The organism is Mycobacterium sp. 050128, assembly GCF_036409155.1.
Taxonomy (GTDB): domain Bacteria; phylum Actinomycetota; class Actinomycetes; order Mycobacteriales; family Mycobacteriaceae; genus Mycobacterium.
In genome coordinates this window covers 396,661-585,339 of sequence record NZ_JAZGLW010000004.1, presented here as the reverse complement: position 1 = coordinate 585,339, position 188,679 = coordinate 396,661, and the positions used below count along the sequence as shown (strand labels likewise).

174 protein-coding genes and 1 pseudogene (1 of these 175 only partly in view) are annotated in these 188,679 nt (G+C 67.5%); 63 read left to right on the top strand and 112 right to left on the bottom strand.

What is annotated here, in order from left to right; translation table 11 throughout:
* Positions 1 to 96 precede the first annotated feature (96 nt).
* Positions 97 to 2,349, bottom strand: coding sequence for a methylmalonyl-CoA mutase (gene scpA / locus SKC41_RS26235; protein ID WP_330980585.1), 2,253 nt, complete (start codon positions 2,347 to 2,349; stop codon positions 97 to 99).
* Between the two features lie 4 nt (positions 2,350 to 2,353).
* Positions 2,354 to 4,225, bottom strand: a complete 1,872-nt coding sequence (gene mutA / locus SKC41_RS26230; RefSeq protein WP_330980584.1) for a methylmalonyl-CoA mutase small subunit — start codon at positions 4,223 to 4,225, stop codon at positions 2,354 to 2,356.
* A gap of 191 nt (positions 4,226 to 4,416) precedes the next feature.
* Here mutA and SKC41_RS26225 point away from each other — a divergent pair, with 191 nt between their 5' ends.
* The 3 genes from SKC41_RS26225 to SKC41_RS26215 are packed head-to-tail and all read left to right on the top strand — an operon-like array spanning position 4,417 to position 6,547.
* Entirely contained in the window at positions 4,417 to 5,175 is a 759-nt protein-coding gene (locus SKC41_RS26225) for a TVP38/TMEM64 family protein (RefSeq protein ID WP_442931797.1), read from the top strand.
* 49 nt (positions 5,176 to 5,224) lie between these two features.
* On the top strand, positions 5,225 to 6,223 hold the full coding sequence (locus tag SKC41_RS26220; protein ID WP_330980583.1) for a S1 family peptidase: 999 nt from the start codon (positions 5,225 to 5,227) through the stop codon (positions 6,221 to 6,223).
* Positions 6,224 to 6,250: 27 nt separating this feature from the next.
* On the top strand, positions 6,251 to 6,547 hold the full coding sequence (locus SKC41_RS26215; RefSeq protein WP_330980582.1) for a hypothetical protein: 297 nt from the start codon (positions 6,251 to 6,253) through the stop codon (positions 6,545 to 6,547).
* Between the two features lie 62 nt (positions 6,548 to 6,609).
* On the opposite strand, the gene SKC41_RS26210 is transcribed toward SKC41_RS26215, so the two are convergent.
* From SKC41_RS26210 to SKC41_RS26200, 3 genes are read right to left on the bottom strand one after another with little or no spacing between them, the layout of a single operon-like run.
* Positions 6,610 to 6,966 carry a DoxX family protein gene (locus SKC41_RS26210; RefSeq protein WP_330980581.1) on the bottom strand — a complete coding sequence of 119 codons (357 nt, stop codon included), beginning with the start codon at positions 6,964 to 6,966 and terminating at the stop codon, positions 6,610 to 6,612.
* Between the two features lie 9 nt (positions 6,967 to 6,975).
* Positions 6,976 to 8,121 carry an SPFH domain-containing protein gene (locus SKC41_RS26205; protein ID WP_330980580.1) on the bottom strand — a complete coding sequence of 382 codons (1,146 nt, stop codon included), beginning with the start codon at positions 8,119 to 8,121 and terminating at the stop codon, positions 6,976 to 6,978.
* A gap of 49 nt (positions 8,122 to 8,170) precedes the next feature.
* Positions 8,171 to 8,599 (bottom strand): NfeD family protein, encoded by a 429-nt coding sequence (locus SKC41_RS26200; protein ID WP_330980579.1) that lies wholly within the window; start codon positions 8,597 to 8,599, stop codon positions 8,171 to 8,173.
* A 57-nt stretch (positions 8,600 to 8,656) separates the two neighbouring features.
* Between SKC41_RS26200 and SKC41_RS26195 the strand changes: the two genes are divergently transcribed.
* Complete coding sequence (locus SKC41_RS26195; RefSeq protein WP_330980578.1) at positions 8,657 to 9,610, top strand: hypothetical protein; 954 nt, start codon at positions 8,657 to 8,659, stop codon at positions 9,608 to 9,610.
* On the opposite strand, the gene SKC41_RS26190 is transcribed toward SKC41_RS26195, so the two are convergent.
* The 4 genes from SKC41_RS26190 to SKC41_RS26175 all read right to left on the bottom strand — a co-directional run bounded on the left by SKC41_RS26190 (position 9,607) and on the right by SKC41_RS26175 (position 12,929).
* Entirely contained in the window at positions 9,607 to 10,644 is a 1,038-nt protein-coding gene (locus tag SKC41_RS26190) for a ferrochelatase (protein WP_442931796.1), read from the bottom strand. The genes SKC41_RS26195 and SKC41_RS26190 overlap by 4 nt on opposite strands.
* Positions 10,645 to 10,660: 16 nt before the next feature.
* The gene (gene inhA / locus SKC41_RS26185) at positions 10,661 to 11,470 is read right to left on the bottom strand and encodes an NADH-dependent enoyl-ACP reductase InhA (protein ID WP_330980577.1); all 810 of its coding nucleotides are present in this window, start codon (positions 11,468 to 11,470) and stop codon (positions 10,661 to 10,663) included.
* Positions 11,471 to 11,496: 26 nt separating this feature from the next.
* A complete protein-coding gene (gene fabG1 / locus SKC41_RS26180) occupies positions 11,497 to 12,252 on the bottom strand; it encodes a 3-oxoacyl-ACP reductase FabG1 (RefSeq protein WP_330980576.1) in 756 nt (251 codons plus the stop codon).
* 68 nt (positions 12,253 to 12,320) lie between these two features.
* Positions 12,321 to 12,929, bottom strand: a complete 609-nt coding sequence (locus SKC41_RS26175; RefSeq protein WP_330980575.1) for a TetR/AcrR family transcriptional regulator — start codon at positions 12,927 to 12,929, stop codon at positions 12,321 to 12,323.
* Positions 12,930 to 13,103: 174 nt separating this feature from the next.
* Here SKC41_RS26175 and qcrB point away from each other — a divergent pair, with 174 nt between their 5' ends.
* Positions 13,104 to 14,780, top strand: coding sequence for a cytochrome bc1 complex cytochrome b subunit (gene qcrB, locus SKC41_RS26170; protein ID WP_330980574.1), 1,677 nt, complete (start codon positions 13,104 to 13,106; stop codon positions 14,778 to 14,780).
* Here the strand turns inward: qcrB and SKC41_RS26165 are convergent.
* The 6 genes from SKC41_RS26165 to SKC41_RS26140 all read right to left on the bottom strand — a co-directional run bounded on the left by SKC41_RS26165 (position 14,777) and on the right by SKC41_RS26140 (position 21,077).
* Positions 14,777 to 15,784, bottom strand: a complete 1,008-nt coding sequence (locus tag SKC41_RS26165; RefSeq protein WP_330980573.1) for a VWA domain-containing protein — start codon at positions 15,782 to 15,784, stop codon at positions 14,777 to 14,779. The genes qcrB and SKC41_RS26165 overlap by 4 nt on opposite strands.
* Positions 15,785 to 15,830: 46 nt before the next feature.
* Positions 15,831 to 16,793: a DUF58 domain-containing protein gene (locus SKC41_RS26160; protein ID WP_330980572.1), complete on the bottom strand. Its 963-nt coding sequence runs from the start codon at positions 16,791 to 16,793 to the stop codon at positions 15,831 to 15,833.
* Positions 16,790 to 17,923, bottom strand: a complete 1,134-nt coding sequence (gene moxR1, locus SKC41_RS26155; protein ID WP_330980571.1) for a chaperone MoxR1 — start codon at positions 17,921 to 17,923, stop codon at positions 16,790 to 16,792. The genes SKC41_RS26160 and moxR1 overlap by 4 nt, the downstream gene beginning before the upstream one ends.
* 167 nt (positions 17,924 to 18,090) lie before the next feature.
* Positions 18,091 to 18,819: an NlpC/P60 family peptidoglycan endopeptidase RipB gene (gene ripB, locus SKC41_RS26150; RefSeq protein ID WP_330980628.1), complete on the bottom strand. Its 729-nt coding sequence runs from the start codon at positions 18,817 to 18,819 to the stop codon at positions 18,091 to 18,093.
* 44 nt (positions 18,820 to 18,863) lie between these two features.
* Positions 18,864 to 20,297 carry an NlpC/P60 family peptidoglycan endopeptidase RipA gene (ripA, locus tag SKC41_RS26145; protein ID WP_330980570.1) on the bottom strand — a complete coding sequence of 478 codons (1,434 nt, stop codon included), beginning with the start codon at positions 20,295 to 20,297 and terminating at the stop codon, positions 18,864 to 18,866.
* Positions 20,298 to 20,537: 240 nt separating this feature from the next.
* Positions 20,538 to 21,077, bottom strand: a complete 540-nt coding sequence (locus tag SKC41_RS26140; RefSeq protein WP_330980627.1) for an Rv1476 family membrane protein — start codon at positions 21,075 to 21,077, stop codon at positions 20,538 to 20,540.
* 247 nt (positions 21,078 to 21,324) lie between these two features.
* Between SKC41_RS26140 and SKC41_RS26135 the strand changes: the two genes are divergently transcribed.
* On the top strand, positions 21,325 to 24,147 hold the full coding sequence (locus SKC41_RS26135) for an aconitate hydratase (RefSeq protein WP_330980569.1): 2,823 nt from the start codon (positions 21,325 to 21,327) through the stop codon (positions 24,145 to 24,147).
* 187 nt (positions 24,148 to 24,334) lie between these two features.
* A complete protein-coding gene (locus SKC41_RS26130; protein WP_330980568.1) occupies positions 24,335 to 24,919 on the top strand; it encodes a TetR/AcrR family transcriptional regulator in 585 nt (194 codons plus the stop codon).
* Between the two features lie 58 nt (positions 24,920 to 24,977).
* On the opposite strand, the gene SKC41_RS26125 is transcribed toward SKC41_RS26130, so the two are convergent.
* From SKC41_RS26125 to trxA, 4 genes are all read right to left on the bottom strand, one after another.
* Positions 24,978 to 25,151 (bottom strand): helix-turn-helix domain-containing protein, encoded by a 174-nt coding sequence (locus SKC41_RS26125; protein WP_330980626.1) that lies wholly within the window; start codon positions 25,149 to 25,151, stop codon positions 24,978 to 24,980.
* A 121-nt stretch (positions 25,152 to 25,272) separates the two neighbouring features.
* Positions 25,273 to 26,901, bottom strand: a complete 1,629-nt coding sequence (locus tag SKC41_RS26120; RefSeq protein WP_330980567.1) for an ABC-F family ATP-binding cassette domain-containing protein — start codon at positions 26,899 to 26,901, stop codon at positions 25,273 to 25,275.
* Between the two features lie 21 nt (positions 26,902 to 26,922).
* Complete coding sequence (locus SKC41_RS26115) at positions 26,923 to 27,732, bottom strand: enoyl-CoA hydratase (protein ID WP_330980566.1); 810 nt, start codon at positions 27,730 to 27,732, stop codon at positions 26,923 to 26,925.
* A 60-nt stretch (positions 27,733 to 27,792) separates the two neighbouring features.
* Positions 27,793 to 28,143 carry a thioredoxin gene (gene trxA, locus SKC41_RS26110; protein ID WP_085221813.1) on the bottom strand — a complete coding sequence of 117 codons (351 nt, stop codon included), beginning with the start codon at positions 28,141 to 28,143 and terminating at the stop codon, positions 27,793 to 27,795.
* Positions 28,144 to 28,422: 279 nt separating this feature from the next.
* Between trxA and SKC41_RS26105 the strand changes: the two genes are divergently transcribed.
* On the top strand, positions 28,423 to 30,252 hold the full coding sequence (locus tag SKC41_RS26105; RefSeq protein ID WP_330980565.1) for an acyl-CoA dehydrogenase: 1,830 nt from the start codon (positions 28,423 to 28,425) through the stop codon (positions 30,250 to 30,252).
* Between the two features lie 10 nt (positions 30,253 to 30,262).
* Here SKC41_RS26105 and SKC41_RS26100 read toward each other — a convergent pair whose 3' ends face one another.
* Complete coding sequence (locus SKC41_RS26100) at positions 30,263 to 31,234, bottom strand: YihY/virulence factor BrkB family protein (RefSeq protein WP_330980564.1); 972 nt, start codon at positions 31,232 to 31,234, stop codon at positions 30,263 to 30,265.
* Between the two features lie 194 nt (positions 31,235 to 31,428).
* Positions 31,429 to 31,644 carry a hypothetical protein gene (locus tag SKC41_RS31900; RefSeq protein ID WP_442931795.1) on the bottom strand — a complete coding sequence of 72 codons (216 nt, stop codon included), beginning with the start codon at positions 31,642 to 31,644 and terminating at the stop codon, positions 31,429 to 31,431.
* Here SKC41_RS31900 and SKC41_RS26095 point away from each other — a divergent pair.
* Positions 31,631 to 32,197, top strand: a complete 567-nt coding sequence (locus SKC41_RS26095) for a DUF5666 domain-containing protein (RefSeq protein WP_442931794.1) — start codon at positions 31,631 to 31,633, stop codon at positions 32,195 to 32,197. The two genes, SKC41_RS31900 and SKC41_RS26095, sit on opposite strands and share 14 nt — an antisense overlap.
* Here SKC41_RS26095 and SKC41_RS26090 read toward each other — a convergent pair.
* The 7 genes and pseudogenes from SKC41_RS26090 to SKC41_RS26060 all read right to left on the bottom strand — a co-directional run bounded on the left by SKC41_RS26090 (position 32,194) and on the right by SKC41_RS26060 (position 38,528).
* Positions 32,194 to 32,541, bottom strand: coding sequence for a metal-sulfur cluster assembly factor (locus SKC41_RS26090; RefSeq protein ID WP_330980562.1), 348 nt, complete (start codon positions 32,539 to 32,541; stop codon positions 32,194 to 32,196). The two genes, SKC41_RS26095 and SKC41_RS26090, sit on opposite strands and share 4 nt — an antisense overlap.
* Positions 32,522 to 32,984, bottom strand: a pseudogene (gene sufU, locus SKC41_RS26085) (Fe-S cluster assembly sulfur transfer protein SufU); the annotation flags it as partial. The gene SKC41_RS26090 and the pseudogene sufU, both read right to left, overlap by 20 nt.
* Before the next feature lie 18 nt (positions 32,985 to 33,002).
* Entirely contained in the window at positions 33,003 to 34,253 is a 1,251-nt protein-coding gene (locus SKC41_RS26080) for a cysteine desulfurase (protein ID WP_330980561.1), read from the bottom strand.
* A 2-nt stretch (positions 34,254 to 34,255) separates the two neighbouring features.
* Positions 34,256 to 35,080, bottom strand: a complete 825-nt coding sequence (gene sufC / locus SKC41_RS26075; protein ID WP_330980560.1) for a Fe-S cluster assembly ATPase SufC — start codon at positions 35,078 to 35,080, stop codon at positions 34,256 to 34,258.
* A complete protein-coding gene (sufD, locus tag SKC41_RS26070) occupies positions 35,080 to 36,264 on the bottom strand; it encodes a Fe-S cluster assembly protein SufD (protein WP_330980559.1) in 1,185 nt (394 codons plus the stop codon). The genes sufC and sufD overlap by 1 nt, the downstream gene beginning before the upstream one ends.
* Entirely contained in the window at positions 36,264 to 37,727 is a 1,464-nt protein-coding gene (gene sufB / locus SKC41_RS26065) for a Fe-S cluster assembly protein SufB (RefSeq protein WP_330980558.1), read from the bottom strand. Before sufB ends, sufD begins: the two co-directional genes overlap by 1 nt.
* Before the next feature lie 51 nt (positions 37,728 to 37,778).
* Positions 37,779 to 38,528: a helix-turn-helix transcriptional regulator gene (locus tag SKC41_RS26060; protein ID WP_442931793.1), complete on the bottom strand. Its 750-nt coding sequence runs from the start codon at positions 38,526 to 38,528 to the stop codon at positions 37,779 to 37,781.
* A gap of 120 nt (positions 38,529 to 38,648) precedes the next feature.
* Here SKC41_RS26060 and mptB point away from each other — a divergent pair, with 120 nt between their 5' ends.
* From mptB to SKC41_RS26040, 4 genes are all read left to right on the top strand, one after another.
* On the top strand, positions 38,649 to 40,361 hold the full coding sequence (gene mptB / locus SKC41_RS26055) for a polyprenol phosphomannose-dependent alpha 1,6 mannosyltransferase MptB (RefSeq protein WP_442931792.1): 1,713 nt from the start codon (positions 38,649 to 38,651) through the stop codon (positions 40,359 to 40,361).
* Positions 40,358 to 41,308 carry an ABC transporter ATP-binding protein gene (locus SKC41_RS26050; protein ID WP_330980557.1) on the top strand — a complete coding sequence of 317 codons (951 nt, stop codon included), beginning with the start codon at positions 40,358 to 40,360 and terminating at the stop codon, positions 41,306 to 41,308. Before mptB ends, SKC41_RS26050 begins: the two co-directional genes overlap by 4 nt.
* A complete protein-coding gene (locus tag SKC41_RS26045) occupies positions 41,305 to 42,090 on the top strand; it encodes an ABC transporter permease (RefSeq protein ID WP_330980556.1) in 786 nt (261 codons plus the stop codon). Before SKC41_RS26050 ends, SKC41_RS26045 begins: the two co-directional genes overlap by 4 nt.
* A 112-nt stretch (positions 42,091 to 42,202) precedes the next feature.
* Entirely contained in the window at positions 42,203 to 43,174 is a 972-nt protein-coding gene (locus tag SKC41_RS26040; RefSeq protein ID WP_442931791.1) for a COX15/CtaA family protein, read from the top strand.
* On the opposite strand, the gene SKC41_RS26035 is transcribed toward SKC41_RS26040, so the two are convergent.
* Positions 43,124 to 43,771: a hypothetical protein gene (locus tag SKC41_RS26035; protein ID WP_330980555.1), complete on the bottom strand. Its 648-nt coding sequence runs from the start codon at positions 43,769 to 43,771 to the stop codon at positions 43,124 to 43,126. The two genes, SKC41_RS26040 and SKC41_RS26035, sit on opposite strands and share 51 nt — an antisense overlap.
* A 19-nt stretch (positions 43,772 to 43,790) precedes the next feature.
* Here SKC41_RS26035 and SKC41_RS26030 point away from each other — a divergent pair, with 19 nt between their 5' ends.
* Positions 43,791 to 44,765 (top strand): quinone oxidoreductase family protein, encoded by a 975-nt coding sequence (locus tag SKC41_RS26030; protein WP_330980554.1) that lies wholly within the window; start codon positions 43,791 to 43,793, stop codon positions 44,763 to 44,765.
* Between the two features lie 6 nt (positions 44,766 to 44,771).
* Here SKC41_RS26030 and SKC41_RS26025 read toward each other — a convergent pair whose 3' ends face one another.
* Together SKC41_RS26025 and SKC41_RS26020 are read right to left on the bottom strand one after the other, a co-directional pair.
* Positions 44,772 to 45,164, bottom strand: a complete 393-nt coding sequence (locus SKC41_RS26025; RefSeq protein ID WP_330980553.1) for a hypothetical protein — start codon at positions 45,162 to 45,164, stop codon at positions 44,772 to 44,774.
* Between the two features lie 285 nt (positions 45,165 to 45,449).
* The gene (locus tag SKC41_RS26020) at positions 45,450 to 46,376 is read right to left on the bottom strand and encodes a heme o synthase (RefSeq protein WP_330980552.1); all 927 of its coding nucleotides are present in this window, start codon (positions 46,374 to 46,376) and stop codon (positions 45,450 to 45,452) included.
* A 266-nt stretch (positions 46,377 to 46,642) separates the two neighbouring features.
* On the opposite strand from SKC41_RS26020, the gene tkt reads away from it, so the two are divergent.
* The 7 genes from tkt to SKC41_RS25985 all read left to right on the top strand — a co-directional run bounded on the left by tkt (position 46,643) and on the right by SKC41_RS25985 (position 54,933).
* Positions 46,643 to 48,733, top strand: a complete 2,091-nt coding sequence (gene tkt, locus SKC41_RS26015) for a transketolase (protein WP_330980551.1) — start codon at positions 46,643 to 46,645, stop codon at positions 48,731 to 48,733.
* Between the two features lie 15 nt (positions 48,734 to 48,748).
* A complete protein-coding gene (gene tal / locus SKC41_RS26010; protein ID WP_330980550.1) occupies positions 48,749 to 49,867 on the top strand; it encodes a transaldolase in 1,119 nt (372 codons plus the stop codon).
* Positions 49,864 to 51,405, top strand: a complete 1,542-nt coding sequence (gene zwf, locus SKC41_RS26005) for a glucose-6-phosphate dehydrogenase (RefSeq protein ID WP_330980549.1) — start codon at positions 49,864 to 49,866, stop codon at positions 51,403 to 51,405. Before tal ends, zwf begins: the two co-directional genes overlap by 4 nt.
* Positions 51,402 to 52,313, top strand: a complete 912-nt coding sequence (gene opcA, locus SKC41_RS26000; RefSeq protein WP_330980548.1) for a glucose-6-phosphate dehydrogenase assembly protein OpcA — start codon at positions 51,402 to 51,404, stop codon at positions 52,311 to 52,313. The genes zwf and opcA overlap by 4 nt, the downstream gene beginning before the upstream one ends.
* Positions 52,310 to 53,059, top strand: coding sequence for a 6-phosphogluconolactonase (gene pgl / locus SKC41_RS25995; protein WP_330980547.1), 750 nt, complete (start codon positions 52,310 to 52,312; stop codon positions 53,057 to 53,059). The genes opcA and pgl overlap by 4 nt, the downstream gene beginning before the upstream one ends.
* 176 nt (positions 53,060 to 53,235) lie before the next feature.
* Complete coding sequence (locus tag SKC41_RS25990; RefSeq protein ID WP_330980623.1) at positions 53,236 to 53,634, top strand: ATPase; 399 nt, start codon at positions 53,236 to 53,238, stop codon at positions 53,632 to 53,634.
* Between the two features lie 3 nt (positions 53,635 to 53,637).
* The gene (locus SKC41_RS25985) at positions 53,638 to 54,933 is read left to right on the top strand and encodes a cytochrome (RefSeq protein WP_330980546.1); all 1,296 of its coding nucleotides are present in this window, start codon (positions 53,638 to 53,640) and stop codon (positions 54,931 to 54,933) included.
* A 3-nt stretch (positions 54,934 to 54,936) separates the two neighbouring features.
* Here the strand turns inward: SKC41_RS25985 and SKC41_RS25980 are convergent, their stop codons facing one another.
* The 8 genes from SKC41_RS25980 to SKC41_RS25945 all read right to left on the bottom strand — a co-directional run bounded on the left by SKC41_RS25980 (position 54,937) and on the right by SKC41_RS25945 (position 64,085).
* Positions 54,937 to 55,749, bottom strand: a complete 813-nt coding sequence (locus tag SKC41_RS25980; RefSeq protein WP_330980545.1) for a DUF1206 domain-containing protein — start codon at positions 55,747 to 55,749, stop codon at positions 54,937 to 54,939.
* A gap of 37 nt (positions 55,750 to 55,786) precedes the next feature.
* Positions 55,787 to 58,606: a phosphoenolpyruvate carboxylase gene (gene ppc / locus SKC41_RS25975; RefSeq protein WP_330980544.1), complete on the bottom strand. Its 2,820-nt coding sequence runs from the start codon at positions 58,604 to 58,606 to the stop codon at positions 55,787 to 55,789.
* A 52-nt stretch (positions 58,607 to 58,658) separates the two neighbouring features.
* A complete protein-coding gene (gene secG, locus SKC41_RS25970) occupies positions 58,659 to 58,892 on the bottom strand; it encodes a preprotein translocase subunit SecG (RefSeq protein ID WP_036468630.1) in 234 nt (77 codons plus the stop codon).
* Between the two features lie 54 nt (positions 58,893 to 58,946).
* Positions 58,947 to 59,732, bottom strand: coding sequence for a triose-phosphate isomerase (gene tpiA, locus SKC41_RS25965; protein WP_330980543.1), 786 nt, complete (start codon positions 59,730 to 59,732; stop codon positions 58,947 to 58,949).
* Positions 59,729 to 60,979: a phosphoglycerate kinase gene (locus SKC41_RS25960; protein ID WP_330980542.1), complete on the bottom strand. Its 1,251-nt coding sequence runs from the start codon at positions 60,977 to 60,979 to the stop codon at positions 59,729 to 59,731. Before SKC41_RS25960 ends, tpiA begins: the two co-directional genes overlap by 4 nt.
* A gap of 3 nt (positions 60,980 to 60,982) precedes the next feature.
* The gene (gene gap / locus SKC41_RS25955) at positions 60,983 to 62,002 is read right to left on the bottom strand and encodes a type I glyceraldehyde-3-phosphate dehydrogenase (protein WP_330980541.1); all 1,020 of its coding nucleotides are present in this window, start codon (positions 62,000 to 62,002) and stop codon (positions 60,983 to 60,985) included.
* Between the two features lie 164 nt (positions 62,003 to 62,166).
* Positions 62,167 to 62,490: a hypothetical protein gene (locus tag SKC41_RS25950; protein ID WP_330980540.1), complete on the bottom strand. Its 324-nt coding sequence runs from the start codon at positions 62,488 to 62,490 to the stop codon at positions 62,167 to 62,169.
* Between the two features lie 323 nt (positions 62,491 to 62,813).
* Positions 62,814 to 64,085 carry a helix-turn-helix domain-containing protein gene (locus tag SKC41_RS25945; RefSeq protein WP_330980539.1) on the bottom strand — a complete coding sequence of 424 codons (1,272 nt, stop codon included), beginning with the start codon at positions 64,083 to 64,085 and terminating at the stop codon, positions 62,814 to 62,816.
* Between the two features lie 233 nt (positions 64,086 to 64,318).
* On the opposite strand from SKC41_RS25945, the gene SKC41_RS25940 reads away from it, so the two are divergent.
* From SKC41_RS25940 to SKC41_RS25930, 3 genes are read left to right on the top strand one after another with little or no spacing between them, the layout of a single operon-like run.
* Positions 64,319 to 65,059, top strand: a complete 741-nt coding sequence (locus SKC41_RS25940; protein ID WP_090608814.1) for a lysophospholipid acyltransferase family protein — start codon at positions 64,319 to 64,321, stop codon at positions 65,057 to 65,059.
* 3 nt (positions 65,060 to 65,062) lie between these two features.
* The gene (gene fadD12 / locus SKC41_RS25935) at positions 65,063 to 66,691 is read left to right on the top strand and encodes an acyl-CoA ligase FadD12 (protein WP_330980537.1); all 1,629 of its coding nucleotides are present in this window, start codon (positions 65,063 to 65,065) and stop codon (positions 66,689 to 66,691) included.
* Positions 66,691 to 67,947 (top strand): alpha/beta hydrolase, encoded by a 1,257-nt coding sequence (locus SKC41_RS25930; protein WP_330980536.1) that lies wholly within the window; start codon positions 66,691 to 66,693, stop codon positions 67,945 to 67,947. Before fadD12 ends, SKC41_RS25930 begins: the two co-directional genes overlap by 1 nt.
* Here SKC41_RS25930 and SKC41_RS25925 read toward each other — a convergent pair.
* The 5 genes from SKC41_RS25925 to uvrC form a co-directional block, all read right to left on the bottom strand.
* Positions 67,944 to 69,332, bottom strand: coding sequence for a WS/DGAT/MGAT family O-acyltransferase (locus tag SKC41_RS25925; protein ID WP_330980535.1), 1,389 nt, complete (start codon positions 69,330 to 69,332; stop codon positions 67,944 to 67,946). The two genes, SKC41_RS25930 and SKC41_RS25925, sit on opposite strands and share 4 nt — an antisense overlap.
* 137 nt (positions 69,333 to 69,469) lie before the next feature.
* Positions 69,470 to 70,447 (bottom strand): DNA-binding protein WhiA, encoded by a 978-nt coding sequence (gene whiA, locus SKC41_RS25920; protein ID WP_330980622.1) that lies wholly within the window; start codon positions 70,445 to 70,447, stop codon positions 69,470 to 69,472.
* Entirely contained in the window at positions 70,444 to 71,520 is a 1,077-nt protein-coding gene (locus SKC41_RS25915) for a YvcK family protein (RefSeq protein ID WP_330980534.1), read from the bottom strand. The genes whiA and SKC41_RS25915 overlap by 4 nt, the downstream gene beginning before the upstream one ends.
* On the bottom strand, positions 71,517 to 72,449 hold the full coding sequence (gene rapZ, locus SKC41_RS25910; protein WP_330980533.1) for an RNase adapter RapZ: 933 nt from the start codon (positions 72,447 to 72,449) through the stop codon (positions 71,517 to 71,519). Before rapZ ends, SKC41_RS25915 begins: the two co-directional genes overlap by 4 nt.
* Positions 72,446 to 74,407, bottom strand: coding sequence for an excinuclease ABC subunit UvrC (uvrC, locus tag SKC41_RS25905; protein WP_330980532.1), 1,962 nt, complete (start codon positions 74,405 to 74,407; stop codon positions 72,446 to 72,448). Before uvrC ends, rapZ begins: the two co-directional genes overlap by 4 nt.
* A 177-nt stretch (positions 74,408 to 74,584) precedes the next feature.
* Here uvrC and SKC41_RS25900 point away from each other — a divergent pair, with 177 nt between their 5' ends.
* A complete protein-coding gene (locus SKC41_RS25900; RefSeq protein ID WP_090601560.1) occupies positions 74,585 to 74,923 on the top strand; it encodes a hemophore-related protein in 339 nt (112 codons plus the stop codon).
* Positions 74,924 to 74,931: 8 nt separating this feature from the next.
* On the opposite strand, the gene SKC41_RS25895 is transcribed toward SKC41_RS25900, so the two are convergent.
* The 7 genes from SKC41_RS25895 to SKC41_RS25865 all read right to left on the bottom strand — a co-directional run bounded on the left by SKC41_RS25895 (position 74,932) and on the right by SKC41_RS25865 (position 79,873).
* Positions 74,932 to 75,615 (bottom strand): hypothetical protein, encoded by a 684-nt coding sequence (locus SKC41_RS25895; RefSeq protein WP_330980531.1) that lies wholly within the window; start codon positions 75,613 to 75,615, stop codon positions 74,932 to 74,934.
* A gap of 36 nt (positions 75,616 to 75,651) precedes the next feature.
* Positions 75,652 to 76,113 carry a PH domain-containing protein gene (locus tag SKC41_RS25890; protein ID WP_330980621.1) on the bottom strand — a complete coding sequence of 154 codons (462 nt, stop codon included), beginning with the start codon at positions 76,111 to 76,113 and terminating at the stop codon, positions 75,652 to 75,654.
* Between the two features lie 5 nt (positions 76,114 to 76,118).
* A complete protein-coding gene (gene ribH, locus SKC41_RS25885) occupies positions 76,119 to 76,598 on the bottom strand; it encodes a 6,7-dimethyl-8-ribityllumazine synthase (RefSeq protein ID WP_330980530.1) in 480 nt (159 codons plus the stop codon).
* Complete coding sequence (locus SKC41_RS25880) at positions 76,595 to 77,872, bottom strand: bifunctional 3,4-dihydroxy-2-butanone-4-phosphate synthase/GTP cyclohydrolase II (protein ID WP_330980529.1); 1,278 nt, start codon at positions 77,870 to 77,872, stop codon at positions 76,595 to 76,597. The genes ribH and SKC41_RS25880 overlap by 4 nt, the downstream gene beginning before the upstream one ends.
* 444 nt (positions 77,873 to 78,316) lie before the next feature.
* Positions 78,317 to 78,679: a hypothetical protein gene (locus SKC41_RS25875; RefSeq protein ID WP_330980528.1), complete on the bottom strand. Its 363-nt coding sequence runs from the start codon at positions 78,677 to 78,679 to the stop codon at positions 78,317 to 78,319.
* Positions 78,680 to 78,992: 313 nt separating this feature from the next.
* Positions 78,993 to 79,268 carry a hypothetical protein gene (locus SKC41_RS25870; protein ID WP_330980527.1) on the bottom strand — a complete coding sequence of 92 codons (276 nt, stop codon included), beginning with the start codon at positions 79,266 to 79,268 and terminating at the stop codon, positions 78,993 to 78,995.
* Entirely contained in the window at positions 79,265 to 79,873 is a 609-nt protein-coding gene (locus SKC41_RS25865) for a riboflavin synthase (RefSeq protein WP_330980526.1), read from the bottom strand. The genes SKC41_RS25870 and SKC41_RS25865 overlap by 4 nt, the downstream gene beginning before the upstream one ends.
* Positions 79,874 to 80,004: 131 nt before the next feature.
* Here SKC41_RS25865 and SKC41_RS25860 point away from each other — a divergent pair, with 131 nt between their 5' ends.
* Positions 80,005 to 80,709, top strand: coding sequence for an LppX_LprAFG lipoprotein (locus SKC41_RS25860; protein ID WP_330980525.1), 705 nt, complete (start codon positions 80,005 to 80,007; stop codon positions 80,707 to 80,709).
* A gap of 5 nt (positions 80,710 to 80,714) precedes the next feature.
* Positions 80,715 to 82,262 carry an MFS transporter gene (locus SKC41_RS25855; protein WP_330980620.1) on the top strand — a complete coding sequence of 516 codons (1,548 nt, stop codon included), beginning with the start codon at positions 80,715 to 80,717 and terminating at the stop codon, positions 82,260 to 82,262.
* Here the strand turns inward: SKC41_RS25855 and ribD are convergent.
* The 4 genes from ribD to fmt form a co-directional block, all read right to left on the bottom strand.
* Positions 82,259 to 83,248, bottom strand: coding sequence for a bifunctional diaminohydroxyphosphoribosylaminopyrimidine deaminase/5-amino-6-(5-phosphoribosylamino)uracil reductase RibD (ribD, locus tag SKC41_RS25850; protein WP_442931805.1), 990 nt, complete (start codon positions 83,246 to 83,248; stop codon positions 82,259 to 82,261). The two genes, SKC41_RS25855 and ribD, sit on opposite strands and share 4 nt — an antisense overlap.
* Before the next feature lie 32 nt (positions 83,249 to 83,280).
* On the bottom strand, positions 83,281 to 83,988 hold the full coding sequence (gene rpe, locus SKC41_RS25845) for a ribulose-phosphate 3-epimerase (protein WP_330980619.1): 708 nt from the start codon (positions 83,986 to 83,988) through the stop codon (positions 83,281 to 83,283).
* Between the two features lie 122 nt (positions 83,989 to 84,110).
* A complete protein-coding gene (locus SKC41_RS25840; protein WP_330980523.1) occupies positions 84,111 to 85,517 on the bottom strand; it encodes an RsmB/NOP family class I SAM-dependent RNA methyltransferase in 1,407 nt (468 codons plus the stop codon).
* A complete protein-coding gene (gene fmt, locus SKC41_RS25835) occupies positions 85,514 to 86,446 on the bottom strand; it encodes a methionyl-tRNA formyltransferase (RefSeq protein ID WP_330980522.1) in 933 nt (310 codons plus the stop codon). Before fmt ends, SKC41_RS25840 begins: the two co-directional genes overlap by 4 nt.
* Positions 86,447 to 86,599: 153 nt before the next feature.
* On the opposite strand from fmt, the gene SKC41_RS25830 reads away from it, so the two are divergent.
* Positions 86,600 to 87,418, top strand: a complete 819-nt coding sequence (locus SKC41_RS25830) for a class I SAM-dependent methyltransferase (protein ID WP_330980521.1) — start codon at positions 86,600 to 86,602, stop codon at positions 87,416 to 87,418.
* Positions 87,419 to 87,424: 6 nt separating this feature from the next.
* On the opposite strand, the gene SKC41_RS25825 is transcribed toward SKC41_RS25830, so the two are convergent.
* The 3 genes from SKC41_RS25825 to SKC41_RS25815 all read right to left on the bottom strand — a co-directional run bounded on the left by SKC41_RS25825 (position 87,425) and on the right by SKC41_RS25815 (position 90,903).
* Positions 87,425 to 87,907, bottom strand: coding sequence for a MarR family transcriptional regulator (locus SKC41_RS25825; RefSeq protein ID WP_330980520.1), 483 nt, complete (start codon positions 87,905 to 87,907; stop codon positions 87,425 to 87,427).
* Positions 87,908 to 88,081: 174 nt separating this feature from the next.
* Entirely contained in the window at positions 88,082 to 90,025 is a 1,944-nt protein-coding gene (locus SKC41_RS25820) for a primosomal protein N' (RefSeq protein WP_330980618.1), read from the bottom strand.
* 134 nt (positions 90,026 to 90,159) lie between these two features.
* Positions 90,160 to 90,903, bottom strand: coding sequence for a lysoplasmalogenase (locus SKC41_RS25815; RefSeq protein WP_330980519.1), 744 nt, complete (start codon positions 90,901 to 90,903; stop codon positions 90,160 to 90,162).
* Here SKC41_RS25815 and SKC41_RS25810 point away from each other — a divergent pair.
* The 4 genes from SKC41_RS25810 to SKC41_RS25795 are packed head-to-tail and all read left to right on the top strand — an operon-like array spanning position 90,902 to position 94,901.
* Positions 90,902 to 91,861 (top strand): alpha/beta hydrolase, encoded by a 960-nt coding sequence (locus SKC41_RS25810; protein WP_330980518.1) that lies wholly within the window; start codon positions 90,902 to 90,904, stop codon positions 91,859 to 91,861. The genes SKC41_RS25815 and SKC41_RS25810 overlap by 2 nt on opposite strands.
* Positions 91,862 to 91,883: 22 nt before the next feature.
* Positions 91,884 to 92,843 (top strand): alpha/beta hydrolase, encoded by a 960-nt coding sequence (locus SKC41_RS25805; RefSeq protein WP_330980517.1) that lies wholly within the window; start codon positions 91,884 to 91,886, stop codon positions 92,841 to 92,843.
* Between the two features lie 3 nt (positions 92,844 to 92,846).
* Complete coding sequence (locus SKC41_RS25800; protein ID WP_330980516.1) at positions 92,847 to 94,328, top strand: flavin-containing monooxygenase; 1,482 nt, start codon at positions 92,847 to 92,849, stop codon at positions 94,326 to 94,328.
* 9 nt (positions 94,329 to 94,337) lie between these two features.
* Positions 94,338 to 94,901: a pyridoxamine 5'-phosphate oxidase family protein gene (locus tag SKC41_RS25795; protein ID WP_330980515.1), complete on the top strand. Its 564-nt coding sequence runs from the start codon at positions 94,338 to 94,340 to the stop codon at positions 94,899 to 94,901.
* Here SKC41_RS25795 and metK read toward each other — a convergent pair.
* From metK to pyrR, 12 genes are all read right to left on the bottom strand, one after another.
* Positions 94,898 to 96,109, bottom strand: a complete 1,212-nt coding sequence (gene metK, locus SKC41_RS25790) for a methionine adenosyltransferase (RefSeq protein ID WP_330980514.1) — start codon at positions 96,107 to 96,109, stop codon at positions 94,898 to 94,900. The genes SKC41_RS25795 and metK overlap by 4 nt on opposite strands.
* A 128-nt stretch (positions 96,110 to 96,237) precedes the next feature.
* Entirely contained in the window at positions 96,238 to 97,488 is a 1,251-nt protein-coding gene (gene coaBC, locus SKC41_RS25785) for a bifunctional phosphopantothenoylcysteine decarboxylase/phosphopantothenate--cysteine ligase CoaBC (protein WP_330980513.1), read from the bottom strand.
* Positions 97,489 to 97,552: 64 nt separating this feature from the next.
* Complete coding sequence (gene rpoZ / locus SKC41_RS25780; protein ID WP_090601543.1) at positions 97,553 to 97,876, bottom strand: DNA-directed RNA polymerase subunit omega; 324 nt, start codon at positions 97,874 to 97,876, stop codon at positions 97,553 to 97,555.
* Positions 97,877 to 97,964: 88 nt separating this feature from the next.
* Positions 97,965 to 98,591, bottom strand: coding sequence for a guanylate kinase (gene gmk, locus SKC41_RS25775; RefSeq protein WP_330980512.1), 627 nt, complete (start codon positions 98,589 to 98,591; stop codon positions 97,965 to 97,967).
* Positions 98,592 to 98,703: 112 nt separating this feature from the next.
* The gene (gene mihF / locus SKC41_RS25770) at positions 98,704 to 99,021 is read right to left on the bottom strand and encodes an integration host factor, actinobacterial type (protein ID WP_003407240.1); all 318 of its coding nucleotides are present in this window, start codon (positions 99,019 to 99,021) and stop codon (positions 98,704 to 98,706) included.
* Positions 99,022 to 99,476: 455 nt separating this feature from the next.
* Entirely contained in the window at positions 99,477 to 100,304 is an 828-nt protein-coding gene (pyrF, locus tag SKC41_RS25765; RefSeq protein WP_330980507.1) for an orotidine-5'-phosphate decarboxylase, read from the bottom strand.
* Positions 100,301 to 103,666, bottom strand: coding sequence for a carbamoyl-phosphate synthase large subunit (carB, locus tag SKC41_RS25760; RefSeq protein WP_330980506.1), 3,366 nt, complete (start codon positions 103,664 to 103,666; stop codon positions 100,301 to 100,303). Before carB ends, pyrF begins: the two co-directional genes overlap by 4 nt.
* Positions 103,666 to 104,799: a glutamine-hydrolyzing carbamoyl-phosphate synthase small subunit gene (carA, locus tag SKC41_RS25755; protein ID WP_330980505.1), complete on the bottom strand. Its 1,134-nt coding sequence runs from the start codon at positions 104,797 to 104,799 to the stop codon at positions 103,666 to 103,668. Before carA ends, carB begins: the two co-directional genes overlap by 1 nt.
* Before the next feature lie 49 nt (positions 104,800 to 104,848).
* Complete coding sequence (locus tag SKC41_RS25750) at positions 104,849 to 105,346, bottom strand: PH-like domain-containing protein (protein WP_330980504.1); 498 nt, start codon at positions 105,344 to 105,346, stop codon at positions 104,849 to 104,851.
* A complete protein-coding gene (locus SKC41_RS25745; protein WP_330980503.1) occupies positions 105,343 to 106,635 on the bottom strand; it encodes a dihydroorotase in 1,293 nt (430 codons plus the stop codon). The genes SKC41_RS25750 and SKC41_RS25745 overlap by 4 nt, the downstream gene beginning before the upstream one ends.
* The gene (locus SKC41_RS25740) at positions 106,632 to 107,585 is read right to left on the bottom strand and encodes an aspartate carbamoyltransferase catalytic subunit (protein WP_330980502.1); all 954 of its coding nucleotides are present in this window, start codon (positions 107,583 to 107,585) and stop codon (positions 106,632 to 106,634) included. Before SKC41_RS25740 ends, SKC41_RS25745 begins: the two co-directional genes overlap by 4 nt.
* Before the next feature lie 10 nt (positions 107,586 to 107,595).
* Complete coding sequence (gene pyrR / locus SKC41_RS25735; protein WP_330980501.1) at positions 107,596 to 108,168, bottom strand: bifunctional pyr operon transcriptional regulator/uracil phosphoribosyltransferase PyrR; 573 nt, start codon at positions 108,166 to 108,168, stop codon at positions 107,596 to 107,598.
* Positions 108,169 to 108,751: 583 nt separating this feature from the next.
* Here pyrR and SKC41_RS25730 point away from each other — a divergent pair.
* Genes SKC41_RS25730 through SKC41_RS25720 form a run of 3 tightly spaced genes read left to right on the top strand, consistent with a single transcriptional unit; the run spans position 108,752 to position 112,897 of the window.
* Entirely contained in the window at positions 108,752 to 109,588 is an 837-nt protein-coding gene (locus SKC41_RS25730) for a hypothetical protein (RefSeq protein WP_330980500.1), read from the top strand.
* 7 nt (positions 109,589 to 109,595) lie between these two features.
* Positions 109,596 to 110,024 (top strand): MmpS family transport accessory protein, encoded by a 429-nt coding sequence (locus SKC41_RS25725; protein WP_330980499.1) that lies wholly within the window; start codon positions 109,596 to 109,598, stop codon positions 110,022 to 110,024.
* A complete protein-coding gene (locus SKC41_RS25720) occupies positions 110,021 to 112,897 on the top strand; it encodes an MMPL/RND family transporter (protein WP_330980498.1) in 2,877 nt (958 codons plus the stop codon). The genes SKC41_RS25725 and SKC41_RS25720 overlap by 4 nt, the downstream gene beginning before the upstream one ends.
* A 10-nt stretch (positions 112,898 to 112,907) precedes the next feature.
* Here SKC41_RS25720 and SKC41_RS25715 read toward each other — a convergent pair whose 3' ends face one another.
* On the bottom strand, positions 112,908 to 113,342 hold the full coding sequence (locus SKC41_RS25715) for a cellulose-binding domain-containing protein (protein WP_330980497.1): 435 nt from the start codon (positions 113,340 to 113,342) through the stop codon (positions 112,908 to 112,910).
* 159 nt (positions 113,343 to 113,501) lie between these two features.
* Between SKC41_RS25715 and SKC41_RS25710 the strand changes: the two genes are divergently transcribed.
* From SKC41_RS25710 to SKC41_RS25695, 4 genes are all read left to right on the top strand, one after another.
* The gene (locus SKC41_RS25710) at positions 113,502 to 114,293 is read left to right on the top strand and encodes a DUF6065 family protein (RefSeq protein ID WP_330980496.1); all 792 of its coding nucleotides are present in this window, start codon (positions 113,502 to 113,504) and stop codon (positions 114,291 to 114,293) included.
* 140 nt (positions 114,294 to 114,433) lie between these two features.
* Positions 114,434 to 115,261 (top strand): DUF6065 family protein, encoded by an 828-nt coding sequence (locus tag SKC41_RS25705; RefSeq protein ID WP_330980495.1) that lies wholly within the window; start codon positions 114,434 to 114,436, stop codon positions 115,259 to 115,261.
* Between the two features lie 24 nt (positions 115,262 to 115,285).
* Positions 115,286 to 116,491 (top strand): serine hydrolase domain-containing protein, encoded by a 1,206-nt coding sequence (locus SKC41_RS25700; RefSeq protein WP_330980494.1) that lies wholly within the window; start codon positions 115,286 to 115,288, stop codon positions 116,489 to 116,491.
* A gap of 4 nt (positions 116,492 to 116,495) precedes the next feature.
* Entirely contained in the window at positions 116,496 to 117,035 is a 540-nt protein-coding gene (locus tag SKC41_RS25695; RefSeq protein WP_330980493.1) for a GNAT family N-acetyltransferase, read from the top strand.
* 16 nt (positions 117,036 to 117,051) lie between these two features.
* On the opposite strand, the gene SKC41_RS25690 is transcribed toward SKC41_RS25695, so the two are convergent.
* The 12 genes from SKC41_RS25690 to SKC41_RS25635 form a co-directional block, all read right to left on the bottom strand.
* On the bottom strand, positions 117,052 to 119,748 hold the full coding sequence (locus SKC41_RS25690) for a fumarate reductase/succinate dehydrogenase flavoprotein subunit (RefSeq protein ID WP_442931804.1): 2,697 nt from the start codon (positions 119,746 to 119,748) through the stop codon (positions 117,052 to 117,054).
* A complete protein-coding gene (locus SKC41_RS25685; RefSeq protein WP_330980491.1) occupies positions 119,745 to 120,497 on the bottom strand; it encodes an ABC transporter ATP-binding protein in 753 nt (250 codons plus the stop codon). The genes SKC41_RS25690 and SKC41_RS25685 overlap by 4 nt, the downstream gene beginning before the upstream one ends.
* Positions 120,494 to 121,369: an ABC transporter permease gene (locus SKC41_RS25680; RefSeq protein ID WP_330980490.1), complete on the bottom strand. Its 876-nt coding sequence runs from the start codon at positions 121,367 to 121,369 to the stop codon at positions 120,494 to 120,496. The genes SKC41_RS25685 and SKC41_RS25680 overlap by 4 nt, the downstream gene beginning before the upstream one ends.
* Complete coding sequence (locus tag SKC41_RS25675; protein WP_330980489.1) at positions 121,366 to 122,754, bottom strand: ABC transporter substrate-binding protein; 1,389 nt, start codon at positions 122,752 to 122,754, stop codon at positions 121,366 to 121,368. Before SKC41_RS25675 ends, SKC41_RS25680 begins: the two co-directional genes overlap by 4 nt.
* A gap of 25 nt (positions 122,755 to 122,779) precedes the next feature.
* Entirely contained in the window at positions 122,780 to 123,010 is a 231-nt protein-coding gene (locus SKC41_RS25670; protein WP_090601524.1) for a 4Fe-4S dicluster domain-containing protein, read from the bottom strand.
* Positions 123,007 to 123,756: a GntR family transcriptional regulator gene (locus tag SKC41_RS25665; protein WP_330980488.1), complete on the bottom strand. Its 750-nt coding sequence runs from the start codon at positions 123,754 to 123,756 to the stop codon at positions 123,007 to 123,009. Before SKC41_RS25665 ends, SKC41_RS25670 begins: the two co-directional genes overlap by 4 nt.
* Positions 123,757 to 124,039: 283 nt before the next feature.
* The gene (locus SKC41_RS25660; RefSeq protein WP_330980487.1) at positions 124,040 to 126,886 is read right to left on the bottom strand and encodes an aminotransferase class I/II-fold pyridoxal phosphate-dependent enzyme; all 2,847 of its coding nucleotides are present in this window, start codon (positions 126,884 to 126,886) and stop codon (positions 124,040 to 124,042) included.
* Between the two features lie 158 nt (positions 126,887 to 127,044).
* Positions 127,045 to 127,401 (bottom strand): antitermination protein NusB, encoded by a 357-nt coding sequence (locus SKC41_RS25655; protein WP_330980486.1) that lies wholly within the window; start codon positions 127,399 to 127,401, stop codon positions 127,045 to 127,047.
* Complete coding sequence (nusB, locus tag SKC41_RS25650) at positions 127,398 to 127,922, bottom strand: transcription antitermination factor NusB (protein WP_330980485.1); 525 nt, start codon at positions 127,920 to 127,922, stop codon at positions 127,398 to 127,400. The genes SKC41_RS25655 and nusB overlap by 4 nt, the downstream gene beginning before the upstream one ends.
* 2 nt (positions 127,923 to 127,924) lie before the next feature.
* A complete protein-coding gene (efp, locus tag SKC41_RS25645) occupies positions 127,925 to 128,488 on the bottom strand; it encodes an elongation factor P (RefSeq protein WP_085221955.1) in 564 nt (187 codons plus the stop codon).
* 139 nt (positions 128,489 to 128,627) lie between these two features.
* Complete coding sequence (locus SKC41_RS25640; RefSeq protein WP_330980484.1) at positions 128,628 to 128,945, bottom strand: hypothetical protein; 318 nt, start codon at positions 128,943 to 128,945, stop codon at positions 128,628 to 128,630.
* 45 nt (positions 128,946 to 128,990) lie between these two features.
* Positions 128,991 to 130,109 (bottom strand): M24 family metallopeptidase, encoded by a 1,119-nt coding sequence (locus SKC41_RS25635; RefSeq protein WP_330980483.1) that lies wholly within the window; start codon positions 130,107 to 130,109, stop codon positions 128,991 to 128,993.
* 33 nt (positions 130,110 to 130,142) lie between these two features.
* On the opposite strand from SKC41_RS25635, the gene SKC41_RS25630 reads away from it, so the two are divergent.
* The gene (locus tag SKC41_RS25630) at positions 130,143 to 130,916 is read left to right on the top strand and encodes a B-4DMT family transporter (RefSeq protein WP_330980482.1); all 774 of its coding nucleotides are present in this window, start codon (positions 130,143 to 130,145) and stop codon (positions 130,914 to 130,916) included.
* A gap of 3 nt (positions 130,917 to 130,919) precedes the next feature.
* Here the strand turns inward: SKC41_RS25630 and aroQ are convergent, their stop codons facing one another.
* The 10 genes from aroQ to SKC41_RS25580 all read right to left on the bottom strand — a co-directional run bounded on the left by aroQ (position 130,920) and on the right by SKC41_RS25580 (position 140,603).
* Complete coding sequence (aroQ, locus tag SKC41_RS25625) at positions 130,920 to 131,354, bottom strand: type II 3-dehydroquinate dehydratase (RefSeq protein WP_330980481.1); 435 nt, start codon at positions 131,352 to 131,354, stop codon at positions 130,920 to 130,922.
* Entirely contained in the window at positions 131,351 to 132,439 is a 1,089-nt protein-coding gene (aroB, locus tag SKC41_RS25620; protein ID WP_330980480.1) for a 3-dehydroquinate synthase, read from the bottom strand. The genes aroQ and aroB overlap by 4 nt, the downstream gene beginning before the upstream one ends.
* Positions 132,436 to 132,999, bottom strand: coding sequence for a shikimate kinase (locus SKC41_RS25615; protein ID WP_330980479.1), 564 nt, complete (start codon positions 132,997 to 132,999; stop codon positions 132,436 to 132,438). The genes aroB and SKC41_RS25615 overlap by 4 nt, the downstream gene beginning before the upstream one ends.
* Positions 133,000 to 133,006: 7 nt before the next feature.
* Positions 133,007 to 134,227: a chorismate synthase gene (gene aroC / locus SKC41_RS25610; RefSeq protein ID WP_330980478.1), complete on the bottom strand. Its 1,221-nt coding sequence runs from the start codon at positions 134,225 to 134,227 to the stop codon at positions 133,007 to 133,009.
* Between the two features lie 154 nt (positions 134,228 to 134,381).
* Positions 134,382 to 134,804, bottom strand: coding sequence for an A24 family peptidase (locus tag SKC41_RS25605; RefSeq protein WP_330980477.1), 423 nt, complete (start codon positions 134,802 to 134,804; stop codon positions 134,382 to 134,384).
* 10 nt (positions 134,805 to 134,814) lie between these two features.
* Positions 134,815 to 135,654 (bottom strand): shikimate dehydrogenase, encoded by an 840-nt coding sequence (locus tag SKC41_RS25600; RefSeq protein ID WP_330980476.1) that lies wholly within the window; start codon positions 135,652 to 135,654, stop codon positions 134,815 to 134,817.
* Complete coding sequence (locus tag SKC41_RS25595) at positions 135,629 to 136,876, bottom strand: endolytic transglycosylase MltG (protein WP_330980475.1); 1,248 nt, start codon at positions 136,874 to 136,876, stop codon at positions 135,629 to 135,631. The genes SKC41_RS25600 and SKC41_RS25595 overlap by 26 nt, the downstream gene beginning before the upstream one ends.
* Positions 136,869 to 137,414, bottom strand: coding sequence for a Holliday junction resolvase RuvX (gene ruvX / locus SKC41_RS25590; protein WP_330980474.1), 546 nt, complete (start codon positions 137,412 to 137,414; stop codon positions 136,869 to 136,871). The genes SKC41_RS25595 and ruvX overlap by 8 nt, the downstream gene beginning before the upstream one ends.
* A complete protein-coding gene (gene alaS / locus SKC41_RS25585; protein WP_330980473.1) occupies positions 137,415 to 140,126 on the bottom strand; it encodes an alanine--tRNA ligase in 2,712 nt (903 codons plus the stop codon).
* Positions 140,127 to 140,213: 87 nt separating this feature from the next.
* Positions 140,214 to 140,603 (bottom strand): secondary thiamine-phosphate synthase enzyme YjbQ, encoded by a 390-nt coding sequence (locus SKC41_RS25580; protein ID WP_330980617.1) that lies wholly within the window; start codon positions 140,601 to 140,603, stop codon positions 140,214 to 140,216.
* A 198-nt stretch (positions 140,604 to 140,801) separates the two neighbouring features.
* Between SKC41_RS25580 and SKC41_RS25575 the strand changes: the two genes are divergently transcribed.
* Positions 140,802 to 141,425, top strand: coding sequence for a hypothetical protein (locus SKC41_RS25575; RefSeq protein ID WP_267730665.1), 624 nt, complete (start codon positions 140,802 to 140,804; stop codon positions 141,423 to 141,425).
* Positions 141,426 to 141,429: 4 nt separating this feature from the next.
* Here the strand turns inward: SKC41_RS25575 and SKC41_RS25570 are convergent, their stop codons facing one another.
* The gene (locus SKC41_RS25570; RefSeq protein WP_330980472.1) at positions 141,430 to 142,785 is read right to left on the bottom strand and encodes a replication-associated recombination protein A; all 1,356 of its coding nucleotides are present in this window, start codon (positions 142,783 to 142,785) and stop codon (positions 141,430 to 141,432) included.
* Positions 142,786 to 142,964: 179 nt separating this feature from the next.
* On the opposite strand from SKC41_RS25570, the gene SKC41_RS25565 reads away from it, so the two are divergent.
* From SKC41_RS25565 to SKC41_RS25550, 4 genes are all read left to right on the top strand, one after another.
* Positions 142,965 to 144,011: a hypothetical protein gene (locus SKC41_RS25565; protein ID WP_330980471.1), complete on the top strand. Its 1,047-nt coding sequence runs from the start codon at positions 142,965 to 142,967 to the stop codon at positions 144,009 to 144,011.
* 47 nt (positions 144,012 to 144,058) lie between these two features.
* Positions 144,059 to 145,096 (top strand): hypothetical protein, encoded by a 1,038-nt coding sequence (locus tag SKC41_RS25560; protein WP_330980470.1) that lies wholly within the window; start codon positions 144,059 to 144,061, stop codon positions 145,094 to 145,096.
* Positions 145,097 to 145,162: 66 nt separating this feature from the next.
* A complete protein-coding gene (locus SKC41_RS25555; RefSeq protein WP_330980469.1) occupies positions 145,163 to 148,492 on the top strand; it encodes a transglutaminase family protein in 3,330 nt (1,109 codons plus the stop codon).
* A 26-nt stretch (positions 148,493 to 148,518) separates the two neighbouring features.
* Positions 148,519 to 151,152 carry a circularly permuted type 2 ATP-grasp protein gene (locus SKC41_RS25550; protein ID WP_330980616.1) on the top strand — a complete coding sequence of 878 codons (2,634 nt, stop codon included), beginning with the start codon at positions 148,519 to 148,521 and terminating at the stop codon, positions 151,150 to 151,152.
* A gap of 33 nt (positions 151,153 to 151,185) precedes the next feature.
* Here SKC41_RS25550 and SKC41_RS25545 read toward each other — a convergent pair whose 3' ends face one another.
* Both SKC41_RS25545 and SKC41_RS25540 read right to left on the bottom strand, forming a co-directional pair.
* The gene (locus SKC41_RS25545) at positions 151,186 to 152,232 is read right to left on the bottom strand and encodes a zinc-binding metallopeptidase family protein (protein ID WP_330980468.1); all 1,047 of its coding nucleotides are present in this window, start codon (positions 152,230 to 152,232) and stop codon (positions 151,186 to 151,188) included.
* Complete coding sequence (locus SKC41_RS25540) at positions 152,225 to 153,157, bottom strand: transglutaminase family protein (RefSeq protein ID WP_330980467.1); 933 nt, start codon at positions 153,155 to 153,157, stop codon at positions 152,225 to 152,227. The genes SKC41_RS25545 and SKC41_RS25540 overlap by 8 nt, the downstream gene beginning before the upstream one ends.
* Positions 153,158 to 153,232: 75 nt before the next feature.
* Here SKC41_RS25540 and SKC41_RS25535 point away from each other — a divergent pair, with 75 nt between their 5' ends.
* On the top strand, positions 153,233 to 153,622 hold the full coding sequence (locus SKC41_RS25535; RefSeq protein ID WP_330980466.1) for an MmcQ/YjbR family DNA-binding protein: 390 nt from the start codon (positions 153,233 to 153,235) through the stop codon (positions 153,620 to 153,622).
* Between the two features lie 6 nt (positions 153,623 to 153,628).
* Here the strand turns inward: SKC41_RS25535 and SKC41_RS25530 are convergent, their stop codons facing one another.
* Genes SKC41_RS25530 through aspS form a run of 3 tightly spaced genes read right to left on the bottom strand, consistent with a single transcriptional unit; the run spans position 153,629 to position 157,007 of the window.
* A complete protein-coding gene (locus SKC41_RS25530) occupies positions 153,629 to 154,693 on the bottom strand; it encodes an FUSC family protein (protein ID WP_330980465.1) in 1,065 nt (354 codons plus the stop codon).
* A gap of 47 nt (positions 154,694 to 154,740) precedes the next feature.
* Positions 154,741 to 155,175, bottom strand: a complete 435-nt coding sequence (locus tag SKC41_RS25525) for a nitroreductase family deazaflavin-dependent oxidoreductase (RefSeq protein ID WP_330980615.1) — start codon at positions 155,173 to 155,175, stop codon at positions 154,741 to 154,743.
* A gap of 47 nt (positions 155,176 to 155,222) precedes the next feature.
* The gene (gene aspS / locus SKC41_RS25520; protein ID WP_330980464.1) at positions 155,223 to 157,007 is read right to left on the bottom strand and encodes an aspartate--tRNA ligase; all 1,785 of its coding nucleotides are present in this window, start codon (positions 157,005 to 157,007) and stop codon (positions 155,223 to 155,225) included.
* A 61-nt stretch (positions 157,008 to 157,068) separates the two neighbouring features.
* On the opposite strand from aspS, the gene SKC41_RS25515 reads away from it, so the two are divergent.
* From SKC41_RS25515 to ypfJ, 3 genes are read left to right on the top strand one after another with little or no spacing between them, the layout of a single operon-like run.
* Complete coding sequence (locus SKC41_RS25515; protein ID WP_330980614.1) at positions 157,069 to 157,968, top strand: oxidoreductase; 900 nt, start codon at positions 157,069 to 157,071, stop codon at positions 157,966 to 157,968.
* Between the two features lie 9 nt (positions 157,969 to 157,977).
* Positions 157,978 to 158,481 (top strand): SRPBCC family protein, encoded by a 504-nt coding sequence (locus SKC41_RS25510; RefSeq protein ID WP_330980463.1) that lies wholly within the window; start codon positions 157,978 to 157,980, stop codon positions 158,479 to 158,481.
* A gap of 19 nt (positions 158,482 to 158,500) precedes the next feature.
* Positions 158,501 to 159,379 carry a KPN_02809 family neutral zinc metallopeptidase gene (gene ypfJ, locus SKC41_RS25505; protein WP_330980462.1) on the top strand — a complete coding sequence of 293 codons (879 nt, stop codon included), beginning with the start codon at positions 158,501 to 158,503 and terminating at the stop codon, positions 159,377 to 159,379.
* 16 nt (positions 159,380 to 159,395) lie between these two features.
* Here ypfJ and SKC41_RS25500 read toward each other — a convergent pair whose 3' ends face one another.
* Positions 159,396 to 159,824 (bottom strand): hypothetical protein, encoded by a 429-nt coding sequence (locus SKC41_RS25500; RefSeq protein ID WP_330980613.1) that lies wholly within the window; start codon positions 159,822 to 159,824, stop codon positions 159,396 to 159,398.
* 101 nt (positions 159,825 to 159,925) lie between these two features.
* Between SKC41_RS25500 and SKC41_RS25495 the strand changes: the two genes are divergently transcribed.
* Positions 159,926 to 161,530, top strand: a complete 1,605-nt coding sequence (locus SKC41_RS25495) for a purple acid phosphatase family protein (RefSeq protein WP_330980461.1) — start codon at positions 159,926 to 159,928, stop codon at positions 161,528 to 161,530.
* On the opposite strand, the gene SKC41_RS25490 is transcribed toward SKC41_RS25495, so the two are convergent.
* On the bottom strand, positions 161,527 to 162,549 hold the full coding sequence (locus SKC41_RS25490; protein ID WP_330980460.1) for an Rv2578c family radical SAM protein: 1,023 nt from the start codon (positions 162,547 to 162,549) through the stop codon (positions 161,527 to 161,529). The two genes, SKC41_RS25495 and SKC41_RS25490, sit on opposite strands and share 4 nt — an antisense overlap.
* Before the next feature lie 85 nt (positions 162,550 to 162,634).
* Here SKC41_RS25490 and SKC41_RS25485 point away from each other — a divergent pair, with 85 nt between their 5' ends.
* The 5 genes from SKC41_RS25485 to helR all read left to right on the top strand — a co-directional run bounded on the left by SKC41_RS25485 (position 162,635) and on the right by helR (position 166,569).
* Positions 162,635 to 163,198 carry a TIGR03086 family metal-binding protein gene (locus SKC41_RS25485; RefSeq protein WP_330980459.1) on the top strand — a complete coding sequence of 188 codons (564 nt, stop codon included), beginning with the start codon at positions 162,635 to 162,637 and terminating at the stop codon, positions 163,196 to 163,198.
* Positions 163,195 to 163,509 carry an ArsR/SmtB family transcription factor gene (locus tag SKC41_RS25480; RefSeq protein WP_330980458.1) on the top strand — a complete coding sequence of 105 codons (315 nt, stop codon included), beginning with the start codon at positions 163,195 to 163,197 and terminating at the stop codon, positions 163,507 to 163,509. Before SKC41_RS25485 ends, SKC41_RS25480 begins: the two co-directional genes overlap by 4 nt.
* Positions 163,506 to 163,970, top strand: a complete 465-nt coding sequence (locus tag SKC41_RS25475) for an SRPBCC family protein (protein WP_330980457.1) — start codon at positions 163,506 to 163,508, stop codon at positions 163,968 to 163,970. Before SKC41_RS25480 ends, SKC41_RS25475 begins: the two co-directional genes overlap by 4 nt.
* Positions 163,967 to 164,287: a hypothetical protein gene (locus SKC41_RS25470; protein ID WP_330980456.1), complete on the top strand. Its 321-nt coding sequence runs from the start codon at positions 163,967 to 163,969 to the stop codon at positions 164,285 to 164,287. Before SKC41_RS25475 ends, SKC41_RS25470 begins: the two co-directional genes overlap by 4 nt.
* Before the next feature lie 89 nt (positions 164,288 to 164,376).
* Entirely contained in the window at positions 164,377 to 166,569 is a 2,193-nt protein-coding gene (helR, locus tag SKC41_RS25465; RefSeq protein WP_330980455.1) for an RNA polymerase recycling motor ATPase HelR, read from the top strand.
* A 7-nt stretch (positions 166,570 to 166,576) separates the two neighbouring features.
* On the opposite strand, the gene SKC41_RS25460 is transcribed toward helR, so the two are convergent.
* The 3 genes from SKC41_RS25460 to SKC41_RS25450 form a co-directional block, all read right to left on the bottom strand.
* Positions 166,577 to 168,052 (bottom strand): HNH endonuclease signature motif containing protein, encoded by a 1,476-nt coding sequence (locus SKC41_RS25460; RefSeq protein ID WP_330980454.1) that lies wholly within the window; start codon positions 168,050 to 168,052, stop codon positions 166,577 to 166,579.
* A 79-nt stretch (positions 168,053 to 168,131) separates the two neighbouring features.
* Positions 168,132 to 168,422 carry a hypothetical protein gene (locus tag SKC41_RS25455; protein ID WP_330980453.1) on the bottom strand — a complete coding sequence of 97 codons (291 nt, stop codon included), beginning with the start codon at positions 168,420 to 168,422 and terminating at the stop codon, positions 168,132 to 168,134.
* A gap of 81 nt (positions 168,423 to 168,503) precedes the next feature.
* Positions 168,504 to 169,160 (bottom strand): TetR/AcrR family transcriptional regulator, encoded by a 657-nt coding sequence (locus SKC41_RS25450; RefSeq protein WP_330980452.1) that lies wholly within the window; start codon positions 169,158 to 169,160, stop codon positions 168,504 to 168,506.
* Positions 169,161 to 169,253: 93 nt separating this feature from the next.
* Here SKC41_RS25450 and SKC41_RS25445 point away from each other — a divergent pair, with 93 nt between their 5' ends.
* Genes SKC41_RS25445 through SKC41_RS25435 form a run of 3 tightly spaced genes read left to right on the top strand, consistent with a single transcriptional unit; the run spans position 169,254 to position 171,331 of the window.
* Positions 169,254 to 169,739 (top strand): peroxiredoxin family protein, encoded by a 486-nt coding sequence (locus tag SKC41_RS25445; RefSeq protein ID WP_330980451.1) that lies wholly within the window; start codon positions 169,254 to 169,256, stop codon positions 169,737 to 169,739.
* 19 nt (positions 169,740 to 169,758) lie between these two features.
* A complete protein-coding gene (locus SKC41_RS25440; RefSeq protein WP_330980450.1) occupies positions 169,759 to 170,190 on the top strand; it encodes a hypothetical protein in 432 nt (143 codons plus the stop codon).
* A 16-nt stretch (positions 170,191 to 170,206) separates the two neighbouring features.
* Entirely contained in the window at positions 170,207 to 171,331 is a 1,125-nt protein-coding gene (locus SKC41_RS25435) for an NADH:flavin oxidoreductase (RefSeq protein WP_330980449.1), read from the top strand.
* Between the two features lie 2 nt (positions 171,332 to 171,333).
* On the opposite strand, the gene hisS is transcribed toward SKC41_RS25435, so the two are convergent.
* The gene (hisS, locus tag SKC41_RS25430; RefSeq protein WP_330980448.1) at positions 171,334 to 172,614 is read right to left on the bottom strand and encodes a histidine--tRNA ligase; all 1,281 of its coding nucleotides are present in this window, start codon (positions 172,612 to 172,614) and stop codon (positions 171,334 to 171,336) included.
* Complete coding sequence (locus SKC41_RS25425; RefSeq protein WP_330980612.1) at positions 172,611 to 173,285, bottom strand: MBL fold metallo-hydrolase; 675 nt, start codon at positions 173,283 to 173,285, stop codon at positions 172,611 to 172,613. Before SKC41_RS25425 ends, hisS begins: the two co-directional genes overlap by 4 nt.
* 104 nt (positions 173,286 to 173,389) lie before the next feature.
* Between SKC41_RS25425 and SKC41_RS25420 the strand changes: the two genes are divergently transcribed.
* The 3 genes from SKC41_RS25420 to SKC41_RS25410 all read left to right on the top strand — a co-directional run bounded on the left by SKC41_RS25420 (position 173,390) and on the right by SKC41_RS25410 (position 177,976).
* Positions 173,390 to 174,289 (top strand): peptidylprolyl isomerase, encoded by a 900-nt coding sequence (locus tag SKC41_RS25420; RefSeq protein ID WP_330980447.1) that lies wholly within the window; start codon positions 173,390 to 173,392, stop codon positions 174,287 to 174,289.
* A gap of 82 nt (positions 174,290 to 174,371) precedes the next feature.
* Positions 174,372 to 176,183, top strand: a complete 1,812-nt coding sequence (locus SKC41_RS25415) for a protein kinase domain-containing protein (protein ID WP_442931788.1) — start codon at positions 174,372 to 174,374, stop codon at positions 176,181 to 176,183.
* A gap of 68 nt (positions 176,184 to 176,251) precedes the next feature.
* Positions 176,252 to 177,976 (top strand): protein kinase domain-containing protein, encoded by a 1,725-nt coding sequence (locus tag SKC41_RS25410; protein ID WP_330980446.1) that lies wholly within the window; start codon positions 176,252 to 176,254, stop codon positions 177,974 to 177,976.
* Positions 177,977 to 177,979: 3 nt separating this feature from the next.
* On the opposite strand, the gene SKC41_RS25405 is transcribed toward SKC41_RS25410, so the two are convergent.
* The 6 genes from SKC41_RS25405 to yajC form a co-directional block, all read right to left on the bottom strand.
* Positions 177,980 to 180,355: a RelA/SpoT family protein gene (locus SKC41_RS25405; RefSeq protein ID WP_330980445.1), complete on the bottom strand. Its 2,376-nt coding sequence runs from the start codon at positions 180,353 to 180,355 to the stop codon at positions 177,980 to 177,982.
* Positions 180,356 to 180,387: 32 nt separating this feature from the next.
* Positions 180,388 to 180,930, bottom strand: coding sequence for an adenine phosphoribosyltransferase (locus SKC41_RS25400; RefSeq protein ID WP_442931803.1), 543 nt, complete (start codon positions 180,928 to 180,930; stop codon positions 180,388 to 180,390).
* Positions 180,927 to 182,576: an ABC transporter substrate-binding protein gene (locus SKC41_RS25395; RefSeq protein ID WP_330980443.1), complete on the bottom strand. Its 1,650-nt coding sequence runs from the start codon at positions 182,574 to 182,576 to the stop codon at positions 180,927 to 180,929. Before SKC41_RS25395 ends, SKC41_RS25400 begins: the two co-directional genes overlap by 4 nt.
* Positions 182,577 to 182,581: 5 nt before the next feature.
* Positions 182,582 to 183,841, bottom strand: a complete 1,260-nt coding sequence (gene secF / locus SKC41_RS25390; RefSeq protein WP_330980442.1) for a protein translocase subunit SecF — start codon at positions 183,839 to 183,841, stop codon at positions 182,582 to 182,584.
* Complete coding sequence (gene secD, locus SKC41_RS25385; RefSeq protein WP_330980441.1) at positions 183,838 to 185,625, bottom strand: protein translocase subunit SecD; 1,788 nt, start codon at positions 185,623 to 185,625, stop codon at positions 183,838 to 183,840. Before secD ends, secF begins: the two co-directional genes overlap by 4 nt.
* An 89-nt stretch (positions 185,626 to 185,714) precedes the next feature.
* On the bottom strand, positions 185,715 to 186,065 hold the full coding sequence (gene yajC, locus SKC41_RS25380; protein WP_330980440.1) for a preprotein translocase subunit YajC: 351 nt from the start codon (positions 186,063 to 186,065) through the stop codon (positions 185,715 to 185,717).
* Positions 186,066 to 186,243: 178 nt separating this feature from the next.
* Here yajC and gabT point away from each other — a divergent pair, with 178 nt between their 5' ends.
* Both gabT and SKC41_RS25370 read left to right on the top strand, forming a co-directional pair.
* Positions 186,244 to 187,593: a 4-aminobutyrate--2-oxoglutarate transaminase gene (gabT, locus tag SKC41_RS25375; protein WP_330980439.1), complete on the top strand. Its 1,350-nt coding sequence runs from the start codon at positions 186,244 to 186,246 to the stop codon at positions 187,591 to 187,593.
* A gap of 13 nt (positions 187,594 to 187,606) precedes the next feature.
* Positions 187,607 to 188,679, top strand: the beginning of a protein-coding gene (locus SKC41_RS25370; RefSeq protein ID WP_330980438.1) for an MMPL/RND family transporter. Its footprint extends 1,801 nt past the window's final position; the window shows 1,073 of its 2,874 coding nt (coding positions 1-1,073); its start codon is at positions 187,607 to 187,609; the stop codon falls past the right edge of the window.

Sequence of the window (188,679 nt, the reverse complement as noted above, 5' to 3'; positions counted from 1 at the left end):
ACGAGGGGTTTGGCGATTTCTCATCCTGCCGCCGAAGGACCCGTCCTCCTCACATCCCGACCATGTCGGCGTCTACAACGTCATGACCCGCAACATCTAGCTGAGGTCGTAACCCAACCGGTCGGCGAGCTTGTGCAGCAAGCCGATTGCGGCGTCGGCGATCACCGTTCCGGGCGGGAAGATGGCCGCGGCGCCCGCCTGGTAAAGCTCGTCGAAGTCGCCGGGCGGGATGACGCCACCGACCACGATCATGATGTCGGGCCGGCCCGCTTCGGCGAGCGCGTCGCGCAGCGCGGGAACCAGGGTCAGGTGTCCGGCGGCCAGCGAGGACACGCCGACCACGTGCACGTCGTTGTCGGCGGCCTGGCGGGCCACTTCCTCGGGTGTGGAGAACAGCGATCCGACGTCGACGTCGAATCCGATGTCGGCGAATGCCGTCGCGATCACCTTCTGCCCGCGGTCGTGGCCGTCCTGGCCCATCTTGGCCACCAGAATCCTGGGCCGGCGGCCGTCGGCCTCGGCGAACTTCTCGACTAGTTCGGTGGCGGTTGCCATGTTGGGAGCCTTTCCGGCTTCGTCGCGGTAGACGCCGGCGATCGTCCGGATCTCCGCCTGGTGGCGGCCGTACACCTGCTCCAGCGCGTCCGAGATCTCCCCGACCGTGGCCTTGGCCCGCGCGGCGTCGATGGCCAGCGCCAGCAGGTTATTGCCCAGGCCGTCTTCCCCGGCGCGGCCGTGCGCCGCGGCGGCCCGGGACAAATCGGCCAGTGCGGCCTTGACAGCCTGCGAATCCCGGTTCGCCCGTAGATCTTTCAGCTTCGCCAGCTGTTCGGCGCGCACCCGGCTGTTTTCGACCTTGAGGACCTCGACCTCCTGGTCCTCCTCGACCTGATACTTGTTGATCCCGACCACGGGCTGGATGCCCGAGTCGATCCGGGCCTGGGTGCGTGCGGCGGCCTCCTCGATGCGCAGCTTGGGAATGCCGTCGTCGATGGCCTGGGCCATACCGCCGTGCTCGGCAACCTCGGCGATGTGGGCCCGCGCGCGCTGCGCGAGCTGATGGGTCAGCCACTCCACGTAATAGGAGCCGCCCCACGGGTCGATCGGCCGCGTGGTGCCGGACTCCTGCTGCAGCACCAGCTGGGTGTTACGAGCGATCCGCGCGGAAAAGTCGGTGGGCAGCGCCAGCGCCTCGTCGAGCGCGTTGGTGTGCAGTGACTGGGTGTGGCCCTGGGTCGCGGCCATCGCCTCGATACAGGTCCGGGCGACATTGTTGAACGCGTCCTGCGCGGTCAGCGACCAGCCCGAGGTCTGCGAGTGTGTGCGCAGGGAAAGCGATTTCGCGCTCTTGGGGTTGAACTGGCTGACCAGTTCGCTCCACAGCAACCGTCCCGCGCGGAGTTTGGCGACCTCCATGAAGAAGTTCATCCCGATGCCCCAGAAGAAGGACAGCCGCGGCGCGAATTTGTCGATGTCCAGATCGGCGTCCAGCCCGGCCTTGATGTAGTCCACACCGTCGGCCAGCGTGTAGGCCAGCTCCAAATCCGCTGTGGCACCAGCTTCTTGGATGTGGTAGCCGGAGATGGAGATGGAGTTGAACTTCGGCATCTTGGCGCTGGTGTAGCCGAAGATGTCGGAGATGATGCGCATCGACGGCTTGGGCGGATAGATGTAGGTGTTGCGCACCATGAACTCTTTGAGGATGTCGTTCTGGATGGTGCCGGCCAGCTTCTCCGGCGGCACCCCCTGCTCCTCGGCCGCCACCACGTACAGCGCCAGGATCGGCAGCACGGCGCCGTTCATGGTCATCGACACCGACACCGACGACAGGTCGATGCCGTCGAAAAGCTGTCGCATGTCCAAGATGGAATCGATTGCCACACCGGCCATTCCGACGTCACCCTGAACGCGGGGATGGTCGGAGTCGTATCCGCGGTGGGTGGCCAGGTCGAAGGCCACCGACAGGCCCTTCTGGCCGGCGGCCAGGTTGCGGCGGTAGAACGCGTTGGACTCGGCTGCGGTGGAGAAACCGGCGTATTGGCGGATTGTCCACGGCTGGTTGACATACATCGTCGGGTACGGGCCGCGCACGAACGGCGGTTCACCGGGGAAGCTGTTCAGCGGGTAGCCGTCGGCCTCGACGGCCGCACGGTCGGCCGCGATGTAAACCGGTTTGACCGCAATGTCTTCCGGCGTATGCCACACCAGCTGATCGGGCGTGTACAAGTGCGCCGCGGCGGCCGCGGCGACATGCTTGTCCACGGCCGCTTCGGTGGGCTGCCGCCCCTCGCGATCTCCGTGCAGCGGGATGTCGGCGAAGCTGCCGATCACAGGAGTCGACGTCGTCATCGTGTTACGCCCCCAACCGAGTCAGCAGATCCGAAAGGGCTTCGATCGCATTGATTTTAGCTGTCAGGTATTCGTCGGGCCGGTGCTCGGGATCGGTATCGGCGACCGCCTTTTCCGGTCCGGCCAAGTAAACCCGCGACACTCCGGCGCTGCGGGCCGCGTCGACGATCGCGGCCGCCTCCGTCGCGTAGCGCTGGTCGGTGCCGCAGATCACCGCCGCGGCAGGCGATCCCGCATCGGACACCGCGGCAGCGACCCCGGCTGCGTCGAGCGTTCCCGGGTTGACCGCCTCGATGCCGCCGGACGCCAACAGGTTCGCCGCGAACGTGGTGCGGATGTTGTGCTCGGCCAGCGGGCCCAGTGGAAGCAGCAGCGCCTTGGGGCGGGCATCGGTGCGGGCCAGGAAGGCATCCGAGCGGTCCCGCAACGCCTCGAACCCCGCGGCGTAGCGCTGCAAGTTGCCGACGTCGGGTTGGCCGATCGAATCGCTGTGCGGCAGTGCGGGTTCGGACAGGTTCGGGAATTCGTTGACGCCGGTGATCGCGGTGCGGCGATGCGCGATGTCGTCGGCACGCCGTGCGGCGATCTCGGCGATCGCGTCGGCGATGTGGTCACGAGCGTCGACGAATCCACCGCGGCCCTCGATGGCCTGAAAGTGTTCCCAGGCGCCCTCGGCAATGCGTTTGGTGAGGTCTTCGACGAACCACGACCCACCGGCGGGGTCCAGCACCCGGCCGACGTGCGACTCCTCCAGCAGCAGCAGCTGGGTGTTGCGCGCGATGCGCCGCGCGAAGCTTCGCGCGGTACCGGGAAAGCCGCCCGGGATCGCGATGTCGAACGGGAAGACCAGCACGGTGTCGGCGCCGCCGACACCGGCGCCGAAGGCGGCCAGCGTGCAGCGCAGCATGTTCACCCAGGGATCGCGTTGAGTCATCATCGGCAGTGACGTCGCCGCGTGCACGATCGCCCCGCCGGCATCGGGCTCCCCCACGACTTCGGCGACCCGCGCCCACAGTTGGCGCACGGCACGCATTTTGGCGATCGTCATGAACTGGTCGTCGTCGGCGGCCAACCGGAAGCTGATCTGGCCCAGCGCCCGGCGGACCGGCATCCCCGACTCGGTGAGCACCCGCAGATAGGCCACCGCGGCCGCGACACTGGCGGCCAGCTCCCAAGTCGCGTTCGCGCCAAGGTTGTGGAACGCGGGCCCGTCGACGGTGATCGCCCGCACGCCGTGATCGCCGGTCACCCGCGACGCGACCGCGACGACGTCGTCGATCGTCGGCGCGGGGCGCTCGCTGTGCGCCGCGGTCAGCGGGTCGGCGCCCAGGTCTATCGAGAGGGTGGCGCGCTGGTCGGATTCGACCTCGTCGACCAGGGCCAGCATCGCGTCGGCGGCCGCCGCGTAGTCCGCGCCGGCCTCGAGGATGATCGGCGCCATGCTCAGGTAGACGCCCGCGAGCAGCCCTTCGAGCTCCTGCGGCGCCACGCCGTCCGTCCCGACCCGGAGCAGCAACGCGCTGGCCCCGTCACCGAGCGCACCCAGCACGGCCGTGTTGGTTTCAGCGGCGGTGGCGCCGGCGGACGGGAACGCCTCGACGACCTTCCAGCCGGACTTGACGTCGCGGAAGGCGTCCGCGCCGCGCAGGTAGGGCCACTCGCCGGGCAGCGACGGCTCGGGCAGCTCGTCGAACGCGGTGTAGAGCGGCCGGATCGCGAACCCGTCGTAGGTCGGGGTGTCCAGCAGCTGCTCGGGTGCTTCCCCCAACTCGGCGGGTTCCTTGCGGGTGCTCTTGGCAAGCACACCGGCAACCGCGGTGCGCCAGCGCTCGCGAACCTGTTCCAGGTCGGCGAGCTCGGGTACATCAATGGACACCGACTGCTCCTGTTTTCGCAGCTATTGGCAACGTTGCTTGAGGTTGCGGAGGACACGCGACTCGCTAATCAGGCTAATTGATTGGCCCCGCCGCCAAAAAACCGTGCGGTGAATCGGCCGGTCCGGGTCGGTGGCGAAACACCAAGGCGGGGATACAAGGTATTCACATCTGGCCCGTAACGTTGAGTGGCGTGACGGGCCCGGCCACCGCCAAAACCACCAGTACGCTGCGCAGTTTCTGGCGCGCGCTGGCGATGAGCGCGCGCGGGCTGTCCCGGCCGCGCGCGATCGCGGCAGTGGTCGGTATCACAGTCTTGGTGGCCGTGGCGCTATGGGTTCCGCTGCCCGGCGCGGTGCAGCTGCGCGATTGGGCCCAATCGCTGGGTCCGTGGTTCCCGCTGGCATTTCTGGTGGCGCACATCGTCGTCACGGTGGTGCCGGTGCCCCGCACGGCGTTCACCCTCGCCGCGGGTCTGCTGTTCGGGCCGGCCCTGGGCGTGGTGATCGCCGTGGTCGCCAGCACGGCGAGCGCGGTACTGGCGCTGGTGTTGGTGCGCGCCGCGGGATGGCGGCTGTCCCGGCTGGTTCGCTACCGGGCGATCCACCGGGCCGACGAGCGCCTGCGCGAGCGGGGCTGGGTATCGGTCGTGTCGCTGCGGTTGATTCCGGTGCTGCCGTTTTCCGTGGTCAACTATGCGGCCGCCGCGTCTGCCGTCGGCATCCTGCCGTACACGCTGGCCACATTGGCCGGCCTGCTGCCCGGAACCGCCGCGGTCGTGTTTCTCGGCGACGCGCTGGCCGGTCACCCCAGTCCGCTGTTGTTCGGAGTGTCGTTGGTCACCGGTGCGCTGGGGCTCACCGGGCTGCTCCTCGAAATACGTCACTACCGCCGGCACCACCGCGCGCCGCGTCCCGACGAACCCGCCGCCGAACCGGTCAATTTCAGCTAACTGCGCCGTTTTCTTGAGCGGGCCGCCGCTTGCCTGAAAGATCTATTCAATGGAGCGGGTCTACGCGCAGCAGCTGGCAAGTTTCGGCTTGCAGCCGTCGCGGGCCGGCCTCCTCGTGCTCTTGCTCGGTGCACTGGCGTCGGTGGCCGTCGCGGTGTTGTCCTTCCTGTTCGACCGGATCAAGCTGTATCGCGTGCCGGCCGGCGGCGTCCTCGCCTCACCGGCGATCCGTTACCCGCCGGTACCACGAGATCGGGCGCATGCCTCGTGGCTGACGATCGGCGCGGCGATCGCCGCCGTCGGGTGTATCACGGCCATCTGGCTGGCGCCCAAGAATGTCCAATACGCCCAAGAACCGGCGCAGCCCGACCTGACGCCCATCGCCTTGCCCGCGTCCGCTGCCGCGGGACCGGGCGCGGGCATCTATGTCGAATACACCGACGGTTCCGGTGGAATGGGTTGCACGGCTGGGTTTTTGGTGCGCACCAGCGGCGGCAAGGCCGCGGTTCTCACCGCGGGTCACTGCAATCGATCCCGGCAACCGAGCAAGGTGATGATGAACCTCGCCGGGATCCTGCCGTACGCGAAGCTGGGCACGTTCGTCCAGACCGTCAACGAGGGCGTCCACGACGAGCAGCACGACATCGGCCTGATCGTGCTCGACGGCGACAATGTCCCGCAGAGCCCGGCCATCGCCGCCGCGTTGCCGATCACGGGGGTCACCACCGACCTGGCGATCGGACAGCAGCTGTGCAAGTACGGCATGAGCAGTGGCGAGGCCGAATGCGGCGCGATCCTCGACGTCACCGAGAGCAAGGTCTCGTTCGCGGCGGGCGGCCAATGCGGTGATTCCGGTGGCCCGGTCTACCTCATTCGAAACGACGGCACCGCCACCGCAGTCGGCATCGACATTCGGGGCAGCAATCCCGCCGATCCCGCCGCCGGGTGCCTGGCCCCGGCTAAGTTCTCGGTTGCCGAACTCGTGCAGCCGTGGCTGGACCAATGGCAGCTGACCGCCATGACGGCACCATCATCCGGACCGCGCTGAGCGGCCTCGAGACCACTCGGGAGCGAGATGACCTCCGACAACGCTCACACCGGCGCGACCGGACGGCGCTTTTCCACCGCCGCGCTCGTCGCCGCCGGACTGGTCGGCCTGATCGTTGGCGCGATCGCCGCCTTCGCGATCACCGGCCTGGTGTTCACGATCCGCGTCCAGCTGCCGCCGCCGCCTTATCCACCGCCGTTCTCGCAGACGCCCGGCTACCCCGCCCCGGCTGCGCCTACGAGCGTGGCGCCGATGCCCCCGCGCCCACCCGGCCCCCCGGAGGGCATTACGCCCCACGCGTTGCCGGCGCCGGTATCACCGTAGGCATAAGCAGCAGCCGCGGCGTAGCTTAAAGTGGCACAAGCACATTCGCTTGGGCGACTCGACTAGCTCTGATCCGGTCCCTTCACCGTCATCGCGGCGACCAGGCCCAGAAACAGGGCGGCCGGCAGACCGTTGACGACCTTGTCGCGCACCCGCACATGCGCGCCCACCGCGAGCACGAAGTACAGCGTCAGCATCGCGGTGGTCAGCCTCGCCAGCGCGGGGAAACGGGTGACCGACAGCAAGCCGACCGCGGCGGCGGCCTTCACCACCGGCAGGACGGGCCTGACGTTCTCCGGGAGGCCGACGTCATCGAGGATTTTCCTGATCGGTGCGATCTGGACACCGCACAACACCGCGTCGACGGCGTGAAACGCGCCCAGCGCCGTATACGTCTTCGGGGAAGTCAAAACACTCATCCGGCAATCCTATTGAGTCAATTCCGGCGGCGCGCCCGGCTGACCATCGACCGGCTGGCGGGCTATCGCCTCGGCCTTGGCAACCGCCTGGGCGATCTGGGGGTCGGTCTCGGTGTTGAACCAATCAGCCACCTCGGCGTCATCCGCATCGGCGGCGTGCTGGGGCACGTCATCGACCGGAGACGGCTGGAACCGGAACACCCCGTCCTCGCCCGGCGTGCCCAGCAGTTTGGTGAAACCCTGCAGCGCCGCGCTGAAGTCGCTGGGCACCACCCACACCTTGTTGGCATCCCCGCGCGCCATCTCCGGCAGCGTCTGCAGGTACTGGTAGGCCAGCATCTCGGGGGTGGGCCGGCCGGCCTTGATCGCGGCGAACGTCTTCTCGATGGCCTTGGCCTGACCTTGCGCCCGCAGGTAGGCCGCGGCCCGCTCGCCCTGGGCGCGCAGCATCCGGGACTGCCGGTCGGCCTCGGCGGCCAGGATCGCGGCCTGCTTGGCACCCTCGGCGGCCAGGATCTGCGCTTGCTTGGCACCCTCGGCCTGTGTGATCGCCGCCTGCCGGTTGCCTTCCGCGGTCAAGATCATCGCCCGCTTCTCCCGGTCGGCCTTCATCTGCTTTTCCATCGAGGCCTGGATCGAGGGCGGCGGGTCGATGCTGCGCAGTTCGACCCGGGCGACCCGCAGGCCCCAGCGGCCGGTCGCCTCGTCGAGCACACCGCGCAGCTGGCCGTTGATCATGTCGCGCGAGGTCAGGGTCTGCTCCAGCGTCATGCCGCCGACGACGTTGCGCAGCGTGGTCGTGGTCAGCTGCTCGACGCCGACGATGTAGTTGCTGATCTCGTAGACGGCCGCCTGCGGAACGGTGACCTGGAAATAGACCACGGTGTCGATGTTGAGCGTCAGGTTGTCCTCGGTGATCACCGGCTGGGGCGGGAACGACACCACCCGCTCGCGCAGATCGACCCGGGCCCGGACGCGGTCGATGAACGGCACCAGCAGCGTCAGCTGCCCGCTGACCGTGCGGCTGTACCGGCCCAGACGCTCGATCACCGCGGCCTCGGCCTGCGGTATCAACGCCACGGACTTGGCCACCACGATGATCGCAAAGATCACCAGGACGGCCAGCAATACCAAACCCGCAACCGCACCTTCCACCGGAGTTCCTTTCTCTCGCAGCGTCTTCGCAGCGTCTGTGCCGACCGAATTAGTGCTTGAACACCACCGCGGTCGCGCCGTCGATGTGCACGACGGTGACCGAGTCGCCGGGCTCGTAGACGTCGCCGTCGTTGAACGGACGCGCCGTCCACACCTGGCCGTCAAGTTTCACCTGACCCTCGTCGCGGGCCACCCGATCGAGCACCAGCGCCCTTTTGCCCTCGAGCGCCTTGATGCCCGTCGGCAGCGACTTGGGAGTGATCCGCTGCCGCAATGCGGGCCGGACCAGCACGACCAGCAGGACCGAAACGACCAGGAACACCGCGCCGTCGGCCAGGATCGGCCAATGCGTGAGCCAAGCCGTGGCCGAGGCGGCCAGCGCACCGCCCCCCAGCATCAACAGGAACATATCGCCCGTCAGCGCCTCGGCACCGGCAAGAGCCAGCGCGAAGATCAGCCAGCTCAGCGCGATCGCCATGCCGTCAGAATACGCGTGATCCGCCTTTGCCGGACCGAACAACTACACTGCGAGATCATGTGGTGTCCAAGTGTTTCGCTGTCCGTGTGGGCTAACGCCTGGCTCGCGGGCAAGGCTGCGCCCGACGACGTCTTGGACGCGTTATCTCTTTGGGCGCCAAAGCAATCCGTCACCGCGTATGATGCCGTCGCGGCCGGTCACACGGGACTGCCGTGGCCCGACATCCACGACGCCGGGACCGTGTCGTTGTTGCAGACGCTGCGCGCCGCCGTTGGCCGGGTGACGCCGCCGGGGACCGCCGCTGCCCCGGGTGCGTTGCGCGGGACGATCAACGTGGTGTTGCCGGTTCCCGGCGACGTGCGCGGCCTGGCCCCCGGAACGCAGTTCGAGCGCGACGCCCTGGCCGCCGGTGAGGCGGTGATCATCACCCACCCCGACGATCCGACCGCGGCCGTCGGCCTGGTCCCCGAGTGCTCCTATGCCGATCTCGACGACACCGGCGACGACGAGCCGGAGTCACCGGAACTGTGTGCGCTGGCGTGGACGGTGTACTCAGTGCCCGGCGCGCCGGTGTTCGATCACCACGAGCTGGGCGACGCCGAATACTCGCTGCGGTCGGCGGTGCGATCGGCCGCCGACGCGCTCGGCGCGATCGGGTTGGGATCGGCCAGCGACATCGACGACCCGCGTGGTCTCGTCGAGCAGTTGCTGGAATTCACACGGCAACACCGGATTCCTGACCACGCTCCGTCGCGTGCATTACGGGTGCTGGAGAACGCCGCACACGTCGACGCGATCATCACGGTCAGCTCTGGGCTCAGCCGGGCGTCGGATGCCGCTGCGCCGGATCGCTTCGCGGCCCGGGTTGCTTCCGGGCTGGAGCCGGTGGGCACCCAATCGTCGTCGGAGGCGCGGATCGCGGGCGACGCACTGCGACCGCTCAACGCGGTGGTGCGTTCGGCGCGAATGGCCGCGGTAAACGCGATCATGCACTCGGCCTGGGCCGACTAACCGCCTTCTCGCGCAACGCAATGCGGCGGGCGGCATGCCGCGCCGTTGACGCTGCCCAGGCAGCCCGGCACCGGATCCGGGCCGGCTACCCGCTCGGGGGGGCGGCCGTACCGAACTTCGTCGATCAGGTCGGCGGCGAGCTGGGCGAAACGCGGGTGGGCGTTGGGCGTCGAGGCCCGCACCAGCACCAAGCCGGCCGCCTCGGCCTGAGCCGCCAGCTCGTGATCGAGATCCCACACCACCTCGATGTGGTCTGCCACAAAACCGATCGGGCAGATGATGACCGACTCGGTGCCCGCCCCGGCCAGCGCCTGCAGATGGTCGGCGACATCGGGTTCCAGCCATGGCACCTGCGGCGGACCCGAGCGCGACTGCCAGGCCAGGTCGTACTCGGTGTACCCGGCGGCCGCCGCGACAAGGCTTGCGGCGTAGGCGACTTGGCGGCTGTACAGTCGTGGCCCGAGGCGCTCGTCGGCGGCCACCGGAATCGAATGCGCGGTGAACACCAGCCGCGCGCCGGCCTGTTGCTCGGCGGTGAGGGCACCGGAAGCGGCACCGACGGTATCGGCGTAGATCTGCACGAACCGCGGGTGATCGAAATAGGGCCGCAGCTTCACCAACTCGGGCGCATCCCGTCCCGCGGCCACACGGGCGCGGGCGATGTCTTCGCCATACTGCGAGCAGCTGGAATATCCGCTCCACGCCGACGTGGTGAACACCGCGGCGCGACGAACGCCGTTGTCGCGCATCGCCGTTACCGTATCTTCGACGTACGGCTCCCAGTTGCGGTTGCCGAAGTACACCGGCAGATCCAGGCCGCGGCCGGCCAGCGCGGCTTCCAGCTGCATTACCAGCGCGCGGTTGATGGCATTGATCGGTGAGACGCCGCCGAAATGCAGGTAGTGCTCGGCGACGTCGTCGAGTCGTTCCGGCGGCACGTTGCGGCCCCGGGTGACGTTCTCCAGGAACGGCCGGACCTGCTCCGGGCCCTCTGGTCCGCCGAAGGAAAGCAGCAGGACCGCGTCAAACTCCACAGAAATCCATTGCCGTCTAGAGTAATTGGGTGCTGGCGCCGCCGTCGGCGTAAATGATGGTGCCGGTGGTCGCCGGCAACCAGTCCGAAAGCAACGCGCATACCGTCTTGGCGACCGGCGTCGGGTCCTTCATGTTCCAGCCGATCGGAGCGCGCTGGTCCCAGCCCTCCTCGAGCAGCTGCATCTGAGCGCCGGCCTCCTCGCCGAGTGCGCCACCGACGATCGCGCTCATCGCGAGCGTCCGGATCGGGCCGGCCGCAACGAGATTCGAGCGAACGCCGGATTTACCGGCCTCGCGGGCGACGAACCGGTTGACCGACTCGAGTGCGCTCTTGGCGACCGTCATCCAGTTGTAGGCCGGCATCGCGCGGGTCGGGTCGAAGTCCATGCCGACGATGGAGCCGCCGGAATTCATAATCGGCAGAACCGCTTTCGCCAGCGACGCGTAAGAGTACGCCGAGATGTGGATGCCCTTGGACACGTCTTCGTAAGGCGCGTCGAAGAAGGGGTTGATGCCCATTCCCGTCTGCGGCATGAAACCGATGGAGTGCACCACACCGTCGAGCTTGTTGCCCTCGCCGATCTCGGCGGTCACCCGCTCGGCCAAGGTGTCCAGATGCTTGTCGTTCTGCACGTCGAGTTCGATCAGCGGGGCCTGCTCGGGCAGCCGGTCGGCGATGCGCTGGATCAGCCGCAACCGGTCGAACCCGGTCAGCACCAGCTGCGCGCCGGCCTCCTGCGCCACTTTGGCGATGTGAAAGGCGATCGACGAGTCGGTGATGATCCCCGTGACGAGGATCCGCTTGCCTTCGAGTAGTCCTGACATATCTTCTCTCGTCCGTCCTTCTGTACTCAGTGGCCCATGCCCATGCCGCCGTCAACCGGGATCACCGCACCGGCGATGTAACTCGCGTCCTCGGACGCCAGGAAGCTGACCGCCCCGGCGACCTCCTCGGCGGTGCCGACCCGCTTGGCGGGGATGAATTCCAGGGCGCCCTCCTGGATCCGCTCGTCGAGCGCGCGGGTCATCTCGGTGTCGATATAGCCCGGGGCCACCACGTTCGCGGTGACGCCGGCCTTGGACAGCTCCCGGGAGATCGAGCGGGCCATGCCGATCAGGCCGGCCTTGGCGGCAGCGTAGTTGGCCTGGTTGCCGATGCCCCAGCTGCCGGACACCGAACCGATGAAGATGATGCGGCCGAATCGCTTGCGCTGCATGCTGCGCGACGCGCGCTGAGCCACCCGGAACGCCCCGGTGAGGTTGGCGTTGATGACCTCTTCGAACCGCTCCTCGGTCATCCGGATCAGAAACGCATCCTTGGAGATGCCGGCATTGGACACCAGCACCTCGACCGGCCCCTGGTGCTCCTCGACCTCCTTGAAGGCGCGGTCGACGGCTTCGTTGTCGGTGACATCGCACACGACGCCGAACAATCCCTCGGGCGCCCCGGATCCGCGGTGGGTGACAGCCACCTTGTGGCCGTCGGCGGCAAGCCGCTGGGCGATCGCCAGGCCGATCCCCCGGTTTCCGCCGGTCACCAGGACCGACCGGGATACGAATGGGGGTTTGCCACCGGCGGTGGCGGACTCGGTGGCTACGTCAGTCACCCGGCCAACCTAGCGCCTCGCCCGGGCGCGGCCGACATGGGGCCGATATCCGCGCGGTCGGATTGCGGTCAACGCGGGGCGGCACCACGCGGGCGATCGGGCGCGCCCTGCGCGCCCCGAAGCACGATGTCTACGGCCGCCTCGATGACGGCATCGTCGGGCACCGTCCCGAACATCAGCGACGGACAGGCGACCACGCCGGAGAGCATCGAGACCGCCGCGTCGAGCTCCGGACCCTCGAAAGCCTCGGCGAGAATCGCCCGGATCGGTCGCTGACCCTCGGAGTTGATCTCGTTGCGGATCCGGCTCATCGTGTCGACCGTCGCCCACTGCGCCATCGCGGACAGCACCCGGTCGAGCCGCAGGTCGACGACCCCCTGCCGGAACGCCGTCAGCTCCCCGATCAGGTCGGCGCGGAGGTCGCCGGTGGGCTCGGGATGCTTGAAGTCCCGAACCGCCAGCAGGGCCATGGCCGCCAGGTCGGACCTCGACGGCCAGTGCTTGTAGAGCGTCGTCTTGGAGTAGCCGGCGCGCTCGGCGACCCGGGCGTGCGTGAGCGCCTCGGAGCCTTCCTCGACGAGCACGTCGAAGGCCGTGCGCGCGACGTCCGCCCGGGTCCGGATGATCCGGGCGTCCTCGCCCTGCTCGTCCGTGTGGCCGCTGTGGGCAGGTGTCATCGATCGCGCCCTTCTCCCCCCAGCACCGGATGTCTTGACGGGTGTTGCTCAAAATTACCCGACGAACGACTCGATCAGAAATGTTCATCACAACCACTACTGCACTATTTGTTCATTAGTGTACTGTCTGTTCCATCCTGCCCGGCTCGACTCACACCCGCAGGGGGAAACCAGATGAGTTCCAGAATCGACTTGAGCACGGTCCTCGCGGACCAAGCCGAGGCGATCGACACCCGCTACCACCCGGCGGCGGCCATTCGCCGCCAGCTGAACAAGGTCTTCCCGACGCACTGGTCGTTCCTGCTCGGCGAGGTCGCGCTGTACAGCTTCGTCGTGCTGCTGCTCACCGGCGTGTACCTGACGTTGTTCTTCGACCCGTCGACGACGGAGGTCACCTACCACGGCGTGTATCAACCGCTGCGGGGCGTCGAGATGTCCAAGGCGTACGCGTCGGCGCTCGACATCTCCTTCGAGGTGCGGGGCGGGTTGTTCGTGCGCCAGGTCCATCACTGGGCCGCGCTGATGTTCGCGGCCGCGATCATGGTGCACCTGGCCCGGGTCTTCTTCACCGGGGCCTTTCGCCGGCCGCGCGAGGCCAACTGGGTGATCGGGTCGCTGCTGTTGATCCTGGCCATGTTCGAGGGCTTCTTCGGCTACTCGCTGCCCGACGACCTGCTCTCGGGCACCGGCCTGCGGGCGGCGTTCTCCTCGATCACCCTGGGAATCCCGGTGATCGGCACCTGGCTGCACTGGGCGTTGTTCGGTGGGGACTTCCCCGGCGACGTCATCATCCCGCGCCTCTACGCCATCCACATCCTGCTCTTCCCGGGCATCATGCTGGCGCTGATCGGGCTGCATCTGGCGTTGGTGTGGTTCCAGAAACACACCCAGTTCCCCGGGCCCGGACGCACCGAGCGCAACGTCGTCGGCGTGCGGGTGATGCCGGTGTTCGCCGTGAAGTCCGGCGGCTTCTTCGCCGCCATCGTCGGCGTGCTGGGCCTCATGGGCGGGCTGCTGCAGATCAACCCGATCTGGAACCTGGGTCCCTACAACCCTTCTCAGGTCTCGGCGGGCTCACAGCCCGACTTCTACCTGATGTGGACCGATGGGCTGGTCCGGCTATGGCCGGCGTGGGAGTTCTACTTCTGGCACCACACCATTCCGGCCGCGGTGGCCGTCGCGGTCTTGATGGGCGTCATCTTTGCCGCGCTCATCGTGTATCCGTTCCTCGAAAGGCGGTTCACCGGCGACCGCGCCCACCACAACCTGCTGCAGCGTCCCCGCGACGCCCCGGTGCGCACGTCGATTGGTGCGATGGCGATCGCGTTCTACATCGTGCTCACGTTCTCGTCGTTCAACGACATCATCGCCTACCAGTTCCACGTCTCCCTGAACGCGATGACGTGGATCGGGCGCATCGGGATGGTGGTGCTGCCGCCGATCGTGTACTTCGTCAGCTATCGCTGGTGTGTCAGCCTGCAGCGCAGCGACCGCGCGGTGCTCGAGCACGGCGTCGAAACCGGGATCATCCGACGCTTGCCGCACGGCGCGTACATCGAAGTGCACCAACCGCTGGGCCCCGTCGACCAACGCGGCCACCCCACCCCGCTGCAGTACCAAGGCGCCCCAGTTCCCAAGCGGCTGAACAAACTCGGCATGGGAGGGCGACCAGGCTCGGGCAGCTTCCTGTTCACCGACCCACCGGCCGAAGCGGCGGCGCTCCTGCGGGCTGCCCACGCGCGCGAACAGCGCGCCCTGACGGCACTGCGCGAGCGCCAGAACGGCGCGGGAGCCGATGGCAACGCCCCCAACGGGAACCATCCGGCCTCACCGCAGGCCCGCGAAGGCTAGGTCGGCAGTCGTCGGTTGATCAGCAACGCCGCCAGCGCCGCCAGCGCCAACACCAGCGCACCGAGTCGCAGCCAGCCCACGCTGGCGTCGCCCTTGATCGTCTCGTAGCCGATCTGCTGTTGCAGCGAGGCGTAGACCTGCTTGAGCTCCTGCAGCGTCGAGGCATTGAAGGAATTGCCGCCGGAGAGCTGGGCGACCTTCTTCAGGGTCTCGTCGTCGACCGGGACCGGCTGGCGCTGGTCGTTGATCTCGACGAAGCCGTAGGGGGTGCCGAACGAGATCGTTGAGATCGGCACGCCCTGGTCTTTGGCGGTCCGCGCGGCGGTGAACGCCCCCTTGGGATTGTCCGGGTTGGTCGGCATCGTCTCCTTGCCGTCGGAGAACAGCACGATGCGGGCCGGGGGCGGCTTGTCGCCGCCGCCGATGACCGCGCCGACCGTGGCGATGGCCTGCAGCGCGGTGAAGATCCCCTCCCCGGTGGCGGTGCGGTCGGCGAACTGCAGCTTGTCCAGCGCGACCTTGGTCGCGTCGCGGTTGGTCGTCGGCGACACCAGCACCGTCGCGGTCCCCGCGTAGGCGATCAGCCCGAGGTTGATGCCCGGGGTGAGCTCGTCGGCGAACTGCTTCCCGGCCTCCTGCGCGGCGGCCATCCGGTTGGGTTCGACGTCGGTGGCACGCATCGACTGCGACACGTCGATCACCAGCATCACCACCGCCCGGTTGCGCGGAATCCGCACGTCATTGGTCGGCCCGGCCAGCGCGACGGTCAACAGCACCAGCGACGTCACCAGCAGGATCGCCGGCAGGTGCCGCCACTTGGCGGGCCGCTTGGGGGCGACGCTTTCCAACAGCTCCATGTTGGCGAACCGCAGCATGCGCCGCTGGCGGGCCAGCTGCATCAGCACATACAGCACGCCCAACCCGGCAACGACGAACAGGAAGAGAAACCACCATGCGTGAGCGAACCCGGACAGCGACATCGCGCCGAGCAAAGGCATTGTCATAGCAGATCCGTCTTACCGTGGATGACCGCCTTGGAAAAAGCGCGAGTCACTGGCGCCCCGCCATAGCCCCGCGCCGGCGGGACTCCACGAAGCGGACGATGTCGGCGATCCAGTCGCGGTCGGTGCGCAGCGTCAAAACCGGTGCGTCGCAACCGCGTATCGTTCGTGCCACGTCGGCACGATGCGCCGCGGCCGCCTTGGCGAAATCGTCGCGCAGTTGCGCGTCGACGGTGAATTCGCGGGTCACACCGGTCTCGGCGTCCTGCAGCACGACGTCGCCCACATCGGGCAGTTCGACATCGCGTGGGTCGAGTACCTCGATGGCCAGCACCTCGTGGCGGGCCGCGATCGCGCGCAGCGGGCGCATCCAGTTGATCGGCCCCAGGAAGTCACTGATGATCACGGCCATCCCGCGGCGGCGTTCCGGCCGGCGCAATGCGTCGATGGCAACCGCCAGGTCGCCGCGCACACCCGTCGGCGCCTTGGGCATCGTCGCGATCGTGCGCAACAGCGTCTGCTCGTGCTGGCGCCCGGACCGGGCCGGCACCCGGACCGTCGTCGCCCCGTTGGTGACGAGCGCACCGAGCCGGTTGCCGCCACCGCTGTTGAGGAACGTGATCGCGGCCGCGGCGGCCACCGCCAGGTCCCGCTTCTCACAGACGGTGGTCCCGAAGTCGAGGCTGGCCGACATGTCGACCACCATCCAGGTTTCCAGCTCGCGGTCGGCGATCATCTGCCGGACGTGCGGGTGGGTGGTGCGCGCGGTGACGGCCCAGTCCATCCGCCGGACGTCGTCGCCGGGCTGATACTCGCGCGACTCCCCCGGCTCCGAACCCGGCCCGGGGATCAACCCGAGATGGTCGCCGTGCAGGACGCCGTCGAGCTTGCGCCGAACCGTGAGCTCGAGTGTGCGCAGTGCCGCCGACAATTTCGGGTCGTCGATCTGTCCGCGCTGAAACGACGGCGGATGTAGGGCCGCGGACTTGGCGGCGGGCTTGGGGTCGGTCACCGATTACTGGCCGCGCCCGCAGCCTGCATCACCGGCGGAACCGAATGCCCTTGTTGCGGAACGGCATTCACCTGGGGAAGGGAAACAGTCTGCAGGATCCTGTTGATGACGATCTCGGGCGAGATCTCGTCGGCCAGTGCGTCGTAGGTCAGCACCAGCCGGTGGCGCAGCACGTCGGGGATGACCTCGACGACGTCTTGCGGGATCACGTAGTCGCGGCCGCGCACCAGCGCCAGCGAACGGGATGCCGCGATGATGCCCAACGACGCGCGCGGGGATGCGCCGAACGAGATCCAGGTCTTGACGTCGTTCATGCCGAGCTGCTCGGGATAACGGGTGGCCATGACGACGCGCACCACATAGTCGACCAGCGCGTGGTGGACGAAGTTGTTGGCCGCGACGTCCTGCAGCCGCAGCAGGTCCCCGGTGTCCAGGATCTGCTTGGGCTGCGGCGGCTTGACGCCCATCCGGTAGATGATCTCGCGCTCTTCCTCGGGCGAGGGGTAGCCGACGTTGATCTTGAACAGGAAGCGGTCGCGCTGCGCTTCGGGCAGCTGGTAGACGCCCTCGTGCTCGATCGGGTTCTGCGTCGCCATCACCAGGAACGGGTTGGGCAACGGGAATCGCTTACCGCCGATCGACACCTGCCGCTCGGCCATGACCTCCAGCAGCGCCGACTGCACCTTGGCGGGCGCACGGTTGATCTCGTCGGCGAGCAGGAAGTTGACCACGACCGGGCCGAGCTCGGTGTCGAACTCTTCCTTGCCCTGCCGGTAGATGCGGGTACCGATGATGTCGGTGGGCACCAGGTCGGGGGTGAACTGAATACGCGCGAACGTGCCGCCCACGACCTTCGCGAACGTTTCGACGGCCAGCGTCTTGGCGACGCCGGGCACACCTTCGAGCAGCACGTGGCCCTTGGACAGCAGACCGACCAGCATCCGCTCCACGAGCTGGTCCTGGCCCACGATGATGCGCTTGACCTCGAAGATGGCCCGTTCCAGGGTGTGTACTTCGGCAGCCAATCCATCGGCGCCACCCGACGGCGCCGCATGGGCTCCGGGGCCAGATTGCCCGCCCGGACCCGAGTAACCGCTGGCGCCCGGGGGCGGCCCACCTGCTGCTGTCATCAACATCTCTCTCTTCAGCTCAACCGACACAGCTCAATCAGACACATCTGCCATCACGACGAATGTCGTGGGGCAGCGACGTGCCACTGTCCAACTATTCCAGGCCCTTGGGGTTCCGTCGACGCTACGGCTTCGCTGACGAGCCGCGATCCGAGGGCACACCTGGGTCAGTACTCGATGATCCTAGTCAGGTACGGCGTCATGCCGGGCTTGCGCACGGGGCTCACCGTCACTTTGCCCGCGCTTCCGGATGCCTCCAGCATCTGGCCGTTGCCCAGGTACATGGTGACGTGCTGGCCGCCGCCCGGGCCGTAGAAGATGAGGTCGCCGCGCCGGGCCTCGCTGGGCGGGATGTGGCGGCCGGCGTTGTACTGGTCACCGGAGAACCGCGGGATCAGCACCCCCACGCCGGCGAACCCGTACCGCATCAGACCCGAGCAGTCGAACCCGGTGATGTTCGCACCGTCGTCGATGCCCTTGCTGGGGCCCTGCAGCGAGCCGCCACCCCACGAATAGGGCACGCCCATCTGCGATCCCATCCGTTTGATCACATACTCGATGGCCTGGCGGCCGTTCGCCCGCGGAATCTTGGCGCCCGGGTTGGTGGGCGTGGCGGAGGCGGCCGGGGCGGGATCACCCAGAATGTTGATCCCCAGACCGCCGAGGAATTGCCTGCCCAGGTCCATCGTGGTCTGGGTGGCCTGCGCGGTGGCTTGCAGCGACGCGTTGGCGACGGCGAGCGGATCGCCCGGGGCGCCGGCGCTGATCGTCGCCGGCAGCGTGGGATCCCACCCGCCGGGGTCGGCGTTGGCCGGGGCCGCGACAGACAACATCAGCCCGGTCACCAAAGCGGTGATCCAGGCCAAGTTGAACAGGCGAAAACGCTTGTGCCGCATAGCTCCTCGATTGGTAGTCATCCTCGATTGGTAGTCATCCTCGTTTAATAGTCGATGTAGCGAATCACGTAAGGGGTCATGCCGCTGGTGCGCACCGGCGCAACGCGCACCTTCAAACCGATGTCGGGGGCCTCGAGCATCTGGCCTTGACCGAGGTAGATGGTCACGTGCTGGCTACCGCCCGGGCCGTAGAAGATGACGTCGCCGCGACGCATCTGGGAGGACGGGATCTTGCGGCCCAGGTTGTACTGCGAACCGGAGTAGTGCGGCAGCTTGATGCCCACCCCGGCGAACGAGTACAGGACCAGGCCCGAGCAGTCGAAGCCGGTGATCCCGGCGCCGGAGTCGATACCTTTACTCGGGCCGGCCGCATTGCCACCGCCCCAGGAGTAGGGCACGCCGATCTGCGACATGCCGCGCCGGATCACGTATTCGGAAGCCTGCCGGCCGTAAACCCGTGGAATACGCCCCCCGACCCCACCCGGTGAGGCGTTGGTGATCCCGGTGTCGTCGGGCTTGAGAATGCCGATGGACTGCAGGAAGCCCTTCCCCATGCTGGCGGTCACCTGCGTGGAGGTGGCCGAGATCCCCAGCACCTGGTTGATCACGGCCACGGGGTCACCCGGCACGTTGGCACTCGGCACCATCGGAAGCGTGGGATCCCAACCGTCCCAGTGCCGTCCCCCGGACGGGGCTTGCCCGGCCGGCGCTCCCGGATCCCACCGGTCACCCGACGTCGGGACATCGCCGCCCCCGGTCGACCAATGGGCGGACGCGAGTTGGGCCTGCTGAAGTTTGGCCTGAGCCTCGTCACGCTCGGCGGCCAGGCGGGTGATCTGCTCACGCTGTTCTTCGAACTTGTGCTTCGAGTTGGTCAGCGCGGCCACCGCGGCGTCCTGGCTGGATTTCGCGTCGGCAGCGGCCTTTTCGGCCTTCTGCTTGGCCAGCCGCGCCGCGGACTCCTTGTTCACCTGCTCGGTGCGGGCCCGCTGCAGGTTGTCCATCACCGTCTGGGCACTGGCCGCCAGTGTCCTCGAGGCGCTTTCGGTCGCGATGATGTCCTCGGGGCTGCGCGCGGTCAGGTAGCTGCCCGACGGGCCGTTCATATAGGTGGCGGCGGCGAACGTATTGAAACGACGTTGGGCCGCCGCGATTGCCGCATTGGCATCCTTGACCGACTGCTGGCTGACCTCAAGATCGTGCTCGGCGGCGGTGACGTTGTCCCGGGCGGTCTCGACGTCGACCAGGGCCTTGTTGACGGCCTCTTGCTCGCCCTGGATTTCGGCGCTCAGGTCCTCCAGCCGTTGGTTGGCCTTCGCGACGTTGGCGATCAGCGCGCCGAGGGAGTCGGCATTCGGATCAGCCTGCGCCAGACCAGGTGTGGCGACCAGCATGGCCAGACTCAGGACCGTCGGAATGACCGGACGGACCAGCCTGGCGAACGGTCGCGCAGCAGAGCCCCGGCGTGTGCGTCTCATTCGACTTAGCTCCCCTTGGGCTCAACGCGGACGGCGGCGCCAGCCCCGATTTTCTCTCTTAGCGCCAAAGACAACACGAGCATCATTTGCACCGTACGTCACAGTGGTCGGCGAAGATATGGTCGTCACAAATCGCAACCCTCTACGTGCGTTTAATGTGACCGAACGGTGACCTACGCGATTTGCCGCGCAGCGTCGCGAGTTCACCCCTGCCGAATGGGCCGGGTCGGATATGCGTGGTTAGACGCCCTTGGCGGGTTCGTCGTCGGAAGTTGCCGCGGCGTCGACCGAGGTTGCTGACCGCCGAGCGCGCAACTGCAGGAAGCGGGCGCCGACGGCCGCGGCGAGCACGCCGACAAGCAAGAAAATAGTCAGCCCGGTCCACGGGAATTCGGGGGTCTCGAGCTCGTGCAAAAAGTGCTGCGCCGAGACCACCGGATTGCCGGTCTTGGCGATGTCTTCGCCGGCCTCGAGCGTGACGCGCGGGAACTGGGTGCTGTAGGTGCCGACGAAGTTCGGGCTGAGCGTCAGGACCGTCGCGTCGTGATAGTCGGCGCCGACCACCGTGGAGATATCGCGCAGCGGCGTGTCGTTCGGCGGGTTGTGGTCAAGCAACACGATTTTCAGGTTGATGCCGGCGGCATGCGCCTGGTCGACGACGACGAGCAGAGCCGGCATGACGTCCGGTGGCGCACTGACCCCGGACGCGGCGACCTGCGCCTTGATGGCCGACACGTCGACGTCTTGCGGAATGTAGGCAGGCAGTACCGGCTGCAACAAGAAGGTGGTCTGCGGTAGTTGCTCGAACGAACCTTGCGCGGTCACTGTGTGCCTCCTCCCACTGAACAGCCCAAGTGCTACAGGCACCGTACGCGAACAGTAGGGAAAAGGGGTTTCAACCCGGCCCCTGGCCGACAAGACTGAAAATTGGTGTGCCGCTGTATTGCAGGACAAGCGTACTGTTAAAGTTGGCAAGGCATCGCCGGCACGGCCCGTCGGCGGAAGAACTTAATCCCAGGGAGTTGATGTGACCAGCAAAGAATCTGTGAACTCGTTCGGAGCTCGCGACACCCTGAAGGTCGCCGACAAGAGTTACCAGATCTACCGTCTCGACGCAGTACCCAATACCGAGAAACTCCCCTACAGCCTGAAGGTTCTTGCCGAAAACCTGCTGCGCAACGAAGACGGCGCCAACATCACCAAGGACCACATCGAGGCGATCGCGAATTGGGATCCCAACGCGGAGCCCAGCATTGAGATTCAATACACCCCCGCACGCGTGGTCATGCAGGACTTCACCGGTGTGCCGTGCATCGTCGACCTGGCCACGATGCGGGAGGCGATCGGCGACCTGGGCGGCAAGGCGGAGAAGGTCAACCCGCTGGCGCCGGCCGACCTGGTGATCGACCACTCGGTGATCGCGGACCTGTTCGGCACCGCCGACGCCTTCGAGCGCAACGTCGAGATCGAGTACGAACGCAACGGGGAGCGTTACCAGTTCTTGCGCTGGGGGCAGGGCGCTTTCGACGACTTCAAGGTCGTCCCGCCGGGCACCGGCATCGTGCACCAGGTCAACATCGAATATCTGGCCAGCGTGGTGATGGAACGCGACGGCGTGGCGTACCCCGACACCTGCGTCGGTACCGACTCGCACACCACAATGGTCAACGGCCTCGGCGTGCTCGGCTGGGGCGTCGGTGGCATCGAGGCCGAGGCCGCGATGTTGGGCCAGCCCGTGTCGATGCTGATCCCACGCGTCGTTGGTTTCAAGCTGACCGGCGGGATTCAGCCGGGCGTCACCGCCACCGATGTCGTGCTCACCGTCACCGAGATGTTGCGTAAGCACGGCGTGGTCGGCAAGTTCGTCGAGTTCTACGGCAAGGGCGTTTCGGAAGTGCCGTTGGCCAACCGCGCCACGCTCGGCAACATGAGTCCCGAATTCGGTTCCACCGCAGCGATTTTCCCGATCGACGAGGAGACCATCTCCTACCTGAAGTTCACCGGCCGCAACGACGAGCAACTGGCACTGGTGGAGGCCTACGCCAAAGAGCAGGGCATGTGGCACGACCCGACGCATGAGCCGGCGTTCTCGGAGTACCTCGAGCTCGACCTCTCCACGGTGGTGCCGTCGATCGCCGGTCCCAAGCGCCCGCAGGACCGAATCCCGTTGTCGCACGCCAAGGCAACCTTCCGCGAGCAGATCCTCAGCTACGTCGACGGCGACGAGGACGGCCAGCAGGGCTACTCGAAACTGGACGAGGCAGTCGAGGAGACTTTCCCGGCCAGCGATCCGGGCGCGGTGTCGAACGGACATGCCGACGACGTTCCCCAGGTGCATTCGGCCGCAGCGCAATCCAAGGGCCGCCCCAGCAACCCGGTGACGGTGCGCTCCGACGAACGTGGCGAATTCGTGCTCGACCACGGCGCGGTGGTGATCGCCGCGGTCACGTCGTGCACGAACACCTCCAACCCGGAGGTGATGCTGGGCGCAGCGCTGTTGGCCCGCAACGCGGTCGAGAAGGGTCTGACTTCCAAGCCGTGGGTGAAGACCACAATGGCCCCCGGTTCTCAGGTCGTCAACGACTACTACAACAAGGCCGGCCTGTGGCCGTACCTGGAGAAGCTCGGCTTCTATCTGGTCGGCTACGGGTGCACCACGTGTATCGGTAACTCCGGCCCGCTGCCCGAAGAGATCTCGAAAGCCATTAACGACAACGACCTTTCGGTGACCGCGGTGCTGTCGGGCAACCGGAACTTCGAAGGCCGCATCAACCCGGACGTGAAGATGAACTACCTGGCTTCACCGCCGCTGGTGGTGGCCTACGCGCTGGCCGGGACCATGGACTTCGACTTCGATCAGCAGCCGCTGGGGCAAGATAAAGAGGGCAACGACGTCTTCCTCAAGGACATCTGGCCGTCGCAGAAAGACGTCTCCGACACCATCGCCTCGGCGATCAACTCCGAGATGTTCACCAAGAACTACGGCGACGTGTTCAAGGGCGACGAACGGTGGCGCAACCTGCCCACCCCGAGCGGCAATACCTTTGAGTGGAACCCAGATTCGACGTATGTGCGCAAGCCTCCGTACTTCGAGGGCATGCCCGCCGAGCCCGAGCCGGTCGGCGACATCACCGGCGCCCGGGTGCTGGCGCTGCTGGGTGATTCGGTGACCACCGACCACATCTCCCCCGCCAGCAGCATCAAGCCGGGCACTCCGGCGGCGCAGTACCTCGACCAGCACGGCGTGGACCGCAAGGACTACAACTCCTTCGGGTCGCGGCGCGGCAACCATGAGGTGATGATCCGCGGCACGTTCGCGAACATCCGGCTGCGCAATTTGCTGCTCGACGACGTGTCCGGCGGATACACCCGCGACTTCACCCAGGACGGCGCTCCGCAGGCTTTCATCTACGACGCGGCGCAAAACTATGCGGCAGAAAACATTCCGCTGGTGGTGCTGGGCGGCAAGGAGTACGGGTCGGGCTCGTCGCGAGACTGGGCCGCCAAGGGAACACGGCTGCTGGGCGTGCGGGCGGTGATCGCCGAGTCGTTCGAGCGCATCCACCGCTCCAACCTGATCGGCATGGGCGTCATCCCACTGCAGTTTCCCGAGGGCAAGACGGCCCAAGAGCTCGGGCTAGACGGCACCGAGGTCTTCGAGATCACCGGGATCGACGCGCTCAACGACGGCAAGACGCCGAAGACGGTGCACGTCAAGGCCGCCAAGGACTCCAGCGACGACATCGAATTCGACGCCGTGGTGCGCATCGATACCCCCGGTGAGGCCGACTACTACCGCAACGGCGGCATCTTGCAGTACGTGCTGCGCAACATGCTCAAGTCCGGCTAGTGGCGATCGCAAGCGCGGCCGTGGCGATCGCAAGCCCGGCGCAGCCGGGCGCAGCGGGTCGCCACAAGAGGCCGCAGCCGGGCGCAGCGGGTCGCCACAAGAAGCCGCAGCCGGGCGCAGCGGGTCGCCACAAGAAGCCACAGCCGGGCGCAGCGGCTCGACACCCGAAGACCTGAGTCGGCCGACCGTGCCCAAAGTCAGCGAGGACCATCTGGCGGCTCGCCGCCGCCAGATCCTTGACGGTGCTCGTCGTTGCTTTGCCGAACACGGCTATGACAGGGCCACGGTTCGGCGGCTGGAGCAGGCGATCGGGATGTCGCGTGGCGCGATCTTCCACCACTTCCGGGACAAGGACGCACTGTTTTTCGCGCTCGCGCACGAGGACGCCGAGCGGATGGCCGACGTCGCGTCGCGCGAGGGTCTCATCCAGGTGATGCGCGACATGCTCGCTGCCCCCGAGCAGTTCGACTGGCTGGCCACCCGGTTGGAGATCGCACGCAAGCTGCGCAACGACCCCGCGTTCAGCCGCGGATGGTCGGAGCGTTCCGCGGAACTGGCGGCCGCGACACACGATCGACTGCAACGGCAGCAGCAGGCACAACGGGTGCGCGATGACGTACCCGGTGACGTGTTGAAGTGCTACCTCGAACTGGTCCTGGACGGATTGGTGGCCCGGCTGGCCTCCGGCGAAGACCCGGGGCGACTGGCCGCCGTCCTCGACCTGGTGGAGAACTCAGTGCGCCGCAACGACTCTGGGCCTCAGCAGGCCTAGGCAAACGGCACTGCGGTGTCGCTAGCAGTGACGTTGGTAAGGGCGATGCCCCAGAGACCTAGCGGTGCCGAGCCGTGTGGTTGGGCCCGCCCCGGCTGCGCATCGTGGTACCCGACTCGCGCAACATGCTGTGAATCGACCCGTATGACCTGCCGGTATTGGCAACGAGCGTCCGAATGCTCGCCCCACTCTCGTAGGCGGTGCGCAACTCGTCCAACACCTCGGTGCGCATCTCTTTAGACTTAGACACTGACCCCTCCACGCTTGAAACTCAGACCCAAGCACCAAGAGTAAGAACCCGTTGTCGTATGCGGGTCGATTTCGCCGAATTCGCGTGCAGCGACTTACCAGGCTCAGGCGAGCTCGATCAGATCCCGGTATTCCTCGGACCAGAAGTCCTCGGTGCCGTCGGGCAGCAAGACAACGCGTTGCGGGTCCAAGGCTTCGGCCGCTCCAGGATCGTGGGTTACCAACACCACCGCGCCCTGATAGCTGCGCAGCGCGTCGAGCACCTGTTCCCGCGACGCCGGATCCAGGTTGTTGGTCGGTTCGTCGAGCAGCAGGACGTTGGCCGTGGATGCGACGAGACCGGCCAGCGCGAGTCGCGTCTTCTCACCGCCGGACAAGGTGCCCGCCGGCTGGTCGAGCTGCGGACCGCTGAACATGAACGCGCCGAGCAGCCCGCGCAGGTCCTGATCGCCCGTCTCGGGTGCGGCGTGCCGGATGTTCTCCCACACGGTCGCGTCGTTGTCGATGGTGTCGTGCTCCTGCGCGAAATAGCCCATGCGCAAACCGTGTCCAGGTTCTAGCCCTCCGGTGTCGGGCGTCTCGGCGCCGGCGAGCAGGCGCAGCAGCGTCGTCTTGCCCGCACCGTTGAGCCCGAGCACCACCACCCGGGAGCCCCGGTCGATCGCCAGGTCGACCCCGGTGAACACCTCGAGGGATCCGTAGGACTTGCTCAGCCCCTTGGCCACCAGCGGGGTGCGCCCGCACGCGGCCGGGGTCGGAAACTTGATCCGGGCCACCCGGTCGGCAACCCGTTCCTCGTCCAGGGACGCCATCATCCGATCGGCACGCCGCAACATGTTCTGGGCCGCAACGGCTTTGGTGGCTTTCGCACCGAGCTTGGCGGCCTGCGAACGCAGCGCGGTGGCCTTACGTTCCGCATTCGCGCGCTCGCGGCGGCGACGCTGCTCATCCGTGGCCCGGGCATCGAGGTACTTCTGCCACGTCATGTTGTAGACATCGACCTCGCCGCGCACGGCGTCCAGAAACCACACCCGGTTAACGACGTCGGCGAGCAAGTCGACATTGTGGCTGATGACCACCAGGCCGCCGGTGTGGGACCGCAGGAAATCCCGCAGCCAGCCAAGCGAATCCGCGTCGAGGTGGTTGGTCGGCTCGTCGAGCAGCAGCGTGGTCGACGAGCCCGCACCGGTGTCGGAGGCGGCGAACAAGATTCGCGCCAGCTCCACCCGGCGGCGCTGACCGCCGGACAGGGTGCGCAGTTGCTGCGTCATAACCCGTTCCGGCAGACCGAGACTCGCGCAAATCCGGCCGGCCTCGCTTTCGGCGCCGTAGCCGCCCAACGCGACGAACCGCTCCTCCAGTTGGCCGTACCGCCGGATCGCGCGGTCGCGTGCCTCGTCGTCGGCGACCTCGGCCATCAACGCCTGCTGCTTCTCCAGATCGGTGAGTAGGACGTCCAGTCCGCGCGCCGACAGCACTCGGTCGCGGGCCAGCACGTCGAGATCGCCTTCTCTGGGATCCTGTGGCAGGTAACCGATTTCGCCGGTACGGGTGATCGATCCGGCGTACGGTTCGCTTTCCCCGGCCAGGATGCGCAGGGTCGTGGTCTTGCCCGCGCCGTTGCGCCCGACCAGCCCGATGCGGTCGCCGGGCTGGATCCGGAGGTCGGGGCCGTCGGGTGAGAGCAAGATGCGCGCACCAGCGCGGACCTCAAGGTCCGTGGCCGTGATCACGATCGCTCTCCTCTGGGCACGTTATTTCTCGTCGGTGAATACCGGGGGCCGCCGCTCTGCGCGCGCAGTAACCGCTTCCTCGAAGTTCGCGGTGAGCAGGCGGACGAAAAGCTGTCCCAAGCCTTCGGCTTGCATGTGCCCTTCCAGGCTACCGGCGTCCAGTCCACTCCACAGTGTGCGCTTGGTCAACTCGACTCCGGGCCGGGAGAACGCGGCGATCCGCGCGGCGATCGCGTAGCACGTGTCCAGCAACTGGCCCTCGGGCACCTGGCAGGACACCAGCCCGATGCGCTCGGCCTCCTCGGCGGTCACGTCGCGACCGGTAAGCATGATCTCGAACGCCCGCGACGCGCCGATGGCCCTGGGCAACAGGTAGGACAAACCCAGTTCGCTCGCGGTCAGACCGTTGTTGATGCCCGCGGCCCGGAAATAGGCGTTGGTGGAGGCCACCCGGATGTCGGCGGCCAGCGACAGGCACAGACCACCGCCGATGGCCGCGCCGTTGACCGCCGCGATGACCGGCTGGTGCATCCGCCGCAGCGCCAGAATGACGTCGTCCAGCAGCTCCATGGAGCGCAACGCGTATGTCGGGCGGGTCAGCCCGTCCACATTCGGCACCGTGCCAGCGGACTTGTGGTCAGCACCCGAGGAGAATCCCGTACCCGCCCCGGTCAGCACGACCACCCGTACGGAGTTGTCATAGGTGACCTCTTCGAGGGCCGCCTTCAGCGGCACCATGACGTCGAACGCCATGGAATTCATCCGCTCGGGCCGATTGAGGGTGATTAAGGCCACGCCGGGCCGCGGTTGTTCAACGAGTACCAAACTCACCCGTGAACGGTATCGCGGACGTTGCTAGAGACCTATTCGGCGGCTTGCATCAAGCTTGGTTCAGGCTTGATCTGCTTGCGCCGCCTCGACGTCGAAGTCCCTGATTTGCTGCACCAGGTCTTCCAGCGCCGCGGGCGGCAGGGCCCCCGGCTGGTTGAAAAGCAGTTTGCCCTTCTTGAACGCCATCAGCGTCGGAATCGACCGAATCTGAGCGGCGGCGGCGAGCTGTTGTTCGGCTTCGGTGTCGACTTTGGCGTGGACGATGTCGGGGTGCTTCTCCGACGATGCCTGGAAAGTCGGTCCGAATTGGCGGCACGGCCCGCACCAGGAAGCCCAAAAGTCGACCAGCACGATGTCGTTGTTTTCGATGGTCGCGTTGAACTGCTCCGCAGTGAGATCCTGTGTTGTCACATTTCGCCTAACGCCCGGTACTGCTTGGATGTTCCCGCGCGAATGTCGACATTGGCGCAGCTCCCATCCTGCTCCCGCCAGCAGCGATTGGCCAGCGCGACGGCGCGCACCGCTGCGCGGGGACGGTGACGCGGGCCGATCTTCCCAATGAACAGTTGGGTTTTCGGTTGCGGGCGACAACGGTGAGTGCTCCGAGGTTACGGTTGCGGAGGTTTTCCCCGCTCGGACAGACTTAGGGCTGATGATCCGTCGCCGGACGGACCAGTCGAGGGAGATGTCTTGGGCCACTACATCGCTAACGTCCGTGATCTCGAGTTCAACATCTTCGAAGTTCTCGAGGTAGGCGCTGTTCTCGGCGCCGGGCAGTACAGCGAGCTGGACGCTGACACGGTGCGGACCATCTTGTCCGAAGCCGCCCGCCTGGCCGAGGGCCCGGTAGCCGAGACCTTCGCGTTCGCCGACCGCAACCCGCCGGTGTTCGACCCCGACGCGCACACGATCAGCGTGGCGCCCGAGTTGGCCAAGACCGTGCAGGCGATCAAGGACGCCGAGTGGTGGCGCCTCGGATTGGACGAAGGAATCGGTGGCATGCCCGCGCCACCCCCGCTGGCGTGGGCGGTCAACGAGATGATCTTCTGCGCCAACCCGTCCGCGAGCTTCTTCTGCCTGGGTCCCTTTATGGCGCAAGCGCTTTACGCCGAGGGCGACGAGCAGCAAAAGCGTTGGGCGGCAGAGGGTGTCGAGCGTGGCTGGGCGGCCACCATGGTGCTCACCGAACCCGATGCGGGCTCCGACGTCGGAGCGGGCCGCAGCAAGGCCATCGAGCAACCCGACGGCACCTGGCACATCGAGGGTGTTAAGCGGTTCATTTCCGGAGGCGACGTCGGCGACACCGCCGACAACGTCTGGCACCTCGTGCTGGCCCGCCCGGAGGGTGCCGGCCCGGGCACCAAGGGGCTGAGCCTGTTCTACGTGCCGAACTATTTGTTCGACCCCGACACGTTCGAACTCGGCCCGCGCAACGGGGTTTTCGTGACGGGGCTCGAACACAAGATGGGCATCAAGTCCTCCCCCACCTGCGAGATGACGTTCGGCGCCACGGATGTGCCGGCCGTGGGTTATCTGGTCGGCGGCGTACACAACGGGATCGCGCAGATGTTCACGGTGATCGAACACGCGCGCATGACCATCGGCGTCAAAGCCGCCGGCACGCTGTCCACCGGCTACCTCAACGCACTGGCCTACGCCAAGGAGCGGGTGCAGGGCGCCGATCTGACCCAGATGACCGACAAGACCGCACCGCGGGTCACGATCATGCACCACCCCGACGTGCGGCGCAGCCTGATGACCCAGAAGGCTTACGCCGAAGGACTGCGAGCGCTCTACATGTATGCCGCAGCGCATCAGGATGATGCTCTCGCACAACAGGTTTCGGGCGCCGACCACGAGATGGCGCACCGCGTCGACGATCTGCTGCTGCCCATCGTCAAGGGCGTGAGTTCCGAGCGCGCGTACGAAGTCCTGACGGAGTCGTTGCAGACGCTGGGCGGCTCGGGCTTCCTGCAGGACTACCCGATGGAGCAGTACATCCGCGACTCCAAGATCGATTCGCTCTACGAGGGCACCACCGCGATCCAGGCCCTGGACTTCTTCTTCCGCAAGATCGTTCGCGACCACGGCGCGGCGCTGCAGTTTGTCACCGCTCAGATCACCAACACCATCGACAACTGTGACGAGGAGCTGAAACCGCAAGCGCAGGCGGTGCAAACCGCCCTCGACGAGGTCACCGCGATGACCGGCGCGTTGACCGGTTACCTGATGTCCGCGACGCAGCACCCGACCGAGATTTACAAGGTGGGGCTCGGTTCGGTGCGCTATCTGCTCGCGGTCGGCGACCTGCTGATCGGCTGGCGACTGCTGGTGCAGGCCGGGGTCGCGCACGCGGCGCTGGCCGACAACCCCGCCGACAAGGACGTGGCGTTCTATCGGGGCAAGATCGCGACGTCGGCGTTCTTCGGTAAGAACATGCTGCCGAAACTGACCTCGCTGCGCCGCGTCATCGAATCCATCGACGACGACGTCATGCGTATTTCCGAAGACGCGTTCTGAGCGAGCGCGGCTACGGCGTCACGGGCCTGTTGACGTCGTTGAACCTGACGATCACCCGCTCGAGCCGTTTGACGCGTTCGGCTTTCGCCCGCTTGGCGTAAATCCGCCGATCGGCCGGCGTGAGTTCGGCCTCGTCGCTGAATGCGCTGAGCAATGCGCGCGGGTACAGCTGCTCGACCAGGACGACGTTCATCTCGGCGCACAGCACCAGCGTCGTCGACACCAGATACAGGAAGGCAAGCAACCCCAGCACCAAGGCGAAGACACTGTTGGTGGCGCTGGCCGTCTTGACCGTGTGCTGGATGTAGCCGGCGCCGAACCACTGCAGTATCTGCCAAATGAGTGCTGCTGCAACGGCTCCCGGCAGCACCTGCCGGTAGGTGAGTTCCTTTGTGGTGGTCATCTTGAAGGCCACCAGGCAGATCAGGGCGTTGATCGCCACGGCGGTGAGTGTGACACCGATCTTTCCGAAGATGCCCAATTCCTGAGTCGTCCGGGCGATCCCGGACAGCACCGTCGCCGCGATCACCGCCGAGCCGAGCACGAACAGCAATCCGAAGCTGCGCACGCGGGCCCGAATCGGGTTGGGACGCTTGTTTTTCGGCACGGCCCACACCGAGTCCATGGCGTTCTGCACGGCTTGGCCGACGCCGAGCCCGCCGTAGAGCGCCCCCAGGATCCCGACCACCACGGCGACCGTCCCCCCGCTGAGCCCTGCGGGCTGATGCAGCTGGCTGCCGATCACCGGGAACTGGCTCAAGGCGCTGTGCAGCACCTGCTCCTGCAGGTCGGGATGGCCGGCAAGCACCACACCCAGCCCGGTGGTCAACAACAACAGCATCGGAAACATCGACACGAAGCCGTAGTAGGTGATCAGCGCGGCCAGATAGCCGCCTTGATCATCGAGATATTTGTAGATGGCCGCGACGGCCACGCTCACGCTGCGGTTCCGTCGCTGCAAGTCGTCCAGCCAGCCGACCATCGCCGATCACTCATCCCCCCAGAAACCGACACCCACATCGAGATGGGCTGAGCCGGGCATACCCCAATTCGTGGGGGGCCAACCGCGCCCTACACCTTGGCGGCGTGAACTCATAGCTCGGGCACAGCTGGATCCGGTAGACCCGTCGTTGGGACCAACCCGACGATTGGAGAAACGTTGTTGCCTGCCAGCTCTCACCCGTCTCGGCTCGCCCGGTTCGCCTTGCTCGCGGTCACCGGAGTCACCGCGGCATCCGTCGTGGCGTGCGGTTCGTCGAACACGTCCAGACCGGCCACCTCAGCCAGCACCACAAGTTCCGCGTCGCCATCGGCGACGGCACCCACGACGACGCCGCCGGCCGCCGGCCAGGCTCGGGTGCGTGGACTGATCGCGTCGGTGTCAGGAAACACGGCCCAGGTCACCCAGGAAAAGGGCAATGCCGCCGTCGCTTTCACGCCGTCGACCAAAGTCACCGAGGTGACCCCGGCCGCGCTCGGCGACGTCACCGCCGGCAGTTGCGTCACTGTGCGGCCCGCCCACCAGGAATCCCAGCCCGGCCAGCCGATCACCGCGGCGTCGGTGCGGGTGAGCCCCGCCGTCGACGGGAAGTGCCCGCCCGGCAAGCCGGCCGCGCCCGGCGACTCGACAACTCCCGCGCCATCCGGCGCGCCCGCCAAGCACGCCCCGCTGCGGGGCACCGTCACGTCCGTCGCCGGTAACACCATCACCGTCACGAGCACCGATTCCGGCGGCGCCAGCTCGCAGACGCCGGTCACGGTCACCGACCAGACGCGATACAACAAGCAGGCCGGTGCCGACACCCAGGCCATCGCGCAAGGCAAATGCATGACGGCGCAAGGGACTCAGGACGGCAGCGGCACGCTACAAGCGACGAGCATCGACCTGCGTCCCGCCCACGACGGCAAATGTGGAGGCAAAAAGCCCGCGGGTCACCGCAGCTAAACGGTGAAGCCGAGGGCGCGCAACTGCTCGCGTCCGTCCTCGGTGATCTTGTCCGGGCCCCACGGCGGGTTCCACACCCAGTTGATCCGGATGTCGTTGACCAGACCGCTGCCGACCAGGGCGCTGCGCGACTGGTCTTCGATCACATCGGTCAGCGGGCAGGCCGCCGACGTCAGCGTCATGTCAATGGTCGCGACCTTGCCCTCGTCGCCCTGTTCGACGTTGAGGCCGTAGACCAGTCCCAGGTCGACGACGTTGATCCCGAGTTCGGGGTCGACGACGTCGCGCATCGCCTCCTCGAGGTCGGCGATGAATTCCTGGTCGGGTGCGGTGGTTTCGCTCATCGTTGGTCCTCCTCGAAAGCATGGCTGGCTTGGGCCAGTGCGTCTTTGCATGCCATCCAGCCCAGCAGAGCACATTTCACCCGGGCCGGGTACTTGGCAACTCCGGCGAAGGCGATGCCGTCGCCCAGCACGTCCTCGTCGCCTTCGACCGTTCCCCGCGACGACACCATTTCGGTGAACGCGGTGATGGTCTTCAGCGCCTCCCCCACGCTCTGTCCGATGACCTGCTGGGTCAGCACCGAGGTGGCTGCCTGGCTGATCGAACAGCCCTGCCCGTCATAGGAAACATCGGTGACGGTCTGGCCGTCGTCGGACAACGCCACCCGCAGCGTGACCTCGTCGCCGCAGATCGGGTTCACGTGAGACACCTGCGCGCCGAACGGCTCGCGCAGCCCGCGATGCTGCGGGTGTTTGTAGTGATCGAGGATCACGTCCTGATACATCTGCTCCAGACGCACGGCTCACACTCCGCCGAAGAAATCGATGGACCGGCGCACGCCGGCCACCAGCCGGTCGACCTCGTCGGCGGTGTTGTACACCGCGAACGACGCCCGCGCCGTGGCGGCCACCCCGAACCGCCGGTGCAGCGGCAACGCGCAATGATGGCCGACCCGCACCGCGACACCCTCGTCGTCGAGCACCTGCCCGACGTCATGCGCGTGCACCCCGTCGACGACGAAAGAGACTGGTGAGCCACGGTTTTCCATCGACGTCGGTCCGATGATGCGCACCGCGCCGATACCGGACAGACCATCGAGGGCCGCGGCCACCAGCTCGTTCTCGTGGGCTTGCACCGCGTCCATACCGAGCTGGCTCAGGTAGCGCGCCGCCGTGCCCAGCCCCACCACCTGGGACGTCATCGGGGTACCGGCTTCGAACCGCTGCGGGGGCGCGGCATACGTGGTGGCTTCCATCGTGACCGTCTCGATCATCGAACCACCGGTGATAAACGGCGGCAGCGCCTCGAGCAACTCGCGGCGAGCGTAAAGAACTCCGATTCCGTTGGGGCCCAGCATCTTGTGACCCGAGAAGGCACCGAAGTCGACGTCGAGGGCATGGAAGTCGACGGGCTGGTGCGGCACCGACTGGCAGGCATCCAGCACCGTCAGCGCGCCGACGGCCTTGGCCCGGGCAACGAGCTCCTGCACCGGCGCGACCGCTCCGGTCACGTTCGAATGATGGCTGAAAGCAACGAGTTTGACACGCTCGTCGAGTTCCAGCGAGTCCAGATCGATACGCCCGTCGTCGGTCAGGCCGTACCAGCGCAGCGTAGCCCCGGTCCGCCGGGACAGCTCCTGCCACGGGACCAGGTTGGCGTGATGTTCGAGCTCGGTGATGACGATGACGTCACCCTCACCGACGGCCCGGTCGAAGCGCTTGTCGCCCAGCACATATGACACCAGGTTCAGCGATTCGGTGGCATTCTTGGTGAAGACCAGCTCGTCGGTCTCGGCGCCGACGAATGCCGCGATATCGGCCCGGCCCTGCTCGTAGGCGTCGGTGGCCTCCTCCATCAGCTGGTGCGCACCGCGGTGCACCGCGCCGTTGGAGGTCAGCAGGAACTCCCGCTCGGCGTCCAGCACCTGTAACGGCCGCTGCGACGTGGCACCGGAATCCAAATACGCCAACTGTTTTCCCCCGCGCATGATGCGCTTGAGGATCGGGAAATCAGCACGGATCGCCGCGAGGTCCAGATTCACGGAGGCCGTCATCGTTACGCCCCCGTGAAGGCCGCTTGGTGGGGGTCCCTCCCGCTTGCGGGGGAGAAGCGCTCGTAGCCATGCTCTTCGAGCTCGTCGGCCAGTTCGGGGCCGCCGGCCTCGACGATACGGCCGCCGACGAACACGTGCACGAACTGCGGCTGGATGTAGCGCAGGATCCGGGTGTAGTGCGTGATCAACAGCACGCCGCCGCGCACCGGCTGGCCGGTGCCATCGTCCCAGCCGGCCTCGGCGTAGCGGTTCACGCCCTCGCTGACCACCCGCAGCGCATCGACGTCGAGTCCGGAGTCGGTCTCGTCGAGGATCGCGATCTTGGGCTTGAGCAACGACAGCTGCAGGATCTCGTGGCGCTTCTTCTCACCACCGGAAAAGCCTTCGTTCACACTGCGTTCGGAGAACGCCGGGTCGATGCCCAGATCGTCCATCGCGCCCTTGACTTCCTTGACCCAGTGCCGCAGCTTCGGCGCCTCACCGCGTACGGCCGCGGCCGCGGTGCGCAGGAAGTTCGACATCGACACCCCGGGCACCTCGATCGGGTACTGCATGGCCAGGAACAGGCCGGCCCGCGCCCGCTCGTCGACGCTCATCGCCAGCACGTCCTCGCCATCCAGCGTGATCGAACCCGAGGTCACCTCGTACTTCGGGTGCCCGGCGATCGCATAGGACAGGGTGGACTTGCCGGACCCGTTCGGGCCCATCAGCGCGTGCGTCTCCCCCGACTTCACGGTGAGGTCAACGCCTTTGAGGATCGGGATGGCCTCGACCTTATTGGCAGGCGAGACGCTGACGTGCAAGTCCTTGATTTCGAGCGTGGTCATCAGTTCTTGGTTCCTTCGGTTAACTCAAGTTCGTGTTCGATGGCCTCGGTCAGCCGTTCGCGCACGGCGGCCACGGCGATCTTCTGGATGATCTCGGCGAAGAAGCCGCGCACAATCAGCCGGCGGGCCTGGTCCTCCGGGATACCGCGGGCCCGCAGATAAAACACCTGCTCGTCGTCGAATCTTCCGGTGGCACTTGCATGTCCGGCGCCGACGATCTCGCCCGTCTCGATCTCGAGGTTGGGTACCGAATCGGCGCGGGCGCCGTCGGTGAGCACCAGATTGCGGTTCGCCTCATACGTGTCGGTGCCGGTGGCCTCGGCCCTGATCAGCACATCGCCGATCCAGACCGTGTGGGCGTCGGGCCGCGCGGAGTCCGGATCGCCTTGCAGCGCACCCTTGTACAACACGTCCGAGCGGCAGTTGGGCTGCGCGTGGTCGACGAGCAACCGCGATTCGAAGTGCTGACCGTCGTCGGCGAAGTAGGTACCGAGCAGCTGGGCGTCGCCGCCGGGCGCGGTGAATCGCACCGTCGTCGACGTACGCACCAGATCGCCCCCGAGCGTCACGTTGACGTGGCCGAGCACCGAATCCTTGCCCAGCCGTGCGTGATGGGCGCTGACGTGCACCATGTCGTCGGCCCAGTCGGCGATCCAGATCACCCTGACGGCTGCCGCGTCGCCGACGATGATCTCGACGTTGTCGGCGTAGGTCCCGCTGCCGCGCAGGTCGATGACGAAGATCGCGCGGGCGAGTTCTTCGACGCGGATCTGCAGATGCCCGTAGGCGACCGCGCCCTCGCCGGGCCCGGTGATCGCGATTTCGATCGGCTTGGCGACCTCGGTGTCACGCGCGACGGTCACCACCGTCGCGGAGTTGAACGACGAGAACGCTTGGGCCGCAACACGATCGGCGGGGACACCGCCCTGGCCAAGACGCTCGTCGCCGCGGCGCACGATTTCGGTCTGTACGCCGGGCTGTTCGCCGACACTGATGTCGGCCTTGCCGTTGGCGACGGCCGAGCCGTCGTGCAGTCCGCGCAACCGTCGCAGCGGGGTGAACCGCCAGAGCTCGTCGCGACCGTGCGGAACCTCGAAGGCGTCCACGTCGAAGGACGCGAACAGCCCACCCTTATTGGCAGCGGTGAGGGCCGAACCCTCAACCGCTTCAGTCACATTCGTCACTAACCGACCGCACCTTCCATCTGCAGCTCGATCAGCCGGTTGAGCTCCAGCGCGTACTCCATCGGCAGTTCCTTGGCGATCGGCTCGACGAAGCCGCGCACGACCATCGCCATCGCCTCGTCCTCGGTCATGCCGCGGCTCATCAGGTAGAAGAGCTGGTCCTCGCTGACCTTGGACACGGTGGCCTCGTGACCCATCGTCACGTCGTCCTCACGGATGTCGACGTACGGGTAGGTGTCGCTGCGGCTGATCGTATCGACAAGCAGCGCATCGCATTTCACGCTGGAGCGCGATCCGTGGGCGCCCTTGTTCACCTGCACCAGGCCGCGGTAGGACGCGCGGCCACCGCCGCGTGCCACCGACTTGGAGACGATGTTGCTCGACGTGTTGGGCGCCAGGTGCAGCATCTTGGCGCCGGTGTCCTGGTGCTGACCCTCGCCGGCGAACGCCACCGAGAGCACCTCGCCCTTGGCGTATTCGCCGGTCATCCAGACCGCCGGGTACTTCATCGTCACCTTGGACCCGATGTTGCCGTCGACCCACTCCATCGTGGCGCCGGCTTCGGCGCGGGCACGCTTGGTGACCAGGTTGTACACGTTGTTCGACCAGTTCTGGATCGTCGTGTACCGGCAACGGCCACCGGGCTTCACGATGATCTCGACCACCGCGGAGTGCAGCGAGTCGCTCTTGTAGATCGGCGCGGTACAGCCCTCGACGTAGTGCACGAAGGCACCCTCGTCGACGATGATCAGGGTGCGCTCGAACTGGCCCATGTTCTCGGTGTTGATCCGGAAGTAGGCCTGCAGCGGGATGTCGACGTGCACGCCCGGCGGCACGTAGATGAACGAACCGCCCGACCAGACAGCGGTATTGAGCGCGGAGAACTTGTTGTCGCCGGCGGGGATCACGCTGCCGAAGTACTGCTTGAAGATCTCCGGGTGTTCCCGCAGACCGCTGTCGGTGTCGAGGAAGATGACGCCCAGCTTCTCCAGATCCTCACGGATGGAGTGGTAGACCACCTCTGACTCGTACTGGGCGGCGACACCGGAGACCAGTCGCTGCTTCTCGGCTTCCGGGATGCCCAGCCTGTCGTAGGTGTTCTTGATGTCGGCGGGCAGATCGTCCCAGGTCGCGGCCTGCTTCTCGCTGGAGCGCACGAAGTACTTGATGTTGTCGAAGTGGATGCCCTCGAGGTTGGAACCCCAGTTCGGCATCGGCTTCTTGTCGAAGGTCCGCAACGCCTTCAGCCGGATCTGCAGCATCCACTCGGGCTCGCTCTTCTTCGCCGAGATGTCCCGGACGACCGCCTCAGAAAGCCCGCGCTGCGCGCTGGCGCCCGCCACGTCGGAATCCGACCAGCCGTAGCCGTACTTGCCCAGGGATGCGATCGCCTGCTCCTGGGTCAGGGGTGCTGGAGGCGCTCCGGTAACCGACGGCGTGGTTGCCTCTGGCGTGAGAGTCATTCGGACGCTCCTTTGGTGTTGGTGCGGGCGCGGGCTGGGCGCCGCATGATGCTAGGTCTTGCTTGCGGTGTTGCTCGCAACCGGTGCGAGCGGTACATGGGTGGTACAGGCGCAATCGCCGTTGACGATCGTCGCCAACCGCTGCACGTGAGTGCCGAGAACTTCGGCCATGGCTTCCCGCTCGGCCTCGCACAATTCCGGGAATTCCTCGGCGACATGCGATACCGGGCAGTGGTGCTGGCAGATCTGCACGCCGTGCAGCGGCGGGCCCACCCGGGTCGTGGTGGCGACGTAGCCGGCCTTCGTCAGCGCACCGGCCACCCGCTCGGCGGCGGCCTCGACGGCGGCGTCGTCGGCACTGCCGGCGGGCTCGACGTCGGCCAGGATCGTGTCGATACGGCGCCGGGCGAACGTCTGCAGCGCACCCTGTCCACCGATCTCGCGCAGTTGGCGCATGGCCGCGACCGCCAGGTCGTCGTAGGAGTGGTCGAGCTTGGCCCGGCCGGCCGCCGTCAACCGGAAACGCTTCGCGGGGCGCCCGCGTCCGGCCTGCTGCCATGCCGCGGCAGCCGCCGATTCCGCGTCGCCCGCGTCGATCAGCGCGTCCAGGTGACGCCGCACGCCGGCGGCCGCCAGACCCAGCCGGTCACAGATCTCGCTGACGGTGATCGACCCGGATTCCAGCAGCAGCCGCACGATGGCGCGGCGGGTGTGACCGTCCGGCATGATGGTCGGAGCCGCGGCACCGGTTGCAGGCACGACGCCGGCTCCCTGGGCTTCCTCAGCGGTCCGGATTTTCACCACACCAGTGTGACGCAATTCCGGAAATCGGTCTAGCAAGGCTGCCCTCAGTGGCGGGTCGTCCCGATCGCGCGGTGAGCACCGGGCGGCGGCTTCGCGACATGCCGCTACGCTGCACTGATGGCAGAGCGCCACCACTCGCTGAGCTCCTCGATCGCCGCGTTGCACGGCGACGAGAAGCCCGTGGGCTCACCGCTTAATGAGACCGAACTCACCGCACTTCGGCGCACCCGCCTGTTCGGCGCCACCGGAACGGTCCTGATGGGGATCGGCGCCCTGGGCGCCGGCGCCCGTCCCGTCGTCCAGGACCCCACGTTCGGCGTGCGGCTGCTGAACCTGCCGTCCCGCATCCAGACGGTGTCGTTGACGATGACCACGGTCGGGGCGGTCATGATGGCGCTGGCCTGGCTGATGCTGGGCCGATTCGCGCTGGGCAAGCGGCAGATGTCGCGCGGCGACCTGGATCGCACCCTGGTGCTGTGGATGCTGCCGCTGCTGATCGCGCCGCCGATGTACAGCAAGGATGTCTACTCCTACCTGGCCCAGAGCCAGATCTCGCTGGAGGGCCTCGACCCCTACCAGGTCGGTCCCGCGTCCGGGCTAGGTCTCGGCCATGTGTTCACCCTGTCGGTGCCCAGCGTGTGGCGCGAGACGCCGGCCCCCTACGGGCCGTTGTTCCTGTGGATCGGGCGCGGCATCTCGGCGCTGACCGGCGAGAACATCGTCGCCGCGGTGCTCTGCCACCGGTTGGTGGTGCTGGCCGGTGTGGCGATGATCGTGTGGGCCGTACCGCGGCTGGCCCGGCGTTGCGGCGTCGCCGAGGTCAGCGCGCTGTGGCTGGGCGTGGCCAATCCGCTGTTGCTGATGCATCTGGTCGCCGGCATCCACAACGAAGCGCTGATGCTCGGGTTGATGCTGGCCGGCGCCGAGTACGCGCTGCGCGGTATCGATGCGCCACAACTGCGGCCCGTCTCGTGGCGACGGTTGGGCCCCGACTGGGAGCCGCTGGGCATGTTGCTGGCAGGGTCCATCCTGATCACGCTGTCCTCGCAGGTGAAGCTGCCCTCGCTGTTGGCGCTGGGATTCGTCACGATGGCGCTGGCTCACCGCTGGGGCGGCACCCTGCGCGCGCTGCTGCTGGCCGGCGGCGGGATCGGGTCGCTGTCGCTGGCGGTGATGGGCCTGGTGGGCTGGGCCAGCGGGCTCGGATTCGGCTGGATGTTCACGCTGGGCACCGCCAACGTCGTGCGCAGCTGGATGTCGCCACCAACGCTGCTGGCCCTGGCCACCGGGCAGGTCGGAATTCTGCTGGGCCTGGGCGATCACACCACTGCCGTGCTGGCTCTGACCCGTTTTATCGGCGTGCTGATCATCATGGTGCTGGTCAGCTGGTTGCTGTTCGCGGTGTTCCGCGGCCGGCTGCACCCGATCGGCGGCCTGGGCGTCGCGCTGGGCATCTGCGTGCTGCTGTTTCCCGTCGTGCAGCCCTGGTACCTGCTGTGGGCGATCATTCCGCTGGCCTGCTGGGCGACGCGCACCGGCTTCCGCGAGACGGTCATCGTGATCACGCTCGTCGTCGGGATCTTCGGACCGACCGCCAACGGCGACCGCTTTGCGCTGTTCCAGATCCTGGATGCCACGCTGGCCAGCGCGGCGGTGATGGCCGTGCTGGTCGCGCTGACGTACACCCGCCTGCCGTGGCGGCCGCTGCAGTCCGCGCCGATCGACAACGGCGAGGGGCCGCCCGGCGCCCAGCCCCCCGCGACCGTCGAGACCGCGCGCGCCACCCCTCGCTCCGAGTCGGCACCCGACGCCTACGCTGACTCGACGTGAGTTCGGGTCCCCTAGACCCCCAAGCCCCCGAAACAGTGGTGCGGCTGCGCGGGGTGAGTAAGCACTACGGCTCGACGACCGCCGTCGCCAATCTCGATCTCGAAGTGCGCGCCGCGGAGGTGCTGGCCCTGCTGGGGCCCAACGGCGCCGGCAAGACGACCACGGTCGAGATGTGTGAGGGCTTCGTCCGCCCCGACGCCGGCACGATCGAGGTGCTGGGCCTGGACCCGGTCGCCGACAACACCAGGTTGCGCGCGCGTATCGGGGTGATGCTGCAGGGCGGCGGCGGGTACCCGGCCGCGCGCGCCGGCGAAATGCTGGACCTGGTGGCTTCTTACGCCGCCGACCCGCTGGACCCGCAGTGGCTGCTGGCGACCCTGGGCCTCACCGATGCCGCCCGCACCACGTACCGGCGACTCTCGGGCGGACAGCAGCAACGGCTCGCGCTGGCCTGCGCGCTGGTCGGCCGTCCGGAACTGGTGTTCCTCGACGAGCCCACCGCCGGCATGGACGCGCATGCCCGGCTCTTGGTGTGGGAACTGATCGACGCGTTGCGCCGCGACGGCGTGACGGTGGTGCTGACCACGCACCAGCTCAAGGAGGCCGAGGAGCTCGCCGACCGGATCGTGATCATCGACCGGGGGGCGACGGTCGCCGAAGGCACGCCGGCGGAGCTGATGCGCTCCGGCGCGAAAGACCAGGTGCGGTTCACCGCGCCGCCGCGACTCGACTTGTCGCTGTTGGCTTCTGCGCTGCCGGAGGACTACAAGACCACCGAGGTGACCCCGGGCGAGTACCTGGTCGAGGGCCCGGTCGACCCGCAGGTGCTGGCGACCGTGACGGCGTGGTGCGCCCAAATCGATGTGCTGGCAACCGATATGCGGGTAGAGCAACGCAGTCTCGAAGATGTGTTCCTGGAGCTCACCGGCAGGAAGTTACGATCGTGACCGACACCAACACCCCGGCGTTTCCGCCCGGAACCTTCACCCCCGATCCGCGTCCCAGCGCCGTGCCGAAAATGCTGGCCGCCCAGTTCGGGCTGGAGCTGAAGCTGTTGCTGCGCAACGGAGAACAGCTGCTGCTGACGATGTTCATCCCGATCACGCTGCTGGTCGGGCTGACGCTGCTGCCGTTCGGCTCATTCGGCCACAACCGCGCCGCGGCGTTCGTGCCGGCCATCATGGCGCTGGCTCTGATTTCGACGGCATTCACCGGGCAGGCGATCGCGATCGCGTTCGACCGCAGGTATGGGGCTTTGAAACGGCTTGGGGCCACTCCACTTCCGGTCTGGGGCATTATCGCCGGCAAATCCCTGGCCGTGATCACCGTCGTGTTTCTGCAGGCAATCATCCTGGGCGCCATCGGTTTTGCGCTGGGCTGGCGGCCCGCACCGCTGGCTCTTGTGCTGGGCGCGGCCGTCATCGCGCTGGGCACCGCCGCCTTCACCGCACTCGGCCTGCTGCTCGGTGGCACGCTGCGCGCCGAGATCGTCCTCGCGGTCGCCAACTTGATGTGGTTCGTCTTCGCCGGGCTGGGCGCACTCACCCTCGAGACGAACATGATCCCGACCGCGGTCAAATGGGCGGCCCGGCTCACCCCGTCCGGCGCGCTGACCGAGGCGCTGTCGCAGGCGATGACACTGTCGGTCGACTGGTTCGGCGTCGTCGTCCTGGCCGTGTGGGGCGCGGTCGCCGCGCTGGGCGCGCTGCGCTGGTTCCGGTTCACCTGAGCGGTGGCCCTTGGGCCGCCCCCGACACCGCCACCACGCAGCCGACACGCCGAGGCAGGCCTGCGATTTACCGCCTCGGCGCCGGCAGCCCTACTACATTTTGTAGTTTTCATTGGCTTACGATCGGGCGGTGGTAAGACGAGTGCTGATGCGGTTGGTGGACCTGCTCCCCGACCCCAGCCTGCGGGTCCAGCGGATCATCGCCGCCGCCGTGGTCGTTTCTCAGGGCGGCATAGCGGTCACCGGTTCAATCGTTCGGGTCACCGCGTCGGGACTGGGTTGCCCCACCTGGCCGCAGTGTTTCCCGGGCAGTTTCGTCCCGGTCGCGGTCGCCGAGGTGCCGCAAGTGCATCAGGCCGTCGAGTTCGGCAACCGGCTGTTGAGCCTCGCGGTCGTGGTCACCGCGGCGCTGGCTGTGCTGGCGGTATACCGGGCCCGCCGGCGGCTCGAGGTGCTGATCTACGCCTGGCTGATGCCGGTGTCGACGGTGGTGCAGGCCGTGATCGGCGGCATCACCGTGCGCACCGGGCTGCTGTGGTGGACGGTAGCCATCCATCTGCTCGTGTCGATGTCGATGGTGTGGCTGTCGGTGCTGCTCTACGTCAAGATCGGCGAGCCGGACGACGGCGTCGTGCGCGAGCGGGTGGCCAGGCCGCTGCGCCTGCTCACGGCGCTGACCGGGGTGAACCTGGCGGTGCTGCTGATCACCGGCACGCTGGTCACCGCGGCCGGGCCGCATGCGGGAGACCGCAGTCCCAGCCGGACCGTGCCGCGGCTGAAAGTCGAGGTCACCACGCTGGTGCATATGCATTCCTCGCTCTTGGTCGCCTATCTCGCGCTGTTGGTCGGGCTGGGCTTCGGGCTGCTGGCGATCCGCGCGGCGCGGCCGATCCTGCTGCGGCTGGGGGTGCTGCTCGGGCTGGTGTGCTTACAGGCGGCCGTCGGCACCACGCAGTACTTCACCGGCGTCCCCGCCACCCTGGTCGCCATCCACGTCGCGGGTGCCGCGGCGTGCACCGCCGCGACCGCGGCGCTATGGGCCTCGATGCGAGAACGGGCCGAGCCCGAGCCGCTCGCAGGCTGATTCCACGGCCAGGGCGAACGCGCGCTGGGCCAGCTCGCGTGCCCCGGCGTCCAGCTGTTCCCAGCCCAGCGACGGCGCCACCACATCGAGTGCGGTCACCCGTCCGTCGCTGACATCGACGCGCGCGTAGAGCAGTTCGCTGGTGCGGATATCGGCGTGTGCGGCCGCCGCCGCGATCGCCGCGTCACCGAGGTCCCATGTCTCGAACTCCGGCTCGACCGGCCAAGCGTGGGACTGTTGCCCACCGAAGAAGATCAACACCGACTGTGCCGGCGCGCCCGGCAGCGTTGGCACACCGGCTTTCGCGATGTCATCCAAGTACCGCGCATCGAGATTCCAGGCGACCACCGCGGGCGGATTCAGCAGGTTCTTGACGCGGCGGGTCCAGGCGAGGAACTCGTCGCGCCGGTCGGCGTCCACGGTTTCGCGCAGGATCACGAGGTCGGCGGCGACGGTTTCCGGGTCATCCCACTCCAGCCAGCGAGCGTGCAGGCCCCGCGTTCGTAACGCGGATACCAGGCCGGCATCGTCGGGGTGGCGCCGACATCCGGCCAGCACAATGCGGGGGTGGAAGACGTCCGGGCGGGCAAGCTTCATGCCCGGGCATGATATCCACATGCACGCAATCGAAGTCAGTGAAACTGGCGGCCCCGAAGTCCTTCGTTACGTCGAGACATCACAGCCCTCGCCGGGGCCCGGCGAGCTGCTGATCCAGGCCGAGGCCATCGGCGTCAATTTCATTGACACGTATTTCCGATCCGGGCAATACCCGCGCGAGGTGCCGTTCGTCCTCGGCTCCGAGGTGTGCGGCACCGTCGCTGCCGTCGGCGAGGGAACCGATGACTTCCGGGTCGGCGACCGAGTGGTGTCCGCGGCCGCGTCCGGAGCGTACGCTGAATTCTCTACTGCGCCAGCACATTTGACCGCCAAGGTGCCCGACGGCGTCACCTCCGAGATCGCGGCCTCGGTGCTGTTGAAGGGTCTGACGGCGCACTACCTGCTCAAGTCGGTGTATCCGGTGCAGCCCGGTGACGCGGTGCTGGTGCACGCCGGGGCCGGCGGCGTGGGGCTGATCCTGACCCAATGGGCACACATGCTCGGCGCCCGGGTCATCACCACCGTCTCCACGCCCGAAAAGGCCGAGATGTCCAAGAAGGCCGGTGCCGACGAGGTGCTGTCCTACCCCGACGACGCCGCGCAGTTCGGTCAGCGGATTCGTGAACTCACCGGAGGTCTCGGTGCGGCCGCGGTGTACGACGGCGTCGGTGCCACCACGTTCGACGCCAGTCTGGCCAGCCTGGCCGTGCGCGGGACCCTGGCGTTGTTCGGCGCTTCCAGCGGGCCGGTACCGCCGGTGGATCCGCAGCGGCTCAACGCCGCGGGTTCGGTGTTCCTCACCCGCCCGGCGCTGGTGCACTTCATGCGCACCGGCCAGGAGTTCAACTGGCGCGCCGACGAATTGTTCGAGGCGGTGGCCGGCGGATCCATCAACATCGAAATCGGAGGCCGCTATCCGCTGGCCGAAGCGACCCGCGCCCATCAGGACCTGCAGGGCCGCAAGACCACGGGCTCGATTGTGCTACTGCCGTAGGCGAATTCAGGCCTTAGGGCAGAAGATTCCGAGAATCTGCTGGCAGTTGTCCTTGTTGATCAGACCCGGCGGCGGCGGTGGAGGTGGCGGCGGCGGATTCTCGCCGTCCCAAATGTTTTGGGCCACATTGCCTTGCCCGAAGTAGACGTAATAGTAGGTGTGGCAAATGTTGTTGTCCCAAACAACCGGGTTGGTGACGTGATTACCGGTCGGCGGCAAGGGTTGCCCCGGGCACCAGTGACATGGCCCGGACGGGTGGTCGTTCGGACAGCCGGGCCAGGCATCCAACGGCACGGGCCCGGGTTGAGCCCCGGCGATGGCCGCGGTCAGGCCGAAATCGGATAGCGCCAGCCCGCCCGACAGCAGCGCCGCGGCGATCACTTTCTTTACGATGCCCATGCGTTCCATGGCCCAATGTCCTTTTCTGCAGCTTTGCTGCTGAGAGTCAGTATCGAACTGCGCTCTTTGTGCTGCATAGGTTTTGGCTATGCAAATCGGTCGCGCCCATTACATGCGCGACGATCGGCTACCGATCCCAAGAATTACGCCACAGCTGCCACAGTGGCCTCAGTCTGAGCAGGACACGCGTGTCTTCAAATGCGATATCGGATGTGCTATCGGATTTGAAAACAGGCGTGTGGTCACTTCGGCGGTACCGAAGTGGCGGATGGGGTTCGCGCCGGCTCAGAGCAGCGTCGGCAACGCGATCACCGAGTCGACCGCCAGCGCACAGAACACCACCGCGAGGTAGTTGTTCGATTGCAGGAACAGCCGCAGCGGCTTGACCGGCTCGCCGGCGCGGACCCCGGCGTAGAGCTGGTGGGCCATCGCCAGGAACCACACCCCGGCCACCACGGCGACCGCCGTGTACAGCCAGCCGGCGGCAAGCGCCAGCACCATCGTCGCCAGCACGGTCAGCCACGTGTAGATCAGGATCTGCTTGGTGACCTGACGCTCGGTCGCAACGGCGGGCAGCATCGGAACACCGGCCGCTTTGTAATCGTCCTTGTACCGCATCGCCAGCGCCCAGGTGTGCGGGGGCGTCCAGAAGAAGATGATCGCGAACATCGCCAGCGCCGGCCAGCCGATGGTGCCGGTGACGGCCGACCAGCCGATCATCACCGGCATGCAGCCCGCCGCGCCGCCCCACACAACGTTTTGCGACGTGCGGCGCTTGAGCAGCAGCGTGTAGACGAACACGTAGAACGCGACGGTCGCCATGGCCAGCAGCCCGGACAGCAGGTTCGTCGTCCACCAGAGCCAGAAGTACGACGCGGCGGTGAGCACCAACCCGAATACCAGGGCGTTGCGCGTCGGCACGGCGGCCCGCGCCAGCGGCCGGCGCGCCGTCCGCTTCATCACCTTGTCGATGTCGGCGTCGGCCACGCAGTTGAGCGTGTTGGCTCCGCCGGCGGCCAGCATCCCGCCGATCAGCGTGTCGAGGATCAGCAGCGGGTTCACGGTGCCACGGTGGGCGAGCAGCATCGCGGGTATCGCGGTGACCAGTAGCAGCTCGATGACGCGCGGCTTCGTCAGCGCCACGTATGCCAGCACCGTGCCGCGTATTCGGCTCGGCGCTCGGGTTGGCCCTAGGCGCCCGCGAACGCTCACGCAATAACTCCTTGGGGTCGCAGCGGGGCGCAGGATCTACTACGCACGATGGTAGACCGCGCTGTCACCTCGGCCAGCCTCGAGGGTCTATTCAGACAGAATTTCCCGACGACGGCACTGGTCGCAAGCTCTGCGACGCCTGGGCGTCATGTCCGCGGCAGGCGCAGCGGAATACCCACAATCCCGCACTGCAAACGCTGGCACTCCCGCACTAGGGTGAGAATTGATCTGCGCTCTGTTTACGGCCACCCCAAGGACTGACGCCTGTGACCACTCTCGAAGACATCTCTACGCTGACCCGAGCCCACCACCCTGACGACTGGGCCGAGATCGACTCGACCGCGGTCGACACCGTGCGGGTGCTGGCCGCCGACGCGGTCCAGAAGGTCGGCAATGGCCACCCCGGGACCGCGATGAGCCTTGCCCCGCTGGCTTACACGCTGTTCCAGCGCGCCATGACCCACGATCCCAGCGACGTGTACTGGCTGGGACGCGACCGCTTCGTGTTGTCGGCGGGGCACAGCAGCCTCACGCTGTACCTGCAGCTCTATCTCGGCGGGTTCGGCCTGGAGCTGTCGGACATCGAGTCGCTGCGCACCTGGGGCTCGAAGACTCCCGGGCACCCGGAGTTCCGGCACACCAAGGGTGTTGAGATCACCACCGGCCCGCTGGGCCAGGGCTTGGCGTCGTCCGTCGGGATGGCGATGGCGGCACGCTACGAGCGCGGACTGTTCGACCCGGATGCAGCGCCCGGCGAAAGCCCCTTCGATCACTACATCTACGTGATCGCGTCGGACGGGGACATCGAAGAGGGCGTGACCTCCGAGGCATCGTCGCTGGCCGCCGTGCAGCAGCTGGGCAACCTCATCGTGTTCTACGACCACAACCAGATCTCCATCGAGGACGACACGGACATCGCGCTGTGCGAAGACACCGCGGCCCGCTACCGGGCCTACGGCTGGCACGTGCAGGAAGTCGAGGGCGGCGAGAACGTCGTCGGGATCGAAGAGGCCATCGCCAACGCGAAGGCCGTCATCGACAAGCCGTCGTTCATCTCGCTGCGCACCATCATCGGCTACCCGGCGCCCAACCTGATGAACACCGGCAAGGCGCACGGCGCGGCGCTGGGCGACGAAGAGATCGCCGCGGTCAAGAAGATCCTGGGATTCGACCCGGACAAGACCTTCGAGGTCCGCGACGAGGTCATTGCCCACACCCGCAAGCTGGTGGATCGGGGCAAGGAAGCGCACGAGAAGTGGCAGGCGGAGTTCGACGCCTGGGCGCAGCGCGAACCCGAACGCAAGGCCTTGCTGGACCGGCTGACCGCCGAGGAACTGCCCGACGGCTGGGACGCCGACATCCCGCACTGGGAACCCGGCTCCAAGGCGCTGGCGACCCGCGCGGCGTCCGGCAAGGTGCTGTCCGCGGTGGGACCCAAACTCCCCGAGCTGTGGGGCGGCTCGGCCGACCTGGCCGGCAGCAACAACACCACCATGGACGGCGTGAAATCCTTTGGCCCACCGTCGATTACAACTAAGGACTACACCGCCGACTGGTACGGTCGCACCCTGCATTTCGGAATCCGCGAACACGCGATGGGCGCCATCCTGTCCGGCATCGTGCTGCATGGACCGACCCGTGCCTACGGCGGAACGTTCTTGCAGTTCTCCGACTACATGCGCGGGGCGGTGCGGCTGGCCTCGCTGATGGACATCGACACCATCTACGTATGGACGCACGATTCGATCGGCCTGGGCGAAGACGGACCGACCCACCAGCCGATCGAGCACCTCGCGGCACTGCGGGCGATTCCGAACCTGTCGGTGGTGCGACCGGCCGATGCCAACGAAACGGCCTACGCGTGGCGGACGATCCTGGCCCGCGGTAACGGAAGCGGACCGGTCGGGTTGATCCTGACCCGCCAGGGCGTGCCGGTCCTCGAGGGCACCAACATCGAGGGCGTCGCCCGCGGTGGCTATGTGCTCAGTGACGAGGGCGGCGACGAACCCGACGTCGTTCTGATCGCCACCGGCTCCGAGGTCCAGCTTGCGGTCGACGCCGCAAAGCTGTTGGCAGACAAGGACATCCTCGCTCGGGTCGTGTCGATGCCCTGTGTCGAATGGTTCGAGTCCCAGTCGGCCGAGTACCGCGACAGCGTGCTCCCGCCGTCGGTCTCGGCGCGGGTGGCCGTCGAGGCGGGCATCGCGCAACCGTGGCACAAGCTCGTCGGCGACACCGGGAAGATCGTCTCGATCGAGCACTACGGCGAATCTGCCGACGCCAAGACATTGTTCCGTGAATTCGGCTTCACCGCGGAGGCCGTCGCTGCCGCCGCGGAAGAAGTAGTCGATAACTGAGAAAGGCTGATTGACATGACCCAGAACCCCAACCTCGCCGCGTTGAGCGACGCGGGAGTATCCGTGTGGCTGGACGACTTGTCGCGGGAGCGGCTGCAGTCCGGCAACCTGCAGGAGCTGATCGACACCAAGAGTGTCGTCGGCGTGACCACCAACCCGTCGATCTTCCAGAAGGCGTTCGCCGACGGCGACTCCTATGACGAACAGATCGCCGAGCTGGCCGAACGTGGCGCCGACGTGGATGCCACCATCCGCACCATCACCACCGACGACGTGCGCACCGCGTGCGACGTGCTGCGGCCGCAATGGGAGTCCTCTGACGGCGTGGACGGACGAGTCTCCATCGAGGTGGACCCGCGACTGGCCGCTGAGACCGACAAGACCGCCGCCCAGGCCGTGGAGCTGTGGAAGATCGTCGACCGGCCGAACCTGCTGATCAAGATTCCCGCCACCAAGGCGGGTATCCCGGCCATCACCGCCACACTGGCGGAAGGGATTTCGGTCAACGTCACGTTGATCTTCTCCGTCGAGCGGCACCGCGAGGTGATGGACGCCTACCTGGCCGGCCTGGAGAAGGCCCGCGAGGCCGGACACGACCTGTCCAAGATCCATTCGGTGGCTTCGTTTTTCGTGTCCCGGGTGGACACCGAAATCGACAAGCGGCTGGAAAAGATCGATACCCCTGACGCGCTCGCTTTGCGCGGCCAGGCCGGTGTCGCCAACGCCCGGTTGGCATACGCCGCCTACCAGGAGGTCTTCGACGACGGCGAGCGCTTCCAATCGCTCAAGGCCGACGGCGCCCGGGTGCAGCGGCCGCTGTGGGCGTCGACCGGTGTCAAGAACCCGGACTACTCCGACACCCTCTACGTCACCGAGCTGGTCGCGCCGTACACGGTGAACACCATGCCGGAGAAGACGCTTGAAGCCGTCGCCGACCACGGTGTCGTCACCGGCAACACCATCACCGGTACAGCCGACGCCGCTCAGGGCGTGTTCGACAAACTCTCGGAGATCGGGATCGACCTGACCGACGTGTTCGTGGTCCTGGAGAACGAAGGCGTGGAGAAGTTCGTCGAATCCTGGACCGAGCTACTCGACGAGACACAGAAGCAGCTGAGCTCGCTTGCCAAATGACGCAGGGCGCTGAAGTCTCGCAATGGCGTAACCCGTTGCGGGACAAGGACGATAAGCGGCTACCCAGGATCGCCGGCCCGTGCGCCATGGTGCTTTTCGGCGTCACCGGCGACCTGGCGCACAAGAAAGTGGTGCCCGCGGTCTACGACCTGGCCAACCGCGGCTTGCTGCCGCCGGCCTTCTCGCTGGTCGGCTTCGGCCGCCGCGACTGGGATCACGACGCCTTCGCCCAGGTCATCCACGACGACGTCAAGCAGTACTGCCGCACCCCCTTTCGTCAGGCCATCTGGGAGCGGCTGGCCGAGGGACTGCGATTCGTCTCGGGCGCTTTCGACGACGACGCCGCGTTCGCGCGATTGGCCGAGACGCTCGACAAGCTCGAGGCCGAGCGTGGAATCGGCGGTAACCACGCGTTCTATCTGGCGATCCCGCCCAAGTCGTTCCCGGTGGTGTGCGAGCAGCTGCACAAGTCCGGACTGGCGCGCCCATCTGTGGACCGGTGGAGTCGGGTCGTCATCGAGAAGCCGTTCGGCCACGACCTGAAGAGCGCTTGCGACCTCAACCACGTGGTGAATTCCGTCTTTCCGGAGGAGTCGGTGTTCCGCATCGACCACTATCTCGGCAAGGAGACGGTCCAGAACATCTTGGCGCTGCGCTTCGCCAATCAGCTGTGGGACCCGATCTGGAACGCGCACTACGTCGACCACGTACAGATCACGATGGCCGAGGACATCGGACTGGGCGGACGGGCCGGTTACTACGACGGCATCGGCGCGGCCCGCGACGTCATCCAGAACCACCTCATGCAGCTGTTGGCGCTCACCGCGATGGAGGAGCCGGTCAGCTTCAATGCGCGCGCGTTGCAGGCCGAGAAGATCAAGGTGCTCTCGGCCACCCAACTCGCCCAGCCGATCGAAGAGACCACCAGCCGCGGCCAATATGCGGCCGGCTGGCAGGGCGGCCAGCAGGTGGTGGGACTGCTCGACGAGGACGGCTTCTCGAAGGACTCCAGCACCGAGACCTTCGCGGCGATCACGCTCGAGGTGGACACCCGCCGCTGGGCCGGGGTGCCGTTCTACCTGCGTACCGAAAAACGCTTGGGCCGCAGGGTGACTGAGATCGCTTTGGTTTTCAAACGTGCCCCGCATCTGCCGTTCGATGCCACCATGACCGACGAGCTCGGCACCAACGCGCTCGTCATCCGGGTGCAGCCTGACGAGGGCATCACGTTGCGGTTCGGCTCCAAGGTCCCGGGCTCGATGGAAGTCCGCGATGTGAACATGGACTTCTCCTACGGCTCGGCCTTCGCCGAGGACTCCCCCGAGGCCTACGAACGGCTGATCCTGGACGTGCTGCTGGGTGAGCCGTCGTTGTTCCCGGTGAACGAGGAGGTCGAATTGGCTTGGCAGATACTCGATCCCGTCCTCGAGCGGTGGGCAGAAGACGGAAAGCCCGAGCCTTACGAATCGGGCACCTGGGGCCCCTCCTCGGCGGATGAGATGTTGCGCCGGACCGGCCGGGAATGGCGGCGGCCGTGATAGTCGATCTGCTGGACACCACCACCACCGCGGTCAACAAGAAGCTCGACGCGCTCCGCGAAGAGGCCGGCGTGGTCATGATGGGCCGGGTCGGGACGCTGATCATCAAGTCGGACAACGACACTCTGCTCGAAGAAGCCATCGTGGCCGCCAACGCCGCCAGCCACGAACACCCCAGCCGGGTCCTGGTCGTGGCGGCCGGTGACGCCGACGGCCACGATCCGCGCCTGGATGCTGAGGTTCGAGTCGGCGGCGACGCCGGCGCCGGCGAGGTCGTAGTGCTGCGGCTGTCCGGCCCGCTGTCCGGTCACGCGGCGAGCGTCGTGATCCCCTTCCTGCTTCCCGATATCCCGGTCGTGGTGTGGTGGCCCGATGTCGCTCCTGCGGTTCCCGCTCAGGACCCGTTGGGCAAGTTGGCGATTCGCCGCATCACCGACGCGACCAACACCGACGACCCGCTGTCGGTGATCAAGAGCAGGCTGCCCGGATACACCCCCGGGGACACCGATCTGGCCTGGGCGCGTATCACCTACTGGCGAGCGTTGCTCACCTCCGCGGTCGACCAGAAACCGCACGAGAAGATCGAATCCGCGCTGGTTTCCGGTCTGCGCACCGAACCCTCGCTCGACGTCCTGGCGGGCTGGCTGGCCAGCCGGATCGACGGGCCGGTACGCCGCGAGGTCGGCGAGCTCAAGGTCGAGCTGGAGCGCAAGAGCGAAACCATCACCCTGAGCAGGCCGCAAGAGGGAACGACGGCCACCCTGAGCCGGACCGGCCGCCCGGATGCTCTAGTTCCCTTGGCGCGCAGGGAAACCCGTGAATGCCTGGCCGAAGACATGCGTCGCTTGGACCCCGATGAGGTCTACTTCAGCGCGCTCGAAGGAATCGATAAGGTGCAATACGCGTGAGCACAACCGTTGAAGTCTTCCCGGACGGCGACCACCTGGTCGAGGCGGCGGGCGGCCGGCTCGTCGAGACCATCCACGCCGCCATCGCGGCACGCGGGCGCGCCCTGATCGTGCTGACCGGCGGCGGTAACGGCATCGGACTGCTCAAATATCTGCGTGCCCGGGCAGACCAGATCGACTGGCCGAAGGTGCACCTCTTCTGGGGCGACGAACGCTATGTCCCTTTAGCCGACAGCGAGCGCAACGAGAAGCAGGCCCGAGAGGCCCTGCTCGATCACATCGACATCCCCTCGAGCAACGTGCACCCGATGGCCGCCAGTGACGGCGAATTCGGCAGCGACCTCGCCGCCGCGGCCCTGGCCTACGAACAACTGCTGGCGGCCAACGCCGAACCCGGCGAGCAGGTACCGAATTTCGATGTCCACCTGCTGGGCATGGGACCCGAGGGCCACATCAACTCGCTGTTCCCCGACACCGCGGCGGTGCGCGAGACCACCCGCATGGTGGTGTCCGTCGATGACTCCCCCAAGCCTCCGCCGCAACGAATCACCTTGACGATCCCCGCGATCCGGCGTTCCCGCGAGGTGTGGCTGATGGTCTCGGGAGCCGCCAAGGGCGACGCCGTCGCCGCCGCCATCGGCGGGGCGCAGCCGGTGGATATCCCGGCCGCGGGGGCCGTCGGACTCGAGACGACGCTCTGGCTGCTCGACGAGGACGCCGCCGCCAAACTACCCGCCCGGCCCTAGGGCCCGGCCCGTTCGGGCTTCGGCGTCGGCATAGCCGGCCGCGTACTCCGCCAGTCGGCGCGTCACCTCGCACCCGCAGCCCCGGGTCAGGCCGCCACGCCGGCCACCGTCACAGTGTTGTTTTCGCACATCGAATTCGATGTGCAAAGGTTTTCCCGGGTTCCGTCCCGGTCATAATTACGGACATGGCAGACCGAACGGTGCGCAACGGGCCTGAGCGAAACCGGATCAAGACGCTCACTCAGGCCGCTCTGAACGCCGATAAGACGGTCGAGCAGGTCGAGGACGTCCTCGACAGCCTCGGCAGAACCATGAACGAGCTGAGCAGTTCCCTGACCCGGTTGAACGGCACGGTCGAGCGCCTGGACGGCGGCCTGGACCACCTCGAAGGAACCATGGAAAGCCTCGACGAGCTCGCCAAACGCCTGATCTCGCTGGTGGAGCCCGTGGAGGCGATCGTCAAACGCATCGACTACATCGTGAGCATCGGCGAGACGGTGATGTCGCCGCTGGCGGTGACCGAACACGCGGTACGCGGTGTGGTGGACCGACTGCGGAATCGGCCGGCGCGGTAGGCCGTGACCGGTGCCGACCCGGTGCCCGCACCGCCCTACGCCGACGGCACCGGTCTGCCGTGGGACGTTCCCGTCACCGACGCGGTCGCGGCGATCGCGACGGCCCGCGGCCGCCATGGCGATACCTTCGCCGTGAAAAGCGGCCCCGACCGCTACCTGTTCACCTTTTCGCCCACCGGCGTCGAGTCGTTCTACGCGCTGAGCGAGGAGACCGCGAGCAAAGGCGTCGCCGACTACCTGATGCTGCGGCGCAAGCTGCCCGACGACATCTTTGCCGGGCGGCGCACCCTGCCGAACATGCTGTTTCGCCGCGACGACGTAGCCACCTATCTGGTCAACCTGGACCGCGCGCTCGAGCAGACCACGCACGAGCTGGGATCGGTGGGTTCGTTCGACGTCTTCGATCTGATGCGACGGCTCGGCCACCGGATGGGGCTGGCCTCGTGGGCCGGACCCGGGTCGGCCGACGGCGCGACCTTCGAGCGTCTGGTGCGCGCCTTCGACGCCCTGGACGGCTCCGACGCGTTCGTCCACCCCGATCGGATGGCGGCGGTGGCGGCGACCGACAAACGTGCCGAGCGCGCCGCGCTCGGCGAGATTGCCGACGCCATCGCCGCCGCGGTGCGCAGATTCGACGACGGGGACCGACGGGATCATGACCTCTTCGGCCGGATCGTGGACGCCTGGTCGACGGTGTCGCAGCCTTCCCGGCCGCACGGGATCGCGTTCGACGTCGCGTTGATCCACATCGCGTCCATGTCAAACCTGGCCGCCGCGCTGGGCTGGGCATTGGTCGACCTGCTCGAGCACCCGGCCCAGCTGCAGCGAGTACGGTTGGGCGACAATGCCTTTGCCCAGAGCTGCGCGCTGGAGTCGACGCGTATGGCGCAACGCTCGATCATGTCTCGCAGCGTGCTGTCGCCGGTCTCGCTGAACACCGGGGCCATCACCTACCGGGTGCCGCCGGGCTGGACCATCGCCACCCTGCTCCCGCTGCTCAACACCTCGGCGGCGCCGGGACTACAGCACTGGGACCCCGATCGATGGACTCGCCACCATCTGACCGAAAAGGACGCTCTCCCTTCGCCGATGCTGGTCACCGCCTTCGGGCACGGCAGGCACTCCTGCCCGGCCCAGCCGTTCTCGCTGTCGGCGATGACGGCCGCCATGACTCACCTGCTGGGCGCCTACCGGATGACGCCGCGATGGACGTCACATCCGCAGCCCGTCGCGGCCCAGATCGGTGGTGTAGCACGGGCGGCCGGGCCGTGCCCGGTCGACTATGTGAAGGCCTCGTGACCGCTACATCTTGGTCAGTCGGGCCATCGCGAAGCTGTACAAGCCGTAGGTGACGATGCCCAAGCCGGCGGCGACCAGCAGCACAGGTCCGTATGGTTGGGCGCCCAGCGTCTTGAGGGCGCCGTCCAGCCCGGTGGCCTTCTGCGGTTCCGAGCGAAGCGCGGCGAGGACGACCAGCGCGCCCGCGGCCGCGATCACCACCCCTTTGGCGACGTAGCCGACGACGCCCAGTCGCCGGACCATGTTGCCCGACTTGCCTTTCAGGTCATCGACGAAGTTGCGGCTGGCACCCTTGTAGACGTGGTAGCCGCCCACCGCGACGACGATCACACCGCACAGCACGAGCGCGACGGTGCCGGCGGTGCTCTGCATCAGGCGCGCGCTGATTGTCGAATTCTGCTGGCCGGCAGACTTGCCGGCGCCCCGGGCGAAACCGAGCGTGGAGTACGCGAGTGCGATATAGAGCACGGCGAGTGCGAACGCCTTCGCCCGATCCAGCGCGCCCGACGAGGAGCCGTTCCGATGGTCGCTGGACCGGCCGAGTGCGGCTTCCACGAGCCGCCAAAGGCCGAGCAGCAGCAGCGCGGCAGCGGCGAACCACAGCGCGACGGGGCCTCCCGGTGTGCCCGCCAGGGTGGCCAGCGCGCCGGTTTGATCGGCGGTGCCGCCCTCGCCAAACGCGATCCGGATGGCGAGGTAGCCGACGACCAGGTGCAGCAGTCCGCTCACGACGAATCCGGCGCGGGCCAGCCGCTCGAAGGTCTCGTTCTGGGCTACCCGGGCCGGGATGACAGACGACGATTCGTGCGATGACATCGAGTCAGACTGGGCTCCCACCACTGCCCTATGCCCGTTATCCGCTGTTCCGTAACGCGCTTGCCAGCCCGTTCATCGTCAACAGAATCCCCCGCTGCACCAACTCGTCGTCGTCGCCCGAGCGATACCGACGCAGCAGCTCCACCTGCAGGTGATTCAGCGGCTCCAGGTATGGGAAGCGGTTGAACACCGAACGTGCCAGCGCGGCGTTGTCGGCCAGCAGGTCGTCTTGACCGGTGATCAGCTTGTGCATCGCGATCGTCCGCTGATGCTCGGCGGCGATCTTGTCGAACACCCTGCGCCGCAACGGCTCATCGGCCACCAATTCCGCGTAGCGCGCCGCCAGCCCCAGGTCGCTTTTGGCCAGCACCTGCGCCATGTTGGACAACACACTGCGGAAGAACGGCCACCGTTGATACAGGTCGTGCAGGACGGTGACTCGCTCATCCTCGTCGCCGGCCGCGATCCACTGCTCGAATGCCGACCCGGTGCCGTACCAACCGGGCAGCATCACCCGCGACTGGCTCCACGCCAGCACCCACGGAATGGCGCGCAGATCGGCGATCGATTCGGTGGGCTTGCGCGAGGTCGGACGGCTGCCGATGTTCAGCGACCCGATCTCGCTGACCGGCGTGGAGGCCTTGAAGTACTCGACGAAACCCGGTGTCTCGTGGACCAATTCGGAGTACGCCTGGCGGGCCAGCGTCGCAATCTCGTCGAGCACCGCGTAGGCCGGCTCGGCCTCGTCGCCGAGGCCCTCCACATCCAGCAGCGTCGACTCCAGCGTGGCGGCTACCAGGCTCTCCAGATTCCGTTGCGCCGACAGCGGTTCGGCGTACTTGGCCGCGATCACCTCGCCCTGCTCGGTCAGGCGCAGCGAACCGTTCACCGCACCGGGCGGCTGGGCCAGGATGGCCTGATAGCTGGGGCCGCCGCCGCGGCCGACGGTTCCGCCACGGCCATGAAAGAGCCGCAACCGAATTCCGGTCTTGCGGGCCACCTCGACCAGCGCCAGCTCGGCCCGGTACACCGCCCAGTTCGCGGTCAGATAACCGCCGTCCTTGTTCGAGTCGGAGTAGCCAAGCATCACCTCCTGGCTGTCCCCGCGGGCGGTCACCAACGACCGATAGATCGGCAGCTCCAGCATCGCGTGCAGTATCGCCGCCCCGTTGTGCAGATCGTCGATCGTCTCGAACAGCGGGGAAATGCCTACCGGGCAATAGGGTTCGGGCCCGGAAACATCGAGCAGTCCCGTTTCCTTCAGCAGCAGCGCGGCCTCCAGCACATCCGAGACCGACTGACACATCGAGATGACATAGTTGGGCACCGCCGCCGGACCGTACCGCTTGACGGCGAACGCGGCGGCCTCGACCACACTCAATTCCTGGTGAGCCAGCTCGGACAACTCCGCGCGGTCGCTGAGCAGCGGGCGCCTCGTGGTCAGTTCATCCGCCAGCAGCTCGACTCGCTCGTCTTCGGGCAGCGAACGGTAGTCCGGATGCACCCCGGCCCAGGCCAGCAGCTCGGCGACCACCTCCTCGTGCACATCGGAGTTCTGCCGCATGTCGAGTCCACACAGGTGAAAACCGAAGACGTGCACGCCTTCTCGCAACAGTTCCAGCCGATCCTCGGCCACCAGCGCGCTGCCGTGGGTGCGCAGCGAATCGTCGATGATGTCGAGGTCGGCCCTCAGTTCGTCCGGCGTGGCATACGGTTCCAAGCCCAGATCGAGCAGGTGCCGCGGTTCGTCATCCAGGATCCCGGTGGCCGTCGCACTGAGCCGACCACGAATCACCCGCACGGCCCGCCGATACGGCTCGTCGGCCCTGGCCTGCTCCGGGCAGCTCTGCTCCAGCGCCGTCAATTCCGGTGTGACACTGATCAATCGCGCCGACATCGAGAGCTCCTGCTCGAGATGGGTGAGCTCGGACAGGTAGTGCGCCAGCGCCGTGAACGCGGCGCTGGCGGTGGCCCGCTGCACTACCGCGGCGGTGACGTTCGGGTTCCCGTCGCGGTCACCGCCGATCCACGAGCCCGGCTGCAGGATGGGCGCCGAAAGCAGCTCGGCGCCGGGCCAGCGGGCGCGCAGCGCGGCGCGAAGCCCGGAATTGACCTGCGGGATCACCTCGAACAGCGCGGCCTGGTAATACCGCAGGCCGACGTCGATTTCGTCGGTGATCTGCAGCCGGGACAGCCGGATCAGCGCGGTCTGCCAAAGCGTGAGCACCTGGCGGCGCAGCTCACGCTCGATGCTGCGGCCGTCGCTGGTTTCCCGGTGCCCCTCGGCGTGCAGTCGCATCAGCTCGGTGATCCGGTGCTGCGCAACGAAGACGGTCCGCCGGCGGGTCTCGGTGGGGTGGGCGGTGATTACCGGCGAAACGAGCGCACCCTTGAGCGCCTCGGCCACGGTGGCCGAATCCAGTTCTGCGGAGTCAAGTTTCGCGTAGGTGGCGGCCAGGCTGCTGTCTTGCGGCGGTTCGCCGGCGTCGACGTGGATATGACGCCGGCGCTCGCGGTGGATGTCCTCGGCGACGTTGGCAAGCAGCGCGAAGTGACTGAACGCCCGGATGATCGGGATCGCCAGGTGGATGTCGATGCCGTCGAACATGTGGGAGATCTCGGCCCGGTCGATCTCGGAGCGACGCACCCGGAAGGATTCCACCCGGGCGCGTTCGACCAACTCGAATACCTCGTCGCCGTTCTGCTCGCGCACGGTGTCACCGAGGATCGTGCCGAGCATCCTGATGTCGGCGCGCATCGGTTCGGTCGCCTCGCGACCGACCCTGGTTCGCTGTACGGCACCGATCGGCGCCAGCGCGGCCTCGGGAACGGCCTCGGTGATGGGCTCAGAAACCATGCGATCCAGTATCGGTGCCCACGGCGTTACCCGCTTGCCGAGTGCAGTCGGGTCAGCGGTACTTGATCTGCAGTGCCATGCCGATGATGCATACCAGCCAGATGCCGACCACGAACACCGTCAGCCGGTCCAGGTTCTTCTCCACCACCGTGGATCCAGACAAGCTGGACTGCACACCACCGCCGAACAGCGTGGACAGGCCGCCACCCTTGGCGCGGTGCAGCAGCACCAGCAGCACCACCAGAATGCTGGTGACGACCAGGGTGATCTGTAGGGCCAAAACCATGACGGACAGCTTACCGGTTGCCGCTCGACCGGCCGTAACCGGCGCTCGGAGCGCTCAGGGCAGCGGGCCGCCGGCGGCGATGGCCGCCAAGGTCGCGAATTGCTCGCCCTCCAGCGACGCTCCCCCGACCAGCCCGCCGTCGACGTCTTCCTGCGCGACGATCTCGCCGACGTTCTTGGCGTTGACCGAGCCGCCGTACAGTACCCGCACGGTGTCGGCGATCTTCGGTGACGCCAGTTGGCCCAACTGCCGTCGGATCGCCCCGCAGACCTCCTGGGCGTCACCGGCGCTGGCCACCCGGCCGGTGCCGATCGCCCAGACCGGCTCGTAGGCGATCACGACCTGACCGATCTGCTCGGCCGACAGGCCGGTCAGCGACTCACGCACCTGCTTCTCGCAGTGGCTGACGTGCTCGCCGGCCTCCCGGATGTCGAGATGCTCGCCGACGCACACGATCGGGGTCAGGCCGTTCCTGAGCGCGGCGGCGGCCTTGGCGGCCACCAGCGCGTCGTCCTCGTTGTGGTAGGTGCGCCGCTCCGAATGGCCGACGACCACGAAGGTGCAACCCAGCTTGGCCAGGAAAGTGCCGCTGATGTCGCCGGTGTAGGCGCCGGAGTCGTGCTGCGACAAGTCCTGGGCGCCGTAGGTCAACCGCAGCTTGTCGCCGTCGACCAGGGTCTGCACGCTGCGCAGGTTGGTGAACGGCGGCAGCACGGTGACATCGACCTTGTCGAAGTACTTGTCCGGCAACGCAAATGCGATCTTCTGCACCAGCGCGATAGCCTCGAAGTGATTGAGGTTCATCTTCCAGTTGCCGGCGATCAGGGGCTTACGGCTCACGAGTCTCCTCCGCTCGGCTGGGGACGCCCCAACACCTCGATGCCGGGCAACTCCTTGCCCTCCAGGTATTCCAGCGATGCGCCGCCGCCGGTGGAGATGTGCGAGAAGGCGTCCTCGGGGATTTTCAGCGCGCGCACCGCCGCGGCGGAATCGCCACCGCCCACCACGCTGAACGCACCCTTGCCGGTGGCCGCGACGATCGCGTCGGCCACACCCTTGGTGCCGGCGGCGTAGGCGGGGAATTCGAACACTCCCATCGGGCCATTCCAGAACACGGTCTCGGCATTGGACAGCAATGTGGCGAACCGCTTCACCGAACCCGGGCCGATATCCAGACCCATCAGATCGTCCGGAATGGCATTGGCGGCCACGAATTGTGGTGGCGAATCGGCGCTGAAGTTCTCGGTCACCACGATGTCGCCGGGCAGTCGCAACACGTCGGCGTAGGTGTCCAGCAGGCCGCGGCAAGTTTCGATCATATGCTCTTCAAGCAGCGATTTGCCTACCGAAAAGCCCTGCGCGGCAAGAAAAGTGAAGCACATCCCGCCGCCGATCACGATGCTGTCGGCCTTGGTCGCGAGCGACTCGATGACGCCGAGTTTGTCCGACACCTTCGACCCGCCGAGCACCACCGCGTAGGGACGCTTGGTCGAGCTGCATAACCGCTCCAGCACCTCGATCTCGTCGGCCACCAGCGTGCCGGCATAGTGCGGGAGCAGCGTGGCGATGTCGTACACCGAGGCCTGCTTGCGGTGCACCACGCCGAAGCCATCGGAGACGAAAGCCCCTCCCGGCCAAACTAATTCGGCCAGCTGCTTGGCCAACGCCAGCCGCTCGCCGTCGTCCTTGCTGGTCTCGCGCGGATCGAAGCGGATGTTCTCCAGCAACAGAATGTCGCCGTCGGTCAGGCCCTCGGCGCGCGCCAGCGCATCCGTTCCGACGACTCGGGTGTTATCGAAGCCCGCCAGCTGCACGTGCCGGCCCAGCTGCTCGCCGAGCGCCGCGGCGACCGGCGCCAGCGACAGCTTCGGGTCGGGCCCGTCCTTCGGGCGCCCCAGGTGCGCGGTCACCACCACCTTGGCGCCGCCATCCAGCAGTGTCTTCAGCGTCGGGACCGACGCGGTGATCCGGCCCTGGTCGGTGATTTCACCGGCATCGTTGAGCGGGACATTGAGGTCGGAGCGCACCAGCACGGCACGACCCGAAACACCCTCGGACAGAAGGTCTTCGAGGTTTGGGACGCTCACGGTCTACAGCGACTTGCCGACCAGCGAGACCAGGTCGACGAGTCGGTTGGAGTAACCCCACTCGTTGTCGTACCACGACACGATCTTGGCCTGGTTGTCGATCACCTTCGTCAAGCCCGAGTCGAAGATCGAGCTGTGCGGGTCGGTGACGATGTCACTGGACACGATCGGCGCGTCGTAGTACTTGAGGATGCCCTTGAGCGGCCCCTCGGCGGCGGCCTTCATTGCGGCGTTGATCTCGTCGGCACTGGCGGACTTGGCCAGCTCGGCGGTCAGGTCGGTGACCGAACCGGTGGGGATCGGCACCCGCAGCGCGTACCCGTCGAGCTTGCCCTTCAGTTCCGGCAGGACCAGCCCGATGGCCTTGGCCGCGCCGGTGGAGGTCGGCACGATGTTCAGCGCGGCGGCACGAGCGCGGCGCAGGTCCTTGTGCGGGCCGTCCTGCAGGTTCTGGTCCTGGGTGTAGGCGTGGATCGTGGTCATCAGACCCTTGACGATGCCGAACTCGTCGTTGAGGACCTTGGCGATCGGTCCGAGGCAGTTCGTGGTGCACGACGCGTTGGAGATGATGTTCTGGCTGCCGTCGTACTTGTCGTCGTTGACGCCCAGCACGATGGTGATGTCCTCGTCGGTCGCGGGGGCCGAGATGATCACCTTCTTGGCGCCGGCGTCCAGGTGGCCCTTGGCCTTGGCCGCGTTGGTGAAGATCCCGGTGGACTCGACGACGACGTCGACCCCCAGGTCACCCCACGGCAGGGCGGCCGGACCCTCACGGACCTCGAGCGCCTTGATCTTCGCCGGGCCGACCACGATGGTGTCCTCACCTTCGAGGGTGACGTCGTGGGGCAGCCGGCCCAGGATGGAGTCGAATTTCAGCAGATGCGCCAGGCTGGCGTTGTCGGTGAGGTCGTTGACGGCGATCACCTCGATGTCGGCGCCGCCCTGCTCCCGCTGGGCAAGCAACGCCCGGTAGAAATTGCGTCCGATTCGACCGAAGCCGTTGATACCTACTCGGACTGTCACTTGTGTCTCCCTCGGTAAGTCTGGTGTTGAACCCCTGGGCGTCAGCCTAGATCAGTAGTGGCAACGGTTGCTGAACTGGTAACAGTCCCGAACCCGCGACGGCCAAACGCCGAGTTAGAAGCCGGCCGGGGCCGGCGCCACGATTGAGGTCGGTGATCGCGGCCCTAGCGGACCGCGAGCCGCGGTCCCGGCGGAAGGTCAGCTGTGGGCTGCACCACAAATCGGCGCTGCAGGTTCTCGATCAGGCTGTCGAGCGCCTTACGCTCCTGCTCCTCGATGCGCGCGGTGCGCCGAAAGACACCCGCGCTTTCGACGTCACGTCGGGCTTCGGCGACGGCAATCGCCTTGTGGTAGCCCTCGATCCGTTGGTCGATCAGGCGGCGGTTCTGGGTCAGCAGACGCAGAAAATAGTCGGCCTGGCGCTGATCCGCCGTGTCGGCCACCACCGTTGCGCGATCCAGAGCACCGACAGTCCGGCCCGGGGTCACAGCGGACCCCGTTTGACGGACATGACCCGGGCCGGGACGGACTGCGGCGCCGCGAGAGTGGTGGCCGCGACGGTCACGAGCACCACTCGAGCTGTGCGCGTCTGACGAGCGTGCATCACGCTCGTCAGACAAACCAGCGAAGTCCATCTCTTCTTCTCTCAACCGGCAGTTCAGTGTTTAGAGCGGTAACCATAACCCCCCGAATCCGGCCAGCGCCATATCCTTCGGCGACGAAGCCTAGGTCGCTTTTGGTAGCACGGCATAAACGCCAGGTCAACCGCTGCGAGGCGGTGACTACTTCGGCGGCTCAGAGCTGGTGGCTCCTAAGGACATTCGTGGGCCATGTGCAATAACGCCGGGGCCATCCACCGACAGGCCTCCAGCGCGATCTGCACCCGCAACATCGCGTCGGGGTCGCCGAGACGGTGCCCGCACAGGTTCATGGCCCGCGTCACGGCTTCCTGAATGATGTTGGGGGGCAACTGCATTACCTCAGCAGTCACGACGTGATCCCGGTTTCTGGAGAGAAATTCGCGCAACGTTTCGCGCAACCATCCGGTGCGCTCATCGTCGCGGCCGAGCTCGCCGAGCACATCGATGACAAAGGAGCGCAGCTCGTCCAAGTCGCCTGCCATCAACGCAATTGGCGCGATCTCGCTGTAGAAAACCACCCGGGCATCCGATCGGCCTCGGCCGGCAAAAGCGACCGCCTTCACCCGCTCCGCCTGTTTCAGCGATGCGCGGAATCCGCTTTGCCCTTCTTCCACCCGTCCAAGTGCCAGTCCGGCCCGAACTCCCGCGGACTCGAAAGCCGTTCGCACCCGGAACTGGTCGATCTCCGGTTTGCCAGAACCGTCGAGCGCAAACCACAACCGGGCCTCGCGCTGGTGCGTCGGCACCAGCAACGTGCCGTTCACCGCGCCCACCGCGGCGGCGACCGCGTGTCGCACCCGATCGAACGACGCCACCACGTCCAGGGCCGGCACGAGCTCGTCGACCCACAACGCCGCGGCGATGTGCACGCCGTCCAGCGGATAGGTCAACACGCTGTCGGCCACCTGCGCGGCGACCGGGATGTTGTCGCGCGCCTCATCGGCCGACAGCGGCGGCCGGCCACCCCCGTCAGCGACACATTCGTCGCGCTCCAGCTCATAGGAGACCGTCAGCTGGTCGGCCACCGCGTCGACAAAGCTCGCCGAGCGAGACACCAGGTCGACGATCGTCGGCACCTGCAGCGCCGGCTCCACCAGGGCCACGAACCGGATCGCCGCCTCCAGGAAACGCGAGTGCACGATGCGGTGCGCCCGCACCAGCACCGACAGCGGAACGTCACGCCGCGCGGCGGCACGCACGTAGGCGACCGACGCCGCCGGGGCTTCGAACCACTCGGCCGTCGCACCCTGGGCCAAGAACCCGATACCGGCGACCACGCTGTCGGTGAGGCTGGCCCGCCACAGCTCCAGCATGGCGGCGTCGTAGTTGAGGTCGCGGTTTTCGGCCTTGATCTCTTCGAAGACCTCGGCGATGAAGTCATCGCGGATGCGGTCCATCTCCCGGGCGATCACCGACATCGGGTCCGCAATGACGTCGACCATGCCGGCCACCTTCCATCCCGTTGGGCCCCGCCCACCACTGTGCGCGACCGGGACTCCGAAGGTAAGAGTGTTTGCCTGTTAGCCATCCAATCCAAAGCCCTAGCTACCATCTAGGGACTCAACGCGGGAACTCTCGAGCGACGCCAAAGGGGGCATCGGTGAGCGAAGTGGGCGCTGGCGACAGTGACGACCCCGAGATCGGCAAATTCGACCCCGGCCTGACTCAGCGCCTGATGGCGGTGATGCGCCCGGTTTTGAAGAGGTATTTCCGGTCCGAGGTGCACGGCCTGGACTCCTTCCCACCGGGTGGAGCGCTGGTGGTCGGCAACCACTCCGGCGGGATGTTCCCGATGGATGTCCCGATCTTCAGCGTCGACTTCTACGAGAAATTCGGGTACGACCGGCCGGTCTACACGCTGAGCCACGACATCTTGTTCCTGGGCGTGACCGGCGGGCTGTTCCGGCGCACCGGCTACATCCGGGCCAACCGGGAGAACGCCGCCAAAGCGTTGCGGTCCGGTGGCGTGGTGGTCGTCTTTCCCGGCGGTGACTACGACGCCTACCGGCCGACCGCGTCGGAGAACGTCATCGACTTCAACGGCCGCAAGGGATATGTCCGCACCGCGATCGAAGCCGGCGTGCCGATCGTTCCCGCGGTGTCCATCGGCGGCCAGGAGACCCAGCTCTACCTGACCCGCGGCACCTGGCTGGCCGAGCGACTGGGGATCAAGCGGCTGCTGCGCAGCGCCATCCTGCCGGTCTCGTTCGGCTTCCCGTTCGGGTTCAGCGCCGTCGTGCCGCCGAATGTGCCGTTGCCCACCAAGATCGTCACGCAGGTGCTGGAGCCCATCGACATTGCCGCGCAGTTCGGCGAGGACCCCGACATCGACGCGGTCGACGAGCACGTGCGCTCGGTGATGCAGGAAGCCCTCAAAGACCTCGCCGCCAAGCGCCGTTTCCCGATTCTGGGCTGAGCCATGCCATCTCCTTTGGACCAGGCCCGCGGCGTCTTGGGCGTCTTGGCGACGTTGCAACGCGCCCGAATGATCGCGCCGATGCGGCCCGACCGCTACCTGAAGATGGCCGCGGCGATGCGTCGCGAGGGCATGAGCATGACCGTCGGTTTCGCCGGCGCCGCCCAGCGCTGCCCGGACCGCCCCGCCGTGATCGACGAACTCGGCACGCTGACCTGGCGGCAGCTAGACGAGCGGATCAACGCACTGGCCGCCGCGCTGCAGGCCCTGCCGTCGGGCCAGCCGCAGGTGATCGGGATCATGTGCCGAAATCACCGCGGCTTCATCGAGGCGTTGGTGGCCGCGAACCGGATCGGCTCCGACGTCGTGCTGCTCAACACGTCGTTCGCCGGCCCGGCGATGGCCGAGGTGGTCAACCGCGAGGGCGTCGACGCCGCCATCTACGACGAGGAGTTCACCGCGACGGTGGACCGCGCGCTGGCCGGCAAGCCCGACGCCACCCGCATCGTGGCTTGGAGCGAAGGGTCGCACGACCTGACGGTCGAGAAGCTCATCGCCGGTCACCTGGGCGAGCGCCCCGAGCGCACCGGCGGCAAGGGCAAGATGATTCTGCTGACCTCCGGTACCACCGGAAGTCCCAAGGGCGCCAAGCAATCTGGCGGCGGCGCCGGCATCGGCACACTCAAGGCGATCCTGGACCGCACGCCATGGCGCGCGGAGGAGACGATCGTGATCGTGGCGCCGATGTTCCACGCGTGGGGTTTCTCGCAGCTGATCTTCGCCGCGTCGATGGCCTGCACGATCGTCACCCGGCGCAAGTTCGACCCCGAGGCCACGCTGGAGCTCGTCGATCGCCACCAGGCGACCGGCCTGGCCGTGGTTCCGGTGATGTTCGACCGCATCATGGAACTGCCCGAGGATGTCCGAAATCGCTATAGCGGCAAGTCATTACGTTTTGCAGCGGCGTCCGGATCGCGAATGCGACCCGACGTGGTCATCGCGTTCATGGACCAGTTCGGCGACGTGATCTACAACAACTACAACGCGACCGAGGCGGGCATGATCGCGACGGCCACACCGGCGGATCTGCGGGCCGCTCCCGACACCGCGGGCAGGCCGGCCGGCGGAACCGAAATCCGGATCCTGGACCCGGAATTCAACGAGCTGCCCACCGGCGAGGTCGGCACCATCTACGTGCGCAACGACACCCAATTCGACGGTTACACGTCCGGCAAGACGAAGGATTTCCACGCCGGCTTCATGTCGTCGGGCGACGTCGGCTATCTCGACGAGGCCGGACGGCTGTTCGTCGTCGGCCGCGACGACGAGATGATCGTGTCCGGCGGCGAGAACATCTACCCGATCGAGGTGGAGAAAACGCTTGCCGCGCACCCGGAAGTGACCGAGGCCGCGGTGATCGGCGTGGACGACGAGCAGTACGGCCAGCGACTGGCGGCGTTCGTGGTGCTGAGCCCCGGCTCGGCCGCCACGCCCGAGACGCTCAAACAACACGTTCGCGACAACCTCGCGAACTACAAAGTGCCGCGCGAAATTTCGGTTCTCGACGAGCTGCCCCGCGGCAGCACCGGCAAAATCGTGCGGGCCGAACTGCAATCACGGGTGGGGGGCTGATGCGCGTCTTCAAAAGAAGGCCGCTGTTGCGCGCGGCAGTCGAACTGCTCAACGCCGCCAACGGATTACATCCGGTCAGCCGCAATCCCTACACCTCGGTCGCGGTGTTCTGGTTCGGCTGGCCGACCTCGGAGGTGCCCGGCGTCTACGCCGGCGCCTCCATGCTGGATGCGGCGCGGCGTGCCCGCCGCGGTGACTTCGCCGGACCGAAAGGCAAAGCGGCGCTGGCGATGACGGCCGCATCCTGGGCGATCTTGGCAGTGATCGGTTACCGGGGTGCCACGACGCCGGGCCCGGTGCTGGAATCGTGCCTGACCGAACAGCTCGGCGCCGACTACGCCGAAGAACTCAAAGCGTTGCCCGCCGAGCCGACGCGCCGGGGCCGGCGCAACCCACCCCTGCGCACCACCGGGGCGCGGCGTCGCTTCGTCGAGAAAGAGAACATCGTGAGCTACGGCCCGCACGGGCGCTCCAACCTGGCCGACGTCTGGCGCCGCCGCGACCTGCCTCGCGACGGCAAGGCGCCGGTGCTGCTGCAGGTGCCCGGCGGCGCGTGGATGATCGGGTGGCGCCGTCCGCAGGCGTATCCCTTGATGAGTCACCTGGTTTCGCGCGGCTGGATCTGCGTCTCGATGAACTACCGCGTCGCTCCGCGGCACACATGGCCCGACCATATCGTCGACGTCAAGCGCGCATTGGCGTGGGTCAAGGAGAACATCGCGGCCTATGGCGGCGACCCGAATTTCGTTGCCATCAGCGGTGGTTCGGCCGGCGGCCATCTGACGGCGCTAGCGGCGCTGACTCCAAACGATCCCAAGTTCCAGCCCGGCTTCGAAGATGCCGACACGTCGGTGGCGGCGGCCGTGCCGTTCTATGGCCGTTACGACTGGTATTCCACCGAGGAGCCGGGGCGCGCCGAGTTCATCGAGGTGCTGGAAAGATTAGTGGTCAAGCGGAAACTCAGCACCCATTCGCACATCTATTTGGATGCGTCACCGATTCGGTACGTACGGGCCGACGCACCACCGTTTTTCGTGCTGCACGGCACCGACGACTCACTCATCCCGGTGGTCGAATCGCGCGAATTCGTCGAGGAGCTACGGGCGGTGTCGAAGTCACCCGTCGCCTATGCCGAATTACCCAACGCCCAGCACGCTTTCGACATCTTCGGTTCCCCGCGGGCGCACAAATCGGCCGAGGCCGTCGCGCGATTCTTGTCCTGGGTGTACGCGACGACCTACCTAACCCGCGACTAGCCGCGGTCGATCGATTTCTCGAGTTCGGTCAGCGCCGGTTCGATCGCATCGGCCATGTCGTCGATATCGTTGGCCACCTCCGGCGTCGTGACGAAACCGAAGTCCAGATAGTCCGTATAGGAGAAGCAGGTGATGTTGAGCGCGATATCCATCACCGGCGGGCCGAGCGGCACCAGCGATTGCAGCTTCGCACCGGCCATGTACAGCGGCATCGGCGGACCCGGAACGTTGGACACCACCAGGTTGAGCGGGGCCAGGTTCCGTGACAGGCCGGTCGCGGTGTATGCCCGGGCGGCCAGCTGCAGCAGGCCGGGCGGGGTCGTCTCGGTGAGCCCCATGATCTGATGCGCCGACAGCGCCTTCGCCATTTCCTTGGCGCTCTGCGTGCTTTCGTGGATGGCCCGCAGCCGCTCGGCGGGATCGTCGATGTCGGTGGCCAGCGACGCCGTCATCGAGCTGATCTGGTTGCCGACGTCGTCCTTGTTGTCGTCGGTGCGGGTGGAGACCGGGATCTGCGCGATCAGCGGCTTGGCCGGCAGCTCACCGCGTTTCTGTAGGTATTCGCGGGCCGCGCCGGCCACCAGTGCCAGCACGACGTCGTTGAGCTTGACGCCGTAGGCATCCTTGACGGCCTTGGCGCGGGCCAGCTCGACGCGGCATCCGGTCACCCGCCGGTGCGGCGAGACCGGGGCGTTGAACCGGGTTTTGGGTGCCTCGAAGAAGCGCGGCGGCCGGCTGGTGAGACCCAGCGCGGCGACCTGCTGGCGCACCGTCTGCTCCACCAGCCGGGCAATGCGGAACGGCGTCTTGACGCCGACGTTGATCAGCGCGCCCACCGCGCGCCGCTCGATCCCCGGAATCTTGTGTCCCACCAGCGAGCCCACCGTCTCCTGTTGCGGCGGACGGGGTTCCGGCGTGACGTCCAACAGAATTTCGCCCAGCCCGGCTCCAGACACCCCGTCGACGATCGCGTGATGCATCTTGGTCAGCGTCGCGATCCGGCCGCCCTCGACGCCCTCGATCACCCAGAGCTCCCACAGCGGCCGCGCCCGGTCCAGCTTGTAGGACATCAGCCGGCCGACCAGCTCCTCGAGCTCTTTGCGTCCGCCGGGCCCGGGAACGCCGATGCGGCGAATGTGGTAGTCGACGTCGAGGTCCGCGTCTTCGACGAACCACGGCCGGTCCAGCCCGAGCGGCGCCCCGGTGACCCGCCACCGCAACTGCGGCAGCTCCGGCAACCGCTCGACCAACAGGTCCCGAAGTCGCTGAAAGCTGTATTCCGGCGCGTCACTGGGATCGCAGAGCGCCAGTGCACCGACATGCATGTGCCAGCCCGCAGTTTCTGCAGACCAAAACGCCGCATCAACGCTCGAAAGCCGCTTCATGCGATGACCGTAGTCCTCGCCGGCAAATCAAGTCGAGCAATCCGCAACAATCCCACCACGCGCCCCCGTATCTTTCCCCCGGGCCCCAAGCCCCCGTCCCCCTCGCCGCTTCGCGGCTGGGGGTACCCCCATGGCCGTCAGGCGTCCTCCAACAGGTCAGGCGTCACGGCCGACTCGGTGTCGGGGATGCCTTCGACCTTCGCCTTGCGGTCGGCCATCGACAGCAGTCGCCGAATGCGGCCCGCCACAGCATCTTTGGTCATCGGGGGGTCGGCGAGCCGGCCCAGCTCCTCCAGCGAGGCCTGCCGGTGCTCGACGCGCAGCTTGCCCGCCGAGGCCAGATGGCCCGGAACGGTGTCGCCCAGGATCTCCAGCGCCCGTTCCACCCGGGCCGCCGCTGCGACCGCGGCCCGTGCCGAGCGGCGCAGGTTGGCGTCGTCGAAGTTGGCCAGCCGGTTGGCGGTCGCCCGCACCTCGCGGCGCATCCGGCGTTCCTCCCACACCAGCCGGGTGTCCTGGGCGCCCATCCGGGTCAGCAGCGCGCCGATCGCCTCGCCGTCGCGCACCACCACCCGATCGGCACCGCGCACCTCGCGGGCCTTGGCGCTGACGCCGAGCCGGCGCGCCGCGCCCACCAACGCCAGCGCCGCCTCCGGGCCGGGGCAGCTGACCTCCAGCGCGGACGAGCGTCCGGGCTCGGTCAGCGATCCGTGTGCCAAAAAGGCACCGCGCCACGCGGCTTCGGCGTCCCCGATGCTGCCACCGACCACCTGGGCCGGCAGCCCCCGCACCGGACGCCCCCGCATGTCGAGCAGCCCGGTCTGACGGGCCAACGCCTCGCCGTCGTTGGCCACCCGCAGCACGTACCGGGTGCTCTTGCGAATTCCGCTGGCCGACAACACATGCACGACCGCGTTGTAGCCGTAGAGGTCGAAGATGTCCTTGCGCAGCCGGCGGGCGATGTTGCCCAGGTCCACCTCGGCCTCGACGACCACCCGGCCACCCACGATGTGCAACCCACCGGCGAAGCGCAGCAAGGAGGTGACCTCGGCTCGGCGCGCGCTGACCGATTTCACTACCAAGCGGCTCAACTCGTCCTTGACTTCGGTCGTCATCGCCACGCGTCGTCACCCCTTGGTCCGCTGCCCGCTGGTCCGTTCACGCCCGTCGTTGAACTTTCACCGTCGACCCGAATCTCTGCGGTGGCCTTCGCCGAAGGCGCTGCCGGACCCGTGCGGCCCGTTCGGACCCCGTCCAGGGCCGCCGCAAGCTTGCCCGGATCATGTAAAGGTGTACCAGGTCGGGACACGTCGGCGAAGTGGACCTCGGCCTTCAGCAGGGTCGCGGTGCGGCGCAGTTGCTCGCGTTCGCGCTCACTGGGCACCCGATCGGCGTCGATGATGATGTCGTTGACGGTGAACCCGGGGGCGTGCTGGGCCAATACGTGCAGATGGCGCTCCACCGAGAACCCGGCCGTCTCCCCCGGTTCGGCCACCAGGTTCAGCACCAGGGCGCGGCGGGCCGAGGTGGCGCGCAGCGCCGCGACCAGCTCCGGAACCAGCACGTGCGGGATCACGCTGGTGAACCAGGATCCGGGCCCCAGCACCACCAAGTCGGCGGCCATGATCGCGTCCACGGCCTGCCGGGTCGCCGGCGGGTCCGGCGGAAGCAGCCGCACGCGACGCACCTTGCCCGGTGTGGTCGCGATGGCGACCTGACCGCGAATCACCCGGAACATCCGCGGGTCGGCCTCTAGGCCGGAGACGTCGGCCTCGATCTGCAGCGCGATCGGGCACATCGGCAACACCCGGCCCTTGACGCCGAGGATGCGGCCCAGCTCGTCGAGGGCCGCGACCGGATCGGCCAGCACCTCGGACAGGCCGGCCAGCATCAGGTTGCCGATCGGATGGCCGGCCAGGGCCCCGCTGCCGCCGAATCGATGTTGCATGATAGTCGCCCACAGCCGCCCATACGGACTGTCAGATGCCAACGCCGCCAACGCCATTCGCAGATCGCCCGGCGGCACCACGTCCAATTCACTGCGCAGCCGACCCGAGGAGCCGCCGTCGTCGGCGACGGTCACCACGGCGGTGACGTAGGGGGTCAGCCGGCGCGCCGCGGACAGCGTCGCATACAGGCCGTGTCCGCCGCCCATCGCGACGATGCCCTCGCTTTGTGGTGGGCTCATTCGCGGCCCAGATCCCGGTGCAACACCCGCACCAACAGTTGTGGATCGGTCCGCAGCAACTGCATCAATGCCTCCGCGATCGCGACGCTGCGGTGTTTGCCGCCGGTGCAGCCGATCGCGACCGTCATGTAGCGCTTGCCCTCCCGGCGGTAGCCGTCGACAACCAGAGATAGCAACTGATGGTAGGCGTCGAGAAACTCCGCCGCGCCCGGCTGGTTCACCACGTAGTCACGCACCGCCGGATGTTGCCCGGTGAGTGGCCGCAACTCGTCGACCCAGTGCGGGTTCGGCAGAAAACGCACATCCATCACCATGTCGGCGTCCATCGGCAGGCCGTACTTGAAGCCGAACGACTCGACGGTGACGCTCGTCGTCGCGCTCGTCTCACCACCGAACGCCCGCTCGATGCTTTCCCGCAGGCCCCGCACCGACAGCGTGGAGGTGTCGATGATCAGATCCGCGGTGGCGCGCACCGGCGCGAGCATCCGGCGCTCGGCCGCGATGCCCTCGGCCAGCGTCTGCTGGCCCTGCAACGGGTGGCTGCGGCGGTTCTGTTCGTAGCGGCGCACCAACATGTCGTCGGAGGCCTCCATGAACACCACGCGCGGGTTGATGTTGCGGGTGGCCAATTCGTTGCGCACCTCGTCGAGGTCGCCGGTGAATCCGCGCGATCGCACGTCCATCACGACGGCGAGCTGGGTGATCCGCGAGCCGGCCGCCAGCCCGAAATCCACCATTCGGGTGATCAGCTGGGGCGGCAGGTTGTCGGCGACATACCAGCCGAGGTCCTCGAGCACCTTGGCCGCGGTACCCCGCCCGGCACCCGACAATCCGGTGACCAGAACGACGTCGATCCCGGCGGCGTCACCCGGGTGGGCGTCGCCCCGCTCCGCGCGCACAGATCGCTGCTCGCTGTCGTGACTCGTCATGCCGAGGCTCCGGGTTGCTCGGGTTGCTCGGGTTGCTCGGGTCGTAGCGCCTCGAGGACGGCCGTGGCCGTCGCCACGCCGATACCCGGCACGGCGGTGATCTGGTCGACGGTGGCCTCCTTGAGGCGAGCAATCGATCCGAAGTGAGTGACCAGCGCCTTGCGGCGATGTTCTCCCAATCCTGGCACCGAATCCAGCGCTGAGGCGGTCATTCGCTTGGATCGCTTGCTGCGATGGTAGGCGATCGCGAACCGGTGCGCCTCGTCACGCACCCGCTGCAGCAAATAAAGTCCCTCGCTGTTGCGCGGCATGATGACCGGATCCGGCTCCGCCGGCACCCACACCTCTTCGAGTCGCTTGGCCAGCCCGATCACCGCGACGTCGGTGATGCCAAGCTCCTCGAGCACCGCGCTGGCCGCATTGACCTGCGGCGCGCCGCCGTCGACGACGTACAGATTGGGCGGATAGGCGAACCGGCGTGACTTACCTTCCGGGGAAAGCATATTCGGGTCGCTCTGGTCACTCAGGTGGCGCAGGAAGCGGCGCCGGGTCACCTCGGCGATGGACGCGACGTCGTCGGAGCGCCCCTGCCCGGCGGCTTCCCGGATTCCGAAGTGACGGTAGTCCGACTTGCGCGGCAGGCCGTCCTCGAAAACCACCAGCGAACCCACCACGTCGGTGCCCTGGACATGGCTGATGTCGACACACTCGATCCGCAGCGGCGCGTCGGCCAGCCCCAGCGCGTCCTGAATGTTCTGCAGCGCTGCGGATCTGGCGTTGAAGTCGCCGGCTCGCCTCAGCTTGTGTTGCTGCAGCGCTTCTTTCGCGTTGCGTTGCACGGTCTCCGCCAGTGCCCGCTTGTCGCCGCGACGCGGTACCCGCAGCACGACCCGCGAGCCGCGCAGTCCGGACAACCAGCTGGCCAGCTCCTCGGCGTTGGACGGCAGGCACGGCACCAGCACCTCGCGCGGAACCGGATTGACGGATTCGTCGGCGGCACCGTCCAGTTCCGCCTGGTCGCCGTAGAACTGCGTCAGGAACTGCTCGACCAACTGCTCTTCGCTGGAATCGCCTGGTTCAGCGGACTTTTCAACGATCCAACCGCGCTGACCGCGGACCCGGCCGCCGCGCACGTGGAACACCTGCACCGCCGCCTCGAGCTCGTCGTCGGCGAACGCCACCACGTCGGCGTCGGTGCCGTCACCGAGCACCACGGCCTGCTTCTCCATCGCCCGCTTGAGTGCGCCGATGTCGTCGCGAAGCCGTGCCGCGCGTTCGAAGTCGAGTCGCTCGGCTGCCGCGTGCATTTGCTGTTCCAGCTCGCGGGCAAACCGGTCGGTCTTGCCGGACAGGAAGTCGCAAAAGTCGGTGACGATCTGGCGGTGTTGCTCCTCGCTGACCCTGCCGATGCAGGGGGCCGAGCATTTGTCGATGTAGCCGAGCAGACAGGGACGGTCGATCTGCTTGTGCCGCTTGAATACTCCGCCGGAACAGGTCCGTGCCGGGAACACCCGGGTGAGCAGATCCAGCGTCTCCCGGATCGCCCAGGCGTGCGAGTACGGGCCGAAATAGCGAACCCCCTTGCGGCGCGGGCCTCGATAGACCATCAGCCGGGGAAATTCCTCGTTGAGGGTCACGGCCAGCACCGGGTAGGACTTGTCGTCGCGGTAACGGACATTGAAACGTGGATCGAATTCCTTGATCCAGTTGTATTCCAGCTGCAACGCCTCGACTTCGGTGTTGACCACTGTCCACTCGACCTTGGCCGCGGTGGTCACCATCTGCCGGGTGCGCGGGTGCAGATTGGCGACGTCGGCGAAATATGACGTCAGCCGACTGCGCAGGCTTTTGGCCTTGCCGACGTAGATCACCCGCCCGTGCGAGTCCCGGAATCGGTAGACGCCCGGCTCGACCGGAATGGATCCGGGAGCGGGACGATAAGTGGCGGGATCTGGCACGTATCCAGGCTAGTAGCCGCTAAACGGGGCGCGGCAGATCGGGATCGCGTGGCGGAAATCGATTGCTTTTCGCCCGCCGCGAACGCGCCTGGCGGTTTGGGAGCATCCGGTTCGGGCTAAGCAACCGGTTAGCTTGTGACGCTACAGTGGGTGGCAACAGCTGGAGGGAGCTTACAAATGAGCAAACGACCGTTGGCCGGGCTGGCCGTGGGCGTTGGGTGCCTGGCGTTGTCGTTGAGCGCCGGGGCGGGGATCGCATCGGCGACCCCCGATATCGGCCCGATGGTGAACACGACCTGCACCTATGACCAGGCGATGCGGGCGGTGCACGCGGAAAACCCGATGGCCGCTCAGTACCTGGATCAGTCGCCGCCGAACCAGCAATTCCTGCAGCAGTTCATGGCTTCGACGCCGGACCAGCGGGTGAACCTGCTGAAGGCGATCCAGAACAACCCGGGAGCCGACCAGGCGTTCCCGATCTTCCGGCAGATGATGATCAGCTGCAAGAACTACTGACCTCTGCATCAGGCAGGTCGACTGTCTAGCTGCGCTCGTCGTTTCGCTGCCCAGTCGGCCATGGCAAATCCGGGTTTGGAGTCGCAGGCCGAGAGCAGCAACGCTATGCGCGGGACCACGACCAGCCCGTAATCGCAGGTCCAATCCGGGCGGGTCATGGTCCACACCAGGATCCCGTTCGACGGCGTGCCGAAGGAACCCAGCCGCATCGGCCGAAAATCGCCGAGGGACGAATGGCCGATGGCGTCGCCATGGCACTTCGACACCGCGCCAAAGCCCTTCCACACCACCTCGTGGGAGTTCAACTTCTTGTCGTAGACGTCGACGGATTCGGCGTAGAGCGCCGGGCCACTGAACTTGTATTCGGATTCGGCGTGGTCCGACGAGCGGGACGGGCGCAGCGGCGAATCCTTGAACAGCAGCGCCGCGGAACACTCGGGCGGCTGCACGCTGGTGAAGTAGGTGTCGCCCACCGGAACCCCACTCGCCACACCGAACGGCGTGGTGTCGCCGTCCTGCAGCAGCAGGTCGCGCGCCGGAATCCCCGTGGGCGACGGGGAGGCGGACGTCGGACCGCCGGGCGCGGATTGCTCGGGAGCCCGAATCGCACGGCCGCCGACCGAGGTGGTGCACGCGCACATCGTGATCGCGATCAGCAACGATCCGACGGCCCCCCGCAGTTGACGTGCCATCGGGCGATCCTACGACAATGTCGTCGCTCTCGTTGTTCAGTGCGCGCGCAGGTCGGGCCGATAGCGCGCCAGCAGCGACCGCACCGAATCCATCGCGTCCACGGCCCGTTCCTTGTCGACGGCCTGGATCGCCATCACCGGAATGTACTCGTCGTCGGGCAAGTCGATATGAGCCCAGCGACTACCGGCCGGAAACGAAACGCCGACCAGCTCTGACCATGCAACTAGCCTGTCTCCCAATAGGTTTCGCACCGACAGCCCGGCGGGCCCGACGCGCAACCGGGGCCGGGTGAACAAGAGTATGAGGGCGGCGATGACCAGCCCCAGCACCGCCATCGCGACTTGGTCGGCGGTTTGGAAGACCACCCCGCTGGAGCCCATCTTGAGCAGCAGGCCACCAGCAATGTGCGCTACCGCGACCAAAAATGCTGCGCCGTAGGCAAATAGCGGTGTCCAATGCGGACGTAGTTCGACATCCCATCCCTCGCGGGCCGACAGTCGGTTCACGACCGAGCGCGCAGGTCACGCAACGTCAGCGCGGCGGTCAGCGCGGCCCCAGCCGCCTGAGCGCCCTTGTCCTCCGCCGACGTCGGCAGCCCGGCCCGGTCCAGGGCCTGATCCTCGGTGTTGGTGGTGAGTACACCGTTGCCGACCGGCGTGGCGGCGTCCAGCGACACGCGGGTCAAACCCTGGGTTACCGCATCGCAGACGTACTCGAAATGTGGTGTGGCGCCACGGATCACGACACCGAGGGCGACGACGGCATCGTGGTTGCGGGCCAGCTCCTGAGCCACCACCGGAAGTTCCACGGCCCCGTGCACCCGGACCACCGTCGGATTGCCGACGCCCGAGTCCGCGGCCACCTTGCGGGCGCCGGCGAGCAGCGCGTCGCAGATGGGTCCGTGCCACGAGCTGGCCACGATACCGAGGCGAAGATCGGAGGCGTCGAGTGCTTTGACTTCCGGTTCGCCGCCTCCACTCACAAAGCACCACCGAATTCGCCTGGCAGATGGACGGATTCGTGGAAATCGTCCAGCCCGACCAAATCGTGTCCCATCCTGTCCCGTTTAGTCATCAGGTAGCGGATGTTCTCCGCGTTGGCCCGCACCGGCAGGGAGACGCGCTCGATGATATGCAGCCCATAGCCGTCCAGCCCGACCCGCTTGGCCGGATTGTTGGTCAGCAGCCGCATCGAGCGGACTCCGAGGTCCGAGAGAATCTGTGCACCGATTCCGTAATCCCGTGCGTCGGCCGGTAATCCAAGCTTGAGATTGGCGTCCACGGTGTCGTCGCCGGCGTCCTGCAGCTGGTAGGCCTGCAGCTTGTGCATCAGGCCGATGCCGCGGCCCTCGTGACCGCGCATGTAGAGCACGACGCCGCGCCCCTCTCGCGCGACCATGGCCATCGCCGCGTCGAGCTGGGGTCCGCAATCGCACCGCCGTGAGCCGAACACGTCACCGGTCAGGCACTCGGAGTGCACCCGCACCAGCACGTCGTCGCCCTCGCCGCTCGGTCCGGCGATGTCACCGCGCACCAGCGCGACGTGTTCGACTTCCTCGTAAATGCTCGCGTACCCGATGGCGCGGAACTCACCGTGCCGGGTCGGGATGCGGGCCTCGGCGATGCGCTCGATGTGCTTTTCGTGCTTGCGTCGCCACTCGATGATGTCGGCGATGGTGATCAGCGCGAGATCGTGTTCGTCGGCGAAGACCCGCAGCTCGTCGGTCTGGGCCATCGAGCCCTCGTCCTTCTGGCTGACGATCTCGCAGATGGCACCGGCGGGTTGCAGGCCCGCCATCCGGGCCAGGTCGACGGCGGCCTCGGTGTGGCCGGGCCGGCGCAGCACGCCGCCGTCCTTGGCGCGCAACGGAACCACGTGGCCGGGGCGGGTGAAGTCGTCGGCCACGCTGGCGGGGTCGGCCAGCAACCGCATGGTGGTGGCACGGTCGGACGCCGAGATTCCGGTGCCCACACCCAGTCGTGCGTCGACGGTGACCGTGTAGGCGGTTCCGTGCTTGTCCTGGTTCACCGCGTACATCGGCAGCAGGCCCAGCTTGTCGCAGATCGCGCCGTCCAGCGGGACGCACAGGTAGCCCGAGGTGTAGCGCACCATGAACGCCACCATCTCCGGCGTCGCCTTCTCGGCGGCGAAGATCAGGTCGCCCTCGTTCTCACGTTCCTCGTCATCGATGACGACGACGGCCTTACCGGCCGCAATGTCGGCAACCGCCCTCTCGACGGAGTCCAACCTCGTCATCTGTGCTGCCTTGCTGTCGTGCCGAGCAACACGCGAAGCCCGCGCATTGCTTCAAGTATGAACCACGCGGGGCACCGCATTATTGCCCCTTCATCGGGACCACAAAGATAGTGACGTCGTGCATTCGCGCGACGTTCGGGCCGACCGCGACGAACAGGCACCCGCGTGCCTGCGTGTACCGGGGTTCGGCCTTGTCAGCACCCATTCTGACCAGCGGCGACCGCATATCGGCGTGCCTCGGGGACAAGGCGCGTCGTGGCGATTCTCACCAGAATGTTGAGCGCACGAAGATCAATATGCCCGCACGGTCTAGAAGGGGCGTGGAGTGTGCATTCATGGCTTTCGGTGCGCGCTGGCGGCGGGATGTCTCGGCGTGTCGCCGCCGTGAGTGCGCACTCGACGCCGTCAGTGCGCACGGCCGGACAGCGGCCTGCGTCAGAACTGCTAGACGGTGCGCCTCATCGGCATCTGGATGACCACGCCGCCACCACAATCGACCGCATAGTGAGCCAGCCACCGGCCGACCGAACCGCCGGCCTCGATGTAGTGCGTCCACTTGCTGACCGCGGCGGTGGCGGCGGGGTAGCTGGAAAACCGCCCGAGCGACACGTCGCGCCCATCGTCACCGACCAACTCGTAACTCGTGTAGTCGCGCACCCGGTGCTCGACGATCGTCAGCGTGGTGTCGTTGACTTCCTTGCTCCACACCGCTCGCGATTGCGCTTCGGCCTTCCGGCCGGCAAGGGTCGCTACGGCTTCAAATGCGAGGTCTTCGTAGACGGCCTCGGCCAACCTTTCGACGGACATTTCTGCAGCTCCTTCGCGTGGTAAAGGCGGCCGGCCTATGCGATGAGTATGGACCTGCGAAGGGCTGCGTGGGGATTTAGAACAGGCGTGTCGCCATGGTGTAGTGGGATCGTGACTATTGTTACCAAACCGTAATGTTCGACCCTGGGCGGTGCCCGCCGGCGAATCGCCGATAACCGGCACCCGGCGAGCGAGTCGCCCCGCCCTCAACGGCTTTCCAACGGCTTTTCGAGGGCTTTTCGAGGGCTTTTCGAGGGCCGCCCGAGCCCGCGTCGACTCCACTAATTCGCTTGTGGCAGAGCGGGTTTGGCTGCTAACGCCAGCTGGCCGGCAGATCGATGACGTGATTGGGGCAGAAGTCCTGGGTGGCCAGCGCGATCACGTTGCGGGCGTCGCCGGCGGTCATCTGGCCGCGCAACACCATGAAGGCATATTCGGCGGGCTGATAGCCCAAATCATGCCCGGCGGGATCGTCCATCAGCGCACACGCCTGTTGTTCCTGATTCGCGTTGGCGTGAGCGGTGCCACTGCCCCACACCGACGCCATGCACAGGGCGGCGCCGGCGCCGATGGCGGCGGCGACCCTCATTGGTCTCTTGCCGTCATCAGTCGCTCGACGTATTTGGCAATCACGTCGACTTCCAGGTTCACCTCGGTGCCGACCGGGGCAGCGCCGAGGGTGGTCATTTCCCGCGTGGTCGGGATCAGCGAGACCTCGAACCAGTCGCGCGGTTGCGCACCGAGCCCGGAAACCGTCAAGGAAATCCCGTCGACGGTGATCGACCCTTTCTCCACGACATAGCGAGCGACCGCGGCGGGGATCTCGATGCGCACGACTTCCCAGTGTTGCGACGGCGTGCGCGCCACCACCCGGCCGGTGCCGTCGACGTGCCCCTGCACGATGTGCCCACCGAGGCGGCTGTTGACCGCGGCGGCCCGCTCCAGGTTGACCCGCTTGCCGACCTGCAAACCGCCCAGGTTGGACCGGTCCAGCGTCTCGGCCATCACGTCGGCGGTGAATTGCCCATCGGCGAGCAGCTCGGCGACCGTCAGGCACACGCCGTTGACGGCGATCGAATCCCCGTGGCCGGCGTCGGCCGTCACGACGGGCCCGCGGATGGTCAGGCGGGCGGCGTCAGCGAGCACGTCGCGGCCGGTGACCTCTCCGAGTTCCTCGACAATTCCGGTGAACATTGCACCAGGCTAATTCGCCGGCGCTTTGCCTGGTGAGCGGCCACGACCGGCACGCGAAACGCCCTCGTCGCGGGCCCGCGGAGACCCCGCGTCCCGAAGTCCGCTCATCGCGCTCCTCTACGATGCACGGTATGCAGACACGCCGCCGTCTCACGGCCGTCCTCGCTTCCCTGACCCTCGCCACCGCCGTGATCGCGGGCTGTTCGTCGGGTTCGAAGCCCAGCGGTGCCCCGTTGCCCGACGCCACGACCCTCGTCAAGCAGTCCGCCGACGTCACCAAGACCGTCAAGAGCGTGCACCTGGTGCTGTCGACCCAGGGCAAGATCCCCGGACTGCCGATCAAGCAGCTGACCGGCGACCTGACCACCGTCCCGAGCACCGCCGCGTCGGGCAATGCGCAGCTGTCGATGGCGGGCTCCGACATCGACGCCAACTTCGTCGTCTACGACTCGGTGCTGTACGCCACGCTGACCCCGAACAAGTGGAGCGACTTCGGTAAGGCCTCCGACGTCTACGACGTCTCGGTGCTGCTGAGCCCAGACTCCGGCCTGGGCAACATGCTGGCGAGCTTCACCAACGCCAAGGCCGAGGGCCGCGAAACGATCAATGGCCAGACGGTCATCAAGATCAGCGGAAATGCCACCGCGGATGCGGTGAACAAGATCATCCCGAGCATGAGCGCGACGCAGCCGTTGCCGGCCACGGTGTGGATTCAGGAAACCGGCGACCATCAGCTGGTCCAGGCCAACCTGCAGAAGAGCCAGGGCAATTCCGTCCAGGTGACGCTGTCGGACTGGGGTAAGCCGGTCACCGTCACCAAGCCTCCGGTGAGCTGATGAGTATGCGAGCAGGACGCGGAATCGCGATCAGCGCGGGCAGCCTCGCCGTACTCCTGGGCGCGCTGGACGCCTACGTCGTCGTCACGATCATGCGCGACATCATGAGCGACGTTCACATCCCGATCAATCAACTGCAGCGCATCACCTGGATCATCACGATGTACCTGCTGGGCTACATCGCCGCGATGCCGCTACTGGGGCGCGCGTCCGATCGCTTCGGCCGCAAGCTGGTGCTGCAGATCAGCCTGGCGCTGTTCATCGTCGGCTCGGTGATCACGGCGCTGGCCGGTCATTGGGGTGATTTTCACCTGCTGATCGCCGGCCGCACCGTCCAGGGCATCGCCAGCGGCGCCCTGTTGCCGGTCACGCTGGCCCTGGGCGCTGATCTGTGGGCGCAGCGCAACCGCGCCAGCGTGCTGGGCGGAATCGGTGCCGCCCAGGAGCTCGGCAGCGTGCTGGGTCCGCTGTACGGAATCTTCATCGTCTGGGTGTTTCACCAGTGGCAGTACGTCTTCTGGATCAACGTGCCGCTGACCTTGCTCGCCATGATCGCGATCCAATTCAGCCTGCCCGCACACCAGCGCGCCGAGGAGCCGGAAAAGGTCGACGTCGTCGGCGGTGTGCTGCTGGCCGTCGCGCTGGGCCTGGCGGTCATCGGGCTGTACAACCCGGCGCCCGACGGCAAGACGATCCTGCCCAGCTACGGATTGCCGCTGGTGATCGGTGCGGTGGTGGTCGGGGTGGTGTTCATCCTGTGGGAGCGCTTCTCCCGCACCCGGCTGATCGAACCCGCCGGGGTGCACTTCCGGCCGTTCCTGGCCGCGCTGGGCGCGTCGGTGGCCGCCGGTGCGGCGCTGATGGTGACCCTGGTCAACGTCGAGCTGTTCGGCCAGGGCGTGCTGCAAATGTCGCAGACGCAGGCCGCCGGCCTGCTGCTGTGGTTCCTGATCGCGCTGCCGATCGGTGCGGTGCTGGGCGGTTTCATCGCGACCCGGATCGGCGACCGGGCAATGACCTTCATCGGGCTGCTGATCGCGGCGTTCGGCTATTGGCTGATTCACTACTGGCGCATGGACGTGATGACCCAGCACCACGACATCTTCGGGGTCAGCCTGCCGCTGGTCCACACCGACCTGCTGGTGGCCGGTCTGGGGCTCGGCCTGGTGATCGGACCGCTGACCTCCGGCGCGCTGCGGGTGGTGCCGTCGGCCCAGCACGGCATCGCCTCCGCGGCGGTGGTCGTGGCCCGGATGACGGGCATGCTGATCGGCGTCGCGGCGCTGAGCGCCTGGGGGCTCTACCGGTTCAACCAGATCATCGCGGGGCTGACCGCGCAGATCCCGCCCGACGCCACGCTGCTGCAACGAATCGCGGCCCAAGCCACCGTGTATTTGCAGGCGTTCGCCCTGATGTACGGCGACATCTTCGCGGCCACCGTCGTCATCTGTGTGGTGGGCGCGCTGTTGGGCCTGCTGCTCGGCAGCCGCAAGGAGCACGCCGAGGAGCCGGAAGTCGCCGAGCCGGAAACGGTGTCACTCGGTGAGCGCTAGCCGCGCTGCGGCACCAGGCTGAGCAGCAAATCCGGGCCGATCCGGTCGGCGCCGTCGAAGCGCCACCGCAACGCCCGCGCGATGGTGGGCACCCCGACGTCGCCGACGGCGGTGACGGGTCCGCCCAGCAGGATCGGCGCGATGTAGGTCAAGATCCGGTCGATCGCGTCTTCCCGCAGGAAGGCGCTCGCCAGCGTGGGACCGCCCTCCAGCAGGACATCGGTGCGGTCCGAGAGCGCCTTGAGCACCTCCAGCGGATCGCGGGTGCGAATCACCATGGTGCGTGAATCGTCGTTGAGAACCTTTGCCTCGGAATGTATTTCGCGCATGCCGACCACGACGCGCAGCGGCTGCTTGTCTGCCAGCGAGCCGTCGGGCAGCCGGGCGGTCAACGCCGGATCGTCGGCCAGGACGGTGCCGGTCCCGACGACGATCGCGTCGGCGGCGGCGCGGCGACGGTGCAGGTCCAAGCGGGCTGCCTCACTGGAAATCCACCGGCTGGTGCCGTCGGCGGCCGCACTGCGACCGTCGAGGCTGCTGGCGTATTTCCATGTCACATGCGGCAATCCGGTCCGCTGCTTGTGTAGCCACTCGCGCAGCGGCCCGCCGGCGACCGCGTCGGCCAGTACGCCGGACTTGACCTCGACCCCCGCCTCCGAGAGCCGGGCCGCGCCGCCGGCGGCGAGCTCGTTCGGATCGGGGACGGCGTATACGACGGCGCGCACGCCGGCATCGATCAGCGCGTTCACGCACGGCGGCGTCTTGCCGTAGTGGTTGCAGGGCTCCAGCGTGACCACCGCGGTGCCACCGACGGCCAGGGCGCCGGCCCGGCGCAGCGCCAGCACCTCGGCGTGGTCGCCACCGGCCGGCTCGGTGCCGCCGACGCCGACAATCTGACCACCGGCATCCAAAATCACCGCTCCGACCGGAGGATTCGGATAGGTGCCGCCCTTGACCAGATACGACTGCTCGATCGCCAAACGCATTGCGGCGTCCAGGCTTTCGACAGGCTGGCCACTCACAGCCGTAGATGCGGCGACGCGGCGACGGCCCGGCGGCGCAGCGCCTCGATCGCGGCCTCGGGGTCCTGCGCGCCGTAGACCGCGGAACCGGCGACGAAGCAGTCGACCCCGGCCTCGGCGGCCTGTTCGATCGTGTCGGCGTTGATGCCGCCGTCGATCTCGACCAGGATCGTCAACTCCCCCGCGTCGACCAGCTTGCGCACGATGCGAACCTTGCTCAGCACCTCGGGGATGAAGCTCTGGCCGCCGAAGCCCGGCTCGACCGACATGATCAGCAGGGTGTCGAACTGCGGCAGGATCTCCAGATACGGCTCCAGCGGGGTGCCCGGCTTGACGCTGATCCCGGCCTTGGCGCCCGCGGCCCGGATATCGCGAGCCACGCCGATCGGATTGTCGGTGGCCTCGGCGTGGAAGGTGACGTTGTAGGCGCCGGCCTCGGCGTAGGGCGGCGCCCACCGGTCCGGATTGTCGATCATCAAGTGGCAGTCCATCGGAATGCGCGTGGCGGCCAGCAGGCTCTCCACCACCGGCAGACCGATCGTCAGGTTGGGCACGAAGTGGCCGTCCATCACATCGACGTGCAGCCAGTCGGCGCCGACCACGGCGGCTGCCTCGTCGGCGAGCCGGGCGAAATCGGCGGCCAGGATCGACGGAGCTATCAGGGGTCCATGGGAAGGGCTAGTGCTGCCAGCCATGTGCGCCAGACTACTGAGGGTGCCGAGGGCGGCGCAGCGCGGCGGCGCTCAGGCCTGTCGGGCCGCCGGGGCGTTACCCCGCGACGCGGCGTAACGCCGCGGCGCTCAGGCCTGTCGTGTCCCCCGGGGCGTTACCCCGCTACGCGTCGTAACGCCGCGGCGAACATCGCGTCGGTGCCGTGCCGGTGCGGCCACAGCTGCACCTGAGGTCCTTGTGCAGATGGCGGGCCCAACTCGACGGGCTCGAACAGCGGCCGGGTGTCCAACGCCTGCACCGGATGACGGCGCAGTGCGTCGGCCACCACGCCTGTGGTTTCGACCAGATGCGGCGAACAGGTCGAATAGAGCACCACGCCGCCGGGGCGGGTCAGCGCGATCGCGGCGGCCAGCAGCTCACGCTGCAGCTTGGCCAGCGCCGGCACATCGGCCGGCTGCCGGCGCCAACGGGCCTCCGGCCGGCGGCGCAGCGCGCCCAGCCCGGTGCAGGGCACGTCGACCAGCACCCGGTCGAAGCCGGGCTCGAGGCCGCTGCGGCGACCGTCGACCCGCAGCACGTCGACGTCGAGCCCGCGGGTGTTCTCGACGACGAGGTCCGCGCGACCCGACGACGGCTCGACCGCGGTAACCCGGGCGCCGTGCTCGACGGCCAGGGCGGCCAGCAGCGCGGTCTTGCCGCCGGGGCCGGCGCACAGATCGAGCCAGCGGCCGGTGTCCCCGTCGACCGGCGCCAACGTCAGCGCCCGCGCCACCAATTGACTGCCCTCGTCCTGAACCAGCGCTCGCGCCTCGCGCACCGCGGCCAGCTGCCCGGGGTCGCCACCCGGCAGGTACACCGCGTACGGCGAGTAGCGACCGACGGTGCCGCCGACCGCTAGGCCCAATTCGGAGGCCAGTTCCGCCGCGCCGAGCACGCCCGGGCGCGCGGCCAGGTGTACCTGGGGTCGTTCGTCGTCGCTGGCAAGAGCCGCCTCGAGTTCACCGGCGTCGGCACCCAGTGCGTCGGCGAACGCCTGGGCGATCCAGCGCGGATGCGCGTGCACGAACGCGGCGTGGCCGACCGGATCGCGCGCCGGGTCGGGGGCCAGCTCGTCCACCCAGGACTTCTCGTCACGCCCGGAGATCGTCCGCAGTACGCCGTTGACGAAACCGGCTCGCGCCGAATCGAATTCGATACCAGCCTGTTCGACGGTGGTGGACACCGCGGCATGCGCGTCGACCCGGGTGCGCAGCAATTGGTAGGTGCCCATCCGCAGCAGGTCGAGCAGCACCGGGTTGATCGCCTCCGGCGGACGTTCGGCGGCGGCGCCGATGACCGCGTCGAGCAGGCCGCGGGTGCGGCAGGTGCCGTAGGTCAGCTCGGTGGCGAACGCCGCGTCGCGTCCGGTGATACCGCGCTCGCGCAGCAGCGCGGGCAGGGCCAGGTTCGCGTAGGCGTCGCGCTCGCTGACGGCCCGCAACACCTGAAAGGTGGCGGCCCGGGCCGGATCCAGTGGCTTGCGTCTTTTGGGCGGCCGGCGCTGATTCGGTGCTGGGCTCATGAGGCCCGCGCGGCGGCGTCGAGGCGGGCGCCGCGGGCCCAGTCGACGGCGTTCATGAGTTTCTTGCCGGGCGGTTGAATCTGGCTCAGCCGCACCGGTTCCGAGCCGGTGCCGACGCGCACGTTCTTGCGGTCCACCTGAATTACGCCGGGCGGCAATGACTCTGGAACATCCGTATCGATGTGCACCGGCCCCAGTTTGATCCGCAGGTCGCCGATCGTCGTCCAGGCGCCCGGGTTGGGTGTGACGGCGCGGATCCGGCGCTCGATCACCGCGGCCGGCAGATCCCAGCGCACCCGGGCTTCCTCGACGGTGATCTTCGGCGCAATGCTGACGCCGTCGGACGGTTGCGGTTGCGGGGTCAGTTTCCCGTCGGCAATACCATCCAGCGTGGCCGAAAGCAGGGCCGCACCCGAAATGGCAAGTCGTTCAAGCAGATCACCCGAGGTGTCCGTCGGCCGAATCGTCTCGGTCACGACGCCGTACACCGGTCCGGAGTCCAGGCTGGGTTCGATCCGAAACGTCGTCGCCCCGGTGATCGCGTCCCCCGCGGCGATCGCGGCCTGGACGGGCGCCGCACCGCGCCAGGCCGGCAGCAACGAAAAGTGCAGGTTCACCCAGCCGTGCGGGGGGACGGCGAGCAAGCCGTCGCGCAGCAGCGCGCCGTAGGCCACCACCGGACAGCACTGCGGTGCGAACTCCGAGAGTTCGGCGACGAACTCCGGCGAGTTCGGCCGCTCCGGGCGTAGCACGGGAATGCCGCGGTCGAGTGCCTCGCGGGCCACCGGTGACGGCTCCGGCTTGCCGCGCCGCCCGGACGCGGCGTCGGGGCGGGTCAGCACCGCAACGACCTCGTGACGAGGTGACTCGATGAGGCGGCGCAGCGCGGGCAGCGCGGGTTCGGGGGTGCCGGCGAAGACGAGACGCACCCGGACAGTCTAAGAACCGCGGTAAGCAAGGCTACTGGCGGACGGATAATTGCGCATGCATACTGTTTCTAGCGGACATACTCACGGCGGCCGGTGCCGCCGACGACAACGACGTCGGGTGCGCAGCTCTGTTCCGAATACCCAGGAGGACTGATGACTCTCGACGTGACCATCCCGGAAGACCTTGCGGCCACCCATCGCGCCATGTGGGCGCTGGGCGACTATGCGTTGATGGCCGAGGAGGTGATGGCTCCCCTGGGCCCGATTCTGGTCGCTGCCACCGGCATTGGCCCCGGTGTCCGGGTGCTCGACGTCGCAGCCGGCTCGGGCAATATCTCGCTGCCCGCCGCCAAAACGGGCGCCACCGTCGTGTCCACCGATCTCACACCGGAACTGCTGGCGCGATCCCAAGCGCGGGCCGCGGCGCAAGGGCTGACGCTGGACTACCGGGAAGCCAACGCGCATGCGCTGCCGTTCGGCGACGGCGAGTTCGACGTCGTGATGTCGGCGATCGGTGTGCAATTCGCGCCCAATCACCAGCTCGCGGCCGACGAACTGGCCCGGGTCTGCCGGCCCGGCGGAACGATCGGCGTGATCAGCTGGACCCCACAGGGTTTCTTCGGCCGGATGCTGGCGACGATCAGGCCCTACCGCCCCAGTCTCTCGCCGGCCGTCGCTCCAGCGGCCCTATGGGGACGCGAAAGCTATGTCGCCGGATTGCTCAGCGATCGCACCCGTCGTGTCGCAGCGGTGCGGGGCATGCTGGAGGTCAACCGATTCGACTGTGCCACAGCCGTTCACGAATACTTCAAGAATCACTACGGCCCGACGATCGAGGCCTACGCCAACATCAGCGGCAATCGGGTGCTGGCCGCCGAGCTGGACGCGCAACTGATCGAATTGGCCGAGGAATACCTGGCCGGTGGCACGATGCGCTGGGAATATCTCCTGTTCACCGCCGAAAAGGTTTGAGGCCCTTCATAGGTCGATGTCGAGGTTGGCGTCGGGCTCTCCGCCGGCCGCGGTGAAGGCCGTCAGGGCCCGCACCAGCCCGTGACGCTCGGCGGCCGGCATCTTCTCGACGATGGCGGCGATTTCGGCGCGTCGATGAGCGGTGACCCGACGCACCACCTCGCGGCCCCGCTTGGTCAGGGCGGCGATCAGCTCACGCCGGGACGTGGGGTGCGGCAGCCGGTCGATCAGCCCGGCGGCGACGAGCCGGTCCACCATGCGTCCGGTGGCCGACGGTTGCACGCCCAGCAGGTTGGCCAGCGTGGCCAGGTTGACCGGGCCCCGGTTGGAGAGGATCACCAGGGTGCGGAACTGTGCGATGGTGATGTTCTCGTCGACCTGCTCAATTGACCGGGCAGACATGCTGACCAGCAACCGCGACGCGGTGAGCAACGCATCGGTGATGACGTCCAGCGACTCGCCGGCTTCCATCGTGTGTTCCGTGGACATCGTGGCTCCCCTTTTTCTAAGGCCGTCGACAGCCTACGAATGCCGTAGGAAGGAACTATTGCTCATGAATACTATCGCTACGGTAGGCGATTCGCCCAGCGAAGCCGAAAACGGTAGGACGACCAGTTCACCAACCTCACGGGTTTGCGTCGCCGGCACGACAGCAAAATCGAGCTAGCCAATCTGCGGCGGGTCGATCTGCACCCGGGCCGGTTCGTGGGATTGCCGGGCGCTGAGCATGCCGACGCCGCGGCGCAGGCTCGCCGCCAACTCCAGACCCTGCTCGCGGCGCACGCGCACCAGCATCCTGATCACCGGGACGCCGGCCGGGGTGCCCGGCGGACGTCGCACCCCGGGCGGCAGCTCGACCGGCCCGAGCTGCTCGGCGCCGGCGGGCAAGTGGGCCTCGTCCAGCAATGCCGTCACCGCGTCGGTGCTGCCGTCGATGGCCGCCATGTGGACGCTGGGTGGCAGCCCGACCTCGCTGCGCGCCGTCAGGTCGCTCTCGGCGTGGCCCACCGGATCCCATCGGATCAGCGATTGCACTGTGGGAATGGATGAGTCGGCGATCACCGTCACCACACCGCCGTCGCCGCGGGCCCGCACCAGCGCCGCCGCACTCATCCAGCGCCACAGCGCATCCTCGGCGGCGCGTAAATCCTGACGGCCCAGCAGTGCCCAGGTGTCGAGCAGCAGCGCCGCGCCATACCCGCCGTCCGCGCGGGGTTCGGCGCCCGGCGTGGCGACCACCAGCGCCGGATGGGCGGCGACCTCGGCCACGATCGCATCGCCCGAGGAGGTGATGACCTGCGTACCGGCGAACGCGCGGCCCAGCTCCTCGGCGGTGCGCCGGGCCCCGACCACCACCGCGCGGACCGCGTCCGACCCGCACCGGGCACACCGCAGCGCCGGCTCGCCGCGTCCGCACCACCGGCATACCGCCGCGGGTCCGCGCTCCTGCAACGAAAGTGGCCCGGTGCAATGCCGGCACCGGGCGATGGCGCGGCAGCGCCCGCAGGCCAGCGACGGGACATAACCCCGGCGCGGCACCTGGATCAGCACCGGCGCCCCCGCCTGAAGCGAAGACCGGGCGGCGCGCAGCGCGATGGACGGAATCCGCGCGGTGCGCGCCGCCGGGTCGCGTTCGTCGGCGTAGCCGGTGTCGTCGAGGGCGACCACCCGCGGCGTGCGGGCCCGCACCACCGGCCGCGTCGCGACGATGTCGTGGGCCCAGCCGCTGCGCACCAGGGCCTGGGCCTCGGCGGTGCGGGCGTAGCCACCGATCAGCGCGGCGCACCGCGCCTGATGCGCACGCAGCATCGCTACCTCGCGGGCATGCGGGTAGGGCGCCCGCGGCTCGGCCAGGCTGTCGTCGGCGTCGGACCAGACCATGACCAGCCCCAGGTCGTTCAGCGGCGCGAAAACCGCACTGCGCGTGCCGATCACCAGCCGCGCCTGACCCCGCAACGCCGCCAGCCAGCGCCGGTAGCGCGCCGCCGGTCCCAGTCCCGCGGACAACGCGACCACGCTGTCCTCGTCGATCCGGGCGGTCGTCGCCAGCCACAGCGCGTCCAGATCCCGCTGATCGGGCACGATCGCCAGCGCCGCGCGCCCGCTGCGGACCGTCTGCGCGGCCGCCTCGGCGAACCGGTCAGCCCATTGCTCCCCCGGCAGCGCCTGCCACACGGCACGCGCTGCCCGCGACTCGACCAACGCGGTCAGGAACTGATCGCCGCGCCCGTAGACCTCCCAACGGGACGGGTCGACGGGCGCCACGACCGGTGGCGGCCCGATCGCCGTGGGTTCCCGCTCCACCCTGGCGTGCCGGGCCGGGATGGCCAGCCGCAACACGTCCGGGCGGGTCCCGGCGTAACGCGCCGCGACGGCATCGACCAGCCGGCGGATCTCCGGGGTGAGCACCGGTTCGGCGGACACGACGCGATCCAGCCAGCCCAGCTTGCCGACGTGGTCGGTGTCGTTGCGGCGCTCCAGCACGAACCCGTCGACCAGACGGCCGTGGAACCGGACCCGCACTCGGACCCCCGGCTGGGCGTCGTCGGATTGCTCGGCCGACACCAGGTAATCGAACTCGCGATCCAGGTGCGGCACCGACAGCATCGGCAGCACCCGGGCGATCGGTTCCACGTCAAGGGGTGCGCGCGGGGTACTCACCGCGCCCTCGAGTCGCCAAAAGTGTTGTCAACCCACATCGTTACCGTCCGTGGCCACACCGTAGCGGCAACCACCGACAGTCAGCCCTCGACAGGCTCGCGGTCATTGTCAGAGGCGGCAACGTCACGACCGAAGAAGAACCCCGCCGTGATCAGGATCAGGGCCGCTGCATACAGCCACCAGATCGGCACCGCCAGGGCCTCATTGCCCAGGATGAACCGGCCGATCGCGATCATCGTGTCCGACCCCATGAAGCACGCCGCCCCCACCGCCACCCAGATCGTCGGCAGCCGGGCCGCTATCGCGGTGCACGCCATCGCGGTCAGCACCACCACGTACACCGTCACCGGGACCGTCAAGTTCTGCGGACCCAGGTGCGGCCAGAACCAGCCCAGCAGCGCGATCGCCGTCACGCACAGCACCGCCATCACCGCGATGCGAGTCCGCGTCAGCGACTCTTTGACCACTAACGGAGCCAGCGCGCCCATGATGCACAGGTGTGCGCACAGAAATGCCGCCAGCCCCAAGACAAATGACATCGTCCACCACGGGATCGCCAGCAGCCAGTCGCCGGTGGCCGAGAGCAGCATGGCGGCCATCAGCCAGCGCCGCTCGCTGACGATCGGATGCGCGAACGCGGCGACGGTCAGCAGCACGGCCATCAACGCCTTGAACGGCGGCTGCAGCACCCAATGCCCGGTGAGCTCGGTTCCCGGTGGGGACTGCACCGCGATCACGGTCAGGTACACGCCGTAGGCGATGCCCGCCCAGCAGGCCGCCACCCAGCAGCCGGCCAGCACGCGGGGTGCGTACGGTACCTCCATGCCCAGCTTCGACAAAGCCGACGAGAAACCTCCTATCGACCCCATCTTGCTGAAGGTACTCGACGCGGTTCCGTTCCGGCTATCCACCGACGACGGCATCGACGCTGCGCGCCAGCGGTTCCGCGATCTGCCGCGCCGGCCGGTGCACCCCGAATTGCGCGTCGAGGACCGCACCATCGACGGCTCGGCTGGTGCTATCGCCATCAGAATCTATTGGCCGCCAACCGATTCCGGTGACGCCATGCTGCCCGTCGTCGTCTACTTCCACGGCGGCGGGTTCGTGATCGGCGACCTGGACACCCACGACGGCACCGCCCGCGAGCACGCGGTGGGCGCCGACGCGATCGTGGTGTCCGTGGACTACCGGCTGGCTCCCGAGCATCCGTATCCCGCTGCGGTCGAAGACGCTTGGGCGGCAACGCAGTGGGTCGCCGAGCACGGTGCCGAGCTGGGGGCCGACACCGATCGGCTGGCCGTTGCGGGGGATTCGGCGGGCGGCAACATCGCCGCGGCGGTCGCCCAGCAGACTCGCGACGAGGGCGGACCGTCGATTGTCTTCCAGCTGTTGTGGTATCCGTCGGTGATGTGGGACCAGTCGCTGCCGTCGTTCGCCGAAAATGCGACCGCGCCGATTCTGGACACCCGGGCGATCGCGCAGTTCTCTCGTTGGTACGCAGGCGATCTCGACTTGTCCAATCCGCCGGTGGGAATGGCGCCGGGGCGGGCGAAGAACCTGGCCGGCCTGCCACCGGCCTACATCGGCGTCGCCGGCTACGACCCGCTGCGCGACGACGGCATCACCTACGGCAAGGCGCTGGCCGCCGCGGGCGTACCCGCCGAGGTGCACAACGCCGAGACGATGGTGCACGGCTACCTCGGCTATGCGGGCGTGGTTCCCGCCGCCACGGCCGGGTCGGACCGGGGGCTCGCGGCGCTAAGGAATGCGCTGTATAGGTGAACAGCGGGCGTACGGTGGACGAATGATTGAGCACACCGCCCGGCCTGAGATCGATCCGACGTTGAAAGCGTTGCTCGATCTGTTCCCGACGACGTTCAACGCGGACGATGGCGTCGAGCTCGCGCGCGAGCGGCTCAAGATGCTCAAGGTGCCGCCGGAATTGGTGCCCGACCTGCGGATTGAAGACCGAACCATCGGCCACGGGGAGCGCAGCGACATTGCGGTCCGGATCTATTGGCCGCCCACGCCGGCCGAGACCTACCCCGTCGTCGTCTTCTTCCACGGCGGTGGCTTTTGTCTGGGCGACCTGGACACCCACGACCACGTCGCCCGCGCACACGCGGTCGGCGCCGAGGCCATCGTGGTGTCCGTGGACTACCGGCTGGCGCCGGAGCATCCGTATCCCGCCGGGGTCAACGACGCCTGGGCCGCGCTGCAGTGGGTCGGCGCGCACGCCGGCGCGCTGGGCGGCGACCCGAGCCGCATTGCGGTGGCCGGGGATTCGGCGGGCGGCAACCTGGCCGCGGTTCTGGCCGTGCTGGCCCGCGACAACGCCGGGCCGGATCTGGTGTTCCAGCTGCTGTGGTATCCGGTAGTGACCGCGGATCTTTCGCTGCCGTCGCACACCGAGAACGCCTTCGCGCCCATCCTGGACCGAGAGGTGATCGAGGCCTTCCTCACCTGGTACCTGCCCCCGGAGATCGACGTCACCGACCCGACGGTGTTGCCCGCCACGCTTGCGCCGGCCAACGCCGACCTGTCGGGTTTGCCGCCGGCCTTCATCGGCATCGCCGAACACGACCCGCTGCGCGACGACGGTGCGCGCTATGCCGAGATGCTCAGTGCGGCGGGCGTTGCGGCGGAGCTGAGCAACGAGCCGACCCTGGTCCACGGCTTCGTCAACTTCGCCCCGGTGATCCCCGCGGCTGCCGCGGCCACCGACCGCGGGTTGACGGCGCTACGGAAGGCGCTGTACCCCTAGCAGATGCAGCCCGACTACCACACCGTGATCGTCGGAGCCGGATTCTCCGGCATCGGCGCCGCGATCAAGCTCGACAAGGCCGGACTCTCCGATTACCTCGTGATCGAGGCCGGCGACGGAGTCGGCGGGACCTGGCACTGGAACACCTATCCCGGGATCGGCGTGGATATTCCGTCGTTCTCCTATCAGTTCTCGTTCGAGCAGAGCCGGCATTGGTCGCGCACCTACGCGCCGGGCCGGGAGCTGAAGGCCTACGCCGAACACTGCGTCGACAAATACGGCATCAGATCGCGGATTCGGTTGAACACCAAGGTCATTTCCGCCGCATTCGACGACGAGCGGGCGGTGTGGCGCGTGCAGACCGATCCCGGGGGAGAACTGACGGCAAGGTTTCTGATCAGCGCCAGCGGCGTGCTGACGGTGCCGAACCTGCCCGACATCGACGGCGTGGACTCCTTCGACGGCATCACCATGCACACCGCACGCTGGGATCACAGCAAGGACCTGACCGGCAAGCGCGTCGCGGTCATCGGGACCGGCGCCTCGGCCGTGCAGGTCATCCCGGAGATCGCGCCAATTGTCGACCAGCTCACCGTATTTCAGCGCACGCCGATCTGGTGCTTCCCCAAATTCGACGTTCCGCTGCCCGCGCCGCTGCGCGCCGCGATGCGCATCCCCGGCGGTAAAGTCGCCCAGCGGCTGCTCAGCCAGGCGTTCGTCGAGCTGACCTTCACGATCGCCGCCCAGTACTTCACCGTCTTCCCACTGGCCAGGCGGATGGGAGTCGCCGGTCGCCGTTACCTGCGTCAACAGGTCGATGACCCGCAGGTGCGCGAGCAACTCACCCCGCAATACGCGGTCGGCTGCAAACGACCGGGCTTCCACAACGGATATCTGGCCACGTTCAACCGGGACAACGTGCGGCTGGTCACCGAGCCGATCGACAAGATCACGCCGGGGGCGGTCGCCACCACCGACGGCGAGAATCACGAGATCGACGTGCTGGTGCTGGCGACCGGTTTCAAGGTGATGGACGCCGACCACATGCCGACCTTCTCGATCACCGGAATCGGCGGCAGCACGCTGACCGAGTTCTGGGACTCGCACCGGCTGCAGGCCTATGAGGGCGTCAGCGTTCCGGGGTTCCCGAATATGTTCTGCGTCATGGGCCCGTACGGCTACGTCGGCTCTTCGTATTTCGCGCTGATCGAGACGCAGACCCACCACATCGTCCGGTGCCTGAAGCGGGCCCGGCGCACCGGCGCGGCACGCGTCGAGGTGACCGAAGCCGCCAACAGCCGCTACTTCGAGGAGATGATGCGCAAGCGGCACCGCCAGATCTTCTGGCAGGACAGCTGCCAACTGGCCAACAGCTACTACTTCGACAAGAACGGTGACGTGCCGCTCCGTCCGGCCACCACGGTGCAGGCCTACTGGCGCAGCCGTCGTTTCGACCTCGAAGACTACCGATTCACCACCGGCTAAGCTGCACGCGTGACCAAGGAGTTTTCGCGTCTCGACGAGTCGCTGCGCGAATTCATCGACAGCCAGGCCATGTTCTTCGTCGCCACCGCACCCTCCGAAGGCGGCCGAATCAACCTCTCCCCCAAGGGATATCGCGACACCTTCGCGGTACTCGACGATCACCGCGTGGCCTACCTCGACCTGTTCGGCAGCGGCGTGGAAACGATCGCCCACCTGCGCGACAACGGCCGGATCACCCTGATGTTCTGCTCATTCACCCGAAACTCGCGGATCCTGCGACTGTTCGGCACCGGACGTGTCGTGCGCCCGGACGACGCCGAATTCCCCAGTCTGCTAAACCATTTCGGCGGCCAGCATGCGGGCGTGCGGGCCGCGATCGTCGTCGACGTCGAGCGGATCGCCGACGCCTGCGGATACGCGGTGCCGTACTACGAGCTCGTCGACGAACGGCCGGTGCTCGAGACCTATCACGCCAAGGCGAGCGCCGCGACCTACGAGCGCTCCATCGACCGCAATCTGCACAGCATCGACGGACTGCCCGCGCTGGACGCCGACCACCCGCTGCCGGGCTAGATGGCGCGCTTGAGGTCGTCGACCTTGTTCAGCTGCTCCCACGGCAGCTCGATGTCGGTACGGCCGAAGTGGCCGTACGCGGCGGTCTGGGCGTAGATCGGGCGCAGCAGGTCCAGGTCGCGAACGATCGCGCCGGGCCGCAGGTCGAACACCTCGGGCACGATCTTCTCGATCTTGACCGGGTCGACCGTCGCGGTGCCGAACGTCTCGATGAACAGCCCGACCGGGGCGGCCTTGCCGATCGCGTAGGCCACCTGCACCTCGACGCGCTCCGCCAGCCCGGCCGCAACGATGTTTTTCGCCACCCAGCGCATCGCGTACGCCGCCGACCGGTCCACCTTGGACGGATCCTTGCCGGAGAAGGCGCCGCCGCCGTGGCGCGCCCAGCCACCGTAGGTGTCGACGATGATCTTGCGGCCGGTCAGGCCCGCGTCACCCATCGGCCCGCCGAGGACGAACTTGCCGGTCGGGTTGACCAGCACCCGCGTCGACGACGAGTCCAGCGTGTCGTGCGCCAGCTCCTCGAGCACGGTCTGCAGCACGTGCCGACGGATGTCGGGGTCCAGCGTCTTCTCCAGGTCGATGCCGTCGGAGTGCTGGGTGGAGACGACCACGGTGTCCAGCCGGACCGGGACGTCGTCCTCGTAGGCGATGGTGACCTGCGTCTTGCCGTCGGGACGCAGGTACGGCAGCGTCCCGTTCTTGCGGACCTCGGTGAGCTTGCGCGACAGCCGGTGGGCCAGCGCGATGGGCAGCGGCATCCGCTCCGGGGTGTCGTTGATCGCGTACCCGAACATCAGACCCTGGTCGCCGGCGCCCTGGGAGTCCAGCGGGTCCGCCGCGCCCTCGACGCGGGCTTCGTGGGCGGTGTCGACGCCCTGGGCGATGTCGGGCGACTGCGCGCCGATACCGATGTTCACACCGCAGGTCAGGCCGTCGAAGCCCTTGTCGGAGTGGTCGTAGCCGATCTCGAGGATGCGCGCGCGCACCGTGTTGGTGATGTCGGCGAACGCCGCCTTGGCGGTCGTGGTGACCTCGCCGACCACGTGCACCTGCCCGGTGGTCACCAGCGTCTCGACCGCGACCCGTGAGCGCGGATCCTCCGCCAAAAGCGCGTCGAGGACCGAGTCGCTGATCGCGTCGCAGATCTTGTCGGGATGCCCCTCGGTCACCGACTCACTGGTAAACAGCCGACCCTTTTCGCTCACCCTGCCATCCTTCCGTCTTGCCTAAACGTTAGTTAGACAAATTATTTTAAGCGGTCTGCAGCCCGACCGGCGAAGCCGGTCGTGATTGCAACCTTTCTAGCAACCATCCGCTGGGCGCATTGCGCGGGCTATCCGCTCTCGCCCTGCAGAAAAGTGACGATGGCGTCAACGATGCGACTGGCCATCAGTGTCTTCGATCCGTGCTGCAGCGCGGCCTCGGTTCCGTCGGACGTCAACAGCCAGCCGTCGTTGCTGTCCACCTCGAACGCCCTGCCGTCGCCAACCGCGTTGACCACCAGCAGGTCACATCCCTTGCGCCGCAACTTCGCTCGCGCGTGGAACAGCACGTCGCCGTTGGCGTCGCCGGTCTCGGCGGCGAATCCGACGATGGCCCGCATGTTGGGCAGCTCCCCGTGCGCTCGCGCGCGGACCGCGCCGGCCAGCACGTCGTCGTTGCGCACCAACTCGATGGTCGGGGCGTCGTCGGCATCGTTGAGACCCTTTTTTATCTTCGCGGCGGCAACGTGCGCGGGCCGGAAGTCAGCGACCGCGGCCGCCATCACCAACACGTCGGCGGCGGGCGCGTGCTTCGACACCGCGTCGGCGAGCTGCTGCGCCGAGCTGATGTGCACCACCTCGACGCCGGCCGGGTCGATGAGCCCGACGGTGTGGCCCGCGATCAGCGTGACCTCCGCGCCGCGCTGGGCGGCGACCCGTGCGACGGCGTAGCCCTGCTTGCCGGAGCTGCGGTTGCCGATGAAACGGACCGGATCGATCGGCTCGCGGGTGCCGCCGGCGGTCACCAGGAGCTTGCGGCCGGCCAGGTCGTAGGGCAGCGCGTCGCCGCGCTCCAGCAGCAGCTGAGCCAGGGTGGTGATCTCTTCGGCCTCCGGAAGCCGTCCTTTGCCGCTGTCCGCGCCGGTGAGCCGTCCAAACGCCGGTTCCAGCACAACAGCGCCCCGACGGCGCAATGTCGCCACATTGTCGACGGTGGCCGGGTGTAACCACATCTCGGTGTGCATCGCCGGGGCGAACAGCACCGGACATCGCACCGTGAGCAGCGTCGCGGTCAGCAGATCGTCGGCGCGGCCGTGCACCGCGCGGGCCAGTAGGTCCGCGGTGGCCGGCGCCACCACGACCAGGTCGGCCTGCTGGCCGAGCCGGACGTGCGGCACCTCGGGGACGTCGGTGAAGACACCGGTATGCACCGGCTGCCCGGACAGGGCCTCGAAAGTGGCGGCGCCGACGAAGCGCAGCGCGGATTCGGTCGGGATGACGCGGACCTCATGGCCCGCCTCGGCGAGCTGCCGGACGACGGTGCACGCCTTGTAGGCGGCGATACCGCCGGAGACACCGACGACGATCCGCTTGCGATCCACCTACGCCGGCCCTTCTTCGTTGAAGCGGCTCTCAGACCTGATCACAGCGCCCGGCTCCGTCCTGTTACTCGCCCTCGGTGTGCTCGAGCAGGTCGGCGTGGATCTCGCGCATCGCGATCGAGAGCGGCTTCTCCTGCAGCCCCGGCTCGACCAGCGGGCCGACGTACTCGAGGATGCCCTCGCCGAGCTGGTTGTAGTAATCGTTGATCTGCCGGGCGCGCTTGGCCGCGTAGATCACCAGCGCATACTTGCTCGACACGCGGTCGAGCAACTCGTCGATGGGCGGGTTGGTGATGCCCAGCGGGGTGTCGTAGGCGCGGGGTCCGCCCGCCGAAGGATCGAATTGATCCACGGCGGTCAGCGACGCGTCGGACTGCGAAATACTCACTTAAGACTTTCTCCTGGCGCTCGGTCTCGTTGAAGAGCGGTTGAAACAGCTGGAAACTTTGATTCGTGATCGCGTCTGACGAGTCGGCTCAAGCCGCCCCAGGCGCGTTTCCCACCAGCAAGGATACCAATTCCGCGCACGCAGACTCCAATTGACTGTTGACCACGACCTGGTCGAAGTCATCTTGAGCTGCCAGTTCCTCCCGGGCGGTCTGCAGGCGGCGCGCCATGGCCTCCGGCGTTTCGGTGCCACGCCCGAGGAGCCTGGCCTCCAGATCCGCCCAGCTGGGCGGGGCCAGGAACACGGTGATGGCCTCTGGCATTGCCTTCTTGATCGCCCTGGCTCCGGCCAGGTCCACCTCGATGAGCACCGGAAATCCCGAGCTGGTCGCGGCCCGGACCGGCGCCGCCGGAGTGCCCGATCGCTGCAGTCCGCCGTGGATTTCGGCCCACTCCAGCAGGGCGCCCTCGTCGATGAGTTGCTGGAAACGGGCGGGACTGACGAAGTGGTAGTCGACGCCGTCGACTTCGCCTGGCCGCGGCGCCCGCGTCGTGGCCGAGACACTGAAATGCAGGTTCGGTACCTGCTCGCGCAGGCACCGAACCACTGTTGACTTGCCGACCGCTGAGGGACCGGACAGCACCACCACACGCCCCTTGCCGGATGGCTCAGGCCGTGCGCGGTGCTCGGCGTCCGGTCCCTCGTCGACGTTCACTGGCGCCCCTGAGTCGGCGCGCCCGCACGCCGTCTGGCCTGCATCGCCGCAGGTCGGCCGTGCTTGATGGTCCGCCTTCTCCTCAGGCCTTTCGGCCTGCATCGTCGGCGAACTAGGCGGAGCCGAACTTTTCCAGCAGGGCCTTGCGCTGACGGTCGCCGAGACCACGCAGGCGGCGGGTCGGAGCGATCTCCAGCTCGGTCATGATTTCCTGCGCCTTGACCTTGCCCACCTTCGGCAACGCCTCAAGCAGCGCAGACACCTTCATCTTGCCAAGGACTTCATCACTCTCGGCGTCCTTGAGCACCTGGGTCAGGTTGGTGCCACCGCGCTTGAGACGGTCTTTCAGCTCTGCTCGTGCTCGACGTGCGGCAGCCGCCTTCTCCAACGCGGCCGCGCGCTGCTCGTCGGTCAACTGGGGAAGGGCCACGATTCCTCCGTATCTAGATCAATCTCGTGTCTCTGCCGGGCACTTGGTCCCAGCGGAGACGACCGTACTCACGCTTCCTGACGAAATCTAACCCGACCCCCTGGTTACGAGGTTAAATGCCCAGCTTGTGCCGCGCCCACACATGCTCTCCGCCGCATGCTTCGGCATCGCTGAGAACGCCCGGATTCGGCATCTGAGCGGCCGCCGAGCCGTCCGGGCGATGAGCGGGATTATCGCCTCTACCTGCGGTTTCATGCCTGTTGGCCGCGGTGTCGGCGACCCGGTGCAGGACCGTCGCGATGGACGCCGATGGATAGCCGCAGGGCCTCGTGCGGGGGATCACGATTTGCCGTGGCGTGTCGCGCGTGTCGCGGCGCGGACAAACACCTGGTAGTCGGGTGGAAGTCGGTGGCGAAAGATTCCGACGCTGTTAACCCGGGGCGCCGACCGACCCGCTATTGCACGCCGAGATAGGCGACGGAGTCCAGCATTCGTTGGCCCGCCGCGCGCAGGTCCGAGACGCTCGGTCCGGCCCGCAGCACCTCGCGTGCCACCGCGGGCAGCAATTGGCCCGCAGCGGCCCCGCCCAGGCCCGCCAGGGCCTCGGGACGGCCACCCTGCACGCCGACGCCCGGAACCAGCACCGGCCCGCCCAGCGCGCTGACGTCGGGCGCCTCGAAAACCGTCGCGCCCACGACCACGCCGACGTACCCGGGCTCGTTCGGGTTCGACGACCGGTTGACCACCGCCGCCTGGTCGATGACCAGTTGGGACACCGCGCGGCCGTCGAAGGTGGCACGCTGCACGGTCGCACCCTCCGGGTTGGAGCTCGCCGCCACCACGAACACCCCGCGGTCGTGCGCTGCGGCGGCTTCCAGCAGCGGGCGCAACGAGCCGAACCCCAGGTACGGCGAGGCGGTCACGGCGTCGGCGGCCAGCGGTGAATCGCCGGCCCAGGCCGTGGCGTAGGCCGCCATCGTCGTGCCGATATCCCCGCGCTTGGCGTCGGCCAGCACCAGCACCCCGGCCGAGCGCAGCGCGGCGATCGTGCGTTCCAGCACCGCGTAGCCGGCCGAGCCGTACGACTCGAAGAAGGCCACCTGGGGCTTGACGACGGCAAAGCCGGCAAAGGCCTCCACACAGATGTCGCAGAACTTGGCGACACCGTCGGCGGTGACAGGCAGCTCCCACGCCCGCAGCAGCTCGGGGTGCGGGTCGATGCCCAGGCACAGCGGCCCGCGGCGTGCCTTGGCCTCGGCCAACCGGACGCCGAACCCGGTCATCGAGCGTCCTTTTCGGTCGGGACGCCGCGTCCGATCACGCTGTGCAGCTCCTGTAGCGAACGCACCCCGATATCACCGCGGATGCCGGCCTCGATGCCCTGCACGGCGGCCGATGCACCCTGCACGGTCGTCACGCAGGGAATGTTGACCGACACTGCGACGGAACGGATTTCGTATCCGTCGATGCGCGGACCGGAGTTCCCGTAGGGCGTGTTGATCACCATGTCGACCTCCCCGGCCCTGATCGCGTCGACCGCCGACATCTCGGGGCGCCCGGGCTGCGGCGCCTCGAAGTGCTTGCGCACCTCGTCACAGGGAATTCCATTGCGGCGCAACATCTCCGCGGTGCCTTCGGTGGCCAGTACCCGGAAGCCGAGGTCGGCCAGGCGCTTGACGGGAAACACCAGTGATCGCTTGTCACGGTTGGCGACCGACACGAACACCGTGCCTTCGGCCGGCAACGATCCGTACGCGGCGGTCTGACTCTTGGCGAAGGCGGTACCGAAGTCCCGGTCGATGCCCATCACCTCGCCGGTGGATTTCATCTCCGGGCCCAGCAGCGAATCGATGGCCGACCCGTCGGCGCGACGGAACCGATGGAAGGGCAACACCGCCTCCTTGACCGCGATCGGAGCGTTCTGGGCGGCGTTGGCCCCGTCCCCGGTGGCCGCCAACATTCCCTCTTCCCGAAGCTGGGAGATGGTGGTGCCCAACATGATCCGGGCACACGCCTTGGCCAGCGGGATCGCGGTGGCCTTGGACACGAACGGCACGGTGCGGCTGGCCCGCGGGTTGGCCTCCAGGACGTAGAGCACATCGTCCTTGAGCGCGTACTGCACGTTGAGCAACCCGATCACACCGATGCCGTGCGCGATGGCCTCGGTCGCCCGGCGGACCTTTTCGACGTCGCTGCGGCCCAGCGTGACCGGCGGCAGCGCGCAAGCCGAGTCGCCGGAATGGATGCCGGCCTCCTCGATGTGCTCCATGATGCCGCCGATGTAGACCTCGGAGCCGTCACACAGTGCGTCGACGTCGATTTCGACCGCGTCCTCGAGGAAGCGATCGACGAGTACCGGGTGCTCGGGCGACAACTGGGTGGCGCGGGTGATGTAGCTCTTCAGCGTCTCGTCGTCATAGACGATCTCCATGCCGCGCCCGCCCAGCACGTAGGACGGCCGCACCAGCACCGGGTAGCCGATCTCGTCAGCGATCCGGCGGGCCTGCGCGAAAGTCGTTGCGGTGCCGTACTTGGGGGCCGGCAGTCCCGCCGCACTCAGCACGTCACCGAAGGCGCCGCGATCCTCGGCCAGGTCGATGGCCTCCGGCGGGGTGCCCACGATCGGAACGCCGGCATCGGCGAGCCGCTGGGCCAGCCCGAGCGGGGTCTGACCGCCGAGTTGCACGATGACGCCCACCACGCCCGGGCCGCCGGCGGCCGATTCCGCTTCGACGCGAAACACCTCGAGGACATCCTCGAAGGTCAGCGGCTCGAAGTAGAGCCGGTCGGCGGTGTCGTAGTCGGTGGACACCGTCTCGGGGTTGCAGTTGACCATCACGGTTTCAAAACCCGCCTGGCTCAACGTGGTTGCCGCGTGCACGCAGCTGTAGTCGAATTCGATGCCTTGCCCGATCCGGTTCGGCCCCGAGCCGAGGATCAGCACCTTGGGCTTTTCGGTCTGCGGGGCGACCTCGGTCTCGGCGGCGGGGTCGAGTTCGTAGCTGCTGTAGTGGTAGGGCGTCTTGGCCTCGAACTCGGCCGCGCAGGTGTCCACCGTCTTGTACACCGGGTGGATGCCGAGGCGCTCACGCAGCGAGCGCACGCCGTCCTCCCCGGCCAATTCCGGTCGCAGCGCCGCGATCTGGCGGTCCGACAACCCGCTGTGCTTGGCGCGGCGCAGCAGATCGGAGTCGAGTACCGGGGCGTCGGCCAGCTCCGCGCGCAGCGCCACCAGCTCGCCGATCTGCGCGACGAACCACGGGTCCACCCCGCCGGCGTCGGCGACCCGCTCCACCGAGGCGCCCAGCCGCAACGCCAGCTCGATGTCATACAGCCGGCCTTCGGTCGGCGTCTGCAGCCGGGTCAGCACCTCCTCGACGGTCCCCTCGTCGTCGGGCTTCGTCCAGAAGCCGGCGCGGTCGGTCTCCAGCGAGCGCATCACCTTGCCGAGCGCCTCGACGAAGTTGCGGCCCAACGCCATCGCCTCGCCGACGGATTTCATCGTCGTGGTCAGGGTGGGGTCGGCCCCGGGGAACTTCTCGAAGGCGAACCGCGGCGCCTTGACCACGACGTAGTCCAGGGTGGGTTCGAAGCAGGCCGGGGTTTCCTTGGTGATGTCGTTGACGATCTCGTCGAGGGTGTACCCGATGGCCAGCTTGGCGGCGATCTTGGCGATCGGGAAGCCAGTGGCCTTGGAAGCCAGTGCGCTGGAACGGGATACCCGCGGGTTCATCTCGATGACGATCAGCCGGCCGTCGGTCGGGTTGATCGCGAACTGGATGTTGCAGCCGCCGGTGTCGACGCCGACCTCCCGCAGGATCGCGATGCCCAGGTCGCGCATCCGCTGGTATTCCCGGTCGGTCAGCGTCATGGCCGGCGCGACGGTCACCGAGTCGCCGGTGTGCACGCCCATCGGGTCGAGGTTCTCGATCGAGCACACCACCACGACGTTGTCGTTGCCGTCGCGCATCAGCTCGAGCTCGAATTCCTTCCAGCCGTAAATCGATTCCTCGATCAGTACGTTGGCGCTGGGGCTGGCGGCCAGCCCGGCGCCGGCCATCCGGTCGACTTCCTCGACCGAGCGCGCCATGCCCGAACCCAGGCCGCCCATCGTGAAGCTGGGCCGCACGACGACCGGCAGACCGAGCTCTTCGACCGTCTCCCGGACCTCATCCATCGTGAAACACACTCGGCTGCGCGCGGATTCACCGCCGACCTTGGCGACGATGTCCTTGAACATCTGCCGGTCCTCGCCGCGCTGGATGGCGTCGAAGTCGGCCCCGATCAGCTCGACGCCGTGGCGCTCCAGTGCCCCGTTCTCGTACAGCGCGACCGCGGTGTTGAGCGCGGTCTGCCCGCCCAGGGTCGCCAGCAGGGCATCGATCTTGTTGCCGCGTGCGGCCTGCTGAACGATCACCTTCTCCACGAAGGCGGCGGTGATGGGTTCGACGTAGGTGTGGTCGGCGTACTCGGGGTCGGTCATGATCGTGGCGGGGTTGGAGTTCACCAGGCTGACTTGCAGGCCCTCGGCCCGCAGCACCCGGCATGCCTGGGTGCCCGAGTAGTCGAATTCGCAGGCTTGACCGATGACGATCGGCCCGGAGCCGATCACCAGCACGTGATTGAGGTCGGTGCGACGTGGCACTAGCGGCCCCTTCCGCTGTCTTGGGAAGCCATCAGGTCGGCGAATTGGTCGAAGAGATACTCGGCATCGTGCGGGCCGGCAGCGGCCTCCGGATGGTATTGCACCGAAAATGCCCGTCCATCAAGCAGTTTGACACCCTCCACCACTCCGTCGTTGGCGCAGGTGTGGCTGACGATCGCCTGGCCGAACGGCGTGTCGAACCGCTGGCCGGCCTCCCCCTCGAGTGCGAAGCCGTGGTTCTGCGCGGTCACCGCGACCCGCCCGGTGGCGTGGTCGATGACCGGGATGTTGATGCCGCGATGACCGAAGACCATCTTGTAGGTGGACAGGCCGAGCGCCCGGCCCAGGATCTGATTGCCGAAACAGATGCCGAACAACGGGATTCCGGCGTTCAGTACCTCGCGGGTGAGCGCGACGACATGGTCGGCGGTGGCCGGGTCGCCGGGCCCGTTGGACAAGAACACCCCGTCCGGGTGCAGGTCGGCGATCTGGGAGAAGGTGGCCGACGCCGGCAGCACGTGGCTGCGGATTCCGCGCCGCGCGAAGTTGCGCGGCGTGTTGGTCTTGATTCCCAGGTCCAGGGCGGCGACCGTAAATCGCTGCGGCCCTTCGGGTTCTACGACGTAGGCGCCCGGGGTGCTGACCTCGCCGGCCAGATCGGCGCCGAGCATCGACTGCTGGTCGCGCACCCGGTCCAGCAACTCGTCCGGCTCGGCCAGCGCGTCACCGGAGAACACCCCGGCCTTCATCGAGCCGCGGCTGCGCAGATGGCGCACCACCGCGCGGGTGTCGATGCCGGCGATCCCGACGATGTGCTGGCGGATCAGCTCGTCCTCGAGCGTCCCGGTGGCACGCCAATTCGAGGCGCGCGGCGACGGATCCCGGACCGCGTAACCGGCGACCCAGATCTTGTCACCCCGGCTTTCGGCGTCCTCGCCGTTCCAGCCGGTATTGCCGATCTGCGGCGCGGTGGCCACCACGATCTGTCGGTGATAGCTGGGGTCGGTCAGTGTCTCCTGATAGCCCGACATGCCCGTGGAGAAGACGGCCTCCCCGAGGGTCTGGCCGATCTTTCCGAACGGCCTACCCGTGAAGACGCGACCGTCCTCGAGTACCAGTTGCGCCTTAGTCATGGGCGCCGCTCCTCCTCATTACTCCGCGCTGCATCGTCGGCGCACGCCGTCATGCAGCCTCCTCGAGCCAGCCGTTGTATTCGTCGCGATTGCCGGCCCGGAACCCGATGTCGATCTCGACACCGGACGGCAGCCGCCATCGGATCGCCAGTATCGAATTGCGGGCGCCGACCTTGCCGACCATGCCACGCTCGGTGCGTACCTCGGTAATCTCTTGCTGGGGAATCCAAATCGGGTTGGCGCGGCTGCGTTCCAGCAGAATTCCCTCGGGGTAGCGGCTCAGCACCGCCCTGCTGCGATACCCGAGATCCCCCGAGGTGATCCGTTCGTTCCACTCCGGCGCCAGGGTGCAACCGAGGTAGACGCCGCGCAGTGTCGTCGTCGCCGCGCCCACCATGTCGGGCACGCCGGGCAGGTTACCGATCAGCTCGTCCTGGCGCCGGGCGCGTCGGCGCCAGCCCAGCATCATCAGCTGGATCACCACCGCGATCACCACCACCAGCACGGCCGCGAAGATCAGCGACCCCACCAGCGTTGACGAGTTCATGCGGGGCTCTTCCCATCCCGGGCGGTGAGCTTTCCGCGCAGCAGCGTGGCCGTCACGGTGGCCGGCAAGGTCATCGACTCGTACGGAGTGTTGGCCGAGCGGCTGGCCAGCTCACCCCCGGTGACCGTCCAGGTCGCATCCGGGTCCACCACGGTCAGGTTGGCCGGCTCCCCCACTTCCAGCGGCCGGCCGTGATCGGGCAATCCGACTATGCGCGCGGGGTTTTCACTCATCACCCGGGCGACATCGCGCCAGCTGAGCAGCCCGGGTGCCACCATCGTCTGCACCACCACCGACAGCGCCGTCTGCAGCCCGAGCATGCCGGGGCGGGCCGCGGAGAACTCACAGCATTTCTCGTGCTCGGCGTGCGGGGCATGGTCGGTGGCCACACAGTCGATTACCCCGTCGGCCAGTGCGTGACGCAGCGCGACCGTGTCGGACGCCTCACGCAGCGGCGGATTTACCCGGTTCACCCCGTCGTAGCCGGCCAGCCGGGTGTCGTCGAGCAGCAGATGATGCGGCGTCACCTCGGCGGTGATTGAAATACCTTGGCCCTTAGCCCATTTCAGCAGCTCGACGGTGCCCGCGGTGGAGGCGTGGCAGATGTGCACACGAGCTCCGGCGTCGCGGGCCAGCAGCGCGTCACGCGCGACGATCGATTCCTCGGCGGCCCTGGGCCATCCCGCGAGTCCGAGCCGGGCGGCGGTGGGCCCCTCGTGCGCCACCGCGCCGACGGTCAACCGCGGCTCCTCGGCATGCTGGGCGATCAGCACGCCCAACCCGGTGGCGTATTCCAGGGCGCGGCGCATGATCAGCGGATCGTGCACGCAGTTGCCGTCGTCGGAGAACATCCGCACCTGTGCGGCACCGGCGGCCATCATGCCCATCTCGGTGAGCTCGGTGCCGGCCAGCCCGACGGTGACCGCCCCGACGGGGTGCACGTCCACCAGGCCGACCTGCTGGCCGCGGTGCCAGACGTGATCGGTGACCACCGGGCTGTCGGCCACCGGTTTGGTGTTCGCCATCGCGAACACCGCCGTGAATCCGCCCAAAGCTGCTGCCGCTGAACCGGTTTCGATGTCCTCGGCGTATTCGCGGCCGGGCTCGCGCAGGTGGGTGTGTAGGTCCACGAATCCCGGCAGCAGCACCTGGCCGGTCGCATCGATCACGTCGGCGGTGTCGGGGATGGCCAGGCCCGGGCCGATTTCGGCGATCTGCCCGTCATCGACGAGGACGTCGACCCGGTCACCCTCACCGTAGAGCCGCACGCCGCGGATCAGCACGCTCATGCCGCGATGTCCTCCGCCCCCACCAGTACGTGGAACAGCACGGCCATCCGCACGTGCACGCCGTTGGAAACCTGTTGCAGCACCGCGGATTGCGACGAGTCCGCGACTGAGGACGCGATCTCCATGCCGCGCACCATCGGGCCGGGGTGCAGCACCACGGCGTGGCCGGGCAGCATGGCCTGGCGCCGGTCCGAAAGGCCGTAGCGCACCGAATATTCGCGCACCGACGGGAAGAACCCGCCGTTCATCCGCTCGGCCTGCACCCGCAGCATGAGCACGGCGTCGGCGGCGGGCAGCTCGGCGTCGAAGTCATAGGACACCGTGGCCGGCCAGCCGTCGACACCAACCGGCAGCAGGGTCGGCGGCGCCACCAGCACCACCTCGGCGCCGAGCGTGGCCAGCAGCATCACGTTGGAGCGCGCGACCCGGCTGTGCAGGATGTCGCCCACGATCACCACGCGCCGGCCCTCGATCTCGCCGAGGCGCTGGCGGATGGTCAGCGCGTCCAGCAGCGCCTGCGTCGGATGTTCGTGGGTGCCGTCGCCGGCGTTGATCACCGATGGGCCACCGTGTTCGCTGTTGGAGTGCGCGGTCCAGTCGGCCAGCAGGTGCGCGGCCCCAGAGGCCGGATGCCGGATGATCAGCGCGTCGGCACCGGCCGCATGCAGCGTCAATGCGGTGTCGCGCAACGACTCCCCTTTGCTCACCGACGACCCGGACGAGCTGACGTTGATCACGTCGGCGCTCATCCACTTCCCGGCCACCTCGAACGACACCCGGGTGCGGGTGGAGTTCTCGTAGAACATCGTGACCACGGTGCGCCCGCGCAGGGTGGGGAGTTTCTTGACCTCGCGCCCGACCAGCGCCTGGGCGAACCGGTCGGCGTCGTCGAGGATCGCCGTGGCGTCGTCGCGGCTGAGGTCGCCGGCGGCCAGCAGATGTCTGGTCATGACTCTGGCTTCATTCGGAGTCCCTCCCAATGACGACGCCGTCGCGATCGTCGTGCTCGCGCAGCTGCACGTGCACGCTCTCGTTGCGCGCGGTCGGCACGTTCTTACCCACGTAGTCGGCGCGCACCGGCAGCTCGCGGTGGCCGCGGTCGACCAGGACCGCCAGTTGTACGGCTCGCGGTCTGCCCACGTCGCGCAGCGCGTCGAGCGCGGAGCGCACCGAGCGACCGGAATACAACACGTCGTCGACGAGAATCACGAGTGCGTCGTCGATGCCGCCGGCGGGGATCGAGGTGACCTCCAGCGGCCGGGGCGGCTTGGTCATCAAATCGTCACGGTACAAAGTGATGTCGAGCGCGCCATGACCGACGTCGACGCCGCAGAATTCACCGATGTTGGCGGCCAGCCGCGCGGCCAGAGTCACCCCGCGGGTCGGGATACCCAACAGCACCACGCGTGGCGCGTCGGGACCATCGAGCGCGGTCTTTTCGATGATCTGATGGGCGATACGGGAAATCGTTCGGCCGACGTCGGCCGCCGACATCAATTCGCGGCCGGATGCGGAATCACCCGCGGCACTCATGCGAAACCCTGACCTCCTTCTCCGCCTCTCCGGACGGATCGTTAAAGGATGTCGACTGTCGGGCAGCGTAGCATTTCGCGGCTCGCCCGACGACGGGGGACGCGCCCGGTGCTCCGGGGCGGGCTGTGATGACCGCGCTACTTCGCCGAAACAAAAATGGCTATCCGCGCTTCACCGAATAATCGCAATACGGCGCAATACACATGAATAGCTAACCTGTTCAATCTACGTACAACAGCGAGAATTCGCAGCCACTCAGGGCAATACCAGCGGAATACCCGGTTACCAACGATCGACAAGTAGTTTAACGGGCTAATCATCGGGCTCGAGGATGCCGCGCGCCGGGCCACGTCGATGCCCGTTATCTAAATTCAGCTGGCAATAAACGGTTTTCAAGCCGTCGTGGCCGCGGCCGCGACGAAGGCCGATGCAAGCGCATTCCGCCGCCGACTTCATTAACGCGACGACGTGAATTCACCAAGAATTATCAGTTGCAAACCTTCGCGCCTAATGCAAGGATTCCTAGCGCGGGCGAGCAAACCCCTCACTTGTCCGCCTTTTTTAAATCCGAATAGGAGTTTCCATGCGCAGCGCGAGTTCGCATGCTATTGAGTCGTGTGCCACGGCACCGCCGGGCCAGATCGATTGCGCGCACGTCATGGCTCCCAGCACTCCGCAGCCCCCCACCGCGGCCAAAGCGATCGTCCGCAGGCGGTACCTGCGATCGCAATCGCTGCAGCCCGGGCAGCGAGCCGCACTGGTCGATCGGCTCTACGCCATCTACTCCGAAACGATGCGCGGCTGCACGAGTGACGAATTCGAGCGGCTGGCGGTCTTCGGTGCCGGCGAAGTTCGCCTCGCGCTCTTCTACGGCGCGCAGGACGAGCTCGCGGGGTTCTGCTACGCCAGCACCGAGAAGATCGAACACTGCGGTCGCATCCATGCGGCGTTGTGCGGGGGCATGTTCTTCCGCCCGGGGTATCACGGTGGAGCCTCGGGAGCGCTCTTTCTGCTCCGCGAGGGACTGATCACCAAATTGCGTAATCCACGCCTGCGGGTGGGGTATATGACCCGGTGCACCACCGCGGCGGTCTACCGCCGATTCGCGCTGACGATGCCCCGGTTGTACCCGAGCCGCACCACCCCGACGCCTGCCCATGTCGAAGCGTTGGTGCGTGCGCTGGGAGAGCGCCGGCACTACGTCCCGGTGGGCGAGGGCCCCTGGGTGGTACGGGGTGTCGGGGTGCCGCGCGATGTGTCGCGCCTGCGCCGGCTCGACCACGAACCCGACGTGCGGTTCTACGCCGAACTCAACCCGGGGTTCGCTGAGGGCGACGCTCTGGTGGTGTGGGTTCATGGCGACCTGGCGGACCTCGCCCGCGGATTCGTGCGGGCCCTGCGCGCACGACTGGCTCGATGACGGCTCTATGACCGGCATTCTCCGACGCATCTGGGTACCGATCGTCATGGTCGTCGTGGTGACGGTCGGTACCATCATCGTTTCTCGGCTGCACGGGGTTTTCGGTTCACATCAACATGATTCAGACAAGAGCAATGCCGACGCGATCGTCGCGTTCAATCCCAAGCACGTTGTCTACGAGATCTTCGGCCCGCCGGGCGCTACGGCAAGCATCCACTATCTGGATGCCGACGCGCAGCCGCGCGAGGTCGAAAACGCGACGGTGCCCTGGACGCTGCGCATCGATACCACGCTCAGTGCCGTGGTGGCCAACGTAGTGGCGCAGGGCGACAGCGCGAGCCTCGGATGCCGCATCACCGTCAATGGTGTTGTGCGCGATGAACTTAACGTCAGCTCACACGACGCCGCGACCAGCTGCCTGGTGAAGTCCGCATGAGCGACGGCGGGCGCGCGGTTGCCGCCGGCCGGACAATCCGGTGGCTGGCGCTGCCGATCATCCTGTTCTGGGTGGCACTGTGCGCCGTGCTGAACACCGCGACCCCGTTGCTGTCCGAAGTCGCCGGAACACATGCCGTCTCGTACAGCGCCCACGATGCGCCATCCCTGATCGCGATGAAGCGCATCGGCAAGAATTTTCAGCAGTTCAATTCGGACACCACTGCGATGGTGGTGCTGGAGGGCCGAGACAAGCTGGGCGACAGCGCACATCGGTTTTACGACACGCTGATCGCCAAACTCTCCGAAGACAAGGCTCACGTCGAGCATGTCGAGAACTTCTGGGGCGACAGCCTGACCGCGGCGGGATCGCAGAGCGCCGACGGTAAAGCCGCCTATGTCCAGCTGTACCTCGCCGGCGATCAAAGCAGCTCGGCAGCCAACGAATCCGTCGTCGCCGTCGAACGCATCGTGGACAGCGTGCCGCCGCCGCCCGGGATCAAGGCCTACGTGACCGGTCCGGGTCCGCTCAACGGCGATACCCATACCTATGGCGACCGCAGCCTGGAGAAGATCACCCTGATCACCGTGGTCGTGATCGCGCTGATGCTGTTCATCGCGTATCGCTCGCTGACCACCGTGCTGTTCGTGCTGCTGACGGTGGGCGTTGAGTTGCTCACCGCCGAGGGCGTCATCGCCACACTGGCCAACAACGACGTCATCGCCCTATCCACTTTCGCCGTGAATGTGCTTGTGGCACTTGCGATAGCAGCGTCAACGGACTACGTCATCTTCCTGATCGGCCGCTACCAGGAGGCCCGCGCAGCGGGCATGGACCGAGACGCCGCGTACTACAACATGTTTCACGGAACGGCCCACGTGATCCTGGCGTCCGGGCTGACCGTCGCCGGGGCGATGTATTGCCTGAGTTTCACTCGGCTTCCGGTCTTCAACACTCTCGGGTGGCCGTGTTCGATCTCCGTCCTGGTGGTGATCGTGGCCTCGCTCACGCTGGCGCCGGCCGTCATCGTCGTCGCCGGCCGACTCGGAACGTTCGATCCCAAACGTAATGTGAGCACCCGGCGTTGGCGCCGGATCGGCACCATCGTCGTCCGGTGGCCCGGCCCGGTGCTCGTCGCGTCGATCCTGGTATCGCTGATCGGTCTGATCGCCCTGCCGAGCTATCAGACGGGCTACAACGGGCGCTACTACCTGCCGGCCGATACCCCGTCGAACATCGGTTTCCAGGCGTCGGACCGGCACTTCCCGGCGGCCCGCATGGAGCCCGAGCTGTTGATGATCGAGGCCGATCACGACCTGCGCAACCCGACGGACATGCTGGTCCTGGACCGGATTGCTCGCAGCATTTTCCACACGCCCGGTATCGCGCGGGTGCAGGGCATTACCCGGCCGCTGGGCTCGCCGATCGACCATGCCTCGATCCCGTTCCAGATCAGCGCGCAAAGTGCCGTCACGATCGAGAACCTCAAGAATCTGCGGAATCGGGTGGCCGACATGTCCCGGATGACCACCGAGCTGCAGCACATGATCGATGTCTCGTTGCACATCCAGGACTTGACACGGCAGCTGGCGAACGTGACGCATGGCATGGCGGGCGATACCAGGCAGATGCGGGACACGACCGGTGAATTGCGGGATCACCTGTCCGATTTCGAAGACTTGTGGCGGCCGGTCCGAAGCTATTTCTATTGGGAGCGACACTGTTTCGACATTCCGCTGTGCTGGTCGCTGCGGTCGTTGTTCGACGGGGTCGACGGCATCGACCGGCTCAGCGAGGACGTCGGCAACCTGGCACACCACACCGATCAACTCGACGAGATCATGCCGCAGATGCTGGCGCAGATGCCTCCGCTGATCGCGGCGATGCAGACCGTCAAGGATCTCGCTCAGACGGCGACCAGCACCTTCTCCGGTTTGATCACGCAGATGGACGCGCTGACCCGCAACGCGACCGTGATGGGACAGGCCTTCGACGGCGCCAAGAATGACGACTTCTTCTACCTGCCGCCCGAAGCGTTCGAAAATCCGGACTTCAAGCGGGGACTGAGCATGTTCCTGTCCCCCGATGGCAGCTCGGCGCGGTTCTTCATCACCCACAAGGGCGATCCGGCGACGGCCGAGGGGATTTCACATATCGACGGCATCCGGCAGGCCGCGGACGAGGCCGTGAAGGGGACTCCCCTGGCGGCCGCCAACATCTATCTGACGGGCACGGCGTCCACCGACAAAGACGAGCGCGACGGGTCCATGTACGACCTGATGATCGCCGCGGTCGCGTCACTCTGCCTGATCTTCATGATCATGCTGGCGATCACCGGAAGTGTGGTCGCCTCCGCGGTGATCGTGGGAACGGTCACGATCTCGCTGGGCTCGTCGTTCGGGCTGTCGGTGCTGATCTGGCAGCACATGCTGCACATGCCGCTGCATTGGCTGGTGCTCGCGATGGCCATCATCGTGATGCTGGCCGTCGGATCGGACTACAACCTGCTGCTGGCCGCGCGGTTCCGGGAAGAAATCGACGCGGGACTCAAGACGGGAATGATCCGGGCGATGGGGAGCACCGGCGGCGTCGTCACCACCGCCGGCCTCGTGTTCGCGTTCACGATGGGTGCGATGGGGACCAGCGATCTGCGCGTCGTCGGCCAAATCGGCACCACGATCATGATCGGTTTGTTGTTCGACACCCTGATCGTGCGCTCATTCATGATGCCGGCCGCCGCGACACTGCTGGGCCGCTGGTTCTGGTGGCCCCGCCAGGTCCGCACCCACGCCGCGCCGCGGCCCGCTGGCCCATCCGCGGCGCCCCAGCGTCCGGCCTCCGAGTACGCGGCGAGTGCACCCACCGCCGAATGACGCTCGACGGCTACCCCACGGTGCAGGGATATTGCTCGTTGACCACACAATTCGACGGCGGGGTGTAGGTACCGCTCAACACGCCCCGGAAGCCACCCGTGGCCGTACCGCCCGGCGCGATCTCGCGATCCCAGTTCGCTGGGGTGACCACATAGTGCGTGCCGGATTGGGTAACGGTGCTATTCCACGCGTGCAGGACGGATTGTCCCGCCGGCATGTCGAAGTCAAGCCTCCAGTCGGCCATCGGCGACATGTTCGGATTGGTGACGCTGAAGTTGGCGATGAAACCGGTCTGCCACGTATGTTCCACCTGCAACGTCGCCATGGCCGCAGCCGCCCGGGCCTCGGGGGCGATGGCGAGTCCGAGGACGGCAACCAGCACTGCCGACACGGTTACGTGAAGCGCTGTGCGACAGCGCTTCACATCTCTGACAAGTTCGGCCATACGACCAACGCTATAGCCGGACCGGAGATAGTGGTCCGCGCATCGCGGGTAAGCTGCAGCAACTTTGCTCAACCGAAACCGTTATGAAATCTCAGGCCTGCAGCGCGGCGGCGCCATGCGCCGTGGGCATGGCGATGGGTCGCAGCTAATCTGACTCGCGTGAGTGACAACGCCGACGAGCCGGTCCGACCGCTGATCGGGTTCATCACCGGCGACAACGCGCCGCCGATTACCCCGGCACCGGCGAGCCGGGCGTGGATGACGGCGCAGTCAGAGGCGGACAAGGGTTGGCCCAGTCGGTGTTTGCCGATGCTCATCGCCAACCAAAGCGGCTGGGAGCTGCGCAATCCATGCGCGTTCACCGCCACCTGGATCGCCCAAGAGGGCATGGACGTCATGATCGAACCCGATCGTTACATCGCCGATCAGTTCCTGCCCGCCAGCCATTTCGGCAACGGCATCTTCACCTGGCGCCTGCCGATGCTGTTTCGCACTCCCCCGGGCTACAACCTGTTGGTCCGCGGACCGGCAAACTATCCCAAAGACGGCGTGTGCGCGCTGGAGGGCGTCGTCGAAACCGACTGGGCAAGCGCCAGTTTCAGTATCAACTGGAAAATCACCCGCAAATCCATGCCGGTGCGATTCGAGGTCGACGAGCCGATCTGCATGATCGTCCCGCAGCGCCGCGGCGAGCTCGAAGAGTTCGCGCCCGAAATCAGGCCCATCGCGGCCGACGAAGAGTTACAGCGCAAACACGAGTTGTTCCTTCGCGAACGTGACGCGACAAAGCACGCCGAGCAACTGGCGCGGGTCGCCGCCGGTGAACGAGTGGACTGGCAGGGCGACTACACCCGAGGCAAACACCGAGACGGAGAGGACGGGGCGCCGGATCACCAGACTCGTCGCCGCCTTCGTCCATTTGCTCAGCCACCCGACGAGAAGCAGCGGTAGCCCGCTGACAGCCAAGGCGCACAGCGCTTTTGGGTCGGATCGCACTGGCGAAATGAGCTGGCAACGGGTGTTGTCCCGCGCTGACCGGGCGTAACGCGGGTTTTGGGGAATTCCCAGGTTGCCCTTTTACTCTGGCGGAAGTGAGTGACACGCCCAACGGCACGCCACGTCCGTTGATCGGGTTCACTACCCGTGACAACGCGCCCCCGATTGTTCCGGCGCCGATCAGCCGGACGTGGATGCCGGAGATGTCGAAGACCCGTACCGGTTGGCCGAATCGGTGTCTGCCGATGCTGATCGCGAACCAAAGTGGCTGGGAGCTGCGCAATCCGTGCGCGTTCACCGCGACGTGGATGGGTCAGGAAGACGGCGCGGACGTGATCATCACACCCCATCAGCGCCACAGCGGCCAGCTGCTGCCCACCAGCCACTTCGGCAACGGCATCATGACCTGGCATCTGCCGATGCTGTTTCGCACTCCCCCGGGGTACAACCTGTTGGTCCGCGGTCCGGCAAACTATCCGAAGGACGCCGTCTGCGCGCTGGAGGGCATCGTCGAAACCGACTGGGCAAGCGCCAGTTTCAGCATGAGCTGGAAATTCACCCGCAAACTGATGCCGGTGCGTTTCGAGGCCGACGAGCCGATCTGCATGATCGTCCCGCAACGCCGCGGCGAGCTCGAAGAGTTCGCGCCCGAACTCAAGAACATCGAGTCCGATGCCGAACTACACCGCAAGTATCAGGTCTTTCTCGGCTCCCGCAGCAAGGCAAGGCAAATCGAGCAGCTGGCGCGGCTCGCCGCCGGCGAGCAAGTCCAGTGGCAGGGCGATTACACGCGGGGCAAACATACCGACGGCGACGCCGGGCCACCGGATCACCAGACGCGCCGTCACCTCCGTTCCTTTGTTCAGCCGCAACATCCGGTGCGCCAACAGGGGTCCTGGGACCTACGCGCGCACAACGGCTAACTCGGCGCGGGCTACCCTGACCGGGTGAATCTCGATGTCAATCAGACCTCCATCCGCGAGGCGTGCGACGCCGGACTGCTCGCCGGTGCGGTCACGGTGGTATGGCAGCACGGAGAAGTCCTGCAGGTCAACGAGATCGGTCACCGGGACGTCGGCGCCGGCTTGCCGATGCAGCGGGACACGCTATTTCGCATCGCATCGATGACCAAACCGGTCGCGGTGGCCGCGATCATGAGCATGGTCGACGAGGGCAAGCTGACGCTCAAAGACCCGGTCGCGCACTGGGTACCGGAGCTGGCCGACCTGCGGGTGCTCGACGACCGGCACGGTCCGCTGGACCGCACCCACCCCGTCAACCGAGCGATCCTGATCGAGGATCTGCTGACCCATACCAGCGGCCTGGCCTACGGATTCTCGGTATCCGGGCCGATCTCGCGGGCCTACCTGCGGCTGCCGTTCAACCAGGGCCCGGACGTGTGGGTCAGCGAGCTGGCCAAGCTCCCGCTGGTGCATCAACCCGGCGAACGGATGACCTACAGCCATTCCATCGACTTGCTGGGCCTCATCGCGGCGCGCATCGACGGCAAGCCGTTCGACCAGGTCCTCGACGAACGGGTGCTGGGCCCGGTCGGCATGCCCGACACGGGATTCTCCGTATCCCCGGAAGGCCGCCGCCGCGCGGCGACCATGTACCGGCTCGACGGACAGAGCCGGCTGCACCATGACGTGATGGGGCCGCCGCACATCACGCCGCCCAGCTTCCCCAACGCCGGCGGCGGATTGTTGTCGACGGCCGACGACTACCTCCGGTTCGTGCGGATGCTGCTCGGCGACGGGACGGTCGACGGCGTGCGGGTCCTGTCCCCCGAATCGGTGCGCCTGATGCGGACCGACCGGCTCACCGACGAGCACAAGCGGCACGACTTCCTGGGCGCGCCGTACTGGGTCGGCCGCGGGTTCGGGCTCAACCTGTCGGTGGTGACCGATCCGGCCAAGAGCGCCCCGCTGTTCGGGCCGGGCGGGCTCGGGACGTTCAGCTGGCCCGGCGCGTACGGGACGTGGTGGCAGGCCGACCCGGCCGCCGACCTGGTTCTGCTGTATCTGGTCCAGAACATGCCGGACATGTCCGCGGACGTTGCGGCGGCCGTGGCCGGCAACACCACGCTCGCGAAACTGCAAGCGGTACAACCGAAATTCGTCCGCCGCACGTATCAAGCACTCGACCTTTAGCACCGTGGCCGACCACCCACCCGATCGCATCGTCGGCCCGCGGCTCGTCCTGCGGCTGCCCACGCTCGCGGATGCCGGCACGCTGTACCAACGGGTCGCCCGCGATCGTGCGGTCACCAAGTATCTGCTGTGGTCCCCCCATCCCGACGTGGCGACCACGCGGCGGGTGATCGCCGAGAAACTCAACGCCAGTGACGAAGAGCGAACCTGGGCCCTCGAGCTGCGGCACAGCGGTGACGTCATCGGACTGACCAGCTGCCGGCGTTCGGCGCCCGACTCGGTCGAGATCGGCTACTGCATCGGCCGCAAGTGGTGGGGCAAGGGTCTGATGTCCGAGGCGCTGGACATGCTGCTGAGCGCGCTGCGTGCCGACCCCGCGCTGCTGCGTGTCTGGGCGACCTGCGCGGTCGACAACGTGCGGTCGGCGCACTTGCTGGAGCGGGCCGGATTTGTGCAGGAGGCCCGGCTGGATCGCCACGCCGTCTACCCCACGATCGGACCCGAGCCGCGGGACGCCCTGCTCTACGGCATGGCCCTGCGCTGAGCGTGCGCGTCGCCGACTACGCGTTCTGGACGTCCAACGCCCGGCGCGCATAGGCTCGCACGTCGGCGTCGCTGTCCTTGAGCGCGATGCCCAGCGCGTCACGGGCCGCGTCCTGGTCGGCCCAGCGGGTCAGGCTGAGCACGGCCGCCTTGCGCACGTCGAGGTGTGCATCGGAGAGCGCATCGGCCAGTCGCGGTACCGCCAGTACAGGCGCGGCGCCCTTGAGCGCCCGAGCCGCACCCTCGCGGATCTGCCACGCCGGCGCCTGCAACGCACGCTCGACGGCAGCGAAATCCTCTTGACTGCAGCCTAATTCGCCGAGGGCCGCGAGTGCGGCCGCGCGCACCAACGGATCGGCATCGGCGATCAACGCGCTGACGGCCGCGACGCCGGAACGTAGCGTGGCCAGGCCGGCGGCCGCGGCGATACGGACCTCCCGGCTCTCGTCGCGGGTGGCCGCCTGGACCCCGTCGACGTCGTCGACCGAAACCAGCGCGCGCACCGCCTCGATCCGCACCCGATGGTCGGGATCGTCGAGCGCGCGGCGGTATTGGCCGGCCGCGCCGGCCCGGCGGGCGGACAGCAGGTAGACGGTGGCGGCCCGCACCACCGTGTCGTGGGATTGCAGATAGGGCTCGGCACCGGCCGGGTCCGGCAGCACCTCGACCAGTTCGCGGATCCCCTCGGCGCTGGTGCGGCGCACCCCGGGATCGGCATCGTCGAGCGCGGCGAACAGCGCGGGGGCATAGCCGTCGGGAATGTACTCGGTGAGCGTCGCCACGGCGGTGCGGCGCACCCCGGGGTCGGCGTCGGCCAGATACGGCTGCAGGTCTGCGATCGTCGGCTCCTCGAGGGCGAGCACCTCGGCGATTCGCGGTGACGGCGGCTCGAATGTGGTTGCCGGCGTGGCGATTCGCGAGCCTACGGTGGCCGGGGCCTTGCCGCCGACCAGCGGTGGCTGCTGCACCTCGTGCACCGTCTGGTCCACCGGCGGCAGAGCGTCCAGCTCAGGAACCGAAACCAGGTAGGGGGCCACGGGACGCTTGAGGAAGAGCATCTCGCCTCCCGCCCCCTTGCGCAGGTTCAGGTGATAACCCCACTCGCTGTCGTCGCGGACCGGCATGTCGGCGCGTTCGTGGTAGAGGCCCCAACGGGATTCGGTCCGGGTCAGCGAGGATCGCGCGGCCATCTCGGCGCAGTCCCGGATGAACGACACCTCGACGGCGCGCATCAGCTCGTGCGGATTACGGGCCCCCATCCCGGCGATCTCGTCTCGCATCCGGTCGAAGGTGCGCACCGCGATCGACAGCTTGGCCGCCGTCTTCGGCGGGGCCACATAGTCGTTGACGAACCGTCGCAGCTTGTACTCGACCTGCGGCTGCGGCGGCCCGTCCGGGTGTCGCAGCGGCCGGTAGATCAACTCGTGCGCTTCGATGAGTTGATCCTCCGGGAGTTGCTGTGGCGCAGCCACTTCCGAGCGTGTCGAGGCGGCGTGCGTGCCGGCGAGGTCGCCGAACACGAAGGCCCCGATCATGTAGTTGTGCGGGACACACGCCAGGTCGCCTGCGGCGTACAGCCCCGGCACCGTGGTTCGGGCATGCTCGTCGACCCAGACTCCGGACGCGGAATGTCCACTGCACAACCCGATTTCGGAGATATGCATCTCGATGTCGTGAGTGCGATAGTCGTGGCCGCGATTGGCGTGGAACGTGCCCCGGGTGGGCCGCTCGGTGGTGTGCAGGATGTTTTCCAGCGCGGTGAGCGTCTCATCCGGCAGGTGCGACACCTTGAGATAGATCGGTCCGCGTGCGGAGTCGATTTCGCTCTTGACCTCCGACATCATCTGCCCCGACCAGTAATCGGAGTCGACGAACCGCTCGCCGTCGGCATTGACCTGGTAGCCGCCGAACGGATTCGCCACATACGCACAGGCCGGGCCGTTGTAGTCCTTGATCAGCGGGTTGACCTGAAAACACTCGATGCCGGACAGCTCGGCGCCCGCGTGGTAGGCCATGGCGTACCCGTCGCCGGCGTTGGTCGGGTTCTCGTAGGTGCCGTACAGGTAGCCGGAGGCGGGCAGCCCGAGCCGGCCGCACGCCCCGGTCGACAGGATCACCGCCTTGGCGCCGATCGCGACGAATTCGCCGGTGCGCGTGTTCAATGCCGCGGCCCCGACGGCACGGCCGCCGTCCTCGGGGTCGACCAGCACCCGCACCGGCATCAGCCGGTTCTCGATCTGGATCTTCTCGCGCATCGACCGTTGCCGCAGCACCCGGTACAGCGCCTTCTTGACGTCCTTGCCCTCGGGCATCGGCAACACGTAGGAACCCGAACGGTGCACTCGGCGCACCGCGTACTCGCCGTGCTCGTCCTTCTCGAACTTCACCCCGTAACGCTCGAGTCGCTGCACCATCGCGAATCCGCGGCTGGCCGTCTGATAGACGGTGCGCTGGTTGACGATTCCGTCGTTGGCGCGGGTGATCTCCGCGACGTAGTCCTCCGGTTCGGCCTTGCCCGGGATGACGGCGTTGTTGACCCCGTCCATGCCCATCGCCAGCGCACCGGAATGCCGCACGTGAGCTTTCTCCAGCAGCAGGACCTGCGCGCCGTTCTCGGCGGCCGACAGTGCGGCCATCGTTCCGGCGGTCCCACCGCCGATGACCAGCACGTCACAGTCCAGGCGCACCGGCGTCACATCGGGAATCTCCATCAGGCCGCCACCCCCGAATGGTCCAGGGCGGCAATGACTTCGGAGCGCAGTGCGCTGCGCTGCCGGTCGACTCGCGGCTCCGGCACGTCGATCAGGGCGCGCGGCGGCCGGCCGGCCTTGCCCAGCACGGCGATGCGGTCACCCAGCAGCAGCGCCTCGTCGACGTCGTGCGTGACGAAGACAATCGTGGTCGGATGAGCGCTCCAGGTGTCGATCAGCAACCGCTGCATGGCGCTACGGGTTTGGGTGTCCAGCGCGCCGAACGGCTCGTCCATCATCACCGCGCGCGGCGTCCCCGCCAGGCCGCGGGCGAGCTGCACCCGCTGGCGCATGCCGCCGGACAGGCTCTTGGGCAGGTAGTCGCCGAAGCCGGTGAGGCCGAGTTCGGCGATCCAGCGGTCGGCCTCCGCGCGGCGCCCGGATCGCGGCACGCCTCGAAGCCGCAGGGCCAACTCGATGTTGGACCGCACGGTGCGCCACGGCAGCAAGGCGTTGTCCTGGAACACCATGCCCCGGTCGCCCGACGTGGTGGTCACGTCGGCGCCGTCGGCCAGCACGCGGCCGGCATCGGGGCGTAGCAGGCCGGCAAGGGCGCGCAGCACCGTCGACTTGCCGCATCCCGAGGGACCGGTCAGCACCAGGATCTCGCCGGGGCGCACGGACAGGCTCAGCCCGTCGATCACCGGATCTCCGTTGTAGGACAGGCGGACTCGATCCAGTTCGAGACTCATACCGACATTTTCTAGGGTCATCGCCTGCTCTCCTCCTGTGCGCGCGGCAGCCAGCTAGTGACCCGGCGGCCGACGACTTCGACGGCCGCCGCTGTCGCGAATCCGAGCACGCCGATCGTGATGATCCCGACGAAGACCTGCGGGTAGGCCAGCACGGTGTAGTCCTGCCAGGTGCGATAGCCGATGCCGAGGCGACCCGAGATCATCTCGGCGGAGATCACGCAGATCCACGCCACCCCCATGCCGACCGACAAGCCACCGAACACACCCGGCAGGATGCCCGGCAACACTACCTGTTTCAGCACGTCCCACCGGTTGCCACCGAGGGTGCGCACCGAGTCTTCCCACAGCGTGGGCAGCGCCCGGACCGCGTGCCGGGTGCTGACCATGATCGGGAAGTAGGCCGCCAGGAAGGTGATGAACACGATGCCCGCCTCGTCGGTCGGGAAGAGCAGGATCGCGACCGGAACCATCGCGATCGCCGGGATGGGCCTGGCCAACTCGGCGAGTGGACCAAAGGTGTTGGCGAACAACCGGGAACGGCCCAGCAGCACGCCCGTCGCGACCCCAATCACCGCGGCCAGCCCGAAGCCGGTGAGAATGCGAATCAACGACTGCGCCAGGTCAAGCCAATACTCGTAGGTTCCGAGCCGGCGCTCCAGCGCGTGAACGATTTCGGTGACGGTGGGCAGCGTGTCGAATCGCAGCAGCAGCCGCACCTTGTCGGCGGTGAGCACCTGCCACAGGCCGATCGCGGCGGCGACCGAGGCGAGCCGCAGCAGCCGCCACTGCCAAGGCGAGGGGACTCGCCGCGGTGTGCCGGGCGCCGGGACCGCGTCGACGAGGTGGCCGGTGACCGGGGCTGCCGGATCGCCGGTCAGGAAAGCAGTCATACCGAACCTCCAAGGGCCTGTTGGTAGTTCACGATGGCGCCGCCGGGATGGGCGGCGAGATAGCGATGCGCACCGGCCGGGGTTCCAAACGGCAGGTAGTTCTGGCCGTCTTGCACCCAGACCGCCATGTCGGCGAACCATCGGGTGCCCAGCTCGGCGTCGGGGACATAGGCGGCACGGACCGTGACCCCGTGGGCGGTCGCGTCCCGCACCGCCCGCAGCAGGCTGGTCGGATTGGCCAGCGTCTGCGTGGAATCCGTTCCGTCCAGCCAGAGTTCGCTGGCCTGCGCGGGGTCTCCACTGAGCAGCGACGGGTTGGCGGTCGCGGCCTGGGCGCCGTCGTAGTTGCGGCCGCGGGCGCCGAACACGGCGCGCAGCGGCGCGTCCTGGACGAAGCCCGCCACGTCGAGTTCGGCGAAGTCGCCGATCGACTTCAGGTACGGCACATCGTTTTTCAGCGCTTCGACCAGCGAAGGTTTCAGCGTGGCATCGAATGACGTGCCGCCGGGGCCGTTGTAGAGGTACACCACTTCCTGCGGCAGCCCGCTGGCCTGGGCGACGATGCGGGCCGCCTCCAGCGGCTTCTGGTTGAGGAAGTCGGTGGCGTCCAGTTGCGCTTGCAGGAACGCGCCCAGCACCTCCGGATGCGACGCCGCATACGCGCGGCGGACCACCACGCCGTGCAGGGTGGGCAGGTTCAGCTCGGCGCCGTCGTACAGCAGTTTGGCCTTGCCTTGGAACACCAACAGCCCTGGCCAGGCAACGAACTGCGAAAGTCCCTGTACCTGACCCGATTCCAGTGCAGAGGCGCCGATCTGCGGCTGCTGGTTGAGCACCTCGACGCCCTTGATGCCGCCTCTGTCCAGGGCCCGCATCAGCGTGCCGTGCCCGGCCGATCCGACGCTGGCCGAGACCTTCGAGCCGGCCAGGTCGTTCAACGTGGCGGCCGACGAACCGGGCGCCACCACCACCATGTTCAGCGCGCCCTTGGGGTTATAGCCGGTGATCGAGACGATTTCGGTCTTCGCCAGCGGATTGGACTGCGTCTTGGATCCGTTGATCAGCATGGGGTAATCCCCCATCGAGCCGATGTCGATCTTCTCGGCCAGCATCTGCGCGGTGATCGGGGCACCGGTGTCGTAATCCTGCCACCGGACCGCGTATTTGGTGCCGGTGCGGGTGGTGATGTCGGCGAGCCGGCGTTCCAGGTAGCCCTGGGCGCGCAGCAGCGTCCCCGCGGTCACGGTGTTGATGGTCTTGGACTGGTAGCCGATGACGACGTTGACCACACCGGAGGACGCCGAGAGTGATTCCAGCGAGCAGCCGGACACGACCGCGATGATCACGGCCGCGACCGACAACAGCGCAGTGGCGCGTCGTTTCATGAAAGATCCTGGGCTGTAGGTTATTTCAGCGAAGTAGATACGGCATATTGACCGTGACGGCACCGGTCGGACAGCGGGCGGCGCACGGGCCGCAGTACCAGCATTCGTCGACGTGCATGTACGCCTTGCCGGTGTCGGGGTTGATGGCCAGCGCGTCGAGCGGACAGACGTCGACGCACAGCGTACAGCCGTCGATACACAGCGACTCGTCGATCGTGACCGGCACGTCGACTCGGTTGTTGTTGACCAACGTCATGGCTTACTCCTAATTAGGTGGCCGCGCATCGTGATTCGATCGCCGCGCATCCGGATGTACTCGAGGTCGACGGGCCTGCCGTCGGCCAGGCTGGTGAGACGCTCGAGCATCAACAGCGCCGAGCCGTCGGGCACCTGCAGGGTGGCCGCCGAATGGGCATCGGCCGGGATCGCCTCCAGGGCCAGCGATGCCGAGCCCAGCCGGCCCCCGCTCACCTGCTCGATCAGCGCGAAGACGTCTTGTTTTTCGAGGGGGTATTCCACAGGGTGATCCAGGATCTGCGTTCCGATATCCGGGGTCAGATAGGTCAGGTCGAGGCTCAGCGGCAGGTCGCCGAGGTAGCGCAGCCGCTCGATGAACACCGCCTGCTGGCCGGGCTCGAGTTGTAGCCGGCTGGCCACCGCCGGCGGAGCCACCACCAGCATGGCGGCACGCACTTCGTTGCGGACTTCGCCGATGTGCTTGAAGGTTTCCTTCAGCCCGAGCAGTGCGTCGATCCGGTGGTCGTACTTGCGTTGGGCGACGTAGGTGCCGACCTTGGGTCCGCGGTCGATCAGGCCCTCGTGCTTGAGGATGCCCAGCGCCTCGCGGATAGTGTTGCGGGACACGGTGAATTCGGCTGCCAGTTCGCTTTCGGCGGGCAGACCGTCCGGGTAGGCCGCGGCGTGAATCTGCTGGCGCAGCACGTCTGCGACCCGGCGAGCACGGTCGGCCCGGGGTCCGCGAATGGGTATCGCCTCGGCCACGCCGCCACGCTAATGCGGCTCAAGGGCATTTCCGGGGGTGCCGATCCGGGCCTGACGGGCGGCCGCGAGTATTGCGCCGGTTCGCATTCGGCTACGACCAGCTAAAACCCGTGGCCCGTCGACCATTGCGCCACCCAAGGAAACGCGGTGCCTTTGCGATCCCGATGAGCAGAACTTTTACGCCCCGCGCCCGGTCGCTTCGAGTGTGCGCTCAGGGCGCAATGTGGGCGATTTCGGCGCCCTGGCCGCACACTCAACGCCCTGGACGCACACTCGACGCCGGTCAGACGTCTTCGGTGAGGGCCCGCTGGACGCGGTCGCCGTTGCGCCCCCCGTTCAGGACGGACGCATCCGGGGGCAGTTCGAACGACGGGTACGCGGTGCCGACCGCGGCGGTCGCCGCGCTGCGCTGGGCCTCCAGGCGGTCCAGTGCCTCCGCGGTGAACACCGACAACCCGAGATCCGGGTTGTAGCCGTGGATCTCCTTCACGTCGAGCTGCGCCAGGAAATACAGGATCTCCTTCGAGACGACCTGCCCCGGGACCAGCACGGGAAAACCGGGCGGGTAGGGCACCACGAACGTGGTGGACACCAACTTGCGGCCCTCGGCGATCCGCCGACCGGCGCTGCCGATCTGCACGTACTCGCGGTCGGACTCCTCGTAGCCGGCGTAGAACGCCGCGCGCATGTCACCGAACGCACAGGCGTCCACCGGGCGGAACGCGATATCGAATTCGCTGAAGTCGGGCAGGTGCGGCAGATCCTCGGTGATCTCCTCGACGCGGCGCTTGTGCAGCGTCCAGTCGGCCACACTGGCCAATTCCCGCTCCCGATCGAGGTCGGTGGCGACCCGGCGCAGCACGTCGAGCAGGTGATGCACGCTCGACCAGGTGACACCGATCGTGAAGATCAGCAGCACGCTGTTGATCGACGTCTTGTTGATCTGGATCCCGAACCGGTCCATCAGGATCTTCTCGCGGAAGTCGTACCCGTTCATCCCGGTGTTGCCGAGGAACAGGGTGACGCGCGTCGGGTCCAGCACGAACTGATCCGACCGCCAGGCTTCGTTCCACTCGGCCAGCGCGCCCTGCCGGACTTCGCGATACGAACTGACCGCCGACGCCCGGAACTCCTCGGGCACCAGGTCGGCTTCGTCGAGGATGCGGAACCACTTGCTGATCAACCGGTCCTTACGGACGCGGTGCCGGAACACCAGTGCCATGTCGTAGGTCTGCCGGACCAACTGGAATCCCTCGATGTCGACCTGCCGGCGCGCCAGGTCCAGCGAGGCCAGCAGTTGCTGGTTCGGCGACGTCGAGGTGTGCGTCAAGAACGCCTCACCGAACGAGTCGCGGGCGCGCGAATTGAAGTCGCGGTCGCGCACGTGGATCATCGACGCCTGCCGGAACGCGGACAGCGACTTGTGGGTGGAGTGCGTCGCGTACACCCGCACCCGCGCCTTGCCGGGGTCGGGCAGCAGTCGGTGGTTGACCCACTCCGACCGGGGGATCCCCTCCATCGAAGCGGCCCAATTACGGTATTCCGCCGCGTATTCCGGTGAATCCAGCATCTGCTCCAGCCGCTCCGCCGACACCATCGCGGTGCGTTGCCGGGCCCACGGAACGGCGGTGGCGAAGGCGTACCACGCCTCGTCCCACAGGAAGCAGATGTCCGGCTTGATCGCCAGCACTTCTTCCATCACCCGCAGCGGGTTGTAGACGACGCCGTCGAAGATGCAGTTGGTCACCAACAGCATCCGCACCTTGTCGAGCTGACCCGCCGCCTCCAGGTCCAGCAGTGCCTTCTTGATGGTCTGCAGCGAGACCGCCCCGTAGATTGCGAACTGCGGCAACGGATACGCGTCCAGGTACAGCGGGTAGGCGCCGGCCAGCACCAGACCGTAGTGGTGCGACTTGTGGCAGTTGCGGTCGATCAGCACGATGTCGCCCGGCCGGGTCAGCGATTGCACGACGATCTTGTTCGCCGTCGACGTGCCGTTGGTGACGAAGTACGTCTGATTGGAATGCCACGTCTTGGCGGCCTTGTCCATCGCCTTCTTGATGTTGCCGTGCGGGTCCAGCAGCGAGTCCAGGCCGCCCGACGTGGTCGAGGTCTCGGCCATGAAGATGTTGCGGCCGTAGAACTCCCCCATGTCCTGCAGGGACCGGGAGTTGAAGATGCTGGCGCCCCTCGCGATGGGCAGCGCGTGGAACTGTCCGACCGGCGAATCCGCGTACGCCCGCAGCGCATCGAAAAACGGTGTGGCGAAACGATTTCGGAGACCGGCCAGCACCGTGCTGTACAGATCGGTGACGTCGTTGAGCCGGTAGAACGTGCGGTCGTAGACGTCGTGTTCCTGGTCGTTGCCGGCCGCGATCGACTCGTCGGTGAGCAGATAAAGGTCGATGTGCGGCCGCAATTCACGGATCCAGTCGCCGCATTCGATGCAGTCGCTGCCGCTGTCGCGTCCGACCGCATCGTCGGCGACGCCCAGCAGGGTGTTCATCAACGGCACCCGGTCACGCGAACGCAATGCCACGTCGTGACGGATGATCGCGGCCTGAATCTCGCCGTTCAACGCGACGGCGGTGATGGCGTCCTCGACGCTGGGCACCACCAGCAGTTCGAACTGCACGTCATCGGACGGGCAGCGCAGCGCCCGCAAGGCCTCGGCCAGGCAGTCGGGTCCGGTATTCGGCGAGTCGTCGGCGAGCAATACGGTGTAGAACTGCTGCTGCTTGGCCTGGGCCACCAACTCCTGGTCGGCCAGCGGGGCGGAAGTGTCGAAAAGCGCTGTGCGGTCGCCGTATTCGCTGAGCAGACGTACCGCCAGCGACACCTCCTCGGCCAGCCGCACCGTGGACAGGCCGTCGAGGTGAGCGCGGTAAGTCGCCAGGTTGTCGGCCCCGGGAAACAGCCAGTACCGCTCGTAGGCGCCGAGCCGGTCCATCAGCCGCCTGACCTTCGCCACTTCGTGCGTCTTGTCCAGCCCGGCCAGGTCGACCTCGGCGAGGTGACGGCATGCGTCGTCGAGCAGGTTCCAGGTGTCGATGCGGGTATACGACGGATTGGCCACTGCCGCCAGCGCGGAGACCCGCAGCCGTCGCGTGTAGGCACCGTAGGGATTCATGTCGTCACCTGTTCTGTGATGGTGTCCGATACTCGGCTACCGCAGTGAATATTTCCCGACACCGACCTAAACGACTCGTACGAATCAGCGCTCGTCCTCATTGTTATCCGGTCTCGCCTGCGTGCGCGATCTTTTCGCTCAGGATCGCCTGTGTTCGGTCAGCGGTCGGTTTCTTCGCTGTCGACGACTCGCCGCCGAGGCAACTCCCACCGTCGCGCCGGCAGATCGCCGACGTCGCTGAGCGAGCGCACCACCGCCTGAGTGAGCCCCATGATCGCGGCCATCACCGGCAATAGCGGCTGCAGCGGCTTGGCCGCCGACCGCACCGTGCTGATGCGGCGGGCGACGATCAGACGCTCGATCGAGTGATACAGCCAGGCCCCCACGCCCAGCGCGTAGATCGCGAGCACCGAGGCAACGATGGTCCACCCATACGCCGCACAGATCACCGCACCCAGCACCACGGTCGCAGCCAGAAAGGAGGCGACGAAGACGCGGAGTTCCAGGCGGGTCATGACGGCGGTTCGGGGGTCTCCGGTGTGGTGGCCGCAGCCGCTGCGGCGGCTCCTCGCACAGCCTCGGCGGCGGCCCGGATCTGCGGCGTCACCAGCATGACCTGGCCCAGGACGCCGTTGACGAAGCCCGGTGAGTCGTCGGTGGACAGTTCCTTGGCCAGCTGCACGGCCTCGTCGACCGCGACGGGCTCCGGCACGTCATCGGCATAAAGCAGTTCCCACACCGCAACTCGCAGGATCGCGCGGTCGACCGCGGGCAGCCGGTCCAGCGTCCAGCCCTGCAGGTGGGTGCTGATCAGGTCGTCGATGTGGGCGAACTGGTCGCGGACGCCGTGCGCCACCGCGACGGTATACGGGTGCAGTGCCTTGACGTCGGGGTTGGTTTCCGCCAGCGCGATCCGCACGTCGGCCACCTCGACCGGGCTCAGGCCGCGAGCCTCGGCTTCGAACAGCAGGTCCACCGCGCGCTTACGCGCATGGTGGCGTCCTTTGCTGGGCCTCGCCGATTTCGCGTCCGGCATGGTCAGGCGTTGACCCGACCCAGGTAGCTACCGTCGCGCGAATCCACCTTGAGCTTGTCGCCGGTGTTGATGAACAGCGGCACCTGGAGTTCCGCACCGGTCTCCACGGTCGCGGGCTTGGTACCGGCGCTGGACCGGTCGCCCTGCAGGCCCGGCTCGGTGTGGGTGACCACGAGTTCGACCGACACCGGCAGCTCCAGGTACAGCGGTGCGCCGTTGTGGAAGGCCACCTGCACCGGCAGGCCCTCCAGCAGGAACCGGGCGGCGTCGCCGACCAGCGATTCCGGCAGCGGGTGCTGTTCGTAGTCCTGGCTGTCCATGAACACGAAGTCCGAGCCGTCGCGGTACAGGTAGGTGGCGTCGCGGCGGTCGACGGTGGCGGTGTCCACCTTCACGCCGGCGTTGTAGGTCTTGTCAACGACCTTGCCCGAGAGCACATTCTTCAGCTTGGTGCGTACGAAGGCCGGGCCTTTGCCCGGCTTGACGTGCTGAAACTCGGTGATCTGCCACAGCTGGCCGTCGATCACCAGCACCAGTCCGTTCTTGAAGTCGGCAGTCGATGCCACGGTCGCTCTATCTGCTACAGGATGGCCAACGTTCGGGGGCCGGGCAGGTGCCCGGCAGCGGGGTTCCGCCGCAAACGGTGCGAGCAGAACAGCACCGGATGCAGCTTACCCGCGCTGCGGTGCGTCACTAACCGCGCGGCTAACCCAGCTGCCCGGCACCGCACAGGCCGAAAAGGCCGTCGTTGAGGTCGCACAGGTCCAACGGGTGGGCCGGCGCGACCATGTCGGAGGCCGGCGCGGGAGGCAGATGGTTCGAGGCAAGGTTGCCCAGCAAACCCAGCGCAACACCGCCCGCGATCAGAATCGGGCCTCGCCCCGCCACCTTGCGCACGGCCGTCATGACGACCCCGGTTGCGTCGTAGTCATGGCCGACGAACAACACGGCGGTGAGCCAGAATCCGGCCAGAGCGGTGATTGCGGCGACTACGTAGACGGCGATGAGGGCTAGGTAGGCCATTTCCCGAATCCTACGCAGGCGTCCGAGTTCGGGCGCGCCTGCCGCCTACGTCAGAATGGCCAGCTCTTTGGGGAACCGGGTCAGCAGCTCCGCGGTCTGACGGCTGGTCGGTGAGCCGGCCGCGGCGACGACCAAGGTGTCCTCGATGCGGACGCCGCCGCGGCCCGGCAAGTAGACGCCGGGCTCCACCGTCACCACCGAACCGGCCAGCAAAGTCCCCGACGAGGTCGCGCCGATTCCCGGTGCTTCGTGGATCTCCAGGCCCACCCCATGCCCCAAGCCGTGGCTGAACTGTTCGCCGTATCCGGCGTCGACGATCACCTGACGCGCGGCACCGTCCACCTCACGCAGATCGGCGCCCGGCCGCAGCGCCTCCCGGCCGGCCCGCTGCGACTCGGCGACCAGCTGGTAGAGCTCCAGCTGCCAGTCCGCGGCCGTGCCCAGCACGAAGGTGCGGGTCATGTCGGAGTGATAGCCCGCGACCAGCGCGCCGAAGTCGATCTTGACGAAATCGCCGTCGGCGAGGACCGCGTCGGTCGGCCGGTGGTGCGGGATCGCCGAATTCGGTCCGGCGGCCACGATCGTCTCGAACGAGACCGCGTCGGCGCCATGATCGAGCATCAACGCCTCGAGCTCGCGGCTCACCTCACGCTCGGTGCGGCCGGGGCGCAAGCCGCCCCGCTCCACCAGGTCTTTCAGTGCGGCGTCGGCGGCCTCGCAGGCCAGCCGCAGCAGCGCCACTTCGCCCGCGTCCTTGATCTCGCGCAGCGCCTCGACCACTCCGGCGGCCCGCACCAGCTCGGTCGCGCCGCCGTGCTCGCCGACCTCGTTGGTCAGCGCGTCGAAGCCGTCCACCGTGACCACATTGCTTTCGAAGCCCAGCTTGGACACGCCCGCCTGCGCAGCCCGCCCCGCCAGGTGGCGCCCGACCGCCCGTTCGATGGCGACCTCGAGGTCGGGCGCCTGCGCCGCGGCCTGGGTGCGATAACGGCCATCGGTGGCCAAAACGGCTTCGCGATCGTCGGCGAAGACCAGCAACGCGCCGTTGGATCCGGAGAAACCTGACAGATAACGCACGTTAATCAGGTCCGTGACCAGCATCGCGTCCAGCCCGCTGGCCCCGATCTGGCATTTTAGATTGTCTCGACGCTGGGAATGTGTCACGACTCACGACGGTACTCGCTACGCTGGTTGGCCATGAGGAACTGGATGCTGCGTGGATTGGCGTTCGCTGGGCTGATGGTTGTCGTCCGGTTGTTTCAGGGGGCGATCATCAATGCGTGGCAGACGCAGGCCGCGCTGGTAAGTGTCGTACTACTTCTTCTGTTCATCATCGCCGTGAGCGTGTGGGGGGTGATGGACGGCCGGGCCGACGCGAAAGCCCACGCGGATCCGGATCGCCGCGAGGATCTGGCGATGACCTGGCTACTGGCCGGCCTGTTCGCCGGGATTGTGAGCGGGGCCGTCTCTTGGCTCATCGCGCTGTTCTACAAGGGCCTCTACACCGGGGGGCTGATCAACGAGGTGACGACGTTCGCGGCGTTCACCGCGCTGTGCGTCTTCTTACCCGGCATCATCGGCGTGGCCGTCGGCCGCTGGCGGATCGACCGCAATCCCCCTGCCGACCGCGGCACCGGAGCGGACGAGGAGCGGGCTGACACCGACGTGTTCACCGCCGCCGGCGCCGACGAGGCGCCGACCGGTGAGGTCCCCGTGCAGCACCCGGGAGCCCAGGCCCAGACGTCGGCGGTGGCCACCGCCGAGCGGGAGGCGCCCACCGAGACGATCCCGACCCGCGCGGATGACGCCAAAACCGAGACGATTCCGACCCGCGCGGACGACACCAAAACCGAGACGATCCCGACCCGCGCGGACGACACCAAAACCGAGGTGATCCGCACCGAGTCCGACCCGAAACACGCGAGCCCGGAATCCGAATGGCCGAGTTCGCAGTGGGGGAAGAAGGACTAGCCGCTAGCCCTGCTTCGCCAGGTAGCGCAGCGCCAGCAGGTAGCCTTCCACGCCCAGCCCGACGATCACTCCGGTCGCCACCGGGCTGAGATATGAGTGACGCCGAAACTCTTCGCGCGCATGCACATTGGAGATGTGCACCTCGATCAGTGGCGACCGCAGTTCGGCGCACGCGTCACGCAATGCCACCGAGGTGTGGGTCAGGCCACCGGCATTGAGAATCACCGGCTCCCCCGCATCGGCGGCCGCGTGTATCCAGTCCAGCAATTCGGCTTCGCTATCGCTTTGCCGCACAACGGCTTTGAGCCCAAGTGCGGCGGCCTCACGTTCGATGAGGTTGGCCAGCTGATCGTGCGTGGTGTCGCCGTAGACCTCGGGTTCGCGACGGCCCAGCCGGCCCAGGTTGGGGCCGTTGATGACGTTGACTGTGGCGGTCACGGCGCACACACTCCCGCGTAGGCCGTCACCAGCAGGCCCGGGTCGGGTCCCACCAACCGGCCCGGCTTGGCCAGCCCGTCGAGCACCACGAACCGCAGCACGCCGGCGCGCGATTTCTTGTCTCCGGCCATGTATTCCAGCAGTTGGGGCAGTGCGTCGGGGTCGTAGCTGACCGGCAGGCCCAGCGAGGTCAGGATGGCGCGATGGCGCGCGGCGGTGTCGTCGTCAAGCCGGCCGGTAAGCCGGGCGAGCTCGGCGGCGAATACCAGGCCCACCGATACCGCGGCGCCGTGCCGCCACTGGTAGCGCTCCCGGCGCTCGATGGCGTGTGCCAACGTGTGGCCGTAGTTCAGGATCTCGCGCAGCTCGGATTCTTTTTCGTCGGCCGCGACCACCTCGGCCTTGACGGCGATCGCGCGACGGATCAGCTCCGGCATCACGTCACCCTTGGGATCAAGAGCCGCCTGCGGGTCGGCCTCGATCAGCTCGAGGATCACCGGATCGGCGATGAACCCGGCCTTCACGACTTCGGCCATTCCGGCCACGATTTCGTTGTGCGGCAACGTTTCCAGGGTGGCAAGGTCGACCAGAACGGCGAGCGGCTGATGAAACGCGCCGACCAGGTTCTTGCCCGCCTCGGTGTTGATGCCGGTCTTGCCGCCCACCGCCGCGTCGACCATGCCCAGCAAGGTCGTCGGCACATGCACGATCGAGACGCCACGCAGCCAGGTGGCGGCCGCGAAACCCGCGACATCGGTGGCCGCGCCGCCGCCGAGACTGACCAGTGCGTCCTTGCGGTCAATGCCGATGCGGCCCAACACTTCCCAGATGAATCCGACGACCGGCAGGTCTTTGCCGGCCTCGGCGTCGGGGATCTCGATGCGGTGCGCGTCGACGCCCTGGTCGGCCAGGTAGCTGCGGATCGCCTCGGCGGTCTGCGCCAGGACCGGTTGATACAGGATCGCGACCCGGTGCCGGCCGCCGAGCAGTTCGCCCAACTCGGTGAGCAATCCGTTGCCGATCACCACCGGGTACGGCGGGTCGACGGCCACCTGCACGGTGACCGGTGGGGTGGGTTCTGTCATGGGGTTGCCTTGCTGGAATCCGCAGCGCCGGGCGTGACCGGCTGTTGGGTGGTTTGCAGGGGCAGCCGGGACATGATGTAGCGCACCACCGCCCCGGGGTTGCGGCGGTTGGTGTCGACCCGGATGGTCGCGACGCGCCGGTACAGCGGAATTCGTTGCGCCATCAGGTCGCGGTATTTCTCGGCCCGGTTTCCGCCGGCCAGCAGGGGCCGCACGGAGGTGCCGCCGGTGCGCCGCACGCCTTCGCGGGCGCCGATCTCGAGGTAGATGACGGTGTGGCCGGCCAGTGCGTCGCACACCCCCGCCGTGGTGACCGCGCCGCCGCCGAGTGACACCACGCCGTCCTGGGTGGCCAGCGCCGCGCGCACCACGTCTTCCTCGATGCGGCGGAATTCCTGTTCCCCGTCGGTGGCGAAGATGTCGGCGATGGTGCGGCCGGTCTGCTGCTCGATCAGCGCGTCGGTGTCGACGTAGCCGACGCCCATCGCCTTGGACAGCCGCCGCCCGATGGTCGACTTGCCCGAGCCCGGCAATCCGACGAGTACCGCCCTGGGGGTCACGGCGCGCCTACCCGGACGCCTTGGCGCGCGCGGCCGGTGTTTCGTGCTCGGCGACCGCGCGCCGGTAGGCCTCGATGTTGCGCCGGGTTTCGGCCAGCGAATCGCCGCCGAACTTGTCCAGCGCGGCCCGGGCCAGCACCAGCGCCACCATGGTCTCGACGACGACGCCGGCGGCCGGCACCGCGCACACGTCGGAGCGCTGGTGGATGGCGACGGCCTCGTCGCCGGTGGCCATGTCGACGGTGGCCAGCGCCCGCGGCACGGTCGAGATCGGCTTCATCGCCGCGCGCACCCGCAGCACCTGGCCGTTGGTCATGCCGCCTTCCAGGCCGCCGGCCCGGTTGGTCGAGCGGATCACGCCGTCGGGGCCCGGGTACATCTCGTCGTGCGCCTGACTGCCGCGGCGCCGCGCGGTTTGGAAGCCGTCGCCGATCTCGACGCCCTTGATCGCCTGAATGCCCATCACGGCGGCGGCCAGCTGGCTGTCCAGCCGGTTGTCGCCGCTGGTGAACGAGCCCAGCCCGACGGGCAGGCCCAGCGCCACGACTTCCACCACGCCGCCGAGGGTGTCGCCGTCCTTCTTGGCGGCCTCGATCTCGGCGATCATCGCCTGCTCGGCGGCCTTGTCGAAGGCGCGCACCGGGCTCGCGTCGATCGCCGCCAGGTCGCCGGCTCCGGGCGGCGGCCCGTCGTAGGGCTGCGACGGACCGATCGCGATGACGTGCGAGAGCACCTCGACGCCGAGCGCCTGGCGCAGGAACGACCGGGCGACGGTTCCCGCCGCGACGCGGGCGGCGGTCTCGCGCGCGCTAGCGCGCTCCAGCACCGGGCGGGCGTCGTCGAAGCCGTACTTGAGCATGCCGGCGTAGTCCGCGTGACCGGGCCGCGGCCGGGTGAGCGGCGCGTTGCGCGCTGAGTTTTCCAGGTCACCCGCTCGCTCGGGGTCGACCGGGTCGGTGGCCATCACGGTTTCCCACTTCGGCCACTCGGTGTTGCCGATCTCGATGGCGATCGGCCCGCCCAGGGTCAGGCCGTGGCGCACCCCGGCCAGCACGGTCACCGCGTCACGCTCGAACTGCATCCGCGCGCCGCGGCCGTAGCCGAGCCGGCGGCGGGCCAACTGGTCGCCGATTTCGGTGGAGGTGACCTCCACGCCCGCGACCATGCCTTCGACCACGGCTACCAGCGCGCGGCCATGGGACTCCCCGGCGGTGATCCAACGCAACACGGGTCCCATTCTCCCATGGGGGCGGGCGCGGACTTGCCACGGTGCGAGTGCATCCTGGGCTTTGCGTGTGCGCTGTCGGCCGGATTTGCGCGCTTTTGCCGCCCTGGACGCACACTCTCGACGTCCGGCACGCGCCGTCGGCCACGCCGCGGGCTCAGCCGAGCAGCGCCAACCCCGCCGCGCCCGCGGTCGCCAGGCACATCGACGGACCGTGCGGCACCGAGGCGCGGCCGCGCCACGCCACCCCGAGCAGCGCGGTCAGCAGCGGTGCCGCCAGCGCCGCCAGAAACCACACCGCGACGCCGAAACAGCCGGCCAGCCCGCCCACGCCGATCGCCAGCTTCACGTCGCCGGCCCCCATCCCGGTCGGCGAGATCAGGTGCATCAGCAGATACAGCCCCGCCAGTGCCGCGGCTCCGGCCAGCGCGAACACACCGCGTCCACCCCAGCATGCGGCCACCAGGATCACGCCGGCGCCGGGCAGCGTCAGCAGGTTGGGCAGTCGGCGTTGCCGAACGTCGTAGTAGCTCAGCACGAGCAGCCAAACCACCACCACCGCCCCCGCTGTTGCCCGCACGCGCGGGACGCTAGTCCAGGGCGGCCAACGCGCAAGTCATCGCTTCGCGGGGGGCCGGCAGCCCGGTGAACTGCTCGACCTGCGCGAAGGCCTGGTGCAGCAGCATCTGCAGGCCGTTGATCACCCGCCCGCCCGCGTCGGCCACCGCGGCGGCCAGCGGGGTGGGCCACGGGTCGTAGACGGCGTCCAGCAGCACCGGAATCGGCGCGAAAGCGCCGGCATACCGCGACGCCACGTCGGCCGGGATCGTGCTGACCAGCACCTCCGCGGTCGCCACCTCGTCGGTCAGCGCCCGGTCGTCGGAGGCACCCAACCCGCAGAACCGGGTCGGCACGCCGATCCGCGTTCCCAGGTCCACCAACCGGGCCGCCTTCTGCGGGTTGCGCGCGACGACCGTGATGCCGCTGACGCCGAGGCGCGCCAGGCCCACGACGGCCGCCGGCGCGGTGCCGCCCGATCCACAGACCAGCGCCCATCCCGAGGCCGAGCCGATCGCCCCGGCGACGCCGTCGATGTCGGTGTTGTCGGCCCGCCAGCCGTGCGGCGTGCGCACCAGGGTGTTGGCCGACCCCACCTGCTCGGCGCGTTCGGTGCGCTCATCGGCGAACCCCAGCGCGGCGAACTTGCCCGGCGCGGTCACCGACACGCCGACCCACTCCGGCCCGAACCCGCCGACGAGGCCCGGCAACTCCTCGGCGCCGCACTCGATGCGCTCGTAGGTCCAGCCGTGCAGGCCCAGCGCGTGATAGGCGGCCAGGTGCAGTTGCGGGGACTTGGAATGGGCGATCGGCGAGCCGAGGACGGCCGCCTTTCTCGGGTCCCCGCTAGCGGGGCGTGCTGTCGAGGACACCGTTGTGCTTAGCCAGCTCGATGTTGGCCAAATGCTGCTTGTAGTCCTTGGTGAACAGCGTGGTCCCCTGGGCGTCGATCGTGACGAAGTACAACCAGTCACCCGGCTCGGGATGCTCGGCCGCATGCAGCGCGTCGATGCCGGGCGAGCAGATCGCCGTGGCGGGCAGACCGGGTGAGACGTAGGTGTTCCAGGGCGTCTTCTGCGCCCGGTCGGCATCGCTGGTGGCCACCTCGCGGCGGTCCAGCGGATAGTTCACCGTCGAGTCGAACTCCAGCGTGTGGTGGGCGTTCAGGCGGTTGTAGATGACCTGCGCCACCTTCGCGAAGTCCTGCGAGTTGGATTCCTGCTGCACCAGCGAGGCCACCACGAGGATGTCGTAGGGCGACAGCTTCATGGCCTGCGCGCTGTCCATCAGCCCGGACTGCATGTAGGTCGCGGCCCCCGCGCTGATCAGGTTGGCCAGGATGTTCTGCGGCGACGCCGACGGATCGACGTTGAAGGTTCCCGGCGCGATCAGCCCCTCGAGGCGGCGGTGGTCGGTGCCCAGCTCGGTGACCGGCTGAATCGCCCAGGCCGGCACGGACAACACGTTGGGCGGGGTGTTGCCCGCCGCCGCGCGCAGGTCCTCCACCGAGACGCAGTGCTTGTTGTCGTCGAGGTCCACGCAGGTGGCGCGGGAGATCAGCGTCAGGATTCCCGGGTTGCCCTTGTTGGTCTTCATGTCGGTGGTGTCGTCGAGCTGACGCCCCTCCGGGATGACGAGCTTGCCCACCCGGTTGCCGGGGTCGGTCAGCCGCGCGACGGCCGAATCGGCCGGGATTTCGGTGCGCATCCGGTAGAAGCCCGGCTGGATCGAGGTGATCGCGGCGTTGCCGTGCGCGGCGTTGATGAATGCCCGGACGGTCTTGATCACACCCTGGTTGTGCAGCGTCTCGCCGACCATCGTCGTCGAGTCGCCGGCCTGTATCTGAATCACGATGTCGCGCTTGCCGTCTCCGCTGTAATCGTCACCGGCGCCGAACATCGTGTGCCACATTTTGGAGCCGACGAAGACCGCGGCCACCACGATCACGACCAGCACGGCCAGCACGATCCGGCCGGTGAAGCGGCGCCGCCGACGACCACGCTCGGCCTGGATGCGGGCCATCCGGCTCATCCGGTGCCGGGGTGGACCGACCGCGGCCGGCTCGGCCCGTTCGTCTCGAGCGCTATCAACCATCGACGACATCTCCCGCCGGGGACTGGGCCCGCGTTGCCCGGCGCTGATCGAGCCAGCTCTGCAGGATCGCCACGGCCGCCGCCTGGTCGATCACCGCCCGCTGCTCCTTGGCCCGCACACCCGCCTGGCGCAGGGAACGCTGCGCGCTGACGGTGGTCAGTCGCTCGTCGGCCAGCCGCACCGGCACCGGCGCGGCTCCCCGCGCCAGAACTTCCGTCAGCGCCTCGGCCACCTCGATCGCATCGAGCGCCGACGGGCCGATGCGGTCGGCCAGCGTCCGGGGCAGCCCGACGACCACCTCGACGGCTTCCAGCTCGCCGACGAGCTCGGCCAGCCGTCGGAGGTGCTTGCCGGACCGGTCGCGGCGCACCGTTTCCACCGGGGTGGCGAGGATGCCGTCGGGATCGCTGGCGGCCACGCCGATGCGCACACTGCCCACGTCGATGCCGAGGCTTCGCCCGGGTCGGCGGCCCCGACCCGGATTGTCCTGGTTAGGGTCGCCGGGCCGGTCGGGCAAGCGATGCTCTGCCAATTCCACTCAACCGACCTGCGCTATCACGGCGATCTCGGAGCGGACGGCCTCCAGCGCCGCGTCAATGCCGGTCGGATTCTTGCCGGAGCCCTGCGCCAGGTCGGGCTTGCCGCCGCCGCGGCCGTCGACGGCCATGGCCAGCTGTTTGACCAGGTCGTTGGCGCGGAGCCCGAGATCTTGGGCGGCCGGATTGGCGGCGACGGCGTAGGGCACGGTTTCGCTCTCACCCTCGGCGATCAGCGCGACCACCGCCGGATCGCTGCCCAGCTTGCCCTTGATGTCGCCGACGAGGGAACGCAGATCGGCCGCCGTCATCCCACCCGCCATCCGCTGCGCCACCACACGGACGTTACCGATCCGCTCCGCGCCGGCCGCGGCATTGACCGCCGCGGCCTTCGCACCGGCCAGCCGGGCACGTTCGAGTTCCTTCTCGGCGGCCTTGAGCCGCTCGACCAGGTTGGCCACCCGGGCGGGCACTTCGTCGGACGGCACCTTCAGCGACGACGCCAGCCCCGCCATCAACGCCCGCTCCTTGGCCAGGTGCCGGAACGACTCCAGCCCGACGTAGGCCTCCACCCGGCGCACCCCCGAGCCGATCGACGATTCGCCGAGGATCGTCACCGGGCCGATCTGCGCCGAGTTGTGCACGTGGGTTCCCCCGCACAGCTCCAGCGAGAATGGGCCGCCGATCTCCACCACCCGCACTTCGTCGGGGTAGGCCTCACCGAACAGCGCCATCGCGCCCATCGCCTTGGCCTTCTCCAGAGATTCGTTGAAGGTGTGCACCTCGAAGTCGGCCTGTACGGCCTCGTTGGTCACTTCTTCGATCTGGCTGCGCTGCTCGTCGGATAGCGCGCCCTGCCAGTTGAAGTCGAAGCGCAGGTAGCCCGGACGGTTCAGCGATCCGGCCTGAACGGCGTTGGGGCCCAATACTTGTCGCAGTGCGGCGTGCACCATGTGGGTGCCCGAGTGGCCCTGGGTAGCACCCTTGCGCCAGCCGGGATCCACCGCCGCGATCACGGTGTCGCCCTCGACGAACTCACCGGACTCGACGTTAACCCGATGCACCCAAAGGGTTTTGCCGATCTTTTGTACATCGGTGACCGCCGCCCGGGCGCTCTCGCCTGCTCCCGTTCCGCTGATGGTCCCCTCGTCGGCGATTTGGCCACCGGATTCCGCGTACAGCGGCGTGCGGTCCAGGATCAGTTCGACCCGATCGGCCGCCTCGGCGCCCCGCAAGCCGTGTGCGACCACCGGGACCCGCTTGCCGTCGACGAAGATGCCCAAAATCCTTGCTTGCGAGCTTAACTCGTCGAAGCCGGTGAACTCGGTCGGGCCGGCGTCGACCAGCTCGCGGTACGCGGTCAGGTCGGCGTGCGCGTGCTTGCGTGCGGCGGCATCGGCCTTGGCGCGCCGGCGCTGCTCGGCCATCAGCTCCCGGAAGCCGATTTCGTCGACCTGCAGGCCGGCCTCCGACGCCATCTCCAGGGTGAGCTCGATCGGGAAGCCGTAGGTGTCGTGCAGGGTGAAGGCGTCCGAGCCGGAAACCACGTTGGCCCCGGCGGCTTTGGTGGCGCCGGCCACGTCGTCGAACAGCTTCGAGCCCGACGCCAGCGTGCGGTTGAACGCGGTTTCCTCGGCGACGGCGATGCGCTTGATCCGGTCGAAATCCGCGACGAGCTCGGGATAGGACGGGCCCATCGCGTCGCGCACCGTGGTCATCAGGTCGCCGACGATCGGGCCGTCGATGCCCAGCAGCTTGGCCGAGCGGATCACCCGGCGCAGCAGCCGGCGCAGCACGTAACCTCGGCCGTCGTTGCCCGGGCTCACGCCGTCACCGATCAGGATCGCCGCGGTGCGGCTGTGGTCGGCGATCACCCGGTAGCGCACGTCGTCGTCATGGTTGCCGACGTCATACGGGCGCGCGGCGACCAGGGCCACTTTGTCTATGACCGGTCGCAGCAGGTCGGTTTCGTACACGTTGTGCACGCCCTGCAGGATGAACGCGACCCGTTCCACACCCATGCCGGTGTCAATGTTCTTGCGCGGCAACGGCCCAAGGATCTCGAAGTCTTCTTTGCTGGTTCCCTCGCCGCGCTCGTTCTGCATGAACACGAGGTTCCAGATCTCGATGTAACGGTCCTCGTTGGCGATCGGGCCGCCCTCGACGCCGAATTCCGGGCCACGGTCGTAGTAGATCTCCGACGACGGGCCGCAAGGTCCGGGGATGCCCATCGACCAATAGTTGTCCGCCATGCCCCGGCGTTGGATCCGCTCGGCGGGCAGCCCGGCAATCTCCTGCCACAGCCGCACGGCCTCGTCGTCGTCGAAAAAGACCGTCGTCCATATTTTTTCGGGGTCCAGACCGTAACCACCGTCGGCGACGGAATCGGTCAGCAAGGACCAGGCCAGCTCGATGGCCTCGCGCTTGAAGTAGTCGCCGAACGAGAAGTTGCCGGCCATCTGGAAGAAGGTGTTGTGCCGCGTGGTGATGCCCACCTCGTCGATATCCGGCGTGCGGATGCACTTCTGGATGCTGGTGGCCGTCGCGTACGGCGGCGTGCGGGCGCCCAGGAAGAACGGCACGAACTGGACCATGCCGGCGTTGACGAACAACAGGTTCGGGTCGTCGAGGATCACCGATGCACTCGGCACTTCGGTGTGACCCGCCTTCACGAAGTGATCAAGAAACCTTTTCCTGATCTCGTGTGTCTGCACTGTTTTCCGCTTCTTCCTATAAGGCTGTCCGACGACGTGTTTCGACCGCTCACAGTACCGGTCCCGGCGCGGCCCCTAACCCGACAGCTAACCCTCCAAAAAGCTCAACCGCACCGAACGCCGCGGGTTGTCCCGGTTGAGGTCGACCAAAACGACGCTTTGCCAGGTGCCCAGCTGCGGCTCGCCGGCCGCGACCGGCAGCGTCACCGACGGCGCGACGATCGCCGGCAACACGTGGTCGGCACCGTGCCCGGCCGAGCCGTGCGCGTGCCGGTAGCGGTCATCGCGCGGCAACAGCCGCTCCAGCGTGTCGACCAGGTCGTCGTCGGAACCGGCGCCGGTCTCGATGATCGCGACCCCGGCGGTTGCGTGCGGGACGAACACGTTGCACAGGCCGTCCCCGTAGGAGAAGCAAAACCTGCGCACCGCGTCGGTCAGATCCACGATGCGACGACTCGTGGTGTCCACCTCGAGCACATCCGTATGCATCTGACCAAGAGTACGGCGCGCCCGCGCTGACCAGCCAATCGTCTGTGAGCGCGGCCACACGAAGCGGACACGCCGATAACACTGCGGGAAGCCATTGCCAGCGCTAGCCGGGAGGAGGAAGGTTACTTGTCAGGGGGGCCGAACGCGACGCCGGGGGCGTTGCTCAGACGAGTTAGGGGTCCATCCGTGTTCGCACGTTCTTTCACCATCGAGGGACAACCCGAGTCGGTCGACACCGGAATCGCGCATTGTCGCGACGTCGTCGTGCCGGCTATGGAGGAGCTTGACGGGTGTGTCGGCCTTTCGCTGTTGGTAGACCGACAATCCGGCCGCTGCGTCGCCACCAGCTCATGGGAGAGCATCAAGGAGATGCGCGCCAGCGCTGAGCGGGTAGCCATCATTCGCGACCACATCGCGCTGATGTTCGACGGCAGCGCGAGCGTGCAGGAATGGAGCGTGGCCTTCCTGAACCGGCGCCAGCCGTCGCTCGAGGGCGCCGCGGTGCGGGCCACCTGGGTCAAGATCGTGCCGGACCAGCTCGAGCGCTCTCTCGACTTCTACCAATTGATCGTGGTTCCGGAGATGGAGGACCTCGAGGGTTTCTGCAACGCCAGCCTGCTGGTCGACCACCCCACCTCGCGGCGGGCGGTGTTGTGCACGACGTTCGAGAGCCAGGAGGCGATGGCCCGCAACAGCGACACGGCCAGCGAGCTGCGCAGCCGGCGGGCCCGCGACCTGGGGGTCGAGATCGTCGACGTCGCCGAGTTCGAGCTGGCGATCGCCAACGTGAAAGTGGCCGACCTGGTCTGAGCGGCTAGCCGCGCTTGCGGCGGATGATCGCGCGCAACCGCTCCAGGCGCCCGGTGATCTCGCGTTCGACGCCGCGACCGGTGGGCCGGTAGTAGTCGACGTCCGCCAGCTCGTCCGGCGGATATTGTTGCGCGACAACGCCATCCGGGTGGTCGTGCGCGTATTTGTAGCCCTGCGCGTTGCCCAGTGCGGCCGCTCCCGAGTAGTGGCCGTCGCGCAGATGCGCGGGCACCAGACCCGCCATGCCGGCCTTGATGTCGTTCATCGCCGCGCCCAGCGCGGTGGTCACCGCGTTCGACTTCGGCGCGGTGGCCAGGTGAATCGTGGCCTGCGCCAACGTCAGTTGCGCCTCGGGCATGCCGATCAGCGCCACGGTCTGCGCGGCGGCCACCGCGATCTGCAGCGCCGTGGGGTCGGCCATACCGATGTCCTCGCTGGCCAGGATCATCAGCCGGCGCGCGATGAACCGCGGGTCCTCTCCCGCGACGAGCATGCGGGCCAGGTAATGCAGCGCCGCGTCGACGTCGGAGCCACGCACCGATTTGATGAACGCGCTGATGACGTCGTAGTGCTGATCGCCGTCGCGGTCGTAGCGCACGGCGGCTTTGTCCAGTGACTGTTCGACGGCCGCGACGGTCAGCTCGCCGCCCGCCTCGACCGTCTCCGCGGCGACCTCCAACGCGGTCAGCGCACGGCGGGCGTCGCCGGCCGCCAATTGCACCAGCAGGTCGACGGCCTCGGGCTGCACGCCGATCTGGCCGCCCAGGCCCCGCGGATCGTCGATGGCGCGCTGCACCACGGTCCGGATGTCGTCGGCCGTCAGCGGGCGCAGCTGCAGGATCAGCGATCGCGACAGCAGCGGCGCCACGACCGAGAACGACGGGTTCTCGGTCGTCGCCGCCACCAGCAACACCACCCGGTTCTCCACCGCGGACAGCAACGCGTCCTGCTGGGTTTTCGAAAACCGGTGCACCTCGTCGATGAACAGCACCGTCTGCTCGCCGGAAAGGAGGCCCTTGCGTGCGCTGTCTATGACCGCCCGGACGTCCTTGACCCCCGCCGACAAGGCCGACAGCGCTTCGAATCGGCGGCCGGTCGCGTGCGAGACCAGCGCCGCCAACGTCGTCTTGCCGCTTCCCGGCGGGCCGTACAAGATGGCCGACGCCACCCCCGAGCCCTCGACCAGCCGGCGCAGCGGCGAGCCGGGCGCCAGCAAGTGGTCCTGTCCCACGACCTCGTCCAGCGACGCCGGGCGCATCCGCACCGCCAGGGGCGCGCCGGCCGGCACGCTCAGGGCGTCGTTGGCCGTCTGCGATTCGCCGGGCAGGTCAAACAGACCGTCGGACACGGCTTCAGGCATACCACGCAGCTGGGACAGGTGCGCGTATTGGCGGCTGGGATACGAAACCGACCCCGCAACAGGCTGTAAAGAAGCGAAGCCCAATTCTCGCTCCCCCGCCGCATATTTGCTAAGTTCCGGGTTGCCTAGTTCCGCGCGTGCGCCCAGCAAGCTCTTCCGACAGCAAATTAGGACGGCAAATGAGCCAGCCCCCCGAACAGCCAGGCGACCCGGCCGAACCCTTCGCCGGCGACCAGAACCCTGCGGGCTACGCGCCGCCGCCCCGTCACGCCGCGCCGGGCTATGGCGCCCCGCCTCCGCCGCCCCCGGGCTACGGCCAGCCGCCCGGCGGCTACAACCCGCCGCCCGGCAGCGCGCCGCCCCCGGGCTACGCAGCTCCGCCTCCCCCGCCCCCCGGCTACGGGGCACCGCCCGCGGGATACCCGCCGCCGCCCGGCTTCGGCGCCTATGGGGACCCGGCGTCCCCCCAGTTCGACGTCACCCAGGCCTTCAAGTGGTCGTGGGGCAAGTTTCAGCAGAACATCGCCGCACTGGTCGTTCCGGTCTTGATCTACGTCGCGGTGATCACCGTGTTCGCCCTGATCGCCGCGCTGCTGCCGATGGTTTTCGGTGAGAGCACGAGCACCACTTACACCGACAGCTACGGCGAGACCACCAGCGGCGTGGACATCGCGTATGGCCCGGCGTCGATCGCGGTCATGGTCGTCGGCTACGTGCTGCTCTTCATCGCCGCGATCTACATGCACGCGGGGGTGACGACCGGCTGCCTGGACATCGCCGACGGCAAGCCGGTGACGATCGGCACGTTCTTCAAGCCACGCAATGTCGGCGCGGTGTTCGTCGTCGCGTTGCTGGTCGCATTCGGCACCGTGGTCGGATCGATCCTGTGCATTATCCCCGGCATCATCTTTGCGTTCGTCACCTTGTTCGCCATCCCGTTCGTCGTCGACCGGTCGCTGTCACCGGTGGAATCCATCAAGGCCAGCATCGCGACGACGCGGGCCAACCTCGTCCCTGCGTTGCTGTCGTGGCTGGTGCAGTACGCGGTGGTGCTGGTCGGCGAACTGCTATGCGGGGTGGGCATGATCGCGGCCATCCCGGTTGCCGCGCTGATCCAGGTTTACACCTACCGCAAGCTATCCGGCGGTCAGGTCGTGCCGCTGGAGCAGCCCGGTTACCCGGCGGGACCGCCCGCCGGGCCCCCACCCGGACAACAGTTCGCCTAGGCAGCCGAAGTCCAATCCAAGTTCCGCGCGCACGTTAGGACGGCGACATGAGCCAGCCCCCTGAATATCCAGGTGATTCGGCCGAACCCTTCGGCGCCAGCCCGAATCCTCCGGGCTACGGCCCACCTCCCGGCAGCGCGCCACCGCCGGGTTATGGCGCGACCCCGCCCCCCGGCTACGGCCCACCGCCCGGTTATGGCGCGACCCCGCCCCCCGGCTACGGCCCACCGCCCGGTTATGGCGCGACCCCGCCCCCGGGCTACGGCCCACCGCCCGGTTATGGCGCGCCTCCTCCCGGCTACGGACCGCCCCCGGGCTACGGCGGCCCGCCCAAGCCGCAATTCAGCGTGGGTGAGGCCTTCAGCTGGGCCTGGAACACATTCACCAAGAACGCCGTCGCGCTGATCGTTCCCACCCTTATCTTCGGTCTGCTGTTCGCCGCGTCGTCCGCGCTGAACTTTGTGGGCCAGAACATGAGCTCGAACGTGACGCCATACGACTCCTCCGACTACGACTTCGCCTTCGCGGCGAATCTCAGTCCCACCGGAATGGCGGTCGTCGGCCTCGGCTACGTCGTCTCCCTGATTGTGACCGCGTATGCCCAGGCCGCGTTCTTCTCCGGATGCCTGGATCTCGCGGACGGCCGGCCGGTGAGCATCGGATCCTTCTTCAAACCACGCAACCTCGGCATGGCCTTTCTCGCCGCGATCCTGGTCAGCATTGTCACCTCGGTCGGCTATGCCGCGTGCTTCGTACCAGGCATGATCGTCACGATCTTCACCCAGTTCGTCATCCTGTTCGTGGTCGATCGCTCGGAGAGCGCCTTCAAGGGTTTCGCCTCCGGCTTCTCGTTGGTCGGCTCGAATTTCCTGAACGCCCTGCTGGTGTGGTTGGTCACCATGGCCACAGTGATCGTCGGTGCGCTGTTGTGCGGTGTCGGCCTCTTGGTGGCCGCCCCGCTGGTGGCCCTGATCCTGACGTACGCCTACCGCAAGCTTTCGGGTGGTCAGGTGGCGCCGGTGCAGCAGCCCGGCTACCAGCCCGGACCGTCCGCCGGCCCCCCATCGGGACCGCTGCCCGTCTAGCCAACCCGGCTCCGCTCGCTCGCGGCGCGCTGCGGCGCTGCGGCCCTTGTGATGAGATCAGCGGTTATGAGCATCAAAGTTGCGCTGGAGCATCGCACCAGTTACACCTTTGACCGGCTGGTCGGAGTGTTCCCGCACGTGGTGCGGCTGCGCCCGGCTCCGCACTCGCGCACGCCCATCGAGGCCTACTCGTTGCGCATCGAGCCCGCCGACCACTTCATCAACTGGCAACAGGACGCGCTCGGCAATTTCCTTGCCCGGCTTGTGTTTCCGAATCCCATGCAGCAGTTGACGATCACCGTCGGCCTGATCGCCGACCTCAAGGTGATCAACCCGTTCGACTTCTTCATCGAGGACTGGGCCGAAATATGGCCTCCCGCTTCGGGGTTGGTCTATCCCAAGGCGCTCGCCGACGATCTCAAGCCCTATCTGCGCCCGGTCGACGAGGATATCGAAGGGTCGGGCCCCGGTGAGCTGGTGCGGGCCTGGGTGGAGAACTTCTCGGTGCCCGACGGCACCCGCACCATCGACTTCCTGGTCGCGCTCAACCATGCGGTCAACGCCGACGTGGCCTACAGCCTGCGGATGGAACCCGGTGTCCAGACACCGGATTTCACGCTGCGCACCGGCGTCGGATCGTGCCGCGATTCGGCATGGCTGCTGGTGTCGATCCTGCGCCAGTTCGGGCTGGCCGCCCGGTTCGTCTCCGGCTATCTGGTGCAGCTGGCCTCCGACGTGGAAGCCCTCGACGGCCCGTCGGGGCCCGCCGCCGATTTCACCGACCTGCACGCGTGGACCGAGGTGTATATCCCCGGCGCCGGCTGGATCGGACTCGATCCCACGTCGGGGCTGTTCGCCGGTGAAGGCCACATCCCACTGGCGGCCACCCCGCATCCCTCGAGCGCTGCCCCCATCACCGGCAGCACCGACCCGTGTGAGACCACCCTGGAGTTCTCCAACACCGTCACCCGCATCCACGAGGATCCGCGCGTCACGCGGCCCTACACCGACGCGGCGTGGGAGACCATCTGCGCAGTCGGCCGCGGTGTCGACGAACGGCTTGCCGCCGCCGATGTCCGGCTGACGGTCGGCGGCGAACCGACGTTTGTGTCGGTGGACAACCAGGTGGACGAGGAGTGGACGACCGCCGCTGACGGTCCGCACAAGCGAGAGCGCGCGTCCGCGCTGGCCGCTCGGCTGAAAGCGGTGTGGGCACCGCAGGGGCTGATCCATCGCGGCCAGGGTCGGTGGTATCCGGGAGAACCGTTGCCGCGCTGGCAGATTGGATTGTATTGGCGCACCGACGGGCTGCCCCTGTGGACCGACGACGCGCTGCTGGCCGACCCCTGGGCGTCCCAGCCGACAAGCTCGACCGCGGACACCGAGACGGCCTACAAGATCCTCGCCGAGGTCGCCGGGGGTCTGGGATTGCCGCTGTCCCAGGTGCGGCCTGCCTTCGAGGACCCGTTGGCCCGGTTGGCGGCCAAAGTCCGCCTCCCGCAGGGCGACGCGGTGGATCCCGACGACGACCTCGCCGACGACGACGCGCAGGCGCGCGCCGCACTGCTGGCTCGCCTCGAGGAAACCACCACGGCCCCAGCCGCATTCGTGTTGCCGCTGCACCGCCGCGACGACGACCTGGGTTGGGCCAGCGCGGACTGGCGGCTGCGCCGCGGCCGCGTCGTGCTGCTCGACGGAGATTCGCCCGCGGGGCTGCGACTCCCGCTGAGTTCGATCAGCTGGAAGCCGCCGCGGCCGAGGTTCGACGTCGATCCCACCGCCGTGTCGGACGCCATGCCGGCGGAGTCGACCAGCGCGCCGGTCGAAGACGCGGACACCGCACCCCCGACCGCGATGGTCGCCGAGGCCCGCGACGGGCTGCTGTACGTGTTCGTCCCGCCCACCGAGGCGCTGGAGCACTTCGTCGACCTCATCGCCCGCATCGAGGCCGCGGCCGCCAAAACCCGCAGCCCGGTCGTCATCGAGGGCTATGGCCCGCCGCCGGACCCGCGGCTGCAGTCGACGACGATCACCCCCGACCCCGGTGTCATCGAAGTCAACATCGCGCCCACCGCCAGTTTCGACGAACAGCGCCAGCAGCTCGAAACCCTGTACGAGCAAGCACGATTGGCCCGACTGTCCACGGAGTCGTTCGACTTCGACGGCAGCCACGGCGGCACGGGAGGCGGCAACCACATCACGCTCGGCGGCGTGACGCCGGCGGACTCGCCGCTGCTGCGCCGTCCGGATCTGCTCGTCTCGCTGCTGACCTACTGGCAACGGCACCCGTCGCTGTCTTACCTGTTCGCCGGCCGGTTCGTCGGCACCACGTCGCAGGCGCCACGCGTTGACGAGGGCCGCGCCGAGGCCCTGTACGAGCTCGAGATCGCGTTCGCCGAGATCGCCCGGCTCGCTTCGTCTTCCAAGGGTGGGCCGCCACCACCGTGGGTGACCGACCGCGCGCTGCGGCACCTGCTGACCGACGTCACCGGCAACACCCACCGCGCCGAGTTCTGCATCGACAAGCTCTACAGCCCCGACAGCCCCCGCGGCCGACTCGGTTTGCTGGAGCTGCGCGGGTTCGAGATGCCGCCGCACCTGCGGATGGCGATGGTGCAGTCGCTGTTGGTGCGCTCGCTGGTGGCCTGGTTCTGGGACGAGCCGCTGCGCGCCCCGCTGATCCGGCACGGGACTAACCTGCACGGGCGATACCTGTTGCCGCATTTCCTGATTCACGACATCGCGGATGTCGCCGCCGACCTGCGCGCGCACGGCATCGCGTTCGAGACCAGCTGGCTGGACCCGTTCACCGAATTCCGGTTCCCGCGCATCGGTACCGCGGTCTTCGACGGCGTCGAGATCGAGCTGCGGGGAGCGATCGAGCCGTGGAACACCCTCGGCGAGGAGGCCACCGCGACGGGCACCGCCCGCTACGTCGACTCGTCGGTCGAGCGGCTGCAGATCCGCATCATCGGCGCCGACCGGCACCGCTACGTGGTGACCTGCAACGGCTATCCAGTGCCGTTGCTGGCCACCGACAACCCCGACATCCATGTGGGCGGGGTGCGGTACAAGGCGTGGCAGCCGCCCAGTGCGCTGCATCCGACGATCACCACCGACGTGCCGTTGCAGTTCGAGCTGATCGATCTGACGTCGGGCACCTCGCGTGGCGGCTGCACCTATCACGTCTCGCATCCGGGTGGCATGGCCTACGAGGAGCCGCCCGTCAACGCCGTTGCCGCCGAATCGCGCCGCGCCCGACGGTTCGAGGCGATCGGCTTCACCCCGGGCAAATCGGACCTCGCCGGCATCCGGGAGAAGCAGGCCCGGATATTCACCGATATCGGCGCGCCGGGCATTCTCGACCTGCGGCGCGTGCGTACCGTGCAGCAGTAATGGCGTCTTCGGAAACTGGCATCTGGATGGCACTCGACCCGTCGGCGGTTTCGGCCGATCATTACGACGCCGATCGACTGCTGGCCGGGTACCGGACCGCACGCGCCCAGGAAGCACTGTTCGAGCTGCGCCCTACTGGCTCACTGGGAGCCGGCTACGACGAATTCCTCGGCGAAGACGGACACGTGCGCCCGGCCTGGACCGAGCTGGCCGACACGGTCGCCGAACGCGGTCGGACCGGGCTGAATCAACTGCGCTCGGTGGTGCACAACCTGATCGACAACGACGGGATCACCTACACCGAAGTCGATCCCACCAGCGGCCATGCGCTGGAGCCCCGGCCGTGGAGCCTGGACACCCTGCCGATCGTGGTGTCCGCGGCCGATTGGGAGGTGCTGGAGGCCGGTCTGGTGCAGCGCTCGCGGCTGCTCGATGCGGTGCTCGCCGACCTGTACGGGCCGCGCAGCCTGCTCACCGACGGCATGCTGCCCCCGGAGCTGGTGTTCGCCCACCCCGGATACGTGCGCGCGGCCAGCGGAATCGAAGTGCCGGGCCACCACCAGCTGTTCATGCACGGCTGCGATCTGAGCCGGCTGCCCAGCGGCGCCTTCGAGGTCAATGCGGACTGGACGCAGGCGCCCTCGGGTGCCGGTTATGCGCTGGCGGACCGCCGCGTGGTGGCGCACGCGGTTCCCGATCTCTACGAACGGATCGCGCCGCGGCCCAACACGCCGTTCGCGCAGGCGCTGCGGCTGGCGCTGATCGATTCCGCGCCCGACGACGCCCAAGACCCGGTGGTCGTGGTGCTCAGCCCGGGCATCTACTCCGAGACCGCGTTCGACCAGGCGTATCTCGCGACGCAGCTGGGTTTTCCGCTGGTGGAAAGCGCCGACTTGGTGGTCCGCGACGGCAAGCTCTGGATGCGCTCGCTGGGGACGCTGAAGCGGGTCGACGTCGTTCTTCGCCGCGTGGACGCGCTCTACGCCGACCCGCTGGATCTGCGCGCCGATTCCCGACTGGGGGTGGTCGGTTTGGTGGAGGCGCAACGCCGCGGCACCGTGACCGTCGTCAACACGCTGGGCAGCGGAATCCTGGAAAGCCCTGGGCTGCTGCGCTTTCTGCCCGAGCTGGCCGAGCGACTGCTCGGCGAAGCCCCGCTGCTGACCGCCGCGCCGGTGTACTGGGGAGGCATCGACAAGGAACGTTCGCACCTGCTGGCCAACCTATCGTCACTGTTGATCAAATCCACAGTCGGCGGGGAAACCCTTGTCGGACCCACACTTTCGTCGACTCAGCTGGCCGGACTCGCCGCACAGATCGAGAGCATGCCGTGGCAGTGGGCCGGCCAGGAGCTGCCCCAGTTCTCCTCCGCGCCGACCGACCACGCCGGCGAGTTGTCGTCGGCCGGGGTGGGCATGCGGTTGTTCACGGTCGCCCAGCGCAGCGGTTATGCCCCGATGATCGGCGGCGTCGGCTACGTGGTAGCGCCGGGCCCCTCGGCGTATGAGCTGAAAACTGTTGCAGCTAAAGATGTTTGGGTTCGCCCGACCGAACGTGTGCGAGCTGAGACCATCACGGTGCCGACCGAGGTGCAGCCGGTCAAGACCGCCGCGGGCACCTGGGGAGTCAGCTCGCCTCGTGTGCTGTCCGACCTGTTCTGGATCGGCCGCTACGGCGAGCGCGCGGAAAGCACGGCCCGCCTGCTGATGGCCGCCCGCGACCGCTTCCACGTCTACCGCCACCACCAGGACACCGAGGAAAGCGAGGTCGTACCGGTGCTGATGGCCGCCCTGGGCCGCATCACCGGCACCGACACGGGGGCCGACAACGACCACGCCGAGATGATCGCGATCGTCCCGTCGACGTTGTGGGCGTTGACTTTCGACCCGGACCGGGCGGGATCTCTGATCCAGTCCGTGGAGGGGCTCGCGCTGGCCGCCAGGGCGGTGCGCGACCAGATGTCCAACGACACCTGGGTGGTGCTGGCCACCCTGGAGCGCGGACTTGCGCACCGGTCCGAACCGCCGCAGTCGCTGGCCGAGGCCGACACCCGGCTCGCGTCGGCGCATGGACGCACCCTGGCCGGGATGCTGACTCTGTCGGGGGTGGCCAGCGAGTCGATGGTGCGCGACGTGGGCTGGTCGATGATGGACATCGGCAAGCGGATCGAACGTGGCCTGTGGCTGACCGCATTGCTGGGCGCCACGCTCACGACGGTCCGCAGCGCGGATGCCGAGCAGACCGTCATCGAGTCGACCCTGGTGGCCTGCGAATCGTCAGTCATCTACCGGCGCCGTACGGTCGGTCAGGTCAGCGTCGCCGCGGTGACCGAACTGATGCTGTTCGACGCGAAAAACCCGCGCTCGCTGCTCTATCAGCTGGAGCGGCTACGGGCCAACCTCAAGGACCTGCCCAGCGCGTCGGGGTCGTCGCGTCCGGAGCGCACCGTGGAGGAGATCAGCACGCTGCTGCGGCGCTCGGACCCCGCCGAGTTGGAGGTGGCCGTCAACGGGCACCGCGAAGAGCTGGCCGACCTGCTCGCCACGATCCACACCGAGCTGCGCGACCTGGCCGGCGTCATCACCGAAACCCAATTGACCCTGCCCGGTGGCATGCAGCCGCTATGGGGCCCCGACGAACGACGGGAGATGCCGGCCTAGCCGCATGCCGGCTCCACCGTGCTCGCGATGTCGCTAGCTGGCGACGGCAGTCTGCGCCGATGTCACCTCTTCGATCACCGTGTGGATGAACTGCATCTTGTTCAGCACCGCGACCGGCAGCACGAACGGGTAGAGATCGTCGTGGCCCATCGACCGGTTGACCATGTTCAGCGACCACGACAACGGCAGCCACATCTCGATGATGTTGGGAAAAGCGCTGGGACCCAAGGGCGGCCGGTCGAAGGTCGCCGCCGCCGAGGCCAGACCGCACCATGCCGAGGTGTCCAGGGTGTCGCGGATGTGCAGATAGTGCGCGAACGTCTCGGCCCAATCCTCGGCCGGGTGCATGGTCGCATACGACGACACGAAGGTTTCCTGCCAGCCATCCGGAGAACCCTGGCTGTAGTGCCGGTCCAGCGCCTCCTGATAGTCGGCGTCCGGATCGCCGAACAGCTCGTTGAAGCGGGCCAGGTGATCGCGGTTCGGATCGATCAAGCGGTAGAAGTAGTAGTGACCGATCTCGTGCCGGAAATGCCCGAGCAGGGTTCGGTAGGGCTCGTCCATCTCGACCCGTAGCTGCTCGCGGTGCACGTCGTCGCCCTCGGCCAGATCCAGTGTGATGACCCCGTCCTCGTGCCCGGTCAGCACCTGTTCGTGCGCACTGGACAGCAGCCGGAATGCCAACCCGTAATCGGGATCCTGATCACGGCCGATGATCGGCAGCTTCAGCTCGTGCAGCTCGACGATCAGCCGGCGCTTGGCCGCCTCGGCCGCGGCGAACTCCGCCAGGCCGGACCTGTCGGCATCGTTGGGCCGTTCGGAGGTGAGCACACACGACGCGCACAGCAGCCGGGGGGTGTTGACGGGGACCAGCCAATTGCATTCGGCCAGACGCAGATTGGCGCACAGCTGATAGTCGGCGGCGTTGACGAAGCCGGCCTGCTCGCTGGGCTCACCCTCGGCGATTACCAGCAACGCCATCTGGTCAAGCGAAAACCCCAGTGCACTGCCGCAGTTGAGGCAGGTGGAGTTTTCGAACGTCAGGCGCTGGCCGCAGTTGGGACAGTGGAAGTCACGCATGGAGCTCATCACCTTCGAACGGCACCACGTCGACGGCGACGGCGATCTTGCTGCGCTTCGAGTCGGTGTAGATGATGCCGCGCAGCGGCGGCACATCCGCATAGTCACGGCCCCGCCCCACGATGATGTAGCGCTGGTCGACCATCTGGTCGTTGGTGGGGTCCAGGCCCAGCCATTCGAATTGGCCGGGTTGCTGAGGGGTCCACACCGCGGCCCAGGCGTGGGTGGCGTCAATGCCGATCATTCGTTCCTTTCCGGGGGGCGGGTCGGTGGCCAGATAACCGGACACGTAGCTGGCCGCCAACCCGTTGGCGCGCAGGCAGGCGATTGCCAACCTCGCAAAGTCTTGACATACCCCCTCCCGGGCCTCCAGAACCTCATTGACACCGGTGGAAATCGTCGTCGACCCCGAGCGGTAGGTGAAGTCGGCGTAGATCCGCGACGCGAGATCGCGCAAAACCTCGATCAGCGGGCGCCCGGGCACGAAACTGGGCGCCGCGTAGTCACGGACTTCGTCGGTGATCTCGGGGGGATTCAGGTCCAGGGCGAACTCGGTCGCCAGTGCTCCCCGGCGCCCGGCCGGCCGGGCCGCCTCCCACGGTTCGATCGCCGGCCCGCTGCGGTAGCGCTCGGGGGGCGCCGGATACACGTCGACGATGGAGTCGCTGGTCACCCTCAGGATGTGGTGCGGCTCGGTGACGTGGAAGTACGAGCTGATGTTGCCGTACCCGTCGACGCTGGTGGAGCTGTCCGCGGGGACCGGGTCGATCGTCAGCCGGTGCGCGACGCAGCGCTGGCGTTGCGAGTCGCGCGGGGTGAGAAAGCCGCGACCGTAGGAACTGGTCACGACGTCCGAGTAGCGGTACTCGGTGCGGTGGGTGATGCGATGGCGGCGGGTGGCCGGGGGTTGCACTGCAGCAGCCAACGAGCGACCTCCTGAGATCTGCGACCGATAGCCAATACGGCTCCAAGCGCACCATAGCGGGAGCACAATCGATGTGTGGCCACCTGGGACGACGTCGCCCGGATCGTGAGTGAGCTGCCACTCACCTGCGAGCAGTCACCGCATGACTGGAGGGTCGGCAAGAAGTTGCTGGCGTGGGAGCGACCGCTGCGCGTGTCGGACCGCGCCGCGCTGTCGGCCAACGGGATCCAGGCGCCCGAGGGCGACATCCTCGGCGTCTGGGTGTCCGACGAGGGAGTCAAATTCGCGCTGGTCGCCGACGAGCCGGACATTTACTTCACCACCCCGCACTTCGACGGCTATCCCGCGGTGCTGGTCAAGCTGGCGCAGATCGACGTCCGCGGTCTCGAGGAACTGATCACCGAGGCCTGGCTGACGCGTGCGCCCAAGAAGCTGGTCCAGGAGTACCTGACCGGCTCGATCTGAGCGCCCCTACCGCCGGCCCAGGTCGATCACCCGTTGCAGGTCGTCGACGCACGCTTGGACGACGTCGGCCAGCACCACTTCGTTTCGTTCCCGGGCGTTCGCCAGCAAGGTCGACGTATGCCGGCGGGCGGCGTCGACATGGCTGGTCGCGGCCGTGGGATCGGAGTCGGCGACGGCCGTCGCCTGCGCGAGATCGTCGAGCACCGCCTCCGCGGGTTGCGGAAGCCGGGCGCAGCACCCGTCGACCGCGGGGACCACGGCGCGGGCCAGCTGCAGCACCGAGACGGCGAGCATGGCCAGATGCAAGGCCTGGTGATCCGCGGCCTGCACGGCGTCGCGAAGCCCCCACCGGCGCGGCGCGAATCGCACCACCTGACGAGCCGTGGCCCGCGCCTGGATCAGTCCGCTCAGCTGCTCGTGCACCCTGTCGACGGCCGGCAGCGGCCAGTCCCGGGCGGGAACGTCACGGCCGCGGGCCAGATCGGCGGTGCGGGCCAGCACCGAGTGCAGGGTGCGCAGCACCTCGACGCGCGCGCTGCGCAGCACGACGAGCGGGTCGGCCGGGAACAGCAGGGTGGCGACGATGATCGCCACCCCCCCACCGATCAGCGCGTCGTAGATGCGTTCCCAACCGACACCGCTGCGATAGAGGGCGAGCACCAGAACCGACGACACGACGGTCTGGTTGGCGAACATCATCCCCTGGCCGATATAGCCCTGACCGATGAAGACCGCCGCCAACAGCGCGGCCAGCGCCGCGATCGTGATGGACACCGCGCCGGGTCCGCACAGCGTCTGCACCAGGGTCCCCGTCCCGATGCCCAGGGTCACCCCGACGATCATCTGGATCGCGCGTTGCGCGCGCAGCACGTTGCTGGTCGACAACGACACCGCCGCGGCGATCGGGGCGAAGAACGGTTGCGGGTGCGCCAGCACGTCGTGCGCGATGTACCACGACAGACCCGCCGCTACCGAGGTCTGCACGAGGTAGAACCACACGCCGCGGACCCGTTTGAAACCCCCGACGACGGCCCGGCCCGCGAACGGCCGCGTCAGCAGCGAAGTGCTCATCTCGCCTGCTTACCGCAGCGCCGGTGCGCGCGGCAATGCGAGATGCGTCAGCCGCGCCGCAACTCGAACAGCGGAATGACCCGGCTGGTCTTCGACTGATATTCGGCGAAGCCCGGCGCCACGGCGACCACCTTGTCGAACAGCTGATCGCGCTCCGCGGCCGGCAGTTCGTGCGCCGTCACGTCGTACGCATCGGTGCCCAGGTCGATGTGCGCCCGCGGGTTGGCCCGCAGGTTGTGCACCCAGGCCGGATCCTTGGGCGCGCCGGCGAACGAGCCGATGACGATCAGCCTGCCGTCGATCGTGAAATACGCCAGCGGCGATACCCGCTGCCGCCCGGACTTGGCGCCGGTCGTGGTGAGCAGTAGCAGGTCGGCGCCTTCGAATTGGCCGCCGACCTTGCCGCCGTTAGCGCGGAATTCGTCGGCGATCGCGTCGTTGAACGCCTTGACTGTTTCGGTGTCTGGGAACTCCTGGGACATGGCGCCGCTCCTCCTGATCGCTTCGCGCTGCGTCGTCGCCAGCGCGGTCATGCCCCGTCAACCTGTTTGGGCTTGGCATCTATTCCGGATTCCTTGCGCTGCTGTGCGGTGATCGGCGCGGGTGCATCGGTCAGCGGGTCGACGCCGCCACCCGTCTTCGGGAAGGCGATCACCTCGCGGATGGAGTCCACCCCCGACAGCAGCGCGTTGATCCGGTCCCAGCCGAACGCGATGCCGCCGTGCGGGGGCGCGCCAAATGTGAACGCCTCCAACAGGAATCCGAACTTCTCCTCGGCCTCCGCCTTGTCCAGGCCCATCACCGCGAACACCCGCTCCTGGATGTCGCGGCGATGGATACGGATCGAGCCGCCGCCGATCTCGTTGCCGTTGCAGACGATGTCGTAGGCATCAGCGAGCACCACGCCGGGATCGGTGTCGAGGGCACCCTCGAACTCGGGCTTGGGCGAGGTGAACGCGTGGTGCACCGCGGTCCAGGCGCCGGAGCCGACGGCGACGTCGCCGGCGGCGGTCGCGTCCTCGGCGGGTTCGAACAGCGGCGGGTCGACCACCCAGACGAACGCCCAGGCTCCCGCGTCGATCAGGTTGAGCCGCTGGGCGATCTCGCCGCGGGCCGCACCCAGCAAGGCGCGCGACGCCTTCGCCGGCCCGGCGGAGAAGAAGATGCAGTCGCCCGGGCGGGCCCCGACGTGGCCGGCCAGTCCGGCGCGTTCGGCATCGGTCAGGTTCTTGGCCACCGGACCGCTCAGCTCGCCTCCAGAAGCCTCGTCGCCGACCAGCACGTAGGCCAGCCCGCGATGCCCGCGCTGTTTGGCCCACTCCTGCCAGCCGTCCAGCGTGCGCCGCGGCTGCGACGCCCCGCCGGGCATTACCACCGCACCGACGTAGGGCGCCTGGAACACCCGGAATGTGGTGTCGGAGAAGAACTCTGTGCATTCGACGAGCTCCAGGCCGAAGCGCATGTCCGGCTTGTCGGAGCCGAACCGTCGCATGGCGTCGGCGTAGCTGATCCGCGGGATCGGCGTCGGGATCTGGTAGCCGATCAGGGCCCACAGGGCGGTCAGGATCTCCTCGGAAATCGCGATGATGTCCTCGACGTCGATGAAGCTCATCTCCATGTCGAGCTGGGTGAATTCCGGTTGCCGGTCGGCGCGGAAGTCCTCGTCGCGGTAGCAGCGCGCGATCTGGTAGTAGCGCTCCATGCCGGCCACCATCAGCAACTGTTTGAACAGCTGCGGGCTTTGCGGCAGCGCGTAGAACGATCCGGGGTGCAGCCGGGCCGGCACCAGGAAGTCGCGCGCACCCTCCGGCGTCGAACGGGTGATCGTCGGCGTCTCGATCTCGACGAAGTCGTGACGCGCCAGCACCGATCGCGCGGCGGCATTCACCTTGGAGCGCAACCGAATTGCCGCAGCCGGTCCCTCGCGGCGCAGGTCGAGGTAGCGGTACTTGAGCCGCAGCTCCTCCCCCGCCGGCTCGTCCAACTGGAATGGCAGCGGCGCACTTTCGCCTAGCACGGTCAAGGACGTGACGTTCAATTCGACATCGCCGGTGGGAATCTCGGCGTTGGCGTTGCCTTCCGGACGGATCTCGACGACGCCTTCGACCGCGATGCAGAACTCGGCGCGCAACCGGTGCGCCTGTTCCAGCACGTCCGGCGCGCGGAAGACCACCTGCGCGATGCCGGAGGCGTCCCGCAGGTCGATGAAGATGACGCCACCGTGATCGCGGCGGCGAGCCACCCACCCGACCAGCGTCACCTGTTGGCCGGCGTCGCGATCCCGTAGCGAACCAGCGGCGTGGCTGCGCAGCACGAATACTCCTCTGTGACGTTGGACGACTGACCAGTCTAAGGGGCCGTGTAACTTCGCTTTTATCGCCACAAACATCGCTCTCGTGGGTCCCGGTGCTGTCGGCACGACGGTCGCCGCGCTGCTGTACAAGGCCGGGCATTCGGTGCTGATCTGCGGTCGCACGCCCCGCGACAGCATCGAACTGCGTCCCGACGGCCAGGACCCGATCGTGGTGCCCGGGCCCGTGCACACCGATCCCGCCCTCATAGCCAATCACCTGTCCGGACCCGTCGACGTCGTGATACTGGCGGTCAAGGCCACCCAGAACGCGGCCTCGGCCGGCTGGCTGTCGCGCCTGTGCGCCGAGCACACCGTCGTCACGGTGCTGCAGAACGGCGTCGAGCAGGTCGAGCAGGTCCAGCCGCTGTGCCCGGCGTCGCCGGTGATCCCGGGCATCGTCTGGTATTCCGCCGAGACCCAGCCGCAAGGGTGGGTGCGACTCCGCGGTGAGGCCGCACTGGTGCTGCCCAGCGGGCCCGCGGCGCAGACGGTTGCCGAGCTGCTGCGCGGCGCCGGCTGCCGGGTGGACTGCGACCCCGACCTGATCACCGCGGGCTGGCGCAAGCTACTCACCAATGCGCTGGCCGGCTTCATGGCGCTGTCCGGGCGGCGGTCCGGGATGTTTCGCCGCGACGACGTCGCCGAGTTGTCGCACCGCTATGTCGCCGAATGCCTGGCCGTCGCTCAGGCCGAAGGCGCCCGGTTGCCCGACGGCGTGGTCGACGAGCTGACCGACCTGTTCCGTCAGGCGCCCGAAGACATGGGCACCTCGATACTGGCCGACCGGGAGTACCACCGGCCGATGGAATGGGACATCCGCAACGGCGTGATCATCCGCAAGGCTCGTGCGCACAACCTGGCGACGCCGATCAGCGATGTGCTGGTGCCGCTGCTGGCCGCGGCCAGCGACGGCCCCGGCTAGATTAATTCCATGCATCCCTGCGAGCGCGTCGACCTCGACTTCATCGAGAACGCGCCATTCCGGTTCCGCAACAGTGTCGACCTGGCGATTACGCCCGAGCAGGTTTTCGAGGTGCTGGCCGACGCCGAGGCCTGGCCGCGCTGGGCGTCGGTGATCACCAAGGTGACCTGGACCAGTCCCGAACCTCGCGGGGTCGGCACCACCCGCATCGTCGAGATGCGCGGCGGCATCACCGGCGACGAGGAGTTCCTGGCCTGGGAACCGTTCACCCGCATGGCATTTCGGTTCAACGAGTGCTCGACGGCAGCCGTAGCCGCATTCGCCGAAGACTACCGCGTCGAGGTTATCCCCGGCGGCTGCCGGCTGACCTGGACCATGGCCCAGAAGCCGGCCGGGCCGGCACGATTTGCGATGGTCTTCACCGGGCCGCTGCTGAACCTGGGCCTGCGCCGGTTTCTGAGCAACCTGCGCCGCTATACCGACAACCGATTTGCTGCTACGCAACAGCGTTAGGTGTGTGCAAAGCTAAACCATGACCTTCAACGAGGGTATGCAGATCGACACCAGCACCGCGGATTCATCCGGCGGTGGCGGCATGGGGATGGCCCTCGGGGGCGGCGGCGTCGGGCTACTGATCCTGGTCGCGGCCTTGTTCTTCGGCATCGATCCGGGCAAGGTCATGGCCCCGCAGGGCGCGAACACCGGCGGCTACTCGGCGCCCGGCTTCGACTTGAGCCAGTGCAAGACCGGAGCCGACGCCAACAAGTACGTGCAGTGCCGGGTGGTCGCCACCGGCAACTCCGTGGACGCGGTCTGGCACCAGCTGATGCCGAACTACACCCGCCCGCATGTGCGGCTGTTCACCGGATCGGTCAACACCGGCTGCGGGCCGGCCACCACCGCGGTGGGGCCGTTCTACTGCCCGGTGGACCAGACCGCGTATTTCGACACCGATTTCTTCAAGGAGCTGGTCGATCGATTCGGTTCCAGCGGTGGACCTTTCGCACAGGAGTACGTGGTCGCCCATGAATACGGCCACCACGTCCAGCAGTTGCAGGGCAACCTGGGCCGCGCCCAACAGGGCGCACAGGGCGCCGGCGGGAACGGGGTCCGCACGGAGTTGCAGGCCGACTGCTACGCCGGCATCTGGGCGCACTACGCGTCGACGGTCAAGCAGGAAAGCACCGGCGTGCCGTACCTAGAGCCGTTGAGCGACAAGGACATTCAGGACGCGCTCTCGGCCGCCTCGTCGGTCGGCGATGACCGGATCCAGAAGGAGTCGACGGGCCGCGTCAATCCCGAGTCGTGGACCCACGGATCCGCCGCGCAACGCCAAAAGTGGTTCACCGTCGGCTATCAGACCGGCGATGTGCAGCAGTGCGACACGTTCGCCTCGACGAACCTCGGCTAGACCTCGACCGGGCTGACTAGCCGGCCTTGCAGGTGACGGTGGTGGTGGCATCCGCGTGGGCGACCACTTGGCCGTCCACCGCGATCTCGCAGTGGAACGACGCGGGGCCGTTACCCGAATCCGGCCAGTGCAGCATGCCGCTGGCGGTGATGCTCGCGTACTGGTTCGGGTTTGCCAGCGTCGCCGTGTAGGTAACCGGCGCTCCCCCGCTGAGCGGGGCCTGCACGCTGGTCATGAACTTCGACGGGTCCGCGCTGTAGGCGGCCTGGCTGGGCGGATCGGAACTCACATAGTTCACCGTGGCAGTCAGGTTGCCGGTCGAGGTGATCGTGTAGGTCACCTGGTGGCCGTCCGCATGCGCCGTCGCCGGTCCGAGAATCACTCCCCCGACCAGCGCGAACATCGCGGACGCGACCGCGCTGGTCCCCCTTCGCAGGTTCGTCATCACGTTCGTCATATCGAAAACGCTACCGGATTTGTTACCGACGGCTCCGGCGTTCACCGCTTGATATGCCAACGGTCGCCCGGCTCGGGTATGAAACATGCATGACCGACGACGCCGATCCCGCCCCGCCGGACAGCGTGCCGGGCATTAGCCGCCGCAGGTTGTTGACCACCAGCGCCACCTCCGCTGTCGTCGGGATGGGTGTCGGCGCCGGTGTCGGGGTGGGCGCCGCCGCGCTGGTGTGGTCCAACTCGGCCGGGCCCGGCCTGCTGCGCCGGCCGGATCGCAACGGCGCACCGCCGGTGTTCGGCCTGCACCTGCAATTCGGCAAGAACGCCGGCACCGAGGTGGTGGTGTCATGGCACAGCACCGAGGCCGTCCGCAGTCCGCGGGTCATGCTCGGCACGCCGGGGTCCGGTTTCGGTCAGACCATCGCGGCAGAAACCCGAACTTACCGGGATGCGAAGTCCAACAACGAGGTTCGTGTCAACCACGCTCGCCTGACGAACCTCACGCCGGATACCGACTATGTGTATGCCGCGGTCCACGACGGCGCCGAACCGGAGCAGGGCACCGTGCGGACCGGGCCGGTGGGACGAAAGCCATTGCGCTTCACCAGCTTCGGCGATCAGTCGACCCCGACCCTGGATAAGATGCCCGATGGCACCTATAGCACCGACAACATCGGCTCACCCGCGGCCGCCGACACCACGCTGGCGATCGAGCGCCTCGGACCGTTGTTCAACCTCGTCAACGGCGACCTGTGCTACGCCAACCTCGCCCAGGACCGCATCCGCACCTGGTCGAACTGGTTCGAGAACAACACGCGTTCGGCGCGCTACCGGCCGTGGATGCCGGCGGCCGGCAACCACGAGAACGAGTTGGGCAACGGGCCGGTCGGCTACGGCGCGTACCAGACGTACTTCACGGTGCCCGATTCCGGGGCAAGCCCCGAACTGCGTGGGCTCTGGTACTCGTTCACGGCCGGTTCGGTGCGGGTGATCAGCCTGAACAACGACGACGTGGCCTACCAGGACGGCGGCAATTTCTACATCCACAACTATTCGGGAGGCGAGCAGAAGCGTTGGCTGACAGCCGAACTCGTGGCGGCGCGGCGCGACCCCGATATCGACTGGGTGGTCATCTGCATGCATCAGACCGCCGTGTCCACCGCCGAGCGCGCCAACGGCGCCGACCTCGGCGTCCGCGAGCAATGGCTGCCGCTGTTCGACCAGTACCAGGTCGATCTGGTGTTGTGCGGACATGAGCACCACTACGAGCGGTCCCATCCGTTGCGGGGAACCGAAAACACCGACACCCGAACGCCGATACCCGTCGACACCCACGACGTGATCGACACGACACGCGGGACGGTGCACGTGGTCGCGGGCGGCGGCGGCACCTCGGCACCGTCTAACGGCATGCTCTTCCCCGAACCCCGGTGCCGGGTGATCACCGGCGTCGGCGCGTTCGATCCCTCGATCGGGCGCAAGAAGCCGATTTACATCCTCGAGGACGCACCATGGTCGGCGTTTCGCGACTTCGAGAACCCCTATGGCTTCGTGGCTTTCGACGTCGATCCGGGCCAACCCGGCGGCAACACCTCAATAACGGCCACGCATTATGCGCTGCGCGGTCAACTCGGCGAGGTTGCCGTCGTGGAGCAGTTCACCCTGACCAAACCGCGCGGCGACAAGCCCGCCTAGAACAGCGTGGGCTGGACGGGTTCCGGCTCGGTTTTCGGCGCCTGCGAGAACGGTCGCTGATCACCGGACAGCCGGTGTTTGGCGATCAGCCCAGCGGCCCGCGTCCGGAGCATCTCGCGATAGTCGGGCGGCAAATACGCTCCGCGCCGGTACAACTCGCGGTAGCGGCCGACGAGTTCGGGATGTGAACCGGCCAGCCAGGACATGAACCAGCCACGGGTAGAACGCCGCAGATGCAGGCCGAAGACGGTGACGCCGGTGGCGCCGGCGGCCGAGATCTGGCCGAGCAGGCCGTCGAGGTGCTCGACGGAGTCGGTGAGGTGTGGCAGCACCGGCGCGACCATCACGTGGCAGTCCAGGCCGGCGTCGCGGATGGCGGCGATCAGACCCAGTCGCGCCTGCGGCGTCGGCGTGCCCGGCTCGACGTCGCGATGCAGCTCCGCATCCCCGACCGCCAGCGACACCGCGACCGACACCGGAACCTGTTGGGCCGCAGCGGTAATCAGCGGCAGGTCGCGGCGCAGCAGGGTGCCCTTGGTCAGGATGGACAGCGGCGTGCCGGATTCGGCGAGTGCGCCGATGATGCCGGGCATCAACGCGTAGCGGCCCTCGGCGCGCTGGTACGGATCGGTGTTGGTGCCCAGCGCCACCGCTTCGCGTCGCCACGACGGCCGGCGCAGCTCGCGGCGCAATACCTCCGCGACGTTGGTCTTGACCACAATCTGGGAGTCAAAGTCGGTGCCGGAGTCGAAGTCCAGATATTCGTGGGTGGGGCGGGCGAAACAATAGCGGCAGGCGTGCGAGCAGCCGCGGTAGCCGTTGACGGTGTAGCGAAACGGCAGCGCGGCCGCGTCCGGAATTCTGTTGAGCGCCGATTTGCAGAGCACCTCGTGAAAGGTGATCCCCTCGAACTGCGGTGCGCGCACGCTGCGGACCAGGCCGATCCGCTGCAGTCCAGGTAATGCTCCGTCGTCGACCGGTTCCCCGTTGACAGCGACGGCCTGGTTCGCCCACCGCATTCCGCTATTCGAACAATTGTTCGATGCAATGTCAAGCGGACAGGCCACTGTTGAAATATTGTTTAGCAGTCGCTAAATTTAGCGAATGCTAAACAATGAGACGGTGATCGACCCCGTCGCGCTGTATCGCACTGCCACCGACCGGGCGGTCACCGTCGTCGAGACGGTCAGGCCGGACCAACTCGACTGGCCCACACCGTGTTCGGAATGGACCGTGCAAGAGCTCATCGACCATCTCGTCGGGGGCGCCGAGTATCTTCTGGCAGCGGCCTCGGGTCGCCAACCCGCGGCTGTGCAGGGCGCGATTGCCGGCGACTATCGCCGGGAGGTGCAGCGGGTGCTGGCGGCGGTCGCGAAACCGGGAGTGCTGGAACAAAGCTGCGTGTCTCCGCTCGGCTTTGATTGGCCACTCACTCAAGCGGTTGCCGGAACATTCATGGATGTGCTGATTCACACCTGGGATCTGGCACGCGCCACGCATCAAGACGAGCGGCTCGATCCTGTTCTGGTGCAGGCGTGCACGGCGATGTTCGTACCCGAGATGCCCCGGCGCGGGCGGGAAGCCGGCATCATCGGACCGGAGGTGGCGGTCACCGCCGACGCGTCGGCCCAAGATCGGCTCTTGGCCGCGATGGGCCGCCGCCCATGAGCCAAGCGGCCATCGAGGACGCGATCAGGGCCTTGGCCCACCCGGGACGCCGGGCAATGTTGCAGCTGGTTTGGGACCAGGAACGCACCGCGTCCGCTCTGGCCGAGGCTGCGGGTCTGTCGAAATCGGCTGCAAGCCAACACCTCAAGCTGCTGCGCGAGGCGGGCCTGGTGGAGGTCCGGGTGGAGGCCACCCGTCGGCTATATCGCGCCGACCTTGCCCGAGTCGGCCAGATCGCGGCGATGCTCGATGAGTTCTGGGCCGCTCCGCTGCAGCGCCTGCGCACGATCGCCGAATCCGATCCGACATGAAACTGGCCGCCCAGCAACTCGTGGTCCGTGCCAGCGCGCGACGAGTGTTCGAACTCTTCACCGATCCGGAGCAATTCGTCCAGTGGATGGCCCCGCAAGCCACCCTCGAGCCGGTTCCCGGCGGGATGGTGCGATGGACACACCCCAACGGAGACACCGTGTCTGGCCGCTATGTAGAGATCACGCCGCACCGGATCGTGTTCACTTACGGATGGGAACGCCCCGAGGTCGAAATACCGCCTGGATCAACCACTGTCGAGATCGACCTGACCCCTCAGCCGGACGGTTCCACCTTGGTCACGTTGGTCCATCGCGGACTCGACAAGCCCGCCGCCGATGCCCACCGCGGTGGCTGGGTGCACTACCTCGACCGCATGCGGCGCACGGCCGAGGGTGCCGACGTCGGCGCCGACCCGTGGGCCGAACGTCGGGTGCCCACGCTCGAAGAGCGGCGATCGTGACAAACGACGTCTCACCCGAGTCCCGCTTTTGGGACCTGGCAGAGATCCTTCTGAAAACCAACTCGGTGACCCGTTCGACGATGATGGGCTTACCCTGCCTGCGGGTGAACGGTCTCTTCTTCGCCTCGTTCGACCCACGAACCGAGTGCCTGGTGGTCAAGCTTCCCGCGGCAAGAGTCGACGAACTCATCGCTTCCGGGTTGGGCTCACCCTTCGCCCCGGCCGGACGCCGCTTTCGGGAATGGGCCGCCATCGCACCCAGCCAATCGCCTCGCTGGCTGGCGCTTCTTAACGAGGCCCTGGCCTTCTGCCGTTGATCGACAGGCAGTATGGACAGCGGAGCCTTCGGCTCCTTCCAGGCGATGGCGCAAAATCGCTGGCCTAGTCCAGAAGTGGCGGAGGGTACTTGTCGAATCCCGAGTACGACAGCGAACTGCGGTCCGAACAGGGCTACGTGACCGGACTCTATGCGCGCCTCGATGCCGAGCGCGCCCGGGCGAAGGAGAGTTTCCGCGCGGCATTGCTGGGCGATGGCGAGAGTTTGTCGGATCGGGATGCCGAGGTGCGCGCGGTGGCCAGGGAGGTCAAGCGGCTCGACGTGGCGGATTACGGGCTGTGCTTCGGGCGGCTGGACGCCATCTCCGGCGAACGCTCCTACATCGGGCGGATCGGCCTGTTCGATGCCGACAACGAGTACCAACCGCTGCTGCTCGACTGGCGGGCGCCGGCCGCCCGCGCCTTCTACGTCGCGACCGCGGCCAGCCCCGAGGGCATGCACCGGCGCCGCCAGTTCCACACCCGCGGGCGGCGCATCGACGACTTCACCGACGAGGTGTTCGGCCGGCCGGGTGCGGACGCACAAGGGGATGCGGCACTGCTGGCGGCGATCAACGCGCCGCGCGGCGAGGGCATGCGCGACATCGTGGCGACCATCCAGGCCGAGCAGGACGAGATCATCCGGCTCGATCACCCCGGCGTCTTGGTGATCGAGGGTGGCCCCGGCACCGGGAAGACGGTGGTGGCGTTGCACCGCGTCGCGTACCTGCTGTACACCCAGCGCGAGCGCATCGAGCGCCACGGAGTGCTTGTGGTGGGCCCTAATTCGGCGTTTTTGCGCCACGTCGATCGCGTGCTGCCGTCGCTGGGCGAATCCAGCGTGGTGTTCATGACGCCGGGCGATCTGGTGCCCGGGATGCACGTCACCGCCGAGGACACCCCGCAGTGTGCGGCGTTCAAGGGCTCGCTGAAAATCCTCGACGTGCTGGCGGCCGCGATCGCCGATCGGCAGCGGCTGCCCGAGCGCCCGCTGGAGATCGAACTGGCGGATGTGACGATGCGCATCGATGCCGAGATCGCCGGGTGGGCGCGAGAAGAGGCACGCGGCAGCGGACAGCCGCACAACCAGGCCCGCGCGGTATTCGTCGACATCCTCACCTGGGCGCTGACCGAGCGGGCGATCGCCCGGATCGGGCGCGGCTGGCTGACCCGCGAGGACCGCAGCGCGTGGGAACAACTGCGTTCCGACCTGCTCGCCGAACTCGCGGACAACGACCAGTTCGCCGCGGCGCTCGACCGGCTCTGGCCGATCCTGACACCGCGGGAGCTGTTGGCTTCGCTGTACCTCTCCCCCGAGCGGCTACATGCCGTCGGTGCTCCCCAGGCGCTGTTGCGCGTCGACGGCGAGGCCTGGACCGTGTCGGACGTGCCGCTGCTCGACGAGCTGGTCGATCTGCTGGGGCGCGACAAGGCGACCGAGGCCGCCGAGGCGAGTGCCAAGCGCGAGCGCAATTACGAGGCCGAATACGCCGCCGGCGTGCTGGACTTGATGGTCGCGCGCGAGGATCTGATGGACGACGAGGACCAGCTGATGGCCCGCGACGTGATCCATGCCGAGGCGCTGGCCGATCGGTTCATCGAGCGCGACACCCGTGAACTCGCCGAACGTGCTGCGGCAGATCGGGATTGGACCTACCGGCATGTCGTCGTCGACGAGGCCCAGGAACTGTCCGAGATGGACTGGCGGGTGCTGATGCGACGCTGCCCCGGCCGGTCCTTCACCGTGGTCGGCGATCTCGCCCAGCGCCGGTCGGCGGCCGGAGCGACATCGTGGCACGCGATGCTGCAGCCGTACGTGCCGGACCGGTGGGATTACCGGTCGCTGACGGTCAACTACCGCACCCCGGAAGAGATCATGACGGTCGCCGCCGCGCTGCTCGAGGAGTTCGCGCCGGGTGTTCAGCCACCGGAGTCGGTTCGCGCGTGCGGCGTGCGGCCATGGGCCCGGCGGGTCACCGACGACGAATTGCCCAGCGCGATCGAAGAGTTCGTGCGCGACGAAGGCGGTCGCGAAGGCACCAACGTGGTGATCGGTCCACCCGGTGTGCCGGGCACGGTGCCGGTCTCGCAGACCAAGGGATTGGAGTTCGACGCCGTGCTGGTGGTCGACCCGCAACAGATCCTCGCGGACGGCCCGCGCGGCGCGGCCGAACTCTACGTCGCCCTCACCCGGGCCACGCAACGCCTCGGGGTCCTGCACCGAGAACCGTTGCCACAGGCACTGTCCGGCCTGGCCGAGTACGAGACCTTCGTAAAACGTTGATAGACACTCAGAATGGCGGCGGATCAGGATCGGCAGTGGCCGTGTGCGATTCGTCCAGTCCCACCCGCGCCTGGCGGTTCTGGCGGCGCTCGGCGCCGATGCGAGCGGCTCGATTCTGGGCGCGAGTCTGCCGTCGCATCGGCATCATCGCGGTCCGGTCGCCGCAGTAGTCCTGCAGCCGGTCGACGCCGGGTGCCGGCGCGCCGCTCGTCGGCGGGCACAGGCTCGGGAACAGCAGCGCGCTGCCCGGGGTTGTGACATAGGTCTGACCAGCCGGCGAGGTCAGAATCACCGTCCCGTCGGGCAGCTGCTTGTCGCGCCAGCCCCAAAACGTCTTGACCAGGTGATGAGTCCTGCAGTAGCACTTGAGGTTTGACGCGTGCGTCGGGCCACCGTCGCCGTACGGGATCGTATGGTCGAGGTCGCACTCGACGGCCGGGCGGTCGCAACCCGGCCAGCGGCAGGTCAAGTCTCGGCATCGCACGAAATCCCGCAGCGCCGCCGACGGCACATATCCCGGCTCAGGCGCGGCATCGGCGGGATGGGCCAGCGGCATGATCTTGGCCGACTTGGCAAGTTCCGCAACGAGTTCCGGCGGGATGAGTCCGTCCGCACCGAGCTGGGACGCCGACCCCGAGCCGATGCCGTCGACCGCGGCCCGCTCGGCGATCACATGAATGACGACGGGCGATGCCGCCGGCAGTCTGCCCGCGGCGCAGTCCGGCCGGCCACACCGGCAGCCGAGCCGGTCGGCCGCTGCGGCCAGCGCCCCCAGCGCATCGGCCCGGCGCTCGTCACGGCCGCGCGGGTCGTGTTCACACACCGTGGCACACAACGCATTCAGGCGCTTTTCCAGAGCCCGGGCGTCGGGGGTCAGCAGGGAACCATGAATCTCGGACGTCCCGTCGCCGATGTCCGCGATCCATACCTCGCGCCCGGATTGCCGTTGCTTTCGCCGCCGGACGGCATCGGCATCGGCCCGGACCACAATCCTGTCGACCTGCCCGGCCAGCCGACCGTACGTCAGCGATGGCCAACGCGGCACGTTGGCAGCCAGCTCCGCGTCAACTCTGGCCAGTACCTCGTCGTCGATCAGCAGATCGGTGCGATAGACGATGGTCTGAAACGTCCGATAGTCGATGTCACCGGTCTTGAAGACTTCCGCAACCCTCGGCAGCCGCTCACGCATTGCGCGGGCGTACCGGAGGCGACTGGCCGCCAGCCCCTGACCGATCCGCAATACCGCAGCCACTTCGGCGGCCACCGCCTCGACGGTGTCGACCGCCCACGCCTCGGTGTCCGAGCAACGAGATAGCCGATAGCCGAATAGGTCCCCGATGGCCGCCAGTTGCGCGGCCGCGGCCCGGTTCTCCCGTCGTGCAGACGAGCGGATTCGATCCACGAAGGCCGCGGAATCGGGCGTGGTGGATGGATAGTGCCGTTCGAAGACCTCGTCGATCTGCTCGCAACTACTCGAACTCATGTTCGAATGATAACGCTACCCACCGACAAAAATCGGCCTGAAACGCATGTGGCACAAGTGATTTGGAGTGCCGCCGCCGTCACGCCTCGTCGGTTAACAACTGCTCCGGTTGAGGAGCCAGGACGGCCCGCCCGGTCATGACACCCATCAGCCCGTCTTGGTAGGTAAGCCCCGGCGGCTTACCCTTCACGCCGGCGGGCGGCGGGTCGTCGGGCCGTGGGCTGGCCTTCGGCCACGCCGGTGGTACCGACAACGACCCCAGCGCGGGCGACCCGCCCAGCGTCGTGCACTCCACCCGGACGCTGGAGAAATCGCGGAATGATTTCACCCGCGGAGCGGTTGTCCTGCCCTGGATCTCAGCACGTTCCACGAACGTCTCCTCACCGGCGGCCTACAACGCGGCGACGACGCCTGTCCCGCGCAATCTTGCACGACCGTACAATAAGAGCGGCTAGCTCTTTGGAGATTCGCTGAATTTGGTCTGGCCGCGCCGGTAGGCGGCGATGTGTCCGAGCGCCATGTTGACGGCGAGTTCGACGGGTCGGGCGCTGCGCATGGTCTGCGCCATCAGCAGTCCGCCTTGCAGCGCACTCATCACGGTCAATGCGAGGTCGGCGGGTTCGGCATCCGCGGAGAGTTCGCCGCTATCGCGCATGATCGCCAAGCCCGCGGATAGATACGACTGCCACTCGGCGAACGCCTGGGCAAGCTCCTGGCGGGCCGAATCGGACCGCTCGGCTAGCTCGCCCACCAGCGAGCCCAGCGGACAACCCCCGACACCTTGCGTCGCACGGGTCATGGCGACGACATGATCACACCACCGCTGCAGGCCCTCCCACGAAGAGACCTCGCCCAGATTGGGCTGCTGGGCCGCGATGACCTGGCCGAGTTGGGTTTTCACCACCTCGCCGATGAGGTCGTCCTTGTTGGCGAAGTAGTGGTACAGCTGCGACTTGCTGGTCTCGGTCGCCGCCATCACGTCGTCCAGGCTCGTCCCGGCGACCCCCTGTCTGCGGACCAGTGATGCCGCCGCAGCGACGATGCGGGCTCTGGTCGCCGCACCACGAGTCGTCAGTCGCGTAACACCGGGGCGGTCATGTGAGGACATGCCGGAAAGCTTAGAGCGAATTGGACTTGATAGTCCACTTTGGCTTCAGCAGAATCTGGCCACGTAACCTGCTACCCCCTCCGGAAGGTTGACGTGTCTCGCCTGAACTACGGCCAGCAGTTCCCCGCGCTCGAGGTCCCCGCCGTCGGTGGCGGCACGATCTCGCTGCCCGGCGATCTCGCCGGTTCCTACGGCGTCGTCTTGATGTACCGCGGGTCGTGGTGCCCATACTGCAACGCTCAGCTCGCCGCGTTCTCTCGCGCCCTCGACACCCTGACCGAGCTGGGGGTCAAGGTCGTCGCTTTGTCTGTCGACGATGCGCAGACCTCCGCGGAGCTGGTCTCCAAGCGCAAGCTGCGCTTCCCGGTCGGCCACAGCGCGAACGCCGACACGATCGCCGCGGCGACGGGCGCCTACGTCAACGACGACCCGCACTTTCTGCAATCGACCGGCTTCATCTTGGCGCCGGACGGGACGGTGCGGCTCGCCGTCTACTCGAGCGGCGCCATCGGCCGGTTGGTCGCCGACGATGTGATCGGCTTCATCCGCTACATCACCGAGCATCCGGACGCGCGTTGAGCAACACGGGGAGGAAATGGTGAAGCCGAATTCGGATAACCGGGTCTTGACCTATAACTCGATGTTTCTGGGTTCCACGACGTTCCTGTTTGGCGTCTTGAAATTTTTCGAGCCATTTCGGACGTGGTTCGATGTTCAGATCACCAAAAGTGGCCTCCCGCGACTCAGCATCCCCATGGGCATCGCCGGAGAAATATCCATCGGCCTCGGTCTGCTTTCCGGTTCCTGGCTCAGTCGGAAGCCGTCGAACCTGTTTCGCCCGATCGTCGCCGGCGCCTCGGCGGGGCTGATTGCCAACATGGGGGGTGCCACCTATGTGCACTTGCACCCGCAGGTGCCGGCCGACGTGCTTCCCCTGAAAATAAAGCCCCCGATTATTCCCCTGCTCGTTATGTCGTTGTCCGCGGTGAATCTCTTTCAACTTCGTCGCGAAAGAATGCGGCAATCCTAAAGGCAAGGATGACCTCGTGCCCGACCACGTAGACCCGCCGCATCAGAACCTGTTCACCGCGGCGACCATCGGCAACGTCGACCTCGCCAATCGCGTGGCCCTGGCGCCGATGACACGAGTGAGCGCGACGGCCGACGGTCTGCCCACCGACCGAATGGCTGCTTACTACCGCGCATTCGCCCAGGGCGGCTTCGCTCTGTTGATCACCGAAGGGCTCTACATCGACGACCTGACCAGTCAGGGGTACCTCTTCCAACCCGGCATCGCGAACTCCGGTCACGCGGCGGCCTGGCAGCGGGTCGTCGACGGCGTCCATGACAGCGGGGCCAAATACTTCGCCCAACTCATGCACGCCGGCAGCCAGTCGCAAGGTAACCCGCACACAACGACGACCTGGGGGCCGGCCGCAATACGCCCGAAAGGCGCGCAACTGCCGATGTACCGCGGCTGTGGGCCATTCCAAATTCCCCAAGCGATGACCACCGAGCACATCAGCCAAGTCCGCTCCGCCTTCGTCAATGCGGCACGGCAGGCGCGCGACGCCGGGTTCGACGGCGTCGAGATCCACGGCGCAAACGGCTATCTGCTCGACGAATTCCTCACTGACTACCTGAATACGCGCACCGACCGCTACGGCGGCAGTATCGCCAATCGAGTGCGCCTGGCGGCCGAGGTCTGCCATGACGTCGTGTCGGCCCTCAACGGCGACATCGCCGTCGGTATCCGGATCTCCCAGGGAAAGGTGTCCGACAATCACCACCGGTGGGCCGGCGCCGAGGGCGACGCGGCCACCATATTCGGCACTCTGGCCGAAACCGGCATCGACTACATCCACACCACCGAATATCGGGCGCTGGCACCAGCATTCGCCGAATCCGACAAATCGCTCGCGCAGCTCGCGAAGCAATACAGCGGGCTGTCGATAATCGCCAACGGCCATCTCGACGACCCCCGGGACGCCGCCGCGATCATCGATTCCGGCGCCGCCGATGTTGTCGCCCTGGCCAAACCGGCGCTGGCCAACCGGGACTGGCCTCATCGGGTGCGGTCCGGCCAACCGTTATCGCCCGACGTGCCCAGGGATGTATTCGGGCCCGCCGCCGATATCAAAGACTGGGAAGTGGTCCCGAAGATCCGTTGAACTCAACGCCCGAGCCGTGAAAGCACCTCGGCGACAACCGAATCGAGCGGCACCGACACCTGCTCCCCGGTCGCGAGATCCTTGACGCCGATCGTGCCGGACTCCAGATCGCGCTCACCGGCGACCAGCGCGAAACCGGCACCGGACCGGTCGGCCGCGCGCATCGCACCCTTGAGCCCGCGATCGCCGTAGGCCATATCGACCCGGACACCGGCGGCGCGCAGCTCACCGCCCAGCACCGCCAGCCGCAGCTTGGCCGCCTCGCTCAACGGCACACCGAAGACGTCGCAGCGCGTGGTCTCCCCCACGCTGCGGCCCTCCGCCCGTAGTGCCAGCAGCGTGCGGTCCACTCCGAGCCCGAATCCGATGCCGGACAGGTCCTGTCCGCCGAGCTGGCGCATCAGCCCGTCGTAGCGGCCACCGCCACCGATGCCCGACTGGGCGCCGAGCCCGTCGTGCACGAACTCGAACGTGGTTTTGGTGTAGTAGTCCAGCCCCCGCACCATCCGCGGGTTGATGGCATAGGGCACCCCCAGCGCGTCGAGATGGGCCAGCACCGTGTCGAAGTGCTGCTTGGCCGCATCGGACAGGTGGTCGAGCAGCACCGGGGCATCGGCCGTCATGGCCTTCACCTCGGGCCGTTTGTCGTCGAGCACGCGCAGCGGGTTGATCTGCGCGCGTCGCTGGGTTTCCTCGTCCAGATCGAGACTTAACAGGAACTCCTGCAACAGTTCCCGGTACTGCGGGCGGCAACTCTCATCGCCCAGCGAGGTGATCTCCAGCCGGAACCCGTCCAGGCCCAGCGACCGGAACCCGCCGTCGGCAATCGCGATCACTTCGGCGTCCAGCGCCGGGTCGTCGACGCCGATCGCCTCCACGCCCACCTGCTGCAGCTGGCGATACCGGCCGGCCTGAGGACGCTCGTAGCGGAAAAACGGCCCGGCGTAACAGAGTTTGACGGGCAGCGCGCCGCGGTCCAGGCCGTGCTCGATCACCGCGCGTACCACCCCGGCGGTGCCCTCCGGCCGCAGCGTCACGGAGCGGTCACCGCGGTCGGCGAAGGTGTACATCTCCTTGGACACCACGTCGGTGGATTCACCGACGCCGCGGGCGAACAGCCCGGTGTCCTCGAAGATGGGCAGCTCGATGTCGCCATAGCCGGCCCGGCGGGCGGCGCCGAGCAGGCCGGAGCGCACCGCGACGAACTGTGCCGAGTCCGGCGGGACATAGTCGGGCACGCCCTTGGGCCCGGAAAACGCGGTGAATGACGAGAATTCCGTCATCCGGCCAGGCCTTCGAGGAACGGATTGAAACGTCGCTCGGCGCCGATCGTGGTCGCAGCCCCGTGGCCGGGCAGCACCACGGTGTTGTCGTCGAGCACCAGGAGCTTGTCGATGATCGAGGTCAGCAAATCGCGACCGCTGCCGCCGAACAGGTCGGTACGGCCCACCGAGCGCTCGAACAGGGTGTCGCCGGTGAACACCACATCGGCGTCGGACTTGGCGGCCTGCGCGACCCGGAAGACCACCGATCCGCGGGTGTGCCCGGGAGTGTGATCGACGTTGACGCTGACGTTGCCCAGGTCGATCTTGTCGCCGTCGCGGTCCAGTTCGACCACCTGCTTAGGCTCGCGGAAGAACGCACCCGTCATCAGCTGCGCCAGCCGCGGCCCCATGCCGAAGATCGGGTCTTTGAGCATGAAGCGGTCTTCGGGATGAATGTAGGTCGGGCAGCCGTAGCTGTCGGACACCTTCTGAGCAGACCAGATGTGGTCGATGTGCCCGTGGGTGAGCAGCACGGCGGCCGGAGTGAGCCGATTCTGGTCAAGAATCCGCCGCAGCGGCGCCATCGCTCGCTGCCCCGGATCCACGATCACGGCGTCCGTACCGGGGCGCTCGGCCAGCACGTAGCAGTTGCACTGCAACATGCCGGCGGGAAATCCGGTGATCAACACGTTTGTCATTTTCCCACGGGGGCCACTTGACACCGCTCGCGCCGCCCCGATTAGCCTGAGCCTGCTAACCCGCCCCCACTGACGAGCATGGAGGCATACCGGCCGTGCCGACCAACGAACAGCGACGCGCCAACGCCAAGCGCAAACTCGAACGGCAGCTCGAACGCCGCGCGAAGCAAGCCCGCAGGCGCCGCGTCTTAGTCATCGCCGGCGGCGTGGTCGCGGCCGTCGCGGTGATCGCCGCGGTGGTGATCACCGTGATCAACACGAACAACAAGCACAAGCACGACACGGCGGCGCCGACGACGACCAACTCGCCGGCGACGTCGGGCACGACGACTCCGCAAACCGGTCAGGTTCCGCCGGTTCCGCCGCTGCCGGCCTTCAAACCGTCGGACACCGTGGGCGCCAACTGCCAGTACCCGCCGTCGACGGATCCGGCCGCCAAGCCGGTCAAGCCGCCGCGCACCGGCAAGGTGCCGACCGATCCCGCGCAGGTGAGCGCCAGCATGGCGACCAGCCAGGGCAACATCGGCCTGATGCTGGCCAACAACGAATCACCTTGTACGGTCAACAGTTTCGCGAGCTTGATCGGGCAGAAGTACTTCGACAACACCAAGTGCCACCGCCTGACCACCTCGGACACGCTGGGCGTCCTGCAATGCGGTGATCCCAAGGGTGACGGCACCGGCGGACCGGGTTACCAGTTCGCCAACGAGTATCCGACCGACCAGTACCCGCCGAACGACCCCAAGCTGCGCGAACCCGTGCTCTACCCGCGCGGCACCCTCGCGATGGCCAACGCCGGACCCGGCACCAACGGCAGCCAGTTCTTCATGGTCTACAAGGACTCTCAGCTGCCGCCGCAGTACACCGTCTTCGGCACGATTCAGCCCGACGGCCTGGCCGTTCTCGACAAGATCGCCAAGGGCGGCATCAACGGTGGCGGTGAAGACGGCGCACCGAACAGCGAAGTCACGATCAAGTCGATCCTGCTGGACTAAACCCGTGGCAGCGCAACACGAGTCGTTACGGATTCGTGAAATTTGGTGCCCCGATGGGCCGACACCTTAAGGTCATTGCGTGGTGACGGAGTCGTTCGGACATTACGAACTGCGTGAGCTGCTGGGCCGCGGGGGCATGGGACAGGTATTTCGCGCCTATGACACCAGCACGGACCGCATCGTCGCGCTCAAGGTGCTGCCTGCGCATCTGGCAGACGACCAGGAATTTCAGCAGCGCTTCCGGCGTGAGGCGCGCATCGCGGCGAGCCTGAACGACCCGCACATGGTGCCGATCCACAGCTACGGCGAGATCGACGGCCGCCTGTATGTCGACATGCGGCTGATCGAAGGCCGCGACCTGTTGGCCTACATCGCCGAAAACGGTGGCCGGCTCAGCCCCGAGCGCGCCGTCGCGGTGATCGAACAGGTTGCGGCAGCACTGGATACGGCCCACGAGGTCGGCCTGATCCACCGCGACATCAAGCCGTCCAACATCCTGGTGTCCACCCGCGACTTCGTCTACCTGATCGACTTCGGCCTGGCCCGCACCGCCGCCGACACCGCGCTGACCCACACCGGCCACACGATGGGCACGATGGCCTACATGGCCCCCGAGCGCTTCCGGGGCATAACCGATCACCGCGCCGACGTCTACGCGCTGGCCTGCGTGCTCTACGAATGCCTGACCGGGCATCTGCCCTACCCCGGCGACACCTTCGAGGAACAGCTCAACGCGCATCTGAACTCCCCGCCGCCACGAGCCTCGTTCACCGTGCCCGGCGTCCCGCCCGCCCTGGATGAGGTGGTCGCCCGCGGCATGGCAAAAGATGTCGACCACCGCTACCAGACGGCCATCGAGTTCGCCGAGGCCGCCAAAGCCGCACTGGCAGGCCATGGCGCCACCGTCCCGCCCGGTCCGCCACCGCCGCCGCCGTCCTACCCGGCAACGGCAGCCACGCCGGTGCCGCCGCCTGCGCATTCCGCGCACACCCCGACGGCCCATACCCCGCCACAACCCGAGCCGCAGAAATCGAACCGGGGCCTGATCATCGGCATCGTCGCCGCGTCGCTCTTCACGCTCGCGATGGTCACGGTGCTGGTCGTCGCCCTGGTGACCAACGGCGATTCCTCGTCGAACAATGCGACATCCAGCGCCGCACCCCGCCCGAGGTCGCCCAAGCAAGGACCCACCTTCGGCGGACCGGGCGCGGCGACGACCCGGGCCAACCCGGACGGGAATGCCGCGCCGCCGTTGCCGGCCTTTGCCCCGCCACCTGACCTGGGTGCCAATTGCCAATACCAAACGGTGGGCAGCGATTCCGTGGATGCGTCCCCCAAGCCGGTCACCCTGCCTTCCTCCGGCAGGGTATCGACTACGCCGGCGCAGATTCCCGCCACGCTTTCCACCAACTTCGGCGATATCGGCATCGCGCTCGCCAACAACGAGTCACCGTGCACGGTGAACAGCTTCGTCAGCCTGGCCCGCCAACAATTCTTCGACGGCACCACCTGCCCACGCCTGTCCACCGGCTCCGACGGCGCGACGCTGGTGTGCGGTGGCCCGGACAAGGACGGCAACGGCGGCCCCGGTTACGAATTCGCCGACGAATACCCCACCAATCAATATCCGCCCGGAGATCCCGCGCTGCGGGCGACCGTGGTGTACCCGCGCGGAGCCGTGATCATGGCCAGCAACGAGCCCAACACCAACGGGAGCCAATTCGTCATGTTCTACCAGGACACCGAGGCTCCGCCGACGTTCACGGTGCTCGGCAACATCGACGCGGCCGGCCTGGCGGTCCTCGATAAGATCGCCGCGGCAGGAGTCGCCGGCCACCGGCCGACCGGCCTTCCCACGTCTCCGGTGACGATCAACTCGGTGCGGGTCGGCTAACACCAAAGCCGTTGCGCTAACGGCGCGGATCCCACGACTTGGCGCGCCCAACGGCTTATGGTCGTTGGGTGTCGACGGAAGTATTCGGACATTACGAACTACAGGGCCTGTTGGGGCGCGGCGGGATGGGACAGGTGTTCCGCGCTCACGACACCCTCACCGACCGGGTGGTTGCCCTCAAGGTGTTGCCCGCGCATCTGGCGGAGGACGACGAATTTCAGCAACGGTTCCGGCGTGAGGCGCGCATCGCGGCGAGCCTGAGCGATCCGCACATGGTGCCGATTCACAGCTACGGCGAGATCGACGGCCGGCTCTATGTCGACATGCGACTGGTCGAAGGCCGCGACCTGTTGGCCTACATCGCCGAAAACGGTGGCCGGCTCAGCCCCGAGCGCGCCGTCGCGGTGATCGAACAGGTTGCGGCAGCACTGGATACGGCCCACGAGGTCGGCCTGATCCACCGCGACATCAAGCCGTCCAACATCCTGGTGTCGGCCCGCGACTTCGTCTACCTGATCGACTTCGGGCTCGCGCGCACCGCCGCCGACACGGTGCTGACGCACACCGGCCACACGATGGGCACGATGGCCTACATGGCCCCCGAGCGCTTCCGGGGTATTACCGATCACCGCGCCGACGTCTACGCCTTGGCCTGCGTGCTCTACGAATGCCTGACCGGGCGCCTGCCCTACCCCGGCGACAGCATGGAGGAGCAACTCAACGGGCATCTCAACATCACGCCGCCACGACCGTCGGCAGCCTCGGCGGACGTATCGCAGGCCCTCGACGCGGTGGTCGCCCGCGGCATGGCCAAGGATGTCGACCAGCGCTTCCAGACGGCCCTCGAGCTGGCGCAGGCGGCTCGGGCGGCCCTGAGCAGCCCGACCTCGACCGCGGCCTGGAGCCCGCCGCCGTCGCAACCGCCCGCGCCCCAGCCCGGAGCATCGCAGCAGCCCCAACCGGCGAATTCCCGGCGATTGATCTTGGGCATCGTCGGTGGATCGGTCGTGGTGCTCGCCGCGGTGATCACGCTGGTGGTCGTCCTGGTGACCCACAGCGGCAGTGGATCTTCAACGGCCACAACAAGCACGACGATGCGCTTGCCGGTGCACACCAAGGAGCCCAGACCGGGAACCGGGGCGGGTGCGCCCGTTCCGGCATTGCCGGCGTTTGCCCCGCCGGCCGACCTCGGCGCCAACTGCCAGTACCCGGCGTCGCAGGAAGCGTCCGTCAAGCCCGTCAACCCACCGCCGTCGGGCAAGATATCCACCGATCCACCGGTGATCCACGCGACCATCTCCACCAACGTCGGCGATATCGGCATCGCGCTGGACAACGACAAGGCCCCCTGCACGGTGAACAGCTTCGTCAGCCTGGCAAAACAGCAATTCTTCGACGGCACCCAATGCGGCAAGCTGATGACCCAGTCCGATTTCGGCATCCTGCAGTGCGGTGGGCCCGACACCGAAGGCACCGGCGGCCCCGGCTACGAGTTCGCCAACGAATACCCCGCCAACCAGTACAGCGCAGGCGATCCCGCCTACAAGCAGCCCGTGCTGTACCCGCGCGGGGCGCTCACCACGGCGCCCTTCAACGGACCCAATCCGAGCGGGAGCCAATTCAATCTGACCTACAAGGACAGCATCAACGACCCGAACTGCACGGTCTTCGGCACGATCGATCAGGCGGGCCTGGCGACGATCGACAAGATCGTGAAGGCCGGCGTTCTCGGCAACGGTGACGACGGGCTGCCGTCCAGCCCGGTCACGATCACCTCGGTGCGGATCGGCTGAGGCTTACGCGGCAGACGTGACGCGGTAGACGTCGTATACGCCTTCGACATTGCGCACGACATTGAGCAGGTGCCCGAGATGCTTGGGGTCACCCATCTCAAAAGTGAAGCGGCTGATCGCAACCCGGTCACCCGAGGTGGTGACCGACGCGGAGAGGATGTTCACCTTCTCGTCGGCGAGCACCCGCGTGACATCCGACAGCAACCGGTGCCGGTCGAGCGCCTCGACCTGAATGGCCACCAGGAACACCGACGACGGCGACGGCGCCCAGAGCACCTCGATGATGCGCTCGGCCTGCTGCTGCAGTGACGCGGCGTTGGTGCAGTCGGTGCGGTGCACACTGACACCACCGCCGCGGGTGACGAATCCCATGATCGCATCGCCCGGCACGGGTGTGCAGCACTTGGCCAGCTTGGTCAGCACGCCGGGCGCGCCGGGGACCGAGACGCCGACGTCGTCGGTGCTGCGCGGGCGGCGCAACATCGTTGTAGGCGTGGACCTTTCGGCGAGGTCTTCTTCGGCCTGGTCGATACCGCCGAGCTCGGCGAGCAGCCGCTGCACGACGTGGCGCGCCGACACATGCCCCTCACCGATCGCGGTGTACATCGCGGACACGTCGGTGTAGTGCAGCTCGCGGGCCACCGCGGCCATGGCCTCGCCGTTAACCAAGCGCTGCAACGGAAGTCCGCCGCGACGGACCTCACGGGCCATCGCTTCCTTGCCGGCCTCCAGCGCCTCCTCACGCCGCTCCTTGGCGAACCACTGGCGGATCTTCGCCTTGGCCCGCGGCGACACCACGAACTGCTGCCAGTCCCGCGACGGTCCGGCGTTGGGCGCCTTGGAGGTGAAAACCTCAACGACTTCCCCGTTTTCGAGCTTGCGTTCCAGTGCCACCAGCCGCCCGTTGACCCGGGCGCCGATGCAGCGGTGGCCGACCTCGGTGTGCACCGCATAGGCGAAGTCCACCGGCGTCGACCCGGTCGGCAGGGTGACGACATCACCCTTGGGGGTGAACACGAAAATCTCTTGCACCGCAAGGTCGTAACGCAACGACTCCAGGAACTCGCCCGGGTCCGCGGCCTCACGTTGCCAGTCGAGCAGCTGCCGCATCCAGGCCATGTCGTCGATCTCGGCGGCGGCGTGCGGATGCAGAACACCGTTGCGGCCCTTGGCTTCCTTGTAACGCCAGTGCGCGGCGATGCCGTATTCGGCGGTGCGGTGCATGTCGCGGGTGCGGATCTGCACCTCCAGCGGCTTGCCCTCCGGACCGACGACCGTGGTGTGCAGTGATTGGTAGACGCCGTATCTGGGCTGTGCGATGTAGTCCTTGAACCGCCCCGCCATCGGCTGCCACAGCGAGTGCACCACGCCCACAGCGGCATAGCAGTCCCGGATCTCGTCGCACAGGATGCGAATGCCGACCAGGTCGTGGATGTCGTCGAAGTCGCGGCCCTTGACGATCATCTTCTGGTAGATCGACCAGTAGTGCTTGGGCCGGCCCTCAACCGTCGCTTTGATTTTCGACGCGGACAGGGTGGCGACGATTTCGGCGCGGACCTTGGCCAGGTAGGTGTCCCGAGACGGCGCGCGCCCGGCGACCAGACGAACGATCTCCTCGTACTTCTTCGGGTGCAGGATCGCGAACGACAGGTCTTCGAGCTCCCACTTCACGCTGGCCATACCCAGCCGATGCGCAAGGGGCGCAATGACTTCCAAGGTCTCGCGGGATTTGCGCGCCTGCTTTTCCGGCGGCAGGAAGCGCATGGTCCGCATGTTGTGCAGCCGGTCGGCCACCTTGATCACCAGCACCCGCGGGTCACGCGCCATCGCCGTGATCATCTTGCGGATGGTCTCGCCTTCGGCGGCGTTGCCCAACTCGACGCGGTCCAGCTTGGTCACGCCGTCGACGAGATGGCCTACCTCTTCGCCGAATTCCTCGCTCAACGCCTCCAGCGTGTAACCCGTGTCCTCGACGGTGTCGTGCAGCAGCGCGGCCACCAAAGTGGTTGTGTCCATCCCCAATTCGGCGAGAATGTTGGCGACGGCCAGCGGGTGGGTGATGTAGGGATCACCGGAGCGCCGCAGTTGACTGGCGTGACGTTGGTCGGCGACCTCGAAGGCTCGGTTGAGCATCGAGATGTTCGCCTTCGGATATACCTCCCGGTGCACCGCCACCAGCGGCTCGAGCACGGGATTGAACGCGCTGCGCTGGGCGGTTATCCGCCGGGCCAGCCGGGCGCGGACGCGACGCGACGCGCTGCTGGACGTCTTCAGGGTTTCGGTCGGGGGCTCCGGCGCGCTTGGCGCGTCGATGGGCGGCGAGACTGGCGACTCCATGGGCGGCACAACGGCTTGCGCCGTGCCTTGCTCATCCGCCACGTTGGTCACCTCCGACCTCGAGGATATCCCCTCTAAACGCGGCTCAGGCTGTCTACCGTCAAAGGCGCGACCGCCTCCCGGCCGCCCAGCGCGGTGATTTCCACCAGCACGGCAGCACCGGTCACGATGGCCCGGGCTCGCTCGAGCAACCGGTTGGCCGCGCCGAGCGTGCCACCGGTGGCCAGCACATCGTCGATGATCATGATGTTGGTGCCACGCAAGTCCAGACCGTCGGCGGGAATCTCGATCGCCGCGGGACCGTACTCGCGGGTGTACTTCTCGTGGAGCACCGGCGGCGGCAGCTTGCCCTCCTTGCGGATGGACAGCACGCCGGTGCCGAGCCGGGCGGCGACGGCAGCGGCCACCAACGACCCCCGCGATTCGATCCCGGCGACCAGATCCGAGCCGGCGGAGATTTCAGCCAGCGCGTCGATCACCGCGCTCATCGCCGTTCGGTCGGCGAACAGCGGAGTAAGGTCTTTGAACTGGACGCCCCGCTTGGGAAAGTTGGAGACGTCGCGGGTCAACGACGCGATGAGGTCGGCCAAGGCCGCATCCTCGCGAATATCCGTCACTGCATCAAAGCCCATCGGTCCATGTTCCAACCCGCGCCCCAGCGGGTCGGATTCGCGCTGACTGCGTACATCTTTTTCGACATCAGCAACGTGCGCTGCTGCCGATACAGGGGCAACGTCGGCATATCACCCCACAGTACCGGGGCTCCCTCGGCAAGCAGGCGAACCCGCGCGGCCGGGTCGCCGGACACCGCGAGCTCACCGATGATGCCGTCGACCTGCGGATTCGCATACCCCGACAGGTTGTTGCCGTTGCCACTGTGCAGGTCGTAGGCGTCCATCGAGGAAGATCCGGTGGACCCGCTGCCGCTGGCTCCACCGGTGCTGGCCAGCAGAACATCGATCTTTCCGTCCCGCAGCGCCTGGGGTCCGGAGGTGTCGAGTGTGACGTTGGTGACATTGATGCCCGCGGCCGCGCACGACTTGGTGATCGTCCCGACGGTGACCGCGAGCCGGGCGTTGGGGCCCTGGTAGCCGATTCGCACCGCGAGCGGGGCGCCACCCAGCGCGGCGCGGGCGGCGACCGGGTCCGCCTTGTTGTACGGGCTCGCCTCGGCGGCACCGTCCGCCTGCGCGACGGCGTCCTCCGCGACCGGAGACAGCCGCGAGTTGGCGATCGGTACCCCGGCGTCGCGCGCGATCACGTCACGGGGAACGCACAGCGCGAACGTGCGGCGATCGTTGTTCTGAGCCAGCGGTCCCTGCGGCGCGAAGAACAGCTGCTCAATGCCCGCCGCTGCCGAATCGGTGCGCTCGTAGTTGTCCGGGGTGTTCAGCGTTCCCGGCGACCCGGCCGCGACATCCACCACGTCGACGCTGCGGTTGTTGACCCGATCCTGGATGTCGGGGGCCTGCGGCGACACCGTGATCCGCTTGGTGATCGCCTTGGGACCCCACCACCGGTCGTTGGCGACCAGCACCACGGCGCCGTCGTCGAGGACCGATTCGATTTTGTACGGTCCCGACGACGGGAAGCGCTTGACGATCTCGTCGTGTTTGAGACCGGGCCTGAGGTCCCACGTCGTGTTCCACAGTTGCGCGATCGGTGCGACCGACTGCGCGTTCTTGCCCAGTAGCGTCGCGGTCACGTCGATATTCAGCTGGTCGGCGATGACGTGCGACGGCATCATCGTGGTCGCGGCGAACAGCTGGTTGTAGTCGACGACGCCGCGGTCCGGGACGAACGACACCCGCGCCTTCTTCTGTCCCGGTATGCATTCGATGTTGGCGATATCGACGTAGCCGGCCTGGGTGGCGGCGTCGAACCCGGGAAACCGGCCCGACTGAGCGGCCCAGGCGAGCACCAGGTCATCGCAGGTCAGCGGCTTGCCGTCGGAGTACACCGCGTTGTCGGCGATCTGGTAGTCGAGCACCAGGGGTGAACCGCTCACCACCGTGACGGAGCCGAAGTCGCGGTCGGCGACGACCTGTCCGTCGGGACCGTGATAGCCGAACCCGGTCAGCGTGCGGGCGAACGCCTGCGCGCCGGCCGACGCGAACCCGACGGTGGTGTTGGCGTTGTACGTGCTCAGCCGGCCGTCGACGACGTAGTCGATCTGCGAGGCGGCGCTACCCGAGCATCCCGTCACCACGAAAGCGACGGCGAGCGCAACGGACAGAGAAATAGCCGCGGCCCGCCTGAGCATCGCGGCTACCGCCGGCCGGCGTTTCGCTTGCCGCTCGGGCGTCGGGTACCGGTGGGTCGCACGGGCCGCGCACCGGGGGCCGGCTTGTTCGGTGCGGGCTCGCCGGACGGCGCCGCGGCCTTTTTCGTCTCGGTGGTGGTCTCGGTGTCAGATGCCTCGTCGGCCGAGCTGTCCGCCGGCTCCGGCGTGCCGGGCTTGCGCCGTTTGAGGACGCGGCGGGTGTGGGTCTTCACCAGTTCGGTGCGCTCACGCAGCGTGACCAGCAGCGGGGTCGCGAAGAAGATCGAGGAGTAGGTGCCGACCAGGATGCCGACCAGCTGCACCAGCGCCAGGTCCTTCAGCGTGCCGACGCCCAGCAGCCACACCGCCACCACCATCAACGCCAGCACCGGCAGGACGGAGATCAGGCTGGTGTTGATCGAGCGCATGAAGGTCTGGTTGATCGCCAGGTTGGCTTCCTCGGCGAAGGTGCGCCGGTTTCGGTGCTGGAAGTCTTTGGTGTTCTCCTCGACCTTGTCGAAGACGATGACGGTGTCGTACAACGAGAACCCGAGGATGGTCAGCAGGCCGATCACCGTCGCGGGGCTGACCTCGAAGCCCACCAGCGAATACACACCCGCGGTGACGGTCAGGTCGAAAACCATGGTGGTCAGCGCCGATATCGACATGTAGCGCTCGTAGCGCACCATGATGTAGACGCTGACCAGCACCAGGAACACACCCAGCGCGATCAGCGCCTTCTTGGTGATCTGGTCGCCCCAGGTCTCCGAGACCGCGGAGTCGCTGATCGCCGCCTTGTTCGGCTTGCCGTCGGTGCCCTTGGGCTGGAATGCGTCGAACAGCGCGTTGCGCAACTTCGTCGTCTGGTCGTTGGTCAGCGTCTCGGAGCTGATCTGCACCGTCGCCGAACCGCCGTTGCCGACGATGACCACCGATGCGGCGTCGCGGCCCAGGGTTTTGCGGAACACGTCCTGCACCTGCGAGGTCGCGACGTTGCCGCGCGGGAACGACACCGTGGTGCCGCCCTTGAAGTCGATCCCGAAGGTAAAGCCACGCACGACGATGGACAGGATGGCGATCGCGACGATCGCCCCGCTGATGCCGTACCACAACCGGCGTCGGCCGACGACCTCGAACGCGCCGGTTCCGGTGTAGAGCCGGGCCAGGAAGCTGTGATGCGGTGGCGGCACGGTGGAGTCGGTCTTCAGCTCCACGGCGTCGGCGGATTCGGTGAGTTCGGTCGCATCGGTGTCTTTGGAGGTCATCGCGTTCCCCGTCCGGTCTTCACGTCTGACGCACGGCGTTCACGGGCGACCTGCTGGACAGCGCCCAGGCCGTTGTACGCGGGCTTGGCCAACGTCGGCGACTTGGAGGCCAGGTACACCAGCGGCCAGGTCACCAGGAACACCACCACGATGTCGAGAACCGTGGTCAGACCCAACGTGAAGGCGAACCCTCGCACCTGCCCGATCGCCAGGCCGTAGAGCACGGCGGCGGCCAGGAAGGTGACGGCGTTACCCGACACGATCGTCTTGCGGGCACGTACCCAGCCTCGTGGCACGGCCGAGCGGAACGAACGGCCTTCGCGGATCTCGTCTTTGATGCGCTCGAAGAACACCACGAACGAGTCCGCGGTGGTGCCGATACCGATGATCAGACCCGCGATACCCGCCAGGTCCAGGGTGTAGTTGATCTGCCGGCCCAACAGCACCAGGATCGCGAAAATCATTGCACCCGAAGCTGTTAGGGATAACGCCGTCAGCAATCCCAGCACCCGGTAGTACAGCAGCGAGTACAGCAGCACCAGGACCAAGCCGATCGCACCCGCCATCAGCCCGGCACGCAACGAGGTCAATCCCAGTGTCGCCGAGACGGTTTGGGCCTCCGACGATTCGAAGGACAGCGGCAGCGAGCCGTACTTCAGCACGTTGGCCAGCTGCTTGGCGGTGGCGGCGGTGAACGGCGGGTCGCCACCGGAGATCTGGGTGCGGCCGCCGGGGATCGCCTCCTGGATCATCGGCGCGCTGACGACCTGGGAGTCCAGCGTGAACGCGGTCTGGGTGCCGATGTGGGCGGCGGTGAAGTCCGCCCAGGTGTTGGCCGCGGCGGGCTTGAACTGAACGTCGACGACGTAGCCGATGCCGCGCTGGTTCATCGTCGAGCTGGCGTCCTGGATCTGGTCACCGCTGATGATCGACGGCCCCAGCAGGTAGACGTACTTGTGGTCGGTCGAGCAGGTGATCAGCGGCAGGGCCGGGTCATCGTTGCCGGCCAGGATGTCCTCTTTGTCGCAGTGGGCAGCCACCCACTGCTGAGCAACCATCTGAATGTACGGGTTGTTGCTCTGCCGGAAATCCTTCATCACCTTGATGCGGTCGGCGAGATCCTTGCGCGGATCGGGCGGCCCGGGCACCTCGGGCGGCGGGGCGTCGGCCGCCGGGCCTGCGGGTGCCGGCGCCGCGGGCGGCGGGGCATTGCCCGGTGCGGGCGCGGGGCTGGGACTGGGCGGCGGGTCCTGCGGGTAGGGACGCGGCTGCGGCGCCGGCCGCCCGGCAGGTGGTGGTGCGGGCTGGCCGGCGGGCGGCGGTGCGGGTTGCCCCGCGGGTGGCGGCGCGGGCTGGCCGCCCGGGGGCGCGATGCCGGCCGGGGGCTTGGGTTCGGCCGCTTGGGCGGGCGCCGAGTTCAGCACCGGGCGGATGTAGAGGCGCGCGGTCTGCCCCAGGTTGCGAGCCTCGTTGCCGTCGTTGCCGGGCACCGTGATGACCAGGTTGTCACCGTCGACCACGACCTCAGAACCGGAGACGCCCAGGCCGTTGACGCGCGAGCTGATGATCTGCTGCGCCTGCGCGAGCGCCTCCCGGCTCGGGCGGGAGCCGTCCGGAGTGCGGGCGGTCAAGGTGACGCGGGTACCGCCCTGCAGGTCGATGCCGAGCTTCGGGGCGGCGTGTTTGTCCCCGGTGAGAAACACCAGCAGGTAGACGCCGATCAGCAAGACGAAGAAAACCGACAGGTAGCGGGCAGGGTGCACCGGCGCCGAAGACGATGCCACTTTCCTTATATCTCCTTGGTAATCGGTTTCTGGCTCCCGAAAGAGCCTACGTGCCCGCTTGGCGCAACCCGCTCATCGGACCGCGGTGGTCACTGATCTTTGGTCAAGTGGCTCTCGCCGGCCGGACCCTGAGCGTCGTCGGACTCGTCAAAGTCGTCCTCATCTTCGTCGAAGTAGTCCTCCGGCAAGATCTTGTCGCGGACGGCCAGCTTCATCCAGGTGGTCACCACGCCGGGCGCGATTTCGAGGTCGACGGTGTCGTCGGTGAGCGCGACAACGGTGGCCTCCATGCCGGACGTGGTGTGCACGCGGTCCCCCGGCTGCAATGACTCGTGCAGGTCGATGGTGGCCTGCATCGCCTTCTTCTGGCGACGCGACGCCAGGTACATGAACCCGCCCATGATGAGCAGGAACGGCAGGAACAAAACCAAACTTTCCATCGAGACGTGCCTGTCTTTCGTATCGGTATTGCTGGGTTTTCGAGGGTCCAGTGTGCCCGTCCAGTCTGGCAGGCCCGGGGGCGCGCGGTTGGGCCGCATCCTCGGCAGGCGCCAAGACCCGTCCGACAGATAGGCTTTCAGCGCGACGCGACACGCGCGTCGCCGGGAGGAGGACGTCGTGGCCAGCCTCGAACAGACCCGCCAGCTGGTTACCGAAATCCCTGGTCCCGTGTCGCTGGAACTCAACAAACGCCGCACCTCGGCGGTGTCCCACGGCGTCGGCATCAGCCTGCCCGTGTTCGTCGCGCGCGCCGGCGGCGGCATCATCGAGGACGTCGACGGGAACCGGCTCATCGACCTGGGCTCCGGCATCGCCGTCACCACGATCGGCAACTCCGCGCCGCGGGTGGTCGACGCGGTGCGCGAACAGGTCGCCGAGTTCACCCACACCTGCTTCATGGTCACGCCGTACGAGTCCTACATCGCGGTCGCCGAGGAGCTGAACCGGATCACCCCGGGCTCGGGTGAAAAGCGTTCGGTGCTGTTCAACTCCGGCGCCGAGGCCGTCGAGAACGCCATCAAGATCGCGCGCTCCTACACCCGCAAACCCGCCGTCGCGGCCTTCGACCACGCCTATCACGGCCGCACCAACATGACGATGGCGCTGACCGCCAAGTCGATGCCGTACAAGAGCGGCTTCGGCCCGTTCGCGCCGGAGATCTACCGGGCGCCGATGTCCTATCCGTACCGCGATGGCCTGTTGGACAAGGACCTGGCCACCGACGGCGAGCTGGCCGCCGCGCGGGCGATCAGCGTCTTGGAGAAGCAGATCGGCGCCGCCAACCTGGCCGCCGTCATCATCGAGCCGATCCAGGGCGAGGGCGGATTCATCGTCCCGGCCGAGGGCTTCCTGCCCGCGCTGGTCGACTGGTGCCACAAGAACGATGTGGTGTTCATCGCCGACGAGGTGCAGAGCGGCTTCGCGCGCACCGGGGCGATGTTCGCCTGCGAGCACGAGGGCTCAAACGGCCTGGAGCCCGACCTGATCTGTACCGCCAAGGGCATCGCCGGCGGGCTGCCGCTGTCGGCGGTGACGGGCCGCGCCGAGATCATGGACGCCCCGCACGTCAGCGGCCTGGGTGGCACCTTCGGCGGCAACCCCGTCGCCTGCGCGGCGGCGCTGGCCAGCATCGAGACCATCGAGAAGGACGGCCTGATCGAGCGGGCCCAGCAGATCGAACGCCTGATCTTCGACGTGCTGCTGCGGATGCAGGCCGGCGACGACCGGATCGGCGATGTGCGCGGCCGCGGCGCCATGATCGCCGTCGAGCTGGTCAAGTCCGGCACCAGCGACCCCGACGCCGAGCTGACGAACAAGCTGGCGACCGCGGCCGGTGCGGCCGGAATCATCGTGCTGACCTGCGGCATGTTCGGAAACGTCATTCGGCTGCTGCCCCCGCTGACCATCAGCGACGAGCTCCTCACCGAGGGGCTCGAGGTGCTGCGCCTGTTGCTGGCCGACCTGTAACTCGCGGCTCTTCGTGGCACGCGCGATTCACCGGTTCGCGGTGCCCATCATCTTGGGCTGGCTGGCGGTCGTCGTCGTACTCAACGTCGCGGTCCCACCGCTCGAGGCGGTTGCCGAACAGCACTCGATCTCGCTGGTCCCCAGGGACGCGCCCTCGTACCGGGCGACCAAGCACATCGGCACGGTGTTCCAGCAGGGAAACTCCGACAGTTCCGCGGTGATCGTCCTGGAGGGCGACCATCCCCTCGACGACGCCGCCCACACGTTCTACGACGGCCTGATCCGCAAGTTGCGCGCCGATCCGGAACACGTGCAGAGCATCCAGGACTTCTGGGGCGATTCGCTGACTGCCGCGGGCGCGCAAAGCACCGACGGCAGAGCCGCTTTGGTCCAGGTGAATCTCTCCGGCAACCAGGGCGAGTTGCGCGCCACCGAGTCGATCGAAGCGGTCCGCAAGGCCGTCGCCGATTCGCCGGCACCGCCGGGGATAACGGTCGGAATCACCGGGGTCTCGGCGTTCGCCGCGGATTTGAAACACAGCGGCGACGCGTCGATGCTCAAGCTGACGTTGACCACGGTCGTCGTGGTGTTGCTGATTCTGCTGCTCGTCTACCGCTCGATCGTCACGGTGCTCCTGCTGCTGGTCACGGTCGGCGTCGAACTGGCGACGGCGCGCGGAGTCGTCGCTCTCGTCGTGCATAACAGCACCATGGGACTGACCCCGTTTGCGGTCAGCCTGCTCACCTCGCTGGCCATCGCGGCGGGCACCGACTACGGGATATTCATCGTCGGGCGATACCAGGAAGCGCGGCAGTCCGGCGAGGACTCCGAAGCCGCCTTCTACACGATGTATCGCGGAACCGCGCACGTGATCATCGGTTCCGGTTTGACGATCGCCGGGGCGATCTTCTGCCTCGCGTTCGCCCGAATGCCGTCGTTCCAAACCCTGGGCGTGCCCTGCGGGGTGGGGATAGTGGTCACGACGGCGGTAGCGCTCACGCTGGGACCGGCGGTGCTCGCTGTCGGCAACCGTTTCGGCGTGTTCGAGCCCAAGCGACCGATCCAGGTTGGTCGATGGCGGCGAAT

Excerpts from the sequence above, each read along its gene's own strand:
- SKC41_RS25475 (WP_330980457.1), top strand. The coding sequence starts at position 163,506 with ATGAAACTGGCCGCCCAGCAACTCGTGGTCCGTGCCAGCGCGCGACGA.
- ribD (WP_442931805.1), bottom strand. The coding sequence starts at position 83,248 with ATGCGTTTGGCGATCGAGCAGTCGTATCTGGTCAAGGGCGGCACCTAT.
- SKC41_RS25495 (WP_330980461.1), top strand. The coding sequence starts at position 159,926 with ATGACCGACGACGCCGATCCCGCCCCGCCGGACAGCGTGCCGGGCATT.
- SKC41_RS25460 (WP_330980454.1), bottom strand. The coding sequence starts at position 168,052 with ATGAGTTCGAGTAGTTGCGAGCAGATCGACGAGGTCTTCGAACGGCAC.
- SKC41_RS25725 (WP_330980499.1), top strand. The coding sequence starts at position 109,596 with ATGACCGGCATTCTCCGACGCATCTGGGTACCGATCGTCATGGTCGTC.
- SKC41_RS25855 (WP_330980620.1), top strand. The coding sequence starts at position 80,715 with ATGCGAGCAGGACGCGGAATCGCGATCAGCGCGGGCAGCCTCGCCGTA.
- SKC41_RS26035 (WP_330980555.1), bottom strand. The coding sequence starts at position 43,771 with ATGAAGCTTGCCCGCCCGGACGTCTTCCACCCCCGCATTGTGCTGGCC.
- sufC (WP_330980560.1), bottom strand. The coding sequence starts at position 35,080 with ATGACCACGCTCGAAATCAAGGACTTGCACGTCAGCGTCTCGCCTGCC.
- SKC41_RS25810 (WP_330980518.1), top strand. The coding sequence starts at position 90,902 with ATGCCCAGCTTCGACAAAGCCGACGAGAAACCTCCTATCGACCCCATC.
- SKC41_RS25945 (WP_330980539.1), bottom strand. The coding sequence starts at position 64,085 with ATGGTCGACGTCATTGCGGACCCGATGTCGGTGATCGCCCGGGAGATG.
- SKC41_RS25820 (WP_330980618.1), bottom strand. The coding sequence starts at position 90,025 with ATGCTGTCGGTGCCGCACCTGGATCGCGAGTTCGATTACCTGGTGTCG.
- SKC41_RS25670 (WP_090601524.1), bottom strand. The coding sequence starts at position 123,010 with ATGACGTTGGTCAACAACAACCGAGTCGACGTGCCGGTCACGATCGAC.
- sufB (WP_330980558.1), bottom strand. The coding sequence starts at position 37,727 with ATGACTCTCACGCCAGAGGCAACCACGCCGTCGGTTACCGGAGCGCCT.
- SKC41_RS25925 (WP_330980535.1), bottom strand. The coding sequence starts at position 69,332 with ATGAAGCGGCTTTCGAGCGTTGATGCGGCGTTTTGGTCTGCAGAAACT.
- SKC41_RS25500 (WP_330980613.1), bottom strand. The coding sequence starts at position 159,824 with ATGACGAACCTGCGAAGGGGGACCAGCGCGGTCGCGTCCGCGATGTTC.
- SKC41_RS25860 (WP_330980525.1), top strand. The coding sequence starts at position 80,005 with ATGCAGACACGCCGCCGTCTCACGGCCGTCCTCGCTTCCCTGACCCTC.
- SKC41_RS26030 (WP_330980554.1), top strand. The coding sequence starts at position 43,791 with ATGCACGCAATCGAAGTCAGTGAAACTGGCGGCCCCGAAGTCCTTCGT.
- ppc (WP_330980544.1), bottom strand. The coding sequence starts at position 58,606 with ATGGTTTCTGAGCCCATCACCGAGGCCGTTCCCGAGGCCGCGCTGGCG.
- SKC41_RS25395 (WP_330980443.1), bottom strand. The coding sequence starts at position 182,576 with ATGCTCAGGCGGGCCGCGGCTATTTCTCTGTCCGTTGCGCTCGCCGTC.
- SKC41_RS25825 (WP_330980520.1), bottom strand. The coding sequence starts at position 87,907 with ATGTCCACGGAACACACGATGGAAGCCGGCGAGTCGCTGGACGTCATC.
- ypfJ (WP_330980462.1), top strand. The coding sequence starts at position 158,501 with ATGACCTTCAACGAGGGTATGCAGATCGACACCAGCACCGCGGATTCA.
- SKC41_RS25675 (WP_330980489.1), bottom strand. The coding sequence starts at position 122,754 with ATGAAACGACGCGCCACTGCGCTGTTGTCGGTCGCGGCCGTGATCATC.
- yajC (WP_330980440.1), bottom strand. The coding sequence starts at position 186,065 with ATGGAAAGTTTGGTTTTGTTCCTGCCGTTCCTGCTCATCATGGGCGGG.
- mptB (WP_442931792.1), top strand. The coding sequence starts at position 38,649 with ATGGCAGAGCGCCACCACTCGCTGAGCTCCTCGATCGCCGCGTTGCAC.
- SKC41_RS26165 (WP_330980573.1), bottom strand. The coding sequence starts at position 15,784 with ATGACAATGCCTTTGCTCGGCGCGATGTCGCTGTCCGGGTTCGCTCAC.
- SKC41_RS25930 (WP_330980536.1), top strand. The coding sequence starts at position 66,691 with ATGCGCGTCTTCAAAAGAAGGCCGCTGTTGCGCGCGGCAGTCGAACTG.
- SKC41_RS25550 (WP_330980616.1), top strand. The coding sequence starts at position 148,519 with ATGGCACTCGACCCGTCGGCGGTTTCGGCCGATCATTACGACGCCGAT.
- SKC41_RS25490 (WP_330980460.1), bottom strand. The coding sequence starts at position 162,549 with ATGCGGTGGGCGAACCAGGCCGTCGCTGTCAACGGGGAACCGGTCGAC.
- SKC41_RS25880 (WP_330980529.1), bottom strand. The coding sequence starts at position 77,872 with ATGACGAGGTTGGACTCCGTCGAGAGGGCGGTTGCCGACATTGCGGCC.
- SKC41_RS25595 (WP_330980475.1), bottom strand. The coding sequence starts at position 136,876 with ATGGTTGATAGCGCTCGAGACGAACGGGCCGAGCCGGCCGCGGTCGGT.
- secF (WP_330980442.1), bottom strand. The coding sequence starts at position 183,841 with ATGACCTCCAAAGACACCGATGCGACCGAACTCACCGAATCCGCCGAC.
- SKC41_RS25875 (WP_330980528.1), bottom strand. The coding sequence starts at position 78,679 with ATGTCCGTCGAAAGGTTGGCCGAGGCCGTCTACGAAGACCTCGCATTT.
- SKC41_RS25565 (WP_330980471.1), top strand. The coding sequence starts at position 142,965 with ATGAGCCAGCCCCCCGAACAGCCAGGCGACCCGGCCGAACCCTTCGCC.
- SKC41_RS26215 (WP_330980582.1), top strand. The coding sequence starts at position 6,251 with ATGACCTCCGACAACGCTCACACCGGCGCGACCGGACGGCGCTTTTCC.
- SKC41_RS25660 (WP_330980487.1), bottom strand. The coding sequence starts at position 126,886 with ATGAATCCCTACGGTGCCTACACGCGACGGCTGCGGGTCTCCGCGCTG.
- SKC41_RS25545 (WP_330980468.1), bottom strand. The coding sequence starts at position 152,232 with ATGCGTGACTTCCACTGTCCCAACTGCGGCCAGCGCCTGACGTTCGAA.
- SKC41_RS25450 (WP_330980452.1), bottom strand. The coding sequence starts at position 169,160 with ATGTCCTCACATGACCGCCCCGGTGTTACGCGACTGACGACTCGTGGT.
- SKC41_RS25740 (WP_330980502.1), bottom strand. The coding sequence starts at position 107,585 with ATGACCAGACATCTGCTGGCCGCCGGCGACCTCAGCCGCGACGACGCC.
- SKC41_RS25560 (WP_330980470.1), top strand. The coding sequence starts at position 144,059 with ATGAGCCAGCCCCCTGAATATCCAGGTGATTCGGCCGAACCCTTCGGC.
- SKC41_RS25480 (WP_330980458.1), top strand. The coding sequence starts at position 163,195 with ATGAGCCAAGCGGCCATCGAGGACGCGATCAGGGCCTTGGCCCACCCG.
- secG (WP_036468630.1), bottom strand. The coding sequence starts at position 58,892 with ATGGTTTTGGCCCTACAGATCACCCTGGTCGTCACCAGCATTCTGGTG.
- SKC41_RS25840 (WP_330980523.1), bottom strand. The coding sequence starts at position 85,517 with ATGAGCCCAGCACCGAATCAGCGCCGGCCGCCCAAAAGACGCAAGCCA.
- SKC41_RS25570 (WP_330980472.1), bottom strand. The coding sequence starts at position 142,785 with ATGCCTGAAGCCGTGTCCGACGGTCTGTTTGACCTGCCCGGCGAATCG.
- tal (WP_330980550.1), top strand. The coding sequence starts at position 48,749 with ATGACCCAGAACCCCAACCTCGCCGCGTTGAGCGACGCGGGAGTATCC.
- pyrF (WP_330980507.1), bottom strand. The coding sequence starts at position 100,304 with ATGACCGGGTTCGGCGTCCGGTTGGCCGAGGCCAAGGCACGCCGCGGG.
- fadD12 (WP_330980537.1), top strand. The coding sequence starts at position 65,063 with ATGCCATCTCCTTTGGACCAGGCCCGCGGCGTCTTGGGCGTCTTGGCG.
- SKC41_RS25720 (WP_330980498.1), top strand. The coding sequence starts at position 110,021 with ATGAGCGACGGCGGGCGCGCGGTTGCCGCCGGCCGGACAATCCGGTGG.
- scpA (WP_330980585.1), bottom strand. The coding sequence starts at position 2,349 with ATGACGACGTCGACTCCTGTGATCGGCAGCTTCGCCGACATCCCGCTG.
- SKC41_RS25485 (WP_330980459.1), top strand. The coding sequence starts at position 162,635 with ATGCTAAACAATGAGACGGTGATCGACCCCGTCGCGCTGTATCGCACT.
- nusB (WP_330980485.1), bottom strand. The coding sequence starts at position 127,922 with ATGCCGGACGCGAAATCGGCGAGGCCCAGCAAAGGACGCCACCATGCG.
- SKC41_RS25685 (WP_330980491.1), bottom strand. The coding sequence starts at position 120,497 with ATGACCCTAGAAAATGTCGGTATGAGTCTCGAACTGGATCGAGTCCGC.
- SKC41_RS25525 (WP_330980615.1), bottom strand. The coding sequence starts at position 155,175 with ATGTCCCAGGAGTTCCCAGACACCGAAACAGTCAAGGCGTTCAACGAC.
- SKC41_RS25630 (WP_330980482.1), top strand. The coding sequence starts at position 130,143 with ATGAGGAACTGGATGCTGCGTGGATTGGCGTTCGCTGGGCTGATGGTT.
- ripA (WP_330980570.1), bottom strand. The coding sequence starts at position 20,297 with ATGAGACGCACACGCCGGGGCTCTGCTGCGCGACCGTTCGCCAGGCTG.
- hisS (WP_330980448.1), bottom strand. The coding sequence starts at position 172,614 with ATGACGGAATTCTCGTCATTCACCGCGTTTTCCGGGCCCAAGGGCGTG.
- SKC41_RS25980 (WP_330980545.1), bottom strand. The coding sequence starts at position 55,749 with ATGTCATCGCACGAATCGTCGTCTGTCATCCCGGCCCGGGTAGCCCAG.
- rapZ (WP_330980533.1), bottom strand. The coding sequence starts at position 72,449 with ATGACGAGTCACGACAGCGAGCAGCGATCTGTGCGCGCGGAGCGGGGC.
- SKC41_RS26090 (WP_330980562.1), bottom strand. The coding sequence starts at position 32,541 with ATGAGCGAAACCACCGCACCCGACCAGGAATTCATCGCCGACCTCGAG.
- SKC41_RS26195 (WP_330980578.1), top strand. The coding sequence starts at position 8,657 with ATGTGGTGTCCAAGTGTTTCGCTGTCCGTGTGGGCTAACGCCTGGCTC.
- SKC41_RS25830 (WP_330980521.1), top strand. The coding sequence starts at position 86,600 with ATGACTCTCGACGTGACCATCCCGGAAGACCTTGCGGCCACCCATCGC.
- SKC41_RS25530 (WP_330980465.1), bottom strand. The coding sequence starts at position 154,693 with ATGAGCACTTCGCTGCTGACGCGGCCGTTCGCGGGCCGGGCCGTCGTC.
- SKC41_RS26100 (WP_330980564.1), bottom strand. The coding sequence starts at position 31,234 with ATGGTCGGCTGGCTGGACGACTTGCAGCGACGGAACCGCAGCGTGAGC.
- SKC41_RS26220 (WP_330980583.1), top strand. The coding sequence starts at position 5,225 with ATGGAGCGGGTCTACGCGCAGCAGCTGGCAAGTTTCGGCTTGCAGCCG.
- SKC41_RS25900 (WP_090601560.1), top strand. The coding sequence starts at position 74,585 with ATGAGCAAACGACCGTTGGCCGGGCTGGCCGTGGGCGTTGGGTGCCTG.
- SKC41_RS26210 (WP_330980581.1), bottom strand. The coding sequence starts at position 6,966 with ATGAGTGTTTTGACTTCCCCGAAGACGTATACGGCGCTGGGCGCGTTT.
- qcrB (WP_330980574.1), top strand. The coding sequence starts at position 13,104 with ATGAGTTCCAGAATCGACTTGAGCACGGTCCTCGCGGACCAAGCCGAG.
- SKC41_RS25865 (WP_330980526.1), bottom strand. The coding sequence starts at position 79,873 with ATGTTCACCGGAATTGTCGAGGAACTCGGAGAGGTCACCGGCCGCGAC.
- SKC41_RS25745 (WP_330980503.1), bottom strand. The coding sequence starts at position 106,635 with ATGAGCGTGCTGATCCGCGGCGTGCGGCTCTACGGTGAGGGTGACCGG.
- SKC41_RS25750 (WP_330980504.1), bottom strand. The coding sequence starts at position 105,346 with ATGAACTCGTCAACGCTGGTGGGGTCGCTGATCTTCGCGGCCGTGCTG.
- SKC41_RS26080 (WP_330980561.1), bottom strand. The coding sequence starts at position 34,253 with ATGACGGCCTCCGTGAATCTGGACCTCGCGGCGATCCGTGCTGATTTC.
- pyrR (WP_330980501.1), bottom strand. The coding sequence starts at position 108,168 with ATGAGTGCCGCGGGTGATTCCGCATCCGGCCGCGAATTGATGTCGGCG.
- SKC41_RS25640 (WP_330980484.1), bottom strand. The coding sequence starts at position 128,945 with ATGGCCTACCTAGCCCTCATCGCCGTCTACGTAGTCGCCGCAATCACC.
- SKC41_RS25555 (WP_330980469.1), top strand. The coding sequence starts at position 145,163 with ATGAGCATCAAAGTTGCGCTGGAGCATCGCACCAGTTACACCTTTGAC.
- zwf (WP_330980549.1), top strand. The coding sequence starts at position 49,864 with ATGACGCAGGGCGCTGAAGTCTCGCAATGGCGTAACCCGTTGCGGGAC.
- SKC41_RS26200 (WP_330980579.1), bottom strand. The coding sequence starts at position 8,599 with ATGGCGATCGCGCTGAGCTGGCTGATCTTCGCGCTGGCTCTTGCCGGT.
- SKC41_RS25895 (WP_330980531.1), bottom strand. The coding sequence starts at position 75,615 with ATGGCACGTCAACTGCGGGGGGCCGTCGGATCGTTGCTGATCGCGATC.
- SKC41_RS25510 (WP_330980463.1), top strand. The coding sequence starts at position 157,978 with ATGCATCCCTGCGAGCGCGTCGACCTCGACTTCATCGAGAACGCGCCA.
- moxR1 (WP_330980571.1), bottom strand. The coding sequence starts at position 17,923 with ATGACAGCAGCAGGTGGGCCGCCCCCGGGCGCCAGCGGTTACTCGGGT.
- SKC41_RS25680 (WP_330980490.1), bottom strand. The coding sequence starts at position 121,369 with ATGACTGCTTTCCTGACCGGCGATCCGGCAGCCCCGGTCACCGGCCAC.
- SKC41_RS25815 (WP_330980519.1), bottom strand. The coding sequence starts at position 90,903 with ATGGAGGTACCGTACGCACCCCGCGTGCTGGCCGGCTGCTGGGTGGCG.
- SKC41_RS25915 (WP_330980534.1), bottom strand. The coding sequence starts at position 71,520 with ATGAGCCCACCACAAAGCGAGGGCATCGTCGCGATGGGCGGCGGACAC.
- aroB (WP_330980480.1), bottom strand. The coding sequence starts at position 132,439 with ATGACAGAACCCACCCCACCGGTCACCGTGCAGGTGGCCGTCGACCCG.
- inhA (WP_330980577.1), bottom strand. The coding sequence starts at position 11,470 with ATGTCAGGACTACTCGAAGGCAAGCGGATCCTCGTCACGGGGATCATC.
- SKC41_RS25655 (WP_330980486.1), bottom strand. The coding sequence starts at position 127,401 with ATGACCCGCCTGGAACTCCGCGTCTTCGTCGCCTCCTTTCTGGCTGCG.
- SKC41_RS26175 (WP_330980575.1), bottom strand. The coding sequence starts at position 12,929 with ATGACACCTGCCCACAGCGGCCACACGGACGAGCAGGGCGAGGACGCC.
- SKC41_RS25730 (WP_330980500.1), top strand. The coding sequence starts at position 108,752 with ATGCGCAGCGCGAGTTCGCATGCTATTGAGTCGTGTGCCACGGCACCG.
- SKC41_RS25715 (WP_330980497.1), bottom strand. The coding sequence starts at position 113,342 with ATGGCCGAACTTGTCAGAGATGTGAAGCGCTGTCGCACAGCGCTTCAC.
- SKC41_RS25870 (WP_330980527.1), bottom strand. The coding sequence starts at position 79,268 with ATGAGGGTCGCCGCCGCCATCGGCGCCGGCGCCGCCCTGTGCATGGCG.
- ripB (WP_330980628.1), bottom strand. The coding sequence starts at position 18,819 with ATGCGGCACAAGCGTTTTCGCCTGTTCAACTTGGCCTGGATCACCGCT.
- whiA (WP_330980622.1), bottom strand. The coding sequence starts at position 70,447 with ATGACGACCGAAGTCAAGGACGAGTTGAGCCGCTTGGTAGTGAAATCG.
- SKC41_RS26125 (WP_330980626.1), bottom strand. The coding sequence starts at position 25,151 with ATGCGCACCGAGGTGTTGGACGAGTTGCGCACCGCCTACGAGAGTGGG.
- SKC41_RS26025 (WP_330980553.1), bottom strand. The coding sequence starts at position 45,164 with ATGGGCATCGTAAAGAAAGTGATCGCCGCGGCGCTGCTGTCGGGCGGG.
- carA (WP_330980505.1), bottom strand. The coding sequence starts at position 104,799 with ATGACTAAGGCGCAACTGGTACTCGAGGACGGTCGCGTCTTCACGGGT.
- SKC41_RS25800 (WP_330980516.1), top strand. The coding sequence starts at position 92,847 with ATGCAGCCCGACTACCACACCGTGATCGTCGGAGCCGGATTCTCCGGC.
- SKC41_RS25805 (WP_330980517.1), top strand. The coding sequence starts at position 91,884 with ATGATTGAGCACACCGCCCGGCCTGAGATCGATCCGACGTTGAAAGCG.
- SKC41_RS25940 (WP_090608814.1), top strand. The coding sequence starts at position 64,319 with ATGGCGGTGATGCGCCCGGTTTTGAAGAGGTATTTCCGGTCCGAGGTG.